This is a genomic window from Microbulbifer mixtoriginis (SeqCode) (genome assembly GCF_052467515.1).
On record NZ_CP174314.1, the window covers coordinates 1,899,729 to 2,130,414 of the forward strand.

General features: G+C 48.7%; 168 protein-coding genes and 1 pseudogene (1 of these 169 running past the window's edge). 99 read left to right on the forward strand and 70 right to left on the reverse strand.

Annotated features, from left to right (window positions below; translation table 11 throughout):
• Positions 1-199: 199 nt before the first annotated feature.
• Positions 200-382, reverse strand: coding sequence for a hypothetical protein (locus ACJJIT_RS08235; RefSeq protein ID WP_252081826.1), 183 nt, complete (start codon positions 380-382; stop codon positions 200-202).
• Here ACJJIT_RS08235 and ACJJIT_RS08240 point away from each other — a divergent pair.
• From ACJJIT_RS08240 to ACJJIT_RS08260, 5 genes are all read left to right on the forward strand, one after another.
• Positions 374-820, forward strand: a complete 447-nt coding sequence (locus ACJJIT_RS08240; protein WP_020415217.1) for a helix-turn-helix domain-containing protein — start codon at positions 374-376, stop codon at positions 818-820. The genes ACJJIT_RS08235 and ACJJIT_RS08240 overlap by 9 nt on opposite strands.
• A gap of 115 nt (positions 821-935) precedes the next feature.
• Entirely contained in the window at positions 936-1,268 is a 333-nt protein-coding gene (gene yajC / locus ACJJIT_RS08245) for a preprotein translocase subunit YajC (RefSeq protein ID WP_020415218.1), read from the forward strand.
• A 136-nt stretch (positions 1,269-1,404) separates the two neighbouring features.
• Entirely contained in the window at positions 1,405-1,995 is a 591-nt protein-coding gene (locus ACJJIT_RS08250; RefSeq protein WP_444900613.1) for an OsmC-related (seleno)protein, read from the forward strand.
• A gap of 51 nt (positions 1,996-2,046) precedes the next feature.
• Positions 2,047-3,072: a D-cysteine desulfhydrase family protein gene (locus ACJJIT_RS08255; RefSeq protein WP_444900614.1), complete on the forward strand. Its 1,026-nt coding sequence runs from the start codon at positions 2,047-2,049 to the stop codon at positions 3,070-3,072.
• A gap of 108 nt (positions 3,073-3,180) precedes the next feature.
• Positions 3,181-4,839 carry an alanine/glycine:cation symporter family protein gene (locus ACJJIT_RS08260; RefSeq protein ID WP_252081822.1) on the forward strand — a complete coding sequence of 553 codons (1,659 nt, stop codon included), beginning with the start codon at positions 3,181-3,183 and terminating at the stop codon, positions 4,837-4,839.
• 111 nt (positions 4,840-4,950) lie between these two features.
• Here the strand turns inward: ACJJIT_RS08260 and ACJJIT_RS08265 are convergent, their stop codons facing one another.
• Both ACJJIT_RS08265 and ACJJIT_RS08270 read right to left on the reverse strand, forming a co-directional pair.
• The gene (locus tag ACJJIT_RS08265; protein ID WP_444900615.1) at positions 4,951-7,074 is read right to left on the reverse strand and encodes a M4 family metallopeptidase; all 2,124 of its coding nucleotides are present in this window, start codon (positions 7,072-7,074) and stop codon (positions 4,951-4,953) included.
• 434 nt (positions 7,075-7,508) lie between these two features.
• The gene (locus ACJJIT_RS08270; protein ID WP_444886354.1) at positions 7,509-8,843 is read right to left on the reverse strand and encodes a glutamine synthetase family protein; all 1,335 of its coding nucleotides are present in this window, start codon (positions 8,841-8,843) and stop codon (positions 7,509-7,511) included.
• Between the two features lie 229 nt (positions 8,844-9,072).
• Here ACJJIT_RS08270 and ACJJIT_RS08275 point away from each other — a divergent pair, with 229 nt between their 5' ends.
• The 4 genes from ACJJIT_RS08275 (at position 9,073) to cysB (ending at position 13,221) form a co-directional block, all read left to right on the forward strand.
• Positions 9,073-10,362: an NAD(P)/FAD-dependent oxidoreductase gene (locus ACJJIT_RS08275; RefSeq protein ID WP_444900616.1), complete on the forward strand. Its 1,290-nt coding sequence runs from the start codon at positions 9,073-9,075 to the stop codon at positions 10,360-10,362.
• Positions 10,363-10,449: 87 nt separating this feature from the next.
• A complete protein-coding gene (locus ACJJIT_RS08280) occupies positions 10,450-11,130 on the forward strand; it encodes a TetR/AcrR family transcriptional regulator (RefSeq protein ID WP_444900617.1) in 681 nt (226 codons plus the stop codon).
• On the forward strand, positions 11,130-12,041 hold the full coding sequence (locus tag ACJJIT_RS08285; RefSeq protein WP_444886351.1) for a 5'-nucleotidase: 912 nt from the start codon (positions 11,130-11,132) through the stop codon (positions 12,039-12,041). Before ACJJIT_RS08280 ends, ACJJIT_RS08285 begins: the two co-directional genes overlap by 1 nt.
• Before the next feature lie 208 nt (positions 12,042-12,249).
• Positions 12,250-13,221 (forward strand): HTH-type transcriptional regulator CysB, encoded by a 972-nt coding sequence (gene cysB, locus ACJJIT_RS08290; RefSeq protein WP_252081816.1) that lies wholly within the window; start codon positions 12,250-12,252, stop codon positions 13,219-13,221.
• A 27-nt stretch (positions 13,222-13,248) separates the two neighbouring features.
• Here cysB and ACJJIT_RS08295 read toward each other — a convergent pair whose 3' ends face one another.
• From ACJJIT_RS08295 to ppsR, 3 genes are all read right to left on the reverse strand, one after another.
• A complete protein-coding gene (locus ACJJIT_RS08295; protein WP_444890165.1) occupies positions 13,249-13,545 on the reverse strand; it encodes a hypothetical protein in 297 nt (98 codons plus the stop codon).
• A 168-nt stretch (positions 13,546-13,713) separates the two neighbouring features.
• Positions 13,714-15,045, reverse strand: a complete 1,332-nt coding sequence (pabB, locus tag ACJJIT_RS08300) for an aminodeoxychorismate synthase component I (RefSeq protein WP_444900618.1) — start codon at positions 15,043-15,045, stop codon at positions 13,714-13,716.
• 84 nt (positions 15,046-15,129) lie between these two features.
• Complete coding sequence (gene ppsR, locus ACJJIT_RS08305; RefSeq protein ID WP_252081813.1) at positions 15,130-15,957, reverse strand: posphoenolpyruvate synthetase regulatory kinase/phosphorylase PpsR; 828 nt, start codon at positions 15,955-15,957, stop codon at positions 15,130-15,132.
• A gap of 196 nt (positions 15,958-16,153) precedes the next feature.
• On the opposite strand from ppsR, the gene ppsA reads away from it, so the two are divergent.
• The 3 genes from ppsA to rraA all read left to right on the forward strand — a co-directional run bounded on the left by ppsA (position 16,154) and on the right by rraA (position 20,137).
• Positions 16,154-18,517 carry a phosphoenolpyruvate synthase gene (gene ppsA / locus ACJJIT_RS08310; RefSeq protein ID WP_252081812.1) on the forward strand — a complete coding sequence of 788 codons (2,364 nt, stop codon included), beginning with the start codon at positions 16,154-16,156 and terminating at the stop codon, positions 18,515-18,517.
• A 429-nt stretch (positions 18,518-18,946) separates the two neighbouring features.
• Positions 18,947-19,516, forward strand: coding sequence for a L,D-transpeptidase (locus ACJJIT_RS08315; protein WP_252081811.1), 570 nt, complete (start codon positions 18,947-18,949; stop codon positions 19,514-19,516).
• Positions 19,517-19,657: 141 nt separating this feature from the next.
• The gene (rraA, locus tag ACJJIT_RS08320) at positions 19,658-20,137 is read left to right on the forward strand and encodes a ribonuclease E activity regulator RraA (protein ID WP_444900619.1); all 480 of its coding nucleotides are present in this window, start codon (positions 19,658-19,660) and stop codon (positions 20,135-20,137) included.
• A 96-nt stretch (positions 20,138-20,233) separates the two neighbouring features.
• Here rraA and ACJJIT_RS08325 read toward each other — a convergent pair whose 3' ends face one another.
• The gene (locus tag ACJJIT_RS08325; protein ID WP_444900620.1) at positions 20,234-21,670 is read right to left on the reverse strand and encodes a di-heme oxidoredictase family protein; all 1,437 of its coding nucleotides are present in this window, start codon (positions 21,668-21,670) and stop codon (positions 20,234-20,236) included.
• Positions 21,671-22,030: 360 nt separating this feature from the next.
• On the opposite strand from ACJJIT_RS08325, the gene ACJJIT_RS08330 reads away from it, so the two are divergent.
• Positions 22,031-24,265: an acyl-CoA dehydrogenase gene (locus ACJJIT_RS08330; protein WP_444900621.1), complete on the forward strand. Its 2,235-nt coding sequence runs from the start codon at positions 22,031-22,033 to the stop codon at positions 24,263-24,265.
• Positions 24,266-24,289: 24 nt separating this feature from the next.
• A complete protein-coding gene (locus tag ACJJIT_RS08335) occupies positions 24,290-26,494 on the forward strand; it encodes an acetyl-CoA hydrolase/transferase C-terminal domain-containing protein (protein WP_444900622.1) in 2,205 nt (734 codons plus the stop codon).
• A 7-nt stretch (positions 26,495-26,501) separates the two neighbouring features.
• On the opposite strand, the gene pta is transcribed toward ACJJIT_RS08335, so the two are convergent.
• The 3 genes from pta to ACJJIT_RS08350 all read right to left on the reverse strand — a co-directional run bounded on the left by pta (position 26,502) and on the right by ACJJIT_RS08350 (position 31,736).
• On the reverse strand, positions 26,502-28,667 hold the full coding sequence (gene pta, locus ACJJIT_RS08340; RefSeq protein WP_444900623.1) for a phosphate acetyltransferase: 2,166 nt from the start codon (positions 28,665-28,667) through the stop codon (positions 26,502-26,504).
• Between the two features lie 2 nt (positions 28,668-28,669).
• The gene (locus tag ACJJIT_RS08345; protein WP_444900624.1) at positions 28,670-29,878 is read right to left on the reverse strand and encodes an acetate kinase; all 1,209 of its coding nucleotides are present in this window, start codon (positions 29,876-29,878) and stop codon (positions 28,670-28,672) included.
• Between the two features lie 259 nt (positions 29,879-30,137).
• Positions 30,138-31,736: an isocitrate lyase gene (locus ACJJIT_RS08350; RefSeq protein WP_444900625.1), complete on the reverse strand. Its 1,599-nt coding sequence runs from the start codon at positions 31,734-31,736 to the stop codon at positions 30,138-30,140.
• Between the two features lie 114 nt (positions 31,737-31,850).
• On the opposite strand from ACJJIT_RS08350, the gene ACJJIT_RS08355 reads away from it, so the two are divergent.
• From ACJJIT_RS08355 to ACJJIT_RS08390, 8 genes are all read left to right on the forward strand, one after another.
• On the forward strand, positions 31,851-32,786 hold the full coding sequence (locus ACJJIT_RS08355; protein ID WP_252081803.1) for a LysR family transcriptional regulator: 936 nt from the start codon (positions 31,851-31,853) through the stop codon (positions 32,784-32,786).
• Positions 32,787-32,975: 189 nt separating this feature from the next.
• Entirely contained in the window at positions 32,976-35,150 is a 2,175-nt protein-coding gene (locus tag ACJJIT_RS08360; RefSeq protein WP_444900626.1) for a malate synthase G, read from the forward strand.
• A gap of 901 nt (positions 35,151-36,051) precedes the next feature.
• Complete coding sequence (locus ACJJIT_RS08365; RefSeq protein ID WP_444900627.1) at positions 36,052-38,235, forward strand: FUSC family protein; 2,184 nt, start codon at positions 36,052-36,054, stop codon at positions 38,233-38,235.
• Positions 38,236-38,252: 17 nt separating this feature from the next.
• A complete protein-coding gene (locus ACJJIT_RS08370) occupies positions 38,253-38,465 on the forward strand; it encodes a DUF1656 domain-containing protein (protein ID WP_353505426.1) in 213 nt (70 codons plus the stop codon).
• Positions 38,466-38,467: 2 nt separating this feature from the next.
• Entirely contained in the window at positions 38,468-39,589 is a 1,122-nt protein-coding gene (locus ACJJIT_RS08375; protein WP_444886338.1) for an HlyD family secretion protein, read from the forward strand.
• Positions 39,567-41,093: an efflux transporter outer membrane subunit gene (locus ACJJIT_RS08380; RefSeq protein WP_444900628.1), complete on the forward strand. Its 1,527-nt coding sequence runs from the start codon at positions 39,567-39,569 to the stop codon at positions 41,091-41,093. Before ACJJIT_RS08375 ends, ACJJIT_RS08380 begins: the two co-directional genes overlap by 23 nt.
• Positions 41,094-41,284: 191 nt before the next feature.
• Positions 41,285-42,169: an arylamine N-acetyltransferase family protein gene (locus ACJJIT_RS08385; protein ID WP_444890174.1), complete on the forward strand. Its 885-nt coding sequence runs from the start codon at positions 41,285-41,287 to the stop codon at positions 42,167-42,169.
• The gene (locus ACJJIT_RS08390; RefSeq protein ID WP_444900629.1) at positions 42,166-42,744 is read left to right on the forward strand and encodes a flavodoxin family protein; all 579 of its coding nucleotides are present in this window, start codon (positions 42,166-42,168) and stop codon (positions 42,742-42,744) included. The genes ACJJIT_RS08385 and ACJJIT_RS08390 overlap by 4 nt, the downstream gene beginning before the upstream one ends.
• A gap of 901 nt (positions 42,745-43,645) precedes the next feature.
• On the opposite strand, the gene ACJJIT_RS08395 is transcribed toward ACJJIT_RS08390, so the two are convergent.
• From ACJJIT_RS08395 to ACJJIT_RS08425, 7 genes are all read right to left on the reverse strand, one after another.
• Positions 43,646-45,067, reverse strand: a complete 1,422-nt coding sequence (locus tag ACJJIT_RS08395) for an 8-oxoguanine deaminase (RefSeq protein WP_444900630.1) — start codon at positions 45,065-45,067, stop codon at positions 43,646-43,648.
• Positions 45,068-45,415: 348 nt separating this feature from the next.
• On the reverse strand, positions 45,416-45,838 hold the full coding sequence (locus tag ACJJIT_RS08400) for a GNAT family N-acetyltransferase (RefSeq protein WP_444900631.1): 423 nt from the start codon (positions 45,836-45,838) through the stop codon (positions 45,416-45,418).
• 1 nt (position 45,839) lies between these two features.
• On the reverse strand, positions 45,840-46,994 hold the full coding sequence (locus ACJJIT_RS08405) for a JmjC domain-containing protein (RefSeq protein WP_444900632.1): 1,155 nt from the start codon (positions 46,992-46,994) through the stop codon (positions 45,840-45,842).
• A 156-nt stretch (positions 46,995-47,150) separates the two neighbouring features.
• The gene (gene purB, locus ACJJIT_RS08410; protein WP_444900633.1) at positions 47,151-48,524 is read right to left on the reverse strand and encodes an adenylosuccinate lyase; all 1,374 of its coding nucleotides are present in this window, start codon (positions 48,522-48,524) and stop codon (positions 47,151-47,153) included.
• 15 nt (positions 48,525-48,539) lie between these two features.
• A complete protein-coding gene (gene hflD / locus ACJJIT_RS08415) occupies positions 48,540-49,175 on the reverse strand; it encodes a high frequency lysogenization protein HflD (RefSeq protein ID WP_152453442.1) in 636 nt (211 codons plus the stop codon).
• 9 nt (positions 49,176-49,184) lie between these two features.
• Positions 49,185-50,330 carry a tRNA 2-thiouridine(34) synthase MnmA gene (gene mnmA, locus ACJJIT_RS08420; protein WP_444900634.1) on the reverse strand — a complete coding sequence of 382 codons (1,146 nt, stop codon included), beginning with the start codon at positions 50,328-50,330 and terminating at the stop codon, positions 49,185-49,187.
• Positions 50,331-50,427: 97 nt separating this feature from the next.
• On the reverse strand, positions 50,428-51,042 hold the full coding sequence (locus ACJJIT_RS08425; protein WP_444900635.1) for a pseudouridine synthase: 615 nt from the start codon (positions 51,040-51,042) through the stop codon (positions 50,428-50,430).
• A gap of 149 nt (positions 51,043-51,191) precedes the next feature.
• Here ACJJIT_RS08425 and icd point away from each other — a divergent pair, with 149 nt between their 5' ends.
• The gene (gene icd, locus ACJJIT_RS08430) at positions 51,192-52,442 is read left to right on the forward strand and encodes an NADP-dependent isocitrate dehydrogenase (RefSeq protein ID WP_252081790.1); all 1,251 of its coding nucleotides are present in this window, start codon (positions 51,192-51,194) and stop codon (positions 52,440-52,442) included.
• A gap of 116 nt (positions 52,443-52,558) precedes the next feature.
• Here the strand turns inward: icd and cspD are convergent, their stop codons facing one another.
• Positions 52,559-52,867: a cold shock domain-containing protein CspD gene (gene cspD, locus ACJJIT_RS08435; protein WP_286036961.1), complete on the reverse strand. Its 309-nt coding sequence runs from the start codon at positions 52,865-52,867 to the stop codon at positions 52,559-52,561.
• A 280-nt stretch (positions 52,868-53,147) separates the two neighbouring features.
• On the opposite strand from cspD, the gene clpS reads away from it, so the two are divergent.
• Together clpS and clpA are read left to right on the forward strand one after the other, a co-directional pair.
• Positions 53,148-53,528: an ATP-dependent Clp protease adapter ClpS gene (gene clpS, locus ACJJIT_RS08440; protein ID WP_252081789.1), complete on the forward strand. Its 381-nt coding sequence runs from the start codon at positions 53,148-53,150 to the stop codon at positions 53,526-53,528.
• A gap of 134 nt (positions 53,529-53,662) precedes the next feature.
• Positions 53,663-55,948, forward strand: coding sequence for an ATP-dependent Clp protease ATP-binding subunit ClpA (clpA, locus tag ACJJIT_RS08445; RefSeq protein ID WP_444886328.1), 2,286 nt, complete (start codon positions 53,663-53,665; stop codon positions 55,946-55,948).
• A gap of 91 nt (positions 55,949-56,039) precedes the next feature.
• Here clpA and infA read toward each other — a convergent pair whose 3' ends face one another.
• The 4 genes from infA to trxB form a co-directional block, all read right to left on the reverse strand.
• Positions 56,040-56,258 carry a translation initiation factor IF-1 gene (gene infA, locus ACJJIT_RS08450; RefSeq protein ID WP_010130378.1) on the reverse strand — a complete coding sequence of 73 codons (219 nt, stop codon included), beginning with the start codon at positions 56,256-56,258 and terminating at the stop codon, positions 56,040-56,042.
• A gap of 126 nt (positions 56,259-56,384) precedes the next feature.
• Entirely contained in the window at positions 56,385-57,104 is a 720-nt protein-coding gene (locus tag ACJJIT_RS08455; protein ID WP_252081787.1) for an arginyltransferase, read from the reverse strand.
• Positions 57,097-57,816 (reverse strand): leucyl/phenylalanyl-tRNA--protein transferase, encoded by a 720-nt coding sequence (gene aat, locus ACJJIT_RS08460; RefSeq protein WP_444900636.1) that lies wholly within the window; start codon positions 57,814-57,816, stop codon positions 57,097-57,099. Before aat ends, ACJJIT_RS08455 begins: the two co-directional genes overlap by 8 nt.
• Before the next feature lie 71 nt (positions 57,817-57,887).
• Positions 57,888-58,829: a thioredoxin-disulfide reductase gene (gene trxB, locus ACJJIT_RS08465; RefSeq protein WP_252081785.1), complete on the reverse strand. Its 942-nt coding sequence runs from the start codon at positions 58,827-58,829 to the stop codon at positions 57,888-57,890.
• A 401-nt stretch (positions 58,830-59,230) separates the two neighbouring features.
• Between trxB and ACJJIT_RS08470 the strand changes: the two genes are divergently transcribed.
• From ACJJIT_RS08470 to cysG, 7 genes are all read left to right on the forward strand, one after another.
• Positions 59,231-60,268 carry a class I SAM-dependent methyltransferase gene (locus ACJJIT_RS08470; RefSeq protein ID WP_444884724.1) on the forward strand — a complete coding sequence of 346 codons (1,038 nt, stop codon included), beginning with the start codon at positions 59,231-59,233 and terminating at the stop codon, positions 60,266-60,268.
• A gap of 98 nt (positions 60,269-60,366) precedes the next feature.
• A complete protein-coding gene (locus ACJJIT_RS08475) occupies positions 60,367-62,709 on the forward strand; it encodes a DNA translocase FtsK (RefSeq protein ID WP_435583613.1) in 2,343 nt (780 codons plus the stop codon).
• An 88-nt stretch (positions 62,710-62,797) separates the two neighbouring features.
• Entirely contained in the window at positions 62,798-63,409 is a 612-nt protein-coding gene (lolA, locus tag ACJJIT_RS08480; RefSeq protein ID WP_444900637.1) for an outer membrane lipoprotein chaperone LolA, read from the forward strand.
• Positions 63,402-64,745: a replication-associated recombination protein A gene (locus ACJJIT_RS08485; RefSeq protein WP_444900638.1), complete on the forward strand. Its 1,344-nt coding sequence runs from the start codon at positions 63,402-63,404 to the stop codon at positions 64,743-64,745. The genes lolA and ACJJIT_RS08485 overlap by 8 nt, the downstream gene beginning before the upstream one ends.
• A gap of 19 nt (positions 64,746-64,764) precedes the next feature.
• Positions 64,765-65,139 carry a fluoride efflux transporter CrcB gene (gene crcB / locus ACJJIT_RS08490; RefSeq protein WP_444900639.1) on the forward strand — a complete coding sequence of 125 codons (375 nt, stop codon included), beginning with the start codon at positions 64,765-64,767 and terminating at the stop codon, positions 65,137-65,139.
• 55 nt (positions 65,140-65,194) lie between these two features.
• Positions 65,195-66,478 carry a serine--tRNA ligase gene (gene serS / locus ACJJIT_RS08495; RefSeq protein ID WP_444900640.1) on the forward strand — a complete coding sequence of 428 codons (1,284 nt, stop codon included), beginning with the start codon at positions 65,195-65,197 and terminating at the stop codon, positions 66,476-66,478.
• A 90-nt stretch (positions 66,479-66,568) separates the two neighbouring features.
• The gene (gene cysG, locus ACJJIT_RS08500) at positions 66,569-67,960 is read left to right on the forward strand and encodes a siroheme synthase CysG (RefSeq protein WP_444900641.1); all 1,392 of its coding nucleotides are present in this window, start codon (positions 66,569-66,571) and stop codon (positions 67,958-67,960) included.
• Positions 67,961-68,448: 488 nt separating this feature from the next.
• Here the strand turns inward: cysG and ACJJIT_RS08505 are convergent, their stop codons facing one another.
• Positions 68,449-70,806: a penicillin acylase family protein gene (locus ACJJIT_RS08505; RefSeq protein ID WP_444900642.1), complete on the reverse strand. Its 2,358-nt coding sequence runs from the start codon at positions 70,804-70,806 to the stop codon at positions 68,449-68,451.
• A gap of 294 nt (positions 70,807-71,100) precedes the next feature.
• Here ACJJIT_RS08505 and ACJJIT_RS08510 point away from each other — a divergent pair, with 294 nt between their 5' ends.
• The 4 genes from ACJJIT_RS08510 to ACJJIT_RS08525 all read left to right on the forward strand — a co-directional run bounded on the left by ACJJIT_RS08510 (position 71,101) and on the right by ACJJIT_RS08525 (position 76,582).
• Entirely contained in the window at positions 71,101-73,647 is a 2,547-nt protein-coding gene (locus ACJJIT_RS08510) for a TonB-dependent receptor (RefSeq protein WP_444900643.1), read from the forward strand.
• Between the two features lie 188 nt (positions 73,648-73,835).
• Positions 73,836-75,119, forward strand: a complete 1,284-nt coding sequence (gene egtB / locus ACJJIT_RS08515) for an ergothioneine biosynthesis protein EgtB (RefSeq protein ID WP_444900644.1) — start codon at positions 73,836-73,838, stop codon at positions 75,117-75,119.
• Between the two features lies 1 nt (position 75,120).
• Positions 75,121-76,089, forward strand: a complete 969-nt coding sequence (gene egtD, locus ACJJIT_RS08520) for an L-histidine N(alpha)-methyltransferase (RefSeq protein WP_444900645.1) — start codon at positions 75,121-75,123, stop codon at positions 76,087-76,089.
• A 22-nt stretch (positions 76,090-76,111) separates the two neighbouring features.
• Positions 76,112-76,582: a DUF411 domain-containing protein gene (locus tag ACJJIT_RS08525; protein ID WP_444900646.1), complete on the forward strand. Its 471-nt coding sequence runs from the start codon at positions 76,112-76,114 to the stop codon at positions 76,580-76,582.
• Positions 76,583-76,633: 51 nt separating this feature from the next.
• Here the strand turns inward: ACJJIT_RS08525 and ACJJIT_RS08530 are convergent, their stop codons facing one another.
• Positions 76,634-77,881 carry an SLC13 family permease gene (locus ACJJIT_RS08530; protein WP_444900647.1) on the reverse strand — a complete coding sequence of 416 codons (1,248 nt, stop codon included), beginning with the start codon at positions 77,879-77,881 and terminating at the stop codon, positions 76,634-76,636.
• A 117-nt stretch (positions 77,882-77,998) separates the two neighbouring features.
• On the opposite strand from ACJJIT_RS08530, the gene ACJJIT_RS08535 reads away from it, so the two are divergent.
• Together ACJJIT_RS08535 and ACJJIT_RS08540 are read left to right on the forward strand one after the other, a co-directional pair.
• Positions 77,999-79,213, forward strand: coding sequence for an MFS transporter (locus tag ACJJIT_RS08535; protein ID WP_444900648.1), 1,215 nt, complete (start codon positions 77,999-78,001; stop codon positions 79,211-79,213).
• 189 nt (positions 79,214-79,402) lie between these two features.
• Positions 79,403-80,389 carry a hydrolase gene (locus ACJJIT_RS08540; protein ID WP_444886315.1) on the forward strand — a complete coding sequence of 329 codons (987 nt, stop codon included), beginning with the start codon at positions 79,403-79,405 and terminating at the stop codon, positions 80,387-80,389.
• 44 nt (positions 80,390-80,433) lie between these two features.
• Here the strand turns inward: ACJJIT_RS08540 and ACJJIT_RS08545 are convergent, their stop codons facing one another.
• A complete protein-coding gene (locus ACJJIT_RS08545) occupies positions 80,434-81,492 on the reverse strand; it encodes a methyltransferase domain-containing protein (RefSeq protein WP_444900649.1) in 1,059 nt (352 codons plus the stop codon).
• A gap of 248 nt (positions 81,493-81,740) precedes the next feature.
• On the opposite strand from ACJJIT_RS08545, the gene ACJJIT_RS08550 reads away from it, so the two are divergent.
• Complete coding sequence (locus ACJJIT_RS08550; RefSeq protein WP_252081768.1) at positions 81,741-82,361, forward strand: RNA polymerase factor sigma-70; 621 nt, start codon at positions 81,741-81,743, stop codon at positions 82,359-82,361.
• 4 nt (positions 82,362-82,365) lie between these two features.
• Complete coding sequence (locus ACJJIT_RS08555; protein WP_444886313.1) at positions 82,366-82,560, forward strand: zf-HC2 domain-containing protein; 195 nt, start codon at positions 82,366-82,368, stop codon at positions 82,558-82,560.
• 70 nt (positions 82,561-82,630) lie between these two features.
• Here the strand turns inward: ACJJIT_RS08555 and ACJJIT_RS08560 are convergent, their stop codons facing one another.
• Both ACJJIT_RS08560 and ACJJIT_RS08565 read right to left on the reverse strand, forming a co-directional pair.
• Positions 82,631-83,146, reverse strand: coding sequence for a hypothetical protein (locus tag ACJJIT_RS08560; RefSeq protein ID WP_252081766.1), 516 nt, complete (start codon positions 83,144-83,146; stop codon positions 82,631-82,633).
• Positions 83,143-84,096, reverse strand: a complete 954-nt coding sequence (locus tag ACJJIT_RS08565; protein ID WP_444900650.1) for a DUF2092 domain-containing protein — start codon at positions 84,094-84,096, stop codon at positions 83,143-83,145. The genes ACJJIT_RS08560 and ACJJIT_RS08565 overlap by 4 nt, the downstream gene beginning before the upstream one ends.
• Before the next feature lie 268 nt (positions 84,097-84,364).
• On the opposite strand from ACJJIT_RS08565, the gene ACJJIT_RS08570 reads away from it, so the two are divergent.
• The 6 genes from ACJJIT_RS08570 to ACJJIT_RS08595 all read left to right on the forward strand — a co-directional run bounded on the left by ACJJIT_RS08570 (position 84,365) and on the right by ACJJIT_RS08595 (position 92,974).
• A complete protein-coding gene (locus ACJJIT_RS08570) occupies positions 84,365-84,760 on the forward strand; it encodes a hypothetical protein (protein WP_444900651.1) in 396 nt (131 codons plus the stop codon).
• A gap of 76 nt (positions 84,761-84,836) precedes the next feature.
• The gene (locus tag ACJJIT_RS08575; protein WP_444900652.1) at positions 84,837-86,168 is read left to right on the forward strand and encodes a TolC family protein; all 1,332 of its coding nucleotides are present in this window, start codon (positions 84,837-84,839) and stop codon (positions 86,166-86,168) included.
• Between the two features lie 14 nt (positions 86,169-86,182).
• Positions 86,183-87,436: an efflux RND transporter periplasmic adaptor subunit gene (locus tag ACJJIT_RS08580; protein WP_444900653.1), complete on the forward strand. Its 1,254-nt coding sequence runs from the start codon at positions 86,183-86,185 to the stop codon at positions 87,434-87,436.
• A 13-nt stretch (positions 87,437-87,449) separates the two neighbouring features.
• A complete protein-coding gene (locus tag ACJJIT_RS08585) occupies positions 87,450-90,596 on the forward strand; it encodes an efflux RND transporter permease subunit (protein WP_444884744.1) in 3,147 nt (1,048 codons plus the stop codon).
• A 227-nt stretch (positions 90,597-90,823) separates the two neighbouring features.
• A complete protein-coding gene (locus ACJJIT_RS08590; RefSeq protein WP_444900654.1) occupies positions 90,824-91,264 on the forward strand; it encodes a hypothetical protein in 441 nt (146 codons plus the stop codon).
• Positions 91,265-92,167: 903 nt separating this feature from the next.
• Positions 92,168-92,974 carry a matrix metalloproteinase-11 gene (locus ACJJIT_RS08595; RefSeq protein ID WP_444900655.1) on the forward strand — a complete coding sequence of 269 codons (807 nt, stop codon included), beginning with the start codon at positions 92,168-92,170 and terminating at the stop codon, positions 92,972-92,974.
• 760 nt (positions 92,975-93,734) lie between these two features.
• Here ACJJIT_RS08595 and ACJJIT_RS08600 read toward each other — a convergent pair.
• A complete protein-coding gene (locus tag ACJJIT_RS08600; protein WP_444900656.1) occupies positions 93,735-94,286 on the reverse strand; it encodes a hypothetical protein in 552 nt (183 codons plus the stop codon).
• 13 nt (positions 94,287-94,299) lie between these two features.
• Positions 94,300-96,990, reverse strand: coding sequence for a S8 family serine peptidase (locus ACJJIT_RS08605; protein ID WP_444900657.1), 2,691 nt, complete (start codon positions 96,988-96,990; stop codon positions 94,300-94,302).
• Between the two features lie 1,307 nt (positions 96,991-98,297).
• Between ACJJIT_RS08605 and ACJJIT_RS08610 the strand changes: the two genes are divergently transcribed.
• Entirely contained in the window at positions 98,298-99,608 is a 1,311-nt protein-coding gene (locus ACJJIT_RS08610; RefSeq protein WP_444900658.1) for a hypothetical protein, read from the forward strand.
• 155 nt (positions 99,609-99,763) lie between these two features.
• On the forward strand, positions 99,764-100,537 hold the full coding sequence (locus tag ACJJIT_RS08615) for a penicillin-binding transpeptidase domain-containing protein (protein WP_444900659.1): 774 nt from the start codon (positions 99,764-99,766) through the stop codon (positions 100,535-100,537).
• A gap of 83 nt (positions 100,538-100,620) precedes the next feature.
• Here ACJJIT_RS08615 and ACJJIT_RS08620 read toward each other — a convergent pair whose 3' ends face one another.
• A complete protein-coding gene (locus ACJJIT_RS08620; protein ID WP_444900660.1) occupies positions 100,621-102,510 on the reverse strand; it encodes a potassium transporter Kup in 1,890 nt (629 codons plus the stop codon).
• A gap of 445 nt (positions 102,511-102,955) precedes the next feature.
• On the opposite strand from ACJJIT_RS08620, the gene ACJJIT_RS08625 reads away from it, so the two are divergent.
• Positions 102,956-104,596 carry an acetolactate synthase large subunit gene (locus tag ACJJIT_RS08625; protein ID WP_252081750.1) on the forward strand — a complete coding sequence of 547 codons (1,641 nt, stop codon included), beginning with the start codon at positions 102,956-102,958 and terminating at the stop codon, positions 104,594-104,596.
• A gap of 89 nt (positions 104,597-104,685) precedes the next feature.
• Here ACJJIT_RS08625 and ACJJIT_RS08630 read toward each other — a convergent pair whose 3' ends face one another.
• The gene (locus ACJJIT_RS08630) at positions 104,686-105,930 is read right to left on the reverse strand and encodes an MFS transporter (RefSeq protein ID WP_444900661.1); all 1,245 of its coding nucleotides are present in this window, start codon (positions 105,928-105,930) and stop codon (positions 104,686-104,688) included.
• Positions 105,931-106,100: 170 nt separating this feature from the next.
• Positions 106,101-106,352: a hypothetical protein gene (locus tag ACJJIT_RS08635; protein WP_444900662.1), complete on the reverse strand. Its 252-nt coding sequence runs from the start codon at positions 106,350-106,352 to the stop codon at positions 106,101-106,103.
• A 161-nt stretch (positions 106,353-106,513) separates the two neighbouring features.
• Between ACJJIT_RS08635 and norR the strand changes: the two genes are divergently transcribed.
• Positions 106,514-108,100: a nitric oxide reductase transcriptional regulator NorR gene (gene norR / locus ACJJIT_RS08640; RefSeq protein WP_444900663.1), complete on the forward strand. Its 1,587-nt coding sequence runs from the start codon at positions 106,514-106,516 to the stop codon at positions 108,098-108,100.
• Between the two features lie 196 nt (positions 108,101-108,296).
• On the opposite strand, the gene ACJJIT_RS08645 is transcribed toward norR, so the two are convergent.
• The 3 genes from ACJJIT_RS08645 to ACJJIT_RS08655 form a co-directional block, all read right to left on the reverse strand.
• Positions 108,297-111,398 (reverse strand): efflux RND transporter permease subunit, encoded by a 3,102-nt coding sequence (locus ACJJIT_RS08645; RefSeq protein ID WP_444900664.1) that lies wholly within the window; start codon positions 111,396-111,398, stop codon positions 108,297-108,299.
• The gene (locus ACJJIT_RS08650; protein ID WP_444900665.1) at positions 111,395-112,474 is read right to left on the reverse strand and encodes an efflux RND transporter periplasmic adaptor subunit; all 1,080 of its coding nucleotides are present in this window, start codon (positions 112,472-112,474) and stop codon (positions 111,395-111,397) included. The genes ACJJIT_RS08645 and ACJJIT_RS08650 overlap by 4 nt, the downstream gene beginning before the upstream one ends.
• Positions 112,475-113,017: 543 nt before the next feature.
• Positions 113,018-115,195: a heavy metal translocating P-type ATPase gene (locus tag ACJJIT_RS08655; protein WP_444900666.1), complete on the reverse strand. Its 2,178-nt coding sequence runs from the start codon at positions 115,193-115,195 to the stop codon at positions 113,018-113,020.
• 78 nt (positions 115,196-115,273) lie between these two features.
• Between ACJJIT_RS08655 and cadR the strand changes: the two genes are divergently transcribed.
• The 3 genes from cadR to ACJJIT_RS08670 all read left to right on the forward strand — a co-directional run bounded on the left by cadR (position 115,274) and on the right by ACJJIT_RS08670 (position 117,144).
• Positions 115,274-115,699 (forward strand): Cd(II)/Pb(II)-responsive transcriptional regulator, encoded by a 426-nt coding sequence (cadR, locus tag ACJJIT_RS08660; protein WP_444886291.1) that lies wholly within the window; start codon positions 115,274-115,276, stop codon positions 115,697-115,699.
• Between the two features lie 64 nt (positions 115,700-115,763).
• Positions 115,764-116,618, forward strand: a complete 855-nt coding sequence (locus ACJJIT_RS08665; RefSeq protein ID WP_444900667.1) for a metallophosphoesterase — start codon at positions 115,764-115,766, stop codon at positions 116,616-116,618.
• 100 nt (positions 116,619-116,718) lie between these two features.
• A complete protein-coding gene (locus ACJJIT_RS08670) occupies positions 116,719-117,144 on the forward strand; it encodes an acyl-CoA thioesterase (protein ID WP_444900668.1) in 426 nt (141 codons plus the stop codon).
• Here ACJJIT_RS08670 and ACJJIT_RS08675 read toward each other — a convergent pair.
• The 5 genes from ACJJIT_RS08675 to ACJJIT_RS08695 all read right to left on the reverse strand — a co-directional run bounded on the left by ACJJIT_RS08675 (position 117,134) and on the right by ACJJIT_RS08695 (position 123,789).
• Positions 117,134-118,159, reverse strand: a complete 1,026-nt coding sequence (locus ACJJIT_RS08675) for an HlyD family secretion protein (protein WP_444900669.1) — start codon at positions 118,157-118,159, stop codon at positions 117,134-117,136. The two genes, ACJJIT_RS08670 and ACJJIT_RS08675, sit on opposite strands and share 11 nt — an antisense overlap.
• 5 nt (positions 118,160-118,164) lie before the next feature.
• Positions 118,165-119,430, reverse strand: a complete 1,266-nt coding sequence (locus tag ACJJIT_RS08680) for a glycosyltransferase family 2 protein (protein ID WP_444886287.1) — start codon at positions 119,428-119,430, stop codon at positions 118,165-118,167.
• Complete coding sequence (locus ACJJIT_RS08685) at positions 119,430-120,908, reverse strand: TackOD1 domain-containing metal-binding protein (RefSeq protein ID WP_444900670.1); 1,479 nt, start codon at positions 120,906-120,908, stop codon at positions 119,430-119,432. Before ACJJIT_RS08685 ends, ACJJIT_RS08680 begins: the two co-directional genes overlap by 1 nt.
• A 53-nt stretch (positions 120,909-120,961) precedes the next feature.
• On the reverse strand, positions 120,962-122,227 hold the full coding sequence (locus ACJJIT_RS08690) for a glycosyltransferase family 2 protein (RefSeq protein ID WP_444890219.1): 1,266 nt from the start codon (positions 122,225-122,227) through the stop codon (positions 120,962-120,964).
• 386 nt (positions 122,228-122,613) lie between these two features.
• Positions 122,614-123,789, reverse strand: a complete 1,176-nt coding sequence (locus ACJJIT_RS08695; RefSeq protein WP_444900671.1) for a thiolase family protein — start codon at positions 123,787-123,789, stop codon at positions 122,614-122,616.
• 311 nt (positions 123,790-124,100) lie between these two features.
• Between ACJJIT_RS08695 and ACJJIT_RS08700 the strand changes: the two genes are divergently transcribed.
• The 8 genes and pseudogenes from ACJJIT_RS08700 (at position 124,101) to ACJJIT_RS08735 (ending at position 133,467) form a co-directional block, all read left to right on the forward strand.
• Positions 124,101-125,810 (forward strand): alkaline phosphatase D family protein, encoded by a 1,710-nt coding sequence (locus ACJJIT_RS08700; RefSeq protein WP_444900672.1) that lies wholly within the window; start codon positions 124,101-124,103, stop codon positions 125,808-125,810.
• Positions 125,811-125,989: 179 nt separating this feature from the next.
• A complete protein-coding gene (locus ACJJIT_RS08705; RefSeq protein WP_444900673.1) occupies positions 125,990-127,483 on the forward strand; it encodes an aldehyde dehydrogenase family protein in 1,494 nt (497 codons plus the stop codon).
• Positions 127,484-127,860: 377 nt separating this feature from the next.
• Positions 127,861-129,135 (forward strand): serine hydrolase domain-containing protein, encoded by a 1,275-nt coding sequence (locus ACJJIT_RS08710; RefSeq protein ID WP_444900674.1) that lies wholly within the window; start codon positions 127,861-127,863, stop codon positions 129,133-129,135.
• A 472-nt stretch (positions 129,136-129,607) separates the two neighbouring features.
• Positions 129,608-129,961: pseudogene (locus ACJJIT_RS08715) on the forward strand (aldehyde dehydrogenase family protein); the annotation flags it as partial.
• 14 nt (positions 129,962-129,975) lie between these two features.
• Complete coding sequence (locus ACJJIT_RS08720) at positions 129,976-130,299, forward strand: aldehyde dehydrogenase family protein (RefSeq protein WP_444900675.1); 324 nt, start codon at positions 129,976-129,978, stop codon at positions 130,297-130,299.
• Between the two features lie 137 nt (positions 130,300-130,436).
• A complete protein-coding gene (locus ACJJIT_RS08725; RefSeq protein WP_444900676.1) occupies positions 130,437-130,760 on the forward strand; it encodes an ArsR/SmtB family transcription factor in 324 nt (107 codons plus the stop codon).
• Positions 130,761-131,053: 293 nt separating this feature from the next.
• Positions 131,054-132,148, forward strand: coding sequence for a permease (locus tag ACJJIT_RS08730; RefSeq protein ID WP_444900677.1), 1,095 nt, complete (start codon positions 131,054-131,056; stop codon positions 132,146-132,148).
• A 38-nt stretch (positions 132,149-132,186) separates the two neighbouring features.
• The gene (locus ACJJIT_RS08735; protein ID WP_444900678.1) at positions 132,187-133,467 is read left to right on the forward strand and encodes an NAD(P)-binding domain-containing protein; all 1,281 of its coding nucleotides are present in this window, start codon (positions 132,187-132,189) and stop codon (positions 133,465-133,467) included.
• Positions 133,468-133,859: 392 nt separating this feature from the next.
• On the opposite strand, the gene ACJJIT_RS08740 is transcribed toward ACJJIT_RS08735, so the two are convergent.
• Positions 133,860-134,873 (reverse strand): aldo/keto reductase, encoded by a 1,014-nt coding sequence (locus ACJJIT_RS08740; RefSeq protein ID WP_444900679.1) that lies wholly within the window; start codon positions 134,871-134,873, stop codon positions 133,860-133,862.
• A 249-nt stretch (positions 134,874-135,122) separates the two neighbouring features.
• On the opposite strand from ACJJIT_RS08740, the gene ACJJIT_RS08745 reads away from it, so the two are divergent.
• Entirely contained in the window at positions 135,123-136,028 is a 906-nt protein-coding gene (locus ACJJIT_RS08745; RefSeq protein ID WP_444900680.1) for a LysR substrate-binding domain-containing protein, read from the forward strand.
• A gap of 84 nt (positions 136,029-136,112) precedes the next feature.
• Here ACJJIT_RS08745 and ACJJIT_RS08750 read toward each other — a convergent pair whose 3' ends face one another.
• Entirely contained in the window at positions 136,113-136,415 is a 303-nt protein-coding gene (locus ACJJIT_RS08750; RefSeq protein ID WP_252081726.1) for a hypothetical protein, read from the reverse strand.
• 106 nt (positions 136,416-136,521) lie between these two features.
• Here ACJJIT_RS08750 and ACJJIT_RS08755 point away from each other — a divergent pair, with 106 nt between their 5' ends.
• Entirely contained in the window at positions 136,522-137,445 is a 924-nt protein-coding gene (locus ACJJIT_RS08755) for a LysR family transcriptional regulator (protein ID WP_444884774.1), read from the forward strand.
• Positions 137,446-137,496: 51 nt separating this feature from the next.
• On the opposite strand, the gene ACJJIT_RS08760 is transcribed toward ACJJIT_RS08755, so the two are convergent.
• The 6 genes from ACJJIT_RS08760 to ACJJIT_RS08785 form a co-directional block, all read right to left on the reverse strand.
• A complete protein-coding gene (locus ACJJIT_RS08760) occupies positions 137,497-138,066 on the reverse strand; it encodes a DJ-1 family glyoxalase III (RefSeq protein WP_252081724.1) in 570 nt (189 codons plus the stop codon).
• Positions 138,067-138,192: 126 nt separating this feature from the next.
• Entirely contained in the window at positions 138,193-139,581 is a 1,389-nt protein-coding gene (gene dbpA / locus ACJJIT_RS08765; RefSeq protein WP_444900681.1) for an ATP-dependent RNA helicase DbpA, read from the reverse strand.
• A 275-nt stretch (positions 139,582-139,856) separates the two neighbouring features.
• Positions 139,857-142,994: an efflux RND transporter permease subunit gene (locus tag ACJJIT_RS08770; protein WP_444900682.1), complete on the reverse strand. Its 3,138-nt coding sequence runs from the start codon at positions 142,992-142,994 to the stop codon at positions 139,857-139,859.
• The gene (locus tag ACJJIT_RS08775; protein ID WP_444900683.1) at positions 142,988-144,526 is read right to left on the reverse strand and encodes an efflux RND transporter periplasmic adaptor subunit; all 1,539 of its coding nucleotides are present in this window, start codon (positions 144,524-144,526) and stop codon (positions 142,988-142,990) included. Before ACJJIT_RS08775 ends, ACJJIT_RS08770 begins: the two co-directional genes overlap by 7 nt.
• On the reverse strand, positions 144,523-144,660 hold the full coding sequence (locus ACJJIT_RS08780) for a hypothetical protein (protein ID WP_444900684.1): 138 nt from the start codon (positions 144,658-144,660) through the stop codon (positions 144,523-144,525). The genes ACJJIT_RS08775 and ACJJIT_RS08780 overlap by 4 nt, the downstream gene beginning before the upstream one ends.
• Positions 144,661-144,767: 107 nt before the next feature.
• Positions 144,768-145,172 (reverse strand): hypothetical protein, encoded by a 405-nt coding sequence (locus tag ACJJIT_RS08785; RefSeq protein ID WP_444886268.1) that lies wholly within the window; start codon positions 145,170-145,172, stop codon positions 144,768-144,770.
• Positions 145,173-145,425: 253 nt separating this feature from the next.
• On the opposite strand from ACJJIT_RS08785, the gene ACJJIT_RS08790 reads away from it, so the two are divergent.
• From ACJJIT_RS08790 to ACJJIT_RS08800, 3 genes are all read left to right on the forward strand, one after another.
• Positions 145,426-146,334 carry a hypothetical protein gene (locus ACJJIT_RS08790; protein WP_444900685.1) on the forward strand — a complete coding sequence of 303 codons (909 nt, stop codon included), beginning with the start codon at positions 145,426-145,428 and terminating at the stop codon, positions 146,332-146,334.
• 72 nt (positions 146,335-146,406) lie between these two features.
• Positions 146,407-146,964 (forward strand): hypothetical protein, encoded by a 558-nt coding sequence (locus ACJJIT_RS08795; RefSeq protein WP_444900686.1) that lies wholly within the window; start codon positions 146,407-146,409, stop codon positions 146,962-146,964.
• Between the two features lie 328 nt (positions 146,965-147,292).
• Positions 147,293-148,540 (forward strand): DUF418 domain-containing protein, encoded by a 1,248-nt coding sequence (locus ACJJIT_RS08800; protein ID WP_444900687.1) that lies wholly within the window; start codon positions 147,293-147,295, stop codon positions 148,538-148,540.
• A gap of 235 nt (positions 148,541-148,775) precedes the next feature.
• Here the strand turns inward: ACJJIT_RS08800 and ACJJIT_RS08805 are convergent, their stop codons facing one another.
• Positions 148,776-148,931 (reverse strand): hypothetical protein, encoded by a 156-nt coding sequence (locus tag ACJJIT_RS08805; protein ID WP_444900688.1) that lies wholly within the window; start codon positions 148,929-148,931, stop codon positions 148,776-148,778.
• Positions 148,932-149,016: 85 nt separating this feature from the next.
• On the opposite strand from ACJJIT_RS08805, the gene ACJJIT_RS08810 reads away from it, so the two are divergent.
• Entirely contained in the window at positions 149,017-150,342 is a 1,326-nt protein-coding gene (locus ACJJIT_RS08810) for a cytosine deaminase (RefSeq protein WP_444900689.1), read from the forward strand.
• A complete protein-coding gene (locus ACJJIT_RS08815; RefSeq protein WP_444900690.1) occupies positions 150,339-151,745 on the forward strand; it encodes an FAD-binding oxidoreductase in 1,407 nt (468 codons plus the stop codon). The genes ACJJIT_RS08810 and ACJJIT_RS08815 overlap by 4 nt, the downstream gene beginning before the upstream one ends.
• 205 nt (positions 151,746-151,950) lie before the next feature.
• Here the strand turns inward: ACJJIT_RS08815 and ACJJIT_RS08820 are convergent, their stop codons facing one another.
• The 3 genes from ACJJIT_RS08820 to ACJJIT_RS08830 form a co-directional block, all read right to left on the reverse strand.
• A complete protein-coding gene (locus ACJJIT_RS08820) occupies positions 151,951-152,940 on the reverse strand; it encodes an alpha/beta hydrolase (RefSeq protein WP_444900691.1) in 990 nt (329 codons plus the stop codon).
• Between the two features lie 42 nt (positions 152,941-152,982).
• The gene (locus ACJJIT_RS08825) at positions 152,983-154,149 is read right to left on the reverse strand and encodes an AMP-binding protein (protein WP_444900692.1); all 1,167 of its coding nucleotides are present in this window, start codon (positions 154,147-154,149) and stop codon (positions 152,983-152,985) included.
• A gap of 68 nt (positions 154,150-154,217) precedes the next feature.
• Entirely contained in the window at positions 154,218-155,240 is a 1,023-nt protein-coding gene (locus ACJJIT_RS08830; RefSeq protein WP_444900693.1) for a methyltransferase, read from the reverse strand.
• Between the two features lie 258 nt (positions 155,241-155,498).
• Between ACJJIT_RS08830 and ACJJIT_RS08835 the strand changes: the two genes are divergently transcribed.
• Positions 155,499-157,079, forward strand: a complete 1,581-nt coding sequence (locus ACJJIT_RS08835) for an FAD-binding oxidoreductase (RefSeq protein WP_444900694.1) — start codon at positions 155,499-155,501, stop codon at positions 157,077-157,079.
• 115 nt (positions 157,080-157,194) lie between these two features.
• On the forward strand, positions 157,195-157,620 hold the full coding sequence (locus tag ACJJIT_RS08840) for a hypothetical protein (protein ID WP_444900695.1): 426 nt from the start codon (positions 157,195-157,197) through the stop codon (positions 157,618-157,620).
• Positions 157,621-157,720: 100 nt separating this feature from the next.
• Here ACJJIT_RS08840 and ACJJIT_RS08845 read toward each other — a convergent pair whose 3' ends face one another.
• From ACJJIT_RS08845 to ACJJIT_RS08860, 4 genes are all read right to left on the reverse strand, one after another.
• Complete coding sequence (locus ACJJIT_RS08845; RefSeq protein ID WP_444900696.1) at positions 157,721-158,710, reverse strand: zinc-dependent alcohol dehydrogenase family protein; 990 nt, start codon at positions 158,708-158,710, stop codon at positions 157,721-157,723.
• A 138-nt stretch (positions 158,711-158,848) separates the two neighbouring features.
• Positions 158,849-159,694: an enoyl-CoA hydratase/isomerase family protein gene (locus ACJJIT_RS08850; RefSeq protein WP_444900697.1), complete on the reverse strand. Its 846-nt coding sequence runs from the start codon at positions 159,692-159,694 to the stop codon at positions 158,849-158,851.
• A gap of 55 nt (positions 159,695-159,749) precedes the next feature.
• Complete coding sequence (locus tag ACJJIT_RS08855) at positions 159,750-160,568, reverse strand: SDR family NAD(P)-dependent oxidoreductase (RefSeq protein ID WP_444900698.1); 819 nt, start codon at positions 160,566-160,568, stop codon at positions 159,750-159,752.
• A gap of 9 nt (positions 160,569-160,577) precedes the next feature.
• Positions 160,578-161,552 (reverse strand): LLM class oxidoreductase, encoded by a 975-nt coding sequence (locus ACJJIT_RS08860; RefSeq protein ID WP_444900699.1) that lies wholly within the window; start codon positions 161,550-161,552, stop codon positions 160,578-160,580.
• Positions 161,553-161,832: 280 nt separating this feature from the next.
• On the opposite strand from ACJJIT_RS08860, the gene ACJJIT_RS08865 reads away from it, so the two are divergent.
• Positions 161,833-162,753, forward strand: a complete 921-nt coding sequence (locus ACJJIT_RS08865) for a LysR family transcriptional regulator (RefSeq protein ID WP_444900700.1) — start codon at positions 161,833-161,835, stop codon at positions 162,751-162,753.
• 201 nt (positions 162,754-162,954) lie between these two features.
• Here the strand turns inward: ACJJIT_RS08865 and ACJJIT_RS08870 are convergent, their stop codons facing one another.
• The 3 genes from ACJJIT_RS08870 to ACJJIT_RS08880 form a co-directional block, all read right to left on the reverse strand.
• Positions 162,955-163,494, reverse strand: coding sequence for a Dps family protein (locus ACJJIT_RS08870; protein WP_444900701.1), 540 nt, complete (start codon positions 163,492-163,494; stop codon positions 162,955-162,957).
• Positions 163,495-163,597: 103 nt separating this feature from the next.
• Positions 163,598-164,209 carry a hypothetical protein gene (locus ACJJIT_RS08875; protein ID WP_444900702.1) on the reverse strand — a complete coding sequence of 204 codons (612 nt, stop codon included), beginning with the start codon at positions 164,207-164,209 and terminating at the stop codon, positions 163,598-163,600.
• 305 nt (positions 164,210-164,514) lie between these two features.
• Positions 164,515-165,498: an alpha/beta hydrolase gene (locus tag ACJJIT_RS08880; RefSeq protein WP_444900703.1), complete on the reverse strand. Its 984-nt coding sequence runs from the start codon at positions 165,496-165,498 to the stop codon at positions 164,515-164,517.
• A 919-nt stretch (positions 165,499-166,417) separates the two neighbouring features.
• Between ACJJIT_RS08880 and ACJJIT_RS08885 the strand changes: the two genes are divergently transcribed.
• The 3 genes from ACJJIT_RS08885 to ACJJIT_RS08895 all read left to right on the forward strand — a co-directional run bounded on the left by ACJJIT_RS08885 (position 166,418) and on the right by ACJJIT_RS08895 (position 170,096).
• Complete coding sequence (locus ACJJIT_RS08885) at positions 166,418-168,196, forward strand: hypothetical protein (RefSeq protein ID WP_444900704.1); 1,779 nt, start codon at positions 166,418-166,420, stop codon at positions 168,194-168,196.
• Positions 168,197-168,482: 286 nt separating this feature from the next.
• Positions 168,483-169,151: a pyroglutamyl-peptidase I gene (gene pcp, locus ACJJIT_RS08890; RefSeq protein WP_444900705.1), complete on the forward strand. Its 669-nt coding sequence runs from the start codon at positions 168,483-168,485 to the stop codon at positions 169,149-169,151.
• 33 nt (positions 169,152-169,184) lie between these two features.
• Positions 169,185-170,096 carry an SMP-30/gluconolactonase/LRE family protein gene (locus ACJJIT_RS08895; protein ID WP_444900706.1) on the forward strand — a complete coding sequence of 304 codons (912 nt, stop codon included), beginning with the start codon at positions 169,185-169,187 and terminating at the stop codon, positions 170,094-170,096.
• Between the two features lie 136 nt (positions 170,097-170,232).
• Here the strand turns inward: ACJJIT_RS08895 and ACJJIT_RS08900 are convergent, their stop codons facing one another.
• The 3 genes from ACJJIT_RS08900 to ACJJIT_RS08910 all read right to left on the reverse strand — a co-directional run bounded on the left by ACJJIT_RS08900 (position 170,233) and on the right by ACJJIT_RS08910 (position 177,346).
• Entirely contained in the window at positions 170,233-173,718 is a 3,486-nt protein-coding gene (locus tag ACJJIT_RS08900; RefSeq protein WP_444900707.1) for a fascin domain-containing protein, read from the reverse strand.
• Between the two features lie 1,047 nt (positions 173,719-174,765).
• On the reverse strand, positions 174,766-175,779 hold the full coding sequence (locus ACJJIT_RS08905; protein WP_444900708.1) for a cytochrome-c peroxidase: 1,014 nt from the start codon (positions 175,777-175,779) through the stop codon (positions 174,766-174,768).
• A gap of 604 nt (positions 175,780-176,383) precedes the next feature.
• Positions 176,384-177,346, reverse strand: a complete 963-nt coding sequence (locus ACJJIT_RS08910; RefSeq protein WP_444900709.1) for a GlxA family transcriptional regulator — start codon at positions 177,344-177,346, stop codon at positions 176,384-176,386.
• Between the two features lie 114 nt (positions 177,347-177,460).
• Between ACJJIT_RS08910 and ACJJIT_RS08915 the strand changes: the two genes are divergently transcribed.
• The 6 genes from ACJJIT_RS08915 to ACJJIT_RS08940 all read left to right on the forward strand — a co-directional run bounded on the left by ACJJIT_RS08915 (position 177,461) and on the right by ACJJIT_RS08940 (position 181,789).
• Positions 177,461-178,009, forward strand: coding sequence for a cysteine hydrolase family protein (locus ACJJIT_RS08915; protein WP_444900710.1), 549 nt, complete (start codon positions 177,461-177,463; stop codon positions 178,007-178,009).
• Between the two features lie 455 nt (positions 178,010-178,464).
• Positions 178,465-178,827: a MerC domain-containing protein gene (locus tag ACJJIT_RS08920; RefSeq protein ID WP_444884807.1), complete on the forward strand. Its 363-nt coding sequence runs from the start codon at positions 178,465-178,467 to the stop codon at positions 178,825-178,827.
• 9 nt (positions 178,828-178,836) lie between these two features.
• Positions 178,837-179,031, forward strand: coding sequence for a ZrgA family zinc uptake protein (locus ACJJIT_RS08925; RefSeq protein ID WP_444900711.1), 195 nt, complete (start codon positions 178,837-178,839; stop codon positions 179,029-179,031).
• A gap of 246 nt (positions 179,032-179,277) precedes the next feature.
• On the forward strand, positions 179,278-179,745 hold the full coding sequence (locus ACJJIT_RS08930; protein ID WP_444884810.1) for a Fur family transcriptional regulator: 468 nt from the start codon (positions 179,278-179,280) through the stop codon (positions 179,743-179,745).
• Complete coding sequence (locus tag ACJJIT_RS08935) at positions 179,745-180,764, forward strand: CobW family GTP-binding protein (protein ID WP_444900712.1); 1,020 nt, start codon at positions 179,745-179,747, stop codon at positions 180,762-180,764. Before ACJJIT_RS08930 ends, ACJJIT_RS08935 begins: the two co-directional genes overlap by 1 nt.
• 83 nt (positions 180,765-180,847) lie before the next feature.
• Positions 180,848-181,789, forward strand: coding sequence for an IS1595 family transposase (locus ACJJIT_RS08940; protein WP_444900226.1), 942 nt, complete (start codon positions 180,848-180,850; stop codon positions 181,787-181,789).
• Between the two features lie 228 nt (positions 181,790-182,017).
• Here ACJJIT_RS08940 and ACJJIT_RS08945 read toward each other — a convergent pair whose 3' ends face one another.
• Both ACJJIT_RS08945 and ACJJIT_RS08950 read right to left on the reverse strand, forming a co-directional pair.
• Positions 182,018-182,209, reverse strand: a complete 192-nt coding sequence (locus ACJJIT_RS08945; protein WP_444900713.1) for a transposase — start codon at positions 182,207-182,209, stop codon at positions 182,018-182,020.
• 459 nt (positions 182,210-182,668) lie between these two features.
• Positions 182,669-183,391 (reverse strand): DUF1826 domain-containing protein, encoded by a 723-nt coding sequence (locus ACJJIT_RS08950; protein ID WP_444900714.1) that lies wholly within the window; start codon positions 183,389-183,391, stop codon positions 182,669-182,671.
• Positions 183,392-184,022: 631 nt separating this feature from the next.
• Between ACJJIT_RS08950 and ACJJIT_RS08955 the strand changes: the two genes are divergently transcribed.
• Entirely contained in the window at positions 184,023-186,248 is a 2,226-nt protein-coding gene (locus tag ACJJIT_RS08955; protein WP_444900715.1) for a S46 family peptidase, read from the forward strand.
• Between the two features lie 24 nt (positions 186,249-186,272).
• On the opposite strand, the gene ACJJIT_RS08960 is transcribed toward ACJJIT_RS08955, so the two are convergent.
• Together ACJJIT_RS08960 and ACJJIT_RS08965 are read right to left on the reverse strand one after the other, a co-directional pair.
• On the reverse strand, positions 186,273-186,710 hold the full coding sequence (locus ACJJIT_RS08960) for a DUF3299 domain-containing protein (RefSeq protein WP_444900909.1): 438 nt from the start codon (positions 186,708-186,710) through the stop codon (positions 186,273-186,275).
• Between the two features lie 271 nt (positions 186,711-186,981).
• Positions 186,982-188,589, reverse strand: coding sequence for a (2,3-dihydroxybenzoyl)adenylate synthase (locus tag ACJJIT_RS08965; RefSeq protein WP_444900716.1), 1,608 nt, complete (start codon positions 188,587-188,589; stop codon positions 186,982-186,984).
• 121 nt (positions 188,590-188,710) lie between these two features.
• Between ACJJIT_RS08965 and ACJJIT_RS08970 the strand changes: the two genes are divergently transcribed.
• The 14 genes from ACJJIT_RS08970 to ACJJIT_RS09035 all read left to right on the forward strand — a co-directional run bounded on the left by ACJJIT_RS08970 (position 188,711) and on the right by ACJJIT_RS09035 (position 219,466).
• Positions 188,711-189,448, forward strand: a complete 738-nt coding sequence (locus tag ACJJIT_RS08970; RefSeq protein ID WP_444900717.1) for a thioesterase II family protein — start codon at positions 188,711-188,713, stop codon at positions 189,446-189,448.
• Positions 189,449-189,765: 317 nt separating this feature from the next.
• Positions 189,766-190,095 (forward strand): isochorismate lyase, encoded by a 330-nt coding sequence (locus tag ACJJIT_RS08975; protein ID WP_444900718.1) that lies wholly within the window; start codon positions 189,766-189,768, stop codon positions 190,093-190,095.
• Positions 190,092-191,507, forward strand: coding sequence for an isochorismate synthase (locus tag ACJJIT_RS08980; RefSeq protein ID WP_444900719.1), 1,416 nt, complete (start codon positions 190,092-190,094; stop codon positions 191,505-191,507). Before ACJJIT_RS08975 ends, ACJJIT_RS08980 begins: the two co-directional genes overlap by 4 nt.
• Positions 191,485-198,111: an amino acid adenylation domain-containing protein gene (locus tag ACJJIT_RS08985; RefSeq protein WP_444900720.1), complete on the forward strand. Its 6,627-nt coding sequence runs from the start codon at positions 191,485-191,487 to the stop codon at positions 198,109-198,111. Before ACJJIT_RS08980 ends, ACJJIT_RS08985 begins: the two co-directional genes overlap by 23 nt.
• 48 nt (positions 198,112-198,159) lie before the next feature.
• Complete coding sequence (locus ACJJIT_RS08990; protein WP_444900721.1) at positions 198,160-203,745, forward strand: amino acid adenylation domain-containing protein; 5,586 nt, start codon at positions 198,160-198,162, stop codon at positions 203,743-203,745.
• Complete coding sequence (locus ACJJIT_RS08995) at positions 203,746-205,539, forward strand: ABC transporter ATP-binding protein (protein ID WP_444900722.1); 1,794 nt, start codon at positions 203,746-203,748, stop codon at positions 205,537-205,539. It abuts the gene before it with no gap.
• Entirely contained in the window at positions 205,536-207,290 is a 1,755-nt protein-coding gene (locus tag ACJJIT_RS09000) for an ABC transporter ATP-binding protein (protein WP_444900723.1), read from the forward strand. Before ACJJIT_RS08995 ends, ACJJIT_RS09000 begins: the two co-directional genes overlap by 4 nt.
• Complete coding sequence (locus ACJJIT_RS09005) at positions 207,287-208,387, forward strand: saccharopine dehydrogenase NADP-binding domain-containing protein (protein ID WP_444900724.1); 1,101 nt, start codon at positions 207,287-207,289, stop codon at positions 208,385-208,387. The genes ACJJIT_RS09000 and ACJJIT_RS09005 overlap by 4 nt, the downstream gene beginning before the upstream one ends.
• Entirely contained in the window at positions 208,384-209,535 is a 1,152-nt protein-coding gene (locus tag ACJJIT_RS09010) for a class I SAM-dependent methyltransferase (RefSeq protein WP_444900725.1), read from the forward strand. Before ACJJIT_RS09005 ends, ACJJIT_RS09010 begins: the two co-directional genes overlap by 4 nt.
• A 9-nt stretch (positions 209,536-209,544) precedes the next feature.
• Positions 209,545-211,839: a class I SAM-dependent methyltransferase gene (locus ACJJIT_RS09015; protein ID WP_444900726.1), complete on the forward strand. Its 2,295-nt coding sequence runs from the start codon at positions 209,545-209,547 to the stop codon at positions 211,837-211,839.
• Positions 211,829-212,935 (forward strand): Gfo/Idh/MocA family oxidoreductase, encoded by a 1,107-nt coding sequence (locus tag ACJJIT_RS09020; protein WP_444900727.1) that lies wholly within the window; start codon positions 211,829-211,831, stop codon positions 212,933-212,935. The genes ACJJIT_RS09015 and ACJJIT_RS09020 overlap by 11 nt, the downstream gene beginning before the upstream one ends.
• 66 nt (positions 212,936-213,001) lie before the next feature.
• Positions 213,002-213,889, forward strand: a complete 888-nt coding sequence (locus ACJJIT_RS09025) for an ABC transporter ATP-binding protein (RefSeq protein ID WP_353375394.1) — start codon at positions 213,002-213,004, stop codon at positions 213,887-213,889.
• Complete coding sequence (locus ACJJIT_RS09030; protein WP_444900728.1) at positions 213,886-217,296, forward strand: ABC transporter permease; 3,411 nt, start codon at positions 213,886-213,888, stop codon at positions 217,294-217,296. The genes ACJJIT_RS09025 and ACJJIT_RS09030 overlap by 4 nt, the downstream gene beginning before the upstream one ends.
• Positions 217,297-217,321: 25 nt before the next feature.
• Positions 217,322-219,466 (forward strand): TonB-dependent receptor, encoded by a 2,145-nt coding sequence (locus ACJJIT_RS09035; protein WP_444900729.1) that lies wholly within the window; start codon positions 217,322-217,324, stop codon positions 219,464-219,466.
• 89 nt (positions 219,467-219,555) lie between these two features.
• Here the strand turns inward: ACJJIT_RS09035 and ACJJIT_RS09040 are convergent, their stop codons facing one another.
• Positions 219,556-220,239, reverse strand: a complete 684-nt coding sequence (locus tag ACJJIT_RS09040) for a VOC family protein (RefSeq protein WP_444900730.1) — start codon at positions 220,237-220,239, stop codon at positions 219,556-219,558.
• A 153-nt stretch (positions 220,240-220,392) separates the two neighbouring features.
• Complete coding sequence (locus tag ACJJIT_RS09045) at positions 220,393-220,803, reverse strand: Rrf2 family transcriptional regulator (RefSeq protein ID WP_444886216.1); 411 nt, start codon at positions 220,801-220,803, stop codon at positions 220,393-220,395.
• 110 nt (positions 220,804-220,913) lie between these two features.
• Between ACJJIT_RS09045 and ACJJIT_RS09050 the strand changes: the two genes are divergently transcribed.
• The 3 genes from ACJJIT_RS09050 to ACJJIT_RS09060 all read left to right on the forward strand — a co-directional run bounded on the left by ACJJIT_RS09050 (position 220,914) and on the right by ACJJIT_RS09060 (position 227,326).
• Positions 220,914-221,813 (forward strand): NAD(P)/FAD-dependent oxidoreductase, encoded by a 900-nt coding sequence (locus ACJJIT_RS09050; protein WP_444900731.1) that lies wholly within the window; start codon positions 220,914-220,916, stop codon positions 221,811-221,813.
• A 1,604-nt stretch (positions 221,814-223,417) separates the two neighbouring features.
• Positions 223,418-225,352, forward strand: a complete 1,935-nt coding sequence (locus tag ACJJIT_RS09055) for a S8 family peptidase (RefSeq protein ID WP_444900732.1) — start codon at positions 223,418-223,420, stop codon at positions 225,350-225,352.
• Between the two features lie 747 nt (positions 225,353-226,099).
• On the forward strand, positions 226,100-227,326 hold the full coding sequence (locus tag ACJJIT_RS09060) for a S8 family peptidase (protein WP_444900733.1): 1,227 nt from the start codon (positions 226,100-226,102) through the stop codon (positions 227,324-227,326).
• Between the two features lie 100 nt (positions 227,327-227,426).
• On the opposite strand, the gene zigA is transcribed toward ACJJIT_RS09060, so the two are convergent.
• Both zigA and ACJJIT_RS09070 read right to left on the reverse strand, forming a co-directional pair.
• Positions 227,427-228,632, reverse strand: a complete 1,206-nt coding sequence (gene zigA / locus ACJJIT_RS09065) for a zinc metallochaperone GTPase ZigA (protein ID WP_444886213.1) — start codon at positions 228,630-228,632, stop codon at positions 227,427-227,429.
• A 121-nt stretch (positions 228,633-228,753) separates the two neighbouring features.
• Positions 228,754-230,007, reverse strand: coding sequence for a tyrosine-type recombinase/integrase (locus tag ACJJIT_RS09070; RefSeq protein WP_444900734.1), 1,254 nt, complete (start codon positions 230,005-230,007; stop codon positions 228,754-228,756).
• A 269-nt stretch (positions 230,008-230,276) separates the two neighbouring features.
• On the opposite strand from ACJJIT_RS09070, the gene ACJJIT_RS09075 reads away from it, so the two are divergent.
• On the forward strand, positions 230,277-230,686 hold the beginning of the coding sequence (locus tag ACJJIT_RS09075; RefSeq protein ID WP_444900735.1) for an enoyl-CoA hydratase-related protein. 484 nt of this gene lie beyond the right edge of the window; only the first 410 of its 894 coding nucleotides appear in the window; it begins with the start codon at positions 230,277-230,279; its stop codon lies beyond the right edge, outside the window.

Genomic DNA, 230,686 nt, shown 5'->3' on the forward strand with positions numbered 1-230,686 from the left:
CTCTGGCCCCCGAATTTCCTTGAGTTTTCATTGAAATTGCGTACCGGGACCATTCAATTTTGTCTTCTGCGGCACAATAAGATGAAAAAAACCACTGTCGTCCCTTGCATTCTCAATTCTTGGTCTATACTGGCAGATGTAAAGGAAAGGTGCGCCGGCGAGAGAGTGTTTCTCTTTGGGTATTGCCGGAGCGGTTAGTTTAAAAATTGTACATCTCTGTGAAGGATTCGATGTCTGTTTTTGGTGCATCCCGCATCGAGTAGTAGTCCGCCGAAGTTGTAGGTGTGTTGGTGTGGGCAGGGGCAACCGGGATTCGCTGGATGCGGACATAGAAAAATAACTGCGGCTCACGGAACTCAAAAGGAGCAGCTCGATGAACCATACTCAGCCCGACCAGACTTCGCTCTCTGAAGATAAATCCCTGCAGCAGGCCAGAATATCCGGCGACCCGAATATTCTCGACCAGCTGCTGGCCCCACCGGAAGCTACCAGCTTTGGCATTGCTGCCAGAGTCATCGATGTGCTCGAACAGCGCATTGGTAAGGCTTCTCTCGCTATTCGCCCCGTTGCTTCCGACTTAAGCATGTCCACCCGGACTTTGCAGCGTCGTTTGCAGGAGCATAACTTGAGCTTTGCCTCACTGCGTGACCACGTGCGCTTCCGCCACGCGGTGCACTTCCTCAAAGATACCGCCCTGAGTGTTGACGGAATTTCAAGGATTTTAGATTTTTCTGATCGGACCAGCTTTACCAGTGCCTTCAAGCGCTGGACCGGTATGTCGCCAACTGGTTATCGCCGTCAGGTGCGTCAACGCTTTTAAGTGAGTGCGAATTGGTTAGGCCGGTCTCTTGTTGATCGGCCCAATCCGTTGCCTCAACAGGGGAAACCCGTTAGAGTTGGCGGCAATTTTATAGGCTGACTCTTTGAGGTTTTGCATGAGCTTTTTTATCCCCTCCGCCATGGCACAGCAAGCGGCACCGGCGCCACAGGGTAACCCCATGATCACCCTGTTGATGTTTGCGGGCCTGTTCGCTTTCATGTGGTTTTTTATCATCCGTCCTCAGCGCAAGCGCCAGAAGGAGCATCAAGAGTTGGTTGGTGCACTGAAAAAGGGTGACGAAGTCGTGATGAGCAGCGGTATGCTGGGTCGTGTAGACAAGGTGGACGAAGATTACATCGTGCTGGAAGTTGCAGACAATATGTCTTTGAAGTTCCAGAAAGTAGCAGTTCATGCTGTTTTGCCCAAGGGCACGATAAAGAAGATCTGATAGCTTTTTACTAGATTTTTTAGTGATTCAGATTGGAAAGCCCGGCATATGCCGGGCTTTCTCGTTTTTCGGCAAGTGAGATTTTCTCGGGCGATACTTCTGGTTAATCGATTTAGAAATTTTCAGGAAGCCCCATATGCAAAGCGATAGCCAAAATGCTTTGAAAGCAGCCATTGTTAGAAAAGTTACGGCACTTCCTAAGTTATCCAAAATTCAAGTGGATCCACCAGTTAAAGTGCGGGGAAGTTTTCACTTTCAAGTTAACCTATCGGCTAAAGCAGCTTTGGAAGAGGGATACCTGAAGACTGCCACTGTACAAGCGAACGTACCGGGATGTAGTGCTTTTGAATTACTCTGCGATGAAGGCACCATTATTGGAGGTACGGATAGCGCACCGGCACCACTTGATTACCTATCAGCAGGTATTGCTTTTTGTTTTCTCAGTCATATCAGCATCTACATTAATCAGAACAAACTGAATATTGAAAGTGTCAAGATTGAGCAACAGATGCGTTTTAAGGCTGAGGTGTACAAAATGCAGGAATGTACTGATATTCCACCTAAGGGGGTTTGTGAAGGAGTAGAAACCGTTGTTTTTGTTAAATCTGCAGAGTCGAGGGAAGCGATTGAGAGAATGGTGGGAGTTTGCCGAGCTGCCTGTATGGGATTACAGACTGTAGTAAATGCTGTTCCTGCCAGGATTACATTGGTTTTTAACGAGCCCTAGAGTTGATGCCTTTACCGATAAGCCTTTTTGGTATTTGCAATGGAGCTTGCTATGCCTGGCAGTTTGCCGATTTCTTTACCTAGGCGGATACGTTTAGCCCATCTTCCCACGCCAATACAGCCGCTGGATAGGATTAGTAAACAATATTCCTTTCCTTTTGGCGGCCCTAGAATTTGGATAAAAAGGGATGACCTGACTGAATCTGGAATGTCAGGTAATAAATTGCGAAAACTTGAATTTGTTGTTGCTGAGGCCATAAAGCAGGGCAGCGATACCTTGATCACCGCCGGGGGTATTCAGTCCAATCATTGCCGCACCACTGCGCTTGTCGGTGCTCGCTTAGGACTCAAAGTGCACCTGTTATTGCGTGGTGAGCCCATAGCCCAAGCAGATGGAAACCTACTGCTGGATCAGTTGGCGGGGGCAGAAGTGAGCATCCATTCGCCTGAAGAGTTTGCCAAAGATCTCAAGAGGCTGTTCAATTTTTGGTCTGATCAATATTCGAAGCGCGGGCACATTCCCTTCCGTATCCCTATTGGTGCCAGCGATGGACTGGGCTTGTGGGGATACCTCTCGGCTTCGCAAGAACTTATTACAGATTGTCGAATGAGAGGATTCCGGCCGGATCATATTGTGTGTGCCACTGGTAGCGGAGGTACCCAGGCGGGTTTAACGATGGGGTGCTATCTGCTGGGGCTTGGTGTTCAGGTCACAGGTTATGCTGTCTGCGATAATGCCACTTATTTTCAAACCAAAGTGAGAGAGGATATCCGCCATTGGAGCAGGCTATCGGGAAACCCTGTGGATCTGCAATCTCTGCAAGTGCATGTGAATGCCGACTATATTGGGCCGGGGTATGCCAAGGCTGAACCTCCAATCTACGAAATGATTGAAGAGATTGCTGCTCTAGAGGGAATCTTGTTGGACCCTATATATACCGGTAAAGCTTTTTATGGGCTGATGCAAGAATTGAGAAAAGGCCATTATAAAGGATCTAGTAACTTGGTATTTCTACATTCGGGGGGGCAGTTTGCCTTGTTCCCCTATCGTCATAACTTCTCTTTTAATAGGGTTTAGGCCCCTTTACTGTTCTAGTGCTTCGGAAGCTGCTAACCTGCGCAACAAATTACAGCTGTGGCTGTATATAAAACAATCAGAATTGGTTCAGAGAAGTGGGGGGTTAGTTTGGATTCCTTTAATCAGCTGCTACTGTCGTTGGACGGTATGCTCGGATCGGCACCTTGGTTCCCGTGGGTGCTGCTCGGGGTAGGTTTCTTTTTTACTATCTATCTTGGGTTTCCGCAATTTCGTTACTTTGGACATGCGATTAAGATTGTCCAGGGGAAATATGATAAACCCGGTGACCCAGGAGATACCTCTCACTTCCAAGCACTGGCTACCGCTCTTTCAGGAACTGTAGGTACTGGTAATATCGGTGGTGTTGGCCTCGCTATTTTCCTGGGCGGCCCGGCCGCTTTGTTTTGGATGTGGATGACCGCCTTCCTGGGGATGACAACCAAGTTTGTCGAAGTAACACTGTCACATAAATATCGTATTAAAGCGGCAGATGGCTACTACGCAGGTGGTCCTATGTTCTATATGGAGCGCCGTCTCAATATGAAGTGGCTGGCAGTGTTATTTGCCATCGCCACAGTAATTTGTTCCTTCGGTACCGGAAGCTTGCCCCAGGTGAATAATATTGCCCAGGCGATGCACGATTCTTTCGGTATTGAGAAAGCGCTCACTGGTGGTGTGCTTGCCATCCTGCTGGGGATGGTGATCATCGGTGGCATTACCCGAATTGCCAAGGTTACCTCCACTATCGTTCCGGCAATGGCACTGATCTATGTAATTGGTGCGTTGGGTGTGATTTTCTACAATATAGAAAATATCGTCCCTTCATTTGTAGCCGTTTTCCGTGATGCCTTCACTGGAAGTGCTGCTGTAGGTGGTTTCCTCGGAGCCAGTTTTGCCTATGCCTTTAACCGTGGTGTGAATCGTGGCCTCTTCTCCAACGAGGCGGGGCAGGGCTCTGCACCGATTGCTCACGCCGCCGCACGTGCCGATGAGCCTGTTTCCGAAGGCATGGTTTCACTACTGGAACCGTTTATCGACACCATCATTATCTGTACTCTGACTGGCTTGGTAATCTTATCTTCCGGTGTATGGACTGAAAAACACGAAAACCTGTTTGAGGGGGCTGACACATATGTTGTCGAAGGTCGCTACGAAGAGAGTGACCCCAAGCAGGTTAAACAGCTGTTTAATTACTTAAGTGGTCAACCCAGTGATGTGAAGCCCTATAACGGATCAGTGGTTGTCACTGATGGGCAGCCTCTAAACCTGCAGGATTTCACCCTGATTCATGCACGCTCAATTGCAGAAGATCTGGATTTCCGTGTTGGTGAAGATCAGTTTAGCGGTGTGCTTAATGTTGTTGATGGTAAGTTTGCTAATGAGGATGTGGATATTTGGGGTAAATCCCTGGTTCATTCCGTTGCATTGACCAGTAAAGCTTTCCAGCGCGGTTTCTTCGGAGAATACGGTGGCTTGATTGTAACTCTGGGTATTCTCATGTTTGCTTTCTCGACCGCTATCGCTTGGTCCTACTATGGTGATCGCTCTATGATCTACCTGTTTGGTCCGAAGGCGGTAATGCCTTACCGAATTGTGTATGTGATAGCTTTCTTCTGGGCGGCGATTGAGGACACCACCGTTATTTGGAACCTGTCTGCGGTAGCTATCGTCATTATGACCTTACCGAACCTGTTTGGTATTACGATATTGGCGAAGGAGATGAAGTCAACGGTGAAGGATTATTGGAAGGACCCCAGCCATAAGTAACTTGGCTTGCAAGGGTTACTCCTAGAATAAAAAAGGCAGCCTAGTGGCTGCCTTTTTTATTGTCTGGCCCTGTTGGTATGGCAACGGGGCCAGATTGTTCAGCAGATAAGCTTATTCTGCTTGGGCGCTGAGTGCTACACCGGAGTATGTCTGGTAACCGCGAATACTAATGTACCAGGTACCTGCTTGTGGGTTGCTGATGTTGCAGTTTTCATCATTACCCCACTTATATGGACGACAATCCCAGGTGTTTCGAGTTGGTGCTGAGCCAAAGCGAACATAGAGGTCACCGTCCCCACTGCCACCAGACATCACCGCTTTCAGGGATGACATACCGCTGTCCACATCCAGGGTAAAGTGCTGCCAGGCATTAGCGGAGCCAGACAGATTGGTTTTTTCCCAGCCGCCGGGGTTGCCACCGCCACCGTCGGTGAAGCTACCTACCAGACTGACACCGGAGAAAGAACTATAACCACGCACCATCACATAGTAGGTGCCTGCTTGTATGTTGGAGATCTCACAGGTTTCATTGTTGCCGGTAGTGTAGGGACGGCAGTCGTATGTGCTGGTGGTTGGTGCTGAGCCAAAGCGTACATAGAGGTCCGCATCACCGGTGCCACCAGACATATTAAAGCTTAGGCCGGTAGCGCCAGCAGGAACATCTAATGTGTAATGGAGTTCATCGCCAGAGCCGCCACCAAGATTGTCAACGGAAACTCCATTTTCAAGCTCTCCAGGAGGAGGTGGTGGAGTGTTATCACAGGTAACTCCTACGGTACTGAAGGCAGTTGTAACATCCGCTTTACTGTACCCTAGGTCTACAGCAGCTTGCTCAACACCGCAGGCAGCCTCATCGTAGTCAGAGTTTGAGCCCCAGTACATCTGGTTAGCGAGGACAAAAATATCAAATGCCTTGCGAGTATCCCAGCCGTTGGTATTGGCGATCAGATAGAAAGCTCGATTGTAGACACCGGAGCTATAGTGTACGTCCATACCGCTGTAATAATCGTCGGCATGGCCAATGGAGCGTCCATCCTGTGTCGGGTCTTCAAAATAACGCAAGGCGCCATTGGCTTTGAAAATCTGGGCTCCAACCAGCCAGTCGTTACTGCCAGTCATAAAGTATTCAGCGGCTTCACCAGAGATATCGGAGAAGGCTTCATTAATTCCCCCTGGTTGTTGACTGTAAACTAGGCCAGAGTTCTGCTCGGTAAAGCCGTGGCTGACTTCATGAGCCGTAACATCCAGGCTGACTAGGGGGTGGAAGGTGTTTTGCCCATCGCCAAAGGTCATCTGGCTGCCATCCCAGAAAGCATTTTCGTAGTTATTACCGTAATGCACGCGAAGGCGCAGCTTTTGAGTCAGCGGTGAAGTGTTGTACCAGTCACTGAACATTGCGAAGACCACGCCACCAAAATAGTGCGCGTCATTTAGCGGTGAATAAGCACCATTGATTTCTTTGTGATCATTGTAGGGGCAGTTGAATTGATGGACGCTACCGCCACTGGTTCCATGATTCAGGTTCACAGTTTCAACGTTGGTAGTATCCATACGGCAGTTGGCATCAACCTGCATGGAGGGGAAATCGGTACCATATTCATAGCGGCCCGTTTTTACATTGCCGCCAGGACCTTGTGCATCTTGGAAGGTGAGGCCATCCCAATGCTTAATCACTTCACCGGTCATGGCATCAATAAAGTAGAAGGGGCGCTTGGGGTCGTTTCCATACTCGACCCAGTTCACCAGGTAGGCCAGGCGAGCCTCATCTTGTTCATTGATGTAAACATAGAGTTCTTTTTTCTGGTTTTTGGCCTCCAGTTTAAGCACTGGCAGTGATAAAGCACCCGACATCACTCCCTGTTGTGCGCGTAGTGAAACCTGATGATTCATGGCGCGATCAAGGGCATTGCCCGCGTCAATTGCCGCACGCACGGTGGGTACTTCAAGTTCGAGTCCGGTAAGGATATTACCGTGCATCTCGGTAATGAGTCCCTGTCCAGAACTGGTTACGGTCTGTCCCCACACGGGTATGCCTTTGTGGGTTTGTTGGTAGCGGGCGACGGTTTTGCCATTTCCCAGAGTACGCTCACGAATTTTTACCAATGCCATGTCAGATCCGGCAACGGTATTTAATGTCTGTGGCGAGAGCATATCCGGAGTGGCTGGAACACGGTCGGCAGCCTGCGCACTAATAGCCATAGCTAAAGTGCAGGTAAGTCCTATCAAATGCTTCATTGCTAGCTTTCCCTTATTTAACTTTTTTATTAGCGACCGAGCATCAGCAGCTGGAAAACAATCCAGTAAGGAATTACTGATTGCTTCAGCAACTTGATGCAAACGGTCTTTATGGTTGGTAAGACAGCAGAAGAAGGCCGGGCATCTGGGGTGGGGCCAAAAATTGGCAATGACGTCCGCTTTCTCAAACCGGTTGCCCAAATATTCCGGGCAACCTGAGATTACCTTGCATGTGCTTAGTGGCAACAAAAAGGTGATGACAAACTCATATATTTGAATTGTTTTCGATATTTTTGCTTATTTAGTCACAAATCAGCAAATAATATCCTGCCGAGGAATCCAAATTGATGCGCCTAAATAAACCCGATAAAAGGGTGGTGCGCCAGCCGAGAATAAAATTTCAGAAAAGTCTCAAAAATATTTTTTGGGATTATCTATACGTTGAGAAGTAGATATTCCCGCTCCCAAGAACTGATAACTCGGTTAAATTCCTCGTATTCATCGCGCTTTATTGCGCTCCATGCTTTCACGAATTTTTTGCCAAACATTTCAGCAGCGGCTTCGCATTCCGTTAAAAGATTGAGGGCGTGCTCTTGAGTACGGGGTAAGGTAATGGTCTCTTTGGAGCAGTCGCCCTGATACGGTGCGCTAGGTGCTACCTTATTGATCATACCGAGATAACCGCAAGCGAGAGAAGCAGCAATGGCGAGATAAGGGTTGCAGTCGGCACCAGGAAAACGATTTTCCAATCTTTTTCCTTGAGGTGAACTGTCGGGAACTCTAAGGCCGGTAGTGCGATTGTCATAGCCCCAATGCAGGCTTGTCGGGGCGGCCATTTCGGGAGTGAAGCGTCGATAAGAATTGACATTTGGGGCTAGAAAACTAATGAATCCTGGAGTGTACTCCTGCATACCGCCAATAAAATACATGAAGCTATCGTTTTCATTTCCATGGTCGTCTACAAATATGTTCTTCTCTGTTTTTAAGTCGACAACACTTTGGTGAAGATGTAATGCACTGCCGGGTTCGTCCTCCATGGGTTTGGCCATAAAGGTGGCATAAATTCCGTGGCGCAGAGCAGTTTCTCTGACGGTGCGTTTAAAGGTGAAAACTTGGTCGGCGAGTTGAAGTGGGTCTCCATGAAGGAAATTGATTTCCATTTGCGCGGTTCCTGATTCGTGAATCAAGGTATCTACATCGAGCCCCTGCGCCTCACAGAAATTATACATATCCTCAATAATGGGTTCGTATTCGTTGGCAGCGTCGATGCTATAAGACTGTCTGGTTTTTTCCGTGCGGCCAGATCTGCCAACGGGTGCTGAGAGTTTTTCATCTGGATCAAGATTGCGCTTTATGAGGTAAAACTCTACCTCCGGAGCAACGATTGGTTTCCAGCCTTTCTCTTTATATTTTTCCAAAACGAATTTGAGGATGTTCCGCGTACTAATCGGATGTGGTTGACCATCCCGGGTATAACAATCGTGAATAATTTGAGCAGTGGGATCATTGGCCCAGGGGTTAAGTCGAACGGAATCGGGATCTGGCACCAGCAACATATCCGTATCTGCTGGGTCCACGAGTTCATTGTGCTCATCGACATAGTCGCCGGTAACGGTTTGCACAAGGATACTTTCTGGAAGTCGGCTGTCCTGGGTAAGGAATTTATCTGTAGGCGTAAATTTGCCTCTGGCATTACCCGACATATCCGGCACCAGGCACTCCACCTCGGCAATATCGTGTTCGGCGAGCCAGCTTGTAATCTTGTCCATTTGTTAGAGTTACCCAGTGTGTTTCCATCTACATGTCGTACCAGTATATGCCTGACCCTCACATTGGCGGTAGCCACCAGTGCAGGCAAAAATAATGACTTGCCGGATATGTTTTGAGATTTATGGGAAGCCTGGCACGGCAGGTAAAAGGGAATTACCATTTTGCTATTCTCGGGGCCGAACTATTTCAGAGCTTCCCGCATACTCAACGCCTTGAAGGGCTGCATTGATGAAAACCACCTCTGGTTATACAGATTCTTACTACTCAGCAAGTGCCAATCCGCTTACCTCTTATCCCCAGCTGGATGGTGTCCGGGAGGTGGATGTTTGTGTGATTGGGGCCGGCTATACCGGGCTCTCCACAGCGTTGCATTTAGCGGAACGGGGCTACAAAGTGTCTGTCTTGGAAGCGCAGCGTGTGGCATGGGGCGCATCTGGTCGCAATGGTGGACATGTGGGGGTTGGGCAACGGCGCTGCCAAAGTGACTTGGAAGAAATGTTCGGTGTGGAGATTGCCAAGCGGTTTTGGCAATTTAGCCTTGAGGCGGTGCGGCTGGTAGAGCAGTTGATTGATAAGCATCAAATTAATTGCGACCTGAAGCGAGGGATAATGCATCTCGCAGCTAAACCCAGCCATGACAACTACCTGCGCAAGGAAGCCGAGCTTCTTCAGGAGCGTTATGGTTACTCGGGTGTGCGCTATGCCGATGAGCAGGAGGTGGGTGGCCTTGTGGGAACAAGGCGTTATTTAGGCGCACAAATTGACAGTGGCTCCATGCACCTTCACCCATTGAACTATGGGCTTGGGTTAGCGGCGGCTTGTGTCAGAGCTGGGGTCGAGCTCTATGAGCACAGCAGAGTGACTAGCTACCGGGGAGGGAATTCCTGTACCGTCGAAACAGCCAAGGGGCAGGTAAAGGCGGCTAAGGTTATATTGGCCTGCAATGGCTATCTCGGAAACTTGGAGCCGCGGCTGGCTGGCAAAATTATGCCAATCAATAATTTTGTTCTGGCCACTGAACCTCTGTCTGAGCCTGCTGCTCAAAAATTGATCGCCAATGATTATGCAGTGCAGGACACACTGTTTGTTATCAACTACTGGAAGTTATCGGGAGATAACCGCCTGATTTTTGGTGGTGGTGAGAATTATTCGGCCAGCTTTCCTGCAGATATACGCAAGTTTGTACGGAAAAAAATGCTGCAGGTGTATCCGCAGCTAAAGCAGACCCGAATTGATTATGGCTGGGGCGGCACTCTGGCGATCACTATGAATCGCATGCCGCATATGGGGCGCCTGGAGCCCAATATCTATTACAGTCAAGGTTACTCGGGCCACGGGGTGCCTACTGCAACCTTTGCGGGTAAACTCCTCGCTGAAGCAATTGTTGGCACTGAGGAGCGCTTTGACATCATGACGAAGATCCCAACAGAGACTTTTCCTGGTGGAACCCTTTTGCGTTGGCCGGGCCTGGTGTTGGGAATGCTTTACCACAGTTTGCTTGATAGGTTTGGGCATTGAAAGAGGTGAGGTGGCTGGACTGTTGCTGGTGAAATTGTCGACTCCTTTGGTGTTAAGATGCTGTGAGTTGCCGTTAGGAAACCGATCTTGTCCAGTACCGAACAGCATAAGCGCAAAAGCCAATTAACCCCTCGCCGCGAGCCGGTCCAAGCCCGTGCACGGGCTCGAGCCCGGCAGATACTCGATGTCACCGGGAGGCTCCTGGAAGAGGTCGGGCTCGATGATCTCACTACTATCTTAATTGCGCGGAAGCTCGATATTTCAGTGGGCTCCCTCTACCATTATTTCCCCAATAAACATGCGATTCTCTATGCTATGGGCGAGCAGTGGCTCGCTAGTATCAGTGAGGCCATGGCTGAGCTGGCAGAGCTCGATCTCGAGCATATGACACTTGGGAGTTTTATTGATGAGTTTGTTGGGCGCCTTCTAGCTGTGTACCGTGAGCAGCGAGGGCTGCTGCCATTGGCCCAAGCTATGTGGGGAATTCCCGAGTTGCACGAGCTGGATAAGAGCCATGACGAGCTGGTGATCGGGCACCTGGTGGATATGTTCCATCGCTTGGGCTTTACCTGCCCGCCCAATGAAATGAATCGCTTGGGTCGGCTCACACTGGAAAGCTGCCATGCGCTATTGCTGGTGATGGTTAACCAAGCAGAGGTGCGTGCTTACCGTACCTGTGAAGATTTACAGCAAATGCTTTTCACTCTGTTGAACCTCAGAGGAAGCGATAATAGTCCCGAGGGGCTCAGTGATGTGGAGGCGCCCTGATGGCCATGCGTCCGGACAAACTGGTAATCGCGATTTCTTCTCGGGCACTGTTCGACTTGAATGATAGCCATAAGGTTTTCGAGGAGTTGGGCCTGCAAGCTTTCTCGCGCTATCAAGTAGAGCGGGAGAACGATGTTTTGCAGAAAGGAGATGCCTTCCACCTGGTAGAGAAATTTCTAAAAATCAACGAGCAGCTTGAGGGGGAGCCCAGGGTCGAGGTTATCCTGCTTTCCCGTAACAGTGCTGATACAGGACTTCGGGTGTTTAACTCAATTGAGCACTATGGTCTGGATATTACCCGGGCTGCCTTTTGCAATGGTGAAAGCCCCTATCGCTATATCGGTCCATTTGGCTGTAATTTGTTTCTCTCGACTGATGGCTTGGATGTTCGTCGCGCCTTGGATCAGGGGGTTGCTGCGGCAACTCTGGTGGCTGGGGGTAACCGCGAGCAGCGCGACGATGTTTTGCGCTTTGCCTTTGATGGTGATGCGGTAATCTTTTCTGACGAGGCTGAGCAGATTTTCAAGCGGGATGGGCTGGATGCCTTTACCCGTGCAGAGCGTGCCTCTGCACAGATGCCGCTGGGTGGAGGGCCTTTCAAGGGATTTCTTGAGGCTCTGCAAACATTACAAGCGGAATTTGGTTTAGAGAGTTGTCCAATACGCACCGCCCTGGTGACGGCAAGGTCTGCGCCAGCCCATGAGCGGGTAATCCGTACGTTGCGTGCCTGGGATATCCGTGTAGATGAATCGGTATTTTTGGGGGGGCTTCCAAAGGGGGAGTTTCTGCGGGCATTCGGTGCTGATGTGTTCTTTGATGACCAGCCGGCGCACTGTGCCTCCGCAGCCGAGCATGTGGCTACAGGTCATGTGCCGCACGGTATTGCCAATATCGCAAATAGTGATGCCTGAGTATTTGAGCTCTTTCGGGCCTGTAAATGCTGGAAAGTCGATTGACACCCGCCGCTCTTCACCGGATATTCATCTGTCCGTTGGCCCCGGCTTCGATTGGCTGCTATTCTTTTCTCGCATAACTCAAGATGTTTTTTATAACTAACAATTTATATGTCAGAGTTGCACTCGTCCTGGGGCGGGGTGATTGATATTAAAGGGAGGACTTATGAAGCTGCAGCAGTTGCGATATATCTGGGAAGTGGCGCATCACGATCTCAACGTTTCTGCTACTGCGCAGAGCCTCTATACCTCCCAGCCGGGCATCAGCAAGCAGATTCGCCTACTGGAAGATGAGCTGGGGGTGGAAATCTTTGCCCGTAGCGGCAAGCACCTCACCAGGGTGACGCCAGCGGGGGAGGCGATCCTCAAGACCGCTGGCGAAATTATGCGCAAAGTGGAAAATATCAAGCAGGTTGCCCAGGAGTTCAGCAATGACAAGAAGGGCAGCTTGGCGGTTGCTACTACCCATACCCAGGCGCGGTATGCGCTGCCCCCGGTTATCAAGCTGTTTATTTCCCGTTACCCTGATGTATCGCTGCATATGCACCAGGGAACCCCCATGCAAATCTCGGAAATGGCAGCCGATGGTACTGCGGATTTCGCCATTGCTACCGAGGCACTAGAGCTTTTCAGTGATTTGGTGATGATGCCGGTTTATCGCTGGAATCGTTGTATTTTGGTGCCTAAAGATCATCCTCTCTGCCATGTCAGCAAGCTGAATCTTGAAGAGGTTGCAAAGTATCCGATCGTCACTTACGTGTTTGGCTTTACCGGCCGCTCAAAATTGGATGAGGCATTCCTGGAGAAAGGGCTTTCGCCTAAGGTCGTGTTTACCGCTGCGGATGCGGATGTTATTAAAACCTATGTGCGCCTGGGTCTCGGTATTGGCATAGTGGCGGATATGGCGGTGGATGGTGAGGATGAAGATTTAGTTGCCCTGGATGCCAGTGATTTGTTCGAGTCCAGTATTACCAAGATCGGCTTTCGCAAGGGAATATTCCTGCGAGGCTTTATGTATGATTTCATCCAACAGTTTGCTCCGCATCTCACCCGGGAATTGGTGGATCAAGCTGCGCATGCTACTTCCAGAGCTGAGGTAGATGCACTATTTGCCGATACAGAGCTGCCGGTTTATTAGTATTGCGGTGTAGCTGGCTGGCAGAGGCTAAGAGGCCTCTGCCTGTTGGATCAGGGGTTGTAAAACTTCCTTGGCAAATTTGAAGTAGACGGTATAGATCTCTGCTTCTTGCCCTTCACGCTCGACCACAAAGAATGGCGCTCGATCCACATTAAATTGCTGTGCAATTTGCATCCCGGCACTTTGCGGGTCGCGCACGTCAGCTATCAAAGTTTGATCGATAAATTTGAGTTGTTCGTTCACTTCCAGTTTTTCCTGCACATCCCGGCATTTGGCGCAGGGTGAGCCATCGGCGAGTACTTTTTTGACTAGTGTGATCTTCACAATAAATTCCTTGATCCAGTTAAGCGCTGAAATTGGCACTACTGGCATTGAATCTATCAGATGGCCTAATAACTTTGAAATATCAATCCTAGATAGTTCTATAACCAAAATGCTGTAGTAAGACTACAGAAAAGCCCGGCAGGCAGTGATTTTTGACGGGCTGGGTGATCAATTCAGGAATTGCTCTGCGGTTTCAAGAAGTAAGCGCACTTTGGCCAGGCACTCCTTGTACTCTGCTGTCGGATCAGAGTCGGCGACTATGCCTCCACCGGCAGCACAGGTAATGCGCCCATTACTGGCGCTAAAGGTACGAATGGCGATGTTGGTATCGGCGCGGCCGCAGCTACTGATATAGCCGATGCTGCCACAATAGATACCCCTGGGGCTGCCTTCCAGCTCGCGAATGACCTCCATAGAGCGGCGTTTGGGCGCACCGGTGATGGAGCCTCCGGGAAAACAGGCCGCTAACAGGTCGCTGTAAGCTGAGTCCTCATGCATCTCTCCTGTCACTACGCTGACCAAGTGGTGAACATTGGCAAAGCTAGCCAGCTGGAATAGCTCCGGCACCCTCACGCTGCCACTGCGGCACAACTTGCTGAAATCGTTGCGCAGCAAATCCACGATCATCAGGTTTTCTGCGCGATCTTTAGGGCTTCTCTGCAGGGTAAATGCCGCACGCTGGTCCTCTACCGGATCAGCTACTCTGGCGGCGGTGCCCTTGATGGGCTCGGTGCGCAAGCTACTGCCATCGGCACGAATAAAGCGCTCTGGCGATAGGCTCAGCAAGCTGCCCTGGGGCATTTCCATAAATGCTGAAAATGGCCCTGCCACGCGTCGACGCAATGCCAGGTAGGCAGCAAAGGGATCGCCCTCGTAGGGGGCGCTGAAGCGTTGGGTAAAGTTTGCCTGGTAGACATCTCCCGCTGCGATATATTCGAGGATTCGCGCAATGCGCTCCTCATAGTCAGCAACACTGAGTTCGTGGGCAAATGGTGCTAAAAGGCGAAACCCCTCGGGATCCTGCTCTCGCTCCCAGTGCACCGATTTAAAACGATTGATTAGCTCTTGTACCTGCCTGGCTGGGCAGGCAGGATGAAAAACCAGATGGCTGGAGCCCAGCTGGTGATCTGCAATAAAAGCCCAGCTATAGAGCCCAAAAAAGCCTGCCGGTAGGTCCGTAGGTCGGGTATCCGCAGGCAAAAAGTTACCGCCGGTGCCCAGTTCATAACCGGCAAAACCGATGATTCCACCGCAAAAAGGCAGTTGTGAGTCCCGCTCCTGTGGGCACAGCTCACGACTTAGGTCATCTACCCGAGTGAAAGGCTCACTGCTATCTGCTGCCAGTTCCAGCGCGTTAAGAGGGTCGGCACTGATAATATCGTAGCGACCTCCGCTGCTGAGAGGTCGGCCGCTATCGAGCCATACCGGCACAGGTAGATCCGCAATTGCCTGGAAGGCTGCTGCAGAATTGAGTGAATAGGGCAGGGAGACTATTTGCATATCAAAACACGGCAGTCTGGAAGACGGCGCACACTACACACTTTGTCGCGGCGTGAAAAGGGCGCCTGGCTTTTTGGTCATCCCTTAGTCAATTCTTCGCTCGATGCCGGCCTGGGACATCAGGCGCGTAGCGAGCTCCTCCACGGATAGCTGGGTGGCATTGAGGAAGGGCACTTGCGCCCGCCTTAGCATCTGTTCGACTTGGCGCACCTCAAATTCGCACTGTCCTATAGAAGCGTAGCGGCTATTGGCGCGCCTTTCCTGTCGAATCTGCATCAAGCGTTTGGGATCTATGGTGAGGCCGAAGAGTTTGCGCTGGAAGGGGCGCAGAATCTTGGGCAGGGTGGTGGAGTCCATATCCTCTTCGGTGATGGGGTAGTTGGCCGCGCGCAGTCCAAATTGCAAGGCCAAATATAGGCAAGTGGGGGTTTTGCCGGAGCGGGAGACGCCGAGCAATATGACATCCGCTTGCTCAAATTCACTGATGCGGCGCCCGTCGTCGTTATCGATAGCAAAATGCACCGCATCAATGCGTTCGCTATAGCGGCGATTATCGGCAATGCCGTGGGAGACATTAACGGTCTGTGCAGGATCGCGCCCAAATAAATTGGCCAGAGGTGTCAGGTAATTCTCGAAGATATCCAGCATTAAAGCGGGGCTTTGGTGCAATTGATCGCGAATCTGGTCAGAAACGATGCTGGTAATAATGATGGGCTGCAGACCGGATTCCTGGGCAGCGCTCTCTATACGCTGGAGAGCCTGCTGGACCTTTTCGGTAGAGTCAATATAAGGCAGAGTCACCTGCTCGACATGCTGGTCCTGAAACTGTGCCAATAGGCTGTGGCCAATGCCCTCTACAGTGAGGCCGGTTCCATCGGAAATAAAAAAAGCGGTGCGTTTGTCTTTTGCCATGCTGCGTCTCTGTCTGTTGGCGGGACTTTTTAGTGGCCGCTAGTATAGGGGTGGTGGGCTTAAAGGTCTTATTTTCTGAGAGCTAAGCAAGCTTGTAGAAAATTTACAACATATTGACCGTTTTTCCTGGGCTATTTTTTACAAGACTCATCCTTATAATCAGCGCCCAACAAACCTGATTTCAGAGGGCCTTCACTTGACGAATTTCACCATCGACTTTGCAAAACTGGGAATGGATGATGTCGACAAAGTCGGCGGTAAAAACGCATCGCTCGGCGAGATGATTTCATCTCTGGCCGGCGCTGGTGTGAGTGTACCGGGCGGCTTTGCGACCACAGCGGAGGCTTTTCGGGCTTTCCTAGCCCATGAGCAGTTAGAGCAGCGTATCGCCGAGCGGCTGAAAGGACTCGATGTCGGTGATGTTACTGAGTTAGCCAAAGCCGGCGATGAAATTCGCAATTGGATCATACAGACCCCATTTCCTGCACAGCTGGAAAAAGAGATCCGCGATGGTTATGAAGCTTTGGGTGGTGGTGAAACAGCTGTTGCTGTGCGTTCCTCCGCGACTGCTGAAGATTTACCGGATGCTTCTTTCGCAGGCCAGCAGGAGACCTTCCTGAATATCCGTGGTATAGATGCGGTTCTGATTGCGGTTAAAGAAGTATTTGCCTCTCTCTATAACGACCGTGCCATCGCCTACCGTGTACATACAGGCTACGCGGATGTAGGTGTAGCTCTGTCGGCTGGTATTCAGCACATGGTGCGCAGTGAGACTGGCGCGGCCGGTGTAATGTTTACCTTGGATACTGAGAGTGGATTCCGTGATGTGATCTTTATCACTGCGGCCTTCGGTCTGGGTGAGACTGTTGTACAGGGTGCTGTGAATCCTGACGAGTTCTATCTCTACAAGCCGGCTTTGGATGCCGGGCGCCCAGCTATCCTACGTCGCAATCGCGGTAGTAAAGCCATCAAAATGGTTTACGACGAAAGCGGCGATTGCGGGCGCTCAGTAAAAACCGTTGAGGTTGCAGAAGAAGATCGCCAGCGTTTTGCTCTCAATGATGAAGAGCTGACCAGCCTGGCAATTCAGGCCCGTAAAATCGAAGAGCACTACGGTCGTCCGATGGATATCGAGTGGGCCAAAGACGGTGATACCGGTAAGCTATTTATCGTACAAGCGCGCCCGGAGACCGTACGCTCCCGCGATCAGGGTACCAGCATTGAGCGTTACAGCCTGCAGGAACGCGGTGAAGTACTGTGTGAGGGGCGCGCGATTGGTCAGCGTATCGGTGCAGGCCGCGTTCGCAAGCTGAAGTCCGTCCAAGATATGGCAGCTATGCAGGACGGTGAGGTCCTGGTGACCGATATGACCGACCCGGATTGGGAACCGGTGTTGAAAAAGGCGAGCGCAATTGTTACCAACCGCGGCGGCCGTACTTGTCACGCGGCGATTATTGCCCGTGAATTGGGGATTCCCGCAGTGGTTGGCTGTGGAAACGCCACCGAGTTATTGGAAGACGGTACTCCCGTCACCGTCTCTTGTGCCGAAGGCGATACCGGCTTCGTAATGTCCGGCGAGTTGGACTTCCAGCGTGAAGAAACTGAAGTTTCCGAAATGCCGGATCTGCCTTTCAAAATCATGCTCAATGTGGGCAATCCAGATCGCGCTTTTGCCTTTAGCCACTTGCCCAACCAGGGGGTTGGCCTGGCGCGCTTGGAATTTATCCTGAATCGCATGATTGGGATTCACCCGAAAGCCCTGCTTGAGCTGGATAGCCTCCCGGATGACTTGCAACAGAATATCCGCGAGCGCATAGGCGGTTACGCCTCCCCGGAAGACTTTATTGTTGAGAAACTGGTAGAAGGTATCGCTACCCTGGCCGCGGCCTTTGCACCTAATCGTGTAATCGTGCGTCTATCAGACTTTAAGTCCAACGAATACGCACACCTGGTTGGTGGCCAACTATACGAACCCAGCGAAGAGAACCCGATGCTCGGCTTCCGTGGTGCGGCTCGCTACCGCTCTGAAGATTTCCGCCAGTGTTTCGCCCTGGAATGTCGTGCACTGAAGAAAGTACGTGACGAGATGGGGCTGACCAATGTGGAGATCATGGTACCCTTCGTGCGAACTCCGGAAGAGGCAGAAGAGGTTGTCGGTCTGCTCGCCGAGAACGGTCTGCGCCGCGGCGAGGCTGGTCTCAAGGTCATTATGATGTGCGAACTGCCATCCAATGCCCTGCTGGCAGAAGAGTTCCTGCAGCATTTTGATGGCTTCTCAATCGGTTCTAATGACTTGACCCAGCTTACCCTGGGTCTTGATCGGGATTCCGGTCTGGTGGCCGACCTGTTCGACGAGCGTAACCCGGCAGTGAAGGCTCTGCTGTCCCGCGCCATCCAGGCCTGCAAAAAAGCTGGTAAATATGTAGGCATCTGCGGTCAGGGACCTTCTGACCACAAAGACTTCGCCCGCTGGTTGATGGATGAGGGAATCGACAGTGTTTCCCTGAACCCGGATACCGCTGTAGATACCTGGCTATTCCTAGCTAACGAAGAAGCCTAATTTCCTTTCTAAGCGGCCCTTTTGGGCCGCTTTTCCTATCTAAGCGCCCCTCCAGCGACTGTGGTTTTTTTTTCCTAATTCATTGCGTGTTTGCCCAAAAATTAGACTTCTGTTGCCGCTTCTCTCGATAACTTCGGAATTTATCCTGCTATTTCTGTGTGAGATTTACGGATCACACGCTACCGAAAAAATTCAAAACTCTATGGCTTGCCTTCAGAGATAAGAATTCATTCTAAGGCTTACCACCAGCCTCAATAAAATCGGAAGAGTCCTGAGGCAGCGCGTAGATGGAAAACAGAGCGCAATTTGCTTTGGTGCTGATTCACCTGCAGGGGTAAATCCTCCGGTGTAGAAGTTTGAGTGGTATCGGTTGGGCTGTTTTCCTTTCCGCCCACTTTGGCAGAGCAGAGAAAGTTGTTGAGGTGAGCTATGCATACGAGCAGACAGTTACAGATCCCAATATTACATATTTTTCTGATGTTGTGTCTCTTGGCACTAATCGCCGTTCCCCCTGCAATGGCAAAGCCCCGCGGTGGTAACTGGTTTGATGATCGCGCTGCGGCTAGGGGAGGAGGCGCCTCAATCAGGATTGACTTGAGTGAACAGCGCGCTTACCTCTACAAAGGCGGTAAGTTGGTTGGGGTATCCAGAATTTCCTCCGGTAAGCGGGGTTATAGTACGCGGCCAGGACACTTCCGTGTATTGTCCAAGCACCCGCATCATCGCTCTTCGATCTACGGTAGTTATGTAGATAGGCGCACAGGACGGGTGGTGAGGTCCAATGTAAATACTCGTAAACATCGTCGCCCCGCCGGTACTGTGTATCGTGGTGCAAAAATGAATAACTATATTCGCTTCAACGGCGGGATCGGTCTGCATGCTTCTGGCCATGTGCCCAGACACCCTGCCTCGCATGGTTGTGTGCGTATGCCTCCGCACATGGCTAGAAAGTTTTATCGCCATGTACGTGTAGGTACTCCGGTGCGTGTTACGCACTAAAACCTGAAAACGATTTTGTAGCAGCGAAGCCTTGGCCGGGTATTATCTATAGGGATGATACCCGGTATTTATTTGTCAGCCTGCCACCAAAGTGACACTATCGCTATCATCATTTTTTACGGAATGATTGCGAGAGGACTTATGCCAATTTCTACCCCCGATTTGTGTGATGACCACGGTGATGCAGTGCAAGTGGTTGAGCCGATGTTTGTTAATTACGGAGGCCGTGAGAACTTTGGCGGTCAAATCGTAACTATTAAGTGTTTTGAGGATAACTCGCTGGTGCGGGAGTTAGTGGCGGAACCGGGACAAGGAAAAGTTCTGGTAGTCGATGCGGGTGGTTCAATGCGTCGCGCTTGTCTTGGCGATATGCTCGCCGATAAAGCGGTAGCCAATGGCTGGGAAGGCATAGTGATGTATGGCTGCATCCGCGATGTTGACCAGATTGGGGCGCTAGATTTAGGCGTTCAGGCCCTGGGTACACACCCAATGAAAACGGAGAAAAAAGGTATTGGTGAGCGGGATCTGGCAGTGACTTTTGGAGGGGTGACTTTTCGACCTGGAGAATATCTGTATGGGGATAACAACGGAATCATTGTTGCGCAAGAAGCACTAGTGTGAACCCCACTTTTCAATTACACAGCTTTCACAAAAGCTTGCAGATAAAAATGCCCGCTGGCAACTTTGTTGCCGCGGGCATCGTTCATAAAGAGCTGCCTATCGATTGTGTAAATCTGAAACTGGATCCTTGGGCATGCGCAGAGACATCAGAAAATAAAGGATCTTGTTCTTGTCTTCGTCACTCAGATTTTGGAAGTTTTCTGCGGCGTAGCCGGCATCACTTCCAGGATTATCGTGTAACAAGATGGCTTCTACCAAGGTGAGTGCGCGCCCATCGTGCATATAGGGCGCTGTGTCAGCAACTCCCCAAAGACGTGCGGTGATAAATTCCCTGTTTTGCACCTCATCCTGGAAAAAGGCGGTTTCAGCTAAGGCTATGCCCATGTCATAGCGCTTGAGATCAGAGAACATTTCGACCTCAATTCCCGCTCCAAAAATGGATTTAAAAACTGTGGGGGGCTTGCTTAGATCCACGTGATAGAAAGTATCTTCAAATGGTGCCTCCGGGGAGCCCGTTAGCTTAAAGGGCAAGGTCCTCCGCTCAGTGGTCATTACGGGACGATGGCAGTCGGCACAGCCAACCTCGTGGAACAATTTGCGACCCCGGTTATTTTTGCCGGATTCTATTTGGAAGGGGCGGTCCAGGGTGGCAATGAAAATACTGATCGCGGATAGATCACCGACAGAAATTTCGTTGGTCACGCCGTCATTGTCTTCGTCGGCTTCTGCCCCGCCAAACTTTTCTGTTGCCTGCATCCCCATGTGGAAAGAAAGGGCGTTCAAGGAGAATTCGCGGGCTGAGGCATTATCGCCTTTCCTGCCAAACGGGCGTACCACAAGGTCTGCATCGACGCCTTCCACATTGCTGGTGTCCAGGTTGCCATCCTCATCGACAAAAATACTGCCAAAATTAACGGATTTAGTCTCCAGACTGACAACAGTTCCAGGGTTGTCTAAGGCGTATTGTTTGAGGCGCTGAAGGTCAGCGGTCATTTCTCTGGCGACTAGTTCAATCCCTCCAGAGCCAAATAAGAATAGGGGGTTGATTAGGCGGCCATCGTATTCCGCAGTCCCATCGAAGCTTTCGTCAATGACATCGATATTGACCGGACGCAGCATTGCGCTGGTGCTAAAACCGCCACCGCCACCAATACCCATGGTGGCCGGCACAGTTCTATTGCTGACGATACTGTGACATTCCAGGCAGTTCTGGGAGTCGAGTCCATTGACTCGCAGGAAGGTACCATTGCCTTGTAATGTCGGCCGGTTACCGCCATCTGCGGAGTGGTTATCAGGCTGGGATTCATCGTGTGCACCATCCCCGTAGCCATCGTAGCGATTAAAGGGGGTGCTGAAAATGAGCATCCCGGCCTGGCGAATTTCATCCAGGCTCAGTTCACCTTCAACAATTTGTCCCTGGGTAATTCTGTCTTCCGGGGCCAGCCGGGGGCCTTCTCCCACCAGATTGGCGAAGAGCAGGCTGGGGGTTAAAAGTCCGACACCGGCAAGCGAGTTCACAAGAGTCTGCTTCATACGAGCATCCTAATTCAATGCTTTCTATCAACTGATCCAGAGCTTCATTTGCGGCGTCCATTCCATCTCTCTAAATATAGGTAGTATTTCCCAGGGATATCGCGACAACTGGCGCTTCATACATCTTATTGATGTATAAATTTCAGGTTCTCTTGGGCGTCTAGTTACCAGGGGACTCTCCCCGCACAAAATGTTGTGTCTGGAGTACTGAGTGACTGCTTGTGAGTTTTCAATTTGGGAAGGGATCTTACTGAAACTCTTCAACCGCATTCGTTGCCTATCATTATTTTTTGAAATAGCACCATGGCTAGTGGTAATTGGCGGGGTAGTGCACCGCTAGGGATACTGCGGAAGGTAAAAATGAGCGAGTTGCGCAAGAAATTCTTTACCAAACCCCTATTGAATATCATAAAGAGGATTTTACCGCCAATATCTCAAACGGAACGGGAGGCAATGGAGGCCGGAGAAGTTTGGTGGGATGCTCAGCTACTCTCCGGTAAACCGGACTGGAAGCAACTACTCGATATGGGACCGCCAGAGCTGAATGAGGAGGAACAGGCTTTTCTCGATGGGCCTGCCGAAGAGCTCTGTAAAATGATCAATGATTGGCAGATCAGTTTTGTCGATCACGATATCCCAGAGCATGTTTGGGAGTTTCTGCGTAAAAATCGTTTCTTCGGCATCATCATTCCCAAAAAATATGGTGGTCTCGGCTTTTCCCCTACTGCGCATGCAGAAATAGTCACCAAAATTTCTACGCGGAGTAACACCGTCGGCGTCACTGTGATGGTGCCCAATTCCCTCGGGCCGGGAGAATTGCTGCTCGCTCATGGCACCCAGGAGCAAAAAGATTATTACTTGCCCCGGCTTGCCGATGGCACGGATATTCCCTGTTTCGGCCTCACCAGCCCCCAGGCGGGCTCCGATGCGGCATCCATGATTGACCGCGGAGAGGTCTGTTACGGTGATCATCAGGGGGAAAAGGTCTTGGGGATGCGTGTCAACTGGCACAAGCGGTATATCACCCTGGGGCCTATTGCCACGGTCTTGGGGCTCGCCTTTAAGTTGTACGACCCGGAGCATATTCTCGGCGATAAAGAGGAGCTGGGAATTACCGTGGCACTGGTTCCTACTGATACAGAAGGCGTGACTATTGGTCAACGCCATCTCCCGGCGATGCAGGCCTTCCAAAATGGTCCCAACTGGGGAAAAGATGTCTTTATCCCTATGGATTGGATTATTGGAGGTCAGGAGAATGTCGGCAAAGGCTGGGAAATGTTGATGAGCGCCTTGGCTGCCGGGCGTGGCATCTCGCTTCCCTCGCTCTCTACGGGCGGTGCCAAGATGGCGGCGAGGACCACTGGTGCCTATGCGCGTATCCGCGAGCAATTCAATATTCCTGTAGGGCGTTTTGAAGGGGTGCAAAGTCGGCTGGCGGAGATCGCCGCTATCGCTTTCGTGCTAGATAGCGCCCATAAGACAACCACCAGGGCATTGGATGATGGACTTAAGCCGGCGGTAATCACCGCAATTATGAAAGCCAATGCAACAGGGGGGCTGCGCCAGGCTATTGATGACGCCATGGATATTCATGCCGGTAAAGCCATCATGGATGGCCCACTAAATTACCTGGGTAATGCCTATCGTGCGGTACCCGTGGCGATAACGGTAGAAGGGGCCAATTTATTGACCCGCAGCTTAATGATCTTTGGTCAGGGTGCTATTCGCTGCCACCCTTACATACTTGATGAAATGCTCGCTGCTGAAAATCCCGATGAAGAGGAGGGGCTGGAGCAACTGGATCATTTACTCCCCAAGCATATGTGGTTCCAATTCAAGACACTATTGCGAGGAGTATTTCATGGTTGGACCGTGGGGCTCTTTGCCAGCAGCCCTCGTAATGTTGGAGGCGCGGCCAAGTATTTTCGTCAGATCAATCGCTACTCAGCTGTGCTGACACTGGTGACAGAGGTCTCGCTGATCACCTTGGGCGGTGAGTTAAAAAGAAAAGAGCTGATATCCTCCCGGCTCGGCGATGTGCTCAGCCAGCTTTATCTGTTGAGCTGTACTCTCAAGCGTTTCTATGATGATGGCAACCCCAAAGATGATTTACCGCTGCTGGAATTCGCCATGCGTGATGGTTTGCATAAAATCGAAGTTCAGTTGCTGGAAGTTTTTCAGAATTTCCCGCGCCCATTTTTTGGACAGTTGATGCATTTTCTGACTATGCCCTGGGGGCATAGTATCCATACTGCTTCAGATCGACAGGCGCGAGCATGTGCCGAGTTGCTGTTGAGTCCCTCCAAAACCCGAGACCGTTTGACCCGTGGTGTTTTCCTTGGCAATCCTGGCGATGGAGTTGAAATTGTCGAGCAAGCCTTCAACAAGGTATGTGCCTCTGAGCGTGCACGAGAGAAGTTAAAAAAGGGGGGGATTCGCACCCTAAGTCGCGAGTCGGTGGAAGAGGGGTTGCAACGTAATCTCATTAGTGATGAAGAAGCGGATGCTCTTCGTGACGCAGCTGATGCAGTGGATAAGGCTATCCAGGTCGACCACTTTGATCATTTGGCCAGGGTGGTGGGAAAAATCCAATAGCCTTGTGAGAAAAGCCTGATTTCCATGGAAGTTTCTCCTGATAAGGTTCCCCAACGGTTTACCGGCGCCGAGGAGTGTATCGATGCTCTGTTACGCAGGGTCGGTAAAAAGATTGTGCTGGGGTTGCCCCTTGGATTGGGAAAAGCTAATCACTTTGCCAATGCCCTTTACGCGCGTGCCGCTGCAGACCCTTCTATTTCTCTGACCATTTATACCGCCCTGACCCTTGAGCGACCCAGGGGGGACAGTGATATCACGCGCCGTTTTGTACAGCCTTTACTGGATCGCCTTTATAGTCACTATCAGGATCTTGGTTATGTGACGGCGAGGAGACAAGGGCAGCTTCCCAATAATATTGAGGTGATAGAGTTTTTTATGGAGCCCGGTGCTTTGCTGGGTAATCGCTATGCTCAGCAACATTATGTCAGCACTAATTATACCGAGGTGCCCGAAGATCTCTTGCGTAATGGGATCAATGTGATCGCGCAAATGGTGTCCCCCTCACCGGCGGGTGGCAAATACAGTTTGAGCTGTAATCCGGATCTGACCCTGCCACTTTTAAAGCTGGCCTCCGATCGCAAAGGGCAATCGCTTTTTTTACTGGGAGAGGTAAATCATCAATTACCTTATATGCCGGGTAGTAGTGAGCTTGCGGAAGGCGCTTTCGATTTTTTGTTAGAAGGTAACCAGTTCAATACTCCATTGTTTGCCGCTCCTGCAATGCCGGTGAGTTTTACCGAATACGCTATCGGTTTTCATATTGCCAGCCTGATCGCTGATGGTGGTACTTTACAAGTGGGTATCGGGGCGCTCGGCGATGCGGTGTGTCATGCCTTGCGTTTGCGTCACAAAGAGAATCCACTCTTCACTCGCCTGCTGGATGAGTTAGCCGATTCAGAGTCATCCGCATACCGAAAAAACCTCCCCCTACAAAAGGCGCCCTTTCAACAGGGACTATATGGTGCCAGTGAAATGGTTCCCCATGGCTTTTTACATCTGCGTAAGGCGGGGGTTTTAATCCGTGAAGTGTTTGCTGATGAGGCACTGCAGGAGTTGCTGGATTCGGATGCGATCACCCATACAGTGAACGAAGAGACTCTGCTCGCTCTGAAAAAGAGAGGGCGTATCCACTGTCCGTTAACCCCTGATGACACCGTGTTTTTGCAGCGTTTTGGTATTGTGGATCCAAGTTACAGTTGGCGCGGCCACAAGTTGTTAACACCCGATGGCGAAGAGGAGGAGTGTGACCTACACAGTGAGCACGGCCGTCGACGATTGATAGGCAGTTGTTTGAACAACAAACTTAAAGGCGGTATCTGGTTGCACGGTGGTTTTTACCTTGGCCCTGAGGTGATGTATCGAGAGTTACGGGATCTAGCCCCCATTGAGCGGGCCGGTATCGATATGACTTCTATCGATTTCACCAACGATCTGCGCGGCCAACAAATACTGAAGCAAGTCCAGCGCAAACACGCACGTTTTGTAAACTCAGCCATGATGGTGACATTGGGCGGGGCCGTTATTTCCGATGCTTTAATGGATAATCAGGTGGTTAGTGGTGTTGGAGGGCAATACAATTTTGTTGCCCAGGCGTTTGCACTGCCTGGGGCCCGCTCCATTATTGCCCTGCCGAGCACACGCGTTCGCGACGGAATATGTGAAAGTAATATTGTCTGGGAATACCCCCACACCACTATACCTCGGCACTTGCGGGATATTGTGGTAACTGAATACGGCGCGGTGGACCTGCGGGGTAAAACAGACCGGGACGTGATGGTTTCCATGCTCAGTATTTGCGATACACGATTTCAGGCAGTGTTGCTGGAACAGGCCAAATATGCAGGCAAAATTGAAAAGGACTTCACTATTCCGGCAGAGTTTAATCGAAATACCCCGGAGCATATTGCCGAGGTCTTTTCCGATGAAAAGTCCCTCGCCATGTTGCCTTACTATCCGCTGGGTACGGACTTTACCGATGAAGAGGGATGGCTGGCTGTCGCACTTCAGCAGTTGAGAGCGGCTGACCGCAGCTGGTGGCGAATGCTGATAACGGTGATCAAGGGGCGTAGAGTGTGGCGGGACAATTCTGATCAGTTTGCGTTTATCCATCGCTGTCTGGAGCGGATGGGTTGTGACCATTCGGATACCTATGAGCACCGCCTGGAGGCCTATGTTATTGCCGCCGCGCTGCATGAATATATTGACCTTCGCCGTCCCCTCTGTGGATAGAGGTCAGTTATTTTTTAGTTATATGTGGTTGATGTTGTTGGGCCTGAATAGCGGTAAGTGCAATGGTGTAGACAATATCGTCCACCAGGGCACCGCGGGAAAGATCATTCACCGGTTTGCGCAGCCCCTGTAACATAGGCCCAATACTGACTAAGTCCGCACTGCGTTGTACTGCTTTATATGTGGTGTTGCCGGTGTTTAAATCAGGGAAAATAAATACGGTGGCGCGGCCCGCGACTGGGCTCTGTGGCGCTTTCTGCTCAGCCACATTTTTTATCAGCGCCGCATCGTATTGCAGTGGTCCATCAATAATCAGCTTGGGCCTTCTCTGCTTGGCGATTTGTGTGGCTTCACGCACTTTATCTACGTCTAAGCCGGTTCCTGAGGTGCCGGTGGAGTAACTGATCATTGCTACTCGGGGTTCTATCCCAAAAGCTGCTGCGGAGTCTGCCGACTGGATGGCGATCGCAGCCAATTGGTTGGCGTTGGGATCCGGATTGATGGCGCAGTCTCCGTATACCAGTACCTGCTCGGGTAGAAGCATAAAGAAAATTGAGGAGACAAGCTCTTCACCTGGAGCGCTCTTGATCAATTGCAGGGCGGGGCGGATGGTATTGGCGGTAGTGTGAATAGCGCCTGAAACCAGGCCGTCCACTTGGTCTAGGGCCAGCATCATAGTGCCCAAAACGACATTGTCTTGCAGCTGTTCTTTCGCGACCACCTGAGTGAGGCCTTTATTTTTACGAAGAGCTACCATGGGCTCTACATACTCTTCCCTGACATCTTCGGGCTTGATGATTTCTACTTTTTTACTGAGCCTGAGGCCCTGTTGCTCGGCGATTCGCTGGATAGATCCCGGTCTCCCCAGCAGTATCGGTTGTGCAATTCCCCGTTCTGCACAGGCCAGAGCTGCGCGTATAGTGCGGGGTTCTTCTCCCTCTGGAAGCACAATGCGTTTTAGTACCCGGCGGGCCATTTCTGTTAGGTGGTAGCGAAATGCTGGGGGTGACATCCGCCGCGGCCGTTGGGAAACCTGACTTAAGGATTGCACCCAGTTTTTATCCAAGTGGCTGGCAAAAAAATCCTGTACCCGGTTTACTCGCTCACGGTCATCAGCGGGGGTGCGCAGGTTAAAGGTTTGTAATTCCATCACGGTATGCCAGGTGTTGGAGCTGACTAACATTACCGGCAGTCCAGTCTCCATGGCCGGTGTGCAAAGTTTGTGTACCCCACGATCCAGTCGGTAGCCCCCGGTCAGCAGCAAGCAGCCAATTTTTACACCGTTCATTGCTGCCAGGCTGGCTCCTACCATAACATCGGGCCTGTCAGCCGAAGTGACCAGTAGGGCACCTGGATTAAAGCGATGCAGCATATTGGCTAGGGATCGCGAGCAGAAGGTTACGCTGCGCAAACGGCGGCTCTCTAGTTCTCCGCGATTGATCAGTTGTGCATTGAAATGCCGGGCCAGATCCAGCGCCCGGGGGGCCAGCAGCTGCGCATTCCAGGGGATGGCGCCAACGATGCGTAGAGGAATTTTACGATACAGATCCTTTCGGTTGACAGCTTTGGTGCAGGGCTCCTGTTGAGCGCCCACCGAGATAAAGTGGCCGCCAGGTGGGTCGGTTATGCGGGGAGGGGCATCCAGCTTATTGATAATGCAGCCTACCACCGGGTTGGATGGGCCCTCACCAAACGGTTGCATCGCATACTGCAGACGCTCTGTAAGCTGACGAATATCACCTGTGTGCAGGCTGGCAACCAACACCACTTCCGCATCCAGGGTTTTTGCCATCTGGCAGTTCAATTGGTCAGAAAATTGATTTTGCCTTCCGGGTAAAAGTCCCTCTACGACTATTACATCCGCAGTTTGAACGCTGCTGCGGTAGCGGGCCAAAATTTTCTCCAGTAGCTCCGTGGTACCACCTGCGGAGATCATAGTTTCAGCTTCTTGTGCGCTGATTGAACGGGGAATGTCCAGCTTGGTAGTCTGCCGCAATATCTCTGTGGTTCTCTCGATGGCGCCGTCGCGGGAAGGTGCTTCGCTGACAGGTTTGAAAAACTGGGTTTCTACACGGTTGCGTTCAAGTGCCCGTATTAAGCCCAGGCTTACCGACGTAATACCCACACCCAGATCCAGTGGAATCAGCATTAGGGCGCGCGCGTTGTGGGGCATGTTTATAGCGCCCTGTTCGCTAAGCGGATGGTATCTCGAGCAATAACCCAATCTTCACGGGTGGGTATCACAAGGATATCCAGTGTTCCGTCTTTCGATATCTGCCCTTCAGAACCGAAGCGAACGTCTTCATTGCGCTTATTGTCCAGCTGGTAGCCGAGCTGGCTGAGCCAACCTATCGTTTCTCGCCGCACCCAAGATGAGTTTTCGCCAATACCCCCGGTGAATACCAGCGAATCAACGCGCTTTAGTGGCACTGTGTAGGCTGCGATATATTTGGCCAGCCGATAACAAAATAGCTTCAATGCCAAGCTAGCACCGGCATGGCCTTTGCCCATAGCTTCTTCCAGTTCACGACAGTCATTGCTTAGCTCGGATATCCCCAGCAGGCCGCTGTTGCAATTCAGTAACTGTTCGAGTTCCGCTAGGGAATAGTCCAGTGCCTCTCCCAAATGAAGTAATAAACCAGGGTCTAGGTCCCCGCAGCGACTGCCCATTACCAGCCCTTCAAGAGGAGTCAGACCCATACTGGTATCCACGCTCTTTCCGTTTTTAATGGCGCACAGGGAAGCGCCATTGCCGAGGTGAGCGGAGATCACATTGATTTTGTCTGTGGGTGTTTTCAATATTTCGGCGCTGCGCTCACCGATATAGCGATGACTGCTGCCATGCATACCGTAGCGGCGCAGTTGGTGATCCCGATACAAGCTGTAGGGCAGTGCATAGAGGTAGGCGTAATCCGGCAAACTCTGGTGAAAGGCGGTATCGAAGACCGCCACCTGCGGCAACTCTGGGAAGGCGAGCAGTGAGGCCTGTATACCTTGTAGGGCGGCAGGGTTGTGTAGTGGCGCCAGTTCACAGCAGGCTCTGATGGCTGATACCACACTGTCATTAATCAGCGCGGAATCTGCGAACTGTTCTCCACCATGGACCACCCGATGCCCGACAGCCCGAAGCTGCTCGCGCAACGCTGACCAGGGGCCGTCGAATCGCTTTACTATTGCTCCGATAATACCTTCGTAGTCATCCCCAGGGGAGAGCTTCTGTGTTCCCTCTTTTTCATCGTGCTGCCAAGAGAGCGCTGCTGAGGATGATCCCAGGGCATCGGCTTGGCCTTTTAAGCGTTCCTCACCAGTTTCGGGGTTAATGATGGAGAACTTTAAAGAAGAGCTGCCGCAGTTGATGGTCAGTACAAGGCTTGGGCCAGACATAGGCGGTGCGCACCTTAGCGTGTATACCCTAAGGCTAGCTAATATGGCGCAAAAGTCTTTGAGAAAAGGCAATAAGATTGGGAGCAAAAAAAGGGCCGCGATTGCGGCCCAAGTCCAAAATGCAGAGATAAAAGCGCAGTTTGCATAACTGTTCTTCTTCGGCGGAATCATTGTCCTGATCAATTTGAACAGGAGAGAATCCCTGAAGAAAAAGGCGGCTTGCGCCGCCTTGAATCTACCTGAAAGGTATAAGAGCGTCTTAGCTGAACTGGTTCATGGTGTTGTCTTTACCAGAAGCTTTCAGTGCCGCTTCACCAGCAAAATACTCTTTGTGGTCGTCACCGATGTCGGAACCGGCCATATTCTGGTGCTTAACGCAGGCGATACCCTGACGGATTTCTTTACGCTGAACGCCTTTTACGTAGCCCAGCATGCCTTGCTCACCGAAGTACTCTTTGGCCAGGTTGTCGGTAGACAGGGCCGCAGTGTGGTAAGTCGGCAGGGTGATCAGGTGGTGGAAGATACCGGCTTCACGGGCAGCGTCGGCCTGGAAGGTACGGATCTTCTCATCTGCAGCTGCAGAAAGCTCGGAGTCGTCATACTCGGCGCTCATCAGGTTGGCGCGGTCGTAAGCGGATACGTCTTTGCCTTCTTCAGACCATGCATCGAATACCTGCTGGCGGAAGTTCAGGGTCCAGTTGAAGGATGGGCTGTTGTTATAAACCAGCTTCGCATCGGGAACAACTTTGCGGATTTCGTCCATCATGCCGCCGATCTGGCGAACGTGGGGCTTCTCGGTTTCGATCCAAATCAGATCGGCGCCGTTCTGCAGAGAGGTGATGCTGTCCAGGATGCAGCGAGCTTCGCCGGTACCTTTACGGAACTGGAACAGGTTGGAAGCCAAGCGCTTAGGACGCAGCAGCTTGCCTTCGCGGTTGATTACAACGTCACCGTTGGCCAGATCAGAAGCTGCGATTTCTTCACAGTCCAGGAAAGCGTTGTACTGGTCGCCCAGGTCACCCGGCTCTTTAGTCACGGCGATCTGCTTGGTCAGGCCGGCACCCAGGGAGTCGGTACGGGCAACGATAACACCGTTGTCTACGCCCAGCTCCAGGAATGCGTAGCGAACTGCGCGGATCTTGGCCAGGAAGTCTTCGTGAGGAACGGTGACTTTACCGTCCTGGTGACCACACTGCTTCTCGTCGGAAACCTGGTTCTCGATCTGGATACAGCAAGCACCCGCCTCGATCATCTGCTTGGCCATCAGGTAAGTGGCTTCTGCGTTACCAAAACCGGCATCGATGTCGGCAATGATCGGCACAACGTGAGTTTTGTGGTTGTCGATCTTGTCTTGTACTGCTTTCTCGGCTTCTTTATTGCCGGCTTCGCGGGAGGCATCCAGCTCGCGGAACAGGTCGTTCAGCTCGCGGGCATCGGCCTGACGCAGGAAGGTGTACAGTTCGTTGATCAGGTGCGCAACAGAGGTTTTCTCGTGCATAGACTGGTCGGGCAGAGGACCGAATTCACTGCGCAGAGCGGCGACCATCCAGCCGGACAGGTACAGGTAGCGACGGTCAGTATTGCCTTCGAAGTGCTTCTTAATAGAAATCATCTTCTGTTGGCCGATAAAACCGTGCCAGCAGCCCAGGGATTGGGTGTACTTGGAGCTGTCTTTGTCGTAGTTCTCCATGTCAGCGCGCATGATATTGGCGGTGTATTTGGCAATATCCAGGCCGTTATTGAACTTGTTCTGGGCGCGCATACGGGCAACAGATTCGGGATTGATAGCATCCCAAGTGCCGCTTTTGCTGTCACGGAGCTTAGCTACCGCGTCGATGTCTTGAGTGTAAGTGGACATGACAGTGTTTCCTTAAAACGGTGACTGCGATTAGGTGTTGAGTATCTTAGGAGGAGTGGCATAATTTGCCTAATTTATTGATTTTATTTTCACTATCGATCTGGCAAATGTTGTATGCAACTGGAAAGAGCTGACCTGAACCTGCTGGTATACCTGGATGTGCTGCTGCGCGAGCGCAATGTGACACGAGCGGCCAACTACTTAGGGCTGTCCCAACCCGCAATGAGCAATGGCCTGAAACGCCTGCGCGAACTCTTTGACGACCCTCTGCTAGTACGCACCCGAGAGGGCATGATGCCCACGGAGCGTGCCCTTGAACTTCAGCCGATGGTTCGTGAGGCGCTATCCAGCATTGACCGTGTGATTCAGCCCAATAGGGATTTTGATCCCGCCAACACCCGGCGTACCTTTCGCATTATGGCCAGTGACTATGCTGAATCCACGTTGATACCGCCCCTGCTTAAGCAGCTGAGGGATGGTGCTCCAGGAATCAGCCTGGATATCATGACGCCCAGCGATGTGAGCTTTGTCGATGTGGAGCAGGGTAAGGTGGATATGGTAATTAACCGTTTCGATAGCATGCCCCAGAGCTTCCACCAAGCCACCGTATGGCGCGACAGTTTCTCTTGCATGATGCGAGCGGATAACCCAATTCTCGAAGACTACAATCTGCAGAGTTACTTAAAGGCTCAGCATATATGGGTGAGCAAGACCGGCATGGGTGTGGGGGTAGGAGTAAACCCAGAGGATGTGCAACGCTTGGGCTGGGTAGATGAGGCTATTGGTAAATTGGGGGAAAAGCGGGATATCTCGGTCTTCACACGCCACTACCAAGTGGCTATGCTGTTGGCCGAGCAGAGTGACCTGATTGTCACTGTGCCCACCCGTCTGGCACAGCTTGCCAGCGACAATCCCAGAGTCGTGCGCAGGGATCCGCCGCTGGATATCCCTCCTCTTGAGCTAAAAATGGCTTGGAGCCCACTTTTACAGCAGAGCGCACCGCACCGCTGGTTACGGCGCCTGATCCTGGATATTGGTCGAGCTCTATGAGTGACCCCTTAGTAAGGAATCATGCGCCCTGCGGGTGAATATACAGTTCTCTTGGCAGTGAATCATGCGTCATCCATTTTCATAAAAATTTGATCTATGAATAGTGGAAATTGTGTCTATAAATTAGCGGTATGCTGAAATGGCTGTTTAGAATGCCGTAATTCCAACAATCAGTGAGAGGCCCAGGGTATGACGGAACGAGTCCAAATCGGTGATCTACAAATCGCACCAGAGCTTTACCACCTGGTTTGCGAGGAGGTGATTCCAGGAACCGGGGTCGATGCCGATAAGTTCTGGGCTGGACTCGATGCGATTGTCCGCGACCTGGCGCCAGTCAATCGCTCCCTGCTGGAAAAACGCGACGAATTACAGGAAACCCTGGATCGCTGGTACACCGAAAATCCGCAGGGCTTCCTCGATCTGGAAGGCTACCAGACCTTTCTGAAAGAAATTGGCTACTTGGTGGATGAGCCCGCTGAGTTCAGTGCTTCCACTGAGAATGTGGATGAGGAGATTGCCATTCTCGCCGGTCCTCAGCTAGTGGTCCCAGTGATGAATGCCCGCTATGCACTGAATGCCGCAAATGCCCGCTGGGGCAGCCTTTACGATGCCCTCTACGGCACTGATGTGATCAGCGAAGAAGGTGGAGCGGAAAAGGGCAGTGAGTACAATCCGGTGCGCGGAGCCAAAGTGATTGAATATGCGCGCAGCTTCCTAGATCAGTCTGCTCCATTAACCTGCGGCAGTCATAAAGAAGCCGTGCAATATCGTATTAACGGCTCTCTGCTGGAAGTTGTCCAAGCCAATGGCGATATTGCCACCTTGAAAGACGGCACTCAGTTTGCCGGTTACCGCGGTGACAGCGAAGAACCCTCGAGTATTTTGCTCAAGCAGCACGGCCTGCACTTTGAAATTCAGGTGGATCGTGAAAGCCCTATCGGTAAAACCGATGACGCGGGTATTAAAGACGTCCTTATGGAATCTGCATTGACCACCATTATGGACTGTGAGGACTCCGTAGCGGCAGTCGATGCGGAAGACAAGGTTGTGGTTTACCGCAACTGGCTCGGCCTGATGAGAGGTGACCTCAAGGAAACCATCAATAAAGGCGGCAAGACTTTTGAGCGCAAATTAAATGTCGACCGTGAATATATTACACCGAATGGTAATCAGCTAACCCTGCCGGGTCGCAGTTTGATGTTTGTGCGCAATGTTGGCCACCTGATGACCAACGATGCTGTTTTATATGGTGACGGCCAGGAAATTCCGGAAGGTATTCTCGACGGAATGATTACCAGCCTGATCGCTCTACACGATCTACGCGGCAATAACGAGATCAAGAACTCTCGTGAAGGAAGCATCTACATCGTAAAGCCGAAGATGCATGGCCCGGAAGAGGTGGCTTTTGCCAACACGTTGTTTAATCGTATTGAGGATGCCCTCGGCCTACCGCGTCACACGGTGAAAATGGGTATTATGGATGAGGAGCGGCGTACCACGGTAAACCTCAAAGCCTGCATCGCCGAAGCCAAAGAGCGCGTGGTCTTTATCAACACCGGCTTCCTGGATCGCACAGGAGATGAAATTCATACCTCTATGCTTGCCGGCCCCATGATTCGCAAGGGAGATATGAAGCAGTCCACTTGGATCAACGCCTACGAAGAGTGGAATGTGGATGTGGGTCTCAATAGCGGTCTCAAGGGTAGGGCGCAGATTGGTAAAGGTATGTGGCCGATTCCAGATCAGATGTCAGCGATGATGCACGCCAAGCTCGCACATCCAATGGCTGGTGCGAATACTGCTTGGGTACCATCGCCCACGGCGGCAACTTTACATGCACTGCATTACCACAAGGTCGATGTGAACCGTCGACAGGAAGAGATTCAGCACCGCCATCACGCCAAGCTGGAAGATATTCTCACCGTACCGGTGGCCAAAGACACTAATTGGAGTACTAAAGAGATTCAATTGGAGTTGGATAACAATGCTCAGGGCATTCTTGGCTATGTGGTGCGCTGGGTTGAGCAGGGGGTAGGTTGCTCCAAGGTGCCGGATATTAATGATGTCGGTCTGATGGAAGATCGCGCCACCTTGCGAATTTCTTCACAGCATATTGCCAACTGGCTCAAGCATGACATTGTCAGCGAGAAGCAAGTGCGCGAAACTATGGAGCGTATGGCTGCAGTTGTGGACCGCCAAAATGCCGGTGATGCCAATTACAACAATATGGCTCCAGATTTCGATAGAAGTGTTGCCTTCCAGGCCGCTTGTGAGCTCGTATTTGAAGGTTGTGTACAACCAAACGGCTACACTGAGCCGGTTCTGCATCGTCGCAGGCGTGAGTTTAAGGCTTTGAATGGTTGATTTCTGGGCTGGATTGTTTCTAAAGGCCCCTCAAGGGGCCTTTTTTATTGGGGGTGTGGAGTATCATTTAGCATGCCTTACAGTGGATAGGAATTAATATTCCGATAGAGGTCCGTACCTGAAGGTGATAAGTGATATGGCTTTGCTGTTAACCAGTAAGGCATGGAGAGTGTTGTCATAGTGCCCTCCTCCTATTTAGTCACTCTGGCTGTGCAAAGTGCCGCCCTACTAGCCGCCGCAACTACTCGAATTGATAGGTTGTTGGCGCCACTGGGTCAGTCGTCCTAGCTGTATGTATCATTTAATTTCGGCCGCTTACAGAGGGAGTAAAGTATGGCCCATTTCCCTCATTCTTTGACTTAGCAGGTATTCAATTTTCAAAGTGTATGGTTATGACACGATGGCGCGTAATCAAGTGAAGTAAATGTTAAGTAGGCAAATGATGGGCTGATTGCTTTAGGGTGCTTTTCTAACCGATCCTGATTTTATTAAGCGCTTAAAGAAAGGTATACCGCTCAATAAATTTGATAATACAATTTTCCTTAGGGGATAAAAAGCCTATACAAGTTATCTCTTTGCCTATGCCAAAACTACAGGCTATAAAAAGAGACTGACGGAGAGCCTTAGACTGTGAGATGAGTTTTCAAATGCTAATTTCATTTTTTCGTTTATAACTTATGTCGTATATTGAGATATAAGTTTTCAGTGATCTTCGCTGACACTCATACTTTATTGGCACTTTAAAATACGCTTTGTGCGTGCTGTATCTATAAGTGTATCCCTGATTTAGTTGCTTTCTTATATGCCATACTTCCTCCTGCCAACCTAAAAATCACATGAATTGTAATCATTAGGGTGTCAAAAGATTGTCGCTTTATCGTGAAAATACTCGGAGATAACATTGTACCTGTCTCGCAATGCGAAAGAGTCAATAAAAATTGCGCTGGCTTTGGTAATTGTTTATGCCATTGCAATGGGTATCAATTGGGAAAAACCTTTTTGGGGTGCATTTGCCGTTATTGTGTGTAGTCAGGCAAACTTGGGGCAGTCGTTAAATCGTGCCATTTTGTGGATGCTGGGCACTCTGTTTGCACTTCTAGGCGGCTGGATAATCGTCGCATCATTCCCTCAAGATCGATGGCTTTTTATGATTGCGCTATCGGTATGGGTTGCGGGCTGCGTTTATATCCTGCAAAGGTCAAAGCGTCAGTATTTTTGGATGACCTGTGGCTACGTTATTTTGATGTTATGGGATGCGACCGGTGGTGATTTATCCCTTTCTTATGAGGAAGGGATATTCCGTATTCAAGAATCTTTACTGGGTATTATTGTATATGGGCTTGTAGCTGTTTTGATCTGGCCAAATTGTAGCCGCGAAGAACTGCATGAAGCAGCGGTTTCCCTGCTAGATATGCATCGTGCTTTTGCAAATAGATGTTTTTTAAGAATTCAAGATCGAAAGAAAGTTAAAGTCCTTAGAGATAAGCGAGTTGAACTGTTAAGGGCAGATACACGCTTGCGTACAGCTATTAATGATGCCAGTTCTGATAGTTATGAAATCTGGGAGTGCCGTAGGCAGTGGAAGGCATTTGGTCATCGTACAACAGCGGTAACACAGTCATTACTTAAATTAGAAGAGAGTTTGGCCCTATCCAGTGATTTGGGAATTATGAAGTTTCTTTTGAATATGAATGACTATTTGGAAGTTATGAGAGGGCGATTTAAGAGAGTTAGATTTGCCATTGCTGAAGATGAGGTGGCTGGAGATGCTCGGGAGAGGGTGGTTAGGGGGGACGTTGAAAAAGTAAAAAAGGAGCTGTCAACTCCAGAGACTGCCGCAATAGCTGTAACCAGGCGATCTTTGAATGATTTGGAGGTGGAAACCCGGGCACTAATTAATGCTGTAAATGATCTAAAAAGCCTGGAATTTTCCAGTTCGAGTACTTCAAGTGAACGTGAAGAATACTGGTTTGGATTGTTAATGCCTGATCCTGATAGGCTGGCTAATGTGGTTCGCGTACTAGTGGGGATCTGGATATCTTATTTAGCTTATTTATTTGTTCCAGATATGATAGGCGGGCTGCTTGTTGTACTTTTAATTACAATTATAGCAATCATAGCATCTGTAAGTCCACAAATTAACTTGTTTAAATCTTGCATATATACAATTCTCGTATGCTTGATGTCCGCACCTCTTTACTTTTTAGTTATGCCAAAATTGCAAGGCTTTTATTCGTTGGGTTTAATGGTGTTTTTCTGGACTTTTACTATTTCCTACTTTGCGAATCGAATGTTTGGTGCGCAGTCAATGATAAGAACCTTAGCTCTCCTCTTTCCGCAAATTATTTTTAATTTCAATAATTATCAGACTTATAGTTTTGTCGTTTATACAAATTATATATTTGTGTTGGCTATTATTTTTTGCATACTGGCGGTGTCTAGAAATATCCCGATTTCTTCTCATCCTGAAAGAAATTTTAAAAAAAATGTGAATCGACTACTTGATAGTGCTGCGCGTTTGGTGGTTGAAGGCGATTTGCCGGCCTTAACAAGACGCTCAATATTTCATCGCCTTTATGTTTTATATCATTTAAATATCGTTGTGATTTCGCATGAGAAGATCCTTTACTGGAAAGAAGGTATTGATGTCAATAATGTTAAAGGTATGTCGGGGGATCAAATGCGAAGGGTAATTGATTTACTAATGCTGATTGCTAATCAGGTTAAGATTTTGTATGGAATTGATCACTCAAAAATGAAACTTGTTGCAACCAAAAGTATGCTGCGCGAGGTGTTTATCTGGAGATCTCTCGCAGGAAAAATATTGTTTTACTTATCAGGGGAACAGCGAAATATAAACATCAAGTCTTTACGAAGAGGTTATAGACGTATATTTGATAGAGTAAATGTGGATGTTGGAGGGCTGATGGAGCTCTGGGAAAATGATGAGGAGACTGCAAAGGGGGTTTCCAACTTTTTGTACTTTTTGGGTGTTACCCACTGTATTAGCAATTACCTCGATGAGTTTTATAAATTATCAGAGTCCGTAGATTGGAAATATTTTTGTGAAGAAAGATGTTTATGATTCAAATGGGTTAATGTATGGAAAAGATACCTCATGATGTGTCAGTAGGAGGTTTTTTTATTTCTCCAGTTCTAGTTGCGGGGGTACTTGGGGTGCTCGCGGCATTACTTACCGCAAGACTCCTGGATCGTTACCGCCTTTCTAGATACTTTGCAAACCCGCCAGTAGTAATTATATCGTTGAGCATTATCTACTCAGTCTTTATTGGGTCAGTATTTGTGGGTATTTAAGAGTGGAGAAGTTTAGAAAGTACATACTTACGGCGAGTATGGTATTCCTGGCAATGTTTGCATTGGTTCTTCAGTTTTGGAAGTATCTCAACAACCCCTGGACTAGAGATGGGAAAGTGCAGGCGGATATTATCCAGGTTACTCCTAGAGTTTCAGGTCAGGTGGTTTCGCTGCCTATTAGAGATAACCAATTTGTCAATGCGGGTGAACTTCTATTTCAAATAGATCCAAGAACCTATGAAGCCGCTTTGGCGGAAGCCAAGGCTCAATACGAGGAGGCAGTCGATATTTATAATGCTCAGAGGGAGAATATTCTGGCTTATGAAGCTAGGATAAGGGAGTCCTCCGCGGCTATAGATTTAGCGCAAAGCAACATCAATGCACTAGATGCAGAGATCACCAAGGCCAGAGCGGAGTATAGGCGTCAGCAAGAACTACTTCCTCAGCGCGCCACTTCAGTGAGATCTCTTCAGGCCGCACAAGCTGAGTTTGAGTCGTCAGTGGAGTATCGGGCTGGTGCAGAGGCAACACTCGTTAAATCCTTAGCTGCTTTAGAGCAATCTCAGGCTGAATTAGCACAGGTCCGTGCGCAACTCGGTGCACTTGGGGCAGATAATCCTGGTGTGCGCGCAGCTCTGGCTTTAGTACGTCAGGCTGAACTTAATCTGGAATATACAACAGTGACGGCGCCTGTATCCGGATATGTTACAAATCTGGATTTTCGCTTCGGTGATCAAGCTGTAGCAAACCAGCCCGCACTATCAATAGTGGATATTAGTACTTATCGAGTAGAAGGTTATTTTCGTGAAACCTTTATACGCAGAATTGCTCCAGGGGATAAGGCAATAGTGACATTAATGGCATACCCACATAGGCCACTCAAAGGGTATGTTGAAAGCATTGGCTGGGGTATTGCACAAACTGATGGAACTGCGGGTAACGACCTTTTACCACGAGTTGATCCAACTTTTGAGTGGATTCGTCTCGCTCAGAGAATTCCGGTGAGAGTTCATTTGACAGAAAGGCCTGAGTCTGTCGAGCTTCGTGTTGGTTTTACCAGTTCAGTGCTCATATTGAGCAATACTGCGAGCGCCGACCAAGATGATACGGCGCAAAATCCTTAGCCTATTTAGGTTTGAATATCTACGCAAGTCCTTAGCTCTTGGTGCTTTTTCTGTATTTGTTGGTAATGGTTGCATGCTGGGCCCAGATTATGTACCGCCCCCTGTTATAGTTGAAGACACCTGGATTTATCAAAACAGTAAACGGGTAGATATCCTTGAAACAGTGAATCCTTACTGGTGGCAGTCTGCCTTCGCCGATCCTGTTCTGGATGATTTGGTAGAGCAGGCAATAGAAAATAACCTGGAATTGCGATCAGCCGCATTAAGAGCACTGCAAGCGCAGCAGCTCCTCGCTATTGCAATAGGGAATCAATATCCACAGATACAGCAAATTGAGGGGCTCGTAGATCGCTCCAAATATGTTCGCTCCGGTATAACCGGAAACTATCAGAGTGAGTACTACCTTAATTTCAATTTAACCTGGGAGTTGGATATGTGGGGGCAGTTGAGGCGATTGGTTAATTCCGCCGCAGCTGACTTTGAGGCCAGTATGGCTGAATATGATGGGCTGCTTGTCTCAATCATTGCACAGGTAGCGCAAACATATATCAATATTCGCACTGTAAAACGCCGTATTCAGGTGGCACAGGAAAATATTCGTATTCAGACTGAAGGGCTAAGAATCGCTGAAGTAAAATTTCATGCAGGAGAGGTCAGTGCGTTGGATGCCGAACAGGCCCAAACCTTATTAAGTAACACTCAGGCTGCTGTTCCTGCGCTGGAAGCTACGCTTCAGCAGTTCAAAAATACCCTTTCAATACTACTGGGTATGCCCCCTCATAGCCTTAATGACCTCCTTTCTGTACCTCCAACGGTGCCCCATGTGCCCTCAATTATAACGATAGGCATGCCGCAGGATCTTTTGCGTCAGCGTCCTGATATTCGCCAGGCTGAGCGGCTTCTCGCAGCACAGGGGGAGCTGATTGGTGTTGCTCGAGCGGAGCTATACCCAAACTTTTCAATAGGTGGGCTAATAGGAGCAATTGATATCAGGGGGGGACAGTTAAATGGCAGAAGTGATGCTTGGGATTTATTCGTTGAGTTTGATTGGAATGTGTTTAACTATGGCCGGTTGCGCAACAATGTGCGCTTGCAGGATGCGACCTTCCAGCAGCTGGTATCAGACTACCAGCAAGTGGTCTTACAGGCGCAGGTTGATGTTGAGAATGCCATAGTTGCATATCTCAAATCCCAGGAACAACAGTACTTTTATAATATCGCAGCTATGGCTTCTGAAGAGGCCGTCAATCTCTCCATGACGCAATATGTCGACGGAGCGATACAGTTCAACACTGTTATCACCACGATGGTTTCAAATTTTACCCAGCAGGATCTCTTGGTGATTGCCCAAGGTGCAGTAGCAGCGAATCTAGTTCAGGTTTATCTTTCTCTTGGGGGCGGCTGGCAGATTCAAGATGGGCTGACACCATTGGAGTTATTACCCGAAGAGACAATAGAGGATATGCTTCGCAGGACTCACTATTGGGATAAGATCTTGGAATAAGGTCTCTTTGCACTTGTCTGGCCCGCACCAATCCATTAATCCGTATCTTCAGGATGATCAGCATACCATCAGCCGTTTAGAGACATTTGGCGCAAAAAGAGTAAAGAGAATTAGCAATCGATATTGACCTAAACTAAGGTTCAGGTATTAGACTGCTGCTATTGTTGATTGGCCATGAGGATTGAAGTCAAATGACACCAAGCACCCATAACATCAATTTATCAAAATACTTAGCACGTATTGGTTACCGCAATAAGCCAGCCCTGGATTTGAAAACCTTAAGGGATATTCTTACACAACATATTCGTACTCTGCCATTTGAGAATGTAACGTCCTTTCTTGGGAGTCCCGTGAATATTGAAATGGCCGCTATTGAGCAAAAGCTTGTGAACCAAAAGCGTGGTGGTTATTGCTTTGAGCAAAATGCTTTATTACGGGCTGGGTTACAGCAGATAGGCTTTGCTGTTACAGGGCTTGCCGCTCGGGTTCTTTGGCAGACTCCACCGGGCCACCAGCCAGCTCAGTCTCATATGATCTTACTTGTAAAAGTAGGGCAGGTACCGTATTTGGTGGATGCGGGCTTTGGCAGCAATACACTGACTGCACCTCTGCGCTTAGATGTTTCAGGTCCTCAGAGTACGCCCCACGGTACTTATCGCCTAACTCAATCGGGAGAGGACTATCTATTAGAAGTGAAGGTCCATGATGCCTGGCATTCAATGTACAGCTTTGATTTACGGCCACGTACAGCGGGCGACTATAAAATCGCCAATTGGTTTTGTAGTACTCACCCTGAGTCCCGTTTTGTAGAGCACTTGATTGCTACTCGTGCTTTCCCCGAAGGGCGTCATGCTTTACTGGATCGCCAATTGAGTTATCAGCCGATAACTGGAGCAAAGACAGTCATCATGCTGGCGAATGTTGAAGAGTTACGCAAAACGCTATTAAGCATTTTTGGGATCGAGGTGCCCGAGGATATATCTTCCTTTGAGAGGTTAGCTGGCCTCTTTGAGAATGGCTCATCTCAAAAGGTTGCAGAGCATGCTGCTGTGAACACTGATCGGGTCGCATCATGATTAAAGCAGGAGTTGTTTATCACTCCGTTTGCGGCAGTACAAAGACATTGGCAGAAGCCACTGCGGATGGAATTAATAGTATCCCTGGATGTGAAGGAGTTACATTTGCTGTTGAGGCCAAGCATATTCAGCACGGGCGCTATGAGAATCCTGACTTGATGCATCGTCTGGATCAGTGTGATGGAATTGTGCTGGGCTCGCCAACTTTTATGGGGTCGGTTTCAGCCCAGTTTAAGGCTTTTATGGATGCGGCCAGTGAACGTTATAGTAGTCGCGGCTGGGTTGATAAGCTATCTGCAGGTTTTACTATCGGCAGTAATTTCAGTGGGGATCAGCTTAATACTCTAACGACTTTGCAGATATTTGCCGCGCAGATGGGGATGTTGTGGGTGCCTAATGACATTTTACCAAATCTGGACGTACAGGGGCGAAATAGAAGTGGTTGTCAGTCCGGTCTTGTGGCCGTTGTTAATAGTGAAGGGGCTGTGCATGAGCTTGATCGACTTACGGCTTTATATTTGGGGGAGCGAATAGGGCGTCTATTAAAGCGCTTTAGTCCTTGCGGCAGTATCTAATATCCAACAAATAAATTTTGATACAACTTTAGGGAAAGTGGCGTAGCCCCAGAGGAATAGCCTCAATGTTCTTTAATTGAAAGGACTGAGGCTATTTTGCGTTATCTTTAAAAGAAAAATCTGCTAATGAGGCCGAGACAGATAACTAGATCTATCAACTGGAAGGCTGATTGGTAACTTAGGAATTTTCACTGCTCGTGGGCAAGGGATTAAGATATTTGGTTTTTATTTCTGTTAAATCAAATTGTTGAAGGGATTCTAGCTTAGGCCCAGGGACTATTTACAAAATACGACCTAATATAAGCCCTGAAGTAAGCACCACTTCTATGGCTAACTTGTACGCTGATTTTTATACATGGACTTGAATGATTGAAAGAGCCAGAACGGATTCGCTGAGTCCAACTCCTCAGTGATTAAGCTATAAGTCCTTGTTGGTAGGATCTAGGTATGGCTAAAGTGGTCGCAAAGACCAATAATGAGACGTCCAGTGATTATTCAGAACAAGATCATTGTATTGTTGATAGCCCCTACCCATAAATTTTCACCAAAAAATCAACTTGAATTTGTATATTCCAAAAATCGAAGTGTGTAAGAATGCAGTCTTAGATATAAATGTAAAAAATCAGAGCCGCCAAATACTGTAAATAATTAATGCAAATCCTAGATTTGCTTGTAAGTGGTAACAGTTACTCCTTTGATTTATCTGAAACTTTTGGCTTGCTGTCGGTATGGAGTCCTATTTCGGTATTGGGCTAGAGAAGGGTAAACAAAACTGAGAGTGCAGCGCTGGTTGAAAAAAACCGTACAGCAACGCCCTAGGTAGATACCTTTTCTTTCCTTCCACACTTACTACTATTCTGTGCCCATTAGCCATTAGCCATTAGCCATTAGCCATTAGCCATTAGCCATTAGCCAATAACCTCTGGCTCCATTGATTGTGATCTCGAATAACGGGTTCCATATTTATTGAAGTAATCTCTCCATTGCTCACAACTTGTCGACCGTGAATTACTACAGTTTTTGCTGATTGGGGGGCACAGAAGACTATCGCGGCAACTGGATCTGAAAGAGCCCCGGCATATTGAATAGTGTTGAGTTCTAGAGAAAAGAAATCAGCACAACGCCCAACTTCCAATGCTCCGATATCAGTACGATTAAGAACGCTGGCACCACCGATAGTGGCAAGCTCTAAAGCTTCCCTGGCTGTCATCCATTCCGGCGAGCGTAGAGGGTGGGACTGAGGGAGTTGGGCGTAGCGATGTGGCCCCTCCGGTGGGCGAAGGCCCATGCGCAACCTTGAGAGCAACATTGCCTGGCGGGTTTCCAAGAGCATATTGGAGGCGTCATTGCTGGCTGACCCATCCACACCAAGTCCCACTTTAATTCCAGCTGCAATATAGTCTTTAACGGGGGCTATCCCTGATGCAAGGCGCATATTAGAGCTTGGACAGTGAGCGATGCCACACCCGGTACGAGCAAAAGTATTTATTTCTTGTGTATCGATGTGTATTGCGTGAGCAAACCAAACATCGGGCCCCAACCACTCGCTTTCTCCCATCCACTCCAGAGGGCGCTTGCCAAATCGTTCTAAAGTGTGGCGCTCTTCATCAAATGTTTCGCAAATATGCGTGTGTAGCATAACGCCTTTATCACGGGCCAGCAGGGCAGTTTCTTTGAGCAGATTTTCTGAAACAGTAAATGGAGAGCAGGGGGCCAGAACAATTCGAGTCAGGGCTCCATAGCTTGCATCGTGATAGCGATCAATGACCCGGATACTGTCTTGGAGAATAAAATTTTCATCTTCGACACTTTCATCTGGGGGTAAGCCCCCTTGTGATCTGCCCAAAGACATGGAACCGCGGCTTGCATGGAACCTCACCCCTAAGTCCTTTGCTGCTTCAATATGAAAGTCCACTTTGTTGCCACTTTTAAATAAATAAGAATGGTCAAAAACCGTGGTGCAACCAGAGAGAATAAGCTCAGCCAAACCAATCAAAGCACTTGTGCGGGAGGCTTCTGGATTTATCCGGCTCCAGATAGGGTAGTGAAGCTGAAGCCAGGCGAATAAATTTTTATTCTGGGTCGCTGGCAGGTTGCGGGTGAGAGTCTGGTTTAAATGGTGATGAGTGTTCACCAGTCCTGGTAGGACTATCTGCCCGCTAGCGTCAATAATGGTGTTAGCGCTCATGGGTAGTTTATCTGTGGGGCCTACAGCCGTGATAATGCCTTCTTCGGCAAAAATACCGCCATTGGGAATCTCACGTCTTTCTGAGTCCATGGTTACCAGTACTTCAGCGTTCTTAAGCAGCAGTGTCTTGGGCATATGATCTGAGCACTCACTTATATAGGGTTTCCTGGCATTCTGATATTAGCCTGGGCAGTCTTTCGCAGGGCGAGAGTTTTGACCCGAGTAATAAGTAGCCGGTACTCCTGCGGTTACTTCAAGTTGCGATACGGAATCCAGTTCAGAGCACTAAAAGAATACACTTACAAAGCCGTTATCATTTGTTTTTATTTTATCGCTAGCTACATCGACGAATATGTTAGTCAGAAAGAGGAGGGGGAGTTGTCTAGCGAGACCAGAAAATTAGTGGCGGACATTTCATTTTTAACGGGCAGACGGAAATGAAGGCGTCGGTATGCGTAAACATACCAGCGCCTTCATTACGGCCTAGTGCAACTGACGAATCATTTTAATATGAGGGATATTAGCCTCGTAAAAGGTTTCTCCCTCTGGGATAAAGCCACTCCGAATGTAGAAGCCTTCAGCATGCTGTTGTGCATGTAGATATACACTGCGAAAGCCCTGTAGTTTGGCAAAGTCACAAATCGCCTTGAGTAACTGGGCCCCCAGACCTTTGCCTCGGGCGGATGGCATGATCGCCATCCGCCCAACTTTACCACTTTTGCTGAGCCGCCCGGTTCCAACGGCAACATCACCATTAAAAACTAGGAAGTGTTGTGAAGATTCTTCCTGGTTATCCCACTCCAAGTCGGCAGGAACTTTCTGTTCCTGGACGAACACAGCTTCGCGGATAGTGCGAATGCTTTCTTGTTCTTTTTGCCAGTCAGCGAGGCGCACCAGTGCGGCCATATCAGAAATCCTCAGGGGGATAAATTAGTGTGCCTTGGGCTACCAATTGGTCAATTAAACCATCAGGGTTGGCAATTTCTGGAAAGGTTTCAATGTCGCTCCAGGAAATTTCGTGGGACTCGGCAAATTGTTGAGCAAAGGTGAGTGGTGCGGTCAGGGCTTCACCGTCGACAAATAACGTGGCCGGCGCCCTGGAAAAGGCGACTCGAGATGCGGGGTTTAGCACCAATGGCATCCCCTTTGGCATTTGCTCACGCCAGTCAGCGGCCTCATCCGCGTCTAGTGCGACGGTATCAGGGTATTTTGCTTCAGTCATCACTGCGCCAAACCACTGAGTGACCTTCTCTGGTTGCCTAAGCCACTCGGCCAGTTGTTGTTGTAAGCGAGCTACGGACTCGGGATCAACTTCCGCTGGGGATTTTGTCGGTTCCATGCCGGCATCGGTATAACGCAGGCTATCCTTCAGTCCCATTGCCACTTCGGCAGCGAGATCTTCCAATATGGCTGAGGCAGAAGGTGCTCGGAAGCCAATGGAGATCGTGGTGCAGCCGCCCTCGGCGATACCCCAGTGACTGTATTGTGGCGGGAGGTAAAGCATGTCGCCAGGCTCCAGTACCCAGCTGTTCTCAGCATTAAATTCTTTCAGGATATTGAGGGGCGTGCCTTCCAGGCGGGGATTGGTCTCATCCACTTTCGCTCCCTGCTGCCACAGGCGTTTGCCCTCGGCCTGGAGCAGAAAGACATCGTAGTGGTCATAGTGTGGTCCGACACTCCCCTGATCCGCCGCGTAACTAATCATCACATCATCCAGGCGCCAGTCTGGGATAAAGCGAAAATACTCTTTTAATTCAGCCACTTCGGAAAGCCATTGATCTACGGCTTGTACAAGCAGGGTCCAGTGCGTGCGGGGTAGGGATAGAAAGTCTTCCTCAGTGAAAGGGCCGTTGCGTAGCTCCCAGGGACCGCTCTCGCCATTTTCAAGCACCAGGCGAGATTCAATCGTCTCCTCCAGAGCCATTCCGGCAAGCTCTTCTCCTGATATGGGCGATTCGAAGTTGGGGAAAGCATTGCGGATTAGCAAGGGTTTTTGCTGCCAATAATCGCGCATAAAAACTTCAATTGGCATATCGCCGAGATGGGTAAGGGGGCTTGCCACGGTAACTCTCACTGTTTGTTGGGCTGGGGAAATGTTCTCTAGTCTGCCACTAATAGGTGTAACTCACCTAAGGTTAAAGCTCTGCAGAGTAGAGCGGCAGTAATGAGGTTTGAATAAATTTCCGGCCACTGCGGTGTGGCCGGAAGCGGTGCTCACTTAGATTTTGCGAGCTTGCTCGACGGCGTTACCGATGTAGGATGCAGGAGTCATTTCCAGCAGTGCGCTTTTGGCCTCCGCAGGAATTTCCAGATTCTCGATAAACACTTTCAAGGTTTCGCGGGTGATGCCCTGGCCGCGGGTAAGGGCCTTCAGTTTCTCGTAAGGCTCTTCGATGTTGTAGCGGCGCATCACAGTCTGGATCGGCTCTGCCAGAACTTCCCAGGAGCTGTCCAGGTCTTCTGCCAGGCGTTCACGATTGATTTCCAGCTTGCCCAGCCCCTTCATGGTGGCGGCATAAGCGATGGCAGAGTAACCGGCACCCACACCCATGTTGCGCAGTACGGTGGAATCGGTCAGATCGCGCTGCCAGCGGGAGACTGGTAACTTCGCGGCCAGGTGCTGGAATACAGCGTTGGCCAGGCCCAGGTTTCCTTCGGAGTTTTCGAAATCGATAGGATTGACCTTGTGCGGCATAGTGGAGGAGCCCACTTCTCCGGCAACGACTTTTTGTTTGAAGTAACCGAGGGAAATATAGCCCCAGATGTCGCGGTCAAAGTCGATCAGGATGGTGTTAAAGCGCGCAATAGCATCGAACAGTTCGGCAATATAGTCGTGTGGTTCGATCTGGGTGGTGTAGGGGTTCCAGGTCAGGCCGAGCGAGGAAATAAATTCTTCCGCATTCTTTTCCCAGTCGATATTTGGGTAGGCGGACAGATGGGCATTGTAGTTGCCTACAGCACCGTTGATTTTACCCAGCAAGGGGACGGCCCCTACCTGGGCTACCTGGCGGCGCAGGCGCGCAACCACGTTGGCGAGTTCCTTGCCCACGGTCGTAGGGCTGGCGGTTTGGCCGTGGGTGCGAGACAGCATGGGCACGTCGGCGAAATCCTGGGCGAGCTGGGCGATCTTTTCTACCAGGCTATTCATTGCGGGCAACATAACGTTGTCGCGACCAGCGCGTAGCATTAGAGCGTGGGACAGGTTGTTGATGTCTTCAGAAGTGCAAGCGAAGTGCACAAACTCGCTTACTTTTTCCAGCTGGGCATTGCCGCTGATTTTTTCTTTGAGGAAGTATTCAACCGCTTTCACGTCGTGGTTGGTGGTGCGCTCAATTTCTTTGATACGCTCAGCATCTTCCAGGGAAAAGTTGGCCACAATGCTATCGAGTAGCTGGTTAGCAGCTTCATCGAACTGCTCTACCTCAGTGATTTCTGAGTGCGCGGAGAGTTTCTGAAGCCAGCGCACTTCCACTTCAACACGGGCGCGAATCAGGCCGTATTCACTAAAAATTTCGCGTAGGGGGGCAGTCTTGCTCTCGTAGCGACCATCAATAGGGGATACCGCTGTGAGTGCGGAAAGCTCAACTGTCATAGTAAATCTCCGGGATTAGTTTTTTATAGATTCGATCTGTGCGATTAGCTCGTCGGTCGCACGCAATAGTTTTTTCCGTTGAAATAGCAGGTGCAGACGCCTTCCGCCCAATTGTCGCCACAGCGTGGCTGAACGGATACCGGCAAACAGCATTGAGCGGATTTGGTTGGCGACGCGCTGTTGCTGCAGGAAATTAAAATCTCCCAGCACCTGGATACGAAAGCGGAAAGTGCCGAGGGTATCGCTATAAATACTGGCGAGATTGGAAAATACATTCTCGTGGGTGGGGGCGAAGTGTTCCGCCTGAGTCTTGGCTTTTTCGAGGCGGCTGCCAATGATGGAGAGCAACTCTCCTTTCTTACTCAATTGCCTCTGCAGATAAAGCACAGACAGTGCATAGCGCAGGCAGTCTGTGTATTCAGGGTGTTGCCGCGATTGCAGTAACTGCCGTGAGACCTGCAAGCCGGGCAGCAGCTTCTCTGCGCCGGCGAACACATCTTCGGTGCGATCTGGGTTGAGCTGGAAAAGGCTGTATACCCCGGTTTCCAGCTGGGCCTGGGGAGCGGTGCCTGTTTTGGCCAAGCGCTCCACTAAAGTTGCGGATTGAAATATTCCGGCCAATGCCAGAGCCTGATCCCGCCAGTTATTCAAGGTTACTCCTTAGTGTTTCTTGTATTTTTCCGGTACGGCAGTGCCGATACCTGTAGCCTGTTCGATAACTGCGCCGCCGAGGCATATTTCGCCATCGTACAGGACCAGGGATTGTCCTGGGGTAATTGCCCGCTGTGGCTCGTCAAATTCCACAGTCAGGTTACCACCCTTTTGCACCCGTATTGTGCAGTCCTGGTCTGGCTGTCGATAGCGGGTCTTCGCTTGACAGCGGAAAGACTCACCCGGTGCGGCGCCATTGATCCAATGTGTTTGGGTTGCCACCAGACCCGTGGCGTAAAGCAGGGGGTGATGTGCCCCTTGGGCAGCAATCAATACGTTGCGCTCTAGGTTCTTACCGACTACGTACCAGGGTTCTTCGCCCGCGCCTTTTACCCCTCCGATACCAAGACCCTGCCTCTGTCCTATGGTGTGGTACATCAGGCCGGCGTGGCGCCCCATAATTTCACCATCTGGGGTTTCCATGTCGCCCGGCTGGGCGGGCAGATACTGCTCCAGAAAGTCCTTGAAGCGGCGTTCGCCAATAAAGCAGATCCCCGTACTGTCTTTTTTATTGTGGGTGATAAAGCCGTTTTCCTCAGCGATACGCCGTACTTCAGGTTTTTCCAGCTCGCCCAGTGGAAATAGAGAGCGAGCGAACTCACCCTCGCCGACAGCGTGGAGGAAGTAGCTTTGATCCTTGTTGCCATCCAAGCCCTTGAGCAAATAGGTGCGACCTTCTATATCGCGTCGGCGGGTGTAATGTCCGGTGGCAATGGCATCAGCTCCCAGAACTTCGGCATATTCCAGGAAAACTTTAAACTTGATCTCCCGATTGCACAGAATGTCTGGGTTAGGCGTGCGTCCGGCCTTGTATTCTGCCAGGAAGTATTCGAAGACATGGTCCCAATACTCGGCAGCAAAATTGGCGGTATGCAGCTTGATGCCCAGTTTTTCACATACCGCCTGGGCATCGGCCAAGTCTGCTTTCGCGGTGCAGTACTCAGTGCCGTCATCTTCGTCCCAATTCTTCATAAACAAGCCCTCCACCTGGTAGCCCTGCTGCATGAGCAGAAGTGCGGCTACAGAGGAATCCACACCGCCGGACATACCGACGATGACGCGTTTGGGCTGTTTGTTGTGCGTGGAATCAGGCATAAGAAGGACAGTCACTACTTCACTGGGATGGAAAGGGGGCGAATTTTACCTGTGAATCGGGCTTCTGACCAAGGCCGCTTTCATCTTGGGTTATTGCTTATTGTCTCCGGCGAGGGCGATTGCGCTTCTGAGGTGGCTTCGACTTGCCTTTGGGCCTTGGCTTAGGCGCAGAGAAAACCTCCTCCGAGCGGTGCTGCCCCGGCTGCAGAGTGCCGAGATTCCAATTGCCGATAGCCATTCGAACCAAGCGCAGGGTGGGGAAGCCAACCGCTGCGGTCATACGTCGCACCTGACGGTTTCTACCCTCGTAAATGATAAGTTCTACCCAGCTGGTGGGAATGGACTTGCGCTCTCGGATTGGGGGGTTGCGCGGCCACAGGTCGACTTCGGAGAGTCTGCGGGCCTTAGCGGGCGCTGTGCGTCCATCCTTCAAATCTACGCCTTTGCGCAGAAACATCAGGGCGTCATCTGAAATGTCCCCCTCTACCTGAGCCCAGTAAGTCTTCGCCATCTTTCTCTTCGGGTGGCTGATTTGATGTTGTAGCGCTCCATCATCTGTGAGTAGTAGAAGTCCCTCTGAGTCATAGTCGAGCCGACCCGCGGCATAGAAGCCCTTGTGCAGGATATAGTCTGCCAGCGTGGCGCGACCCTGGGGGTCCGTGAATTGGCTTAACACGCCAAAAGGTTTGTTTAGGAGAATAATCTTGGGCATAAGAAAAATTGAGTATTGTAATCCAACTACAAAAATTAGCCGATGCTGCTATAATCCCGCCGATTTTTATCCCCGCCCAATGGTCCCGGGGGAGCGGTGCAAGCAACGCTGGACCTAAAAAGTCATAGAATTTTGGGAGTTTACGCAATATGGGTCACATCCAAGTGCCGGCAGACGGCGAAAAAGTTACAGTCAATTCCGACGGTTCGCTGAATGTTCCGAATCGCCCGGTAATTCCGTTCATCGAGGGTGACGGCATCGGTGTGGACATCACTCCGGTAATGCGCAAAGTAATCGACGCTGCGGTAGAGAAAGCTTTCAGCGGCGACAAGAAAATCGAGTGGATGGAAATCTACTGTGGTGAGAAAGCCGCAGAGACTTACGCTGGCGACTGGTTCCCAGCTGAAACTCTGGAAGCGATCAAAGATTACGTTGTCAGCATCAAAGGCCCTCTGACCACACCAGTGGGCGGCGGTTTCCGTTCTCTGAACGTTGCCCTGCGTCAGGAGCTGGACCTGTATGTATGTCAGCGTCCAGTTCGCTGGTTTAGCGGTGTACCTTCTCCGGTTAAAGAGCCGAACAAGGTAGACATGGTTATCTTCCGTGAAAACTCTGAAGATATCTACGCTGGTATCGAGTGGAAAGCTGATACCGACGAAGCCAAGAAAGTTATCAAGTTCCTGCAGGACGAGATGGGTGTTAAGAAAATCCGTTTCCCTGAGAACTGTGGTATCGGTGTTAAGCCGGTTTCTGCAGAGGGTACCAAGCGTCTCGTGCGCAAGGCTATTCAGTACGCTGTGGACCAGGATCGCGATTCCGTAACCCTGGTACACAAAGGCAACATCATGAAGTTCACCGAAGGTGCCTTCGCCGATTGGGGTTACGAGCTGGCTCGCGACGAGTTTGGCGCTCAGCCGCTGGACGGTGGCCCCTGGCACAGCTTCAAGAACCCGAAGACTGGCAAGGAAATCGTTGTTAAGGACGTAATTGCTGACGCTATGCTGCAGCAGATCCTGCTGCGTCCGGCTGAGTACGACGTAATTGCTACCCTGAACCTAAACGGTGACTACCTGTCTGACGCACTGGCTGCACAGGTTGGTGGTATCGGTATCGCTCCGGGCGCAAACCTGTCCGACGACGTTGCCCTGTTCGAAGCAACCCACGGTACTGCACCTAAGTACGCTGGCCAGGACAAGGTTAACCCGGGCTCTCTGATTCTTTCCGCTGAGATGATGCTGCGTCACCTGGGCTGGAACGAAGCTGCTGACCTGGTAATCAAGGGTATGGAAGGTGCTATCGAAGCCAAAACCGTAACCTACGATTTCGAGCGTCTGATGGACGGTGCTGAGCTGAAGTCCTGTTCTGCGTTTGGTGACGAAGTGATCAAGCACATGGCCTAATTGGCTGATTTGGGGCTAGGTTTTTTTAATCAACCTGGCCCTAGCTAGAAAAAGCCCTTTGCTTTGCAGCAAGGGGCTTTTTTGTTGGTGGGGGCTGCTTGTGCGGGCTTGCAGGGTTAGTCGAGCATCTCTGCCTCTTTTTCCCGCTCTGTTTCAGAGTGGTTGGGATCTGCAATAGCGGCCACTTTGGGGCTTTGGGGGCTAGGTGCGGTCTCTGCCGCCACTGCGGTGGAAATATTGGCGGCGTGATAGCCTTTGTCGCCTCTGACGATATCAAAGGTGACCTGTTGGCCGGCCTTTAGGGTTCGGTAGCCTTCCATCTGAATAGCGGAATAGTGCGCAAACAGATCCTCCCCTCCTTCATCTGCAAGAATAAACCCATATCCCTTAGCGTTGTTGAACCACTTCACGGTACCAGTAGGCATATCGAACTCCCTCTAATTGCCTGAGTGGCCAGTCGGCCACCTTACAGAGTTTTTATATTTATTTGACCTGCGGATTAATCGGCTGCGATCCTATCTGCGACTAACGGCTGTGAATGAGCAGGCACTACCTCTTGTAGTCAACTGCTATAGGAATGTCAAGAAACCGCGCTTGAGGCTGTGATCTCCCTGTGTCGTTGGTCAAATAAGGTTACAATGGCAGGTCATTGATGGTTGAGCATGCTGCACTATCAAAGCTCGATAAAACACATTGATAATTGTTATGAGTATTTTGCAGGTCATTAAACTAGGCTCCAGTGATTCTGGAGAAGACTATTTCGACGGTGAGGGTTCCGAGGGTGGGCTCGCATTGGAGGAGGCGCCGCCACGGCTCAAGCGCCCGCCTATGTACAAGGTCATCATGTTGAACGATGACTACACCCCCATGGACTTTGTCGTAGAGACTCTGGAGTTGTTTTTTGGGGTTAACCGTGAGCGCGCCACACAGTTGATGTTGCAAGTACACACGCGGGGAAAAGCAGTGTGCGGTGTCTATACTCGGGATATAGCGGAGACAAAGGCCGCTCAGGTTAATCAGTTCGCCCAGGAGAATGAGCATCCACTATTGTGTGAGATTGAGGCGGACGAGAGTAAAGACGATTGATTGAAATTACAGCTGCTTTAGCACAAGGGTCCCGTCACCTGAAGGGAATCAGCCAGGAGTTAGACGCCGGCAAAGGGTGCACGCCTACCAGCGGAGTCGGCGGGGAACATTGGCGATTAGGGTTTGAGGTTTAAATGCTCAGCAAGGACTTAGAGGTAACGCTCAATCTGGCGTTCAAGGGTGCACGAGCGAAGCGGCACGAATTCATGACTGTGGAGCACCTGTTACTGGCGCTTCTGGATAATGAGTCGGCTGCTGACGTGTTGCATGCCTGCGGGGCCGACCTGAGCGCACTGCGCCGCGAACTACTGGAGTTTGTGGACTCTACCACGCCGTTAATCCCAGAGGCGGACACCGATCGCGAAACTCAGCCCACATTGGGTTTCCAGAGGGTGTTGCAGAGGGCTGTTTTCCATGTTCAGTCATCGGGAAAAAAAGAGGTTACCGGTGCTAATGTACTCGTTGCTATTTTCTGTGAGCAGGAAAGCCAAGCCGTTTATTATCTGAAGCAGCAGAGTGTTGCGCGTATCGATGTCGTCAATTACATCACCCACGGAATTTCCAGGGTCGGTTCCAGCGGCAACAATCACAATCACCACCACGGTTCAGATACCACCCAAGAGCAGGTGGAAGAGGAGATCAGTACAGGCTCTGAGCCTGGAGGTTCTGACCCCCTGGAGAGTTACGCGACCAACCTGAACCAGGAAGCTATCCTGGGTCGAATTGATCCCTTGGTAGGGCGAGGCCCCGAAGTAGAGAGAGTCACCCAGGTTCTTGCGCGGCGTCGCAAAAACAACCCCTTGTTGGTTGGAGAATCCGGAGTCGGTAAAACCGCAATCGCGGAGGGGTTGGCCCGACGAATAGTGGATGAGGATATCCCTGAGCCACTAAAAGAGAGCACTATTTACTCCCTCGACCTCGGTTCTCTGCTCGCTGGTACCAAGTACCGTGGGGATTTTGAGAAACGTTTTAAAGCGCTGCTGGCAGAGCTGAAGAAGCGCGAGCATGCAGTCCTGTTTATTGATGAAATTCACACCATTATTGGAGCCGGCGCAGCATCCGGCGGCGTTATGGACGCCTCCAACCTGTTGAAACCGCTGCTGTCCAGCGGTCAGCTCCGCTGCATTGGCTCCACCACCTTTACTGAATATCGCGGCATTTTTGAGAAAGATCGTGCGCTTTCCCGTCGTTTTCAAAAGATCGATGTCAGTGAGCCATCGGTAGAGGAGACCGTGCAAATATTACAGGGGCTTCGGAGTTGTTTCGAAGACCATCATAAAGTTCGTTTCACTGACGCCGCCCTCGATGCCGCGGCTCAACTTTCCAGTCGCCATATCACCGAGCGCTTCCTGCCTGACAAGGCGATAGATGTAATTGATGAGGCCGGAGCTTTCCAATCGCTGTTGCCGGTTGAAGAGCGCACTGAGGTGATTGGTATCAGTGAAATCGAGTCGGTAATTGCCAAGATGGCCCGTATCCCGGCCAAGAGTGTCTCTGCTTCTGATAAAGAGCAGTTGTCCAAGCTTGATGACAACCTCAAGATGGTGGTATTTGGCCAGGATCGTGCAATTGAAGCGCTCAGTACGGCGATCAAGCTCAGCCGTGCTGGGTTGGGTGCTGAGGAGAAGCCCATAGGATCCTTCCTGTTCTCTGGCCCCACAGGCGTTGGTAAAACTGAGCTCTGTCGTCAGCTGGCCAAGGTGATGGGGATTGAGCTAATCCGCTTCGATATGTCTGAGTATATGGAGCGACATACGGTTTCCCGTTTGATCGGTGCGCCACCGGGATATGTGGGTTTTGATCAGGGCGGCTTGCTGACTGATTCTGTGACTAAGCATCCACATAGTGTGGTACTGCTCGATGAGATTGAGAAAGCTCACCCAGAAGTCTTCAACCTGCTTCTCCAGGTGATGGATCACGGAACTCTGACAGACAATAACGGCCGCAAAGCGGACTTCCGCAATGTCATATTAATTATGACCACTAATGCGGGCGCTGAGCTGATGAGTCGTCGGTCTATCGGCTTCTCCAGCCAGGATCACTCCTCCGATGGTATGGAGGAAATCAAAAAGATGTTTACCCCAGAGTTCCGCAACCGCCTCGATAGTATTATCCAGTTTGGCTCTCTGCCACTGGATGTGGTTAAAACAGTAGTGGATAAGTTTATTGTCGAGTTGCAAGCGCAGCTGGATGACTCCCGTGTGACTCTGATCGTAGATGATGAGGCTCGCGAGTGGCTGGCTATTCGCGGTTACGATGAAAAAATGGGGGCTCGCCCGATGTCGCGTTTGATAAGAGACAAGCTGCGTAAGCCATTGGCTGAGTCAGTCTTGTTTGGTGAGTTGGCAGAGGAGGGGGGCCGCGTGGTGGTCGTCATAGAGAATGATGAACTCTCCATAAAAACGGCGGTTCCTGCCTAGCTCTACAAAAAAATACATCAAAAAAGCCACCGCAAGGTGGCTTTTTTGTGTCCAGGACAAATCACCTTAAGCTCTTTGCCTGGCGAGCGAATTAGCGGGCGCGGTAGGTGATGCGACCTTTGCTCAGGTCGTAGGGGGTGAGTTCCACTTTGACCTTATCGCCGGTGAGGATGCGAATGTAGTTTTTACGCATCTTTCCAGAGATGTGCGCAATGACCACGTGTCCGTTTTCCAGCTTTACGCGGAAAGTGGTATTTGGCAGGGTGTCGATCACCTCGCCTTCCATTTCAATATAATCGTCTTTTGCCATGCGGCAGCAACCTTCAAATAACTTGATCAGACCTTTACCCCGGAGGCAATCTTGCCTAGCCGCGGCTTGACGGGCGAGCATTTTGCACGAAAAGGCAGAATAGAGCAAAGGGCGCGTGCGTAGGAATTATAGAGATTTCAGGCTCCAGCGGTTCTCTGTGAGCATTTCAATGGGTTGGAACTGGCTTTTGTAGGCCATCTTATGGCATTTCTCTATCCAATAGCCCAAATACAGATTGGGAAGCCCTAATCTTCTGGCCCATTCAATTTGGTAGAGAATGCAGTAACTGCCCAGACTGCGCTTGTCCTCATCCGGGTCGAAGAAAGTATAGATGGCCGACAGGCCTGCAGTAAGCAGGTCGGTGACCGCCACTGCGACTAGGCGCCCACGTGCACGCAGCTCAATATAGCGAGTAGCTCCCCAGGCCGGGCTTAGGAAGCTGCGATACTGCTCGCGGCTCGGTGGGTACATTTCCCCATCGGCATGACGTTGCTCAATGTAGCGTGCATACAGCTCGTAATGCTCATCGGTGTCGATGGATTCGATATGAAAGATATCCAGGTCCTTATTGCGTTTCCAGCAGCGGCGCTGGTTGCGATCCGGTACAAAAAGGCCCACTGGTACACGGGCGGGCACACAGGCCCTGCATGTTGCGCATTGAGGTCGGTAGAGATAGGCCCCGCTGCGACGAAAGCCCAGCTCTGAGAGGCGGTTGTAAAGGCGCTGGTCTACCTCTGTCTGCGGGTCCACAAATACCGTTGTAGCCTCCCTATCTGGCAGATAGCCACATGGGTGGGGCAGGGTTGCCAAAAGCCGGACCGAGTCGAGCTGAGAATATTTACCCATAAGTCCACGAAAGTTTCCAAGGCTGCGGAAAGGCGGGTTGTATAAGGCCGTCCTCCAGCAGGTGTTCGAAGTCCCTACGACACATTTCAACGGCCCCAAGACTACTCAGGTGGGGGTTGCTTACCTGGCAGTCGATCAGTGGGCAGCCCCACAATTCTAATTGGCGAACGAGGTGGACAAAAGCGACTTTGGAAGCATCTGTCTCCCTGTGAAACATGGATTCCCCAAAAAAAATACGGCCGATTGAAAGACCGTAAAGTCCACCGACCAGCCGACCCTCACGCCATACCTCAACGGAGTGGGCATGGCCCAGATGGTGCATGTCGATATAGGCCTCGGTCATCTCATCGGTAATCCAGGTGCCATCTTCAGAACTCCTGGGGAGGCGGCAACCCTCGATTACTTGTTCGAAGGCTTGGTCAAATGTGACTGAGAATATACCTCTGCGCAGGGTTTTACGCAGACTGCGGCCAATATGGAAGTTGCTGGGTATTACTACACAGCGCGGTGAGGGGCTCCACCAGAGGATAGGCTGGTCTTCGGAAAACCAGGGAAAGATACCTCGGCGATAGGCGGCCAACAACCATTCCGGGGAGAGATCTCCACCAGCTGCGAGGAGTCCATTGGGATCGTCTAGAGCAGTCTGGGTAGAAGGGAAGTCTATATGATTGTGGTCGAGCCACATCAGGCGGCTTTGGGTATTCCTTGCCACAAACTGTTTCCTGTCCTGGGGCTGAGGAGGCCCGGGTAGCCTTGAGACTACCCGGGTGAGAAGCAGTTTTGTTAGGCGTCGAGGAAACGCTCGGCGTCCAGGGCTGCCATACAGCCGGTTCCAGCGGAGGTGACCGCCTGACGGTAGATGTGATCAGACACATCGCCAGCTGCAAACACGCCGGGCACAGATGTCTGAGTGGCGTTACCCTCCAGGCCACTTTGCACGATGATATAGCCGTTATTCATTTCAAGCTGATCTTTAAAGATGTCGGTATTGGGCTTGTGGCCAATCGCGATAAATACACCGGCGGCCTCCAATTCTTTGGTGGAGTCGTCCTGGGTGCTGCGAACGCGCAGGCCGGTTACTCCGTTGTCATCACCAAGAACCTCGTCAAGGGTGTGGTGAAAGCAAAGTTTGATATTGCCGTTTTCCACCTTCTCCATCAGGCGATCCTGAAGGATTTTCTCGGCGCGAAGCTCGTCACGGCGGTGGATCAGGGTAACTTCACTGGCGATATTGGACAGGTATAGGGCCTCTTCTACTGCGGTATTACCACCGCCCACAACGGCTACTTTCTGATCGCGATAGAAGAAACCGTCACAGGTTGCACAGGCACTGACACCACGACCCTGGAAGGCTTCTTCAGACGGCAGACCCAGGTATTGAGCTGAGGCACCAGTGGCGATGACTAGGGCGTCGCAGGTATAGGTTTCATTGCCCTTTAAAGTGAATGGGCGATTGTTCAGATCTACAGACTCGATGTGATCAAAAATAATCTGGGTGTCGAAGCGCTCGGCGTGTTGTTGCATTTGCACCATCAGGTCGGGGCCCTGCAGCTCGGGGATGCCGCCGGGCCAGTTTTCAACTTCTGTAGTGGTGGTCAACTGCCCACCCTGTTGCATACCGGTAATAACAACGGGATTCAAGTTTGCGCGGGCTGCGTAGATGGCTGCTGTGTAGCCTGCAGGGCCAGAACCGAGAATAATCAGTCGATGATGGTTGTTGCTCATGAAACTCTCTTTAAACCTGTCTGTGTGCAAAGTTTACCCAGAGAACTGGGAGTCCACCTAGCCGGCCATATTTTGATCAGCCAAAGCTATTAGATTGGCCGATATAATAGGCGAAAGTGACAATTCGGCGAAATAGTTTGCCTCAATTTATGCCATTGGAAAGTGCTATTTAGATCGCTGCAGCGAGTCGACCCCGCTCTCACTATCCAGAAACGACATCAATAATTGAGAATAATTCATTGTTTTTATTGAATAAATCGCGATTTATTTGATGTGAAGTCCGCTCGGTACGACTTATAAAGTATTTGTATTTGGTCACAAGAGGGCTCGGAGGAGGTGTTTTCATCCTTTTGGTAGTTAGCCAAATTTGGGATGCATAACAACGGCCAAAGGGCGAAGCCATGAGGCAGGGCAGAAAAATAGTACCGTTGAATCTGGGCAGCAATTTGATTGGCCACCCCACATTTACCTTCAGTCTCAGTAATGAAGCACAGGTATTTGTGTCGGAAATCCTGGATGACACTTTCTCCTTGAGGCTTTCTGTCGATTTAGGGCCTGATGGTAGCCATATTGCCAGTTTGCATGGCCCTCCAGATTTAGTGGAGTTGTTCGCATCCCTGAAGCTGCAGGTCAGATGCGATATTGTGGCGGATGGGTACAATGTCCTTTCCCATGATGCTTTAGATGCCTTCGTGGCTTCACCCGAGTCGAAAGCAAAGCTACTCGAAGCGCTGGATCTCAGAGAGGGAAATAAAGTACTGGATTTAATGAGCGGCAGTGGCGCGGTCAGCCAGTTGCTGTTGGAGTATGGTGATAAAAAGTCAATGGGGCTCGCCCTCAGTATGTGCGATACCCACCACTCCCAGCTCAAGCGTATCAACTCAAAAGTGCGTGAAAGGGTTGTCGATGTTACTGTGGGTGATGCCAGGGCATTGCCCTATGAAAAGGAATCTTTTGATGCGGTGGTACTCAAAATGGGGTTGCACGAAGTGCCCCAGTTGGACCAACCGTTGGTAATGAGGAATGTCTTTCGGGTCCTGAAGCGAGGGGGGCGTTTTATTATTTGGCAATTGCTGCCGGCCTCCGGTGTGATACAGGATGTGTTTACAGATATCGTACGAAAAACCAGCATGTTGGCTGGTTGCGAATCTCAAGCATTCAACCGCTACTTCCCCAGGCAGGACCAGATATCCTGGCTGTTTAAAAGTGCTGGGTTCAGAGGGTGTGAGGAAATATTTCAGGCTGAATTCACTTACAGCACCCGAGCAAGCTTGGGTGCCGAGCTGGGTGGAGACTCCAGCAAACTAGAAATACTGAACAACTTTGCCCGCGACAGAGTGCCCCAAGAGATAAGAGATTCACTGTGTTGGCGGGATACTGGAGAGGATATCTCCCTTAAGATCCCGGCTTGTATATATCGCACATACAAACCAGCATAAATCAAAGATAATTAGGCCATCGAGGAAATCGCTCAATTAGCGATTTCCGTTTGTTACAAGTACCAGAAAGCAACAACAAAGAATATTGAGGTAAGCCATTGAAGGCCGAAAGCGCAACCGGAGAAAATTCTGAAAAGAGCGGTGCATTGCCGGATTCACTCGTCGCCCGTTTGGTCCGTGAGGGAGCATTAATCTGCCTGCTGGCAGGGGCACTATTAATGGCTATCAGCCTGCTCAGTTACGATTCCCAAGATCCAGGTTGGTCCCATACCGGGCAGGTAGGAAAAATTCACAATGCCATTGGTCCTGCAGGCGCCTGGCTCGCCGATGTCTGCCTTTCTCTATTGGGTTGGATGGCCTATCTGTTTCCCCTGTTGATTGGCTTGCGTGCTTATAAAATCTTACGCGACCGCAATGCACGTTTCCATGCTCCCCTGTTTGCGCTGAGAGTCTTTGGTCTGTTCCTTCTGTTAATTAGTGGTGCCGCTTTGGCGACACTATGTTTTTCTCCCGCTGACGATCCTCTGCCTTTCACCAACGGCGGAATCATTGGAGACGCGCTATCTAGTTCTCTTCAGGGAAGTCTTGGTTATGTTGGTGGGACTATTTTATTGTTGGCGATTTTTGCCATTGGTGTGACGGTATTCACTGGCCTTTCCTGGCTCAAGTTGGCTGAGTCCATTGGTCGTAATGTGTTAGGGCTTATCGCCTGGTTGAGCAGTTATTACAAGCAATGGCGCCTGAAGCGCACAGAACAGCGCGTGGCGCGGGAAGCCATAGTCGTGCGCAAAGCCGCAGTGGAAGAAGAAAAGCAGCGCACCGCCAAGCGAATTCCCCCCAAGATTGAAGCGGCTCCAGTAAAGCCCAAGCAGAGCCCCCGTGCGGCTAAAGAAAAGCAAGGCGAATTATTCAAGGGCGGGCCTGTTACAGGAACATTGCCACCTTTAGGCTTGCTTGATCCTTCCGATCAAAATAAGAAACCGGGCTTTTCCCGGGAATCCCTCGAAGCCCTGTCGCGCTTATTGGAGCTGAAGCTTAAAGATTTTGGTGTGGTAGCCGAAGTTGTATCGGTATTGCCCGGCCCTGTGGTAACCCGTTTTGAGATCCAACCGGCGCCGGGTGTAAAGGTGAGTAAGATTTCAAACTTGGCCAAAGATTTGGCCCGATCTTTGGCGGTAATCAGTGTCCGCGTAGTGGAGGTGATCCCGGGGAAATCGGTGGTGGGTATTGAAATTCCCAATGAAAATCGACAAATGGTACGTCTTAGTGAAGTGCTGTCCGCCGATGTCTATGAGAATGCCAAATCACCCCTGACATTGGCACTTGGGCACGATATTTCCGGCCAACCGGTAGTGGCCGATCTCGCCAAGATGCCCCACCTCCTGGTTGCCGGTACCACTGGATCTGGTAAGTCTGTGGGCATCAATGTGATGTTGCTCAGCCTTTTGTACAAGTCTACTCCGGATGAGGTTCGCCTGATCTTGGTGGATCCGAAGATGTTGGAGCTATCGGTGTACGAGGGTATTCCCCACTTGCTCACTCCGGTGATCACCGATATGAACGATGCGGCCAACGGCTTGCGTTGGTGTGTGGGCGAGATGGAGCGTCGTTATAAATTGATGGCGGCGATGGGAGTGCGCAATCTAGCGGGCTTTAATCGCAAGATAAAAGAGGCAGAGGAAGCTGGTGAGCCGATTTTAGATCCACTGTGGGAACCGGATCCTGCTTCCAGCGTACCGGCTGAAGAGCAAACCGCTCCTGCACTTAAGGCACTGCCCGCAATCGTGGTTGTTATTGATGAGTTTGCCGACATGATGATGATCGTTGGCAAGAAGGTGGAGCAGCTGATTGCCCGTATCGCACAGAAAGCCCGTGCTGCGGGGATTCATTTGCTGTTAGCTACTCAACGACCCTCAGTGGATGTGATTACCGGATTGATCAAGGCCAATGTGCCTACCCGTATCGGTTTCCAGGTTTCTTCCAAGGTGGATTCCCGCACAATCCTAGACCAGGGCGGTGCCGAACAGCTGCTCGGTCACGGCGATATGCTCTACCTCCCTCCGGGCAGTGGGGTGCCAGTGCGGGTTCATGGCGCTTTTGTTGACGATCATGAGGTACATAAAGTCGTTGCGGACTGGACGCGGCGCGGAGAGCCCGAATATATCGACGGCATTGTTGATGACAGCAACAACAGTATTCCAGTGCCTGGCCTGCAGTCCGAGGGCGGTGATGAAGATGACCCTGAGGCTGATGCTCTTTACGATGAAGCGGTTGCCTTTGTCACCAAATCGCGAAAAGCGTCCATCTCTTCAGTACAGCGCCAGCTTCGCATCGGCTACAATCGCGCCGCGCGAATTATCGATGCCATGGAGGCTGCCGGAGTTGTTTCACCGGCGGGGCATAATGGCAACCGTGAGGTACTGGCTCCGCCACCAGCCTAAAAGGGAGGGGTGGCGCCATCCAAAGTTAAGCTGCGGTTCACTTCCCGCTGACTAACCTTTAGGGAAATCAACATACTGGAAATCAATGATGAAGAATATTCTGCGCAACTTCCTGCTGGTATTGACCGTTGCGAGCAGTGCAGTCTGGGCCGATGCTACAGAAGAACTCGGCAAACTCCTGCAACCGTTGTCTTCCCTTTCAGGAAACTTTAAGCAAACGCTGATTGATGAGCGCGGTAAGGTATCGCAAAAAAGCAATGGTAGTTTTTCAGTACAGCGGCCAGGCAAGTTGCGCTGGAAAACCGGCGAGCCATACGCCCAGTTATTGGTAACGAATAATAAAACCCTTTGGCTCTATGATCCGGATCTTGAGCAAGTCACTATACGCCCGGTGGATGAGCGTATGAAAGAGACCCCTGCTTTACTACTCGGCGGTAAGGTTGAGGATATTCGCAAATCATTCGATGTGGCTATGAAAGATGGTATTTATCAGCTGACGCCAAAAAATCCAAAGGCGCCATTCAAGTCTATGGAAATCCGCTTTGCTAAAAATGGTCTGCCGTCTGCTATGAAAGTGCGCGATAGCATGGGGCAGACAACGGAGATTGTTTTCAACAATATGAAAGCAAACCCGAAACTTTCCGAGTCCATCTTTAATTTCAAGCCGCCCGCTGGTACAGACATAATCAAAGATGAGTGACCTGTTTCAAACCCCGCAACGGCATCAGCCGCTGGCCGCAAGAATGCGGCCTAATTCTCTGGCCCACTATGTGGGCCAATCGCATTTATTGGGAAAGGGAAAGCCGTTGCGGGAAGCGGTTGAGCGCGGCCAGCTGCACTCAATGATCCTGTGGGGACCACCAGGAGTCGGCAAAACCACATTTGCCCGGCTGTTAGCTGAGGAGTGTGATGCGCGCTTTGCTACCCTTTCAGCGGTGTTGGCGGGGGTGAAGGATATTCGGCTGGCAGTGGCAGAGGCCGAGCAACAGCGCATGCAGTCAGGCCGCAATACCATTCTTTTTGTCGACGAAGTACATCGTTTTAATAAGGCGCAGCAGGATGCCTTCTTACCCTATGTAGAAGAGGGCACGGTGACTTTTGTTGGTGCTACAACCGAAAACCCGGCTTTTGAGCTGAACAACGCCCTCCTATCCCGCTGCCGTGTGTATCTACTGCGCAGTATTCCCGAAGAAGATCTAATCGGGCTGCTTGGGTATGCTCAGCAAACGGATGATCAATTGCGCGAGCGCAATGTTTATATCCCAAAAGAAGTTTTGGCTAAAATTGCCCGCGCGGCCGATGGGGATGCACGCAGCGCCTTGAACTTGCTCGAAGTCGCCTGCGACCTGGCCAGGGAAGAGGGTGGTAGGCTTGTGGTCGATGAAGACGTGCTCAGCGAAGTACTCAGCGCCGATGTGCGCCGATTCGACAAGGGCGGTGATTATTTTTACGACCAGATTTCTGCCATGCATAAATCTGTGCGGGGCTCAGATCCCGATGCTGCACTCTACTGGTTTGTGCGCATGCTTGATGGCGGATGCGATCCTTTGTATGTCGCCCGCCGGGTAGTGCGTATGGCCAGTGAAGACATTGGTAATGCCGATCCACGTGCGTTGCAGTTGGCTCTGGATGCCTGGGATGTCCAGGAGCGTCTTGGTAGCCCGGAGGGAGAGCTGGCTATTGCGCAGGCAATTACTTATCTTGCAGTCGCAGCGAAAAGTAACGCGGTTTACAGTGCTTATAAACGCGCAGTGGCCGATGTGCGCCGTGATCCCAGCTACGAGGTGCCGGTGCATTTGCGCAATGCCCCCACGAAGTTGGCGAAAAGTTTGTCGCATGGGGCCGAGTACCGCTATGCCCACGACGAGCCAGATGCTTTCGCAGCCGGGGAAAACTACTTCCCTGAAGAAATTGCGGACAGAGAGTATTACCAGCCGGTTCCCCGTGGGCTGGAGTTAAAAATTTCTGAAAAGTTGCAAGTGTTGCGCCGGCTTAACAGCGAGAGTGACCAGCAACGCTATAAGAAGAAACCGTAAGGATTTAAGGTAAAAGACCATGCAGTGGCTGGCCATCGCCATAGGTGGTGCCTTGGGGGCAATACTTCGTCACCAGATAAGCGTCTGGAGCTATCCGGTATTCAGTGGGAAGTTCCCGCTGGGTACATTGATCGTGAATGTGCTTGGATCATTTTTGATTGGCATCGCCTACATTTTGATCACTCATAGAGCAATGCTCGGAGAGGAGTGGCGCCTGCTAATCATGACAGGAATGTTCGGTGCACTGACCACCTTTTCCACTTTCTCCCTAGAGAGCTTGATACTGTGGCACAATGGCCAACCTTTGATGGCCCTTGGCTATATTGTCAGCAGTCTCATTTGCTGTCTGGCGGCCACGGGAGCCGCAGTCGCCTTAGCGACGCGTTATTTTTAACCAATATTTATTTTAATTCTGTTGTAGGAGCCTGATTACAGGCGAACTGGAAACGATGCTCGATCCCAAACTGATTCGCACGGATATGGACCAAGTGGCCGCGGCCCTGAAAAAACGCGGTGTGGAACTGGATACTGCCAAACTGGAAGCCCTCGAGGAGCGCCGTAAAGAGCTGCAGGTGCGCACCGAGAGTTTGCAAAACGAGCGCAATAGCAAGTCGAAAAATATCGGGCGAGCTAAGGCCTCCGGAGAAGATATTGCTCCGCTGCTCAAAGAAGTCGAGTCCCTCGGGGGCGAGTTACAAAATGCCAAGCAGGCGCTGTCTGAGTTGCAGGAAGAGTTGGATGCGATTCTGTCCGCAATTCCCAACCTGCCGGATGCTTCGGTGCCCGAAGGCGAGAGCGAAGATGACAATGTGGAAGTGCGTCGCTGGGGTCAGCCCCGTAGCTTCGATTTTGAGATCAAAGACCATGTAGATCTCGGCTCCCAGCTCGGCGGTCTCGATTTTGAGATGGCGGTAAAACTTACTGGATCGCGCTTTGCTGTGATGTCCGGTGAAGTAGCGCGTTTACACCGTGCTCTCGCCCAATTCATGCTCGATACGCACATTGAGGAGCATGGTTATAAAGAAACTAACGTACCGGTGATCGTCAATGGTGACTCTCTGTATGGAACCTCGCAGCTGCCAAAGTTCGAGGAGGATCTGTTTAAGCTGACCGATGAGCGTGGCTTCTATCTGATTCCGACAGCAGAAGTGCCTCTTACTAATATGTATCGCGATCATATTGTCGAGGACAGTAATTCTTTGCCGCACAAGCTGGTCGCGCATACAACCTGCTTCCGTTCTGAGGCCGGTTCACACGGCCGCGACACTCGCGGCATGATTCGCCAGCACCAGTTTGAAAAAGTGGAATTGGTGTGGGCGGCGCGCCCGGACCAGTCCGAGGAAGCGCTGGAGACCCTTACCAAAAATGCTGAGGCGATCCTGCAAAAGCTGAACCTACCTTACCGCACTGTAGTGTTGTGTGGTGGTGATATTGGTTTCGCTGCGCGTAAGACTTACGATATCGAAGTCTGGATTCCCTCTCAGGACAAGTACCGCGAAATCTCTTCCTGCTCCCTGGTGGGTGACTTCCAGGCTCGCCGTATGAAGGCGCGTTGGCGCAACCCGGAAACCGGCAAACCGGAATTGTTACACACACTGAATGGCTCCGGCTTGGCAGTAGGGCGGACCTTGATTGCAGTGTTGGAAAACTACCAACGCGAGGATGGCAGTATCGAGGTCCCTGAAGCGCTGCGCCCCTATATGCGTGGTCAGGAAGTAATCTCCGCTGCCTGAGCGCAGTGACTTAAAAGGGCGAACGTTATGTTCGCCTTTTTTCTTTTCTGGGTAAAATACTACCCGACTGCTTGTTTGATGGATTAATCAGTGCGTTATCTCCCTCTTGCATTCGATGTAAAAAATCGCCCCAGCTTAATCGTTGGCGGAGGCTCCATTGCTACACGAAAGGCCCGCTTGCTGCAAAAGGCGGGGGCTCGGATTCTGGTGGTATCCCCGGATATCACGGAAGAATTACACCGGATTGTGGTTGACTCTGATGGAGAGTGGCATCGGGTAACATATTCTGTTGAGCATTTGGATCTGGCCGATTTGGTGATTGCGGCAACGAGCAGTTCTGAGGTCAATGGCTGTGTATCCAGGGATGCGCAGAGGCGCCGCTTGCCGGTAAATGTAGTGGATGCCCCGGAATTGTGCACTTTTACTTTCCCTGCAATTGTCGAACGTGGCGATCTATCCATCGGGATCAGTAGTGGTGGTGTGGCCCCAGTTCTCGCCCGCCGCATTCGCGCCCAGCTTGAGGCATTGCTTTCCCCTGGGCTCGCATCACTGGTTGATTTCGCTTCGCGTATGCGCTCACAGGTGAAGCAGGCATTGCCGGAGGCGCGGCGTAAGAATTTTTGGGAATGGGTCTTTGCTGGGACTGTTGCCCGTCGGGTGGAAGCGGGTCAGCTGGCGGATGCAGAGAGGGAATTCTTGGGCGCATTGCAAGACTGGCAGGGGAGTCCCAACCCACTTGGAGAAGTTTATTTGGTTGGGGGTGGCCCCGGGGATCCAGATTTATTAACTTTCCGCGCGTTGCGACTAATGCAGCAAGCGGATGTGGTGCTGTACGACCGCCTGGTTTCTCCAGAAGTTATGGATTTGGTCCGAAGAGATGCCGAGCGTATTTATGTCGGTAAAAAAAAGGCATTTCATGCCGTACCCCAGGATGATATCAACCAGTTACTGGTTGATCTGGCCAGGCAGGGAAAGAAAGTTCTGCGCCTGAAAGGTGGTGATCCCTTTATTTTTGGGCGTGGTGGAGAAGAGATCGACAAACTGGCCGACGCCTCAATTCCTTTTCAGGTGGTACCGGGAATAACCGCTGCAGCGGGATGTGCCAGCTATGCGGGGATTCCGCTGACTCATCGAGATCATGCGCAGTCGGTACGTTTTATTACGGGCCATCTAAAAGAAGGTAGTCTCGACCTGCCGTGGAAAGAGCTGGCTTCCGGTAGCCAAACCCTGGTTTTTTATATGGGATTAACGGGCCTGGAAACAATATGTACAGAGCTGGTTCAGCATGGCCTACCGATAGCCACGCCGGCGGCGCTGATTGAAAAAGGCACTACAAAGGCACAAAGGGTGATCATCGGTGATCTCAATACGCTTCCCGCTCTTGCCCAAGAAAAGGCTGTACGAGCGCCTACGCTCACCATTATTGGTGGTGTGGTGGGGTTGCATAAAAAACTCAGCTGGTACCAATCCAGCGAGCGCTAAATGGGCTTTGGCTGGCTAATTACTATTGTGCAGGCCTGAAACTACCTAGGTAAGACCTATACTGAGAAGGTCTTTCCGTCAGGTATTTGTGTCATGCTGCTGACGATAATTTGCTTTTATTGCACTAATTTTGTGCGATTCTTTCTTCCGCAACAGCCCGAGTTTCCACAAATTGGCCTATTAAGTCACGACTCCCGCCGCTATAGGTACCAATATCGCCAAAAGAAGGCGTTGGTACGCTGGCTATGGATAGGGGTTTCTCTGATTATGCTGTGCTTTCCACTTTTACCTTTAGTGGTTGGCCTAGCTTTTTTTACCACCTTCCTGTCATTCGCTATTCTGGATGAGACTGCCTGATATCTGTTTCCAATGGTTAATCTAAAAATCCTGTCATGAGCATCAGCGGCACAGGCTTGTGCCGCAGCGAGTGTGGGTGGGGATAGGCCTGAATAACTTTTTTATCAGTATTTTCAGTAAAGTTACGGCAGTTATTGCAGCCTGAGCTGATAGCGGCTCTCCCCCTCAATAAAAGGGGAGGGGTTTCCCTCGACCCAATCTTCATGGCCTTTGTCAAAAAACGGGGATAACGGGTGACTGCTTTGCCCTGTAGCCATATGAAAAATACCCTGCTCTTCGCGCCCAGGTGAAATAACCATTCGCTCGGAGGCACCATGGGTTGGTGATTGGAAGCGGGGCATGTGGGTGTCTCCTGACAATTGGTCCTTGGGCATGGCGGTAAACCAATCTATGGCCGAGACTGCTCTTGCCAATGGGTGTCGAATGGAAGCCGTGTTTTGTTCACCCCAGGTTTGCTCTAATAGCGGGAGCCCGCCCGTCGACATCTTATCCAGTACTTGGTTAAGTGCAGATAGCTTCAGGGCTGTCCAGGATTCAAAGTCGGGGTTAAGTAAATGTTGAGGTTCTTCTTGAGCAAGAGTCCAGATCGGATACTCAAATTGGCGTTTTAATTGACCGAAGGAAAAGTTCGGTTGGGTTTTTCGCATAAATGTAAGAATAGGGGCGGTACTAAGCTCCATAAACTTTAAGCGATAGTTGCGCACAATTCGGTATCCAGCCGAGTCAGCGCTGGCGCGTCCGCCCCAATCTCGAACGAGTTTGTAGGCTTCGTCATAGCCTTCCCGGTCATGTAGAAGTTCTGAGAGGTGTTGCTGCCATCGCTGAAGAAAAATAGCGCGATCATCCAGCTGTATATCTAATAGTGCTTGCTCATCAAATTGTTGGCGGGCAAGTAGGTTGTCACGAATCTGCTGCTGGCGGGCACCGAGAGCATAGCCATGGTCGCCCATGATCTTAAGCCAGTCACCGCTCAGGGTACGGGCATTAGCACTCCAAAGGCGGTGGTTGTCAGGGTTGTAAATTCGCGGCTGTTCCTCCTTAGTAAGATATCCGTCCCAGTAAATAGTCCCACCGGCCCAACTTACTGAACGGCTGCCATCAAAGCCAATACGCTTGGGAATGGGTCCAGCGATTGTCCAGCCAATATCGCCTTCTTTATCGCCTACAACAAAATTCTGGTGAGGAATACCGATGTCTGGGCCCAGGTCTAATGCCTCGCTGGCGGAGGTAATAGATTCCATCTGCAGCAAGTTCATATTGCCACCGGAAATATCGTGGGCAACCCAGCGGTAGGCGAGGGGGGTTCCCCGATGGTCTTTACCGATAACAGGTCCCCAGACGGTTTTTTCTACTGCTATGGTTTCATCTTTGGCACCTTTTACTTTTATGGTTTCCTGTTCGATAACGAGATCTCGCCAGCCGTCTGGAGTCAGATACTGGGTGGCATCAGAGTTTAATTCCAAAGGAATAAGATCACCCCAATCGGCTCCGGTATTGGTAAAGCCCCAGGCAACGGTACCGTTGCTGCCTGCCACCACAATTGGGCCTCCAGGCAGGGTCACACCGCGGATACTTCTTTCAGTTCCAGGAATATTCCAGCCGGCGCGAAACCAGATATTGGGTACGGCCAGCCCCAGGTGCATGTCATTTGCGAGTATGGCACTACCATGTTCTGTTAAAGCTCCCCCAACAACCCAATTGTTACTGCCGTAAACTTTGTCATCACTCTGCATGGCTTGATAGGCAATGGGATCGTTTTTATCCAGTAATGAGGAAATAGGCGTTTCTGGAATACTATCGAGAGATTCCGCTTCGCCAATTAGAGGGGCATCCCAAATGCCCCCGGCGGGAAAGAAGAAAGCATAGAGATCTTGGGGTAACAGATCCGCTAAGGCGGTATCGCGCCGCTCAAACTTGCCCTCTTCACTTTGCAATGTTAAGTACATGCTAAAGGTTGCCAGCAGGCTGTCTGCTGCGTTCCATGGCCTGGGCTCTTGCCCCAGAAGCAAATACTCCCAGGGTTTAGCGTTCAGATACTGCAGGCCAAAATTTACCCCTTGAACATAGTGGTTGAGAAGTTGGCGCTGGTCTTCAGGCATTGCCGCAATATTCCTCTCTGCCCGCTTGCGAAACTGGTGTCTACGGACCTTTTTATCTTTTTTTAGTGCGGCAGGTCCTACCAATTCAGACAGCTCACCGGCGGAGCTTCGGCGCAACAGGTCCATCTGGAAAAAGCGCTCCTGGGCATGTAAAAAGCCCAGGGCAAAAGCGCTGCTATTGCGGTCATCGGATTGAATGATTACTACACCCTGCTTATCCCGGTGAATTAATGCGGGTTCTAGTAGTTGCCCTGTGACAATACTTCCTTCGAGTGATGGCAGGCTTTGTCGCCACCAACCCCAGACTGCGAGAAGAGCAATTGCGATGAGTGCCGAAATTACAACGAGTAAGGGCAATACACGACTTTTTAAATAAGACGAACGCACCATAGTTTTTCCCGTATAGCGGTTAATGAAATGGACGTTGGTAAAATCGGACCTTATAGAATCCGTAAATATATAAGTTACTAGAGAACACACCTTAGTAACTTTTCGTGACGATAATAGATAGCTATTTTCGCCGATTAACCTGTCTTTTCGCGCAATCCTTCACAAAACTGACCAGTCATAAGAAAAAGGTCATGTCGGGGTTTTAAATCCAAAAAGGCGACCGTAAGATGGCGTGGAATAACAAAAATAAAAAACCAATACATCACGCTGTATAACAATAAATGCGAGGACGCGATGATGCACGATGTTGGTAGCACCGTAAAAAACCGTCAATTTAACCTCTCTATCCTCTCCGGCGCTATTGCCTTCTTTACAGCTGTGAGCGCTAATGTTCAAGCTGCAGAAATTGAAGAAGTTGTAGTTACGGCACAAAAGCGCGCGGAAAACCTGCAGGAAGTGCCGATCGCGATTTCCGCATTTACCGGGGAAAATATAAAAGAGTCGGGTGTCAAAAATCTCACGGATCTGGGCCGGTATACGCCTGGTGTCGAGATGCACAATGATACCGCTTTGCAGCCAACATACAGTATCCGCGGTATTCAAACCAACGATTGGACCGTGGGGTCCGATCCGGCCGTTGCTGTTTATGTGGACGGTGTCTACACCGGTCGCGGTGCGGGCGCTGAAATTCCCCTGACGGATATAGAAAGAGTGGAGGTTCTGAAAGGCCCACAAGGTACGCTTTTTGGGCGTAATGCTACGGGTGGGGCCATTCATATTATTACCACCAAGCCCCAGGCAGATAATACCGTCGAGCTAAATCTCACCGCTGGTAATTATGGCCGCCAGTCCTCCGATCTGCTTCTCAATCGCCAGCTAACCGATACGCTTTCCACTCGTTTCTCCGCATCCACTAACCGCCGAGACACCTTTGCGGATAATTTGGCGGGTGGTTTTTCAGTAGGTGATCAGGATACCCAGACCTACCGGGCATCTGTTTTGTGGGAGCCTGCGGAAGATATTGAGGTGCTGTGGCGGGCAGACTATGGCGTAATGGATCAGGGTAGTGCGTTGCGCACAACTATTGTGCCCAGCCTAAAAGAGGGAACCGATGTATTCGGGGACTACGCTCTGGATACACCAACCATTGAAGATCGAGATTCTTTCGGCACTTCCCTGACCGTTAGCAAAGAGTTCGATAACTTTACCCTTACCTCGATCACGGCTTATCGAAAGTTTGATGCGCACCTGCAGCAGGACGAGGATGGCACAGCCAATCCTGACCATATGTTTGGGTCTGCGAATACAGATGACCAAAGCCAGTTCTCGCAGGAATTCCGCCTCAACGGTGCTACCGACTCGATTAAATGGACTCTGGGAGCCTCATACTCCCAAGAGGAGCTGGACCACACAACTTACGCTTATTTCACTACCGGTTCTGTTGAATCTTTTGCCGTTTACGAAGGTATCAAAGAGAGTTTTCCAGAATTGACCCAAACAGAGCAGGAAGACCTGGCGGTTATGAATCGGCAGTTATTGCAGTCGATGGGGCTGGAAGGCGTTGCCAGTGCGACTTTTGTCTATGACTTGATGTTGCAAAGTGGCCAGGTGGATGCGTTACTTCATGCGCTAGGAGCGCCGGTAAGTGGCAGTATGCTCAGGGCGGATCAGGTTGTAGAGCAGATGATGGCAGGCTTCCAGCCCTGGATAGCTTCTGATGCCCCTTGGAATGAGAGTGTGCGCAATACTGGTGATTACCGCTCTACAGCGCTCTATGGTGATATGACCTGGAGTATCACCGACAAAATGGATCTGACGGTCGGTGCCCGCTACACCTATGATAAGAAAGATTTCACTATCCAAACCGCCTATGGCAACAGTATCCCGCTGTCATTGTCTGGCGGAGACGTGGATCTCCTAGATGAAAATGGCAATAAAGTCGGCAGCATTACACTACCAACAGTTGATCTGGGCTCACAGCTTTTTGGCATCGCCTTTTATAACAATGGTCAAACAGAGTTAAATTCCAAGCTGAGTGATAGCTGGAGTGATATTTCCGGCCGCATCGTGCTCGACTATCGCTGGACTGATGAGATGATGACCTTTATCTCCTTGGCGGATGGTTTTAAGGCCGGCGGATTTAACAGCCTTAACTTTGGTCCAGGTGTGGAATCCTCATTTGATCAGGAAGATGTCGTCAATTTGGAAGTGGGGCTTAAGAGTAGCCTGTTTGATAACCGCGTGCGTCTAAATGCGTCTGTATACACCTATGAGTATAAAAACCTTCAGGAATTGGATCTGGTCGGTTACCCAATCCCCAGCTACAACCTGAGAAATGCCGACGCTGAGGGGACCGGTGCCGAGATAGAAGTGCAGTGGGCCGCTACCGATAGTCTGTTCATTGCCGGTAATTATTCATACTTGGACACTGAATTCACAGACTACCAAATTATTACGGCTATTGGTGAAACAGAGGAAGACTCCAAGGTTGGTCAGGCCAGGGTTTCCACTCCCGAAAGTAAGCTCAACCTGATGGCGGAGTACACAGTGGATTTAGCTTCAGGTGGAGAGTTTGTATTCCGTGGAGATTATAACTGGACGGATGAGCGCATCGGCTCCATCACCGATAGAACCCGCATCGTGGATGATTATCAGTTATTTAATCTACGTGCTGCTTGGAATAGCGCATCGGATAACTATTCAGTAGCCCTTTGGGTGCAGAACTTAACCGATGAGGAAATCGCTGGGGGTTATGGTGGCACTGGTGCTGCGATCGGGGCGAGCCCGGCATGGCGTTTTATGCCGAGAATGTATGGCGCAGATTTTACTGCACGATTTTAATTCATTATTCATGTCAGCATGATGAGAGTGTGGGCCGGTTATCCGGCCCTTTTTTTTGCATGAGTTTTTCTTAATTGAATAAAGTGGCGTGGATTAGGTCGTGTAGTTCTGCAAGCTCTTAGGAATACGCCTAAAACTGCGTATGATGATTTCAATAGAACTGAATTCTATCGTAGTTGATAATTGATATGACAATATTTGCAGGTGAAGTATCTCTGGAAGAGTTACAGCAGCGGGTTCTTTTAGCTTATCAAAAGGTGCGGGGGGAGACAGAGTGTCTTGCTGCACCTTTATCTGTCGAGGATATGCAGCTACAGTCGATGCCGGATGCGAGCCCAACCAAGTGGCACCTGGCGCACACCAGCTGGTTTTTTGAAACATTCTTACTCGCTCCTTACCTCCCCAATTACCAGCTCTTTGACCCGCATTTTCACCATCTTTTTAATTCCTACTACAACAGTTTGGGTACCCCATACTCCAGACCGCAAAGGGGGGTAATCTCCAGGCCTGGAATTGAGCGCATCTACGCTTATCGCCAGTTTGTAGATACGGCAATAGAACAGCTGTTAGATATAGCCCCCATTACTTCAACCATTAGTGCTTTGCTGGATCTTGGCCTCAATCATGAGCAGCAACACCAGGAATTACTGCTGACTGATATCAAGCATGCTCTATCGATGAACCCAATGGCACCTGCTTATTGTGATAATACTCAAGAAGAAGAAGCTGAGAGTGTTGCTGCACTTTGCTGGCTGGAAATACCCGGCGGATTCTATGGTATCGGTAGTGATGGGGAGGATTTCTTTTTTGATAATGAAGGGCCTGTACACCAACAGTTTCTGCCCGACTTTTCAATTGCTTCACGTTTAGTCAGTAACGCTGAATATCTGGAGTTTATTGAGGATGGAGGCTATCAACAGCATCGCCTGTGGTTGTCGGATGGTTGGTCACTGGTGCAAAAGAACGATCAGAAACATCCTTTGTATTGGCGTGAAACGAAAGACGGTTGGCAGCAATATACGTTACATGGGTTACAACCGCTGAATGGTTTTGAACCTGTGCATCACCTTTCGTTTTATGAGGCGGATGCCTTTGCCACCTGGGCCGGCAAAAGACTGCCAACAGAATTTGAGTGGGAGGCAGCGGCTTGTCACTTGCGACAAGTAAATCAGCTTGCCAGTGCCAACTTGTTGGAAAAACGTTATCTGAAGCCCTTGGCGGCTCAAAATGGCCATACCCAGTTCTTGGGGGATTTGTGGGAATGGACTTCTAGTGCTTATTTGCCATACCACGGTTTCAAGGCCCACAAGGATGCAGTTGGCGAGTACAACGGCAAATTCATGTGTAACCAGAAGGTCTTGCGCGGAGGATCCTTCGCAACCCCGTCTGATCATATCAGAATCAGTTACAGGAATTTCTTTTATCCACATCAAGCGTGGCAATTTACCGGTGTCCGATTGGCAGGAGACTAAAGTGAAAGCAGCCGTATCGTCAGTTATTGAGAATCAACTCCAGAATAATGAATTCCTGGAGGATGTTTTGGAAGGGTTAGGGAGAAAAAGAAAGACATTGCCCTGCAAATACTTATACGATGAAGTTGGTTCACGCCTGTTTGAGGAAATCTGCGATTCTCAAGATTACTACCTGACCCGAAATGAGGCGGATATATTTACAACCTATCGGGATGAAATTGCTCAAAAATTTGGACCTGAAACACTGCTGATAGAACCAGGTGCAGGGAATTGTGAGAAGGTAGAAGAGCTTCTTGATGCTATGGATTCCCCCGGGGGCTACTGCCCAATAGATATTTCTCCCGAGATTTTACTGGAGGCAGAAAAACGGATCAAAAAGAGTTTACCGGGAGTCCAGGTGTGGAGTGAGGTGGGTGATTTTTCCCAGTCTGAGGTATGGAATAAGCTTATTCATGTTTCCTCAAGAAAAAAAGTTATCTTTTTTCCAGGGTCCACAATAGGAAATTTTGAGCCATTGGAGGCGGAGCGCCTCTTGAAGTTGTTTGCCTCGAACCTTAGTGCTGGTGATGGCTTATTGATTGGTACAGACCTAGTCAAGGATTCTGTGATTTTAGAGCGAGCCTATAACGATAGTGATCACGTTACTGAGCGGTTTAATCTGAACCTTCTGCAAAGGATCAATGTTGAGCTAGGAGCAAACTTTGATCTTTCTCTATTCGCGCATCGAGCATTTTACCACCCGTTGCGTCAGCGAGTGGAAATGCACTTGGTTTGTCTTAAAAACCACAGTATTTCTATAGCGGATACATGTATAGACTTTATTGAAGGGGAAACAATCCATACTGAAAATAGTCACAAGTATTCAATTGCTGGATTCAAGAGTTTACTGGCCCGCAGTGGATTTGAGTCCGTTTGCTTTTGGCAGGATTCTGCTAAGACTTATGTGATTCATTACGCTCAGGCTATTTAAAATTTGAATAAAGAGGTGGCAGTTGAAAAGGATTTTTTTATTGCTTCTATTTGCTATCGCACTAGTTGGTGGTGCTATCGCAGAAAGCGGTGATGACGCTGCGGAACTTATTGTTTATAAGCATCCTTTATGTTTTTGCTGTAAAAAATGGATGGCGCACCTAAAGGAAAAGGACTTCACGGCCACCTCTGTTTTTAAAGTGAATATGCAGGAGGTTAAACGGAAATGGGGTATTCCTAGAGGAATGGAAGGCTGCCACACAGCGGTATGGCGCGATCAGTATGTTTTTGAGGGGCATGTTCCGGCTATTTATATCCAGAATTTTCTGGCCTCACCTCCAGAGGGTAGTGTGGGGCTAATAGTTTCAGGGATGCCGGTTGGGAGCCCTGGAATGGAAGATGGTGAAAAATTCGAACCTTATAATATCTATTTGTTGCTCCAAAATGGCGATTACCGTTTATACGCGCGTATAGAGAAACCTAAAAAAGCTTAAGTATATCTAAATGGCTTCTTTTTGACTCACTACTGTAGGTTTTGTTGCTGTTTACTGCCAGGATGCATACCAGAGAATCCAGATATAACTTATCAGTACGCTTATAAAACTGACTGGCAGCATCAGGTAAAAGAATTGCCAGAAATTAAAAGGCTTTACCCCGAATTTCTCTGCCTGCTGTAGCACGATAACATTACTGGCCGCGCTAATAATAAACAGGTTGCCGGCAACTGTAGATATTGCGGAAAGCATCATTAAGGTTTGGGGGTCACGTTGATGCAAAAGGTTAAGGTAGATCTCTACTACAGGTACATTGGAGAATAGCTGGCTTGCAAAGAAGCTGACAAAAGCTACGGTCTCTGGTTCTGCTAAATCAATATTGCCCATTTTCAGGAAGTGCTGGAGAGAGCCAGATTGTAGCAGTGATCCGGTTACAACAAACATAGAAACAAAGAAAAAAAGAGTAGGCCAGTCTACCTCTCTTAATATCCGTCTGCGTTCATGGCTGGCCAAATATATCGGCAAGCAAGCGGCTAGCCCGATTTGCCCAATACTTGGGTGATATATGCCATCCACGTTGTGTAGGATGCTGGCAAGGACAATAAAGATTAATAATAGGGCTGCAGATAAAAGTGCCGGCCACTTTTGCGTAACCTTTTCCGTCTCCCTGTACTCTTTACTAGCTTCGTAATTGATTATATCGCTGGTTTTGAAAAAACGTTTCAGCCATAGCATGGACAGAAACATAGTGACGATAGCGGGTACAAGAGTCCACTGGGCAAAAACGACAAACATATTGTCGAAGCTCCCTGCGTTGGCAATCAGTATGTTTTGAGGATTGCCTACGGGGGATACCATGCTGCCAATTGTGACTGTTGCACAGAGTGTAATCAGGAGTGGAATCAGTCCCCATTTCATATTCCGTGCAAGTACAATTGCAATGGGTACACCGATTACAGCAGCGGCATCATTGGTAAGAAGGGCTGCACAAATTGCCATTACGAGGATATAACTTGTTAATACAAGACTTGGATGCTTGATTGAAAGAATCCGATGACTGATTTGTGCGGATATCCCTGTATCGTACAGGGCTGAGGCAATAGAGAAGACCGAGAATAAATATAATATCAGATCCCAATCTATGGCCCAGAAAGCCTCTCTAAAGGTAATTTGACGCATGAGCAGCAAAGCGATCGCACCAAGGGTCATAATATGCCAGATGCGAATCGTGGAGGGGAGCCACTGCCGGGCAGCAATCATTAAGAAGATGATCGTCGATACTATCAGGCTAAGGGACATTGGCGCAGCCTCGGATGTCGTCTCTGCTTACTGCTACTCTAAAAATCATTCTCCGCTTCTTTTACTTGGTGTCAGGGCATCCACCTGGGCTGATAAATCCCACAATAAGACTTATCTATGAGTTTAAACAAGCCTCTTCTTTTTACGAACTTCTTCGCGGGAGATGTGGTTGCAGGTTTAGGTCCTTATTTGGCGATATACCTGTTGTCAGCTATGCACTGGAAGCCAGGGGATATTGGCATTGTTTTAGCTATTGGTGGCATCACCACGGTTTTATTACAAACACCCGCAGGGGCTTTTATCGATAGCACCCGCTTTAAGCGTATGCTAATAGCAACTTGCGGAATCATTATTGCGATTGTCTCTATCGCTATTGTTGCACTGGCCAATCACAAACCTGTCATTTATGGCTCCCAGTTGTTAATGGGGGCGGCTATTGCTTTCGTGGCTCCCTCTATTGCAGCCATTACTCTGGGAGTTTGTAGTGATAAGACTTTTACATTACAGACAAGTGCTAACCAGGCGGCCAATCATGCGGGCAATGTATTTGCTGCGGCGATTGCTGGAATTGTAGCGCTAACGATCGCTGCGGAAGGGGTTTTCTGGTTGATGGCCGTTATGGGCGTATTAATGGCTATCTCAGTTGGATTTATTCCTGCTCATTCAATTGATCATATTCGAGCACGGGGAGGTGAACGGCGCGATGTTTCGGGAAAAAGGGAGCCTGCCGGTTTTTCTGTATTGCTTACCGATAAACGCCTGATCGCTTTGGCTGTGAGTGTTTTTCTATTCCATTTTGGCAATGCGGCTATGTTGCCTCTGGTCAGCCAGAAGCTGTCACTCAATTCGAATGTTAACCAGGCCATTGCTTTTACCTCTGCCTGCATAATTGCTGCGCAATTTTGGATGATGTTGATGTCGCTAATGTGTGCAGCCAAAGCCGATGCCTGGGGACGTAAAGTTATCTTTATGATCGGTTTTTGTATTAACCCAATTCGTGCGCTCTTGTTTATGTCTACAGATAACCCTTTCTTTTTAGTGGCTATACAGTCGTTAGACGGTGTGGCCAACGGCATCTTTGGGGTGATCATCATTCTGATGTGCGCCGATCTTACTAAGGGTACAGGACGCTTCAACATTACTCAGGGCGCCATGGCTGCTTTAGTCGGAATTGGTTCTGCCTGCAGTAATTTCTCGGCAGAATATGTTGTTCAGTACTTCGGGTATAACGCCGCGTTCTTATCGCTGGCGGGGATTGCAACTATTGCCGCAACCTTCTTTCTGATCTTCGTGCCTGAAACCATGTCCAAAACTAAGGTTCAGCTGCAGTAATAACACACGATACCCGTCGCCTATCCCAACATATGTCCTCGCAGGCTATATACTGATGATATTCGCGCAATACTTTCGAGGGATAGCTACCCCTCATGCTTCGCGAAGCCAGCTCTGCTTGGTCTCTATATAGAAGTGCCTAAATTGAGCAGAGTAGGGCAGGTAAATAGCAATAGCGGAATCCGGTATATGACTGATCAGTTTATCCCCGCCACAGGCCTTGGAAACTGTCATATTCAAACCGTCTTTGGCCGTGTGCATCGCCCAGCTCCATGGATAGAAACCCAGTGCCGTTGGTATGAAACACCGGACGGGGATTGTCTCGCACTACTCACTCCTCGCCCTTTGGTTGATGACCCTGAACTCCCATTAGTCTTGATTCTCCATGGTCTGGGTGGCTCGGTGGCTTCTCCCTATGTCCAGGGCATGATGGAATCCTTACTCGCACGCCGCTACCAGGTTGCTGTCATGCACTTCCGCGGTTGTGGGGGTGTGCCAAACAGGTTGCCCCGGGCATACCACAGTGGAGATAGTGAGGATCCACGTTGGTTGGTAGAACAGCTGAGGGGGGAGTTACCCCTGACCCCAATTACGGTGGTGGGTTACTCGTTGGGTGGCAATGTACTGCTTAAGATGTTGGGGGAGGATGGAACCTGCAGCCCGGTGGCTGCGGCGGTGGCGATATCTTCTCCAATGGATCTCCATGCGTGTAGTCGCAAGATTAATACTGGCCTTTCCAGACTTTACCAGCGCCATCTTTTGAGTTGCCTGCGCCTCACTCTCAAACAAAAGGCGCAAGACCCTTGTATGGCGGCAGCTCTGCCAAATGTGGATGATGCTACGGTCTTTGCCAACTTCCGGCGCTTTGACAACACTTTTACCGCGCCCTTGCATGGGTTCCGGGATGTTGATGACTATTACACCAAGGCATCTAGCAAGCATCTTTTAAGGGAAATTGGGGTGCCAACGATGATCGTAAATTCTGTGGATGACCCCTTCGTTTGTCCATCGGCTATTCCCGAGAAGAGAGAAGTGAGCTCCATGGTGCAGTTAGAAGTCACTTTACAGGGGGGGCATGTGGGATTTGTTGGGGGGTCTGTGTGGCGGCCGAATTATTGGCTCGAACATAGAGTCCCTAAATTTCTCGACTTTGTCATTCGGCGGAATAGAGCTTGAATACTCGGCGTCGCTGTTACGACGCCGAGTATTTGGGTCAACGGTTAGCAGCACTGACTACCAGTGTCGCTACTGCTTATTGAAGGGTTAGTAGCCCCCTCAGAGAAAGGCATCTCTCGACCGCAACCGGGAAATAAACCGAAGTGCTGGGAGAAGTCACCGATAAAGTCAAAGTGGGGAGCTAAGCGCGTCTCTGCCAGCATTTTCCAAGTATTACCGCAGACAGAAAACACACGTCCCTTCTCAATCCGGTGGTGTCCATCCAATACAAATTCAGTCGGTTGTTCTGGAATGCTCCCCTTATAAACTACAGCCTGGCCATAGTCTTCACAGTCCTTTTCCAAGCCTGTCAGTTTGAAAAGACGGTAGCTGGCGGAGTAAAAGCGAACACTGCCACAGCGGGCAAGCAAAAGCGCATTGGTCACTTCCAGTGGGCGACTTTCCACCAGGCGGCTGTCGCGGAAGCCGCTGGCCTGGGCCAGTTCGAGGAAATCGTTCCAGTAGAGAGCGCCACCCAGGCACTCGCCGATGAGTTCCGGATCTGTGCGCAGGGTGTCAGGGACGCGCCTATCGGCATACACATCGGAAAAGTAAAACTCCCCACCTTCCTTTAATAATTGATATAGGCCTCGTAACACGGCCCCTTTGTCGGTAGAGAGGTTCACGACACAATTGGAGACAATAACATCGAAACTACCCGGTTCCAGGCCGAGTTCATCCAGTTTTTCGATATAACCATGCAGAAAGGTGATGTTGTCATAACCAAACTTTTCCGCATGATAACCCTGGTGCTGGCGGGCAACTTGTAGTTGTTCATCGGTCATGTCAATACCGACCACTTCACCGCTTGCTCCCACGAGTTGGGAGAGGAGGTAGACATCGCGACCTGAACCACAGCCAAGATCGAGAACCCTGCAGCCTTCTAAAAGCGGGGGGCACACGAGCCCGCAACCGTAATAGCGGGATAGGACTTCTGGATGTATATTGGCTAGTAGCGGCTTCAGCCAACTTGGCACCGCACTGGCATCGCAGCAGGCATCAGTTTTGAGATCTGATGTGCTTTTAAGCTGGCGTCCGTAGTAGTCCTGAACAATATCATGCATGGAGCATACCTTTCGCAGAGTGATTTTCCTTTCGGGCGCTGGGCGCCATTCGAGGGTTATTTTTTACCTGTCCTTTCTTTTTGTAACAAGTCCCGCTGCTTCACGACTAATAACTTTGTGATTGTGTTGTTAGTACCGGCAGAGGGAATTAAGTTGCCTTTTGGTGTCAGGGTGAGCTGGCTGTTAGATAATTCTCGCTTTTTAGTTAATATCGCCGGTCTCCGCTTCGATTTTATGAGGGAACGTAGTTGAGCGATTACCTTGCCCCTGATGCTTCGCCTGAACCAAGAGTTGAGGAATCCTTGCAGAACCCCCAGTTTCTGGTGGATCTGCGCCAGCAGATGCTTCGTTTTGCCAGCTTGCAGTTGCAGGATGCCCAATTGGCTGAAGATGCTGTGCAAGAGGCCCTTATGGGAGCCCTGAAAAACTCCCGCAGCTTTACCGGGCGATCGGCCTTGAAAACCTGGGTGTTTGCCATCTTGAAGAATAAGATTGCCGACATTTTGCGACAACGGCAGCGCTTTGTTGATGCAGACCAGCTGGTGCGTGGGGATCGCGAGGAGCACGATCACGACGAGTTATTTGATCAAACCGGCCACTGGAGAAAGGATGAGCGACCAAAGAAATGGGCAGACCCCGAGTCGGCTATTCACGACAAGCATTTTTGGCGAATCTTCGATGCATGCCTCAATCATCTGCCTTCCCGCCAGGCGCAAATTTTTATGATGCGAGAGTTCATTGAGCTGGAGAGCCACGAGATCTGTGCCGCAGCAGAGATTTCGGTGAGCAACTTAAATGTGACACTGCACCGGGCGCGCCTGCGATTACGTGAATGCCTGGAAGATAACTGGTTTGGCGTGGAGGGCTGAGTCAATGAAATCGTGCCGGGAAGCTACGCGGTTGATGTCGGAGTCCCAGGAGCGCAGGCTGCACTTGCGAGAGCAGGCCAGCCTTAAGCTGCATTTGGCAATGTGCGCCCCATGTAGGAACTTTGGCAAACAGCTCAGCATCCTCCGTGGTATCAGTAAATCCTATGCCGAGGGTGGGCCGGAAAGAACAGAGGACTAACTTTCCTATAAGTCTCCCAGCGCCATAAACCCAACAGGGAGTTTCAGTTAGGCGCTGGAAGAATTTCAAGCTATCGCCGCGGCCGCCGTGGTGCTCCTACATGCCGATAGGCGATATGCCCTGCCACGAAATGGGGTTGATACCAATAAGACCCACATCGCTCATAGGTCACATTACCGACCGTCACACTGACACAGCTGGGAGGTAGTGTGTAGAGCCAGCCACCAACACCCACAGCAGTAACCCCCCAATATCTAGGGCCGGGATAGGGCCAGTGTCGAGGGCGCCAGGGTGGAGGGTAAGGAGGGTGACGGTGGTGCCCCGGGCGAATGGGGTGGAATGGTGGATGGTTTGGAAACCTGCGCTCAAAGTCCCCCCGTGCAAATTCGCCGTGGAAGCCTCCTCCGGGTCCTGGGCGAACCGCATTGAAGTGTCCACCCACATTAAAATGCGCGCCGCGTCCACCAAAATGCTCGCGCGCCTCCACCTGAGAGCTGAACACTGCGGCGAGCAGAGTTCCGGAGAGTAATAGTGGTGCCGCCCATAGTGACAAGGCTCGCGACTTACGATGCTTAGCATGGATCATTGTGGCGCCTCCTGCTTGTTTGGCTCAGCCTTTTTAAACGGGATTTGTTTGTGCTTCCCGGTAGCTGGAGTGAACTCTTTTGCCGCTTCTGGTTTGGCCTTCATCCATTTAAGTGTCGCGATAAAGCGCGGCTTGGCTGGATCGCGGGTATTAACGGTGGATATCCGAAGTGGTAGGGGCATATCGCCAACCTGGATCCAGATCTCCCAGTCCAGGTTTTCCGAACGGAAAGCCCAGTGCTTGGTACGTTGCCCGTTAACTTTGGGAGAGTTAACCAGAAAGCCCTCCTTGATCCCTGCCCAGGCGTCCGGTTTGCGCCCCCATTCCAGAAGGTCTGCAAAAGGTACTTCAATGCCGTATTCCTTTGCTGCCTTGGAGAGTACTTGGGAGGTGGGTTGAGAGGCCTCCATTTCGGCAAAATAACCATTGCGCGGGGCAATCATGGTGAACTTGCCACCATTGTGAATAAAGTTCCGAGTAATTGAATCAGTAGTCATATCCACGCGCAGTTTATCTGGTGGCATTGCCATGTATCTGACTTTGCCCCCGATCAATAACTTTTGCTCATTCTCAAGTACTACATCGGCAAAAATTCTGGCTTTGAACATCAGCATCTTCATGCTCGCCAGGTATTTTCCCATTGCCTTCAGTGCCTCCATGGCTTTGGGATCAATAGCTTCACCATTTTGGTCAACTCCCGCCAGGGACTGAGCGCTTTGCCCTTGTCCAGATGAGGTATCTGGTGGTGAAGAGGGTTGACCTTGACCGGTTGTGTCTCCCGGTGGCGCAGGGGGTTGGCCCTGACCGTTAGTATTGTCACTAGGAGCCGGGGGCTGGCCCTGCGGTGGATTGTTTGAGCCCCCCTGCTGGTCCTGGGTTGGCGGACTACCTGGCTGAGGCGGTGGGGGAGTGGGCTGTGCAACTACGGCCGGAATTAAGGCTATTGACACAGCAAGAAGCATTGCTCTGGTGTGGCAGCCAAGTGGATGAGGGGCAAGCATATACAGATACCTCCCGGTACAAACTCAAGTTAATGGCATCAAAATCAGTGTAGAGGAGTTGAGGGTGACCAAATGGACAGGGGGCTCACTTTGCTGACTAGGGCTTCTATTTCTCAAAGCCGTTGGCGGTGCGCAAATTCTGAGAGGGTTTTCTGTTTGAGCTATCCTGACATGTTTGCTAGAGTCCAGAATAAGATTTTGTGGTCCCCTTGTTCATATGAACCTAGTTAGGCTGTCTTTTTTATTGATCGCACTGCTGGTCTTCCAGACCGCAGGGGCTTTCTATGACAGTCATGAAGAACTGCAGGATGTAACCGAGCATCTACTTCCCCACCATCTGGACCAATCTGATCTCAATAGTGAATTCACTTCGCCGGAACTTGGCGAGGTGGTTCAAGTTTCGCTCCCTGTCGATGAGCCCGCGCAACAGTCACCACTTCTCGACTTTTGTAATCACTGTTGCCACTGCCATGGCAGTACCGTTGCCGGACTGCTCGGACAGTCATTCCAACCCTTTCTCTGGGGTACCATTTCTTATCGTGAAGTGATTAATGTCGCGGTACCCAGCGGTTACTTCTCTCCCTTACTGCGCCCACCTATAACCCAAGTCTGATCGATCTATTACTGCGTGAGTTAAGAGAGTCGCAAGACCCAACTCACGTATATGGGATGTGATTTGGGAGATATCCATGGATTTGTTTCACACGCTCATTGCGAGTGTGATTCGTCGCCTTGCCGCCTGGCTATTGGTGATGGCGATATTGTGTTTGCCTGTGCAACCTGTATTTGCACAGGAGGGGGACTTGCTAACACTACCGGATGCGATAGGGCTTACGCTTGCGCAGAATCCGGAGCTTGCAGTTTTTCCATTGCAGAAAAGGGGTTTGGATGGTGCCGGGCAGACTGCGGCACTAAAGCCGGAGATGGAGCTGGGTGTTGAGGCCGAGTACAAGCACTTCAATGAAGGTGACTCGGACAATACTCCAGATCCAGAGGATGATGCCGACAATGAGTTTGAGCTGACGGTAACTCTTTCTTCAGTCGTGGAGCTGGGCAATAAACGCCAGGCTCGTATAGATGTTGTCAATGCGCAGCGCGACCTGCTAATCGCCGATGAGCAGGCTAAGGCTTTGGATCTGTTGGCGGAAGTGATCCGCCGCTATACCCAGGTCTTGGCCGCCCAAGAGCTGGTGGTTTTGGCGGAAGAGAAAGTCGCGCTGGCACGTGAGGCTTTGAGCGCTGTAAGCGCGCGGGTCAGTGCTGCGGCCAGCCCCGTCTCAGAGCGTATGCGTGCGGAGTCTTCTCTGGCAAAAGCGGTCCTCGCACAACAGATGGATCAGAGCATGCTGGTGTACTACAAGCATGCGCTCTCGGCACTCTGGGGGCAGCCAGCCCAAAGTTATCGCGTGGACACCGCTGAGCTTTATCGCTTTGATCCGGGTGCAAGTTTTGAGGCGCTTTATGAAAGAGCCCAGGCAAACCCTGCGATAGCACGGTTTGCTTCTGAAGAGCGTTTGCAAGCCTCCCGGCTACGCCTGACCCAGGCGAATTCCAGACCGGATGTTGGATGGTATGCAGGTCTTCGTGTGAATCCGGCAGTTAATGAAACTGCAGTCCAAGCGGGTTTCAGCGTCCCCCTATTTACCGCCAAACGTAATCGCGGTGCTGAGCTAACGGCAATGACAGAGCTGGATGAGGTCATGCTGCGTCGTGAGGCAGCACTTTTGCAGCTCTACCCACAGCTTTTTCTCGCAGTGACCAGCCGTGAACAGGCTCTGGGCACTGTCTCCACCTTGCAAGACTCTGTAATCCCCAAGCTGCGCCAGGCTTTAACTGAAGTGGATCGCGCTTACCGCCGGGGTAGGGATTCCTATGTAGACCTGATTTCTGCCCGGGATGAATTGTTGAGTGCCGAGCGAGCCCGCATTGAAGCGGCGCGATCCGTACTTCTTTTCGGCGCAGAAATTGAACAGCTGACCGCCGGGCCCTTAGGGCCCATGAGCGTCGATAGCAGTAAATAATTTTGGATTGAAATATGAGTGAGTCAACTAAAGCGAATCAGCTGGCGATACTGTTCCTTTCCCTGTTTCTCTTGGGGAATTGGTTGGTGCCCCAAAGCTATGCAAGTGGTGATCATAGTGATAGCCATGATGAGCACGGCGAGCATGAGGTAGAGAAAGGCCCAAATGGAGGCCGTTTATTGGAAAAGGGTGATCTGTCAGTTGAACTGCTTATTTATGAGCGAGGCATTCAGCCGGAATTTCGCGCTTGGATTTCTCGGGGAGATAAGCCTCAGGAAAATGCTCGCCTTGCCGTAGAGTTAAAGAGACTCGGTGGGAAAGTGGATCGTATCTCATTTACCTGGGAGCAACGCAACGGGTATTACCGCGGAGAAGGTGCTGTAGGGGAGCCGCATTCTTTCGATGTTGCTGTTTCTGTTCTTCATAACGGGGAGCGAGCAGAATGGAGTTACGAATCCCATGAAGGCCGTGTACAAATCTCTGAGGAAATGGCAATAAAAGCCGGCATTGAAACTACTGTTGCTGGCTCCGGCACAATAAAAGAGAGTGTCACTCTATACGGTAAAACAGCCGTTGATCACCGCAGCCTTAGCCATGTGCGCGCACGCTACCCGGGAACTCTGGTCACTATCGAAAAAGCACTGGGTGATTTGGTAGAAAAAGGGGAAAAACTCGCTACGATTGAATCCAATGACAGCCTGCAAACTTACCCGCTGGTTGCGCCTATTAGCGGCCAGATAATCGATAAACAAGCCAGCCGTGGTGAGTTTAGTGGTGAGCGAGTCCTGTTTACTATCGCCAATTACAATCAATTGTGGGCTGAACTACAGGTATTCCCCACTCGCCGTGGCCAGATCAGTCGCGGCCAAAAAGTATCCATTAAAGCTGGAGAGAGAACTTTCGATTCAACCATTGCTAGCCTCGCTCCCGGCGGTAATGGCCAGCCCTTCGCGATTGCAAGAGCGGTAATTGAGAATCCTAACGATCTTTGGACAACCGATTTAATGGTTCAGGGCCAAGTGGTAACCAGTGAAAGCCCTGTACCTCTCGTGGTGGAAAATCGGGCTCTGCAGCCATTTCGCAATTGGACAGTGGTATTTGTCAAGGTGGGCGAAGCCTACGAAATTCGCCCGCTCAAGCTTGGGCGTACCGATGGCAAAGTAACGGAAGTGCTGAGTGGTCTCAAAGCGGGGGATCGCTATGTCACTGAGAACAGCTATCTGATCAAAGCGGATATCGAAAAATCCGGCGCTGCACATAACCACTAATTGAGGCCAGAAGATGATTGAAGGCATCCTGCGCTTCTCAATTGAGCGGCGTTTTTTCGTGCTGTCCCTGATCTTTGTATTGGTGGGGCTGGGGATTTGGAGTTACCAGAAACTACCGATTGATGCGGTCCCCGATATTACCAATGTCCAGGTACAGATTAATACTGAGGCCCCCGGATACTCGCCATTAGAAGCTGAGCAACGGATTACCTACCCGGTGGAGGCAGCTCTTGCCGGTCTCCCCAACTTGGAATACACCCGTTCGATTTCCCGCTATGGGCTATCTCAGGTCACTGTGGTTTTTAAGGAGGGGACTGATCTCTATTTTGCCCGTAATTTAATTAACAGTCGCCTCGGTGCCATAAAGAGCAATTTACCCCCGGAGCTGGAGCCCGAGATGGGGCCTATTGCCACCGGTCTTGGTGAGATCTTTATGTACACAGTGGAGGCAAACCCCGGCGCTACCCAGCCGAACGGGCAGCCCTACGATGCCACGGCACTGCGGGAAATTCAGGATTGGATTATCAAGCCGCAATTGTCTTTGGTGCCCGGTGTTACAGAAGTGAATACCATTGGTGGCTACAACAAACAGTATCACGTTACTCCCAATCCTCGGCAGATGCTCAACTTTGGTCTTTCCATGGAAGATATCGCCGAAGCCCTGCGTCGGAATAACGAGAGTCGAGGTGCCGGCTACCTGGAGAATAATGGTCGTCAATTATTAGTGCGCTCACCAGGCCAGTTACAAGGTATCGCCGAAATTGAAGATGTAGTGATTACCAGTCGCAGTGGGGCGCCGGTTAAAGTTTCGGACGTGGCGGAAGTGGCTATCGGAAAGGAACTGCGTACCGGCGCTGCCACGCGTGATGGTGTAGAAACGGTACTGGGTACCGCCATGATGCTGGTGGGGGAGAACTCCCGAGAGGTAGCCCGCAATGTTGCGGTTGCCTTGGAGGGAGTAAAGTCTACCGTGCCGGAGGGTATTAAGGTAGAAGCGGTTTACGACCGCACCACTCTGGTAGATAAAGCCATTGCTACGGTACAGAAAAACCTTATCGAGGGGGCGTTACTGGTTGTTGTAGTGTTGTTCCTGCTACTGGGGAATATTCGAGCAGCTTTTATCACCGCAGCAGTAATTCCGCTTTCTATGCTCGCCACAATTTTCGGCATGGTGCAAACCGGTGTTTCCGCAAACTTGATGAGTCTTGGTGCTCTAGACTTCGGATTGATTGTCGATGGGGCGGTGATTATTGTCGAGAATGCCATTCGCAGACTTGCCGAAGCCCAGGGCCGTAAAGGCGGCAAGTTGCCCTTGCAAGAGCGACTGGAACTGGTTTTTCAAGCCACTAACGAAGTTATTCGCCCAAGCTTGTTTGGTGTGTTGATTATCACGGTGGTGTATATACCATTGTTCACCTTAACCGGTGTGGAAGGCAAGATGTTCCACCCCATGGCTGCTACTGTAGTAATGGCTTTGCTGGCTGCGCTGGTACTTTCACTGACAGTTGTACCGGCAGCGGTTGCTGTTTTCCTCACAGGCAAAATCAGTGAGAAAGAAAACAAGCTGATCGTTGCTACCAAATCTCTTTATAAGCCACTGCTAATCGCTGCGATGAAAGTGCGCTGGCTGGTACTTTCCGGGGCTCTTGCACTGGTACTTTTTTGTAGCTGGCTTGCAACCACCCTGGGCTCGGAATTTATTCCTCAATTGAATGAGGGAGATATCGCACTACACGCCTTGCGGATTCCCGGCACCGGTTTGGAGCAATCGGTCGAGATGCAGCGCTTGTTGGAACAGCGAATTAAAGAATTTCCTCAGGTAGACAAAGTATTCGCAAAGATAGGCACACCAGAAGTGGCCACAGACCCAATGCCCCCCAATGTGGCCGATAATTTTGTGATCCTAAAACCCCGGAGCCAGTGGCCTAATCCGAAACTACCTCAAGAGCAACTGGTAGCAGAGCTTGAAGAAGCTGTGCGTCAGTTGCCAGGTAACAACTACGAATTTACTCAGCCAATTCAGATGCGCTTTAACGAACTGATTTCCGGGGTGCGTGCAGATCTGGGCATCAAAGTATTCGGCGATGATCTGGATCAGCTGGTGGCCTCCGCTAATGAAATCCTCGGTGTGCTCAATGGTATTGAAGGGGTTGCCGATGCGAGGGTAGAGCAGGTAGAGGGACTGCCGGTTCTCTCTGTTGTGCCCAAGCGAATCGCACTTGCCCGTTACGGTATTGATCTGAAAACACTGCAGGATTTAGTATCCACCGCGATTGGTGGGGAGGAGGCCGGATTGATTTACGAAGGAGACCGTCGTTTCCAATTGGTAGTCCGCCTGCCGGAGGAACTACGTCGTGATTACGAAAGTCTCGGTGATTTACCTGTGCCGTTACCCGCCGGTAGTCCACTGGGTAGCTATGTGCCATTGTCTGAAGTTGCCAGTTTGGAGATGACGCCAGCTCCAAATCAAATAAGCCGTGAAAATGGTAAGCGACGTGTGGTGGTAACAGCCAACGTGCGCGACCGTGATCTGGGTTCTTTTGTGGAAGAGGCGAGGGCGAGTATCAAGCAGCAGGTATCCCTGCCAGCAGGATATTGGCTTGCCTATGGGGGTACCTTCGAACAGCTGGAATCCGCAAGTACCCGCTTGTCAATCGTAGTGCCGTTAACGTTGCTTATCATTCTCGGCTTACTGGTAATGGCTTTTGGATCGTTTAAGGATGCCCTGATTATCTTTACCGGAGTCCCCTTGGCGTTGACTGGGGGTGTCCTGGCTCTATGGATGCGTGGTATGCCACTGTCGATCTCTGCAGGAGTTGGCTTCATCGCCCTATCAGGTGTGGCAGTCTTAAATGGCCTGGTAATGCTCTCTTTTATCCGTCAATTACGCCAGCAAGGAGGTGGGCTTTTCACTTCAATTATCGATGGCGCCATGACCCGTCTGCGTCCGGTGTTGATGACTGCATTGGTGGCCAGCCTCGGCTTTGTGCCTATGGCTTTGAATGTAGGTACAGGAGCTGAAGTGCAAAGACCCCTAGCAACGGTAGTGATTGGGGGAATTATTTCTTCGACATTGTTGACGTTATTTGTATTGCCACTGCTTTATCGGATTGTACATGGAAGAGAGGAGGCTAATAGGGACACAAGGATAGCCGAATAAACTGATCAGCTTACTCATACTACCTCAGGGAGTTAGAGTTAGTATGAGTAGGGCTCCTATTGCAAACCATACGATAGCTGACAAATATGCCATTATTCTGTCTGGCTTAAATATACTGGGGCTACGACTCTTTGAATCGTAAGTGATTTTTTAGTAGTCATAGTTTTCAACGTAATTTACTTTGTATCTGAAATTTTGAGTGTCCAAACAAAGTTGGGGAATTCAAAATGACTGAAAGTTACTGGAAATTTAAACCGTTTGTAGGGGTGTTTTTGGGCGCTGCTTGGTTCACATCCCTGGTCCTTGGTCTTAAATTTTGGGAGATGACACACACAGCAACATTATTTCCAAGCTTACCTAGAGCAATGCAATTTGCTCTAGTCTTGTCTTTAACTGGAGTAATAATATTTGTATTAGCAGAGCTCATCGTTTTAAGGTTTCAAATTAATCAGAATAAATGTTTTCAGCACCTCGAAAGGTGCTGGACTCTATACTTGCTCGCTATATTAATTTTTACTTACTTTGTGGCTCATTTGCCGAATTCTAATGAGCATGTAGAGGCTCCTCTAATAGCATTAGCTGCCGCACTCATGTTGTTATTCTTGGGTATTTGTATTGATATAGTGATGTTCAATCTATATAGGTGGGTGGCACTAATTAAGAATTAAAAAAATAAAGCGTCGCTAGCCATCAAGTCATTTATTTGGCGATACTCTCATGATGCCACTTGTTCCCATTATATCAATTTATCAAACGATGGCTTTGCCAAGGGGGGATCAAAAGCAAAGAGTAGGTAAAGAAGTGAGATAAAATTGAACGAGTGATTCAGGTTCAAGCTACTGGAGCGCCTTTGCTGGTTTGTTGGGTTTCTTCTACTACGTTGTGCTTTCTTATAGAAATCTACTTTATCCGTGAATCTAGAATGATATTTTTGGGAAGTTAACGAAATACCTGAACAGATTTTTGGAGGTTTCACTTTCTGGTCCACTGTGCTGGGCTTAGTTCTCTTGTTGGTGAAGGTCATTATGATTGTTGAGCCCAGGCAGTATCACTTTGCACTGTTTTTAGGTGGTCACTAGAAAACTGCTATGTCCAGTTTTAACTTGAGTATTTCTTACCTTTCATGGATGGATAAAACTCCTGTTGAGCTCAGTCTTAAGATCACATAACCATGTGATCTTCTGTCCGATCCTTAAAGTGCAGCATCAGGTGTCGTCGGACGTATACCTTGCCTACCAGGCGCAGCTGAAGTCTATTGATACGGTCGGGGGCTATCATTTTTGCCAATTAGATTAAACTTGAAGGCGTCTACAACAATAAGAAGCAGACTACCGACAAAGCTAAAGAAAGTCTTCGCCACTTAATCCATGTCTTTGGAGTAGAGACTGTTGATGCCTACTCGGATGGGACTTGGTTAAGCAATGAGAATAGTGCTATGGCATAGATTATGAGGTTCTAATATAGTTTCAAAAGGATTCTGCTGCGAGAAACCACCTATATCCCCGCGTTTTACTAAACATGTATTATCGTTTTAGTTATGTTTCTTTAATATTTTATATTGGTGGATTACAGTGTCATCAGACAATAGCAGCTATTCAAATGAAACACTCCATCTGGAACTTAAGTCAAAAAAAGAATGTGATTCTTGCGTCGAGCCTATGGTTCATAAGTATGGTGAGAATAAGATTTGTGTCACTGATAAAGTGGGATATCCTGCCTTAAAAAATAGATCCCCGCTGGATTTAGTGTTGCACAGTGGAGAGGGGTACATCCCCCTATGGGGTAAAGATGTAACGCTCAGGTGGAAATTTGATGAAGAGTCTTTGCGGTATTTTAAAAACCCAGACGAAGTAAAAAGCTATATTCGGGCTCTACTTGGGGAGGCCTTGTTAAAGTGGGGGGATGCTTCTCCGGTCAAATTTAATGAGAACCCAAATGTTTGGGACTTTAAAATTAGAGTAGAGCCTGTAGAAAGTTGTAGTGTGGTAGGTTGTACTTTAGCGCGTGCCTTTTTTCCTAATTCGGGGCGTAATGAACTGGTGCTCTTTCCCACAATGTTTGAGCAAAGTCGGAAAGAGCAGGTTGATACCATGATTCACGAGCTGGGCCATATATTTGGGTTGAGGCATTTCTTTGCTGACTTGAAAGAGAAAGCTTGGCCCAGCGTGATCTATGGTGTGCATAAGCCATTTTCCATTATGAATTATGGCGAAAAAAGTGAGCTCACTGAAGCTGATAAGAATGATTTGAAAACTCTTTATGATTTAGCTTGGTCTAAACAGTTGACCGAAATTGATGGGGCGAAAATTAGATTTGTTAAACCATATCATGAGACTATTGAACAGGCACCTGTTTTCGTTGAGGTTTCAATTGTGTAAACTCTAAAGTGCTCTAGAATTGGTGGGCTAGTGAAGTGTAGTGATCAACTGTAGTAGTTCAGACTTGATTTGATAGTTACCGGTTTTTTCAAAAGGTGCTCTGTCAGGTTAAATTCAGTTTACGAATTCTTCCTTCCAGGTCTTTTATTTAGGTCAATATGATCATTATCGTAATATACGAGTCCATAGAACTTTCGACGCAATGAGGGCTGCTGAAGCCCCTGCAAATGGTTTTATGGGAGCGTTTATAGATAGTGTTCGTTTGTGGGTGCTTGACTTTTGGCTTGGTAAGCTCTATCTCGTTTATGCTCAAGTTCAACTGATAATCATGCTGCTTCAACTTGCCACAATATTCAGTTCCGCAGTAAGGGTACACAGTACCGGTAGGTTATGCGTGGCATAAAATAGTAATACATGTCTTTCAGAAAGTCTACCGCGGTCATTGGTGTTTGGTGCTATACGGCTCGCAGTGGGTTACCCTTGCAAAGGTATCGACGGTTGGGCGATAGAGAGTGCTGGAAAAGCTCTGGCGCTTCACATATGGGGCAGTATGATACTAGTGTTAATATTTTTTGGTTTTACAATCCAGGCTTGAGTATCCACTTTCGGCAAGCTGGAAAAGCTAGCGGCCAGAATTCATAGTCCAAATCTTGTTGATTAAATCCGGGCGTTGTTCGCCATCTGCAATTGAAAAGGCATCACTTATTAGCGATGCCTTTTGCTTTTATAAGATAAAACTCACTTCTATAGGTTGTTTTATCTATTGTGCTTTATGCATAGTTTCAGTGACTTCGACTCGACTTTCAATTGTCAGGCCAGACTGTTTTATTGCATTGAAAGCTTCTAACAAATCATTGCCTTCTTTAATTTTCAAGATGGCAATATCAGTACCAGGAAATACCGACAATACTTTCATGCCGGTAGCTTCAGCTACTTCAGATGCAGTAACATTTTTACTTAATAAAATTGTTACGTTTCCAGTTAGAGTTGTTAATTCTTTCGTTATTGTGTTTCGTACTATTGTACCTTTACCGACAATATCTTTTACAGAATCGTCACCAATATTCACTATAGCTACTTCACCTTTTCTTGCAACAATATGTTCAGGTGCAGCAATCGATGATGGGACACTTTTCAGTGATCGCTCAACTTTAAAGATGCCAAGCTCAGCAGAGTCTGTTGTTGCTGCAGCTAAAGTTTTTAGCGGTTTGGTTCCGGCATTTTTTTTGTCCATGCTATCAATGGAGCTAGCTTGCGCCATGCCTGATACACATAATGCGGCAGTTAAGATCAGTAATTTATTTAACTTCATTGTATTATCCTTCTTATTGAGCAGCACGACCGAATGTTCTTAATGATACCCCCTCTAGAACACTTTCTACGGGATTGTTTATCATGCCTGTCGGCTTCTCTTCGGTCTCTTCATTTACAAGAATAACGAGATCTTCTGTGTCACTAAATTCAAAGTTGGTGTCACCGGTATCTAGTGCCTTGATAGTCCAAGTTCCCCTAGCATTTTCGCCATAAAACGCATTAGATAGGAATACGGCACCATCCAAGATATAACCTTCGCTATACCCATTTGCAGAGCTCCAAGAAGCCTCCAGTAATGCCTGCTTAGAGGAGAGCAAAACGCTTCTAGTACCTGAAGGAGAGACTACTTCAAGCGCCAGGTCGTTACCTGCAGAGGATAGTAGATTATCATTTACAAAAGACCCCATATCATCATTGCGGATATCAAACTCGAATTGCATAGCTTCAATAATGATATCTTCTGTTACTTCGATTTGCCGAGTTACACCAATTGCACTGTTGTCTGGAATAGTTGCCTGCAAGGCTTCCTCTCCAGCAGTTGAGCCTAGACCTTTCCATTCGGTGATAATTTGCTCGCCAAGATTTTCTGAGTAGTCTAAAGCCTTAGCAACAGCTGCGCCGGCATCAACACGGCCAAAGCCATAGAGGTTATTAAAATGATAGCCCGCGGCATTTTCAATCCAGCCGTCATGAGCAATAAAAGAACCTTCCCCAATTGTCAGCTCAACTTTTTCGTTTTCGGCGTCAATCAAAGTACTTGTTGAAGCCAGAATGTGTCGAACATCACGCCAAGTCAGTTCTGGGTTTGCGGATAAGATTAGAGACACAACACCTGATGCATTCGGTGCAGCGGAAGATGTCCCATTGAAAGTTGAAGTATAGTTGCAGCTTGCATTTTCTGGGTGACCAGGGTAGTTGAACGGGAACTGGCTAGCTGCAAAGTCTTCGCCATAGGCGCCGCCCCAAGCGCTGATTGTTCTACCATTGAAGCCGGAATAACCATTAATACAGGTCATTTGGTCTGTTGTTACCATCGCTGGCGCCCAGCGACCATACTCACCCGCAGGAGCTGATATCATTGTGCTTGCGCCGGCTGTTGAGTAACTGGTATGTTTGCCGTTGGCGTTCACTGCAGCAACACTCAAGTAGTATGGGTGGGCCTGACTGGGTTCGAACGCTGCGCTATAACATGTTAAACCTAATTCATTAGCGCCATTGTCTTTACAGAAAGCCCCTTCGCGGCCGCCATCTATAAAAGAATTACCATTAGACTTAATGTTCAAAGCGCCTTTGCCGCTTCGAAGCATAAGATTAGGGTAAGATTCAATAGCTTCATCTAAAGCAGAGTAAGCAATAAAAGCTGGCCAAGTGATACCGTAGCTGCGATTAAATGCTGAGATTTCCTCGCTTGTAGAAATACCACTTCCAGGAAACCCATGAATTAACAGTTCGGTTTGCTCTATTGTATCACCGCCCAAATAATTCATGCCGATTAACCCAGTATCTGGGGATGTGCCACGGCTACCTATATTGTTCCAGCCTTTAGCAGCAATTAAGCCCGCGACACTAGTACCATGATCGCCGCTATTGGAGAGACTGGTCGGGTCTGTTCTGTCGTTTGCCGATACAGCTAAATTGAGAGAGCGATTAACTAGCACATTATCTATTAAGTCTTCATGACGAATCTCTAGACCAGAGTCTACGACAACCGCTGTTACACCTGCACCAGTTACACCCTGAGCATAAGCAGCTGCAACATTCATATCTTCGCCGGCAACAAGCTCCTCGGCTTCACCTTCTGCAAGTGCTTCGGCAGCTTCTACGGGTGTGTAAAATCCTGCATCTACCAAACCTTGAGCCATCTGCTCACTTAATGCATACGATTTTTGCCCTGTATTGCGAAGGTGCCACTGCTGATAAGCTAGTGGGTCATTTGCAACATTCAAGAAGTCAATTGTTGCAGATGTTGAGATATCATTTGCTGTTACGGTATAAGTAATTGTGGCATCTTGTCCAGAGATTGATCTATATTCAAATTGACCGTCTTCTTCTGTAAGCTCCCCATGGCTAAAAGTATAAATGCCATCTACTTCATTAACAGCCACACCATTCTCAGAAAAACTATAGACTAACTCATCACCATCTTCATCGTTGCCCAGCAGCTCGATAGATATCGGTATCCACTGCTTTGCACCATCTATAGTAACAGTGTTCGCTGTTGGAGGAATATCAGCAATAATTTCGATTCTTGCAGAAGCCGAAGCACCGTTTGCGGTTACAGTATAGGTGATAGTGGCGTCTTGGCCTGTGATTGAAGTGTATTCAAAGCCATCATTGTTTAATGATAATTCGCCGTGACTAAATTTATAAACGTCATCAACGGGGGTAATTGCTTTATCTTTTTCTGAAAAACTATAAGTTAAGGCATCACCATCAGGGTCGCTGCCCAATAGTTTTCCAGATACCGGAATTCCTTGCTTAACACCGCTGATAGTTACATCGCTAGCTGTTGGCGGTTTATCGGCGGGAGTAGGTGTAGGAGTAGGAGTAGGAGTAGGAGTAGGAGTAGGTGTAGGTGTAGGAGTAGCTGCAGCAGGAGTGACTGCAGGATCAGAAGATGAGCTACTATTACTATCACAACCTGTTAATGTTAATAGAACAGCTGCTGAAATTACAGAAAGTCGAAACATCTTTTTATTCATTAAAATTCCCCATTGTCCCTATTTTAAGTAGTTATCGGGTTCTGGCATTATAAACCACCTAGTAGATATTTAGCCAACTAGATTAGGTTAACTTTATTCTGTATAAAACCTGACAAAAAGTATTATTGTGACATTCTATTACCTTTAGGTTATTTAGTGTGCAGTTAACATAGGCAGGAGATAAACGACTTAAGCTAATCCAGTACTCATTGAGTTACTCAGGCTACTGGGTACATTTTATGTGTGAAGCGATTGGGGGGGAGCAAAATAAATTGGTTGGTGAATTTGAAGGTTACACCAGTAGCTACAGCGAAAGGGATATGCTTTCATGAGCTAGTATGATGTTTAAGGTGCGCTGAAAGATTAAAAGCCCCTTTAAATATTACTTTACATGACCAACTTTCAAATAGGTTCAAAAGTAATTCAAGGTTTGAAGTTGACATTTCAAATTATATTATCAAGCAATTTTGAGAGGCTTTTAATCTTAATATGGCAGCAATTAAGGCTAGGAAATGAGCAAAATAAAAAGCTTTTATCGGTAGTTTTAAGGGCTTGGAAAAATAACATATAAAAATAATAATTTTTTTGAGGCGAAGCCAGTCTTAGCTAATTTACCTTGGGGTGGGTTTTTATCTAAATATTGTATAGCGTGAAAGGCAAGTGTTTTTGGGAGAAAACTTGATAGTTGATTTTCAATGCAAATTGAGTGACATTGTCGTTTCATGGTCTCTAAAGGAAGAAGTTTATAAACATTAATTAAATGAAGGAGTTTTCGACTGTTATATTTTGGCTGATTTGAAGTGCGTTCTATATGGATATTTCTTTCTCGTGCCTTTCTTATTCTGTTTTATACATAAAGCCTTGCTAATAAAGTTGCGGTGTTGACTTAAGTTTTGCTGGCTTCTCGACTTTGCGCCAATGTGAGGGATTTGGAATGCAGTGCTATGGGAGGTTTCTAGAATGGCTGCGCTAAGGATTTCACATGGTTGGGAGGGGGCTTATTTTAATGGCTACTTTGCTCAAGTGAAAACCATGTGCACAAGTAGTAAAGTGTGACGTCTATTTCTAGTGCATCAAACAATATAAAATACTTAATTTCCGAGTTGCAGATGCCCTGTAAAACAGCCTTTTTATAGGAGTGCTTGCTGTGGGATGGAGATAGCCTAATAGGTTGCCTTTTTATCAGGGCCATGGTTCTATTAATTTGAGTTAGAGAAGTTGTGACTGTTAAATAAAAAACTCATGTGAGGTCTCTGGCATATTTTTGCTGCCATTCCAGAATAAAATCAAATAAAAAGGAAGTAGTTTTGAATAAGATAGTACTTGTGGTGTTGCTGATTGTATTGAGTGTAAAGGTCTTTGCATCAGATCCCAACGTAGATCAAGCCAGGGCCTCTTTACAGGTTGTCAAAGAGCTAACACCCTGGCCTTGGGAGGAGCCTGTTACTCCAATACTCGATGATTATTTGGCCGCTGAGTTTGACCAGTATCAGGGGTGGTCTAAATCACTTTATATGGTTGATGAATTGAAAATGCACAAGTGGGGTCAGTCTATCACTGAGTTTACCGTGCTAGCCGAACTTTTATATACCTTTCAGCCGGAAGATTACCAAGAAGAGAACAGGTTAACTTTTGAAGCCGCTATTGCAGATTTAGATATGTTCCGGATGGAGCTTAATGAATTCCTGTATCCCTATGTGCCTAGCTATAACCTCAAGCATCAGAATTTGGTACGGCATTTTGACGGTGAGGGCATTGTCATTGGGGTGTTTGATTTGTTTGATCCTGTTCGTTTACAGGAACAGCGCGAGCGGCACCCTAATATCGAAGCCGAAGTTCAATTTGGTGATCCCATTACCTTCCTGCATGGCAATACCGTTATTGATATTATCCTCGATATTGCGCCCAAGGCTACTATTGTACCCATAAGTACTGAAAGCAAAACGTACAATGAAGCCATGGCTTACATGCGTAACCGAGATGATATTGATGTAATTAATATGAGTCGGGCTTTTCATATCACCAATGATCAGCTGGATCCGGAGTTCTCGGAGCATCTATCGCATATTTTGCAATCCAAAATATTTACCAAGTCAATTGGGAATACAGGTACTGACTTGGAAGGTGAGAATACGGATGTTCGCAAGCGTCTAGGCCTTCCTCCGTTGGGAAGCTTCTTTACCTATGACCTGGATCTGATCAAGGCTTTTTTACAGCAAAATCAAGGTGCTCCAGGCAGTCAAAACTTGATGTTTGCGATCAATTTGCAGCCATTCTCCAACGAAGTCTCTTTAACTGCCACGGTTCCTGGTTATAACCCCTTGGCGATCAAGCGGAGCTTTGCTATTTCGGGAGATGCAGTTTACTCAGTTTCAAGCCATAACTTTGAATCCGGTAGCTCTTTTGCCGCACCACAGTTGGCGGCTATCAGCGCGTTGCTATTGGATGCAGCGGATCATTATGGGTACTCCAGCGGTGAGGCTGTGCCATTGGTAGCGCAGTCGCTTCAGGGTACGGCAAGGCGATCCCACTTAGGTGCCAATAATACCGGATTGGGCCTTGTTGATGCCCACAAGGCATTAGCAAAGCTAATTCAGTCGAGTCGAAGGGTAGATTAGCTCTTTGCGCAGTTTTCGATGCCGGTAACAGCTACCTGTGCAATCTTCGTGTCGGAGTACTCTTTAAATGAAGGCAGGTGAGAATGCGGCAGGATCGTTTATGATTGCTACCCTGATCAGATATTTTATTAACCAGTACCTCTGGGAAGTTTAAATTGAAAGCAATCGTATTATTATTTCTGCTCTTTAGTAGTCTCGCCTGGTCTTCCGAAGATATCGAATGTGGCAAATCATGCACATTTGTACTGAAAAATCACAAAGAGGCCACTTACTCAATCATCAATGAAAAGAGAGCCGATGTAAGGCTCACTCCATTCTCAACCTTTAAGGTGCCTAACACTCTGATTGCATTAGATGCTGGTTTGGTCCGCAGCCTTGTACAGGAATTAACCTATGACCACTTGAAGTATCCGGCTCAGCGGTGGTGGCCCAGTATTTGGTATGACAAGCCGCTACCCATCCGGGCGGCTTTTCAAAATTCCGCAGTGCCTATTTATCGGCAATTAGCCTCTCAAATAGGCAGGAAGAGAATGAACCAATATTTGATTCAGTTCGACTATGGTAACAGGGATATCTCCTCTGGTTTGGATAAATTTTGGCTAAATGGGAGCCTGAAGATATCGGCCAAGGAGCAGGTGAATTTCTTACAAAAGCTATTTTCTGGAGCCCTGCCTATTTCTGATGACTCTCTTGCTTTATTCAAAGAAGTTATGTTTGTAGAGGAGACAGACTCGTACAAGCTCTATGCAAAAACGGGAGGCGGGCAGATTAATGATGAATTTGCTTTGGGTTGGTATGTTGGCGTAGTGGAAACTGGCAACAATATGTATTTTTTTGCAGTCAATATAGATGGTAAGAGTTTTGCCGAAGTACAGCAGAGAAGGATTCAGTTTGCCCGACAACACTTGTCACGGCTCGGAGTGATTTAGATTTCCGCTTTATAAATAAGTTAATGATTTCCCATTACTGGCAAGCAGTGGTGCCACTTGGTACAACTGCTTTATCGTTTAAGCTAAATTCGGATTTTTTCGCCCATTACTATCACGCGGCTCATAGGAATACGGTAATACTCAACAGCGCTACTCACATTGCGGAACATAACCGCAAACAACCGCTCTCGCCATAAGAACATACGGCTATCCTCCTGCTTGGTTGGGGTGATGGTTTGTCTTGTTAAAAAATATGAAGCTTTATTGGGGTCGATATCCAGCTCTTTCTTAAGGCGTAGCCGCTTTAAAACCTTCCAAATATCCGGCTGCTCTATGTAGCCATAGCGTAAAAGTAAGTAGTGGCAGTTTTCACGGATTTCGCTGAGGATATACCGGTTGCCAGGCATTACCCGTGGAGCATTCACAAATGATACAGTAATGAACAGTAAGTTTTCGTGTAATACTTTATTGTGCTTCAGGTTATAGATCAGTGCGTGGGGAGTGGATAGCTGTCTCGAGGTAAGGAATACTGCAGTTCCAGGCACTCTTATAGGGTTTTTCTTCAGCAGGGCGGTTAGATAAGGCTCCAGTTTAAATTCTTGCCGCTGAAGTTGTAGCGCTAAGGCTTCCCTGCCATCTCTCCAGGTGAACATTGAGATACAGGCTATGGCACCTAAACCGAGAGGAAACCAGCCACCATGACTAATTTTTAGCAAGCTGGAGGAGAAAAAGGCGAGATCTATGAAGATAAAGAAGGCCGCCACTGATAGACAAAGTAGTAAGTGACATTTTAATTGAATGCGGTACACAACCGCGGCCAGGCAAGTACTTATCAACATGGCGCCGCTTACGGATACACCGTAGGCAGCGGCTAAATTGGTGGATGAACCGAAACCCACTACCGCTCCTATCACTAAAAACATAAGCAGCCTGTTAACACCAGGCATAAATATCTGCCCCTCAAGATGAGCTGAGGTATGACGAAGGGTAAGGCGGGGTAAAAGCCCTAGCTGCATTGCTTGTTTGGCCAAGGAGAAGCTGCCGGTAATACAGGCTTGAGAGGCAATAACTGTGGCGGCGGTGGCAAGTATGATTACCGGATAAAGCCCCCAACTGGGAAACATGCGGTAGAAGGGGTTATCGACTGCATGGGGATGGCTCATCAACAGTGCACCTTGTCCCATGTAGTTCAGAAAAAGAGCGGGAAAAACCAATCCCAACCATGCCATTCTGATTGGGCTGCGGCCGAAGTGGCCCATATCGGTGTAAAGTGCCTCAGCCCCGGTAAAAACCAAAAGAACAGCGCCTAATACCAAGAATGAGCTAAAACCATGACTGGTGAGGAATCTCAGGGCATGTTCAGGGTTGATCGCATGGAGAATCTGAGGGTTGTTGATGATGCTGGATACTCCAGCCACCAAAAGTGTGAGAAACCAGAGAGCAGTGATGGGTCCAAATAGTGTTCCCACGGTAGAGGTACCGTAGCGCTGAACTGAGAATAGGCAAATTAAGACTCCAATGGAGATAGGTACGACTAAAGATTGGTGTGTCTGATTTCCAACCTCAAGCCCCTCTATAGCCGAGAGTACAGAGATCGCTGGGGTAATAATGGCATCCCCAAAGAAAAGTGCGGCGCCAAGTATACCGGCGGTAACTACAAACCATTGGAGGTTTTTTCGTCCTTCTGTGGCATCCATTGCCAGCGTCATCAGTGCCATGATGCCGCCTTCCCCACGATTATCCAGCCGCATTATCAATGTCACATATTTGATTGTCACGATCAGTATCAGGGCCCAGAAGATCGTTGAAACGCCACCGAGTATATTGGCCTCAGTTAAAGGAATATTGAGCCTCGAGTGGAAGATCAATTTAACCGCGTACAGGGGGCTGGTGCCTATGTCTCCGAAAACCACGCCGAGCGCCGCCAGCGATAGAAACCATTTTCCCTTGCGAGTCTTCTCTTTGCTTTTCATAAGGGGCTGCTATCAAAAGGCGGCCGAGCTTTCTCGATCTGCTGGCATTAGAGTAGATTGTGGGGCTGTTGTGGCTGGCTGATTCGGGATTGGCAATATCAATTTATTGCTTTCACTCTTGTGGTCCATGGGGTCCGCCTATCCAGATCCAGTTCTCCGTTGAAAGATATTAGCAAGCCGCTGGCATGGGCAAATTTGCCTTGCAAAGTAGTCTTCCAAACTGGACTAATAGGAAAAGTGGAGTTTGCGGCCTCCGAGGGAGTCATCCTGTGCTAAAACTCAGAGGGGTTTTGCATCCGTACGTGCAAAATATTGACTCTGCCCAATGGGTGTGGGGAATGCTGGATCAGGTTTTAGGCTAGCAAGTAAAAAAGCAAAGAAAGAAGCGTCGAATACCCCATTTCCGGCCAAATCATGAGTGATTACAACGACGAGAGACGCCCCTATGAAAGCATCCGATCTATTTGTGCGCGCCCTGGAAGCCGAGGGGGTTGAGTATGTTTTTGGTATTCCCGGCGAGGAAAACCTGGATATGCTGGAGTCTTTGCGGGGCTCCAAAATACAGTTAATCCTTACTCGTCACGAGCAGGCCGCTGGTTTTATGGCGGCCACTTATGGCCGCCTTACCGGTAAATCTGGTGTGTGTTTGGCAACCCTGGGGCCAGGTGCCACTAATCTGGTTACCGCGGCTGCTTATGCTCAGCTGGGAGGGATGCCTATGGTGATGATTACTGGGCAGAAACCTATTAAGAGTTCCAAGCAGGGACAATTTCAAATTATTAATATCGTCGACATGATGCGGCCCCTTACCAAGTACACAAAAACGATTGTGGGAGGGGATTATGTGCCGGCGTATGTGCGCGAAGCCTTTCGTCTCTCAGAGGAAGAGCGGCCAGGGGCCACGCACTTGGAGTTTCCTGAGGATATCGCCCGGGAGCATTCCGCCATGCCGGTGCTCGACATCAGCTATCAGCGCCGTCCCATTGCTGAAGAAAAAGCCATTCGTAAGGCGGCTGAGGCTATCGCCAGCTCTCGCAAGCCTCTACTGCTGATCGGCGCCGGCGCGAACAGAAAGCTAACGTCGAAGATGTTGAGAAAATTTGTGGAAAAGCTGGGAATCCCCGCAATTACCACGCAGATGGGTAAGGGAGTGATCGATGAATCGGGGCCGCACTTTATTGGCAATACGGCCTTATCCGATGGTGACTTTATTCATCGCACTATTGAGCAGGCAGATCTGATCATTAACGTAGGTCACGATGTTGTAGAGAAGCCCCCGTTCTTTATGCGCCCTGGTGGGCCAGAAGTGGTACATATTAACTTCAATGCGGCCCAGGTAGACCCGGTGTATTTCCCGCAGATAGAAGTGATCGGTGATATCGCCAACAGTCTGTGGCAGCTGCAGGAACACCTAGAGCCACAAGAGCACTGGAGTTTTAGCGATGCTCACCGCATCCGTGCTGCCTTGCAGAAGCATATTGAGGAGGGTTCGAGTGCAGATACTTTCCCCATCAGACCCCAGCGACTAGTAAGAGATGTGCGTGAGGTGATGCCAGAGAAGGGCGTGATTGCCCTTGATAATGGCATGTTCAAGATCTGGTTTGCCCGCAATTATCCCGCTTACTTTCCGAATACCGTACTTTTGGATAATGCGCTGGCCACTATGGGAGCTGGTTTGCCATCGGCCATGGCGGCCAAGCTGGTTTGTCCCGATCGCCGGGTGGTGGCTATCTGTGGGGACGGGGGTTTTATGATGAACTCCCAAGAAATAGAAACCGCTGTTCGCCTGAAGCTGGACTTAATTGTGTTGATTTTGCGCGATGATGCCTATGGCATGATCAAATGGAAGCAGTCCATGATGGGGCTTAAGAATTTTGGTCTCGATTTTACCAATCCTGATTTTGTGGCTTATGCGAAATCTTATGGTGCCGAAGGGCATCGTATACAGGCAACAGATGAATTGAAACCGATGATTGAGAAGTGCTGTCGGGAGGGTGGGGTACATTTGATAGAGGTTCCCATGGACTACAGCCATAACGATCGAATACTGAATCACGAAATTAAGGACTTGGCGAGCAAGCTATAGCTTGAGGTAGCAACGCGAGTTCACGGTATTTCTGCGGCCTCATTTCAAGCTCTGGGCCGCAGTGATGCCGTGATAGTATTCAGGAGGCTTCATCGATCAACAATTTTTTTCATTGCACTGCTACGCCAACTGAACCAGCTCAGTATCAAAACGAAAACGGCCGCAATGGCAGTGATAAAAAATGGTAGTCGGATATTAATTTCCATAGCGCCGCCACCCAATAGTGAGATAAGGGTGGCCACAATGGTGAAGCCCGCTGTAGCGATACCCATTACCCATCCCTGTTCGCTCTCATCCACACTATTGGCAAACAAGTTCAGTAGTGCCGGATAGGCTAGTCCAAAGCACAAGTAGGCGAGAAACACACTCAAGTAACAAAGCCAAACCTGGTTACTGAAAGCAAAAACCAGCGCACAGGCCCCCATAGTCAATGCCGATACCTTGATAACCAGTGGCTTACCCCATTTAGACAGCACGGGTTTAACCAAAAAGATACTGGAAGTACCCACGGCGATTCCCATGAATAGCATGGCCATACTGGTTCCCAGTAAGCCGAGGCCAAAGCGGCTGCTGAGATAGTTGGTGATAAAGATATAAAAACTGAGGTGAACCAGCATAAAACTTAGGTAAGCTGGGCAAAGCCTGATAACTAAGGGCCTCTCTTTGAGGTGTGCAAATTGCCTGAATAAGTCAGATAAGCGCAGTTGAATAGGAGAAGTCGGGGGGCGGCTATCGTGATAAAAGAGCAGAATTAGGCCGAGAGTGATAGTAACCAAAAGTAGCGCAAAATAAAAAGGCAGTTGAATACTCGCAATATTACCGAGCAGGGCTTTGTCGGCTAAGACTCCAGCGATTATTGGTCCCGCAACTGCTCCCGCGCTCATTCCCGCCACCAGTAACCCCAAGTTTTTTGAAGCATCCAGTTCATCGCGGCTTGCATCAATCATTGCCGCTTGGGCAATGGGCTGGTTGCCGGCAGTAAATCCACTGACCACGCGCCCAAGAATCAGCAACCACAGGCTGCTGGCAAATAAGGCTGCGAGTGTAATTGCATAGCCTGCCAGGGCGCCAACCAAGCAAAGTACCATCGCGTTTTTTCGGCCGATACTGTCAGACAGCTTAGCGATATACACAGCCCCAACAAACCAAGCTAAAAAAAAGCTACTGATAACAATGCCATAGTAGAGGTGGCGGGTGGATTGTGCGGTGTCTGTAGGCAGGAATTGAAACTTGGTGGACATGACTAGTTCATTAATGATGGGGAATAGCAGTCCTTGACCCATCAAGTCAATAAATACCACAGCCAGCAGGGCCAGACGGCTCATTGCAGACATCGAGTTTCCTTATGGGGTTTGTATTGACGCTATGTAGGGTTGGCGGCCCTGAAGAGAAGATAGCACTGGGGTAGTTGTTAGAGGGGTCACTGAGGCACTGGTGTGGGAAGTTTGAAAGCTATAAGGGTCGCCCCCAAAGGGGATGGAGGCGAGAAGCTCGGCGTGATCAGTTAGCGCACTTCCTGGCATAGGTTATATTGCGCAACGCAGCGGCTGACATAGCCAATCTTGATAAACGTTGCGCTGATAATCATACAAATATGGCCCGCCACTTGGGCTGGGATAGAAAAATAATGGGAGAGCGGGTAGCAGATGACAACGGTGAGTAATAGCAGGGGGGTAGAGAGCAACAGGGTGAGATTTCCGGCCTTGAGCAAGAGTTCAAAACGCCTGCGAATTTTTAAAGTGTATGTGTCCAGCATTGTCTTCGCCTCTATTACTAAATAACCTCAATGGTTATTAGGCAAATGTTATGCCAGCTTAATAATTCTTTATAAATCAACAGGTTAAATGAATTATGATATTTGTTTGTGTCAATTTGACCTATATGGCGACCATGTCATAATGACACAAAAGAAGCTTATTGACTTGGTTGGATATGGTGGATATCAATTCTACTCTACTGCTTGAAGTTGCTCTGGATCTCGCAAATAGCCTGAATAATAGTGACCGATTTGAACGACTGCTCTCTACCATCCGCAAGGCAATTAAGTGTGATGCGGTGGCCTTGCTGGGGCTGAATGGAGAGGTGCTTACCCCCCTGGCTGTGCAGGGCTTGGCCAGGCGTACTATGGGGCGGCGTTTCCTAATTAACGAGCATCCCCGCCTAGCGCAAATCTGCAGTTCTGATGCTCCCGTTCGCTTCCCCTCTGATTGCAATCTGCCGGACCCTTTTGATGGCTTACTACTGGATAGGGAAGGGGACCTACCGGTGCACTCCTGTCTCGGTTTGCCGCTCTATTCTGACAATCATCTAGTGGGGCTGCTTACTTTGGATAGTATGACCTCAGACGCCTATAGCCTGATTAGCGATCGAACGCTTGAGTTAATCGCCGCACTCTCAGCCGCTACTCTCAAAACGGCTTTGGAGCTAAAAGCGCTGTCCCTTTCTGCTGAACATGCCGAACAACTGGTGAAAGAGTTGACCCAGGAAGCCTTTCTACGCGATGGCGGAGAGTTAATTGGCGAAAGCCAAGTGATGAGGGCTTTGCGAAGTGATATTGAATTAGTTGCGGGGTCTGACTACAGCGTGCTTATTCTAGGGGAAACTGGAGTGGGTAAGGAGCTGGTTGCCCGCACGGTACATCGGCTGTCATCTCGCCGGGAAAAACCCCTTGTCTATCTCAACTGCGCCTCCTTAACAGAAACACTGGCAGAAGCGGAGTTATTCGGGCATGCGAAGGGGGCTTTTACTGGCGCTGATCGGGATCGCCCGGGAAAGTTTCTATTGGCAAACGGCGGGACACTTTTTCTGGATGAAGTGGGTGAACTGCCTTTATCTGTTCAGGGCAAACTGCTGCGGGTACTGCAAAGTGGTGAAATCCAACCTGTTGGTAAGGATGCGGTACAGCATGTAGATGTACGTATAGTGGCCGCTACCAATCGGGATTTGCTCAAAGAAATCGACTCAGGTGGTTTTAGGGCCGATTTGTATCACCGTCTCTCTGTTTATCCTTTGGAAGTACCCGCACTATCACAGAGAGAAAATGATGTTCTCCTGCTGGCAGATTATTTTCTGGAGCGCTCCACGAGGAAGCTTGGCTTCCGTCAGCTGCGGCTATCAGCAGATGCTTCCAGTAAATTAAAGCGTTATAGCTGGCCTGGAAATGTGAGAGAGCTGGAGCATATCATCAGCCGCGCAGCGCTCAAGGCAAGAAAAAACGCATCACTCTCTGAAATAGTATCACTGACAGCGGCACATATAGAGATTCCGGATGACATAGCAGCGCAACCAGAGTTTGAGAGACCCGTTCAGCCTCCGCTTGGGGCAATAAATCTTAGGGTAGCCACTGAAGAATATCAGCGGGATCTTATAAAGCATATATTGACTCAAAGCGATGGGAATTGGAGTCGGGCAGCGAAATCGCTCTCAATGGATAGGGGTAACTTGGTCCGCCTTGCAAAACGTCTGGGTATCTATATAAAAAAAGAGGTTGTGGGCGGAAATTGATGGCGCTTTGTGCAATATAGGTTGCTAGGTGATATGGATGAATAGGGATATTTGTGGTTGGGTTTGGAGTAGTTACTTTCACTAAGGATAATAAACAAATCTCTATAGCAGATTAGAAACAGGCGAGATATAACTGTGCTGACAGTTTGGTTGTTATTGTCAGCACAGGTTAGATTAATTGATAGTCATCCTTATATTACACACGAGCAGGTTCGGGCACTTCCAAGTCGGCCTTTTGAGTAAAACTCTGTAGCTCAGAGCGGAACAGCTTTTGTGAGAGTAGTGCAGACATAAAGGCTAAAACAAACAGAGCGCTAAATATCATCCCGCCAGTAATCACCGTCGCCAGGCCTCGATAAATTGCAGCGCTGCTCCCTGGGTTTAACACCAAAGGCAGGTTGCCAAAGATACAGGTGATTGTTGTTAGCATAATGGGACGCGCGCGCAAGCTGGCTGCTGCATAAATAGCTTCTAGCTGACTGGCCCCGGCCTGTAATGACTTTTGAAATTGATTCACTAATAGTATTGCATTGTTGACTACAAGCCCCATCAGAATTACGAATCCAATCATTGTAATTACATCAAGGCTTTGGGGGGTGAAAAGGTTTAATAGCTGTAAACTTAGCATTCCGCCGGCAAATGAGAGGGGTATAGCGCAAAGCACGGCCGCGGCCAGCTTTGCAGATCTTAGGGCAAAATACATCAACAGGGCGAGTACTGCGAGAGCAGCCAAGAATATTTTAAGAAATTCAACTAGAAACAGGTTTAGTTCGTTTGCGCTGCCCCTGAACTGAGTGTGCAAATCGCTATAGGAGCTTTCAGCTAAAAAGGACTGTACCGATTGGTCTACATTTTCAACAAATGACTTCATTGCTACCCCTTCTGGCGGGGTTAGGTTTAACGATGCGCTGACTTCTTGCCCAACTCGTAAAATACTGGCAGGGGCTTGGGTTATTTTCGCGCTTGCTAATTCACGGACAGGAATCAGGCCGTGCCCATCAATCCATATTTCAGTGTTTAGAAGAGCTTCCAGGTTCTGAGGGTCTTTTGCTTTGAAGTAGAATGGTAGCGTGTTAGTGCCAGTATAAAAATGGCCTATGTATATCCCATCGGTCAAAGCCATAAGTTGGCGGTTTAGCTCTGAAACTGTAATACCTAAATAAGTTAATTGATCCAGGCGAGGTTGGAACTCTATGCGTACAGCCCGGTTTTGCAGTGCGCTCCCCTCCTGGATTTGTGCATTTGGAAATTCTGCGCGCAGATGGTTCATTAACTCAGTGCCAGCCGTTTGTAGCCTGGAAAGTTCAGCCCCTTTAATATCCAGTTGGCTTATTCGATTGTTTGGCATTGCAAATCGTAAAAGACCCCCATGCCTGAAATGGATACGGGTGCCTACAAGTCCATAGAGTACTTTTTCATTCATCCATTCCCGTAGTGATTCAAAATCCCAATCGCCTTGGGTATACATATAGAGGTTGCAATTGCTTGGGTTGCAGATAATGCCGTAAGTGGAAACATGACCTTCTATTTCTTTAAAGTTGTTGGTGATTCGATTCACCACGCGTTCCCCGTAATCCGTTCTAATAGCATCTGTGGCTAGTGCGCTCTCAAAGTTGATGAAAACAGAAACCATATTCTGTTTTGGGTCTGGCAATACATCTATGGATGGTGTGGAAACATAGGTAGCTATGAGTGCGATGGGTAGCCCAAGAATAATGGCTGTAATAGACCGTCTGGGGGTAGCTGTAGCTTTGATGGAAAGGGCAACCCATCTTTTTAGGGCTAATAGAATTCTTGTGTTTGAAGATTCTTTCTTTATTTTTTTTGAATGGCCTAATATGTACCTTGCGAATGAAGGTAGTATTAATAAGGCAAAGAGCAATGAGGCGAGTAAAGCGCTTGAGATTGTAAAAGCGAGATCTCTAAATAACTGGCCTGTTGCAGATTGCATGGCAATAATAGGCAAGAATACAATGACGCTTGATATCGTTGATGATGCCAATGAACCTGTAACTTCTCGTGTTCCCTGTACAATGCTTGCCTGGGTGCTAATGCCTTGCTGGCGAAGTCTTTGAATATTTTCCACCACAATAATTGCCGCATCTACCATCAATCCGATAGAAAGAGCAATGCCTGCCAATGAAATAACATTCATGCTTCTACCCCCAATGTACATACCCACAACGACGAGGGAGATGCATACGGGAATGCTGAGGAATATTAACGTTAAAGTTCTCAGGTTACGCAGAAACCAGTACAAAACCAAGCAGGCTAGCAGTGATCCAAGAAGGAGGCTCCCGTACACCAGATTCAGGGAGTCTCGGATTCCTTTGGAGTCATCACGGCTTATGGCCAATTCCATGTCTAACCGAGCTAACTCTCCACTATTCAGCTCCGCCATGGTTGACTTCAGCTGTGCAATAGTGTCAAGAGCATTGACGTTTTCGGTGGGGAGCAAGTAGAAATAAAAGGATCGATTACCCTCAAGGGCAAAATATGCCCAGTCAGATGCAGGCCGTGCGTTTACAGAGGCAATGTCAGAGAGCCGTATAATCTGGTTCCCACGTGTGGCGATAGGTAATTGTGAGAGCTCATCTAGGGGGATCTGGCCCTTAAAGTGTAGTGCATAGTCTTTAGAGCCAATTTTCAGGTTGCCGCCCGATCGGTCCACCAGATCATTAAGATGTGCAGTTACCCCAGCAATACTTAAGGAATTTTGAGTCATCTTCTCTGGATCGAACTCAATATCGACACGCTGTGCGATAGGCGTAGCGGCAACTTCTATAGAGGATACTCCCGGGATTTTACTGATTGCTGGCTTTACGTGGTTTAAAAATGCATCAATTAATTCCAGCTCACTGGCTGACTTCTTCGAATAGAGGAAGAAGGTTGCCAGCGTAGCCCCCGCACCGTTGGCAAAATTGAAAACTTGGGGTGTGCGGACTTGTGTGGGCCAGTTGGGTACCTGATTAATTCTGGAGAGTACCTCAATATACATTTGCTCCATATCTGCTTCAGAGTGAAAGTCAATCGTGACCCAGGCAAAGCCACTGTTGATATTTGTCTGCACCTCTTTCAGGTAGCTTAGGCTCGATAGCTCCTGCTCAAGTGGTGCAACTAATATCTGTTCTATCTCTTCCGCTGTCTTTCCCGGCCAAGGAATAGCCAGTGCAATTTGTGGGCGATTGATAGTGGGGAGTAGTGCATTAGGCAAGTTTAGGCCCGCAATAATACCGGCAACAATTAAGGCAAAAGTGCAACTTATAATAAATGAACTGTATTTCTCCAGGGATTTCATGTGTTTTCCCTCTTTGTCGGAGAGACAGTCTCATTGGGTTGTAGGCCTTCATAACCCAGAACGACTACAAGATCTCCAGGTTTAATGGTTGAACGTACAACAAAGTGCCCCTTCAAGGTATCTATTATTTGAACCTCGGTACTAACCGCCCTTTGATCACTGTCTAGAGTCCAGACTTTATATTGGTCGCCCTCTAGTATTACGGCATCACTGGGTACTTTTGTTACCCTCTCCCGCGTGTTTTTAGTTGAGAGGGGTGTTTGCATCGTTATTTCGAATCTCTGTCCTACTAATAGAGACGGGAATTGCTCTGATTCTGTTTCAAAATAGAGATTGAGATTTTGCGTTTCCGGATTGACCGTATGACTAATATTTCTTAAGGGGATATTTTGGTCCCTAAAAGTAAAGGAGCTGCTATTAAGTAAATTCTCATTGTTTAATTTTTCTTCGGGAAGGCTGCACTCAATTTGATTTTCTTTTAGAGGCAGTAACTGCATAATTCTTTGCCCCGAATTTAGTCTCTCGCCGGGGTTGGCTTCTATACTTACAACCTGACTATCAGTTCTTGCATAGTGTTGCAGTCGTTCTAAACGGTATTCGGCTGTTGTTAGCTGATGCTCGAGTCTTTGCTTTGTGAGCCGGTAGGTATCAGCATTGAGCTTAAGACTGTTTAAGTGGGACGGAGACACCATATCTGCTGAGCGAAGCTTCTCCAGTCTGCTCAGCTCTTCTTCCGCATAAATCAGCTGGCTTTGTGTAATTGCAATATCTGTGCGAATAATCTCAATCTCCTGAGAGAGATAAAATCCATCCTGTGCGGCTACTAACTCGCCAGCTTTAATAATTGATCCTACGGGCTTTACTTGGGTGAGCTCGGCTTCAGTGTGGCTGGAGACTTGGTGTAGGGGAGGAGATAACACCGAACAAAATAAACTGGTATTAATGGCCTGTTGCCACGGGTGTGCAGCCTCAACGAGTACTGCACGACTATCATCAGCAAAAATACTAGAGCTAGAAAATAGAGTGGTAGAAATGATGCTGCTGGCAAGAAATGCTCTAAATTGACTGTTTCGCATTCGGAGGCTCTAGTCGATTTTATTCTTAAATTAATGTTTGTGATGAGACTATCTGGCGCTAAAGAGACTTAATGTCTTTAGTGTTGTAGTTGACAAAAGGGTATGGGGATGCTGATTTTCCTGCAATTGGCCTACGGCAAGGTGAGGCCTAAAGGGGATAAGTGGTGTTTTGAACTTGTTTCTATTTGGTCGGTTTTTTGAGAGGGCTTTTTGTTAGCATAATTCTTTGCTTAGACACTTCCTAAGTGCCATTGGACATGTCTTGCTAAAGCGGAATCGAAATATTTTATTGTAGGCCTGCAGCGTGTTATCGGTGTTACTGAGTTCTGCTTTCTTTATGTTTATAGTTTTTTGTCATGCCAATTTTGCACTATTCAAAGAAACTTTCGAAGGTGCCTGCTTTTGCTGGTTGATAAGGCAATCAACAATTACGTATCCAAGCACCTGTTTAACGAGAGCTTCTGCGGGATAGATTGGTTGCGTATTAAATAATTGGTACTGTCTTTTCTATTTTCTAGACTTTTCTACCGTCTTGTTTTGTGGTCACTTCCGCATCAGTCTTAACCCATTGAAAACCACCAGCAGGCTGGTTCCCATATCGGCGAATACTGCCATCCACATAGTGGCTTCACCGGCAAAGGCGAGTGCCAGAAAGACCGCTTTGATACCCAGGGCAAGGATAATGTTTTGCCAAAGAATATGAGCTGTCGTACGGGAGAGGCGGATAAAGCTGGCGATTTTACCCAGGTTGTCATCCATCAGGGCAACGTCTGCCGTTTCTATGGCGGTATCGGTGCCGGTTGCGCCCATGGCGAAGCCGATATCGGCTCGCGCCAGGGCTGGTGCATCATTGATTCCGTCGCCCACCATGCCGACCCGGCCGTGGCCGGCAAGGGAATCCACTTCACGGAGTTTATCCTCTGGCAGCAGGTTGCCCATGGCCCGATCGATGCCCACCTCCTTGGCAATGGCATCGGCGGTGTGCTGATTGTCACCGGTCAGCATCAGGGTTTTCACCCCCAATTGGTGGAGCTCATCAATGGCTTTGCGGCTGGATTCTTTTACCGTATCGGCTACGGCAAACAGAGCCAAAACACGGTTTGCATCCACCAACATAACGACTGTTTTCCCCTGATACTCCAGTTTTGAGAGGCGATCCTCTAGCTCCTCACTGCAAACGCGCAATTCTTCCACTAGGCGGTGATTGCCCAGGTAATAGCCTGTGCCTTCAATCTCTCCTCGAATCCCGCGCCCGGCCAGGGCTTCAAAGGCTTCTACTTCTAGTAAGGGTGCTCCACTGGCGTTGAGAAATTCTGCCACTGCCTTCGAAACCGGGTGATCGGAGCGGTGGGCGAGGCTGGCGGCGAGGCGCTTTACCCGCGCCTCATCCTTGCCCATTATCAGGGCAAAATCTGTTACCTGTGGTGCACCATGGGTGATGGTGCCGGTTTTATCCAGGGCCAGCCAGCGCAGCCGGCGCCCCTCTTCGAGGTATGCCCCCCCTTTAATCAGTGTGCCGTGTCTTGTTGCTGCTGCGAGGCCACTGACGATGGTGACCGGGGTGGCAATGACCAGGGCGCAGGGGCAGGCGATAACCAGTAGTACCAGGGCGCGGTAGATCCACTCCATCCAGGCACCGGAGAAAAACAGCGGAGGAATTAACGCTGTGGCTAGGGCAACCGCAAATACCAAGGGGGTATACCAGCGCGCGAACTGATCGACGAACCGTTGGGTGGGCGCGCGGCTGCCTTGCGCCTCTTCAACCGCGTGGATGATTCGGGCAAGTACGGCATCACTGGCTACGGCAGTCACCCTATATTCCAGGGCGCCGGACTCATTGATGCTACCGGCAAAGAGGCTGTCTCCAGCTTCTTTATCTACCGGAAGGCTCTCCCCGGTGATTGGGGCTTGGTTCACCGCAGAGTTGCCTTTTATTACTTCGCCATCCAGGGCGATGCGCTCACCGGGCCTCACCCTGACCTTGGCGCCGAGGGAAACAGTTTTTGCATTCACCTCGCGCCACTGGCCATCACCCTGAAGTACTGTGGCGGTTTCCGGGGCCAGGTCCATCAACTCGCGAATAGCGTTTCTGGCCCGGTCCAGAGACTTGGCCTCAATCAGTTCGGCGAGGGTGAACAGCACCATCACCATGGCGGCCTCGGGCCAGTGCCCAATCAAAAGTGCGCCCGTGACCGCGATGGACATCAGCGCATTCATATTCAGGTTGCGGTTCTTTAGGGCGATCCAACCTTTTTTGTAAGTAGAGAGCCCCCCGCCGGCAATGGCGGCTAATGCCAGCAACATGACCAGCCAACTGTTTCCCCCCTGTAACCAGAACACCACCTCAGAAGCGAGTGCCGCCAAGCCGGCTGCTCCCAGCAGCCACCAATTGGCCTTGGTTGCGGGTGGTGCATTTTCTGTATCCGATGGGGAGGCGACCCTGGCATCCAGATCCAGAGGAGTGAGTATGTCCAGGATCTGTTGCTGCATACCCGGAGCGTGTCCAACCCGCAAAATGCGTTGCACCAGGTTAAAGTCCAGGCTGTAAATACCTTCGAGTGGGGTGAGCTTGGCGCGGATCAAACCTTCTTCGGTGGGGCAATCCATTTTGGTGATTGAGAAGAGGGAGCTTTCGCTATCCTTTCCGGCGCCACTATCGAGCGGTTGTTGTAAAGGTTCAGTGCTACTGCCACAACCGCAAGTGGAATCCTGTTTTCCCATGGTTAACTCTCGAATAGCTCAATGAGTGAGCCAGCATTACAATCCCTCTAGTAACTATAGAGTCAAGGGGACACCGGCATGCGTTACCGAATAGGGGAGGCGGCCAAGCAGGCAGGCTGCAAGGTGGAAACGGTGCGTTACTACGAACAGGTGGGCTTGCTGCCACAACCATTGAGGTCCGAAGGCAATTATCGCCTGTATTCAGAAGCGCACTTGGCGCAATTGCGTTTTATACGGCACTGTCGCTCCCTCGATATGCCCATTGAGGATATACGCAAACTGTTAACCTTGCGGGAGCAACCGAGAGAGCACTGTGCTGAAATCAATGCGTTGGTAGATGAGCATATTGATAGGGTGGACAGCCAAATGGCATTACTCGAGCAATTGCGGAAGAGTTTGCTGGCATTGCGCAGCCAGTGTGGCGGCCCCGGTTCTACTGATTCCTGTGAGATTGTACGAGAACTCTCCAGTTGTGACTGCCACCCGGCGCAAAGCACCGTATAAAAGTTATCTGTAAGTTGAGAGTGCCTTATTGAAAAAATTGTTGAGTAAGTTATCGGGAGAATTATTGAGCTGGCCACGGGGAAAGTACCGGGTTGTCTTTCTAGTGGCTCTGGTTGTTGCTCTTACCCTTGCCGTTTGGGCTTTTTTCGCTGAGCCAAGAAGCTTCAGGATCAATGAGCAAGCGCTCAGCCTGGAATCTTGGCCAGCTTCCTGTAGCGGTTTAAGCGTGGCGGTATTGGCGGATTTACATGTGGGTTCCCCCTATAAGGGTATTGAAAGCCTGCGCTCATTGGTTAACCAAGTAAATGCCAGCAGTCCTGACTTAGTGCTACTCCCCGGTGACTTTGTTATTCAGGGGGTCGTCGGTGGTTCTTTTGTGACACCGGAGAGCGCCGCTGAAGTGCTTGCCGGCCTCAGGGCACCCTTGGGCGTTTTTGCCGTAATGGGCAATCATGACTGGTGGCTGGACCCAAAAAGAGTAGAGCGGGCTTTTACTGAGAAAGGCATCCCGCTGCTGGAAGATGCATCCACCAAGATCAGTAGCGGCCACTGTGCCTTTCAGTTGGTTGGCATCAGTGATTTCTGGGAGGGACCACACAATATAGATCGGGCAATGTCTGCCATTGAAGAGTCGGAGACAGTCTTAGCCTTCACTCACAACCCAGATATATTTCCCCAAATTCCACAACGGATTGCCTTGACGATTGCCGGCCACACCCATGGCGGCCAGGTATTTTTCCCCTTGATTGGCCGTCCGATTGTGCCCTCCCGCTACGGGGAGCGCTATGCCATTGGGCATATCGAAGAGGAGGGCAAACACCTGTTTGTGAGCCCAGGGGTAGGCACCAGTATCCTGCCGGTAAGATTTCTGGTGCCGCCAGAAGTCACTTTGCTGAGGCTTTTTAGCCGTGGTGAATAAATAAGCAGTTTATGGTTGGTTGGATTGGTTATCTGCTTTGGCAGGATGTAAATAGAGCGCTGGATTAGAATGGTTGCCTGGCTTAATGGGAGAACCTCTTATGATAACTATCAAGCGCAAGGTCTTGTTTGGGGACTGTGATCCCGAGGGTATTGTTTATACCCCGAGGTTTTCCAATTTTGCCCTGGAGGCCACCCATGAAGCCATGTCTATTTTATTTGATGGGCCGGCTATAGCCACTATGAAGAAGCGGGGGTTCCTGACACCGGTGCGGGCTTTTAATCTGGAATTCTTAAGCCCGGTTACTTGGGACCAGGAGTTACAACTTAAAGTCAGTGTACACAAGGTTGGCAATCAGTCGTTTACCTTTCTTGTGCAGGCTTATCTTAATCCAGACCTATTGGCTTTTACGGCAACAATTACCTATGTCACCCTTTCGGTTGAAACCAAACAGAAGATCACCTTGCCGGAATGGTTGAGGGCGGCACTGACAGAATTTAATGCCCGGCAAACCTCTAATCCATAAAGTTCTCTACAAAGAGATCTTTCCAGTTTATTTCCAGAGTAACTTGTACCTTTTCAGATAAGGGAAATTGCTCTGGATCAGAGAGTACAATTTTTGCGAGCTGATTGCGCTCCTGGGGTTTAAACGTATTCTGGAATTCTTCCGGTAGTTGATCGGAAATAGGCAGTAACTCAGAGATCACGCCTTTATCTTTGTAGCGGCCACTCTTGACCGTGACAACCATGCCCGGCCGAAGAGCAAGAATATATCGGCGCGGCATATAGGCGAGTACATAGGGTTCCCCCCAATAGACTTGCATTAGGGGTTCCCCCTCACGGTAGACATCGCCTACAGAGGGTATAGTAGCGCCAACCAAGCCATTTACCGGGCTGCGGACTTGGCCATCATCGTAGTGGTCTTTCAGCCTCTGGTAGGCCGTTCCGGCTACCTTGATTGCTGCATCGACAGCTTTTCTTTTCTTGTCTAGCGTGGTGCTTTCTACCTGAATCTTGACCAGTTCCTGGCCCGCATTAAAGTTATCCCTGAGTACTTCCTGATAGGTGATCTTGCTAACAAAACCCTTATCGGCCAGCTTATTGATTCGCGCCAGAATCTCTTCTATCTCTTGCTTGCGGTGTTCTGCAGGAACCAGCAGTTGTTTGGCCGTCTCGGAAAGCAGGGTAAACTCGGCGGAAATTTGAATCAGGTTGGCCTGGCGGCTGGAGAGATCTGCCAAGCGCTCCAGTAGTTCCATGGATTCTATTTTGAGGAGTAGCTGCCCCTCCTTAACAGATTCCCCCTCATCAACCTCTACCGCGGTCACTCTGGTGATATAACCCATCTCGACTGCGGCGTAATCCCTAAGGACCAGCCCGTCTCCTTTGAGGATAAACAAATCCCCAAATAGATAGCGCAGAATAGCCAGGGCAAATAATATCAATACCCCGATATAGATGCGCCGCCCAATGGCACTATGATGGGGGCGGACTTCACTGGCCATGGTGTCTGGGCGGATATGTTTTCGTATAGTTCTCATTGAACTTACTCCCTAACACGATGCACTTTGGAGGGTGCGTAAGTGTCGGAATAGGAGGTTTTAAATACCCACTCCTGAATATAAGAGTAGAGCCGAACGATACGCATCAGATTGACATACAAAATACTGTATCCCAGCAGGTAGGGCCAAATTGGAGTGGCTCTAAATTTATTTGTGGCAAGTGCGCTGAGGGTGAAGGTAATAATGTCCATTATGATCAGGACAATCTGAGCCGCTATCAGAATAAACCAGCCATTAACGCCGTAATGGTAAAATAGCCAGACTAAGTAAACTGGCAGAATTAAGATGGCAATTACATTAAAGAGCAGGAATTCGAATTGATGAAAAAATTCCCTAAATTTAAGGCGACGTTCAAGCGGATTAATGAAGTGGCGATACTTTCTGAAGCGTAGGCGAACGGCATCTCTTTCCCAGCGAAACCTTTGCCGGATCAACGTTGCTAGGTTGGTGGGGACATCGGTATAGCAGATGGAGTCAGCAGCGTAGCCAATTTTCCAACCATAGTGGCGTAAGCGCAATGTGACATCCAGGTCTTCACCGCCGCCGGAGTCAAAACCGCCTACCTGTATTAAAGCCGTTCTACGAAAAGCACTAAAAGCTCCAGAAGCACAGGACATTTGTCCTAGCATGAAAAGCGCGTGCTTACCTAGAGAAATGCTAATGATATATTCAATTGCCTGAAAAACTGTAAGTAAATTCACATCCCAGTTGCGCACTAAAATATTGTTTGATGCCCCCCCGACCTCGGGATCATCGAACTGACGTAAGATATTCTTTATGGCGTGATAGTCGAAGGAGCAGTCGCAGTCAACGTTTAGGATAATTTTCCCTGTCGTATAGCGAATGGCTAGGTTTGCTGCAGCAGATTTCCCTCCGCGCAATTCTGTCGAATGTGCACCATGAATCAGGCCTATTTTTAAGAGTTGACGGATTTTATCTCTAGTCCCATCTGTGGAACCATCGCTTACTACAATAATCTCATCGGGAGGGCGGCTTTGCTCCCATAAGCTGAGTACACATTTCTCTATAGCGTCCTCTTCGTTGTGACCGGCAATAATCACAGAAACTTTCCCCAGACTTTTAAAGTCTGCTTCAAATTCTGGTTTCGAACTAAAAAAAACCAGCGCAGTAAAGAACGAAAATAAGTAGCGGGGGATCTCGAAGATCACCACCACCCAGAGCATCAAAAAAAGCGTTGTATAGCTTTGAGAGATAAGGTAATAGTAGCCGTCCTGAATTTCTTCCCACATTAGCTCAGGTCCTCGGGGCCATAGACCTGGAGGATGGGTTCCACATCCAGTCGCAGAGAGCTCGCGGCTCTTTGCCCGGCTTCTTCACTAAATTTGTACAGATCTTTCTGACTGATATGGCTTACCAGAATAAAATCTTCCATCCTGCCTTTGGCCGCGGTAACCGGGTATTCCCCTTTCATCACCTTTTTTAGCGAGTGGCTTAAACTCTGGAAAAACTGATTGCGGCTATGAAAAAATTGGCGGTTACCGTGTTCTTGCTCGATCAAATATTCATTTTCATATTTGATGCAGAGCAGGGCAAATTCGCTCTCATTGTTTTTCCAATCTTTCAGCTCTTTGTTTAAAACCACGATAAGTTCGAATGGAAGCCCGGCAAAGATAGGGCTTTGCTGGGTGAGTTCCAGGAATGCATGGCCGGCATGCAGGTAATGAACGGCTTTTTCGGTGAGGCTATATTTAAAAATATCCCCGGTTTTTACCGAATCGCCATCTATATGGGTATCGCAATTAAGGCATAAAAAGCCAACTTCTGTTTCTGAACTGGATTTGCCGCAGGAGTTGCATATCAAAATGGTGCCCGGTTTGTCGTAATCACTGCCGAAATGGCTCATTTCCATTCGGCACTTGGGGCAGATCAAGTATTCGCCCTGGCGAAAGTCGTCTTCAGGACCCAGGTAGGCGCACTTAAAGTGGTGCAGATAGAAGGATTCTCTCAAGTTGGGGGATCGACATTCCGGGCACTCTTCGCGCACATTAAATTGAGAGGCGCTGCAACCGTTACAAATATGCCGGCGGTCAAAAAAGCTGCCGGCCAGTAATTCGGCCGTCATCATTTTTTCGCATTCGTGCAATACCGTTTCTGAATCTAACAGGGTGTTAAAGCATACGGTGGTGCGCGAATCTGGCTGGTAGCTAGGGGTTAGGCTTATCCCGGAGACAAAGATGCGGGCCAGGATTTTGTCGTCATCGTTCTGGGGGTTGTAGAAATCCGGGTGCAACTGAGAGCGGCGAAAGTTAAAGGAATCGATCAACTTGCCGTACTCTGTAGGGTCAGCCTTGAGCGTGTTAGAGGCATCCAGGTCTGCCCTGACTCCCAGTGTGCCGGTTAGGTCAATCACCGGTAGCAGGTGCAAGCCTATCTGGCTGTTCCAGAGTTTTTCAATGCACTTAGGAGTCATGGGCTCCTCAACCACCAGGGCATCACACTTCTCAATGCCTGGATGCACCGTATTAAAATCACTGGGCCAGCGATAATAGTTGTATGCATCAGTGAGAAAGGAGATGGCAAACCCTCCTACAGAAGGGGCAAACTGACGCCGGTTGTACTTGGTTGATACGGTTGGCGGGTAAAATTCCGCCTTAAGTAAAACGATAGACCACGAGGGCTGAAGCGCCAGCCCGCAGGAAATAAGGAGATAAGGCTGGGTCTTATGAGCTGGGTATCGCGATTGACTATAAAGTCGAGTTTCAGTCAAAAAAGTGGGGTCGCCAAGGAATAACTATCGGCTTCTGGGGTATTCCCAGCAATTTACTCCCTTACCTTATGTACTTTTGAAGGGGCGAAGGAATCCGCATAGGAGGTTCTAAAGATCCACTCCTGTACGTAGGCATAAAGCCGTACTACACGCATCAAGTTGACATAGAGGATGCTGTAGCCAATAAGAAAGGGCCAGAGTGGAAAAGTACTGAATTTGTAGGTGGCATAGGAGGCGAGCGCAAAGGTGAGGCAATCCAGCATTATCAACACTATTTGTGCACCGATTAAAATAAACCAGGCATTACTGCCATAACTCGCAAACAGCCAGACCAAGTAGATGGGCAAAGCGATAGCAGCGATCACATTAAAGATCAAGAACTCAAATTGATGAAAGAACTCTTCGAATTTGATGCGGCGCTTAAAAGGATTGATAAAGTGGGCGTACTTGCGGTAACGCAAACGCACAGCATCCCGCTCCCAACGCAAGCGCTGGCGAATTAGAGTCAGGATATTCGTGGGTACATCCGTATAGCAGATCGCCTCTGGGGCGAAGGCGATATCCCAGCCGTAGTTGCGCAGGCGAAAAGTAATATCCAGATCTTCCCCCCCACCGGAATCAAAGCCACCAATCTGGTCAATAGCGGTTTTTCGGAACCCGCTGTAGGCGCCAGATGCACAGCACATTTGCCTGATCATGGCCAATGCATGCCTGCCGAGGGAGATACTGACAATGTATTCGATGGTTTGAAATGCGGTGAGTAGGTTATCGTGAGGGTTGCGCACAAAAACATTACCGGAAACCACCCCCACTTTGGGGTCTTCAAAGGGGAGTAACACTTCCTTCATGGTGTGGTGCTCAAAGGAGCAATCACAGTCTACGGTGATAACGATATCGCCAGTGCAAAAGCGTATTCCCAGATTTAGTGCGGAGGCCTTACCGCCTCTAAGTTCTGTCGCATGGGCTCCCTGAATGAGTCCTCGGGTCAGTAAGCTGGACATCACTTTTCTGGTTCCATCGGTGGAGCCATCGCTCACCACGATGATCTCATAGGGCTTAACACTTTGCGCCCAAAGACTGTGCACACACTTTTCGATCGACTCCTCCTCGTTATGGCCGGCAATAATCACCGAAATTTTGCCGATTTTCTCCAGATCTACTTCTTTCTCGATCCTTGAGCTAAAAAAGAAAACCGCGGTGAAGAAAGAGAAGATATAGCGAGGGAGTTCCAGAAAAATCACGATCCAGAACATGATAAACAGAGCGCCCCGGCTCTGTGCAGAGAGAAAAATAAAGCCGTCATGGATTGTCTCCATCATCAGTGCAATACACCTTTGATGGAGGCTTTAAGCTGCTTGTTCGGTGAGCAGCTACAGAGAGCGTCTTTACAGAGAGTGTCTTGGCTGTGGCTCTCTTTGAGCCGGGACATGGCTATTCCTCCAGTTGCGAGGCAAACCTGGTGGCAATTGCAGGCTTCTTTCCGGGCACTTTGAAGCCATAGATACGATATATTGAGAGGATCGAGACGCCAAATTGTCCAGCAGACCAGGCGCTCAGGCGCTATAGGTGGCCTCAACAGAAGGGATCAATTTCTAGGTAGCGATGGTTGAACCAGCTTGTGTGTTCCAGTTCGCTTGTTTTTACTTGTTACAAGTACAAAGTGGCCAGGGGTAGGGCGGCCAGAGGGGAAGACTTTGTAACTGGCTTAGCGCTCAAGGAATACTGCTGTGGCCATCCCGCCAGCAGTACAGACCCCGATAACCGCCTTGTGCGCATCTCTGCGCTTGAGCTCCATCAGTGAAGAACCCAGGTAACGAATGCCGGACATCCCATAGGGGTGCCCAAGGGCAATGGCGCCACCATTAACATTAGTAATATCCCAAGGGGTGTCCAGTTCCGCTTGGTTATAGAGGGTGGTAACGGCAAAGGCTTCGTGTAACTCCCAAAGGTCTATCTCTCCCATAGAAAGCCCCTGATGCTTCATTAAGCGCTTGATGGCTGGCGCCACGGCGATACTCATTTCATCGGGGGCCACCGCTGCAAGCTGCATACCACGAAATAGCCCCAGAATGGGCAGATTTCTTTTGGCGGCCAGCTCGGCATCCATCATGACGACGGCCGCAGCGCCATCAGAGAGCTGCGAAGCGTTGCCCGCGGTTACCGTGCCGCCATCATTCACTGGCTCTAAAGCCGATAACCCTTCCAGGGTGGTACCAGGGCGTGGGCCTTCATCTTCTTTCAGCAACACTGTCTTTTCTGAGATCTGCCCAGTCTCTTTATCTTTTATCGACATGACTGTCTCAAAAGGAACGATTTCTTCGGCAAATTTGCCTGCTCTGTGCGCTTCCGCCACGCGTTTTTGTGACTCCACCACATAGGCATCCTGTGCCTGCCGGCTGATAGAAAAGGTGTCAGCGACGAAATCCGCTGTTTGGATCATGGTCCACCAAACCGCGGGGATTTGTTGTTGCAGGGGCTCATAGACAAAGTGATTCAGGTTCAGGCTAAACTGCACGAGACTAATACTTTCTACGCCACCGGCAACGCCGACCTGCATTTCCCCGCTGGCGATCCGATTCGCTACGATCGATGCGGCATTGAGACCCGAGCCGCAGTAGCGGTTAATCGTCATACCGGGCACTTTGACGCCACAACCTGCAAATAGGGCGGCGTTGCGAGCGATATTGTGGCCGGTTGCCCCCTCAGGTAATCCACAGCCCAGTACAACGTCTTCTACTTCCTCGGGATCCAAAGTAGCTCTGTGCAGCGCTTCCTTGATGACATGCGCGGCCATGGGGATACCGTGGGTTTGGTTTAAGGCACCGCGCCTTGCTTTGGCGATTGCGGTTCTACAGTAGGCAACAACGGCAACGTCTCGCATGGGGTATGCCCTGAGTTTTGAGGCTTTTGTAAACAGTAGAACAGCTGATATTACTTTGTACTGGAAGCATTATCTGGAGGGTTAGGGGGGTTAAAGATAGTTTATTGACCTGCCACTTCCCTGGTATCTACTATCCTGCCAAGCTGTCAGGTGTGACTAATGTAGCGTATATCGACTTTTTTCGGTTAAACCTTCATCAAAATTTAATACTTCGTAGAATAAACCGACTTCTTTGTTGGTACGCATTTCTATAAAATGCGCGCCAATTCACATTATTCGAATTCTAAATAACAAACAGGAAGTTGGGGTTTATGACTGTTTCTCGCCGTACATTTGTGCAAGCCATGGGGCTTGCGCTGCTTACACCATTTACCGTTCGCTCATTAGCGGCTAGCAATAGCGAAACCTATGCGCGCTTTAATCTGAGTGGCAGCCCCTCGGGCTACGATGTCGATCAGGATGGGTTGATCTTCGATTTGTCTGTGGCCTCGGGTGATCCCAGCCAAACTGGTGTGGTGCTCTGGACCCATATCAACCCCGCTGCCTTTGTACCCGGCCAAATCCTGTATGTGGATGTGGCTTTGGACGAGTCATTTACCCAGCCGGTGTTGAGTGCTGAGATCAATGCTGAGGATATTAGTGCGGATCGTGACTACACCGTAAACATCGACCTGGAAGGCTATCTGTCTCCCAATCAGCGTTACTACTACCGCTTTAAATACGGCGCACTGTGCAGCCGCACCGGGCGCTGCCATACCCTGCCAACTGGTGGGCTGGAAAGTATCAAAATGGCGGTGGTGACCTGTCAGGATTACACCACGGGCTATTATAACGCCTACAGCCATTTGGCCGATGAAGATGTGCATTGCGTATTGCACTTGGGAGACTTCATCTATGAGTACGCGCAGTACGAAGGTTTTGAGGATGCGATTGTTCACCCAATGAGCCTGCCTTCCGGCGGTAATGTGGCTATGGATCTCGAAGACTATCGCCATATTTACCGGGAATACCGCAAGGATAAAAACCTGCAGCGGGCGATGGAAATGCATTCCTTTATTATCACCTGGGATGACCACGAAACTGCGGATAACGCCTACTGGGATTACGATCGCGATACCCTGGGTGTGCCATCCCATCCCTACCAAACTGGCGCTAACAACCCCGAGCAATTGCGCCAGCTGCGCCGCGATGCGCAACAGGCCTGGATTGAGTATGTACCGGCTCGTGTAAAAGTGGATGAAGCGGCCAGCCACGCCTTCGACTACCTGCAAATTTACCGCTCTTTCCAATTCGGCGATTTGGTCGACTTATATATGACCGATAGCCGAACCTATCGCACCAAAGAGCCCTGCAAAGACGGTAGTGCCTGGGAAAACTACTGGTGCACCGATTACGAAGAGAAATCCCAAACCATGCTGGGGAAAACCCAACGGGATTGGCTGATTAATGGCTTGGTCAATTCCAATGCCCGCTGGAAAGTTTGGGGTAACCAGACCCTGCTTGCCCAGTTAGCAGGCACCGCACTGGGGCGCCCCCTGGTATTCGCTAACTACGATGCCTGGGATGGCTATCAATGGGAGCGTGAGAAAATTCTCTCCAGTGTGAAAGACAACAGTGTCGATAATTTTGTTGTGCTGACCGGGGATCTGCACACCAGTATTGCCTCTTACCTGAAAGTGAACTTCAACAAGATCAGCAACTGGGACTATGACAACTTGGTAGGCATTGAGCTGATGACCCCTTCGATCTCGTCACCGAACCTGAATGATACGGTAGAGAGAGGGGTCGACGTGGGTAGCGTATTCACTTCATTGCTTAATGGAGGCGTGCAGGTTAACAATCCGCATATCAAGGATTTTGTCAGCAATATCTATGGTTATGCGGTGATTGAGTTCAACCACAGCGAGCTGAATTGGACTGTCTATGACATTGACAAAAAGTCAGACAACCCATCCACCAATAAAAAGACCTACAAAACGTTTAACTACGAACCCGAAGGTATGTGGCTGACGGAGAAATAGCCAAACCAATAACCATCTTTAATAGCGCCACCCAGTGACTCACCTCAGTGACTGTGGTGGCGCTTTCCCGCGCCTGTTGTATCAACGCCTACCTTTCTAGATTTGGGTCAGCCCCTCAGTCCCTAAGGCCTATAGAAGCTATCCGTGTTGCTATCTGTCTCTGGGTAACCTATACCCTCGTGACAGATCGAGCGGGTTCCGATGTCGATGCTCACCGTGAATACCACCAGGAGCCATTGATGTTACAGAAAGCGTACCCCTACTACCTGGCCAATGAAGCCATCTATGCCAATACCGAGCTGGATGTAACCGATAAGTACTCCGGCGAGGTGGCAACACAGGTTGCCATGGCAGATGCCAAGGTGATCGATAGCGCGATTGATTGGGCCTTGCTGGCAGAAAAACCCATGGCTGCGTTTCCGCCCTACAAACGCCAGCAAGTCTTGGATCACTGTGTACAGCGCTTTCAGACTCGCTTTGAAGAGTTGGCCGTGGCCCTGTGTATTGAGGCGGGTAAACCGATCCACGATACCCGTGGGGAAGTCTCCCGTTTGATTGATACCTTCCGTGTGGCCGCAGAAGAGGCGGTGCGTATTGATGGGGAGATTATCAATCTGGAAATCTCCAAGCGCAGCGCAGGCTACCGGGGATTTGTTAAACGGGTTCCAGTAGGGGCCTGCTCTTTTATTTCACCGTTTAATTTCCCATTGAATCTTGCGGCCCATAAAGTGGCTCCAGCCATTGCTGCCGGCTGCCCCTTTGTGCTCAAACCCGCGAGTAGAACCCCGATCGGTGCCCTGATTATCGCAGAGGTACTGGCGGAAACCGATCTGCCCAAGGGGGCCTTCTCGGTGCTGCCCTGTCACCGCGAAGGCGCGGACCTGTTTACTGTGGATGATCGCTTTAAGCTGCTCAGTTTTACCGGCTCTCCTGCGGTAGGCTGGGACTTGAAGGCCAGGGCAGGGCGCAAGAAGGTTATTCTGGAATTGGGTGGCAATGCCGCCTGTGTGATTGACCGGGATACCGATCTGGAAGATGCGGTAGAACGCCTGATCTTTGGAGCTTTTTATCAGTCGGGCCAGAGCTGTATCGGTGTGCAGAGGATCTATGGGCATTCCAGTCTATATGAGGACCTGAAAGCGCGTTTGCTGGAGCGCACCAAGAAGCTTAAGAAAGGTGATCCTAAAAATGAACATACGTTTATTGGTCCGATGATTTCAGAGGGGGAAGCGACAAGGTTACATAACTGGATTAAAGAAGGCGTTGAACAGGGAGGCACGCTTCTCTGCGGTGGTAACCGCGATGGCGCCATGCTCGAACCCACGTTATTAGAGAATGTCCCCAGTGATTGCAATGTAGTGCAGCAGGAAGCTTTCGGGCCTGTGGCGATACTCGAGCCTTTTGATGATTTCGATGAGGTGCTGAAAAAGGTCAATGACAGCGCATTTGGCTTGCAGGCCGGGATTTTCACCCGTGATTTGTACAGAGCCCAAAAAGCCTGGGACACCCTGGAGGTGGGTGGTGTGGTAATAGGGGATGTGCCCAGTTGGCGGGTAGACAATATGCCCTACGGTGGTGTGAAGGATTCCGGCCTGGGCCGAGAGGGGGTGCGCTGGGCGATCAAGGATATGACCGAAGAGCGGTTGATGGTGGTGCGCTCACTGCCTGCCTAGCTCGAGATTTGTAGGGGCTCAACAAACATGCCGGCTCGATCAGTGGCTCTTTAAGCGTATATGGCGGGATTGCCCCTTCCATCTAGAAGCGTACTTAATAACAGGCTGGTGAATGACTTTAGGTCAAAATACAGCCTGCGACATGCGAAGAGGGTTTCGGCAGAAGAGCTGCCGAAGTTAAGTACCGTTGAAATGATATCCATCTGTGAACGCCCTCCTGAAGCCAAGAATCGTGCAACTCCCGGTCACTTGGTTGGAGATCATGTTTAGAACATTTTTCTGTATTTAAAATTAAATAGAAATTTTCATTCTGCTGCGATTTTGGAAGATGTGTTAATTGAGGTCGTGTCAGGCTAAACAGCAACGAGTTCTTTTTTATGTCAACAGCGATAAATCCAATGAGAAATGGTGGAATATGTTTGAAGTATGGGTGTGTAGCAATGATCTTGGCGATTAGTTCTTTTCCATCTGCTCTAGCTAAAGAAAAAGTTACGCTCAATGATTTTTATCGGCCGTTTGATCTATCTGATATTAATCAAAATAATATGCAAACTTGGCCATATTACAGATATACATCCATGCACTGGGATGACTATGGCATCTTTGGCACAGTGCATATAATGGGTGCCGATAAACCATCCAATCTGGAGGTAGTTAAAGAGCCCTTTAATATAAGTCTGGAAATCCACAAGGGCTGGCCTTTCGTTGAGTCGCTAAATGCCACTCAAACAAAAGGTTTTCTGGTTATGAAAGATAATAAAATTATCGGGGAGTTTTATGATAATGGACTTGATCACAATCAAACTCAGCTTTTGCAATCCGCTTCCAAAACTTACGCAGGAGTCATTATCTCAAAGCTGATTGATAAGGGTAAGATAGATCCTAATTTGTCGATTGGAGATTATCTCTCTGATTTTGCTGGTTCAAAAATTGGAAAAGCCAAGGTGCAAGAGGTGCTTGATATGACCTCGGGCTTATTACCTGCGACAGATTATCACGTGCCAGGAGGTGAAGCCTATTTATTTGAGGTTGAGCAAGGCTTAAAGCCGGGTAAACCAACTGGACATCGCAATACCATCAAGAATGCTAAAGTCCAGAATGAATCGGGCAAAGTATATACATATAATGATAAAAACACTGATCTATTAGCCATACTTGCAGAAGAAGTTTCAGGGCACCCATTCAACAAGCTTCTTTCAGATCTCTTTAATGATTTTGGGGCAAATAGTTCTGGCTCCATTGCCTTAACCGTTGATGGTACCGCTAGCCCTTCCTATGGTATCAGTACTACCCTACGTGACTATGCACTTTTTCATCAGTGGATTGCACAAGGCAAGGCTCCAAAGAGCTTCTATGATTCAGTAAAAAATCTTGATAAGGACCTTCTTGCTAAATCTAAAAGTGGCAAGGCACTTGCCACTGCGTTGGGTACTCCTGTGGCATATGGGTCTCAAGCCTGGTACTTGCCTGAATACAACGTTATCTACACAGCTGGTTCCTATGGGCAATATGGGTTTAGTGATCTCAATAGCGGTTTGTCTGTGGTCTTTATGCAGGATTGGGAAGACAATGCTGTACCCAAGAAACTAGTTGAAACAGTAGAGCGTGCAAAATTCCTTATTAATAATCTTGGAAAACAAAAAGGATCATAGTGCAAGATCAGTGTTGTAGAAATTCTTTACATGTTAGTTGATGTTGGTCTTGGGGAGGTTGGCTGGGTTATTGTAGGTTAGGCAACCCTTCCTTAAGAATGAGAGATAATTTAAGTCAGCACTCCAAGTGGATTGGTTTAGTGCTTACTTAAATATAAATTAACAGCCACCTGCAAAGCGGGCAGTATGATGTGTAGTAGTTCAAGCTTGATCTCATAGTTACCGGCTTTCAGTTAGTGGTCAAGCCTGAATTAATCCAACTTAGGGATAGTTAGAGCCAGTCTGGCTATAAGATAAATCTTCCTTCCTACTTGGCAGTGGAGCGGAATCATCGACAAGATGTTCTTGACGCAATTCTTGCCATAGTGCATCAGGGATATTAGTTTCCAAAGCCTTAACATCTTCTTTGATTTCGCACCTGGTATCACCGCAGCAATGGCCGGATGTAGCCATTCTCTATTTCACGCTTGCCATGGCAGTCTCAGTCTTGGCTGGGTTTCTTTTGGAGAAGCTTGGCTTTGAACGGTTTGTTCGTGATGAAGCTTACCTGGAGTCCAGAGTTTGTAACTCGGGTCCTAAAAAGAGTGAGGCCCAGCCTGTGGTGGGTGGGGGTGTTTCTGAGCGAGGCACTGCCACATTGCTGGAGCGTACCAAGAAGCTTAAGAAGGGTGATCCAATAAACGAACATACGTTTATTGGCCCGATGATTTCAGAGGGGGAAGCGACAAGATTGTATAACTGGATTAAAGAAGGGGTTGAACAGGGAGGCACGCTTCTCTGCGGTGGTAATCACGATGGTGCCATGCTCGAACCCACGTTAGTAGAGAGTGCCCCCAGTGATTGCAATGTAGTGAAGCAGGAAGCTTTCGGACCTATGGCAATACTGGAGCCTTTGATGATTACGATGAAGTACTGCAAAAGGTCAATGACAGCGCATTTGGTTTGCAGGCCGGGATTTTCACCCGTGATTTGTACAGAGCCCAAAAAGCCTGGGACACCCTGGAGGTGGGCGGCGTGGTAATAGGGGATGTACCCAGCTGGCGGGTAGACAATATGCCCTACGGTGGCGTGAAGGATTCCGGCTTGGGCCGAGAGGGAGTGCGCTGGGCTATTCAGGATATGACCGAGGAGCGGTTGATGGTCGTGCGCTCATTGCCTTCCTAGCTCAAGATTCCTGGGGACTCCTACTACAAAACCTTTTGGGTAACTGCGGAGCTTTGCTAAGAGTTATCCAGTAACTTTTACTTTGCACCTTAATTGTTTATATTTCGATAAGTCTAGAAGTTAGGGTGTTACAGAAAATGGGAATTGATGAGGTAGCCAAGGCCTTAAAAGAACTGGGCCATCCAACTCGGTTATTAATCTATAAAAAGATTGTTAAAGCGGGTATGCCTGGAATTCCTGTGGGTAGCATTCAGGAACAGCTCGAAATTCCCGGCTCCACCTTGTCTCACCATATATCAAGCCTTGTTTCTGCCGGTTTGATCACTCAGCGGCGCGAGAGTCGTACTCTGTATTGTGTAGCTGAATATCAGCACTTAGTGGGTGTTCTTCATTTTTTACAAGATGAATGCTGTAATGATGACTTTGCTGGCCAGGCCGATAGCTGCAGTAAGCCGGAGTGAGAGAGGCGTATCCCTCTTGTCGAGGCTTCCTTCAGCCCCCCCCCTCAATCTTTTTACTCTCCTCCGCTAGCTAGTCACTGGCTTCCTGTTCCATTTTTATTCTTCTGAAAGCAGCCAAGTCTAGTGGCTCAAACATGTTGACCATATGGTCAACCCACGAGACTGAATAGTCCCAAACTGATGGAGTCGATTTGGCTCTAATTAATGCTTCTATATTTCTAGAAATAACTTGACTGCAATCAATATTTCGATAATTCTAGAAATATAGTTATCGTTTTGGAGGAATTTACATGATGTCTGCTGAGTTAGTCACCATGCTGGAGGAGGCACTCAATATGTTTGCCTTCCTCGCAGTTGAGCTGACGGTGTTGTTTTTAGTGATCAGCTACCTTGTGGGGGTGTTGCAGGAGTACATTTCCCCTGACAAAGTTCAAGCAACCCTGAGTTCGCGCCGAGGTAAGGGATATTTTATTGCTGCGCTCCTCGGTGCGATTACTCCATTTTGCTCCTGCTCCACCATCCCGTTCATTAAAGGGCTGTTAAGGGCTAGAGCAGGGTTTGGCCCAGTTGTTGTATTTCTACTTTCCAGTCCATTATTAAATCCAGTGGTTATTGGTCTGTTGGTTGTTACCTTCGGGCTAAATGTAGCCATTCTCTATTTCACGCTTGCGATGGCAGTCTCAGTGTTGGCTGGGTTTCTTTTGGAGAAGCTTGGCTTTGAACGGTTTGTACGTGATGAAGCTTACCTGGAGTCCAGAGGTTGTAACTCGGGTTCTAAGAAGAGTGAGGCCCAGCCTGCGGTGGGTGGGGGTGTTTCTGAGCGAGGCACTGCCACAAGTTTTGCAGCCCAGGGCGTTCCTTTACTTGCAGCAGCAACAGGGTCTGGGTTTGAAAAGGCGGCGACAGCTGGTGGTTGTTCGGCAAAGAAACCAGAGGAAAACACTTGCGCAAACAAAGCTCAGTCAGAGGCTTCGAAACCCAGCCGTTGGTTCACTATCTGGCTGTCTACCTGGAAGGACTTTAAGAAAACGCTACCTTACCTGCTGATTGGTATTACGCTCGGGTCCTTTATTTATGGGTTTGTGCCTACCGATCTGATCGTAGCCTATGCCGGTGAGAACAAATGGTATGCGATACCTATCGCGGCTGTTATTGGTATTCCTCTCTATATTCGCGCCTCGGCCGTCATTCCATTGAGTGCTGGACTGGTACAAAAGGGTATGGCACTGGGCTCAGTGATGGCGCTGATTATTGGTAGTGCCGGCGCTAGCCTGACCGAAGTGATACTGCTGAAGTCGATTTTCAAAACCCAAATGATAGCTGCTTTTTTGACTGTTGTTTTAGGTATGGCGGTAACAGCCGGCTATTTATACAGCTTCCTCTTTTAAGTAATTGTAACTAGAGATTCTTTTAGGAGTAATGACCAATGAAAAACGTCCATGATGTGATTGTTATCGGTGCCGGCCCTATCGGTATTGCCGCCGCGGCTCAACTCTTATCCCGAGGCCTACAACCACTGGTACTTGAAAAAGGTACATCTGCAGGTAGTGCTATGTTGGAGTGGGGGCATGTACGGGTATTTACCCCCTGGTCTTATATGATCGATGAAACGGTTGCTTCCATTCTTCAGAAAAACGGCTGGCACTACCCAGATAAAGAGTACCTCCCTACTGGCAGAGAAATTGTAGAGGGATATTTGCATCCAGCATCACAAACCCCAGAATTGGCTTCGGTAATTATCTACAGCGCTGAAGTGACTGCGGTTTCACGAGAAAATCACAGTAAACACACTTCGTCAGATCGTGATAGTGCGCTATACACGGTGCATTACAAAGATGGTGTAGGCAATACACATATTGAATATGCCAAGTCTATTATCGATGCCTCCGGAACTTGGTCGACACCAAACCCGATTGGTCTTGATGGGTTAGCTGTGCCAGGTGAGGTGGAAAATAGAGATCTAATTACCTACGGGATTCCCGACGTACTTGATAGTGAGAGAGATGGTTACGAAGGTAAGAAGACCCTTGTACTGGGTGCTGGCCATTCCGCGATGAATATCGTCATGGCCCTGCTGAAACTGCAGAAAGATGCACCGCAAACCCGTATAGTTTGGGGTTTGCGTAAGAGCAATATAGACAAACTTCTGGGCAATGGTATCAATGACAAGGTGCCCGCCCGAAAAGAGCTGGGTCTTGCCGCCAAACATGCGATAGACAGCAACGCATTGCAGCTGATAACACAAATCCAAATACAGCGAATTGATCGTGTCGCTGACGGTTTGCGTGTGACCCTTTTGAGTGAAGGTGAGGAAAAAGTACTTGAGGCGGACAAGATTGTTGTCACCACGGGCTTCCGGCCGGACCTGCAGATGCTGCGTGAAATAAGGTTGGATATTGATCCTATCGTTGAGGCCCCTAGTGCACTGGCGCCAATGATAGATCCTAACCTTCATTCCTGTGGTTCTGTAAAGGCCCATGGTGTAGAAGAGTTATCTCATTTCGATAAAGGATTCTATATGGTAGGCATGAAATCTTATGGTCGAGCGCCAACCTTTCTAGCGCTGACTGGCTATGAACAGGTGCGTTCGATTGCTGATGAGTTAGCCGGTAATCACGAGGCTGCTCGGCAAGTTGCTGTGCAATTTCCCAGTAGCTTGGGTAGTTCCGGTGCCACAGCAGAGAGTATTGTATCTTGCTGTAACTAAATGAAATAAAAATTCAAGATCACAAATTAAAAATATAGGTTCTGGCAAGTGCTAACAAAGAGTGCATCTTTGGCTTGCCAGAACATCCACAACGTGATTTGTATAGGGCGGTAGGTGGGTTCTCTTATGAAAGGGCTAGCGTTTATAGAAAACAAGATATAATAAAATCATTTGAAAGATCGTACTCTCCCTGTTTATATCGAGTACGATGTCTTTTTGTAATGTTTGTGTTTCTATATTAAAAAAGTGTCCAGGCCTGATTGGCTGGAGATATCATTTTGAAGTAGTTTAGACTTGATACAACAGTTGTCGGTTATCTAGACAGTGCCCTGTCAGACCAAGCCTGAACTACTACACCTAAGCTACTATTTCTTACTTTTTACAATAAACCCTTACTTTCCATTTGGCAGTGGAACGGAGTCATCGACAAGGTGTTCTTGACGCAATTCTTGCCATAGAGCATCAGGGATATTAGTTTCCATAGCCTCAACATCTTCTTTGATCCTACTAGGTTTGCTCGCACCTGGTATCACCGCAGCAATGGCTGGATTGGCCAGTACAAATTGCAAACCAATAGCCTTAGTGCTAACTCCGTACTTATCGCCAATCGCTTTGATTTTGGAAACTTTTTGCAGTATCGAGTCTGATGCTGGCGCGTACTCAAAATTTGGTCCTCCGACTAGCGCTCCGGAGCTATAGGGGCCTCCAGCTACGATACCGAGGTCGCGTTCTATTATCTGTGGTATTACTCTCTGGAGAGCTCGAGAGTGATCCAGCAAGCTGTAGCGGCCAGCGAGTAAAAAGCCATCGGGGCGGGGTTCTTCAAGATCAAGAAGTATTTCAATCGGCTCCACTCTGTTTACCCCCAGGCCCCAAGCTTGAATTACGCCTTCATCGCGCAGTTTATCGAGAGCCCTGAAAGCACCTTTCCGCGCGCTTTCAAAAATGCCAAGCCATTCGTCACCATAGAAATCCTGGGCAACATCGTGAACCCATGCAATTTCAATACGATCGGTCTTTAACCGCTTGAGGCTGCCTTCTATCGAGCGCATTGTTGCATCGTATGAGTAGTCATTAACAACCTTATTGGGGCGACCATACTTGAAAATCTCACGCTTATCTTGAATATCTCGGTTCGCTACATCTTCAACTTCATCCAAAATTAAGCGGCCAACTTTGGTGCTGATAACATAGTCTTCGCGTGGGAAGCTAGATAACGCCTCACCCATACGAATTTCTGCAAGACCGGCTCCATAGAATGGCGCATTGTCAAAATACCTGATACCGCTATTCCAGGCCGCCTGTACCGTTGCCAAGGCTTCAGCATCCGGAATCTCGCGGAACATATTGCCAAGAGGTGCTGTGCCAAATCCGAGCTTGCTGGGCAATAGATTTTTCAGCTTCACTTGCTTCTCCCATCAATGAAATTCTTAACTTAAGAGTTTTTGACTATTTGGTCAGGTGGTTAAAAATGCCTGACTAGCCAGTTACGTCCCGTTACCAATGTACTTAGCATAAAAACTGCAGCTGATTACTATGGCGATATGGCCTGTTTGTAGTAGCCGACGGTAGTGGGTCGATGGAGTCAGTGTGGGGTAATAGCTTTTGATGAAAAAGCCGTATATAGGCAATATACTATTGATTTAAGGTCAACAATGCAGGTTACCCTCCAAGAGCTCCAGGTATTTATCACTGTGGTAGATACTGCTTCGATCACTTCGGCTGCCGAACGGTTAGAGCAGACTGTCTCCGGGGTTAGCCGTGCATTAGCCCGTTTGGAGAATAAACTTCAAACTACATTGCTACAGCGCACTACCAGGCGTCTGGAATTAACAGAGGAGGGGCAAGCTTTCCTCAAATATGCACGGGATATTCTCATCTCAGTGGAAGAGGCCGAGGAGCAGATGGCGGCCCGCAAAAAGCACCCCTCTGGTCTTCTGCGTATAGACGCCGCCACACCATTTATGCTGCATGTAATAGCACCTATGGTAAATAGCTTCCGAACTAAATACCCTCAGATAGAGCTTGAGCTAAACAGTAATGAGGGGATAACCGATTTGATAGAGAAGCGCACTGATGTGGCTATTCGTATCGGTAAGCTCCAAAACTCAACCTTATATGCCCGGCCAATAGGTTCTAGCAGAGTTCGAATTCTAGCCAGTCCTGGCTACTTGCAACAGCATGATACCCCGGAGGATGTGGAGCAACTCGCCCAACACACCTTGCTTGGCTTTACAAAGCCCGAATCACTCAACAAATGGCCGCTGTATGAGCAGAGTGGGGACATGCTGCACATTAAGCCAACGATTACTTCATCTAGTGGCGAGACTTTACGGCAACTAGCACTATCAGACGCAGGAATCGTATGTTTATCAGACTTTATGACCAAGAGAGATCGCCAAGCTGGGCGATTGGTGCAGCTATTCTCTAGTGAAACCTTAGACATGAAACAATCTATTAATGCGGTTTACTACCGTAACACGGCACTTTCATCACGTATTACTAGCTTTATCAATCACATTCTTGAGGAGCTGGGAGATCAACCATTCGATGAGGTTTAACCACATGCACACTTTTATGCAACAGCGAATCTTAGAGAGTGACGGACTAAGTTAATTTTCTGACTGAAGGATTGACAAGGCTAATTAAAAGCCAAAGCTCAGAATTCCACTATAGTCGGCTTGATAATTTTGCTGGCTATGTATTACGAGATGGGTTTGTCCACGGCGATCTGTTTGATATATACCCGCACCACACCGACTACAAAATCCATATTCTTTTACTGGTCCAGATTTAAAAGAATAGGTATTAAGCTGTTTTGAGGCATCTTCAATGAGAGCTGGATTGGAAGTCTCAACAAAACTTATTGCCCCAGCTACCTTAGGGGAAACTGAGCTGTTGAAAAGTTTGTAATGAATAGCCCCACAGTGACAAGTTAAGTGATTCATGGGTTAATTTCCAGAGTGGATTAGTATGGGTTTAAAGTTTACTATTTGGCCGATCTTAATAAAGATCATCAGCGGAAAGTCATAATTAGCTTTAAGGAAATAGTCGGTGCGGCGGGAATATGATAAGTACCACTTGATCAGTGTCTTTTGTGCGGTAGTGGATCATGGCTCTCTAAGCAAAGCCGGTAGCCATTTGGGCTTGTCAGCGCCAACTGTGAGCAAGACACTGGCTCAATTGGAGCAGGTGCTGGGCCAGGTACTATTGATCCGAACAACCAGATCGGTCTCGGTAACCGATGCAGGCAGGCTTGTTTACCAGCAAGGGCAGCAGATAATCAATGCCTTTACTGACCTGGAAGATCGGGTTGCTGAAATTGGGGCCTTGGACCGGGGCAAATTGCGCTTAACCTTCCCTGAAACATTGGGTGAAAATGTCTTTAGCCAAATATGTATTGACTTTCAAGAAGCCTTTCCAGACTTTAATCTCGAGCTGATCTTTACGCCACACCATTTGGATATGGTTGAGGATGATATTGATATTGCCATCCGTGTTTGGTCGGCAATACCAGATAGCCAGTTTTATGCGTTGCCACTTTTTCATATTCATCCCATTTTTGTGGCATCTCCTGAATATTTAAAAAAGAAAGGGCATCCAGACTCAATCGAAGAACTCGGAAAACATAATATTTTGTTGGCCAGGCTTAATGGTTTGAAAGATGGGTGGCTATTCAATGGCAAGTTCTATCAGTTTAAGGGTAATCTTGTTTCTAACAAGACCACTCATATCCGTGCTGCGGCAATAAATGGCAATGGTATTGCTATATTGCCTTCTTATTTCTGTCAGCCAGCCATTAAATGCGGTCAACTAATAGAGATATTTCCTAATTTAAAGCAAGAGGTTCAAGTAGTTGGCGCTCTGTATAAAGTTAGGCGTAATAGCTCAAAAAAAATAGATTTGTTTTTGAGTTTTCTAGAAAGGCGTTTACGAAAGTCAGATTTTGATTTGTTAGTTTCAGCGGAGTCCGAGTAGCTCGGCAGCGTGGAATTCTATTGAAAAACTGAATGTCAGGATAATGTTAGATTACTTACCTGGTAATAACACATTCATAGTGTGAGCAATTGAGTGTGTTCGTTCTTCCCCAAACAAGCAGGTTACGAGTGCAAGTGCGAACTCTATCGCGGTTCCGGGTGATTGGCTGGTCACTAAGTTCCGGTCAACAACCACTCGCTGATCGCTGACTTCCTTTACATATTGACTAAGCTCACTACGAAAAGCTTTGTAGCAAGTTGCTTTAAAATTGGTAATTAACTGATGTCGGCCAAGTACGATTACTGGGGCGGTACAAATTGCCCCTAACCAACGGCTGGATTCGATTTGTGCGCGGATAAGCTCCATTAGAGGTTCCGAGTTATGCATACACTCGGCACCTTCCTTACCTCCTGGCAGAGCTATTAAATTCCAAGTGGTATTTAAACACTCCTCTATACGATAAGGCGCTTCGATAACAAGATTTCGTAGAGTAGTGATGCGATTACTCGGCATAATAGAAGCTAGTGTTAGCTCCGCATCCGTCCGACTTAAAATGTCGTAGATAGCAATGGCCTCGATATCTTCAACGCCATCTGCAAGGGGGATCAGTATTTTGGACATGGATACAGCTCCAAAAGGCTAGGACTTAAGTATTTATAGGCTTTCTAACCTAACGCCACACCTTAAAGCTAATACCCAGCTCAGGGAGTTAGGTCCATACGGACCCAACTCATTGACCCTTAAAGCTTAGCCTCGTATACGCCGCACCCGGAATTTACGCCCTTTCAGTTTTCCATTTTCGATCTTTTTCAGTGCTTGAGATGCCACATTTCGTTTGATCGCAATATAGGCGGTTTGATCCAGTACGCTGATCTTGCCTACATCTTTACCGTTGATGGGGCGATCGCCGCCGGTTAATGCACCCAGAATATCGCCGGGGCGGACTTTTTGTTTTTTGCCGCCATCAATTTGCAAGGTGGCCATGGGTGCCTGAAATGGAGGCTCGCTTAGGATATCAGCAGGCGGTGGTGTATCGGGATCGGATAGCGGGTCTTGGGCCAGATCCATTCGCAGTAGTTTGTGGCCTTCCTTCTCCGAAAACAGGGAGTAGGCGCAACCGCGTTCACCGGCGCGGCCAGTCCGTCCGATGCGATGGGTGTGTACTTCCGGATCTTTGGCAATATGAAAGTTAATCACTGCATCCAGTTTGTCGATATCCAGGCCGCGCGCCGCTACATCGGTGGCCACTAGAATCGAGGCGCTGCCATTGGCGAAGCGAATCAGTGTTTCGTTACGTTGGCGCTGCTCCATATCGCCATGCAAGGCGAGCACATTGAACCCAGCTTGCTTCAGGTCATTGGCGACGTCATCGGTCTCGCGCTTAGTGTTACAGAAAATCAGGGTATTGACTGGCCTGTCATTGAGTAAAATGCGGCGGGTCATCTCCAGGCGATCATCGAAGCTCTCAGTTTTGTAAAAACGTTGTTCGATCACCTCCTCACTGTGCGCGGACGCAACGCGTACCATCACCGGCTTTTGCATAACTCGTGCACTGAGCCGTTCAATTTGATCCGGGTAAGTCGCGCTGAACAGTAACGACTGTCGCCGAGCTGGCACCTGCGCCAGAATGGTATCAATAACGTCCTGAAAGCCCATATCGAGCATCCGGTCGGCTTCGTCAAAGACAAGTGTGTCGACATGCTCTAAAGATAGGGTTCCCTTGCGCAGGTGTTCTTCGATGCGCCCTGGTGTACCAACAATAATGTGCGCCCCATGCGCCAGGGAGCCAATCTGTGGGCCAAACGGCATACCGCCACACAGGGTCAAAATCTTAATATTGTGTATTGCCCTGGCCATTCGGCGTAGTTCCTGCGCAACCTGGTCGGCAAGTTCCCGTGTGGGGCACAGAATCAGCGATTGAATCCGAAATCGCTCAACACTGAGCCGCTGCAGCACCCCCAAACCGAAGGCTGCCGTTTTACCGGAGCCGGTTTTTGCCTGTGCAATGACATCTTTGCCGTTGAGTATGAGAGGAAGTGTCTTGGCCTGGACCTCGGTCATTGATGTGTAGTTGAGAGACGCCAGGTTTTTCAACAGGGCTGGCTTCAAGGGGAGTTCGGAAAAAGGGGCAGTCAAGGTAAATCCTGGAGTCGTTGAATGTCAAATACACGTATTACTCAACCAGCCAGGAAAGTGATTTTCACATTCTAGCTTTTGTCATTACTGCAATGTTGCAATCTGGGCAATACAAATCTTGCCTGGCATTTTAACAGTTAACTCTGAGGAAACCTATTTGCCCGCTGCCGTTACAGCAGTGCACAGCTGACAAATAGGTAATTTACGCTGATGAAAAATGATCAGTAGAAAATCGGTGGGGCAATGGGCCAAGTTGAGCCAATGCCCCCGCTTTTCTAGCTTTCCTTATCTGTACGAGCCTTCCACTGATAAAACACTCCGGGCATAACCAACAGTACAAACAACAGTGTCGTGAGGGTGCCGCCGACCATGGGTGCAGCAATGCGTTTCATGACATCTGCGCCGGTGCCATCGGAAACCATGACTGGAATTAATGAAATCAACAAGGTGAGGCTGGTCATTAACATTGGCCGTATACGGCCCGCTGCCGCTTGTGCGACTGCAGCGGTATTGTCTTGCTGCGGCTTATTGGTTCCAGCAGCCGATAAATAGTGCAGCATCAATAGCCCCATCTCTGCGGCAAGGCCGGCCATAGCGATCATGCCCACCCATACGGCGACGCTGAGTTTGTAGTCAAGCAGATACAGCAACCAGAAGGCCCCGACCAGTGCCATCGGCATAGCGGTAAGTACAAACAGGGTGTCAGATAGCCTGCCGCGGTGCAGGTAAAGCAAGAAACAAACTGCTAGTAAGGTCAAGGGCACCAGCCATTGCAGGCGGGACTTGGCCCGCTCCAGATATTGATACTGGCCAGCCCAGGCGATGCGCTGACCGGGCACCAAATTGACTTGGTCGGCGACCACCTGTTTTGCACGGCTCACATAGTCGGCAACACCTACATCGCCTTTCAGGTCGACAAATACTAATCCCACTAACTGCCCGTCTTCATTGCGAATCATGGGCGGGCCAGTGCGGAAGTCCATATCAGCCAGTTGGTTGAGAGGCACCTGGGAACCGTCTGAAGCGGGAACCAGGATTTGCTCCAGCTGTTCCGGGGTATCCCGGTAGTCGCGGGCATAGCGCACCAGCACGTCGTAACGTTCGCGCCCCTCGACTGTCTGGGTTGCAGCCAAGCCACCAGCAGCCGCAGCAATCACATCTTCGATATCCTGCACATTTAAACCGTGGCGGGAGGCCCGTGCGCGATCGATATCAAAGTCCAAAAAGTAGCCACCGGTGAGGCGCTCGGCAAAGACACTGCGGGTTTCATCGGCGGTGCGCTGATCGCTGCGCAGGGCTTCCTCAATAGCCAATGCGGTTTGTTCGATTTCTTCCAGGTTATCGCCAAATACCTTGATACCCAGCTGGCTGCGAATACCGGTGGCGAGCATTTCGGTACGGGTTTGGATGGGCATCCACCAGATATTCGGCATACCGGGATACTGCAGTTTCTCATCCATCTCCGCTAGCAGGTCATCCCAGGTCATGCCGGGCCGCCATGCATCCTTGGGCTTCAGGGTAATCACAGTCTCTACCATGGAGAGTGGTGCAGAGTCAGTCGCACTGTTTGAGCGGCCAATTTTACCGAACACGTGCTCAACCTCGGGGAAGGTTTTTAGCTCTTCATCCATTTGCTGCAGTACTTTGCCAGCTTCGGTCACAGACATACCGGGTAGGGCAGTGGGCATATAGAGGATGCTGCCCTCATTGAGTGGCGGCATAAATTCACCACTCAACTTACTGATGGGGTAGGCCACGGAAACCAGGGCGATTACGGCGAGGGCCGCCACCATTTTGCGCTGGCGCACACAAAAGTGGATCACCGGTTGCAGTGTAAAAACCAGGGCACGGGTGACCGGGTTTTCCTTGGTGCGGATCTTGCCACGCATCAACAGTACGGCGAGTGCTGGGATCAGGGTGATCGCTAGCAGTGCGGCAAAGGCCATGCTGTAGGTTTTGGTATAGGCGAGGGGTTTGAACAAACGGCCCTCGGTGGCTTCCAGTGCAAACACCGGCAGGAAGGAAACCGTAATAATAATCAGGGAGAAGAAGATGCTCGGCCCCACTTCCTGCATTGCCCGAACAACCAACCTTCTTCGCTCAGCAGTAGACAATGCCTTATCGCCAGAGGTTGCCAGCTTTTTATGGATGTTATCCACCATCACCACGGCGGCATCCACCATGGCCCCAATGGCTACGGCAATCCCCCCCAATGACATAATATTGGCGGTCAATCCTTGTAGGGAAAGTGGAATAAAAGCCAACAACACAGCAATGGGCAGGGTGATCACCGCGACCAAAGCAGAGCGTGCGTGCAGCAGGAAAATAGCGATTACAGCGGCGACCACTAACATCTCTTCAATCAGGGTGTTTTTAAGGTTGTCGATCGCACTGTTAATCAGCTTTGAGCGATCATAAGTCACCACCAGCTCAACGCCCTCTGGCAAGCCAGCGCGAATCTGTTCGATGCGCTCTTTAACCCTTTCAATCACCTTTAGGGCGTTTTCACCGTAGCGCATTACCACAATACCGCCGACGGTTTGCCCCTCACCATCCAGCTCGGCAATGCCGCGCTGCATGGCCGGCCCCAAGGTAATATCGGCAACCTGATCAAGGGTTACGGGAATTTTTGCCGCGTTTACCCCAATGACTACCTCTTCCAGATCAGAAACACCGCGGATATAACCGCGGCCACGGACCATATGCTCGTGGCCGGCGATCTCTAATACCCGCCCGCCAGTGTCGTTGTTACTGCGGCGAATGGCTTCGACCACTTTGCCCAGTGGAACATTAAACATCTGTAATCGATGGGGGTCGATCTGGACTTGATATTCCTTCTCATAACCACCGATAGACGCGACTTCGGCCACACCCTCCACAGAAGTGAGCCAATAGCGCAATTTAAAATCCTGTAGCGCGCGTAGCTCTTGCAGATCTTGCTTGCCGCTGCGATCCACCAGCGCATACTGAAATACCCAGCCGACTCCGGTGGCGTCTGGCCCCAGAGTGGGCTGAACATCCTCGGGGAGTTGGTCTGACACCTGGTTGAGATATTCGAGCACCCGCGAACGGGCCCAATAAATATCGGTGCCGTCTTCAAAAATGGCGTAGACAAAACTGAGCCCAAAAAAGCTCTGGCCGCGGACATATTTGACTTTGGGCAACCCCAGCATAGCGGTGGAAAGCGGATAGGTGATTTGGTCTTCCACCAGGTCTGGACTGCGGCCGGGCCAGTCTGTCATGACGATCACCTGGGCATCGGAGAGGTCCGGGATAGCATCCAGGGGAACACTGATAAGGGCCCGGTATCCCGCCAGGGCGGCAATCGCCACAAGGATCAGCGTGATCCCCGGCTTGCCAGCGCAGGCCCCAATAATACGGGCGATCAGCCCTTTGGGTTCGGTATTTACCACTGCTGTACCCCCGATTTCAGGCGACTCTCTGCCGCGATCAGGAACACGCCAGAGGTGACGATTTTGTCGCCTTCCTGCAATCCTGAGCGAATAACAATGCGCTCACTATCCCCGTATCCGGTGCGTACCTGCACTGGCTCCAGGCGGCCCTGCCCCAGATCACGGAAAACGATGCGCTTCTTGCCGGAGATCAGCACAGAATCCCTGGGAACCACTAGCAGATTCCCCAGTTTGGCACTCAGCATAATGTCTGCGAACAGCCCGGGGCGAAGCTCGCCATCGGTATTGGGCAGGGTTACGCGCAGCCGCGCACTGCGGTTACTGTGATTGAGGAATGGATCGATCTGGGTGAGGGTAGCCGGAATTTCCTCGTGGTAGACGTTGGTTAACCGCACCTTGGCCGGCATACCTTTTTCCAGCAGTGGCAGCTGGTCCTCATAGGCGTGGGCTTCTATCCAGACCTGGCTCAGATCGGCAATACGCAGCAGGTTGTCTCCCTTCTGAAAGGCCGAACCCGCGACAATATTCTTCTCAATAATCACGCCACTGGCCGGAGCGAATATCGGCACATAGTCTTGCGCTTTCTGTTGCTCTACCAGCCAATCGATTTGCTCTTCTGAAAGCCCCCAAAGCAGTAAGCGCCGGCGTGCGGCTTTTTCCAGGGAGTCGCCGCGGCGGCGCGCTTTCAGGTATTCATCCTGAACGGCCAGAAGCTCCGGGCTGTACACAGAAAACAGCACTTCACCGCGTTTAACTTCCTTGCCCTCAAAGTCGGCATCCAGGTCGCCAATCCAGCCATCGAAGCGCAGGCTGATATCCCGTAGGCGGGTCTCGTCGTAAGTCACCTGACCGTGCAGGTGAATGGGTAGGGCGAATGGCTGTCTTTCAACCGTGCCGGTTTTGATACCGATAGCCTGACGGCGACCACTTTCAACCACAATACTGCCGCTTTGCAGCTCATCATGACTGACCGGCTGTAAGTCCATACCGCAGATCGGGCAGGTGCCGGGCTGTGCAGCTCGGACAGACGGGTGCATCGCACAGGTGTAGTAAGCGGTATCGGAGGCCTCAGGTGCAGATTTCAAGCGCAAACCTTTGCGGTTGGTGCTCATATCAAAGGCCAGGTCCACGTGGCGATCGTGGCCGGTAGCCACATCTACCACCATGGGCCATGAGCCCACCATCGCGAGCTCTATCTCCCCCTGAAAAATACCTGGGCTGGTCTCGTTGATATCCGCCTGAGCGCGCATAGCTGGCATAGCACCCATCGCGGGCATTTCCGCTACTGCGCGAACTTCGGCACCGCTGACTGGACGGTTTTCTTTGTCCCTAACTTCGATGCGAATCTGGTTCTTACCAGCGCGGGGCTGCAGTGGATCTACGGTTACAGCAATCTGGAAGGGGCCGGCAGGAATAAACTCAATATGGTCGGTCACCGCTAATCCAGCTGTTTTCTTCCAATAGAAGGCAGCGCCCGCCGCCGCCAGTAAAAAAACGAAAGAAACCAGGCTCAGCGTTTTTGCGCGGCTCATAGCAGACCTCCAAAGACAGAGGGGATCAGAATTTGGGTACCGAGCTCGGTGCTGTGCGGGGTGCCAAGTTGGCTATCAAAGGCACTGCCCATTTCTTTGCTGCTACGGGCAGCAACGGCTTGTAGGGAAATCAAAGGGTTCACTCCTAGAACAATCTTTCTGAAGCCCAACAGCAGCAATGACAAAAGTTGAAAGATGCATGGTGCTGCGGGAAATTTCGCAAATCAGAGAGAAGGAGTGATCAAATACGCAGGCGTAGAGTGGCCAACCAGGTTCGATTGCCGGGGAAGGTGGAGGCTAGGTGAAAGGGGGTAACCGCCTTGAGCACCGGTGGAGCTAGTATTTGCGGCCACTGGTAAGTGGGCGGTGGTGCCAGCTGAGGAAGTTCCAGGCCAAGGAAGGCAGCGGTTAAGGCGACTTCGTGATCATCCAGGGAGGTCTTGAGAGAAACCTGGGTGTCGTATTCACAGCAGTCGACCTCATCGGGCTCTGAGCTGGTAACCATGTGGTCACAACAGCACTCCGCTGCTGGCTCAGGGCTATCCATCATTTCGCAGGCAAGCACAGTTTGCACCTGGAACATCAGCAGGAGCAGGGCCGCCATAGCAATCAGTTTGGCGCGAAATGTGGAAGAGTAGTGTTTCATTACTAGTAAATCATACACCAGAGATCGGCCACCCGACAAAGATTGCCTTCACCGCGTGACTGGCTGGTGTTCTCAAGTTTCTCCAGGCAATGAAAATATTAACGAGGCTCAGCAATTTCCCATGAGCCCTATGGTGGGAATTCCGACATCCATTTTCTCTTCGAGGCAGGCTTCCAAGCGATAATTAAGCTGTGCCCCTCTTAATAATGGGCCAAGTCACATTTAGCTATCGAAAGTGACATGAGGTTCCCCAATGCCATTCCTTCCAAATGCCGCCTTATTGTTGACTTCTTTAATGAGCATCATCTTTACTACTTCGGCTGTCGCTAGCTCTACACAAGATGCCTTACAGATATTGCATGCTACGGCGAGTGATCTCAATAAGAAAATTGATAGCGACTGGATACTGAGTAGGGAACGGAATTTGACAGCATGGCTGCGAATGAAAGCAGTTCGCCAAGCGAGTTATGACGGTGAAGACTTGTCTTTCCTCCAAAAGCACGGCCTTGAAAAAAAGAGCCCGACTTGGTATGAGGTGAATTTAAAAGAACATCCTGAGTGGATGACCGCATACCGGTTGCTAATGCCGTTATCCTCTTGGCGCATGTTGGTGAAAAACCAAACAGAGCTTTACCAACTCGGTATGAGTGTGGCTGAAGTCGAAAAACTGGGCCGTTATGTTCTTGCCAATGATATTCAGGAAATAACAATCCAGGCAGCGTTGGATTTTTTACGGGAGGAGGAGTCCACTTACGTAAGTAGATTTCTTCAAGGAGGTGAAGACTTTTCCTTAATCTATTTAGAATTTGTGGATAAGTTTTACGCGCTCTCACATGCATTGGAAACCGATTGGGCGATAGGCCTATTTAACCTGTTCGATCGTGATGGTCAAGATATTTTATTGACTTACAGTTTGTCGAAAGTTAACTCCCGGATAGGTCTGGGGAAGAGTAGTTTTAGCCTGGATGAGAAGGTTGACATATTCATGGGGTATTTTCTCTCTGGAGGATTTCATGCATCAACGAAAGAGTCATTGCAGAGACACAAAGAGAGAAGGCGAGCCGATAGAACTCAAATTAATCTGGAATTTAAACCCCCGACCGATAAAGCCGTCAATGAGTGTCGTTGCGCCCCAAAACAATGTTCGTATACCAATCATTGAATATACTCATTAATAGCGATAACGCCTTGTGTCGCTTATGTGGTCAATTCTTGATTTTGAGTGGTAGTAGCAATGGCTGTAACAAGGATCTGTATTTGTCTTGTCGTACTTCTCATTTCATTGCCTCTTGCGGCAGAAGAAAACACCCCTGCCGCTGAATCCTACGGTCCCCTTACAAAAATGACCAACTTATGGCTCCGGGGTGAAATTAGTAAAAGGCAGATTCGGGAGCTGGCGTTAAGAGGGCGCTATGTGAATAGTTCTGATAAAGATAACGCCCATGTATCTTTTTTTCTGGACGAGATGCAGATAGTTGCTCGTGGATCATCAGTGTCTGGACGCTCAGCCCAAATTAATATCCAGGTCAATGAATCTAAGTTTGATCTGGATTATGACCTTGTCTCCATGCACCTCTTAATTAATGGGCATGGCAGTGGGCTATCGAATGAGCAGAAGTTTCTTCTGATTGTAATGAGCTATCGATTGGCAGCTGAGGGTTGGAGTAAATCTTTGGGAATAGACCAAATGGAGAAGAGCCTGATCTATAACACTCTAAATTACCTCTCCGAAATGCCGACAGATTATAAGATGTGGGGGATGGCTAAGGAGATTAAATATCCTTTACATTAATAATAGAAGCGGACAAATTTTAAGTCTGCGGTGATAATCTAATCGTTATATAAATTGCCATTGATGAGATTGTGTTATCCAAGGTCTTATATGGACAGCAGAAGTGGCAATTTTTGTATTATGGTGACGCGCGCTCGACAGATTTAAATATATTTTCTATCCGATCTAAAAAAACTATTGGTCCAATCGTCCCAAAAGGAGTGTTAACCGACTAATTTTTTAAGTTGGTACGTCTGGTCAATAAAAGAATAATACTTTTAAGTGGTTCAATCTTGTGTCAAACCTACACTGGCATTAATCTGCTCTATTTTTGCTTAAAAGGATTTGCATGTCAGCCCGGATTTCACAGTTAGATTTGTTGAGAGGAATTGCCATATTGGGTATTCCTTTTATGAATATGGTTAGTTTTTCCATGCCCATGGCTGCCTATTTGAACCCTAAAGCGTATCTGGCAGATGGACCACTTAATGATCTGATTTTTATTTTCTTACATATATTTGCCGATCAAAAATTTATGGGACTTTTTGCCATGCTTTTTGGAGCGGGTATTATCCTTCTTGCGGAGAAGCGATTAAACCAGCAAAAATCTGCCGCTAAGATTCATTACAGCCGCAACTTTTGGCTACTGGTTATAGGCTTGCTCCATGCGATCTATATCTGGGAGGGCGACATACTGACAGTATATGCACTTGTTGCTATGGTGCTTTATATATTCCGTGGACTGCGTGGAAGTTGGCTCATTACGCTGGGAACTTTGAGTTTAATAGGCGCTGTACTGGTTTCAAACCATACCGGTATTGTGTTATCCGGGCTCAGTGGAGAAGCTAAATATATAGTCTCAGATATCTTCGCACCTGATACAGCACAAATTCAAAGGGACGTTGCGGCCTATACAGGTGGTTTCTGGGAGTTGGTCAATCACCGATTCGCAGCTGAAGATAGCGATGCAGATATGGAGGCGAATATTGTGATGCTATTTTTCAGTTTGTCGTTTATTTTGAAAATCGCTGCGATGATACTAATAGGTATGGGGCTCTATAAAGTTGGTATCTTACGTGGTGGGGCAAGCCCTGAGACCTATAAAAAGATGGCTGTTATCGCAACACCTATTGGTTTGATCCTTACTGTATTGGGTTTAGTTTGGAACTACAGCAATGATTGGGAGATTAACCATTACTTCTTATATGGCGATGCATTTAATCTGGTAGGGGCTACCTTCACCAGTATTGGCTATGTTGGCTTGGCCTGTCTCTGGTATCAGAGTAATAAACATCTGTGGATTAAGAATAAAATACAACAGGTTGGCCGAATGGCATTTACCAATTACCTCGCTCAGTCATTGATTGGTGTGTTTATATTTTATGGCTTTGGAATGGGGCTATATGGTGCGCTGACAAGAGTAGAAGTTGTTGGTGTTTGTATTGGTCTTGTCCTATTTCAGCTCGCTTATTCTGATTTGTGGCTGAAAGTTTTCCGTATGGGGCCTTTAGAGTGGTTTTGGCGGGCACTAACCTATCTGAAGCTTCCACCGATCTTTAGGGAGAAGTCGTTCCAGACTGCCGGTAGGGGAGCTTAATTAGTCTCATTTGAATAGTGAAAGGACACGTCAGCTAGGGCAGTGACAGGTGTTAAGGCTCAGAGAAGAAAAAGCAGCTCAAACTAATCAGATATCCAAATCGCAGAAGTAGAGGGCCGGCTACAATCAAAGATGTGCAACATCACGCAAATAGCGCCGGTTTTAACTACGGGTGCAAGCTGCTGGTGAGGTAAATCGGGCGGTGACTAAGTCTGCAAGACAATCAAGCATGTTCCTACTGTATCTCCTGGGCGGATAGCAGATCGCTGGCGGCCAGTATTTGATCGATGCAGTCGTATTCATTGTGGGCATATCCTATTCCGGACTTGGCCTTGCCATATTTGTACTGGAGCAGAGTATCAGCAGAGCATTCCCTACAGGTTTGTTGCATGCATTTTGGTATCTCTGACTTTCAAACTCTTTTCTTACCAGCTATGCGCAAATGGTGTGTGAGCGCATTGGAACGGGAGGTGTAGATGCAGGCAAGTTGGGGCTCCAGCTTCAAAGGCACTGGCACCATAAGAAATGCAACGATCCCTGCCTGTGTCTTGCGTGACCCTGGCAATTCTGAGCCATCGGATCTTGTTTCCTGCGATTTGGTCTTTCGTAACGGAACGCTGATAGAGGTTGCTCCGGCGGCCAATCTGCCAGAGGCGTCAGGCGGGCTCGACCTGGATAACGGTTTGGTCCTACCGGCACTTGTCGATCTGCATACCCATCTGGACAAAGGACATATCTGGTTTCGTATCCCCAATCCGGACGGTTCACTCATGGAGGCGCTGAAAGCATCCAGCAAAGACCGGGAAAAAAATTGGTCAGCGGAAGATGTCCGAGCGCGTATGGAGTTTGGGCTGCGGTGCGCCTATGCCCATGGTACCGCCGCCATCCGTACGCATCTGGATAGTGTGCCACCGCAAGATGAGATTACCTGGCCACTCTTTTGCCAGATTCGTAACGAATGGGCGGGCCGAGTCGAACTCCAAGGTGTATGTTTGTTCGACATCCATCGCCTTGCCGCAGACGATCAGTATTTGAGGGGCATTGCAGCAAGGGTTAAGGCTGCTGGCGGCATCTTGGGAGCAGCGATCTATATGGTGCCCGATCTGGATCTGCATCTTGAAGCGATGTTCCGCGTGGCTATGGAGCATGGGTTGGACCTCGACTTTCATGTCGATGAGACGCTCGATCCATCCAGTGTATCCTTGCGCTACATCGCGGAAACAGCGTTGCGCCTCGGTTTTCAAGGGAAAATCGTGTGCGGGCATTGTTGCGCCTTGTCGGTGCAGTCTGATGACGATGTAGCCCGTACGCTGGATCTTGTGGCGAAGGCCAGGATCGCCGTCGTGGCTCTGCCGATGAGTAATCTATATCTTCAGGACCGGGTATTGGGCCGGACCCCGCGCCGCCGGGGTGTCACGCTGTTGCATGAAATGCGTTCCCGTGGAATAGATGTTGTTGTTGCTTCGGATAATACACGGGACCCTTTTTGTGCCTACGGTGACCTCGATCTGATTGAAGTCTACGCTCAGGCAACTCGCACTCTGCATCTGGACCATCCGGTTGGAGACTGGGTTCGCTCAATAACGACCACGCCGGCAGATATAATGGGGATTTCTGCCGGCTGGATTGGGGCCGGTGAGTCGGCAGATCTGATTCTCTTTCGTGCGCGCAATTGGAATGAACTCCTTTCACGCCCAAATGGTCCACGACATGTGCTGCGCGCAGGGTGCAGCATTGACAAGGACCTGCCGGATTTCCGCGAACTGGATCATCACATGCACATGGGAGCGCAACGCCCATGACTGACATCTCCGCTTTGAAAGCGAATCTCGACGGTATCAAGGTCGAGGATGATCCACGGATAGTGAGAAAAAAGAGCCGGGATTTCTTTTGGTATTCCCCGATCCTCAAGGAGCAACTTGATGGTGTGACCGGTGATCTGCTTGTCAGCCCGAAAAATGTTGACGAGGTTATTCGCGTTCTAAAAGTGTGCTACGCCGCGGACACTCCGGTGACAGCTCGGGGGGCGGGGACCGGCAATTATGGTCAGGCCATGCCACTTTCCGGTGGCGTTGTCCTGGATTTGTCGGAAATGGATGCTGTCAAGGATATTAAACCAAGCGTTGTTGTTACCGAGCCTGGAGCCGTTATGGCGGATATCGATGCGCAGACGATATCCCGGACCGGTCATGCGCTCCGCATACATCCCTCCACCTACCGTATCGCGACCATCGGAGGATTTCTTGCAGGGGGGGCTGCGGGGGTCGGCTCGGTGAATTGGGGGGGGCTCAGGGATCTGGGTAACGTCATCCGTCTGCGGATGTTAACCATGGAGGCGGAGCCGCAGGTTCTGGAGCTGACAGGAAGCGATGTACAAAAGGCTATACACGCTTACGGTACGACAGGCATCATCACTGAGATCGAAGTACCGCTGACAGAAGCTTATGACTGGATCGATGTGCTCGTCGGGTTTGATGATTTTATAAATGCGATCCGTTTTTCTGAAGAGCTTGCCAACATGGATGGTCTTCTGACAAAAAATATCGCTACGATTGAGGTCCCGTTGCCCCATGATTATTTCTTGCGACACAAGAAATTTATCCGCAAGGAACAGTCCGTTGTTGTGCTCATGGTGGCAGCGTTTGCCATGGGGGCATTGGATGGGCTCCTGAGCCGATCGCCGGGTGCTGAGATGTTGTACCGCTCCGATAGCGCAACCGCCGAAGATATCACGCATTTACCGCCGGCTTATGAACTCACCTGGAACCACACAACCTTGCGTGGCTTAAGTGTTGATCCGTCGATTACCTATCTTCAGGTCCGTTATCCTGATGTGAACCCACTTGAGACTATCGGCAAGTTGCAGAGCATATTCGCTGAAGAGCTGCCTGGCCATCTGGAGTTTATCCGCTACAACGGGGGCCTAGTTCCCATTGGTCTACCCATTGTTCGCTTCACGGATAAAACCCGGCTTGATGAAATTATCAAACGGCATGAGGCGCTCGGGTGTACGATCTTCAATCCGCACCGCTACACCCTGGAAGAAGGGGGGATGAAGCAAATTGACCCGGTGCTGCTTGCATTCAAAAGGCAGACAGACCCCAAGGGGCTACTCAATCCGGGTAAGATGATCGCCTGGGAGCATCCAGACTACAAATTCGATAGTGATCAGGGGTTTTTGTTTCCAGGCTTGCAGCGTTCATGACCTTGTATCTTTCACCAGGGCCTGAATAGGCTGAATCGCCGGCATCAGTCTATGCCTGTATTGCCATATTTATATAGCGGTATAATTTTTGAAATCTATGGTGCACTAAGAGCTAATATCGCTAAGTTCCCAGGGACGTGACTGTTTTATTGGTTGGTAAGATGATTTATTTATTCGGGTATAAATAGGATGTGTAAATTTAGTATTATTCCTTTTCATTTTTATTGAGCCATCTAATAATCGAGATATGTTCGTCATCTCCAATTGTTGTCATACTCTGATGGTTCCTATTGTGAATCTTGACTAAGTCAATATTATCTTGGGTTAAGCCTTTGTAGTCGGAGTAAGGAGCGATTCGATCTGTATCTGAGGATATTAAAAGTATTGGAATTTTAGATGATTGGATAAGGGGGATTATATTTGTATCCTCCAGGTTAATATTATTTTTTTTCAAGACTAAACTGGCGCCTTTGCGAATATCTTGTTCCGGAATGATTTTGCTAAGTATTGGATGTGTGACTTTAGAGTGATTATATAAAGCTTGATCAAATTGGGGCATGGGAGCTAATAAAATAACTCCCTTGATATCCGTTCTCAAATTTGAGACATATATGGCGGTTAAGGCTCCCATTGAGTTTCCAACAATATAAAAATCATCTGACTTGATAACTTCTGCTTCAATGAGGTTGTTGATAAAGAGGTTGATGAGTTTACTATCATGAACCCCATATTCTTTAATCCCGCTTGATTCACCATGGCCTAGGAGATCTGGAACAACAACATGATAACCTAAAAAACGAAAATATATTGCCGAGTACAATAGGAATTCTTTGGAAACCCGAAATCCGTGGAATAATATCACGGTTCCAGAATATTTCCTTCCTAAAGAATTTCTTTTTAAATTTAGGCTGGCAATGCTTTCACTGTCATCTGCTTTAAATGTAACAGAGTACTGTAAATTTTGATCTATCAAAGGAGCTCCATGGTAATAGCTTATACAAATGTCACTCTTTGCAAAACAATATTTCTCTTTCTTAAAGCTATATTTTACAATTCGTTCAATGGTTATTATGTCATCAAATGGAAAACATTTAGAGCTTTCTATAAAGTTGGCAATCATTTGTGAACATACAGCACGTACAGGGCTTAACAGTCGGGTTGAGAATAGCACTGACAAATTAGCTATGGACTTCATTTCTATGTTTCCTTTGCTGTATCTTTAGTGCTTGACTGAAATCTACAAATTGATATCGTCTGCCTGAATAATAGGCGGCACCTTGTTAGTTCTTTTGACCCTCATCAGCCTTTCAACCCGTTTTGTGCTAAAGGCACCAGGGTATTGCTTGACTACAGATGCCAAGTTATGAATCTCAGCTAGAATTCGTTTTCGAACTATGTCGGATTCTGTAATACCGGTATAAGCTAAAGTAAGTTCGCTTGCAGATTTACGTGTTTCCCCGCTTTTGGTGAGAATCAGCTGCGCCTCCTCAACACCATCCTCTTCTCTAGCGATAGCAAGTATGTTCCTAACGCTAAAAATCGCACTACAAAGACTCACATCATCGTCCGCGCGCCCCTCAATCAGCAATGCATTTGGCTGACCACATGGGCAAGTGGCTTGCCGAATCAAATCCCCTAACCGATAGCGTATAACGGGTACTGTCCAGCCATCGCCAATACGTGTGAGTAGGGCCCCGTGATCGTTGGGTTCAATCAATTGATCCGCTAAAAGGTGGTAAGTATCCCGATCACACTCGGGCCCGTTAACAGCGATGCTGTTGGTCTCCACCGAACCGTAGTCACACCAGAAGCCGGCATTTGGAAAGGCCATACGTACCGTATTAAACTTTTTCTCGGTCCAGGGTTCCGCCATCCAAATAATTGTTTTGATGTTCAGTTTGCAATTGCCATCCAGGATGCCCTGGGCGAAGTCCGCTAATCCTGTGGGAGCTCCAGCAAGGGCATTAATCTCTATCTTGCGAAATGTCTCCAGCCAAGCGCCTGTTTCAGTGGGAGTAAAGGGCCCTACAGGTGCGATGATAGCTCTGCTTTTTTCGGCGAGAGTTTGAATAAAGTAATGGGCACCCCATAGGCGGCCGGGGTTGAAAAGGTTGAGGAGTACATCGCCAGGCCCAAGTGGTTTCCACTGTTGTAGAAGTCTCTGTGTTGCCTGATGGAAGGGCGTATAGGCCAGCTTGGGGTTTCCTGTGGTACCACCGCTGGACATTAATATAGCGCCCTTTGTTCTCGCCAAGGCTTTGGAGATTTTTAAGATTTCATTCGGCCCACTGATAGGCAGGTCTTCAATCCGGTTGGCGTTTGGGGGCACACTGAGCCCCCCCTGTACAGATATTGATCTGGCATGGTGTAACAGCTGGCTCCAATCTAAGTGTCCGATGGTCATGGGGAGCTCCGTGTTTCCATTTCTTAATTGACTTGCCGGATGGATGGCCATGGTTATGAATGCATCAGTTAGGGCTTTTGCGCTGAAATGACTGAGAAATAGCCAAGTGCTTTGTGGCTTTGCGGATTTTTAAAGCCGGCTTTAGTGAGCATTTGGTATAGCTCCTTTTCGGAATATAACCGTGAACCATGATTCATAAAAAGATGGAAGCTAAATAAGCTCGGTGTAAGCTGGCTTTCATCTAGGAGCATGTCATGAATAAAGATAAAACCCTCTTTGGGCAGTAGAGAGAAGGCCTTGCTCAGTAAGGATTCACAGATAGCTTCTTGCCAGTCGTGTAGTACATTGCTAAAACAGAGGCCGTCAAAGCCCGAGGGCCACTCAGCACTGAATAGGTCCCCCTTTGCAATGGTTATTTGCCGTGTTTTGTTAAATTTTTGTACATACTCCTTGGCAGTTTCACAGACTGGGGCAAGATCAAAGAGTAAAGCACTGCGATTTGGATACGTTTCACAAAAGGCCAGGGCGATAGTCCCTGAGCCGGCACCAGCATCAAGTAAGATATCAACCTGTTTGAAAATACCGTCTGAAGCGGCTTTAACTGCCGAGGCGAAACCCTGAGAGTGCATTAGATGAGTAAAAGCGGCTGCCGATTCATTATCAATTTCATCGTTTTGCCACATATCGGTTACTGAACGCCCCTTACACTCCAATTCATATTCCCGCTTAAGGCTGGTTATAATTTTCTTGTCCAAATGATTGATATCGTAAATAGCAAAGGGGTCCAGTAGGACTTCCCCCCAATAATATAAACTGTTCTTATCTAAATAATTTTTTGCCAGCTCAGTGTTCTCATATTGGGCCAGTTCCATTTTGATATAACCCAGGTGATTAAGAGTCAAAAGATATTGCTCAACCCCCTTGCTACTAAGTTGGAGTGCCTGAGAGATCTTGTCGCTAGTGTTGTAGCCCTTGTCTATCAGACCGTAAATATCAAGTTGAGCGGCAACCTTCAGACAAGCAAAGGTGTAGTTGCCCATCAGGCGATCCCACAAGGGGGTGTCTGAGGAGGTGGGCGCCTTTATATACATACTCTATCTCACTATTGTCTTTATAAATATCTTCAACACGAAGGGTTAAAATCTAATATGTGTAGAAGTGACTTAAATATTGATTTGTCGCTTAACTTCTATTTTTGTCACCTAATTGAACTCTAAGGCTTGCTTGTCTTTTCGCTATTTAGTTTGGGGATATTTATTTGCTGTTTTGCTTTTAAAGTAATAGTAGATCTCCAGTAAAGCACTAGAATGTCGCGATTTTGTACCAGTATAGGGCTGTGTGGAATAGTTATGATTAGAGATTTTTTGCAGGAGATCAAAAAAAAATTCAGGGATGATCAAGTTGTATCTGAGCAGGATGAAATAGCAAAGCATATTGAAAATGTTACATCGTATAACGTAGATGTTCCGTTAATCTTATATCCTGAGTCTGCTGAGGAAGTTCGACAGATAGTCTTAAATGCAAATAAATTTAAAGTTTGTATACAGCCTTTTAGTACCGGAAAGTCCTGGGGTTTTGGTTCAAAATTATCAACGCAGGGTGATCTAATACTTGTTGATCTTCATCGAATGAATAAGATTATCGAAGTAAATGAAGAGTTTGGCTATGCAGTTATTGAGCCGGGAGTGACACAGTTTCAACTTTTCAATTACCTCAACGAGGCTGGCTCAAAGTATTTTTCAGACACAACAGGTTCTGCAAAGGATACAAGTATAGTAGGCAACGCTCTAGACAAAGGGGTGGGGTACAATATGGAGCGATATAAGCAACTTCTTAATCTGGAGGTTGTTCTAGGGGATGGGAGAATATTTAAGACGGGATTTGGGCATTATGCAAGCTGTAAAGCAACTAATACCTTTCCGGAAGGAATAGGGCCATCATATCTTCGGATTTTTTTGCAATCAAATTTTGGGGTTGTAACTCGTGCAACAATTGAGTTGAGGAGAAGACCTGAAAAAAAGTGCATGTTTTTGACGGTTTTAAAGGATGAAAATTACCTGGGTGATGCAATCAATGCCCTCAAAGGAATTAAACAACTTGGGTTGGTTAATTCTATTACTCATTACTATGAAAATGTCCGGGTTAAAAATGGTCTGGCTCCTGTAATGTATCAAGATCTTAAGGGGCAGGGTGTTGATATAGATCGCGAGAGTTTGATGGGATTTCTGAATCGATACTCATTTGGTGCAGGTGTAATATTTTCGAATATCAGTGGTACCAAATACCAGATAAAAGCAGCAAAAAAAGAGTTGAAGAGATTGAGTCCTTGGGGTATGACTTTTTATGTAACGGATAGGTTGATTAACTTAGGATTGTATGCTTCCAAGCTTGTCGGCTGGAAAAAAATGAACTCTTTTATTCATTGTAATGCAGGCTTTTATCGTATGGCATTGGGTGAGCCAAGTGATCGACCTATTATGAGCATTTATTGGCCGGCTCAAACGGAACTTCCTGAAGGATGGGAGAATCCGGATCACACTGACATTGGTATGCATTTCATTCTTCCAACAGTGCCCATGAATGTTGAATATGTTCAGCAGGCAAACTCAATTGTTCGCAAAGTAAATACACATTACAGTAAGGCTCAAGCAAGTTATGCATTTGGCCTTGTTGATGACAAGACAACGCATTTCAGTATATCAACGCACTTTATACGTACCGATAAAGTAGCGCGAGAGGAATCTCGATCCTTGGCAAAGGAGCTTAATGAAGAATTCATCAAGGCCGGCTTCCATCCTAACCGTCTGTTTGTTGATTTTATGGATCTTGTAGTTGATCCTGACGATATTTTTTGGCAGGTCACAAGGGATATTAAGAAGGTTTTCGATCCAAATGGCGTCATTGCACCTGGTCACTACAATTTAACTTGACACAATTTTGGTAAATGTTAGTGAAAGTTTTTTAGTTCTTATTATGGCTGTTGAAATTTTCATTTTATAAAATTTTAACTTCCCCCTTTGGTTTGAGAGTGTAAGAGTTATTTAAATGTTTACTGAGAAAAGATATCGGCAGTATATTAGTGATTTTAACTCTACTTTCACTGGAGGAGTCAGCTTGGATGATTTCTTTGGTAAGTATTACGAAAAGAGTGCAACTTTTGAGTATGTTCCTCAAGCTCGTAAAAATATTGGGCGCGACCAAATTCTGGCCTTCTGGGAGGGCGTTGCTAAAAAAATGCAGGAGGTGATTCTAAGTCATACTCATTTCTTGGCGGATGAAAAAACGGTAGCTTCTGAAGCGCCGATAGATTTCCTCTGTAAAGAGGATCTTGAGTGGAATGGCATAACTTATAATGCCGGCTCAAAATTCAGGCTTATGATGTGTGCTTTTTATGATGTAAGTCCAAGCAACAAGTTTTCGTATGTTAGAGTATATTCGATATATAATCCGGGTTATAAGCCTGATGAGTAAAATTTGTTTGCTCGCAATTGCTCAGCTAGGATCCTAGTTCGATGTTAAATGGTTTGTTTAGGCCCAACATGTGGGCCATAGCTTTTGAATTCTTCAAGAGTCAGTCAATAGTAACCACAACTTTGCCCATAGCTTTACCGCTTCTCAGCCTTGCGTGAGCTTTGCCAATCTCTTTAAAGTCAAATGATGATTCGTCGAGTACGGGTTTGACATCACCCTTTTCTACAATAGATTTAAGGGCTTTTAAAATGGTCCCATGGTCTTTGCGCCCTTGATTATGAATCATAGGGATCAACATAAAAACGACATGCAAAGAAAGGCCTTTAAGGTGGGCCGTTGTTAAGTCAAGTTCAACCATGGCGACAGTTGATATCACCTGCCCATTGAGTGTGGCTGCTTCGAATGATTTTGCCATGTTAACGCCACCCACAGAATCGAATACGATATCAAAGCCTTTGCCATCTGTATGTTCTTTGACGTATTCCTCGACCGATTCTTTTTTGTAGTTGATTGGCGTTCCACCGAGCTTTTTGATTAGAGCCATTTGAGGCTCTCCGGCGCCTGTTGAAAAGACCTCGGTGCCAAAGTGACGGGCTAATTGCAAGGCAATATGCCCAACGCCTCCCGAACCACCATGAACAAGGACTTTCTGACCCGCTTTAATACCGGCACGTTTTAGCCCTTCATACGCGGTAATACCAACCAGTGGTAAAGCAGCTGCTTCTCGCATGGTTGTATTTGTGGGCTTTAATGCGATCAGATTGGCATCCGCAATCATATATTCCGCCAGGGTGCCCGGCAAATCTGCTAAACCACCGGCACAACCATAGACTTCATCGCCAACCTTATAGTCACTGACACCTTCACCAACCTCTTCAATCGTACCAGCGAAATCCATGCCTAAGATGGCGGGAAGAGGTGGAGAGAAGGGCAGTTCCGTGCCCATTTCTCGGATCATCGTATCGACGGTGTTAACGCTGGTTGCTGCAACCTTTACCAGTACATGCCCAGCCTTAATTGTTGGCTTTGCTACATCGGCTTCTTCAAATACATCTGGACCGCCAAAGGCATTTACTATCATTGCTTTCATTTTTAATTCTCAAATATCAGGGGTAATAATGGTAGTTAATCAGGATTTTGGACTGATTATCAGGGCGAATTATTAATAGTCAGCCCTTAGAATAGAGAGACTCTATTTTTCTATTGGAAAGAGAAAACTTTCAAAGGGTTAATTGATGTTCTGTACTTGCATGACCAGTTCACTCCAATTGCGTTGATTTTCAATATCGTGCTCTAATCCCTGCTCATCAGCGATCGAAAACCGCTTTAGTGCAGGTGTTTTACTGGTCGCTTGATATAACCAGTAGGCTTCAGCCTTCAATGCTTCATCTATCGGCTTGTCGATGGACTCATATACGGCCTGCTTACAGGCATTGATAGATTCAGCAGGAAATTGAGAGATTCTCTTTGCTAGTGAATCTACATATTCACCGATTTCATCAGGGTCCAGTGCTTTGTTAATTGTGCCTAGCCTCTCCGCCTCATCCGCATCGAAGTCTTGAGCACTTAGAATGATCTCTAATGCTCTCCCTAACCCGGTCTGGCGAGCCATCCGAGATGCGCCACCACCGCAGGGCAGTATTCCCATACCAACTTCCATTTGCATAAACTTAAATTTGCCACGTGCGGCAAAGCGCATATCCATTGCCAGCGCCAACTCGTGGCCGCCGCCTCGAGCAAAGCCTTCCAGTTTGGCAATGGTTGCCTGTGGAACTTTACTAATTCGCTCACAAACCGCTTGTAAATCGAGTAACTTAACTTCATCTCGGGATATTGCCTCATCAGACATATCCTTTAAGAGCTCGGTGTCATAGTGGCAGACCCAAATTTCAGGGTTTGCCGATTGAAAAACTACCACTTTGGTATTGCGATCCCGTTCCAGGCGCATAGCTAAACTGTTAAGGTCCGCCAGCATTTCTTGCCCCTGGACATTCACTGGCCCAAAATCAAATGTGACCGTTAAAATGCCTTCCTTTTGAGCGGTTGAGAATGTAGTAAAGCCTTCATACTTCATCATTATGTCCTTTTAGAGGGGGAAGGTATTGATTGTTTAAGTTACAGGTTATGCTTTAGGGGATTTGAGCCCCTAACTCATTAGCAACGCTTTCAATTTCTAAAATAAGCAATTCATTCTTTGCCTCATCAAGAGCATCGGGGTGTGGCTGAGACCAATTGCCCAGGTCGTTATCAAAGTACTTGCCGGTAGCACTGGAGAATTCATCATTAAGAGCTGCTCGAACCAATACATCAGCACCAATACCTATATCTCTCCCAAGCGAGCCATAAGCCTCTTTCACCATTTTGCTGCCCAAGAATGATGCGGGGTTAATGGCAATGAATGCTGGGGCTTCATTGCCAAGGGATTTGGATAATTGGAATGTCCACATCGTAATAGCCAATTTACTCTGGGCATAAGCATCACTATCAGAGAGGAGTTGCTCACCTTTAAGCGCTTCCAGATTCACAGGCGCCTGGGCGGCAGAGGATAGATTGATGACACGGCCACTACTATTGAACAGAGTTAAAAGGTGCTTGGTTAATATATATGGTGCAATAGTATTTACGATAAAACGAATATCGTACCCTGAGTCTGTAACTGGATTGGGTATTTTAAGTACACCAGCATTGTTTATTAGTACGTCAATATTTGAATAGTGACTTTTAACTTTTACTGCCAGTGCCTCAACTTCAGATAGGTTAGTGAGGTCTGCCAGAAAAGTGTCTATTGTGGTTTCAGGGTAATCTTGTGAGATGCTTTTCTTTACCTGTGCCAATTTAGACTTGCTTCTGCCATGCAACAGTAAAGTATGGCCTTTTGACGCTAATAGCTTTGCCGTTTCCAGTCCAATACCATCTGTTGCGCCTGTTAGTAAAATTGTCTTCGTCATTAATTATTCCTATCCTTTCAACTCTGGAAGAATATTTGTAGCAATCTGTTGAAGTGTTTCTTGTACGTCTCGTTTATTAAAGCGTAGATTAAGCGTAATATGATTAATGCCAATTGCCGCTCTTGACTTCAAATACGCAGCTAATTGATTGATGCCGATGCGAAACCCCAAATGTATTGGTTGTGGCGGACAATCAGGGTCGTCAATAACATCAATATACAGTGGCTCCATAACTGGCTTGGCAGGGACCCCTTCTTCGCAGATGTTTTTTCTTAGTTGTTTAATAAAATGCTTCTGCTCTGTAAGGGGCCTGGGATATGTAATCCATCCGTCGCCATTGCTCGCTAGCCAATCTGGGGTCTGCTGGGAGGATCCTGTTATTAGTAACGGTAATTGTTGGCCATAAGGCTTTGGCAAAAGGTCCACTTCGCCAGATACTGCCCCAAGGCGATTCTCAAAATGAGGGTAGGGGGCTGTTATTTTTCGAATGTATTCGTAACTCTCACGAAAAATCGCCCCCCTCTCCTTATAAGGAATATTCATCGTTGGATACTCTTCAGGGCGATCGCCGCTGGCAATGCCAAGGATAAGTCGCCCTCCGGAGAGTTGATCAACCGAGGCAGCTGCTTTTGCAACGTGTGCCGGGTGACGTAATGGCAAAATTAGGCTCGCTACGCCGAGGCTAATCTTTGAAGTAGCACCTGCAAGTAACCCAAGGTAGACGAAAGGGTCAAACACTTGCCCGGCATCACCAAATGAAGGCACATTGAACGGCACGTCTCTTAGCCAAACGGCGCTAAAACCTAGCTCCTCAGCGAGTTGAACTCTCTCAATATGATCTGCCATAGTTGGCACAGAGGTTGCCGAGTAGTTTTCAATAGGGACGACTAGGCCTATAGAAAGTCGTCCAGGTTTAAATACGCTATTGAAGCCAGTATTGATTTCGGGAAACCAAGCATTTCTATCTCTTTGGCCAGAAGTCACTAAACATCCCCTTCAACATAGTTGACATAGCGGGTTATGGTTGTTGGCATTGCCATGTCCTTTGCACAATTGGGATCAGTCGGTCATATCCCATAAATGTTCTTAAGAGAAAAAAATCCATCTATTGATCTCTTCTAATCGCGAACGAACTTCCTGTTATTGCTTAGCTACAAGACCATTTGAAGGCAACTACTCAACAACTGGGTAAAGCCTAATTCATTGGTTATTCCGAATAAATGAGGTATAAATGGATTCAGAATTCTGATTTTGGATATAGTTTGTGGATACGAACGGAATAAGGCTTTTTGTGCTGGCTGCTGACCTGCTCAATATCAGTTCCGCAGGGCGTCAGCTTGGATTGGCTCCATCAGTAGCCAGTGCGCGCCTGTCAAAGCTTGAGGTTCAATTAGGGGCGGATCTATTCCATAGATCCACTCGGAAGGTCACCTTATCGACAGAAGGAGCCGAATTCCTTCCCTATGCTAGAGAGATCCTTGCCCAAGAAGATGCTGCCTTGGCAGCTTTGGGTAAAGGCAGTTCAAATGTGAGTGGAACGCTAAGATTTGCGGCTTCAAGCACATTTGTACAGCGCTTTGTAGCACCAATACTGCCTGAATTTCTTGAGCGATATCCCGGTGTGGATGTGGAGCTTAAGCTATCTGATACACAAGTTAACCTAATCGAGGGAGGCTTTGACTTAGCCCTACGCAACTATGCCGTAGAAGATAGTAGTCTTATTGGACGTAAACTTGCAGAAGACAAGAGAATCCTGTGCGCTTCCCCCAGCTACTTAAAGAAATACGGTGCTCCAAATACGCCTGAAGATCTCATTCGGCACCAGCTTTTGGTGTTTATGAATTCAAAGCCCAGAAAGCTGATATCTGAAAGTGATAAACAAGCTGGATCATTTCCTCCACCGACAGGCAAGTCTCGAGTAATTTGTGATGATGGCGCCAGCATGCGTATAGCCGCCAAAGCCGGGGTTGGGGTTTGTATGAGTTCGTTATGGAATATTTATTCTGAATTAGAAGAGGGTACACTAGTTCGGGTACTTCCGGATTACAGAATTGATGACCAGGCAGCGATTTGGCTTGTTTACCCTAAATCTAATGTACTCACTTCAAAAGTCAGGGTGTTTATTGATTTCCTTGTTGAAAAGATTGGTATTTCAGCCACCTGGGCAAACCTGAAATCCCAATAAAGTAGCCCTCACGTTATCCAGTCGTTCTGTAACTGGAGAGATAAATTGTATAGAAAATTGAGGCTGGAACTGTAAATTTCACACTGTAAATAAGTGGAAAGTTCTAGTAGAGATGTAAGAAAGGAATTGTTGTCCGCTAAAAATACAACAACTCCCTTCTTCAACTAGAGCACAAAATTATTGCGTCTTTTGGGGTGACGTTCAGTGGTGAGTTAATCCTGAACTCCGGCTAGCCTCAAATAAGAACCAAGATCGCCTTTCAGCCTGATCAATATACTCCTCCAGAATGCTCGCAGTTGCAATGTCATGATGCTCATCGCAAAGCTCATGAACTTTGCGCATATTCGCAATCATTTGCTGATTGTCTTCAGCAAGTTCCGTTAGCATATCTTGTGGGTCTACATAATCCGCATCATTATCTGAAGATCGTTGTAGTTTGGCGATCTGACCAATGGAGCGAAGTGTGGTTCCCCCCAGTTTACGCACACGCTCTGCCAAGACATCGGTCATCTCAAAAATTTGACTGGCCTGATCATCAAACAGTAGATGGTAGTCCCGGAAGTGCGGACCGCTCACATGCCAGTGAAAATTCTTCGTTTTCATGTATAAGCCGAAGGTGTCTGCCAGTAGCGTATTGACAGCAGTAGTAATGCTACTCCTAGTGTTCTCGCCCAAATCAGTTGGAGCCTTAAGTCTGGCTTGATCCTTTGCGCTTACTTGTTCACTGGTTGCTTTTCTCATAGGAAGCCTCATAAAGTTATGGCAAGGGGGAGAGCTAGAAGAGTAAATATTATCTTGGCATTAGATTAGACGCCTGTAGGGCGACTCGCCAGTCAATACCGGGTCACTCTGAGACATGCGCCTTCGTTCCCGCACAATATTTAGCAGGCGTCTGGTCTAAACCAAAAGCCTTCATCAACTGCCTGCTTGCCCCAATATAGGACCCAACTGTTGCGCCTGACCAATAGCCGGTATCACAAGTCAACGGAACGCAGTCTCCTCCAAAAGTTACAAAAGGCTGATCACGTATTATTTTGCATGTGCAAATGGCCTTGAGTGGATTCATTGGGTCGACAATACAGGGTTGATCCAGGCAATCCGTCCAAGGTTTACCTTCTGGACAGGAAAGCACTGGTTTTGTAGGTGCTTGAGCGAAAGAAAAAGTCGATAAGACTTTTTTTACACCGGTCGAGTCAGTTACAGGAATCCGGGTTTTACATGCTGACATCCCGAAGTTTAAACCCTTGTTAACATCACATTGGCAAATTGCATTTGAATCCGGATTTCTAGGGTCAGGGATACAAGGGGCGGAAGTGCATAAGACATATTCATTACTACAAATATTGCCCTCACTACTTTGAGGAGGCTTAGGCTTACCTTCTTCAGCTGCTGTGTTAAACCCTATTAAGGCAAGAGCAATCAAAATCATTATGAATAAGAATGAATGCCTCTTCATGCACATCTCCTTTATGAGTCAAGGGGCGAGTAGGATGTAAGCAGACATTTACTTAAACTCAAATAATAGCAGTCGTTGATTAATAGTTGTTCCCATTTCGCTATCGGCCAGACAGTGTATGGGAACACCCCAAAAACATGACCTTTAATTGGTCATTAAGTAGTCGTGGTTGTGGCTTATCCAGGCTTATTATGAAAAAAGCTTATAGGATCGAAAAAGATAACTGCTCTATCTCGCTCTGCCTCTGGTAGATTCACCCAACGATATTTAAATTTTGAATATATCCGAAAACTTTATTGGCAGTATTACTGATTAGTATTGAGCCATTTAACAATTGCTTTATGCTCGATATTACCAATTGTATTCATGCTTGGATGAAACCTGCCATTAATTTTGAATATTTCGATATTATCTTTCTTCAACTGCTTGTAACTTGCATATGGTGAAATCTGGTCTGAATCTGAGAGTATTAGTAGAGTCGGAGTCTGTGAGGATTTTAAGAGGGGTTTTATGTTTGTATCCTTCAAATCTATATTAGATTTTCTAAGAGCCAAAATCGCCCCGTTGCGTATGTCTCTCTCAGGGATAATCCTGCTAAGTATGGGGTGATCAATTTTTGCATAATTGTATACAGCCTCATCAAATTGCAGCATCGGAGCTAAAAGAATGATTCCACTGATATCTGATCTTAAAGTGGAAATATGTGATGCCGTTAAGGCGCCCATAGAGCTTCCTACAATATATATTTTTCCACCTTTGATGGTTCCTTTTTCAATTAGGTTGTCGATAAGAGCACTAATATATTGACTATCATCTACTCCATATTTCCTCCTGCCACCAGTATCACCGTGACCGAGAAGATCCGGAACAATAACCTGAAATCCAAGAAAGCGGAAATATAAAGCAGAGTCCAACATAAACTCTTTTGAAGTACGGAATCCATGCAATAAGACTACGGTGCCAAAGTAACTTCGATCTAAAGAATTTCTATTTAAGTTAATCTTAACGATATTTTCTCTTTCGCCACGGTTTAATGTTACAGAGTAGTTAAGGTTATTTTCGTCTAAAGGTGAGCCGTAATAATAGCTTATACATACCTTTTTCTTAGATGGGCAATATTCATTTTTCCTAAAGTCTAACTTCTTAATACGTTCGGGAGTTATTCTGTCAACAAAGGAAAAGTTTTCAGCTTTTTCTATTGAGCTAGCTATTCTTTGAGAGCAGGCTGGGATAACTATGCATATTGAGATAACAGTTAGCACTCTGGCTAAAATTGACTTGGCTTTCATATTGCTTGAGTTCAATTAGTAACTGCAGTTTGTTCATATGGCGCGTAGATAGATTTGCTGCTCCATGAATTCCTCACTTGGTGATATCCCGCGCCTGTCTATTTTTGATCTATTACATAGTTAATCTTTTAAAAATATGAATCGTAAACCCATTAGAAAATTTATCCTGACGGACTAGCTTGTTAGTGTTTAAATAATATATCTTTTAAAGTGGTATATGTAATATTGATTAAAATAAATATCTAGACGTAATCCTACTGCTGTCATTAGCGTGCCATAATCGTTTTATTTTTGAATATAGAAAGGAAATGAAGTTGTTGTTGGTATACGGTGGACAGCCAAGTAAAGTACTTAATCAGTATTCATACAAAGTCGTTATTAATCAATAACTTATCATAATTAAGGCCAACTAAAGCACTTAATTGCACAAATATTTATTATTAACAAATTGAGGCAGAAAAAACCCTGTATATGTAGGGCAGGTTCGTTCCGGAAATCGTGATGCGCCGTACCACACTTGTTGGTGGTGCATTACAGGCGGTGTGATATCAGAGAGAGCCTAAGTACACACTCTTCCATGAGAGATGCGTGTCGCTAGGCATTGTTCGACATACCGAGGTATAAGCCTGTAGATTGCGCTTTAGTTAATGGAGACTAAGTTCACGTATATCTGAAAAACGCTTCTGCTATCTTTCTACAGATCTATGGTTCAAAGATGTGACTCTTAAGACTTCATCAAGCGATTGTGATCAAACGATATTTGGCGGGTGATTCCTAGTAAAAATCATTTCCTTTATCCCGCTGCCACCTAATCTCTACATAGTCTTGGATTTTGTTAGTGCGCCAAACTAGCAATAACTAAGGACAACAATCGTTGAACCTTCCGCAGTAGCGGTCGTGCGTAGGGTAGGGGATGCTGATGAAAACCACATCATATATTGCACTTTCGTTACTTTTAACTTCCACAGTTCCAATTTTCGCCACAGCCCAATTGGCTATTCCAGAAATAGGGACTTCGGCTTATCCAGATGAAATGTGCAAACGGGTTAATCCGCATTTTGACAAGCTATTTAAAGCGCCAGTCGATGAATGCTTCAATGGCGTTGGTCAACCTTATCCAGAGTTAGTGGACGGCATCTGTTCAGCAGGAGAACCTAAACGCAACGGTACGCGGATTTGGGGAATGGCTGAATCTCCCCAATTTTTATACTGGGGAACCGGCAGTAATTTTCTCTGTACCGCACAAGCGTCACCAACCGCAGTATTGACACCGCTATTAGCCCCAACCCAGGGTTGGGTGTGCGAGTTTGCCGATGGGATACTTGCTCAGGAAAATCCAAACCTTAAGAACCTTGGGGACTGGCGGGCTCCCTCTGCCTACCGTATGGATACTTGTACACTTGAAGTCACAGAAGTTACTCCCACTTACGATCCGCTTCTACAGGACATCCTTGGATTACGCTCGGGTGGCTACGCGGACGATGTGATTTTTCTTGCCGGGCCGGGTGGTATACAGGAGGGAATTGCCGGCGTTGGCAGTGGTAACAGCATTATCATGTTGGCTTGGCAGGCAAGTACCGGACGGTATTTGGGCTCAAAGAAATTTTCTGAATATTCGAATATCCGTGAGTTTCTTAACTACGAAGGCGTTTTATATACCGGTGTGCGATTGCAAGAGGATCTTGGTGGGGCGGGCCGGGTTCTGCGTTGGATGGGCAATCTCGATGATCCATTCAATTTTGAAATCATCGGTACTATGGAAAGTACTCCGGCAGACATGACGATACACAACGGGCGTATATTTTCGTCTACCTGGCCGAATGGTGATATTGAAACAGGAGAGGTGCAAGCCTACGCCGGGATAGTGATGAGTCCCCAAATACCTTCAGGTGGCTTCATGCCTAATGATGTTGAAGAGTGGGAGGAAGTTTGGAATATTAGCGAGTACGAGCCAGACCCTGTCAGCGCTCGAGCCTATGCCGGTGGGGATATTACTTCATGGCGTGGGAATCTCTACTGGGGTACGATCAACTTTCCGTTCGGTGGATTCAGGAGCCATGTTCTCGCCTATGGTGAGACATGGGGTACTCCTATTGGAGAGCTGGACACCATTATGGCAACCCATAGAGCAACAACCGTATTCCGCGGGGACAACTTTGAAGGAGAAGGGCAGCCAAATGTTGAAGTTCTCTATGGGTATGAAACGGTTCAGGCTTGGGACCCCGATCTCAACAAGTTTGTGGAAACACAAACCTTGTCAGGGCCTCCAAAGCTAGGGGGAGCCGGACTGGGCTGGCTGTTTAATGTATACACTTGGCGCCTGGGAGTGACTGGAGACAATCTGTATCTGGCTACACTTGACGTCAGCTCACTTATACCGAGTGTAATTGATCTTGCGGGTGAGCTTCCCTCGGAATTGCTGATGCTCCTTGAGGATGCGTTATCCAGCCCATCAATCTCTGGTGCAAAACTCTATCGTTTTTTCTCTCCAGATCTACAAGCAATCCCTGCCACTATAAATGGTGTAGGTAATTCGGGTAATTTCGGTTTCCGTACGATGATTAACCACCCAACTTTTATGTGGCTGGGCACCGTAAACCCCTTCCACCTAAATCCCGAAGGGGGTTGGGAGTTGTATCGGTATGCACCGACCACACCGGTTCAGCAGAAATCCGTGGATGGGGCGAAGTCTGATTAGTTCAGTGTCTTCACTGTAGCCGAATTTGCAACCCAGCAAGGAGTTAAGAGTTTGGATTGTGTTATGACTTTGCTGGATGATGGATGAAAGCTCAGCAGGTATTGGTGAAAATTAAACACTTAACCTGGACAGTCCAACTGTGTGGACGGCCAAGTAAAGTACTTAATCAGTATTCGTATAAAACCGTTCTTTTAAGCCTGAGCCCTTAAAAGTTTCTATTCTTGATAAATAGAATCAGACAGCACATTTCTGAAGGCCAATTACAAACTACTCAAAGAGTATTGTCATGAAGAAGGTTTTAGTGACCGGCTTTGAACCATTCGGGCATACGCCAATAAATCCTGCAGAATCGGTAATGCGTGTTTTGGATGGTACCCGTATTGGGAATTCTGATGTTTTTGGAATCCTGGTTCCTAGTAACTTCTTTGAGTGTATTGACTTAGTAACTAGCGCTATAGATGAACTCCGTCCACAAATAGTGATCATGATGGGTGAATATGGTGGGCGATCGATGGTTACTATAGAGCGAATTGCTCAAAATTATAACGATTCTACTCGATACAACCTAAAGGACAATCGTGGCGTAGAGATGCAGGGCGCACCTACGGTTGCCAATGGACCGGTAGCCTATCGTAGTAATCTTCCTCTCAGAGCTATGGTTAGGGCAATGCGTGAAGCCGGAGTGCCTACAGATATTTCGGATAATGCCGCTACTTTTTGCTGTAATCACTTGATGTATGGCGTTTTGCACTTTATTGCCAGCAATCAGCTGGATATACGCGCAGGGTGGATTCACCTTCCGCAATTACCTCAAGTAGCGGCTTTGCCCGAAAACCTTGGTACACCCAGTATGTCCAGAGAGACCTCAGCACTTGGTGTCCATGCTGGAATAGAGGCCGCATTGCTACATACTGAGGATATTGATGTTCCTATTCCATCCAAGTTTCAAGTCTAAGACCTGCTGAAACTATTAAGAAGGGTTTTGACAATGGAGATTGAATGTCTTTGGGAGTGTAACGATGGACTGGGAGAAACACCCATCTGGCATGCAGAAGACACTTCTATCTACTGGGCGGATCATGTCGGCCCTTCGGTTGATTTGGCAGGGCCCCGGCGGCCATCGATTCGGCGGCTAAACATCTCTACTGGTGAAAGAAAGACCTGGGAAATGCCAGAGCAGGTAGGGTCCTTTGGTTTCCGTAAGGGGAGAGGGTTAGTTGGCGCTGCCAATTCAGGATTCTGCACCATTGACCTCGAAACAGGGGAGTTTGAGGCAGTTGTTGATCCGGAACCGAATCTACCCCAAAACCGGCTAAACGATGGAAAGATCGATCGAAGAGGGCGTTTTTGGTGCGGTAGTATGGATACGCAATTGAAAGGTAAAGTCTCTCATTTATATTGCCTTGAGCCTGATTTTAGCGTGCGCCAGGTTGCTAAAGACTTTTCCTTTGTATGTTCCAATGGGATTGCTTTCGACCCAGAGGACACTCGTATGTACTTTGGCGATACCATTGGTGGCATGGTCTATGTATTTGACTTGGATATGGATGAGGGGCGTATCAGCAACCGAAGGCCGTTCTTTTCAGTAGAAGATCGTAAGCCCGCGATTGTAGATGGCGCAACAGTCGATGCTGAAGGGTATTATTGGTTTGCTTTGAATCTTGGCGGTAAGATTTTACGGGTTGATCCTAAGGGCCGCCTTGACCGTGAGATTGACCTACCGATCCGAAGTCCCACCTGCGTTACATTCGGCGGCGACAATTATGAAACTCTCTACGTTACTTCACAGCAATCATTTGTAACTCCTGAGGAACTAGCCCGCCACCCGCAGCCAGGTAGTATTTTTGCTATTCATGGCCTTGGTGTTCGGGGGCTCCCGGAGCCAAAATTTGGAGCTTGAGAAGCCCACCGAGTCAGGATCACTGATAAATATCTGCCTAGCTTATTGACACAGGATAATTTTGCAGATGCATAACCCCCAAGATTAGAGCACCCAAACCCAGTAAGAATGGATGTGGGTGCCCGCTTGGTACTTGTTAGTTATCGTTTAGGTCGTAAACAATAAATTTCTCCCATGAACCTAATGCTTTGCGATTCGCATTAGCCTGGCCATCTGATTCTGCAACGATGTAGTTACCATGCTCTGGGTTGTATAAGGAAATTACGTCACCATTTCGTAAACAGCCCGTATTGTCTGAATGGTTGATCAACTTAAATGTTTCCCAGCTGTACCTAGCGGTTCTATCGACATCTAAAGCACCACTTTGTTGGGCACTGTAGTAATAACCACCGGTGCTTTGCAGCCACACTTCATCCCCGTCTATTAGGCAACCCTGTTGCAGGCTATTTCCTGTAAGGACAATAGTCTCATGGCTACCAATTACTGAGGCATTGGCGTTGGCAGTTTTGCCATTTCCTCCATTACCTGCTGCACCCAGATACTTCCCGTGGGCACCTTTAAGTGCCACTTTTAAGGATTTGACTGGGGGCTTTCCGACAGCCAAATAACCTACAACTGCCTTTATAGTTTCCTCATTATCACTGTTTGCCTCCTGTACCATCAGGCTCATTTCAAATGTGCCAGTTTTCTTATTTCTGACACGCGTGCTTAGGGTTTCTTCCCTGTCACTACCTTGTACTTGGCTGATCAGTAAGTAATCCTGTAAGTCGACCCCGACAGTTTCAAAGTCCGGGGAGCCACTCAAATTATCTTCCAGTGCAACGGCGCCAATATGAAGCTGCAATCCATTGGCAATTGAGTAACTACCAGCCTCCATCACTACATAATGCACCACTTCCGATGTATGGATGCCATCGTTCCAGGCAAACTCCGCAACACGCACATCGAAGCTGGTTGAAGTGATATTGCGAATCTCAGTTGTTATCGGGTCAGTGCCGGCAATACCAATTACTGAAGCAAACACCACAGGGTTTTCATAACTGAAGTCCAACTCTATAGTAGTCCATTCGTGATTTATCCCGTTAGCCTTATCAGCCTCGCCACCTACAAAGCGCCGGTTAGTAAAACGCACTACATCGACCTTTTCACCTTCATGGATCAATTCCATATCTTGTGACTGATCTTCTACGTTAATCAGATAGCATTCACCGTTATCGGCCTCTGCCATACGTAATATTGTTGGATCAAAACCGTTAAAGCTTACGTTTTGATGTAAAAACACATCGTTTGAACTCTCGCAGTTACCATGCCCCGTATTAGTTTCTGTGTCTGTTACATTATTGACCTGGAATCCACTCACTGAAGCCATTTCGATAGTAGATGCGTTATTAGCACTGGCCAATTCCCACATTTCTCTATCCGTTAAATCATCTACGTTTGCTTCCCAGCCAAAACTTAAGGTCTTTCCATCGACTTCTAAAGTTGTCTCCCATACATGGCGGGTCTCTGCCCAGCTCCAGTACCATTTACTCTTAATCTTGGCTTGTGAAACAGTAAAAATGAAATTACTAAAGCTTTCGTGAGTCTGCGTATTGCCAACAACTGTTGCCCAGACTTGTTCATCAGCACTACAGCTGTAAACTTCTACAACCTCCTCATTGCGAATAAAAGTTTTGGTATCCAGGCAGTGACGATAAACAGCCACATAACCATCACCCTCACGTGCAAATAACCAGTTCTGGAAACTGGTTGCTTCATCGAATTGCTCTGTTGGCCAATGCAAATTTACTGGTGCAGTTAGAAAGTCATCTACAGGTAAGAAGTCAGTTGCTCTGTTAACACCATCCATAAAGCGCAGCTCCATCGCAGGTTTGTACAAAACCATGGCTACATTCTCATTTTGCTTTATATAGGGTAAGTGCGTGTTCATTTGCTCCTGGCCACCAGCCTTCCAGCCACCGTATTCCGCACCTGAACGAGTATAAACCGGTATAGTACCGGTTGTTGCTATCCAGGGCAGCTGCTGCCAACCTGCATTCCCCGCATGGAAATCCTGGTATGACGATAATTGCACATTGCCATGGCGATACAGATCCATGGTTTTTTCTGAAATAATTGAGCTTGTGGTGAAAGGTGCACTGGTTTCAGTAAGAAGAACACCTGACATATCGACTACGTCATCTGCCAGGTTAGACTCCACAATCAAATCTTCCAAAAAGAAGTTCAGACCGGCAAGTGGATTCAGGTAATATTCCAGCATCTCATCAATCAGTTCTGGGTGGGCATAGGCGCCGGCAGATTGAGAGAAAATTAACTTATCTTGGAGGTCCAACCCAGCCCATACGGTATCAACTTCAGTGATAGGGTGGCCGGAAGAATAGCTTATGTTAATCTCACCATTAAGTTTTTCAAGGCGATTATAGGCAACACTGCTTACATCAAGTGTAGTCATGGCAAAAATATCCATATGGGTACTACCCGTAAAATCTTGTGGACCTTTGCCAGTAATCAACGCGGTATATCGTGCGAACTTATTATTCAAGAAGTTAAGATCTTGGTGAACACCTTCATAGGTCCTTGAATCGACAGCTATAGCAGCACCAAGGTCGTTGGTGACCATAGCGATATCATTAAGAAAAATAAGGGCAACCTGTCCAGCTAGGGTTTTAATCTCTGTATCCTGGGCATAGTCGTATAAATTTAACAATGCTGTCAGGGAAAATGGACTATAAACATTTGAAGTGGACTCATATACTCCAAACTGCTTTTTAACCTCCAGATAACGTACAAGACGCTCCCTTAGTTTTTCGGGCCCACCACCTATATCCCAACCTTCCATTTCAGATAGTAACCAGCTGGAAGATAGCCACATAAGTACGTGATTTTCAGAAGTGTAAACTCGCTTTCCTTCAGTATCTTCATCCTGCCAATAAGGTAGTTTGATAATTTCACTCAGGATAATATCATCGTACTCATCACTCTCCGCCAATAGCCTAATATATTCTATCAGGCGCATATCAGGGTTTTTGTAAGCGTGCTTTCCTGGTGTAAAAAGATCGGTCAGCCCCCGAGCCAGAGCCTCTTTATCCAGTGGTAAATCATAATATGCCCTGAGTACATAATGATCGTTATTAGGTTCGGCTTTGGATGAATCAAGAACGCGTTCGATATAAGCTACCTGCCGATCACGGAAGGCATTTAAATATGCAGGATACGAGGACGTATCATAGTCTGTAAGGCTCCACAGCCGCGCACCGTCCTCGGAATTCTGCCCCCCCGTGGTGAACCAGTCCGATATATCGAGATCCAGGCCGAAGTAATTTAATGCCGTGACTGTACCATCGGCAACGCCGTAGAAGAAATTAAGTGAACCTTCAACCACGGTCGTTAGTCCATCGTATATCCACTCACCGGTATCTACAAAGAAACCAATTGCTGACGTTACACCATCCTCTACAGTTGTAACGACATCCTCAATAATCTCTTCAACTCTCTCTTCAACAGTATCCCAAGTATCAACAACCCAGGTTGTAAATTTATCCCACAATCCTGCATGGGCATATACGGGTAAAATTAGAATAAACATAAGTGCGATACACGCACCTATTTTTTTGAGCTTCATGATCAAGTCCTATATTGTTTTTTTGACCAAATAGAAGTAACTCTTTGGAGGGGAAATATTTTTGTTAAAAATTAATCATATAATTTAGAAAGTTCCAAGAATTTCATACAATGACGCATATTAAATTATTATTGGATAAAGTAAGTGATGTATGCTGGCTGTTCGAACTTCAAAATTCGTTCAGCAATGTAAGACCTTGTTGTTGATCGGGTCAAACAGAGATGGCGTATAGTGAGAAACTGATCTCACGAAGATTTTAAAAGTTGATTCTGCAATCTCATGAAATATTGCGTTAATAATTTCGTAATACTCTTAGGCTTCTGTGTTGAGAAGGTGACTTTGGCTCGCCTTGTGCAAATGGTTTATCTAAATAAATCTAATTAGCAGAGGCATGACTGTCGCAACTAAGATGTAGAGTGCCAAGGGGGCTAATTACCTGAATTGGCCTTACCCAAGTACAGTAGATGTTCTCAGTTGTATAAGGATACGAAGTGACCACTACCCATAAGTTTTTCTCATATTCCGGTTTTGGTGCTTTAGTGAAGGGGCGAAATTTATAGTGGTCTAAAATAAAAGCTGGCAGCAGCTTGTATTAGTAGCTAATAGCTGAAAAGATGTGAATTCGATACTATCGTCTAAAGCTAAACTAATCACTACTGATTAACTTGATACCTTCCGCCGAATAAATCTGATTACTTGACCTTGAACGGACAGAACACCTTCTGATAAAGACAACTGATAACTGAATGCTCAGGCAGTGAACGGTAATTTAATGGAGCTGCCGCAAATCGATAGCTAAAACTGTTCATCTCCCTATGGATTTCACTTTTCCGACTTGGTATAGATATTGTTAGAGGGCTATACATTACCAACTGGTTAGCAATTAGGAAACTCTTTGGTCTGCTAACTTCTATCTCTGAACGTGGCTGATACACAAAGGTAAGGCAGAGTGATAATAAGTTATTAATGAGTAGTGATTTAAAATCCGCGAGCTTAGCCAAAATTAAATAGAGCGAAAGGGGCCCACCCCGAAGGGTGGGAAATACCTTAATGGGTTTGATGCTCTAAAGCATTTAGGAAAGTTGCAATATCATCTACTTGTTGTGTGCTTAATTTCTGCCCCAATTGGTACCAAGCCATATCGTAAATTGCTTGTTCAATGGTTTCTACACGCCCGTCGTGGAAGTAAGGAGCGCTTCTGCTTATATCGCGTAACATTGGAACTTTAAACATCATTTTATCTTTTTCAAGGCCTGTAACTTTATAACGACCTAAATCTTCTTGGTGTGGATATTGGTTGACTAGCCCCATCTTCTGGTACATGTTTCCACCCAAGGTTGCACCATTGTGGCATGCCGAACAACCAGTGTTGATAAAGGTTTGCAAGCCCTTTAACTCACTTTTTGTCATAGCCTGATCATCGCCGCTCATAAAATCATCAAAACGATCATTCGTAATCAGGGTGCGCTCAAATGCAGCTATGGCCTGAGCAATATTGTCGTAAGAGATAGCATTTTCTTTACCAAAGGCGTGTTTGAAACTTTCTTGATATTCGGTAATTTTTGAAATCTTTGTCTCAACAGCCTCTTCTGAAGGCATTCCCATCTCTACAGGGTTTAGAATTGGACCTTTGGCCTGTTCCTTCAGGTCCTCTGCGCGACCATCCCAAAATTGAGCCATTTGGAATCCTGAATTCCATACCGTTGGAGAGTTTCGATCGCCCTTGGTACCAGGTAAAGCTCCCGGTGATGTCGCTTCATTGTCAACGCCCGAACCGTTGTAGTTCCCTACTTGATGGCAGCTGTTACAGGATTGGCTATCATTGACTGAAAGTCGTTTGTCCATGAACAGTGTTTTTCCAAGCTCAACCATGGCTGGGGTGTCATTCTCACTGCCTGGCATAGTTTCTGAGAGAGTGCCGAACATAATTTTTGATTGTTGACGTAATTGATTTATATCAACTTCGGCTGTTGCCGTTGTTGATAGCAAACTTGCTGCCGCTATCAAGCCGCCAATGATTGGAAGCTTTAGATCTCTTTTCGAAAAAATTTTCTTAATCACTTTGGTATCTCTCCCAAATCTCAAAAAAGAATGAAAACTAACCTATTTTTAATCAAAGTTAGACGGTGCCACTATATAGGGGAGCTCGTTCAGCTGATACCATGATTTAACAAAAAATTTGTTGATTTTTGGAATATCCAGAATTGTTCACAAAATATTTTCCAAATATTATTCAGAACTTGACCTATACATTGAGTGCACTGGATTTGGCAAAATTGATGTCTTGCTATTTACCTTTGAAAATTGCAGGGCAATTTCTGAGATGGGGAGGAAGTGTAGAGTTGAGGGGATACTTATCGGCATCTCCAAAGAGAAATGATTCGTATTCCTGCTAGTCGGTTGGTGGTGTAATATTTACTCGAACGATAAATGGACCCTTAACTATTTGAATGTAGTCAACTTTTTAGTTAGAGCTTTTAGGTTTTAGGAAGCTTTTTATCTTATTGTTATATCTGTTTAACTTTTATATTGGTCTACGTACCTTAAATAGAGGCGTTCCGCTACCTATCAAGCTACCGGGCTTAACAAGAATCTCTTCGATCAATCTCTTTAGTGAAATTGGTTACTTTCCCGATTAGCACCCCTAGTTCGCCTTTCTGGGGAATTACATTTTAGAGCCACCTGAGAATCTCTGTCGATACTCCCGAGGAGAAAGACCGGTCTGTTTGTGAAACATTTTCCGGAATGCGCTGACATCCTCATATCCCACTTGCCAAGCGATCTGTTCGACTTGCAATGTGCCCGTTTCCAATAGCTCGCGAGCCTTTTGCAGACGTTGTTGTTGTAGATATTCGGCGGGTCTATAACCGGTAACCTTGTGAAACCTTCGTAGAAAAGTACGCTCGCCCAGATTGGCGAGTTGAGCCATCTCTGCAACAGAGATTGGTTGTTGATAATCCCGGTGAATTTGCTGCTGAACTTTTAAAATTGCTTTATCACCATGATCTACAGGAGGTAGAAAACTGCGGTAATAACTTTGGTAACGAGTTCCTGTATCCACCAATAGGAAACGTCCCAACTCCATAACTATATGGGGAGGCATGTATCGTCCGACCAGATGTAACCCAAGGTCGATCCAAGACATTACACCTCCTGCGGTGACAACATCCGGGTCTGCAATCAGGATGGAATCGATATTCAGCTCTATATCCGGGAACTTCTGCTTAAAGTCATCGACCAGTCGCCAGTGAGTGGTCGCCTGGCGTCCATCTAATAGTCCTGCGTCGGCCAACATAAAAGCCCCAGCACAAGCGGAACAGGTTACGGCCCCCTCTTTGTGTCGCTTTAACAACCAGGTACTGACATCTGTCGGTGGCTCCATGTACTCCTGACCTTCAAGTACCGGCGGTACAATAACGATATTTGGGCCTTTAGAAGCCCCTTTTTTCTTGGGTATGACTTTTCCGTCATTAATTAGCCAGCGTGATACCTCAAATAGCGCCTTGGGTTCTGGAATTGACTCCTGACAGATGTGGTTTGCGGTTTGGAACAGATCGATTAGGCCATAAGTCGCCGACCGAGCCGCTCCGGGGATCATCAGTATTGCAATGTGGATTGTTTGGGTCACTAGCCCCCCTGTCAGTTCTTGCCTGTTTTATGTCGGTCTTGCCACGCCTGTATCTTAGCCCACCGCCCTAACATGCGCTTGTACATTTCAAAGACACAACCAAAGGACAACCTTATGAGCAAAACAGCGCTAATCGTCGTCGATATGCAAAACGACTACTTTGAAGGAGGAAAGTGGACTCTTGAAGGCATTGGCCAAGCGTCAAACCAAGCCGCAAAAGTGCTGACTGAGTTTCGCAAAAAGCAGTGGCCAGTTATTCATGTTCGCCATGAATTTCTCAGTGAGGATGCTCCATTCTTTATTGCCGGTAGTGAGGGTGCGAAAATCCACAAAAGCCTTCTGCCTGTTGAAGGTGAGCCGGTAGTACTCAAGAATGAAGTTAACAGCTTTAAAGGTACGGATCTTAAAAAGCACTTGAATGGGCTAGGTGTTAATAAATTGGTCATTGTCGGTGCGATGAGCCATATGTGTATCGATGCCATCACCCGAGTGGCAAGTGACTTTGGGTATGAAAATACCGTTATTCATGATGCCTGTGCCAGTCGGGACATGTACTTCAATGGTGTAGATGTTCCCGCTGCACATATACATGCAGCTTATATGGCTGCACTGCAATTTGCTTATGCAGAGGTGATCAGTGCTGAGGAATATTTAACGCAGTAATTAATTCACCTGCACCTTAGAGTTAAGCAACACGCGATACTCTACCGATACTCTACACCTTTAGCGATCAGGACTTTAGGCTTTAAAAGCCTAAAGTCCTTCTCTGAGCTGCATGTACAGCTCGACTTCTTGATAAATTTCTTTATACCTAAAGATTGTCGACTTGAATTTGACTGTTTAGTCAAAATTATTAGTCTGATCAGGTTTTGGATCTGAAATGAGCACTTATCCCAACTTGCTATGCCCTCTTGAAATTCAGCAGGTGCTATCGAAGGAAGAATAGTTGCTTTTTTTAGAGTCGGAGGTGGGCATCCTATCAATGCCCCCTTATTAATCAGTGGCGTTTTATGAACCCCAATTTATATTGTCTAGCCCATATGAATGATATAATGTATCATTTCTATGGTTGATGCGTATTGATCTGTGTTCGGACTAAATAGATTAGAAGGATTATTGTGAGAGATACTCTAGGAATTTTCGCATCCGGTATTTGTCTGCTTCACTGTTTTTTGCCACCTTTATTACCCGCTTTGGGAGGTTTAGGGGTATTAGGTGTTTTACAGGGCGACCAGTTTGTCCATTTACTTCTGTTGGTTCCGGTCTTATTTTTGGCTTTTGGCAGCTTCCCGGCCTCCTGCCGACGCCATCAGCGTTACACGGTAATGGTTGTGGGGTTCTCGGGGACGCTGCTATTGGTTGGTGCGCTTTACCTTGAAGGGCCTTGGGAGCTGGTTGCCAGTGTTGTTGGTGCTGGCCTATTGATCATTGCCCACTGGGTGAACCAGCGCTTAGTGTATCGGATCGCTTTGGTTGATTAGGTGAGGATGATGAAGTCTGCTGGAGTTCTGCTGATCGCTTTGTCCCTGGCTGGCCCAGTTGTGGGAGGTATGGGAAGTCATGTCCATGGTAAGGCCATGATGTATCTAGTGGCCGAGACAGATAGAATCCGTATCGAACTAGCGTCACCTTCATCTAATTTAGTGGGATTTGAGCATGCGCCTTGTAACGATGCCCCAAAATAGCTGTTAGAGTAGGTTACTCTCGAACTATCCAAGCCTGATCATTTTTGGAGTTTGGCAGTGCTCAGTGCCAGCCCTTAAGTGTGGAAGTTGGGGCGCCATCATATAGTGCAGAAGTTAGCAGTGACAGCTCAGCGCATTGTGGTTTCCATGCTAGTTATGAATTCAAGTGTGATAATCTCGCACTCCGGTCGTCAGGGAGCTGAACTGCTCACTGGTAAAGACAACAAATTGCTAATGAAATAGGCTATGAAAGCATCCCAAATCAAACAGACCCTTAGTGTGGCGGAGCAAACCTGTCGCAGTTCGGGTGCCCGCTTGACTGAAAAGCGCAAGAACGTTCTTACTGTTTTGCTGCGGTCAAAAACTCCGCTTTCTGCCTATGAGATAGCGGAGCATTACAACGGTGACTTTCGCGACTCAATTCCCGCCATGTCAGTCTACCGAATGTTGGATTTTCTGGCCGCAGAGAACCTGGTTCACAAGCTCAATTCAGAAAACAAATACCTGGCCTGTGCTCATATTGCCTGTGACCACAGCCACCAGACTCCACAGTTTTTAATCTGCAATCGTTGCCGCAAGGTGCGGGAAATTGGTATTAGGCCTGAAGTCATTGATGCACTGCGCGATACGGTTGAAAGTGCCGGATATCATCTCGAGACTTCCCAGTTGGAGCTGGACTGTGTTTGTGATGAGTGCAGTCGGGATGCAGCTTAGTGGCAGCTGGTCAGTTAATACGTGGGGTGCCTGCCAACGTTATCACTGGTTTTCTGGGTGTTGGCAAGACGACCGCAATCCGCCACCTTCTGGAAAGTAAGCCCGATGATGAGCGCTGGGCTGTTCTGGTCAATGAGTTCGGAGAGGTGGGTGTTGACGGCGCACTTTTTGAACCGGACCAGGAAAAAAGTATTTATATCCGAGAGGTACCCGGAGGCTGCATGTGCTGTGCTGCCGGTTTGCCGATGCAGGTTGCTTTAAACCAGTTACTGGCCAAAGCCAAGCCCCATCGTTTATTGATCGAGCCCACGGGTCTGGGGCATCCGCGAGAGGTGCTCGAAACGCTGTCCGACGCTGTACGCTGCGGTGTTTTGAACCTTCGTGGTACGCTTACTTTAGTGGATGCCCGCTGTATAGAGGACAATCGCTATTTGCGTAGTGAGACTTTTCGGCAGCAATTAGAAGTTGCTGACTTGGTGGTGGCTAATAAGTCTGACCTATATGGCCCTGAGGACTTGCAAAATCTACAGCGTTTTCTGTCATTTCTAGGTGAAGGGACGGAAAAACCTCTACAGGTAGTAGAGCAGGGGCGTATCGAACTAGAGTGGCTCCAGCTGCCCTGCAGTTTTCAGGTCTCGCCAGGGAGTGATCACCATCATCCAGTAATCCAGGTGGCGGATGAGGTTGAGTTATTGCCGGAGTGTGGTTATCTCCGCTCAGAAAATAGTGGAGAGGGGTTTTACAGTTGTGGTTGGCGTTTTAGCCCTGAATTTATATTTGATTATGATGCGCTCTTTTCTCTATTCAGTGGCACTGACGCTGAGAGAATCAAGGGGGTATTTATTACCGAGCAAGGTGTATTTGGATTTAATAAGGCTGACATAGTGCTTACAGTATTGGAGCTGGATGACACATTGGAAAGCCGGGTGGAGGTGATTAACCAAGCGCGTTTGGATTGGGGCGCGATGGAGAGCTGCTGGATTGCTGCCCTGGCGGATAATCAGGGTACCCAAACATAAGTGTTCCTAATTACCACTCTTGCTAAGTCAAGTTTAGCTGTATATAAATACAGCTATCTCGTTGATCTGCAAGGGGATGCACCATGGCTCGCAACAAGGTACAGTTTCAGAAGGGGATTAGTTTGATCCAATTCCTCAAAATGTACGGCAGCGAGGAACAGTGCTTCGATGCGCTGTCGCGATGGCGTTGGCCCAATGGCTTTAGTTGTCCTCACTGCGGACATGACAAGCATTGCGACCTCGCTTATCGCAAGCTTAAGCAATGTAACCGGTGTCGACGTCAGACATCGATTACCTCCCGTACGATTTTTGACTCTACGAAGCTCCCCCTCACCACCTGGTTTCTCGGTATCTTCCTGATTACTCAGGATAAGAAGGGTATTTCCTGTATGGAGCTATCTCGACATCTGGGCATCTCTTACAACGCAGCATGGCGTATGAAGCAGAAACTCATGCAAGTGATGATGGAGCGAGACCAGCGATACAAACTGTCCGGTTTTATTGAACTAGATGATGCCTATCTTGGTGGTGAGCGTACTGGATGCAAGCCGGGGCGCGGAGCCAAGGGTAAAACTCCCTTTGTAGCTGCCGTTGAAACAACCAAGGAGGGATGCCCAACCCGTATTAAGCTCTCAATTATCAAGGGCTTCAAAAGCAGTGAAATTTCAACCTGGAGTAAAAAGTCCCTTTGTAGTGGCAGCACAGTCATCTCAGATGGCCTTCCATGCTTCAATGCCATTAAGGAGGCCGGTTGTGTGCATGACAAAATTGTTTGTGGTGGTGGCCGAGCTTCTGTTGAAGAGCCTGAGTTCTATTGGGTAAATACGGTACTTGGTAATTTAAAGAGTGCGCTGCGTAGTACTTACCATTCTATTAGGCCGAAATATGCACAGCGCTATTTGGCAGAATTTCAATATCGCTTTAATCGGAGGTTTGATTTATCGGCACTCATTCCAAGACTGGTTTACGTCTCTCTTCGGACGCCGCCGATGCCGGAAAGGTTGCTAAAAATTGGCTTAGCATAAGTGGTAATTAGGTAAGTGTTTTACAAATCCAAATAGCTACTCGACTAGAAGCTATTTCATAACTTCTTTAACGTAATTAACATGCATACAGTATAGAAAAAACACGATAAGAGGAAAAATATCGCTCCCATCTAACAACCAAGCGGCGGTAATTTAAAAGTCCGCTCAACTTTCCATCGGCGAGCATACCTTCTGAGCTTTCTACCATCCTGCCTTGGGGCTTTATTCCTATTTCTCCTGTGTAGACAGATAAGGAAGATCTTTCCATCGCGCTCCAGAAAGCAAAACCCACAGGATGTCCTCAAAACAAGCTTGATTATCAATAGGTTTTGGGCCTCCCTTTCCTCGTTTTAACTCAGGAGGACAAAATTCGATCAATTCCCATTGTTCATCGGTTAACTTTGACTTGAATCGGTTCATTATTGCAGTACCTTATTCAAAGTGATTGCACGAAAATAGTTCATTTCAAGTTATGAAAAAGCCTATATGGTTAATATTTCCAGTAAAAAAATGAGTGTTAAGAAATCAATGCTGATGGGGATAGAGCAGGAGCAAGTGAACACTTTGGATGTCAACAATGGCAGGGAAACTCAAAGCTATACATTAAAGCCAGGTGAGAGTAGGGTAGCTCAATAGGCTATACACCACTTTTGCGAAAAGTTAAATAAATTAGCCTTTTACCGGCATATATATCCAGATTGAATGGGAATTGCCGTTATGATTTCTCTCTTTACCAAAAAATGAGCCATATATAGTGGCTCCCAACTGGCTGTATTTCCATCAGTTAATTATTGCCTTCTCCATGACCATGAGAAGAAGGTTCGCGGTAAATTTCATGGGTTATTCCTAAGAAGAGTTTTACGTCCCAGTAAGCGCTCGTCACTCGTCGGCGGATCCGAAATCGAAAGTGAGTAGCAGTCGCAGTTGGCCGGGCTCGATACTTGGTGAGCGGTGGATTAGACCGGCCCCTTCATTGCCCTCCCAGAGTTCGCCCTTGAGAAGGGCAACCGAGCCGCATGCCAGGTGATTGATGGAAGTTGGAGGGAATTCCTGGTTAGCCTTTAAGTCGAGTGTATTTGGGGTAATAGAATCTGGTGTCAGCCACTCTGTACCCGTACCTAAATAAGTCGTAATCAATCGACAGGGCACCCGGTCTACATGAAACTTTGGGCACATTGCACCGTTCAGGGTTGTTAAACGAATACCGACTCCACTTAGCTCAAATAGATAACTGAACATATCTGCCAATAACTGGATATCAGCACACAAGTGCGGGTAGGGACCAAGCTCTGGTAATGCTTCACCGAGACGCTCGATCTTGGCGGTGGGTAATAGAATCCTACGGTTGGGGTGTATACCACTATTTAAGAGGGAGCGGCAATCACTGGCTATGCTACTGGGCAGTTCCCGTTGCCAGATGGCCATATTAATATCAGCTTGGAAAATATCTGCTAAAACTTCTCCATTATCTGCAGATACGGCCCGACGGGTATTTGGCAGGTCTGCCACTGACAGTCCTTCCTCTTTCGGAGCCAGTTCAGTATTTGGAGTTTGTGTAATAATTGTCTCATGGCTTCTTTCTGTAAAGTCGGTCAGGCTCAAGCTAATCTCCAATTAAGTAACTTCGGCTAATAAAAACTATTTTCAGAGGCTTTAATTGCTTTGATCTCTGCTATGGCGGGCGGTGCAATACCTAAATACCTCACTCGCGCACTACCCGCCCCTTAATGCAGGCTATGATATAACATAACATATTGAGAGTGGTCGGCCTAGGCAACCTCCAACATTGGGGTGAATCAAGCTTGAAGACCGAATTTATCGGGAGTTCTGATAGCTGGAGGGAGCCTTGGTGAGGCGTATTGACCAATGCCTGGCGCAAGTAGATTATTCGGCCATGTTCTTTTTAGCAGCAAAACTGTTTATCTCAGATTTCTTTCTTGCCGTCGTCGTAATTCACATTTTGTTCAGATTTAACTGAGTTAAAATGATACAATGTATCAATTGTGTATTTATGGTTTATCCCATTTGAGTGGAAGAGCCAGGGAAATAATGGCAATGATTGGCAGGATTTAGCTAGAGGTGCAGCTTCGTGCCGGCCTACAGCCGGGGAGGGTGTGTTACTCTGTCAGCCTGCTGTGTTTATAAGTGAATTTTCGGTGTACCGGAAAATACATGGTTAGCGTTGGGAAGTACCCAAAATTAACCTGTTTTTTTTAAATATTGCTGAGTAAATATGAAAATAAATAATTCTATTGTTTACGGGGTTGCAACTGCTGCATTATTTGCTGGAGCGAGTTGCGCCAGCCTCGCCGCAGAGAAAGAGAGTGTTTCGACTGAAGGCATGTGGCAACCTCACCAGTTGCCTGAGCTGTCCAAAGAGCTTCGCACTCATGGCCTGGAGCTAGACCCAGCCAGCATGACCAAGCTTACCGAATTTCCAATGAACGCGGTGATCAGCCTGGGGGGATGTTCCGCTTCCTTTGTCTCTCCCAAGGGATTGGTGATTACCAACCACCACTGTGCCTACGGTTCAATTTCATACAATTCAACCGAATCCAAGGATTTACTCGCTGAAGGTTTCCTGGCCGGAGATTTGTCTGAAGAGCTGCCTGCTGCACCGGGCTCCCGAGTTTACGTCACCGTTGCAATGAACGAAGTAACGGATAAGGTCAACGAACGCCTGACTGATGAGATGGATGGCGCTGCACGTTTTGTCGCAATCGAAGAAGCGGAGAAGGCGCTGGTTTCTGAGTGTGAAAAAGATCAGGGCCATCGCTGTGAGGTCTACAGCTACTACGGCGGTTTGAATTACTACCTGGTTAAGCAGTTGGAAATCCGCGATGTGCGTTTGGTGCATGCACCCGCAGTTTCAATCGGCAAATTTGGTGGCGATATCGATAACTGGATGTGGCCTCGCCATACCGGTGATTACGCTTTTTACCGCGCCTATGTTGGTAAAGATGGTAAACCGGCTGATTATTCCAAAGATAATGTCCCTTACGAGCCTAAGCACTATTTGCCTGTAGCGGCAAAAGGGCCTAAAGAAGGTGATTTCGTGATGGTTGCCGGTTATCCGGGGCGTACCAACCGTTATCGCACTGCCCAAGAAGTAGAAAGCAACTTCAACTGGTATTACCCAAACATGCAGCGGGTGCTGGGTGAATGGTCGGAAACGATTGGTGGGGCAACTGCCGACAATAAAGATGCAGAGTTAAAGTATGCAAGCCTCGTGGCAGGTTTGAATAATTACTCTAAAAACTATACCGGCATGATGGAGGGTTACCAGCGCAGCGATCTATTGCAGCGTAAAGAAAAGCTGGAAAAAGCTTTGCAAGCTTGGGTGGATTCAGACAAGGCCCGCGAGACAAAATACCAGTCGACGATCGATGATATCGAGGCGCTGGTTGTAGAAAAAGAATCAACCCGTGAACAGGACCTGGCCATCGATTATATGGATCGTTCAGCCATGCTGGGTGCCGCAAGCAAACTGTATCGATTGGCTAAAGAGAACGAAAAACCCGATGCTGATCGCAAGCCGGGCTATCAGGTACGGGATCTAACCCGATTCAAAGAGGGCATGCGTCGTATAGAGCGCAGCTATCATCCATCAGTCGACAAACAGATCTGGCTCTACTTCCTAGACCGCTATCAGGCGCTCCCGAAGGAGCAGCGTATAGCCAGCTTTGATCGTTACTTGAATATCGGAAAAGGCAATACTGACCTAGAGGCAACTCTCGACAAAATGTATAAGGAAACAGAGCTTTCCGATATTGAGGTACGTGAAGCGTGGATTGGTAAAAAGCCTGAAGACTTCAAAGAGAGCAAGGATCCGTTTATCCAGCTGGCAGTGGCCATGTACGATGATATGCTTGCCCGTGAAGAGTATGAGGAGTCCATTAAAGGGCGCTTCGCCCAATTGCGCCCACAATATATGGAGATGCTGATAGATTATTACCACTCCCTAGGTAAGCCGGTCTACCCGGATGCAAATAGCTCTCTTCGCGTGACCTATGGCCTGGTTAATGGCTATGAGCCACCAGCTGGAACAATTAAAGAGGCAGCAGATGGTAATGACGGTAAACAAGGCTTTGTACCTTTTACTACATTGCGTGGTATTAAGGCAAAGTATACCGGCGAGGACCCCTTTGATGCTCCCAAGGCTCTGATGGAAGCGATCGATAAGCAGAGCTATGGCCGTTACTATGAAAAGCAGCTGGATTCAGTGCCGGTTAATTTCCTAAGTACCGTAGATATTACGGGCGGTAACTCAGGATCTCCGACAATGAATGGTCGCGGTGAGTTGGTGGGAGTCGTATTCGATGGAACCTACGATAGTATCAATGCTGATTGGGACTTCACCGATAGTACCCGAGCGATTCATGTCGATATCGCTTATATTCTCTGGGTAATGGAGAATATTGACGGAGCCGGATACTTGGTTCGGGAGATGGGCCAGTAGCCGACCATAGTTGAACTAACGTCCTCAAGTGAGCAATGCTCCCTGAGGACGTTTTTCTTTGTAGGGTTGAATACTATCCACCGCCATATTGTAAGCCGCAGTACCGAACTCGCTCTCTTTTTTTAGTGTTCTTAGTTTCCCTTCTATAGAGAAAGGCGCGTACAGAGCGTCGACTGGAACTCCCTTAGGAAGTGCTGTGGATAACCTAATTCGGAGATGGGGGGGGAAGTGGATACAGGCTCCAAAGTAGGGCACAAAAAGGAAGCTGGAAATTGTTAGTTCATCATTAAATTCAATCGGGACGATAAATCCAGCAATGGGTATCTGTTGATTGTCGAGCTCTGGTTTTATTCTAGTGGAAGTCAAAGCGGCCTGGGAACGGCTTTCATTTTCACTCGTGGTGATAAAAGCCGATGTGTTAGGTATTGAGTCGGCAGCGGAGCCTTCAAAAATATCATCTATGTATTCTGATGGGCTGAGTTACTGCCCTCAGATTAGTGCGGGGTTTATCTGGATGGAGTTGTCATGGGCGAACATACAATCATACTTTTACGTTCAGTATTTGCCGGAACTTTAATTGCAGCTGTAATTCCTGGATGGTTGAGTAGATAATAGAGCATAGTTTAGAGTATTTGTTCCCCCGATTGTTGAGAGAGGTTGTGTTCTATCGGCCAGTAGCATCACTAAGCTAATCGCTAATTATTTAGTGATGCATTGAGGCTAATCTATCCCCTTACTGGTTTTCATATTCCAAAAGCTTTTTCTTATCAATTTTACCTACGGCAGTAACCGGAAGGCGAGATAACACACTAAGTTGCTCTGGTAGCTTAAAGGCAGCCAGTCCTCTTTTTGTCAAGAAATCGCGTAACATGTGTAAAGAAGGTGCTTTATCTGCACATACGATAGCCGCTCCAACTTGTTCCCCGAGTTCTTTATCCGGTAAGGGAATGATAGCTGCTTGCTGAATATGGGGATGGGCGAGCAGGTGCTCTTCAATTTCGTCGCATGCAAATGTTTCCCCGCCCCGATTCACAACATCTTTGAGTCGCCCGGTAACTACAATATTGCCGTTGTCCAGAATGCGTACACGATCTCCACTGCGATAGAAACCATCGGGGGTAAAAGCACGGCGATTATGCTCTTCGGCTCGGTAATAGCCTCTCAATGTGTAGGGTCCACGAGTGAGTAATTCTCCTTCTTCACCGGCTTTCACTTCCTGTCCGTACTCATCAACCACTTTTAGAGTATCGAGGGAACTCATAGGTCTGCCCTGAGTACTGGTGATGGTTTCATCGTTATCTTCGTGATGGGTGTAACAAATCAACCCTTCGGCCATTCCGAATACCTGCTGTAGTGCACCGGGAAAAGCAACTATCGCAGCATTGGCGTCAGTTGGACTCAGCTTTGAGCCACCGACTTGCAGTAAGCGGAGAGAGCTTAAATCAGCATCTTCCCATTCTGTCGCTGCAGTCCAGACTTGAGCCAGTGCTGGGACCAGGGCTGTGGCGGTTACGCCGTAACGCTCTATCAGCTCGAAGCAGTAGTCCGGGCTTGCATCTTTGGTGAATATTACCTGCCCACCCATGGATAGCGTACCCAGAATGCCGGGGCAACCCAGTGGAAAATTATGGGCGGCGGGGAGTACTGCCAGATAGATTTCATCTTTTCCTAAATTACAAGCAGCCGTAGCGCAAGTAATGTTGTAGCGATAGTCATTGTGGGTGCGTGGAATAAGTTTCGGAAGTCCTGTAGTGCCACCGGAAACGAGGAATAGAGCTGGGGCGTTAGGGTCTACGGGAACAGGGGTGAAGCCTTGGCATTCTCTTCTGGGCAGGGAGGGGAATGTGTCATTTTCATCAGAGCTATATATGCCTCGCAAAGTCGGAGATTGCGAAGCAATTTGTTCCATCATGCTGTGACGGCTTCCATCACTTTCCGCTCCTGAAGTGATATAGATACTGGCACCCGAGACCTGTGCAAAATGGCATATTTCATTTTGGCGATGTGCAGGCAAAGCTAAAACAGGAACTATTCCCGCTCGAAATAAACCGAGTAGGGCTGTAATAAAACTGACTTGATTGCTCCACTGGAGTATTGCCCGCTCCCCAGCTTTGTAGCCTTGTTCCACCAGGCCTGCGGCAATGCTATCGGCCTCATTAACCAATTCGGCATAAGTTAATTGATCCGATAGGTCCCGAACTGCACATTGATTGGGAAGGTTTTTCGCATTACGTATGATCAGCTCCCAAATAGGTTGGTTATCCCAAATTCCTTGTTGCTGATAGAAATCCTCTAGTTCCTTTGGGTGAGGCGTGTAACCATTAAGTAAATTATTTTCCATGCTGGTCTCCTGAAATGTTTGGGTGGAGCAGGCGAGTGTTTTTTTGAATCTTCTTCAGATTTCTAAATTAAGAATTAACAGTTAGTATTCACGGCTTCAAATTTCTTATTGAGATAAATCTATGCCCGGCGCTTGGCTACAAATCCCTCGCCCTCAACCTAAAGCGGCTATCCGACTTTTGTGTTTGCCTCATGCTGGTGGTACAGCATCACTTTATCGACCCTGGGTGAAATTATTGCCAGATTCCATAGAATTGGTTCTCGTATGTTTACCGGGTAGGGAGCAACGCTGTAATGAAGCTATGCCCGCAGATATGCAAACTTTAATTGCTTTGTTAAGTAGGGCTATCAAACCTGTCATCGATAAACCCTGGGCAGTATTTGGGCACAGTATGGGAGCTACAGTTGCTCATGAATTGGCTCTCTCCTTGTATCGCGAAAAATTGTGCGGTCCTGAACACATATTTGTCTCTGCGCGCGAAGCTCCACAATTTCAAAAGAGTGGAAACGTACATCAGTTGAGTGATGAATCTCTCTGCCAACAACTCATTGAGCTTGGCGGCACCTCTCCTGAATTATTGGAAATTCCTGAGTTAAGGGCTCTACTACTTCCTGCTATACGCCAGGATTATCGATTGATCGAAACCAGCAAGATATCCTCGGACCAACTTCTAGATTGCCCCATCACCGCGATGCTAGGACGGGATGATCCTGAGTTGAGTACCGTTGAAGCTCGGGGTTGGCAGCAGTGGACCAATGGTGAGTTCCAATTGAAAGAATACGCAGGTAACCATTTTTATCTGTCAGATTGTCCCGATCTGGTGGTTGGCCATATTGTTCAGAAGCTCCGCTTGGCCTAACTGCATGTAAAGTTAAGTTGGCCGTATAAAATCTTTCTGTTTCTTGTAACGCTATCGAAATTAATTGTCGGGAGAATAGGGCTGTTGAGCGGCCCTATATTCTCCATCGTTCAATAGATAGCGGATCTCTGCCTCGATTAATCCGGGATCATTATTTTTGATGATGTTCGAATTATTTCTCTTTAGTAACAAGTAGCACACACTCTCTCCACCCTGACGCCCAAATCCAAAACAAACATCCCGTTGATTTCGCAAATGATATGTTATAACGTTTCATTGTTGATGGGAAGATGAACAGCTTAGGTGATGGAGTTTCTATGCAAGCAACGAAGCTACCAATGGAGTGTGAAAATCTGAATGAGATCCGCCAAGGTATCGATTCCATTGATCGCGAGATCATCAGGCTGTTGCAGCGGCGTATGGGGTATGTTTTGTCAGCAGCCCAGTTCAAGCCGGATGAAACGAGTATTCCTGCTCCAGACCGGGTTGCGGAGATGTTGATTGACCGCCGTCGTTGGGCTGAGAAAGAACAACTTTCCGCAGATTATATAGAGCAGCTTTTTACCGGGATTATTCACTGGTTTATCACTCAGCAAAAGCTGCATTGGCGCGCTGAGCGCGGCTTGCCAGTTGAGGAAGGTGTATGAAGGGCCGCTCTAAATATGCTGGCCTGGAAGCCTGTTTGCAGGAAGCGAAGTCCAGGGTAAGCCGGGGACAGCCAGAGGTTCTGGCATCGTTTTCATCTCCATGTCATAGACGCAACCCAATAGGGTTGTTTGCCTCCGGCTATCAGCATGAAAGGTTCGCGTCTCTGTGGGGTGTGCCCTCTAGAGATGAATATGCTGTGACCTTTGGCTCTGCCTGTGAATTTAGTTGTGCCCCAGGGGAATCTTGGTCTGAAATCCAAGCCAATTGGCAAAAATTACTGTCCTCCGCTGTGGTAAGCGGGGGGCATCGGCCGGTTTTGTGTGGTGGGTTTGCTTTTGATAGCCAAAAAGATTCCTCATCCTTGTGGCAAGACTTTCCCGCAGGGGCGCTTACGTTGCCCGAGTTGGCCCTTTACTGTGAAGGGGATCGCAGTTATCTGGTAATGAATTTTATCGTTACCGATCAAACAGAATGTAATCAGACTGCGGAGCGGCTGAAGGCGCGGTGGCAGCATATTTTGTCTCGTAGCTCTGACCTTTCTGCGAATGACAATTTGTTTTCGGTGGAGTCTGATTTTAGCCCAAATTATGCAGGCCAAATGGCTTGGCAGCAGCGTGTAGTAGGCGTGGTCGAATCAATCAAGCGCAACGAATTTCAAAAAGTAGTTCTCGCTCGTTCTGAATCACTGAGCGCGGATTGCTGCCCGGGAAGTATTCTCGGATATTTACAAGAATCTTACCCCGATGCCTATTTATTTGCATTTTCCCGCGGAAAAAGTTGCTTTCTTGGGGCTTCCCCCGAGCGTTTAGCCGCTGGTAAAGAGGGTCGCATCAGTACAGTTGCTCTGGCCGGTAGCGCACCCCGGGGAAAAGATCCTGCAACTGATTACAAATTGGGATTATCTCTGCTCGATAGTGATAAAGACCGCTTCGAACATGACCTGGTTGTCCAACATCTCCTTTCTATTTTGCGCAAATACTGCCACAGCGTAGCGGAACCAGAACCGCCCCAACTCTGTAAATTAAAGCAAATTCAGCATTTGCTGACGCCTCTAGAGGGATTGGTGAAAGATGGCGTAAATCTGTTGGATATCTTATCGGATTTACACCCAAGTGCTGCGGTGGGAGGCCTGCCGAGGAAAAAAGCACTGAAGTATATCCGTGAAAATGAAGACCTGGATCGCGGTTGGTATGCCGGACCTGTTGGTTGGCTCAATGCCGGGGGGGAAGGGGAGTTTGCTGTTGCGCTGCGTTCTGCACTTATTACTCCGGGCAAGGTAACACTATTTGCCGGTTGTGGCCTGGTTGAGGCTTCCCTTCCTACCCACGAGTATCGTGAAAGTTGTATCAAAATGCGTGTTATCCGAGACGCAATAAGGAGCGTATCTCTTGTCGCCGAAGCCGCAGAATAAATCAGAGCCAACCAGTCCGGCCAGTTTGTTAAAGGATTTAGTTTGTCAGGCTATTGATGCCGATATTAATGGCATTAATCCGCAGGATGACTTAATTGCACTGGGGCTCAACTCAGTACAAATCATGAAGATAGCTGGTAAATTAAGGCAGAAAAAGATCAAAGTAAAATTTGCTGATCTTATTGCAGTGCCTCAATTGGAAGCCTGGCTTTCTCTACCTCAGTTGGCTACTGGAACTGAAGAAAGTACCAGTGAACATTTATCTGTGCCGGGCGCTTTTGATGAAGGTGCTCCCTTTGATTTGGCACCGATGCAACATGCCTATTGGATTGGGCGAGACCCGAATCAATATTTAGGAGGTGTTGCCGCACACTTTTATCATGAGTTTGATGGCCTGGATGTAGTACCTGATCGATTGGAACAGGCTGTGCGCTCCCTATTCGAGCGGCATGGGATGCTGCGTGTTCAAATCCTCGATGATGGTCGACAGCAGATTCCCGTAGAAGTGAGCTGGCCCGGTTTAAAGGTTCATGATTTCAGGCATCAGGCTGCCGCAGAAGCGGAGCAGAGTCTTATCGCTGTTAGGGAGCAACTCTCCCATCGGCAGCTGGATATATCGCAGGGCGAGGTTTTTGATGTACAGCTCTCATTGTTACCTGCGGAATTAAAAGCTGGCGGCACACGCCTGCATATTAATCTGGATATGGTAGCTGCAGATGCCTTTAGTCTGCGCGTGTTACTGAATGACTTGGCCAAGCTCTACCTGGAACCAGAGCAGTCTCTGGTTCCGCTTAATTACAGTTATCCGCGCTACCAGGCTGACCGCAGCGCTCTTCACTCAAAGGAAGAGCGCCGAGCTGAGAAGCAGCAGGCCAAAGAACACTGGCAGGATCGCCTGGCAGATTTGCCCGGCGCCCCTCAGTTGCCAACCGCGATAGGTACTGAGTCTAAAGACACTCGTCGAGTTGTTCGGCGTCACTATAGCTTGTCTGCTGACCAGAAAAACCAGCTGGCGGAACTTGCGAGCCGTCACGGAATTACTTTGTCCATGACCCTGGCAGCGGCGCTTGCCGAAGTGCTTACGGTCTATAGCGAAGAGTCAGACTTCCTGCTGAATCTCCCCCTGTTCGACCGGGAATCCCTGCACCGGGATGTCAACTCCCTGGTAGGAGACTTTACTTCTTCGATCTTGCTTGCCTGGCAGGGCAGCCAGAGTGGGACCTTCGTTGAGCGTGCACAGCGTTTACAACATAACTTCCGTCAGGATGTAGTTCACGGGAGTTATTCCGGCGTAGAGGTGCTGCGTGACCTTAGCAGACAACAGGGGCAAACGGTGTTTGCGCCGGTTGTCTTTACCAGTGCGCTTGGGCTGGGTGAATTATTTGGCGAGTCAGTTCGCAGTGCCTTTGGAGATGTCAATTGGATTATCTCCCAAGGGCCACAAGTGTGGCTGGACGTACAGGTTATGGAGCTCAAAGGCGGCCTGTCTGTAAACTGGGATGCGCGGGAAGCTGCTTTTGCTCCCGGCGTTCTGGATGGCATGTTTGCGGCCTTTACGCAGTTACTGGAATGCCTGATCGGTAGCCCGGAATTCTGGGCCCAGCCGATACCATCGCTGCTGCCAGCGGAGCAAAAGCACCAACGTCAGCAGGTAAATTCCACAGCCAAGCCATACCAGCCTCACCAATTACACGAACATTTTTTTAGCAATGCTAAAAACTGCCCTGAAGCAGTGGCTCTCTATTGGAACGATGAACAAATTCGTTACGGGGAGTTGGCCCACAGTGCTTTGGCGATGGCCGCGTATTTACAGCTTCAAGGTGTTGAGCCCGGTGATTTGGTTGGTATTTTATTACCCAAGGGGCCGGAGCAGATTATTGCAGCCTTGGGCGTATTAGCGGCAGGATCGGCTTATCTGCCGCTGGGTATAGACCAGCCACCGCTGCGAAGAGAGCGCGTACTCAAGCTTGCTGGAGCCAAGCTGGTTATAGATAACTTGTCAGTGCTCTCTGGTGTCGCGCCTTTATCCCGGCCTGTCGTGGGAGAGGCCAAAGATCTTGCCTATACCATTTTCACCTCTGGCTCTACCGGTGAACCCAAGGGCGTAGAAATTAGTCACGGGAGTGCCTGGAACACAATAGCGGACATTAACGCGCGCTTTTCGGTTAATGAAAATGATCGAGTGCTCGCCGTATCAGCATTGGATTTCGACCTTTCCGTTTACGATATTTTTGGGCTCTTGTCCGCCGGCGGAGCATTGGTATTGGTTGAAGAGGAGTCCCGGCGGGATGCTGAGCGCTGGCATCAGCTGGTGTGTCAGCATGGCGTTACTGTTTGGAATACGGTGCCGGCGCTATTGGATATGCTGCTCACCACGGGTGGTGATACTCCAGCTGGCGAGCTGCGCTTGGTATTAAATTCTGGCGACTGGATCAGCCTCGACCTGCCGGAACGGTTAAAACGAGTTAACCCGGAGTGCCGCTTTATCGCTTTGGGCGGCGCCACCGAAGCTTCTATTTGGTCGAACAATTTTGAAGTCAAAGAAGTTGATTCCTCTTGGCGATCTATTCCCTATGGTTACCCTTTGGCCAACCAGCAATTCAGAGTGGTGGATGCCCAGGGGCGTGATTGCCCCAACTGGGTGACAGGGGAGTTGTGGATCGGTGGTGCTGGCGTTGCTTTGGGGTATCGCGGTGCTCCCGGTATCACCGCAGCCCGTTTTGTGACAGACGAAGGCGAGCGCTGGTACCGCACCGGAGACTTGGGCCGCTATTGGCCGAACGGGTGCCTGGAGTTTTTGGGCCGCGTCGATAATCAGGTCAAGGTGCGTGGACACCGCATTGAACTCGGCGAGATTGAAGCGGCACTGACCGCGCACAAAGGGATTGCGCAAGCGGTCGCACTGCTGACTCAGCGAGGTGTGGTTGCGGTTGTCGTTCTGGAATCCAAATTATCACAAGGGAATATCAATCCAGAAAAGTGCTTTGTTGATTTGCAGCAGTTGCAGGAACCCTTGAACGACCTGCGGGAGTTCCTGACCCAACAATTGACCAGCGCCATGCTGCCCAGTGAGCTTTGCTGTCTCGCTGAAATACCGCTTACCGCCAATGGCAAAATCGATCGCGGCGATTTACAGCAGTTTGCCGATGAATCCATAGCGCAACACCAGGCAAAGCAGAACCCACCGCAAGGTAAATTGGAACAGCAGGTGGCTGCCGCCTGGTGCAAATTTCTCGATGTTACCGATATAGCGCGGGACGATAACTTCTTCGCACTTGGGGGTGACTCCCTGTTAGCAACCCGTGTTGTGCGAGACCTGCGCGAGTCTGGCTTTGAAGGTGTCACAATGTCGGAATTATTTAGCCAGCCCAGCTTGGCCGACTTTGCTGCGACATTAGTTCAAGATCCAACTGAGAACCCACAGCGAAATAAAGGCACTACCGAAATTACTGTTACACCCTGGCAATCGGATAAGGCCAATCGGTACGCCGCTTTTGAACCTACTGATGTTCAGCGGGCCTATTGGCTGGGAAGGGACCCAGAATTTGTTTTGGGTGGTATCGGTTGTCACTTTTATCGCGAATATGACGTTGTTGATCTCGATCTGGAGCGCTTGGAATCTGCGCTAAACGCTATGATTGCCCGCCATGAAATGCTGCGGGCTGTATTCGACAGCGAGGGCCGACAGCGCGTCCTTGCCGGTGTGCCGAGATTTTCCATTGATGTTACAGAGGTAGAGAGCGATCCAACTTCTGCTTTTGCGCAACTACGACAGGAATGCGCGGAGCAGGTGTTTGAGCCAAGCCGGTGGCCACTGTTTGATGTCCGTGCGGTGCGCTGTGCCCGTAATACCCGATTGGCTATCGGTTTGGATAATTTGATTCTCGATGCTTTCAGTATACTGCTGTTTTACCGTGAGTTAAATATTCTTTATCAGAGCCCTGAAACTCATCTACCTTCTATCGAACTCTCTTTCCGCGACTATGTGCGCAATGTATTGCCGCAAACTACCGCAGTATTTGATAGTGATCTTCCCGAAGGTCCCCTGGCTGCCGCAAAAACTTTTTGGCAGTACAAATTATCGGAGCTGCCTCCCGCGCCTCAGCTACCCATTGTGCGGGAGCCGGCATCCATTGAGCGCCCGCACTTTGTGCGTCATCAACAGCATATTGATAAAGGGACCTGGCAAAACCTGGTTGCGCGCGCGGCTGAGCAGGGAATCACGCCTTCGAGCCTCCTTTTAACGGCTTTTGCCGAAGTGCTTAGTCGTTGGAGCAGTCGCCCTGACCTGAGCTTGAACCTTACTTTGTTTGATCGCCGTGAAGTTCACCCGGATATCTATCGACTGATGGGGGATTTTACCTCCCTGACCCTGGTGGGTTACCGGCCAGAGGCCGGTGACAGCTGGTTGGTGCGAGCGAAAAAAATACAAGGGGAAGTTGGCGCGGCCCTGGAACATCGCGATATTTCCAGTGTTAGCCTGATGCGGGAATTAGCCCGCCGGCAGAGCGACGCGGAAGCCACAATGCCCGTGGTCTTCACCAGTGCACTGGGTATTCCCGGTGGTACAGCGGCACCGGAAAATGGACCTCTGCGGGAACCCGTCTGGGCCCTGACACAAACGCCACAAGTCTGGTTGGATCACCAGGTGGTCGAAGTCGAGGGTGGCGTTTTTTTAAATTGGGATGTGGTCGAAGCGCTTTTCCCAGAGGGGATGTGTGCGGAAATGTTCCAGGCCTATATCGGCTTGCTCCAATGGGCGGGTGACGCTGAATGGGATTCCACACCGCCTGATTTATTACCCAAGTCTCAACGGGAATTGAGAACCCAGCTTGAAAAGCGTACCGCGATTGATCCAACGGATAACTTGTCGCAGCGATTTTTCCAGCAGGCTAAAGCGAATCCCGACAATATCGCCTTATATTGGGGGGACGAAAATTCCCTGAGTTATGGCGTCCTGGCAGAGCGTGCTTTGCGCATTGCTGCCTGGTTATTGGAAAGCCAGGTTTCATCTGCTGAAGTAGTGGCCGTTAACCTGCCCAAAGGGCCCGACCAGATTGCCGCTGTTTTGGGGGTACTCGCAGCGGGAGCTGCTTATTTACCTGTCGGTATCGATCAACCGCAGGCCAGGCGCGAGTCAATGTTGCGCCGTGCCGAGGTAAAAGTGGTACTCGACAAAAGCGCAATTCAACAGGCCGAACAGTTCGCTTCTATTGGTGAACCGATTGCAACAGAAGCTGAGCAACTGGCTTATATCATTTTCACTTCCGGCTCCACAGGTGAACCCAAGGGCGTCGAAATCAGTCATGGTGCCGCCTGGAATACCATTGCGGATATCAACGAACGTTTCTCTGTTGATGAAAATGATCGTGTACTAGCTATTTCAGCCCTGGATTTTGATCTCTCTGTTTACGATATTTTTGGACTGCTATCGGTCGGTGGTGCGCTGGTATTGATTGATGAGGAGGACCGGCGGGATGCCGAGCGCTGGCATCAATGGGTATGTCACTACGGCATCACCATCTGGAATACGGTACCGGCGCTACTGGATATGTTACTCACTGTCGGTGCCGGTACACCGTCTGGCAATTTGCGTTTGGTATTAAATTCCGGCGATTGGATTGGCCTGGATTTACCCCAGCGCTTAAAACAAGTACAGCCCGATTGCCGTTTTATCGCACTGGGTGGCGCCACTGAAGCTTCTATCTGGTCTAACAGTTTTGAAGTTATAGACGTTGACCCAAGCTGGCACTCGATCCCGTACGGATACCCCCTGGCCAACCAGAAATTCAGGGTGATGGATACCCAGGGGCGCGACTGCCCTGACTGGACAACGGGAGAGCTATGGATCGGTGGTGAGGGTGTCGCCATGGGCTATCGCGGTGCACCCGAGTTGACTGAAGCGCGCTTTGTTACGATCGATGGTGAGCGTTGGTATCGCACCGGGGATCTTGGACGCTACTGGCCCAATGGATGCCTGGAATTTTTGGGGCGTGCCGATAGCCAGGTGAAGGTCCGTGGCCATCGCATAGAGCTGGGTGAAATCGAAACCGTATTTAATCGTCAGATGTTTGTGCAGCGCGCGCTGGTGCTAACCACAGAAGAACAACAGCTGGTCGCTGCCGTTGTGCTCGCACCCGAATGCCCACCAACTTTTAGTACTGATGACTTGCGCGAGTATCTTCGCTGTCACCTGCCTTCCTATATGGTCCCGGATTTCATTGTGACTTTGCCGGAAATGCCCCTGAGTGCAAACGGCAAATTGGATCGGGCTTCAGTATTAAAGCTCGTGCATGCGGTGGAAAAACCGCAACAGGAAAAAGCGGCTGAACTGGTGACGGATAACGAGCGCCTGGTAGCCCAGATTTGGCAAAAGCTTCTTAGCCTACCAGCGATAAACCGCGATCAAAATTTCTTTGAATTGGGTGGCGATAGTTTATTGGCAACCCGGTTTATCGACCGCCTAAAACAGCAACACCGCTTACTGCTTCCCCTCAGACGTTTATTTGCCTCTCCGAGACTGGCAGATGTTGCCGGTGCCCTAAGTGCAATGGAACCGCTAGTGGATGTTGATCCCGATACGGTGGAAGAGGGCGTGATATGAGCTTGTTGGCAATTTTATTTTTCAGCGATTGGACGGAGTTTTAACCCCATGACGGCTATGGAACTGATCGACGAATTACAAGGGCTTGGGGTGGAACTTTGGACCGAGTCTGAACAACTGCGCTTTCGCGCGGCCAAAGGCCTGCTGTCGGAGCAGCACAAGCAGAGGCTGCGGGAACACAAGTTACAAATTATCGAAATACTGAGCACGGCTCAAACAGCCGCTGGCAACGACCAGGACCTGGGAGTGGTGGTTGAGGCCGATAAAGATAATCAGCATGAACCTTTCCCTTTAAGCGATGTGCAGACTGCCTACCTGTTGGGTCGACAAAATGCATTTGGCTACGGTGGCGTTGCTTGTCACGGTTACCTGGAGCTGGAGTACCCGGGATTAAATCCAAAAGGTTTACAGGAAGCCTGGAACCAACTGATTGAACGTCACCCGATGTTGCGGGCGGTTATCGAGCAGGAGGGATACCAGCGGGTTCTCCCCCAAGTGCCGCATTACGAAATGAAAAGCCAGGACCTCACCGGCTTGGACAAGGAGGCCCTGGAGCTTGCCTTGGAATCGGTGAGAAATGAACTGGGCCACCGCAACTACCCCATTGGTGAGTGGCCCATGTTCGAGCTGCGCCATAGCCGCACAGATAAGGGTCATATAGTGCATTTCTCTATGGATGCACTGCTCGCGGACTGGGCCAGTGCGGGCATTTTATTTAATGAGCTCGATCTCCTGCTGTCTAACCCCGGTGCAGTCCTGCCGCCACTGGAAATTGATTTTCGTGATTATCTCCTGGCGGAACGAAGTTTATTGGATAGCCAGGGCTACCAAAATGATCGTCGCTATTGGTTGGATCGCCTGGAGCAATTGTCGCCCGCACCTGAGTTACCAGTTTTGCCGCCCGCTTTAGAAGCGGAATCTGTACGTTTTGATCGCCACCACTACCGCCTGGACACGGCGCACTGGCAGACTCTGAAGCAGCGAGCCGGTACTGCCGGCTTGACCGCGTCGGTTGCGGTGCTGGCTGCCTATGGAGCGGTATTGCAGCGATGGAGCCGCCAGCCATGCTTCAGCCTAAGTCTTACATTATTGAATCGACTGCCCTTACACCCTCAGGTTAACCAGCTGATCGGTGATTTTACTTCGGTCAGTGTGTTGGCGATTGGTGATTCCAATGGAAAAACCTTTCGCGATTGGGCGGCAGGCATTGGCGAACAGTTGTTCAGTGATATTGATCACCGCTTGTTCTCCGGTGTGGAAGTACTGCGGGAAATGTCCCGTGCGCGAGGACCCGAGGCCGCATTGATGCCGGTGGTATTTACCAGTGCTATTGGCCTGGGAGATACCGAAAAACCCGCTAGCGGTAGAAAGTCCGGCAGAGGAATTACCCAGACTCCGCAAGTCACCCTGGATTGCCAGGTGAGAGATGATGCTGAAGGTCTGGAAATTAACTGGGACGTGCGCCAGGGCGTTTTTCCATCGGGCTTGGTAGAGGATATGTTCGCGGCCTTTACCGGCTTATTGAATGAGCTTGCTGCTGGCGGCGACGGGCAATGGCTTGGCAAGTCTCCGGTTTCTTTACCCGAGTGGCAGCAACAGGAAAGGTATCAGGTTAATCAAACCGATGGACCAGTTCCTTCAGAGTTATTGCATCAGGGCGTATTTGCCCAGGCAGCGGCGACACCGGAAGCTACCGCCATTATTGATTGCAATGGCAGTGTGAGTTATGGCGACCTGGCAAAAAAAGCGGCGGGCATCGCCAAAGCCCTGGCCAAAGAAGGTTGCCAGCGGGGTAGCCGCGTTGCTATTGCAATGCCGAAAGGGCGAGAGCAAATAGCGGCGACCCTCGGTGTGCTTTTGGCCGGTGGAATCTATTTGCCACTTGACTCGGCACAACCGGAAATACGCCTCAATAAATTGTTGCTTAGTGCAGAGGCGGAACAGGTCCTGACTCTCAGTGACCTCGCCAGCCAAGTTCAGTGGCCATCAGAAGTGCAGGTGATCAGTGTCGATACCCTGGCTCCTGAAATTGAAATTCCGCTGGCCAGCAACGGTGACCCGGAGCAGCTCGCTTACGTTATCTATACGTCCGGTTCTACCGGCGATCCCAAAGGGGTGATGATTAATCATCGGGCCGCTTTGAATACGGTGCTGGATATTAATCGGCGTTTCGAGGTGGGCTCGAGCGATCGTATCTTGGGTTTGGCTCAACTCAGTTTTGATTTGTCGGTCTACGATATTTTCGGCCCCTTGGCAGTGGGTGCGACTTTGGTATTGACCGATCCGGCCCGTGGCGCAGACCCTTCGCACTGGGCGGAGGTCATGGATGAGCACCGGGTGACATTGTGGAACTCTGTTCCTGCGCAGTTGCAAATGCTGGCCACCTATCTGGATACCGAGCCTCGGCCGTTGTCCGAATGGCGACTGGCAATGCTATCGGGAGATTGGATTCCGGTTACTTTACCGGAACATATCAGGCGCCATGTGCCCGCACTCGACCTGATCGGCATGGGTGGGGCTACAGAAGCAGCAATCTGGTCCAACTACCACCGTATTGAGCGAGTCGATCCCGCCTGGAGCAGTATTCCCTATGGCGTGCCGCTGACGAACCAGGGCTTCCGGGTGCTGGATAGCCAATTGCGCGATGCCCCTGTGTGGGTGGCGGGTGAGCTGATGATTACTGGCCTGGGATTGGCTGATGGTTATCTCGGTGATGCGGCCCTCTCTGAACAGAAATTCTTCTCTCATCCGGTGGACGGCCAGCGCCTTTACCGCACTGGCGATTTGGGCTGTTACTTACCCGGTGGTGAACTCGAGTTCCTGGGCCGTGAAGACGGGCAGGTAAAAATTCGCGGACACCGTATCGAACTGGGAGAGGTGGAGTCTGCATTATTGGCCCACCCCGCAATATCAACAGCAACGGCGGTAATTGAGAAGAAAGAGGGCGGCTCGCGAGCGGATTTAAATCTGTTGGGCTTTGTGGAAAGTCGCCGCATGGATGATGCCGAGCCGGCGGTTATCGATCCCGAGCTGGTAAATTCAGTGCGTCAGTTTGCGCACTACCAGGCCGGTGAGCCGGAAGCTGTCAGTGTCGGCGACTATGTGCAGGCGCTTGAACAAGCGGCCCTGTTGTCGATGCTTCACGGCTTGATGGGCCTGGGGGCATTTACAGATTGCGAGCAGGGATACAGTGCAGAAGAAATTCTTTCACTAGCGGAAGTCCACGAAAAGCATCACTGGCTGGTGCGTCGTTGGTTGGACCTTCTCGTTAATGCGAAGCTGCTCAGCTTATCCACTATCAGCGCCGCTGCTGAGGGAAAATATACGCGTACCCAGGCAGTCGACATATCTGCTGTTGACGAAGCGTGGAAGCGCGTTGAACAGGGAATTGAAAGCGGTTTTTGTGATCGGGAATTCCTGCAATATCACCGGGATCATGTCGAGTTATTACCCCAGTTACTAGCGAATCAACAAAACCCGTTTGAATTGTTGTTCCCCCAGGGCGACCAGCAGGTGGCTTTGTCCCTCTATCGGGACGATCTTATTGCCCGCTATAACAATGCCGCCGTTGCCGCATTAATTAACCGCATTGCCGCCCAGAGCGATAGAGGGTTAACGGTTCTTGAGTTGGGTGCTGGCACAGGGGCTACCAGTGCGTCGGTTATTCCCATGTTGGATGGATATGACGTTGACTATCTATTTACCGACATGACCGCATTTTTCCTGACTGAGGCTCGCCGCCAATTTAAAGAATGGCCTTGGGTGCGCTTCGGAATAATGGATCTCAATACAGACTATCGCGCCCAGGGTTTGGCGCCCAATAGTGCAGATGTCATTTTATGTGCCGGGATGCTCAACAGTACCCGAGATCCAGAGGCGGCTATTGCCAGTGCAGTCGAATTGCTGGCGCCCGGAGGCTGGTTAATCCTGACTGAGCCAACGGTGGATCACGCCCATATCCTGCTCACCCAGGGTTTTATGATGGACCCGGCTGGTGATGATCGCGCTTGTGGGGCGACCAAGTTCCTGTCTATCGAAAAATGGCAATCACTGTTAAAAGCCCATGGTGCTGGCCAAGTGCTCTGCCTGCCGGAAGACGAACATCCTTTGTCGGCTTTTGGTATGAACTTATTGGCCGCGCAGATGAAAACTGATCGGCAATATTTGAGTGCCGGGAAATTGCGGGACTTTTTAGCGAATAGATTGCCCGCGCATATGGTGCCCGCTCATTTACAAGTTCTTGACCAGCTCCCGCTCACCGCCAATGGCAAAGTTGATCGCAAAATGCTTGCCGGTTGGCGACCTGCGACTGGCGATGCACAAGAGGCTGCGCACTCAGAACAGATGGACCCTCTGGAAACGGCTCTGTGCAAGCTCTGGGCTAACGCACTAGGCCTCGATAATGTGGGCCGACAGGACAGCTTTTTCGATCTCGGTGGTGACTCGCTGATTATGGCGCGGGTTGCAGGGCGCCTGTTGGAGGAAGTTCCCGAGGCAAAATCGTTTACTTACGACGCCTTGTTGCGCCACATGCTCAATGGACCAACGGTTGCGGCATTGGCCAGAGCACTGAGAGTTGAGCCGGGTGCCGTTGCCGACGAGCAGGCAGACACGGATAGCGACAATCTGCTGGCAACTACCCGTGAGGGCAGCAACTCCTTGATGGTGCCTTTCAGTCATAAAAGCGAGGGTAAAGGGGTATCCAAAGAAGAGGCGCCGGTGCGGATTATGTTCCATGCGGCCCTGGGTACCCTGGATTATTTCCAGCACCTGGGCAAAGCGCTTGCGGCCCAGGATTTGGGCCAGGTATTCGGGATTGCTGTCGCCGATACTGAAATGTATCTGTCCATTGATGCCAAAGAGTTAATCGAGCGCACCGCCGATGATTACGCCCAGAGAATCATCGACGAGGGCTATCGGCGTTGCCAGCTAATTGGCTACTGCCTGGGCGGTCTGCTGGCGACGGAAGTTTCGCGCAGACTGCTGGAGCGCGGTGTCGATGTGATTGACCTGAGCCTGATCGACAGTATCCCAATGTTTGTGGATACCGATGAAGAGCTGGCTTTCGAAGCGATTTTTGCCCCCAACCTGAATCTCGACCCGGTAAAAGCGGTATTTGGTGAGCATATCGAGAGCGAAGATATTTCCCGCGCAATCGAGACCTTAATGCATAAACACAACGGTCGTGTTCCCGCCGGTGCAATGGCAGAACTCGACGGTGATGCCGGGCTTAAAGCGGTAGCGGAAGCCGTGCGGCAACGCTCTCAACTCACCCAGGAGCAGCGCCTGGCCGGTTATACCGAGATGGCCTCTGCCCAGGCGGGTGTGCCGGTTGAAGCTGCGATGATACCGGGGCTTTTCCGGGTATGCCGACACAGTATGCGCGCTGCCTGTTTTGATCTGCCTCCCTATATTGGCGATATGACCTACTTGCGCTGCCAGGAAGAGCAATCCTTCGGTGTCACCGCCGGCGTAGGCCATATGGCTGCGCCTTATTGGCAGGATGTTTGTCTGGGTGACTTTGAATTAATTGATGTGCCGGGCAATCACTTCAGCGTGATGGAGCCGCCGCAGGTTGCCACTGTCGTTGAGCACTTGGCAAAACCATTACAGCGCGGTAAAGCGGGCAAATAAATGGCTGAGTACATTTCGCCAAAGTCCAACCTGCGGGAACTGATGCGTCCATTTCGTGGCCTCGTGTGGCTGGGGGTGGCGCTCGGTGCCTGTGGTGCGCTCACTTCTTTGATCCCTTTTATCGGTATCGTTGAGCTGGCTCGCCTGTTCCTGGCGCCCGATATCAGTGATATCGACGAGGCGATTATTCCCGTTGTCTTCGCGATAGTTGCCGGGCTGGCGATGGGTTGGATCTGCACCGTGATCGGTTTGTGGTTAACCCATATTGCCGACCAGCGTATGCAGGCGGAATTGCGACGGGCCCTGGTGCGAAAATTGGGACAGGTGCCCCTGGGTTGGTACAGCGAACACACCTCCGGCGCGGTGCGCAAAGCGGTGCAAGACGACCTCGATGATCTTCACCATATGGTTGCGCACCACCAGGTGGAGTTGGCTGCAGCGTTTGTACTGCCACTGGCGGGCCTGGGTTATTTAACCTGGCTCGACTGGCGCTTGGCCCTGTTGGCAGTACTTACCCTGCCAGTTTATCTGCTGTCCTACGCCTGGATGATGCGCGGTTTTGGGGAAAAAATGCAGCAGCTGGATAAGGACTTTGCTCGGGTCAGTGCTGCGATTGTCGAATTTGTTCACGGTATTGCGGTGGTCAAGGTTTTCTCACAAACCGGCCGCGCCCACAGAAATTACCAACAGGCCGTCGAGGATTTCAGTCGCCGTTACACGGGCTGGGTGACACCGCTTGTCCGTTTGGAGGCTGTGACCTCTTTGGCCTTATCTGTGCCAGTCATTATGTTGGTGAGTTTGTCTGGGGGCGCCTGGCTGGTGGTGAATACAGGCATTCAGCCGATTGATGTTCTCGCAACAACGCTGATCGCCGTGATGATTCCCCAGACCATCCTGACCTTGAGCCAGGGACTGACCGCTCAGCAAAAAGCCAAAGCGGCCGCAGGCAGGATCGATCAATTATTGGAGGTTGCGCCCCTGGCTGTTACCTCTGAACCCAAAGAGCCCAAAGATGCAGGGCTGCTCTTTAAGCAGGTCAGCTTTGCCTATACCCAGGATCGGCCGGTATTAAGCGATATTACTTTGCGCTGTCGCCCCGGTTCGATCACAGCTTTGGTTGGGAGTTCCGGTGCCGGGAAATCCACCCTGGCCAAGCTGGTGCCCCGTTTTTATGACGTGACCCAAGGTGCTGTGCTCCTGGGGGACGTCGATATCCGTGATATTGCTCCAGACAATTTATATCGACATGTGGGTTTTGTACTTCAGGAGACCCAGCTGTTGGCAGGTACCGTAGCAGATAACCTGCGTCTTGGACGACCGGATGCCAGTGACCAGGAGCTGATTGAAGCTGCGCGCAGTGCATGCATTCATGAGCGAATTTTGCAGTTCACCCAGGGATACCAGGCGGTATTTGGCAAGGATGCCTTTTTTTCTGGTGGTGAAGCTCAGCGTTTAAGTATTGCACGCACGCTTTTAGCAGATGCCCCTGTGCTGATTCTGGATGAAGCCACGGCTCATGCTGATCCCGAATCTGAAGCCCTAGTTCAGCAGGCATTATCGCGTTTGGTGAGGAATCGTACGGTACTGGTGATAGCCCATAAGCTGCACACCATCACCGGTGTCGACCAGATTGCGGTCCTGGACGGCGGCCGCTTGGTTGAATGTGGCACTCACCAACAATTGTTGGCTGAGGGCAAGCACTACGCTGAACAGTGGCGCCTGTATAACGATGCAGAAGCAAATGTAGAGGCTTTGGATAGTGATATTCAGGCAGCTAGCGGGGTGCCTTCATGATTCGCAGTTTGCTTGTCATTCTCGGACCCGCGTATCGCCGTGAAGTTTGCATTTATGCAATATGGCTTCTCGCCTATGGCGTTTTGCAGGGAATCGCGGTGACACTTCTGGTGCCTCTGCTCAGTGCACTGTTGGCCTCTGAGATGCAGGCGGTTGGCTTTTGGTTGATCGCTCTGTTCTCGGTTGTTGTGATCGCCTGCGTTGCCCGTTACCAGCAAACCATTAAAGGGGCGACACTAGCCATTCTGGTATTGAAAACCCTGCACAATCGCCTGGGTGAACACCTCTCTCAACTCCCTCTGGGTTGGTTCAATTCCGAAAAAGTGGGTCGTGTATCCCGCAGTGCAACTGGGGGCACCTTGATGGTGACCAATATCTTTGCACATCTGCTACCCCCTGTTGTCAGCGGCGTTGTCACTCCTCTGATAGTGGGGGTGGCGATGTTGTGGTTTGACTGGCGCTTGGGGCTGACCGCTTTGTTGTTTGTGCCCCTGATTTATATCGGCCATCGCTGGTCCGCCCAGTGGATAGGTGCCATGGAAACGGAAGTGGATGCTGCCGGTGCTCGCGCCAGTAGCCGAGTAGTGGAGTTTGCCCGCAATCAAGCGGTACTCAGGTCATTTGGCAAAAATGTCAGCGGTTACCCCCCACTGGAAGAGGCGATTGCCGGACAAAGCAGAGCCGCTGGGTCCATGTTACGGCAGACCTTCCCCCGTTTGTTTGCCGGGGGATTTATGGTGCAACTCGCCTTTGCCGCAGTTATTGCCGTGGGCATTTGGCTCACGCTCCATCAACAACTTCCCCCTATCGAATTGGTGGCTTTGCTAGCTTTGGCGGCCCGATTTACCGGTCCTCTGGCGGAACTCGCCGGGCGCAGTGGTCTGCTGCGCATGGCCGGTAATGATTTAAGCAGACTGGCCGCTATTCTTTTTGAGCAGCCGCTACCTCAGCCACCAATATCTCAGCCTTTTACCGCCCAGGGCGGACTGGTTGAGTTTTCACAGGTGAATTTCAGTTATGAGCCGGGACAACCGGTATTGAAGGATCTTTCCTTTAGGGTTTCTCCGGGTACCACCACAGCGATAGTCGGAGCATCAGGCTCAGGTAAAACCACCATCACCCGTTTGTTGCTGCGTTTTTTTGATACCGATCAGGGCCAGGTAAAAGTGGGTGGGGTGGATGTACGACAACTGCGTACAGAAGATCTGATGCAGCAGATTTCTATTGTTATGCAGGATGTGTATCTGTTCAGCGACACCCTGGAAGCGAATATTCGACTGAGTTGCCCTGAAGCCAATCAGAAAGAACTGGAGCGTGTGGCGAAACTGGCTGGCGTGGATGAGATTATCGCGCGCTTGCCACAGGGGTGGCAGACACAGGTAGGAGAGGGGGGGGCTGCACTTTCTGGCGGCGAACGCCAGCGGGTCTCTATCGCCCGCGCCCTATTAAAAGCTGCACCAATCGTTGTGCTGGATGAAGCGACAGCGGCGCTGGACCCACGCAATGAAAAATACCTGAACAGCTCCCTGAGGCAGTTACAACAGGGTTCCACTCTTATTGTAATCGCCCATCAATTGTCCACCGTGATGAATGCGGACCAAATCGTCGTGCTTGATGCAGGCGCTGCGGCTGAGACTGGAAATCACCGTGAACTGTTATCCCAGCAGGGCCTTTACGCACATTTTTGGCGCCAGCGCAGCCGCGCAACTGGCTGGAGACTGGTTGAGACCGATACGGAGGTGAGTCTATGACAATTGCGATTTTAGGTGGTTACGGTGATGTGGGTACAGCCGTTACCAGTTATTTACAGTCCCTTGAATTAGGGCCTTTGCGTATTGGTGGCCGCAACGCACATAAACAGCCGTTATCCAATAATTCAGTAATTTCTTTTCACACAGTGAACTACCTGGATGTCGCCTCACTGGATCAATTTGTATCCGGCTGTAAGGTTCTGATCAATTGTGCAGGACCTTCATATTTGATCGGCGACAGGGCTGCTAAGGCTGCGGCACAAGTGGGAGCTGTCTATATCGATGTTGCTGGTGATGAGGCTCTCTATGAACAACTTGATTCATCCTATTACCAGAACCGTGGATTAATCGCAGTTCTATCAGCTGGTTTACAGCCGGGGCTTAGTAGCTTGCTACCGCGCTGGCTGGCGGAGCAGGAATTTTCAGAGGTAGAGAGTCTGACCAGTTATTTCGGTTTGCGTGATCGATTTACGGATGTCGCTGCCGATGATTATTTGCATGGCGCTTACGAACAGCACAGTAAGCCATTGGCGGCCTGGCGTAATGGTCGCCGGCTAAATAGTGTTTTGAAGCGCCGCTCCGATGTGGAGCTGCCGTTTTTCCCTGACACTGCCACTTTACTCTCTTATTTAAATTGTGAAAGCGAGCGCTTGGCTCGGGACTTATCCCTCTCTGAAGGCGATTGGTATAACGCGATTACCGGTTCTTATATTTTATCGGCATTTAATAGCGCCCATGGTTTGGGTCGCGATGAAGCTCGAGCAGCATTGTGTCGGGCCAGTGCGCTGGATCTGGCGGGGCGCCATCCTTATGTGGTCATGCTTTTGCAGCTTACCGGTAATTACTACGGGCAAGAGCGCACTCGCACGGCCGCGTTGCGGGGCACCGGCAATGCAGATTTAACAGCCGCGGTGGCTGCAGTTACCACTTTGGCTGTACTTCGCAATGAAATCCCTGCGGGTTGTCATTACTGCGCCGAAGTGTTGTCCCCGGCATCAGCGATGGAGCGTATGTCGGAGATTGGTGCATTAACATTTTTAACCACCCTAGAAACGGGAATTGAAGATATGGTGTGCCTTGAGGAGGGAGCCATTTGAAAAACCTGACACTTCCACCTTCCAATACTGCCCATGAGGCTGGGCTGGCAGCTCTACCCGCTGAGATGACGGTAGACAGTGGTTTGGCGCAACTACCTGCTGCAATGCAAAGGCTGGAATTCATCAGCCTACGGGCGATTATGGAATTGCTTTCTTCCAGCGGCGCGTTGACCGCCGAAAATGTCGGGCGCAGCAGTGACGAAATTATTAATACACTGGGTGCCGCTTCCCGACACCACTGGCTGGTTCGCCGCTGGCTGGTGGCCTTGGTTGAACGGGAGTTTTTGAAGCTCAGTAATGGCTACTACTCCTGGGAGCAAATTCCCGAGAGTGCAGCGGGGGCAGATAAATTACCGGAGGCCTACGATGCGTTGGGATTTCCCCCGGAAATGGCTCAGTCCCACCAAAAGCTTTTGGAACATTTGGCTGAGCTGGTTCGTGATGAAGCCTCAATTAATCAACTGCTGTTCGAGAATGGAGAAATACTAACGGCATTGGCCGCCTACCAGAACAACTGGTTTACGACATATCTCAATTATGCAGCCGCGAACATTGTAAAACAGGCTGTTAATCCTGGCCCTATGTTAAGAGTGCTCGAATTAGGCGGCGGCGCGGGTCTAACCACTGCTGCAATTTTAGATACTCTGGCTGGCAGGCCGATTAATTATCGCTTTACGGATATATCGCCTCTATTCACCACTGCGGCCCAGAAGAAATTCCGCAATCACATCGGTTTGCGTTGCAGCCTACTCGATATCAATGCGGATTTTACCGCGCAGTCAATCCCAGCAGCCAGCACCGATATTGTTGTGGCTGGCAATGTTTTGCACAACGCCGCTCATATTGGCCAGACCTTACAGCGTATTCGTCGTGCTCTGGTCACCGGTGGTTGGTTGCTGTTTAGCGAGTCCACTCGGGAAAACCACGCCATGTTAACGGCAATGCAGTTTCTTCTTTCCCCCGCAGAATCGGTGCCCCTGCTGGGGAGCGAAGACCGGAGAGGGGGAACCGACCAGGTGTTTATCGACAGCACAGCATGGCAGGAAGAACTGGTTGTGGCCGGCTTTGAGGTTAAGTGCTTCTTACCTGCATCGACATCGCCATTATCGGTCGCGGGTCAAACTCTATTTTTTGCAAAAGCTGTTTAAGGGGCTGTGATGAAAATCGAAGTAATAACAGCGGAAATCTTATGTGGGTTAGAGCAGTTGGGAGAAGCGCCTGCACTATCCCTTGATGGCCATGAGTGGAGTGGTAACCAGGTACTGGCCTGGACAAAAGCTGTTGCAGAAAACCTGAGTGAGCAGCTGGATATTTTGCAAGGTAAAGCACTGCTGTTACCTGCCAATAGTTGCAAAGAAGAAGTTCGACTGCTTTTGCACTTGGTGGCGCTAAGGTTGGGGACCGGGTTTGAAAATGAAGCCCCGACTAATGCAGAGGGTGAGCCCCTGGCAATTAAAGTACAAACCCCAGATTTATTGAAAATTGATCTAGAAGAACTTTCCCTATTGTTAACAGACAAGGGGCTGATAGAGGCTGACACCGCTGAAGCATATTTCACACTGTATAAATCCCAACAAGAGTCGCTAAGGGTTCTTCAGGGCAGTGTAGGGGTATTTTCCCATCTCAATAAATTTTCTCGATTTGCCATTTTTGCAGCATGGAGTTGTGGGCTTGCGGTTTATTTGCAGTCGCCTGAAATCAATCCCGCAAAAGCACTGGTCGTTTTGGAGCGCTCGGGGTTTAGCGGAGTAATACTGCCGGCAACTTTATTGAAGGGATTGGTCGCACATCCCGCAATTGCCCTGACAAACCTGAAAAATCTGCAATGTCTGCTCTATGAAACCGAAGTTTTGTTGCCACAGCCCTTGTTGCAGGATGCTCGCCGCTTATTAACCAGTGATATAGCCGGTTGGATCTCTTCCAAGGTGGGTATAGAACCTGTTGCAAAGGCGGAGCAGGCGTTGACCCATAAACTTGCGGCCATCACCGAGAGTGTTGCGAAACATCCCGCTGTCGCCAACTCTGCCACTGTGCCCCTTACCGGGGGTGACCGCTGGGCTGTGTTTGCACAAGCTAAGGTACAGGAGAAGAAACAGGACAAGCCTGGCATGCCCGATATGGCTGGGTTATTTGAAGGAATTAATACCGAGCTGGATACAGAATTTGCCCATATTGACTTGGAATATGCGGTAAAGGTTACCGAACAGCTTAACGCTACCGCTTTGCTCTCCATGCTGAATGCCTTTAGTCACCTGGGACTGTTTTGTGATCAGCACTCAGCACACACTTTGGCAGAGATACTCGAAACCCCACCGGTTGCCCAACAGCACCAAGCCTTGATTAAACGTTGGATCAGGGTTTTGCAAGAGCAACAGTTACTTAGTGCTGACGGTGACAGCTGGCGTGTCGAAGTTGATCCAGATAGCTACAGTGATACCGCTCTTGCCCAGGCCTGGGGTCAATTGGAACAGGATTGGCGGGCACTCACTGGAGCTAGCAAAACGATCGATTACGCCCGTGCTAATGCGGAGCAATTACCAGATCTGATTCGAGGCAAAGTCCAGGCTGTGCACCTGTTGTTCCCCCGTGGTAGCACTGAATTGGCGAGTGCGCTCTACCGGGAGGGTATCGCTGCCAGGTACCAACAGCGTGCAGTCAGTGCTTTATTGAAGTCCATTTTAAATAACCGGGAAGGGCAGCCACAGCCCCTGAAAATTTTAGAGGTTGGTGCAGGCACCGGCGCGACAACCCAGGCTCTCTTGCCCGTGTTGGACGATGCCAGTGGCCATATTCAGTTTGATTACCAGTTCACGGATATCTCTGCGGCTTTTCTCGATAGCTTTTTCGCACAACATGGTGATCAGGAGCAACGCCCCTGGTTGCGCCGTGGTTTGTTTGATATTGATCGTTCGTTGCGCAGCCAGGGATTTTCTCCCAATAGCTTCGACGTAGTTATTGCCGGTGGTGTTTTTAATGCCGCCCATAACACAGATGCCTCACTGCGAAGAGTGGCTGAGTTATTGCGCCCGGGAGGTTGGTTCATTATGACCGAGCCAACCAGTGAGGAGTTCTGGGTGATGGCTTCACAGGCATTTATGTTGGTTGATGCCGTCGACGAGCGCACGGATTCCGGTGCAACATTTCTGTCACTTTCCCAGTGGCACAATGCCCTGGAGGCTGCCGGCTTACAGCTGGCTATGGATTTGCCAGTATCTGAACATCCCCTATCCAGACAGGGGCATCGCTTCTTTGCCTGTAGAGCCAAACAAAATCAAATGCGCCTGACGGCAGATTGTCTGGCCGAATATATCGATCATTTTGATTCAGAAATCTTTATCCAAGTTTTGGACCAGTTGCCTTTGACGCCTGAGGGGCAGGTAGACAACGCCCAGTTGCAGGAATGGGCCCAGTCCATGGGCAATCATCAGGGAGATTCGCCCTATGGGAATTGATAAGCGCAAGCGGGTTGTCGTTGCAGGGACAGGCTTTGGGCGTATTTATCTCGAAGCCCTGACTTCCTCCAGATTACCCGGTCGGGATTATTTTGAATTGGCCGGTTTACTGGCTCGGGGTAGTGACTATTCCAGAAATTGTGCTGAGCAATATGGGGTGCCGCTTTACACCGAGGCAGAGCAAATTCCCGATGACATCGACATAGTCTGTGTTGTTGTTCGCTCTGGGGCAACGGGAGGCGAGGGTTCTGAATTGGCCCAATCACTACTCAAGCGGGGTATTCATGTATTGCAGGAGCACCCGGTCCACACCAAGGAAATTACTGCAAACCTGCTGGCTGCAAAAAAGGGAAATGCAGCCTATGCCGTTAATACGCTATATCCGAATTTGCGTCCCACAAGGCAATTTTTGGCGGCGGCCGAATATTTGCGCCGGCACCAGCACCTGGAAATGATCGATGCTATCTGTAACAGCCAGATGGCCTATCCGCTGCTGGATGTAATTGGCCGCGCGGTAGGCGGCCTTCGCCCCTGGTCTTTTGGTGAACCGGAGCACGCTGAAGGGCACCCTTTCCAGAGTTTATCGGCCACTCTTGGCGGAGTGCCCTTGACGTTGCGCATACAAAATCAGGTGCACCCACAGGACCCGGACAATCATTCCCTGTTACTGCATCGACTTGCCATAGGTAGTGAGGGGGGTGTTCTAACCCTGGCTGATACCCACGGCCCCGTGCTGTGGAATCCAAGACTGCACTCACCAAGGGATCAAACAGGCAGGCTGATACTGAGCGGTGAGGGTACCGAGCGACTGGCGGTGCCCAGCATGGTAACCCTGGGTGATACAGACATGCGCAGTTACCACGATATTTTCGCCCTCACCTGGCCTGAGGCCGTTATCCAGGCTCTGCATTCCCTTTGCGCCGATATCGCGCAACCTGAAAGACGCAGGCAGAGCGGCCAGTGGGCATTGAGTGTGTCGATGGCATGGAGTGATTTAACTGCGCGTATCGGTATGCCGGCATTGATCCAGCCCGGGGAACCGAAGCCAGTATCAGTGCAGGCGCTTACCGATATTGTTCGCCAGGCTTGCGACTAAAAGAAAACGCAAATAGCACAAAAGTGATTACGGAATTTTTACTTATAAACGGGGTTAGGAGGAGAGATGCAAAAGCAATCAGGGTTGATCGTTGAAGGGCTCTTTAAGACTTATAAAAACGGGGTGAAAGCGCTAAACGGTGTTGATTTAGAAGTTGGCCCCGGAATGTATGGGTTGCTCGGGCCGAATGGCGCCGGGAAAAGTAGTTTGATGCGTACTTTGGCAACCCTGCAAACGCCAGATAGTGGCCGGATTATTCTCGATGGTGTGGATGTTCTGGCAGACCCGGATTTTATGCGCAGTAAATTGGGTTATTTGCCGCAACATATTGGCGCATACCCCGGAATTGCCGCGCGGGCATTATTGGATCGGTTTGCCTGGCTTAAAGGTTTCACCCAAACGAGTGCACGGCGTCGCGAAGTGGACAGGCTTTTGGAGCAGGTCAATTTGGCCGATGTGGCCGATCGAGCTGTATCAACTTATTCCGGCGGCATGCTGCGCCGCTTTGGTATTGCCATTGCACTTATCGGTGAGCCGCGCCTAATTATTGTCGACGAACCCACAGCAGGCCTGGACCCCGCTGAGCGCAATCGCTTTCACTGTGTTTTGGCGGATGTCGCGGCGGATGCCATTGTATTGCTGTCCACCCACATCGTTGAAGATATCGAAAACCTATGTCAGCGCCTGGCGATATTGGCCTCAGGGCGCATTGTCGTTGAGGGGACAGCCCCGGAAGTGGCTGCTCCCCATAAAGACAAGATGTGGCAAGCACTGATTCCTCGCGGCGAGCAGTTACCGGAATCCCTGCACAACATCGCTAAGCCCGATGGCACCCAGGTAATCGTACACGGTGAGAAACCCGAAGACCCTCGATTTACGGCCCATACCCCGCGCCTGGAAGATATTTATCACCTGGCGATTGAGCAGGTAAAAGACCAGCGGGAGGCGGCATGAATAAGCTGGCGCTTATTGCCCATGAGGCAAAGCTGGAAATAAGGGCCGGTTTTAGCAGCGGCATTGTGGCTTTGGCCTTTTGGGGCCTGGTGATCTACCTGCTATTGAATCTGGTGAATGCAGACTATATGCAAAAAATGGGGGCTACAGATATCCCCCGGAACTCCCCATCGCTCATTTACCTGATGGGTGCTGGGTGTATGTTCTTTCAGTTTTTTGCCTGGGCCTGGGTATTCTCACAGCCGATTCTGCGCGATCGCAAAGCCAGTTTGCACGAAGTCATTTATACAACCCCGAATTCCTTGAAGGTTATGCTTTGGGGGCGGTTTATTGGTGCAGCGGTTATAGGAGCCATATTAAGTGCATCGGCGCTGGTGGGCTTTTTATTCTCGCCGGTATTGGTCTGGATGGGCTTACTGCCTGAAGCGGCGATTGGCCCAGCCCCCTGGAAAGCCCTCGGCTTTGCATGGATCTGGCTACAGATCCCCGCCAGCGTCGGTATCGGTGCTCTGTATTTTATTATGACGCTACGCACTCGAAGCCTGGCAGGTCCTTTTGGGCTCGCTGCGGCTCTGATGATGTTGTGGATGTTTGCTGTAATCGTGCTTCAGGGTGCAAGCATTAATCCGCAGCTGGCTGCGGTAATGGACCCTTCGCTGTTTACTTTTGTTTATACGGAAGTCACCTCCTGGACACCTTTGCAAAAATCCTCTTCTTTATTACCCTTTACCTTGGGCTCGGTATTAAACCGGATTTTTTGGTGTCTTTTACCGCTGCTTGCTTTAGCTGTCTACTTGAAATACCTGCGACGGGAGGACCTGGTTCTGGAAGGGTCTGCCAAACCTTCTCGCGCTAAAGCCAGCAAAAAGACAGCTGCCAGTAAAGTAGTAAATCTCTCTCCATCGAAGCCGGATAGCGCATCACTTGGCCGCAGCCTGCGTCAATTAATGCTGGAAGCCCGTTGGAGGCTGCTCCATGTATGGGGTAGTCGGGCCTGGTGGGTTGGTGTGGCGATACTCGTCGTGATGGGGGTCGTCAGCTCTTTTACCCAAATTATCTGGCATGCCGAAGGGCCCATGGCACCGCGTTTGGAAATGCTGTTGCCACTCCTCAAGGATGTTATTTTTCTTGTGATTGCATTTGTGATCGCAGCGCTGACTGGCTTGGTATGCCGCAGGGATCAGGTGCCAGGGTTTGAGGATATGCTGGCTGCTACTCCAGCGCCGGATTATATGCGCCTGTTTGGTGTTGCCCTTACGGTATTTGCTATGACAGTGCTGTTGGCACTGCTACCGGGATTATCGGGCATCTTTGCCGTACTTCTTTCTGCACCAGCCTCTGTCGATATAGGCCGGGCATTTACCTACCAGTTGTTGATAGTGACAGCGCCGTTATTAGAGTTGTCGATGATGGTGCTCCTGGTGCATTCGCTATTCCGACATGCGGGCTTTGCCTACTCCATGTCAATGCTCGTGACTTTTATTTTGGTACTGAATCATGAGTTGGAGCTGGTGCATTACCCTCCCTATGAAGTGGGTATTACTGCACATATCCAACTGTCGGCCCTCAGTGGTTGGGAACCTTGGATCGGCTATTTGTTAGCGCTGGATGGATTCAAAGTTGCACTCGCCGTATTGATGGTCGGCCTGGCTGCGCTATGGATTCCAAGGGGATTGGATAGCCGCATGTCCCGGGGTTTTGCCCTGATACGCTCTCGCCTTATAGCTCCTCAGGGTGCCTTGGTGGCTTGTTCCGCTCTATTTCTTCTCGGTCTGGGTACTGTACTGGAAGACAAGTTGGTAGTGCAGGGAGGTTATCAATCACCGGAGCAACTGAAGCGGGAAGATGCAGCCTGGGAAGCATACTGGTTGCCGAAAGCTAGTGAGTTTGAAGTATCTGGCGGTGATCTGAAAATCAGTATCAACCCGGATAATCAGACAGTGGAAGCTGAGTGGCAATTGCTCCAAGTCCAGGTTGATGGACAGGGCCTGCATTTTGAATTGCCTCAGGGATTTGTCTTGGTGAACACTTTAGTGGATGGGCGTGAAGTAACGGCTGAACAACGCTACGACCATATGTCCCTGCCAATTTCAGGCTGCCCTGAGCCAGGTTGTAATATCAAACTATCGTGGCAACTGACTGCTCCCGGCTGGTCAGCTGAGGGGGAGCCCTCGGGGCTGACACCCAGCGGAGTCTGGTTACAAGCCAGTGATATTGTTCCGCGTCTAGGCATTGATCCCGAGCGTATTTTGCGAGTGCCAGCAGAGCGCGAAGCTCTGGGTTTAAGCCGTGAGTTCATCCTGCCAACCGCACAGCTTGCCACACCCCTTGAAGGCGCAGCCCCTTCGGGAGATTGGCGCTGGCAAGTTCATATTAAAAGCGCTGACAAGCCTGTGTTCAGCGAGCAGGGGAGTACTAATGGTCCCTTGGATTTCGCCATTCAATGGGCACCTGATAAGGAACTTGCAGTATTCGATGGTTTTGAAATTCCCCATGATTCCAACCGCTCTAATATGGTCTCCGCCATTGCAAAAGATGTGGGCCAGATGCAGGCCTGCGTTAATGAGCGGCTGGGTACGGATATCGAAATTAAGCGGATTGCCCAGTGGCCAAGAGGGCTCGGCGAGACTCGCGCCAGCGGTACCTTACTGCAATTATCCGAAGGTCCTCACTGGGATATTGCCGATGAGGGCACAGGACGTTGGCTGAGGCGTGTTGATATTGCCCGTGCCTTGGCCCGTCAGCATCTAGTTGCCAAGTCGGATTTACGACGTATTGCCGGTTCCGTATGGCTCAGCGATGGAGTTTCGGGAGCGATAGGCCTGTTGTGTGTTGCAGAAATTGACGGTATCGAAGTGCTCGATGACGTTCTGGTTCGCTATTCCGACAAAACGACTAGAGATTTGGCAGGCAGCGAAATACCTGTTGAACGTTTAAGCACAGCGCCGATTTCTGGTTGGGCTCGCTACTACGCACCGGTGGCCGCACTGGATTGGACACTTCATCAAACCCCGGAATCCCTGTCTGCATTACTTGATGATATTCAGCAGCAGAAAAATATCGAGAGTGTGTTAAACGCCTATGTGGGCGTGACACGCACACAAAATATGCTCGGGGCTCCTCTTTCGTCAGCATTGACGGTCGAATACTTGGAAACAGGCCAGATACGCCTGGATGGGCAGCGTTGGCGCTGGGAGAAAGGCGGGTGGCAGCCGGTTACCGAAACTGCCAGTTACCGTTTGTTAGCCGATATCAACGAGCTGGATGCAAAGGTCATCAATGGAAATGCACTGATCGATCGCTTGCCTTCCGAAAAAGTATTGGCGCTGGATATCTGGCCATCATATCAGCGGGACCCTGCACAGAATTTACTGGCTGAGAGTTCTGAAGTTTTGAATAACGATTAATTATAGGTAGAAAGGAAATTAATTCATGCTCAGCTTAATCCGAGATAAAAAAGAACTCAGTAAACAGATTTCATTGCTATCCGCAACTTTAATGTACGCCTCTGGAGCCTATTCTGCTGCGGAAAACGCAGATAAAGAGAGTGCTTCTGAGAACGCGATGGAAGTTGTTGAAGTCACTGCACGGCATACGAAAGAGAAAGCCAAGGATATTCCCTTCAGTTTAAGTGTTATTGGTGAAGAGGAGTTAAAAAACCGACTGCATCTCAATGTAGAGGATGCTTTGCGCAGTATACCTGGAGTGGATGTCTACTCTTCCAGTGGTGCAGTGGATGCGAATATCCGTATCCGTGGTGTTGGCTCCCTCAACCAGGTAAACAAAGATGATGGCTCTGTGGTGGTTAACCTTGACGGTGTTTCTATGCCGGCAGGGAATGTATCCCTCGGGACCCTGGATATTGAACGCCTGGAAATATTGAAAGGCCCGCAAGGGACTTTGTTTGGGCGTAACAGTGAAGCTGGAGCAATCAATATTACCACCCAGAAACCGACTGAAGAGTTTGAAGCTTATGGGCGCATTGAGCTGGGTGAAGACAACCAGAGCCTTTATGAAACGGTGATCAGCGGCCCGTTCTCTGAATCACTCCGAGGTCGCTTGGCAGTGCGTCATACCAGTGAGGATCACTGGGTTGAAAATACCACTAACGGTGAGCCCATGACCGAGCCTGAAGATCTGGCTTTCCGGGGGAGCTTACTATGGGATTTGGGTCCAGAGACCTCTGCTTTATTTATCGCAGAGAGGCAGCACCAGGAAGGCTTCCTGAACTTGCAGTTGTTGCAACCTTTTGGCGATGATCCAAGCAGTGAACATACCTTGGGGGCATTTGACGATAACGAGAAAACAGTTGAGCGTTTTTCCACAGAAATCAACCATCAACTGGTTAATAGTCAATTGACCTCAATCACCGCATTGGTTGACACAGATTTTAGTTACCTAACCGGTTACGACCCGGCGACTATGACAGCTGTCTTTGGCTTCCCGATGGAGTATCTTCGTGGCGATAGCCAGGATGAGCAAACGATCAGCCAGGATTTACGTTTGTCCTCGCTACCTGATGCATCGACTTTCTGGGTGATTGGAATCAACTTACACGATACCGAGAGAAGCTTTGACTCTGTTAATCTAGTGTCCTACGCCAACCAATACCGGGATTATGAAACTGATAGCCAGGCTATTTATGGTGAGACTACGCTTCCTATAACTGAAGCCATAAAATTAACAGCAGGATTACGTTACACCCAAGAGAGTAAGGACTACGCCGGTGAATACGCCAGCTATGGCACGAATGGGAGTTTTTATGTCTCCAAAGATCAAAGAACTTTGGATGATAACTATACAACAGGGCGATTGGCTCTCAACTACTCCCTCAGTGAATCTACCAACCTGTACACAATGGCCGCACGAGGCTATAAATCCGGTGGCTTCAATGACTTTGCTACACAATCAGCTGATAGCTTGGCATACCGCCCAGCAACAGTTGACAGCATTGAAGTAGGTATCAAGTCTGAATCAGACAGCTTGAATATCAGCGGTGCGATATTCTTTAACTCAGTGGAAGATGACCATTTGCTCGGCTTTGATTTTGTTACTGCTTCATCGGCAGCGGTGAATGCGGATACGGAGACCTTTGGTGCAGAGATTGAAGCCGATTGGTTTATTACTGAGAGGTTCAGTATTGCCGGGGGCTTGAGCTTCCTTGATACAGAAATTACCAAAGATGTGTACGGCGTTTCCGGTGGTGATGTTATGGCGGGTAATGAAGTACCCGATGTGCCTAGCTGGAGTGCAAGTCTGGCATTAAATTACTACCAGCCACTACCAGACTTTATGGGTTTAAGTGCACCAGCTCTCAATACCAATCTAACAGTTCGCCATGTGGATGAGCGCCCGGCAGATGCACAAAATCATTTTAATCTGGATGCTTATAGTAAAGTGGATCTGCGCCTAGCACTGCAAACAGATTCTATTGAACTCTACCTGTTTGCCGATAACTTGCTGGATGAGCAGTATCAACTATACGGTTACACCAATGCGATATTTGCTCCTGACGCCAGAATAGGGGCGCCGGCAAAAGGGCGTCGCGCGGGAATTGGAGCACTTTATCGTCTGTAATGAGGTTATGACAGCTTAGTTAATAGCTGTTTTGTATAGCTCGATGGTTAGTGGATCAATCTCTTTACAAGATTGATCCACTAATTTGTTTAATTTGCAGGGTTGATTTTACTTCCATGCAATAGAGTAGGGTCCAAATTTTCTTTCAGCCCGCTAACTTCTATGCCTGTAACTTTGGTTGTGGGACCGGGTTTAATATTAAATATGGAATCTTGATTGGTTAAACGTCGCACAGACTGCCAGTCCTGCTCACTGACTTCCATATGCACTTTACTCAGACCAGTAGCACCATTTTTATGATTTGTTTTTTGTGGGTATTGAGGAGGATTGTATGGGCTCACTAAAAATGGCAGTCGTTCAGAGCGGGGGTAAACAAAGCGAAAACTGGTTTTTTGTCCGTTTGGCTTGGTTCGTTGCCAAGGAATTACTCGCCCGGTTTGAACCCCCTCATGCTTCATTGCTAAAAGTTCATTATCAAAATCGTCACTGACTAAGGCAACATCACAGAAACCTTCCCCTTCTTGTGACCAACGTATCATCCTACGTCCCGCGCCTCGGCCGGCAAAGATATCAATAAGCCATTTGAAATAGTGGGCATTGGATGGAGATGTCAATAATTCAATAATAGCCCCTTCACTAAACCAAATATGGGCGTGCTGGGCGTTCTTTTCTTTTGTGGCGTAATCCACGGAAAAACCGAGCTGGCGGAAATCTCGTACGGCTTGATGAATATCCTTTACCCAGAGTAAAACGTGGCTACAGCGAGTTTTCATGATAATACCCGGAATTTTTAATTATCCAACGACTTTGTTAAAACTAAGATTTAAACGACAATACATAAATTACGCTTAGTTATCTCAGGTCAAACTTGAGCATATATGGTTTCTTAGGAATTAAAATCTATTTCTTTATGGGAGCGGAAAGGGTTAACGGTATATGTCCATAAGCGAACTAAGCGTAACTTCACCAAAACGTGCAAGTAAAATACTTTCTGCTTCATTCATCGCATCTTTTAGGGCCGTATTTACGGAATGTTCAATGATGCAGTCATCGTGCTCGTCGGTGAGGCCAATAGTAAAAACTGAGCTCTCACCCAAGGCTTTGTGAATATCAAGAAGGGTGATTTCATTTAAGGGTTTTGTGAGCGACCAGCCGCCGTTGTGCCCTTTAATGGATCGCACATAGCCCTGATCACGCAAAAGCGCCATGGTCCTGCGGGCTACAACGGGGTTGGTAAGGAGCATAGCGGCCATCTTGTCTGAAGTAACCGGCTTGTCAGCCACGCTCAGATGGATAAGGACATGAAGTGCCCGGGATAGTCTGCTGTCTTTACGCATAAGTCACCTGTGTCTCAGGTCATGTAGCTTATCACGAAACTTTTGTTGTTACATATGTCGTGTAGCCTTATACTTTTATGTAACAATTTAAGTTACATGACAGTGGAGGAATGGATGTGGACGTGTTGATCATTGGGGGCAGTTTTGCCGGCTTGTCGGCGGCAATGCAACTTTCCCGGGGACGTCGCAAGGTTGCTGTGTTGGATGCGAATAAACCCCGAAACCGCTTTGCGAAAGCGTCTCATGGTATATTTTGTCTGGACGGTAAGACTCCTGAAGAGATTCGTACAACGGCATTATCTCAGTTGAGCTCCTATTCAAACTTTCAACTTATAGAGGGCACTGCGAATAGTGTTGAGATCCTGAACAAGGGGTTTGTTGTCAAGACACAAGGAAATACCACTTTTGAGGCGAAGAGGCTGATTCTTGCAACAGGCATTTCTGACCAGTTACCGAATATTCCCGGGGTGAAAAAGCGCTGGGGAAGAAGTGTGATTCACTGCCCTTACTGCCATGGTTATGAGTTGAGTGATCGCCCATTAGGTGTACTGGCAACCAGCGAACTCTCTTTCCATCAAGCAGCGATGATCCCCGATTGGGGGGCAACTACCTTATTCACCCAGGGGAAGTTTAGCCCTGGGGGGGAGATACTCGACCATTTACTAGTCCGTGGTGTGATTGTAGAGGAAGTCCCGATTATCCGCCTAGAGGGAGAAGGGAATAGTTTGAGTGGCGTTATCTTAGCGGATAAGCGCAGATTACCACTGGAGGGGCTTTACGTGAGCCCTAAATCTGAGATGACTTTGCCTTTTATAGATAAATTGAGTTTGGAGCTGGAGGACTCGTTTACAGGACGGATTGTGAAAGTAGACGAGTTTAAGGAAACCTCCGTTAAGGGAATATTTGCCGCGGGAGATTTATCCAACCCAATGCAAAGTGGAACCTTTGCTATTGCATCAGGCACCATGGCAGGGATTGGGGCTCATCGCTCACTGATATTTAACTGTTGATCTTTCTTCTGGTTACAACTTAGGTGATAAAGTTTTTAGATGCGGGCTTAAATGTTTGGCGTACTAATGAACACGTGAATATTGACGTGGATAGAAATGCTTAGACGGAACTGTAAAGCATAAGTTATGAAAAAGGGTTAGGTGCGGTAGTCGATTTTCCTATGGCAACACTAGGTTAGTTACCTATATTGTCCCTTGCTATTCATAAAGTTTAAAAGCTAGAGATAACCGGTACGTTATATTTTAATGTAGGGCACCTCTAAAAATTGTATTTTTTCAATTTTATCGCCTTTCAATTCCTATGACTCGGCGATTACGTACACCATAAAGGTAGTTTGTAGCGGTGCTCTATCAGCGGTGCATCTCATAAATGCGTGAAAACGCGTGTAGTGATTTGAAACGAAAAAATTTGAGTCGGCATAAAGTTACCACATTAGGCAGTACAATTGCTGGAGGGGGTTCTTAGTGGTTAATTTTATCGGCAAGGAAGAATTTTTTATAATTTTGTGCGGCTTTTTGGTGGAGGGTTGTCTAAATGGAAAAGGCCTTAGTCAGCATCTTATAGCTGCTGAACTTGACAGCATTGAAAGTATACATGCTTAACTTACTTATAAATTTTCAGGTTTTATGCCTTAAATAAAGCAGTGTATTAATGTGTGGCATTTTTTTGTCCATACAGAAGCACTTACCCTTTGGTGTTATTCAAGACATCCATAAACATGTGCGAGATTTGGGTGTGTGATTATTGATGATGGGAAAAGATGGGGGAATTTTTGTTGATTATATTTAAGTCGCCAAAAGTATATTTCTGCAATTTAAATTACACCCGCACTTAAAAAATTTATTCTTTGAGGTTGAGAATTTCTCGGGCAGTAATATGACCTGCTCCCATAAAGTTTCAGCTAGGTTCGATAGGTTATTATCACTGGCGAGAGAATGCCTGTGAAGGCCAATGTGTAGCGAAAATACCATTCTGGAAGTTGGAGTTACTGCTGAATAGTTGGTGATTATTACTTATAAGCTCTGCGGTCTATTTCGTCTTTTAAAGGCTGTCCAATTTCCATTCGGTCAGTTCACTTGCCATCAAAATTCCTAGTTAAATATAATTTTTTTGATACGATATAACATTAAATTATACTTGGGCAATATAGCCGTAATTTATTTCATAAGGCATTAATTAATTGTTTTGATGGTATCTCTTGTGAAGTGATTCTCATATTTTTGCGGAAAAATATTTATTACTTTGGCATTTTATAACGATTGTAAATTTGTCATCGAATCCCACTCAGGTTTAAGGGTTATCGCTGAGGATAGTATTTCTTAAGCCGTTATACGTTGGTACCAACAAGAAGCGTTGGTACCAATTTCGTTCTAGCTGACTAAATGATCTTATATTCAGTGAATATATTTGGCCAAGGCGAAATGGCTTAGGAGTAACTAATCTCAAAATATTTTTATTTTGGAATAAATATAACTTCAGAGAAACTATAGTAATGAAATTATTATTAAATACATTTTTGCAAAAGACGGTTCTAACAAGTGCATTTTCGCTACTATGTACTGCGTCTTTCGCTACCTATGCGGAAGAGGCGGACAACGCGCTAATGACTGATCGAATAATCGTAAAGTACAAAGAAAATGCTAAGGTAGGACGAGCATCTATCATGGCTAAGGAGACGGTAGACAAAGCCTCCCGCCATGCCGGCCACAAACTACGTCACCTGCGCCGTATGGCTACTGGTGCACAGGTAATGCGTTTAGAAGGTCGAAAAAATAGAGCTGAAGTAAATGCAATTATCGATCGCCTGAGGCAAGACCCGGATGTGGAGTACGCAGAACCAGATCTGATCTTGAAAGCAGTGGCTGTACCTAATGACCCAAGTTACCTCAATCAGTGGCACTACTATGAATCTACCGGTGGCTTGAACCTTCCATCAGCCTGGGATACCACTGCGGGTAACGGGGCTGTGGTCGCAGTACTCGATACCGGTTATCGACCCCATGCAGACCTGGCAGCCAACATTTTACCGGGCTACGACATGATCGATGATACCTTCGTTTCTGTAGATGGCGATGGTCGCGATAGTGATGCCACAGATCCAGGTGATTGGTATAGCTCTGGTACTTGTGGCGATAGCTCCTCAAGCAACAGTAGCTGGCACGGTACCCATGTTGCCGGCACTATCGCTGGCATTACCAACAATAACCTTGGTATCGCTGGAGTCGCCTACGAGGCCAAGATCGTTCCTGTACGTGTGCTCGGCCGTTGCGGTGGCTATACGTCAGATATTGCTGACGGCATCATTTGGGGCGCTGGCGGTTCTGTCAGTGGCCTGCCAACCAATGCAAATCCCGCCGACGTTCTCAATCTCAGTCTCGGCGGCAGCGGAAGTTGTGGCACTACCACACAAAATGCAATCGACACTGCTCGCGGTCTCGGTGCGACGGTTGTTGTAGCCGCTGGCAATAGCAATGCTAACGCAAGCCAATTTACTCCTGCCAACTGTGATGGGGTGATCTCAGTGGCTGCGACTAATCGCAGTGGTGGTCGTGCTTACTACTCTAACTACGGTAATGTGGTGGATGTTGCCGCGCCGGGTGGAGCTCAGAGCTTCGCAAATGACTCCGATGGCGTCCTCTCCACCTATAACAATGGTGCTACTGACCCCGGCAGTGATAGTTACTATTACATCCAGGGTACTAGCATGGCTGCACCCCATGTGGCCGGTGCTGCGGCATTGCTCTACTCTGTAGACCCTACCTTGACCCCAGATGAAGTTGAGTCAATCCTCACCAGTACCGCTCGGAACTTCCCGGCTTCTTGCAGCAGCTGTGGTTCAGGTATTGTCGATGCAGCAGCGGCCGTAGCCATGGCCAATGGTGGCGGCAGTGGCGGTAACGAAGGTGGAGAGCTCGAAAATGGTGTTGCTGAGACTGGTATCGAGGGTAACAGTGGTGATGAAATTAACTTCACCCTAGAAGTGCCTAACAACGCTACAGACTTGTCTTTTGTAATGTCCGGTGGAAGCGGCGATGCTGACCTCTATGTTCGCCATGGCAGCGCTCCGACTACCAGTAATTATGACTGCCGCCCATGGACTTCGGGTAACAACGAAACCTGTGAGATCGCTGACTCTGAATTAGAGGGCGGAACCTATCACGTTATGATACATGGCTATAGCTCCTTCTCTAACGTAAGCCTCGTAGGCAGCTATACCGAGGGCGGTGACGGCGGTGGTAGTGACAGCTGGGAAGAAACAGATCTTTCCGGTTCCCCAAACAGCTGGCAGCACTTCACTGTTGAGGTTGATAGCGGAGCTTCAACGCTGAGTGCCGTAATGTCTGGTGGCAGTGGGGATGCAGACCTCTACGTCCGTTTCGGCCAAGAACCCACCCGCACAGTGTATGACTGCCGTCCTTACGAGTGGGGTAATGATGAAAGCTGCAGCATCAGTAATCCAGGCGCAGGTACCTGGTATATCAGTATTCGAGGTTACTCTGACTACTCTGGCGTTTCTCTGAGTGCTAGTACTGAGTAAATGGGCCAACTCCCACTCGACAGGTTCCTGTGGGGTGGATAGATAGCTGTTCTACTCAAATAATGCCAGTCAGTTAAGCTGACTGGCATTTTCTTTTAACACGTTGATCTCTGCAGAATCCTTTGCCAGTTATATTGCCGGCAATATCACCAATTCTGTGATGATCATTTCCACTGCTCGATTAAAGCTCGTTTTATCAGAGTGAATTAACTTCAAGCTCCAGCCTTTTCTTTAAAGTAGATAAATTTTCGAAAAGTATTTTGCAGCCTTTCTGTGCACAGTGATTGGAAAGCCCTTAGTTATCTCTATATCGGTGCAAAGACAGATAAATAAGTTTGTTTAGGTGGAGGCTGTCACAAGAATAGAAAGAGGCCGACAATCAGCCAAGAAGGATGCATCGGTTGCCACTACTATCCCTGTGGACAAAATTGAAACATTGGTACTAATTTTGTCTCGATATCCAGCCATGACTTGCTCAGGCATATATCTTGCGTAAACCCTAATGTGCCCTGTCACAACAGGGACATTGGTACTAATGGTTAGGATGTCACACCCCGTCGGCTAAATCATCATGGAGAGATAACAATAATGAAGTCACTATTGAAAAAATCCACTCTAGCAGGTGTGTTTTCACTTCTATGTACAGGCTCCTTCGCCACCCAAATGGATAACATAAGTAGTTCACCAACAACTGACCGGATCATTGTGAAATACAAGCAGGATTCCACGATCGGGCGGTCAGCGAGTATGACTCAGGAAACCGTGGATAAGGCCTCTCGCCGTGCCGGCTACAATTTGCGCCACTTGCGGCGCATGGCGACGGGTGCACAAGTCATGCACCTGGGGAGCCGAAAAAGCCAAGCCGAGATCAACCTGATAATCAACCGCCTAAAGCAAGACCCCAATATTGAGTACGCTGAGCCCGACTTGATGATGCATCCTATGGCGGTCCCAAATGACCCCAGCTATTACGACCAGTGGCACTACTTTGAAGCTGATGGCGGACTGAATTTGCCCGGAGCCTGGGATATAACTCAGGGGGAGGGCGTGGTAGTAGCAGTTATTGATACCGGTTATCTCGCTCACTCAGACCTCATGGACAACTTGCTACCTGGGTACGACATGATTTCGGATTCCGATATCGCTGTAGATGGGGATGGCCGTGATAGTGATGCCAGTGATCCCGGGGATTGGTATACCGATAGTTACTGCGGAAACCCACTGTATCCCGAGTTTGATAGCAGCTGGCATGGGACTCATGTGGCCGGCACCATTGCTGCCGTCACCAACAACAATATGGGCATCGCTGGGATAGCCCATAAAGCAAAAGTGCTCCCCGTTCGAGTACTCGGCCGCTGCGGCGGTTACACTTCTGATATTGCTGATGGCATTGTCTGGAGCGCTGGCGGCTCGGTTAGTGGTGCACCAGCCAATGAAACTCCGGCTCAAGTGTTGAACTTGAGCCTGGGGGGCTTTGGCCTCTGTGGAAGCACAACTCAAAGTGCCATTAATACGGCCCGTAGCCTGGGCGCTACCGTTGTTGTTGCGGCGGGTAACTCTGGGCGGAATGCCTTCTGGTTTTCGCCAGCTAACTGTTCAGGAGTTATTACAGTATCCGCAACCAACCGCTCCGGTGGGCTTGCTTACTACTCCAACTACGGCAATGTGGTCGATGTCGCTGCCCCCGGAGGTGAAACTAATTCGGTGGAATCCGATGGCGTTCTCTCTACATTAAACAGCGGAGTGCGAACTCCCGGTAGTGATAGCTTCGCATACTATGCCGGTACCAGCATGGCCGCTCCACATGTTGCCGGTACAGCTGCACTTATATATTCAGTCAAGCCCGATGTTACACCAGATGAGGTTGAATCCATTCTCACCAGTACAGCCCGAAGCTTTACGGGCTCTTGTCGGCGCTGTGGATCAGGCATTGTTGATGCGGCGGCAGCCGTTGAGGCCGCTATAGAGAATTGAATTGTAGAAAGGAGTTAGTTTTATAAAAGACCGGCACCTCGTCGGTCTTTTACGCTTTTCCACTAAAGGAGCTAGCCAAGTACAGCGGAGAGGTTAATATTCATCCTTGCTCCCATGCGGGAAATGGATCATTCAATGTCGCCCAGTATTCTTTGCCTCGTAGCACTTCGTCCACGCTTAGCAGGCAATCATCAAGCGCTTTTGTCATACTGGTTTGATTCAGACTCTGGCCAATAAATACTAGTTCTTGCCGCATATCACCAAAGGGTTCTACCCATTGCTTTTCAATGGAGTTGCGATAATTTTCGTCAGTGGGCCAGTTTTCCTTGGGCACAGCTTTCCAGAACATCCCAGCGAACCCATAGTGGGCAATGCCTCCCGCCTGACTCCATTCGCCCGCAAACTCAGGGCGGGACGCCAGCCAAAAATACCCTTTGGAACGAATTAACTTGCCGTGCCTCTCAGTATTGTGCAGAAATTGATGAAATTTTTCTGGATGGAAGGGGCTACGTGCTTCGTAGCTGAAACTGCTAATGCCATACTCTTCAGTTTCAGGAATATGCTCACCTCGCATCTCTTTAAGCCAACCAGGTGCTTGCTGCGCGCGCTCGAAGTCAAATAAGCCGGTACTTAAAACCTCGTCAATATTGACTTGCCCTTGAGAGATCGGAACTATTTTTGCCTGCGTGTTTAGAGTTCGCAGAATGGCCTCTAGGCGCTCAACATCAGAAGGGCCAGCTAAATCCGTTTTACTTATCAGAATGACATCTGCGAACTCGACCTGGTCGATCAGCAAATCAGTTACACTGCGTTCGTCGTCTTCGCCTAATGATTCACCAGCATCCTGTAAAAATACTGCCTCGTCATAGTCCTTTAAAAAATTGACTGCATCGACCACCGTCACCATTGTGTCCAAACTGGCAACATCAGAGAGAGAAACACCATTTTCGTCGGCAAAAGTGAAGGTTTCTGCAACGGGTAAGGGTTCAGAAATCCCCGTTGATTCAATAACGAGATAATCAAACCGTCCTTCCTGCGCAAGCTTAGTGACTTCCTCCAGAAGGTCTTCCCGCAGAGTGCAGCAAATACAGCCATTACTCATTTCAACAAGCTTCTCCTCACTACGGTTAAGAGAAACTTCGCTCTGTACTTTCGTCGAATCGATATTGATTTCACTCATATCATTGACGATTACAGCAACTTTTTTGCTTTCGCGATTGTTCAGTATGTGGCTAAGTACGGTAGTTTTACCGGCACCTAGAAAACCTGAAAGGACGGTGACTGGGAGTTTGTTTGTATGTGCCATTAGCCTCTCCGCACTCTGCGTATTCATCCATGTGTACTAGGTTAATTGGATGTTGAGCAATGATATATCGTATCTTTTTTGGGTCAAGCTATTTCATTTATATGAGGGTAGGGCGGTAGTATTACCGCTCCTCTTTTACCCGCTTACTTCGCCCACTTTCATGTCGCTCTCGCATGTCGGAATCAATATAGCGATCGGTCGTAGCCATACTTGCATGTCCCGCATCATCGCGCACATGCTCGCGGGGGCGGTACTTCACATCTTCAGAAATACCCGTATGGCGGAGCCAGTGCACAGTGGCAGCCTTAAGGTCTTCAGCATCTTCCCCTAAGCCTTCTTCAACCATCCGTTGGTGGGCAGCATCAAAGCAGTTTTGAACAATCAGGCGAACCTGTCGGGTACTGGTAACCGGTCCCTTGCCACGGGACTTGTGCACCAGAGGTGTCTGCTCATTAATGCTGGGCAGAGCAGGGAGCTGCAAATAATTTCTGTAGCGCTTCAAGGCCTTCAACATTTGGTCGCAAACAGTGATCGCCCGGCCTTTGTTACCTTTACCTGTAACGTGAAACCACCAGTTTCCGTCGCGATCTTTCTTGAAATCACCCATAACTGGTGCCGATCTTTCATCTGCAACCAATTCAGAGATTCGCAAATACATAGCGAATAGGGCGTTCATAATGAATAAAGTTCGCTCGTGATCAGTTGGTGATGTCTCGGCCATGATCTCAGCAGTCTCCAGGACATAGTCCCACTGCAAGTTGCTGATTCGGCGCACAACCTGGCTTTGTTGCTCACGTCGAACAAACTTACTTTTCTGGCGAATCAGTGCCACAGGATTGGCTGGAACCAAGCCTTCTTGATAGAGAAAATCGAAGAAGGATGATAATGCAGTGAAGATGCATTTGATCGCTGCCTGGGATGGCCGAAACTCCTTGGGGGAAGCCGTCTTGCCAGTACGAAACTCAACCTTGGACACACTGACTACGAATGGCCGCCAATCGGCATTCACAACGCGCTCGCCATTCTGTGTTTTGAATCTGGCAACATTCTTAGTTCCAATCCAGGCAATTGGCGGCTCAATGCAAAACTGTACAAACTCCTCAATATGTTCGCGCTTCAGAGTCATTATTGAAACTTCTTCAATGCGCCACGCCCATTGCAGCAAGCGCTCAAGTTCACGGCGGTAGCTGTTAAACGTTGCCTGGCTACCGTTGTAGCTGTAAAGAAACTTAAGCGTGAACTCCAGATCGGTATTAGCACCAGGAATCTGCTTGCTGAGATAACGGCTAGCTGAAAAGCTGGTGCAGCGGAATGGATTCTCAAGATTGCTCAGGTTGTCGATGATTGGTGCTGGTGGCCGGTTGGAAGCAGACATAGAAATATGGAGTTGTTGTTGGAATGCGGCAAATTATACGGAAAAACGGGCATTTATAAAATATCCGATATTCACAAATATCGGAAATAGCGGGGGTTGTAACAAGCCCTCTAGCTTAGTAACTTCCTTACATCGCCAGCTTAAATCAGCTTTCTGGGCTCTTCTCCTTCTTCATGCTAGAAATCACTAAACGAGTACCGAATTAGATTGACAGCTCAAGGCTAGATTCCAGATGTTACTTCAACGCCACATGATAAAGGTCTTATGACATGGAATATCATCATATTAAATATGAGCAAAATGGCCCTGTAACCATCGTTACTTTTAACCGTCCAGAGGTTAAGAACTGCATTGGTACCCGCGCTCACCGCGAGCTGGTGGATGCTTTCGATCGCTTTCGTACCGATGAGGGAGCTAAAGTTGCGGTAATCACCGGCGCTGGAGATTCTGCATTTTGTGCAGGGGGTGATTTGAAAAGCAATCTTACTGCAACCGAACCCACCAATCACCCAGATCCTGACGTGGCTGTTTTATGTCCAGTAGAACCCGCTGATATTGCCCGGCATAATCGAGGTGAAGCTCCAGGGATTATAGGTCCATCCCGCTGGACCGATATCTATAAGCCTATCATTGCGGCAGTTAATGGAATTGCTTATGCGGGTGGCTTTGAGTGGGCATG

Bases quoted from the DNA above. Each gene is read 5' to 3' on its own strand.
- ACJJIT_RS08600 (WP_444900656.1), bottom strand. From the start codon at position 94,286: ATGAAGTTAAATAAATTACTGATCTTAACTGCCGCATTATGTGTATCA.
- ACJJIT_RS09005 (WP_444900724.1), top strand. From the start codon at position 207,287: ATGACAATTGCGATTTTAGGTGGTTACGGTGATGTGGGTACAGCCGTT.
- ACJJIT_RS08945 (WP_444900713.1), bottom strand. From the start codon at position 182,209: ATGAACCGATTCAAGTCAAAGTTAACCGATGAACAATGGGAATTGATC.
- ACJJIT_RS08805 (WP_444900688.1), bottom strand. From the start codon at position 148,931: ATGCAACAAACCTGTAGGGAATGCTCTGCTGATACTCTGCTCCAGTAC.
- yajC (WP_020415218.1), top strand. From the start codon at position 936: ATGAGCTTTTTTATCCCCTCCGCCATGGCACAGCAAGCGGCACCGGCG.
- ACJJIT_RS08825 (WP_444900692.1), bottom strand. From the start codon at position 154,149: ATGACCATCGGACACTTAGATTGGAGCCAGCTGTTACACCATGCCAGA.
- ACJJIT_RS08815 (WP_444900690.1), top strand. From the start codon at position 150,339: ATGACTGACATCTCCGCTTTGAAAGCGAATCTCGACGGTATCAAGGTC.
- ACJJIT_RS08580 (WP_444900653.1), top strand. From the start codon at position 86,183: ATGAGTGAGTCAACTAAAGCGAATCAGCTGGCGATACTGTTCCTTTCC.
- ACJJIT_RS08335 (WP_444900622.1), top strand. From the start codon at position 24,290: ATGGAAGTTTCTCCTGATAAGGTTCCCCAACGGTTTACCGGCGCCGAG.
- ACJJIT_RS08690 (WP_444890219.1), bottom strand. From the start codon at position 122,227: ATGATGGAGACAATCCATGACGGCTTTATTTTTCTCTCTGCACAGAGC.
- ACJJIT_RS09055 (WP_444900732.1), top strand. From the start codon at position 223,418: ATGACTGATCGAATAATCGTAAAGTACAAAGAAAATGCTAAGGTAGGA.
- ACJJIT_RS08775 (WP_444900683.1), bottom strand. From the start codon at position 144,526: ATGAGCCGCGCAAAAACGCTGAGCCTGGTTTCTTTCGTTTTTTTACTG.
- ACJJIT_RS08265 (WP_444900615.1), bottom strand. From the start codon at position 7,074: ATGAAGCATTTGATAGGACTTACCTGCACTTTAGCTATGGCTATTAGT.
- cysB (WP_252081816.1), top strand. From the start codon at position 12,250: ATGAAGCTGCAGCAGTTGCGATATATCTGGGAAGTGGCGCATCACGAT.
- lolA (WP_444900637.1), top strand. From the start codon at position 62,798: ATGAAGAATATTCTGCGCAACTTCCTGCTGGTATTGACCGTTGCGAGC.
- ACJJIT_RS08390 (WP_444900629.1), top strand. From the start codon at position 42,166: ATGATTAAAGCAGGAGTTGTTTATCACTCCGTTTGCGGCAGTACAAAG.
- zigA (WP_444886213.1), bottom strand. From the start codon at position 228,632: ATGGCACATACAAACAAACTCCCAGTCACCGTCCTTTCAGGTTTTCTA.
- ACJJIT_RS08455 (WP_252081787.1), bottom strand. From the start codon at position 57,104: ATGGGTAAATATTCTCAGCTCGACTCGGTCCGGCTTTTGGCAACCCTG.
- ACJJIT_RS09000 (WP_444900723.1), top strand. From the start codon at position 205,536: ATGATTCGCAGTTTGCTTGTCATTCTCGGACCCGCGTATCGCCGTGAA.
- ACJJIT_RS09015 (WP_444900726.1), top strand. From the start codon at position 209,545: ATGAAAATCGAAGTAATAACAGCGGAAATCTTATGTGGGTTAGAGCAG.
- ACJJIT_RS08745 (WP_444900680.1), top strand. From the start codon at position 135,123: ATGCAGGTTACCCTCCAAGAGCTCCAGGTATTTATCACTGTGGTAGAT.
- ACJJIT_RS08965 (WP_444900716.1), bottom strand. From the start codon at position 188,589: ATGGAAAATAATTTACTTAATGGTTACACGCCTCACCCAAAGGAACTA.
- ACJJIT_RS08345 (WP_444900624.1), bottom strand. From the start codon at position 29,878: ATGTCTGGCCCAAGCCTTGTACTGACCATCAACTGCGGCAGCTCTTCT.
- ACJJIT_RS08530 (WP_444900647.1), bottom strand. From the start codon at position 77,881: ATGTCCCTTAGCCTGATAGTATCGACGATCATCTTCTTAATGATTGCT.
- ACJJIT_RS08385 (WP_444890174.1), top strand. From the start codon at position 41,285: ATGACACCAAGCACCCATAACATCAATTTATCAAAATACTTAGCACGT.
- ACJJIT_RS08380 (WP_444900628.1), top strand. From the start codon at position 39,567: ATGATACGGCGCAAAATCCTTAGCCTATTTAGGTTTGAATATCTACGC.
- ACJJIT_RS08470 (WP_444884724.1), top strand. From the start codon at position 59,231: ATGAGGCAGGGCAGAAAAATAGTACCGTTGAATCTGGGCAGCAATTTG.
- cspD (WP_286036961.1), bottom strand. From the start codon at position 52,867: ATGCCTACTGGTACCGTGAAGTGGTTCAACAACGCTAAGGGATATGGG.
- ACJJIT_RS08540 (WP_444886315.1), top strand. From the start codon at position 79,403: ATGACTGATCAGTTTATCCCCGCCACAGGCCTTGGAAACTGTCATATT.
- pabB (WP_444900618.1), bottom strand. From the start codon at position 15,045: ATGCAAATAGTCTCCCTGCCCTATTCACTCAATTCTGCAGCAGCCTTC.
- ACJJIT_RS08590 (WP_444900654.1), top strand. From the start codon at position 90,824: ATGACTGAAAGTTACTGGAAATTTAAACCGTTTGTAGGGGTGTTTTTG.
- purB (WP_444900633.1), bottom strand. From the start codon at position 48,524: ATGACAGTTGAGCTTTCCGCACTCACAGCGGTATCCCCTATTGATGGT.
- ACJJIT_RS09045 (WP_444886216.1), bottom strand. From the start codon at position 220,803: ATGCGTAAAGACAGCAGACTATCCCGGGCACTTCATGTCCTTATCCAT.
- ACJJIT_RS08750 (WP_252081726.1), bottom strand. From the start codon at position 136,415: ATGAATCACTTAACTTGTCACTGTGGGGCTATTCATTACAAACTTTTC.
- ACJJIT_RS08315 (WP_252081811.1), top strand. From the start codon at position 18,947: ATGCATACGAGCAGACAGTTACAGATCCCAATATTACATATTTTTCTG.
- ACJJIT_RS08650 (WP_444900665.1), bottom strand. From the start codon at position 112,474: ATGCGAAACAGTCAATTTAGAGCATTTCTTGCCAGCAGCATCATTTCT.
- ACJJIT_RS09025 (WP_353375394.1), top strand. From the start codon at position 213,002: ATGCAAAAGCAATCAGGGTTGATCGTTGAAGGGCTCTTTAAGACTTAT.
- ACJJIT_RS08870 (WP_444900701.1), bottom strand. From the start codon at position 163,494: ATGAGAAAAGCAACCAGTGAACAAGTAAGCGCAAAGGATCAAGCCAGA.
- ACJJIT_RS08785 (WP_444886268.1), bottom strand. From the start codon at position 145,172: ATGAAACACTACTCTTCCACATTTCGCGCCAAACTGATTGCTATGGCG.
- ACJJIT_RS08995 (WP_444900722.1), top strand. From the start codon at position 203,746: ATGGCTGAGTACATTTCGCCAAAGTCCAACCTGCGGGAACTGATGCGT.
- ACJJIT_RS08250 (WP_444900613.1), top strand. From the start codon at position 1,405: ATGCAAAGCGATAGCCAAAATGCTTTGAAAGCAGCCATTGTTAGAAAA.
- ACJJIT_RS08360 (WP_444900626.1), top strand. From the start codon at position 32,976: ATGACGGAACGAGTCCAAATCGGTGATCTACAAATCGCACCAGAGCTT.
- ACJJIT_RS08845 (WP_444900696.1), bottom strand. From the start codon at position 158,710: ATGAAAGCAATGATAGTAAATGCCTTTGGCGGTCCAGATGTATTTGAA.
- ACJJIT_RS08325 (WP_444900620.1), bottom strand. From the start codon at position 21,670: ATGAAGCAGACTCTTGTGAACTCGCTTGCCGGTGTCGGACTTTTAACC.
- rraA (WP_444900619.1), top strand. From the start codon at position 19,658: ATGCCAATTTCTACCCCCGATTTGTGTGATGACCACGGTGATGCAGTG.
- ACJJIT_RS08990 (WP_444900721.1), top strand. From the start codon at position 198,160: ATGACGGCTATGGAACTGATCGACGAATTACAAGGGCTTGGGGTGGAA.
- ACJJIT_RS08235 (WP_252081826.1), bottom strand. From the start codon at position 382: ATGGTTCATCGAGCTGCTCCTTTTGAGTTCCGTGAGCCGCAGTTATTT.
- ACJJIT_RS08820 (WP_444900691.1), bottom strand. From the start codon at position 152,940: ATGAAGTCCATAGCTAATTTGTCAGTGCTATTCTCAACCCGACTGTTA.
- ACJJIT_RS08630 (WP_444900661.1), bottom strand. From the start codon at position 105,930: ATGTCTGCAATGAGCCGTCTGGCCCTGCTGGCTGTGGTATTTATTGAC.
- cadR (WP_444886291.1), top strand. From the start codon at position 115,274: ATGCGTTACCGAATAGGGGAGGCGGCCAAGCAGGCAGGCTGCAAGGTG.
- ACJJIT_RS08700 (WP_444900672.1), top strand. From the start codon at position 124,101: ATGACTGTTTCTCGCCGTACATTTGTGCAAGCCATGGGGCTTGCGCTG.
- ACJJIT_RS08695 (WP_444900671.1), bottom strand. From the start codon at position 123,789: ATGCGAGACGTTGCCGTTGTTGCCTACTGTAGAACCGCAATCGCCAAA.
- mnmA (WP_444900634.1), bottom strand. From the start codon at position 50,330: ATGCCTGATTCCACGCACAACAAACAGCCCAAACGCGTCATCGTCGGT.
- ACJJIT_RS08925 (WP_444900711.1), top strand. From the start codon at position 178,837: ATGAAGTCTGCTGGAGTTCTGCTGATCGCTTTGTCCCTGGCTGGCCCA.
- ACJJIT_RS08535 (WP_444900648.1), top strand. From the start codon at position 77,999: ATGAGTTTAAACAAGCCTCTTCTTTTTACGAACTTCTTCGCGGGAGAT.
- ACJJIT_RS08735 (WP_444900678.1), top strand. From the start codon at position 132,187: ATGAAAAACGTCCATGATGTGATTGTTATCGGTGCCGGCCCTATCGGT.
- trxB (WP_252081785.1), bottom strand. From the start codon at position 58,829: ATGAGCAACAACCATCATCGACTGATTATTCTCGGTTCTGGCCCTGCA.
- pcp (WP_444900705.1), top strand. From the start codon at position 168,483: ATGAAGAAGGTTTTAGTGACCGGCTTTGAACCATTCGGGCATACGCCA.
- ACJJIT_RS08585 (WP_444884744.1), top strand. From the start codon at position 87,450: ATGATTGAAGGCATCCTGCGCTTCTCAATTGAGCGGCGTTTTTTCGTG.
- ACJJIT_RS08485 (WP_444900638.1), top strand. From the start codon at position 63,402: ATGAGTGACCTGTTTCAAACCCCGCAACGGCATCAGCCGCTGGCCGCA.
- ACJJIT_RS08275 (WP_444900616.1), top strand. From the start codon at position 9,073: ATGAAAACCACCTCTGGTTATACAGATTCTTACTACTCAGCAAGTGCC.
- ppsR (WP_252081813.1), bottom strand. From the start codon at position 15,957: ATGGCAAAAGACAAACGCACCGCTTTTTTTATTTCCGATGGAACCGGC.
- ACJJIT_RS08570 (WP_444900651.1), top strand. From the start codon at position 84,365: ATGAACCTAGTTAGGCTGTCTTTTTTATTGATCGCACTGCTGGTCTTC.
- ACJJIT_RS08980 (WP_444900719.1), top strand. From the start codon at position 190,092: ATGAAGGGCCGCTCTAAATATGCTGGCCTGGAAGCCTGTTTGCAGGAA.
- ACJJIT_RS08330 (WP_444900621.1), top strand. From the start codon at position 22,031: ATGAGCGAGTTGCGCAAGAAATTCTTTACCAAACCCCTATTGAATATC.
- ACJJIT_RS08850 (WP_444900697.1), bottom strand. From the start codon at position 159,694: ATGAAGTATGAAGGCTTTACTACATTCTCAACCGCTCAAAAGGAAGGC.
- ACJJIT_RS08680 (WP_444886287.1), bottom strand. From the start codon at position 119,430: ATGTGGGAAGAAATTCAGGACGGCTACTATTACCTTATCTCTCAAAGC.
- ACJJIT_RS08795 (WP_444900686.1), top strand. From the start codon at position 146,407: ATGGCTGTAACAAGGATCTGTATTTGTCTTGTCGTACTTCTCATTTCA.
- ACJJIT_RS08840 (WP_444900695.1), top strand. From the start codon at position 157,195: ATGTTTACTGAGAAAAGATATCGGCAGTATATTAGTGATTTTAACTCT.
- ACJJIT_RS09040 (WP_444900730.1), bottom strand. From the start codon at position 220,239: ATGAAAACTCGCTGTAGCCACGTTTTACTCTGGGTAAAGGATATTCAT.
- infA (WP_010130378.1), bottom strand. From the start codon at position 56,258: ATGGCAAAAGACGATTATATTGAAATGGAAGGCGAGGTGATCGACACC.
- ACJJIT_RS08940 (WP_444900226.1), top strand. From the start codon at position 180,848: ATGGCTCGCAACAAGGTACAGTTTCAGAAGGGGATTAGTTTGATCCAA.
- ACJJIT_RS09060 (WP_444900733.1), top strand. From the start codon at position 226,100: ATGACTCAGGAAACCGTGGATAAGGCCTCTCGCCGTGCCGGCTACAAT.
- egtB (WP_444900644.1), top strand. From the start codon at position 73,836: ATGACAATATTTGCAGGTGAAGTATCTCTGGAAGAGTTACAGCAGCGG.
- ACJJIT_RS08560 (WP_252081766.1), bottom strand. From the start codon at position 83,146: ATGATCCATGCTAAGCATCGTAAGTCGCGAGCCTTGTCACTATGGGCG.
- ACJJIT_RS09070 (WP_444900734.1), bottom strand. From the start codon at position 230,007: ATGTCTGCTTCCAACCGGCCACCAGCACCAATCATCGACAACCTGAGC.
- ACJJIT_RS09050 (WP_444900731.1), top strand. From the start codon at position 220,914: ATGGATGTGGACGTGTTGATCATTGGGGGCAGTTTTGCCGGCTTGTCG.
- ACJJIT_RS09030 (WP_444900728.1), top strand. From the start codon at position 213,886: ATGAATAAGCTGGCGCTTATTGCCCATGAGGCAAAGCTGGAAATAAGG.
- ACJJIT_RS08510 (WP_444900643.1), top strand. From the start codon at position 71,101: ATGATGCACGATGTTGGTAGCACCGTAAAAAACCGTCAATTTAACCTC.
- ACJJIT_RS08915 (WP_444900710.1), top strand. From the start codon at position 177,461: ATGAGCAAAACAGCGCTAATCGTCGTCGATATGCAAAACGACTACTTT.
- ACJJIT_RS08835 (WP_444900694.1), top strand. From the start codon at position 155,499: ATGATTAGAGATTTTTTGCAGGAGATCAAAAAAAAATTCAGGGATGAT.
- ACJJIT_RS08810 (WP_444900689.1), top strand. From the start codon at position 149,017: ATGCAGGCAAGTTGGGGCTCCAGCTTCAAAGGCACTGGCACCATAAGA.
- ACJJIT_RS09020 (WP_444900727.1), top strand. From the start codon at position 211,829: ATGGGAATTGATAAGCGCAAGCGGGTTGTCGTTGCAGGGACAGGCTTT.
- ACJJIT_RS08350 (WP_444900625.1), bottom strand. From the start codon at position 31,736: ATGTCCACTTACACTCAAGACATCGACGCGGTAGCTAAGCTCCGTGAC.
- ACJJIT_RS08370 (WP_353505426.1), top strand. From the start codon at position 38,253: ATGGAAAAGATACCTCATGATGTGTCAGTAGGAGGTTTTTTTATTTCT.
- serS (WP_444900640.1), top strand. From the start codon at position 65,195: ATGCTCGATCCCAAACTGATTCGCACGGATATGGACCAAGTGGCCGCG.
- ACJJIT_RS08880 (WP_444900703.1), bottom strand. From the start codon at position 165,498: ATGAAAGCCAAGTCAATTTTAGCCAGAGTGCTAACTGTTATCTCAATA.
- clpA (WP_444886328.1), top strand. From the start codon at position 53,663: ATGCTCAGCAAGGACTTAGAGGTAACGCTCAATCTGGCGTTCAAGGGT.
- ACJJIT_RS08355 (WP_252081803.1), top strand. From the start codon at position 31,851: ATGCAACTGGAAAGAGCTGACCTGAACCTGCTGGTATACCTGGATGTG.
- ACJJIT_RS08270 (WP_444886354.1), bottom strand. From the start codon at position 8,843: ATGGACAAGATTACAAGCTGGCTCGCCGAACACGATATTGCCGAGGTG.
- ACJJIT_RS08620 (WP_444900660.1), bottom strand. From the start codon at position 102,510: ATGAAAAGCAAAGAGAAGACTCGCAAGGGAAAATGGTTTCTATCGCTG.
- ACJJIT_RS08395 (WP_444900630.1), bottom strand. From the start codon at position 45,067: ATGCCCAAGACACTGCTGCTTAAGAACGCTGAAGTACTGGTAACCATG.
- ACJJIT_RS08975 (WP_444900718.1), top strand. From the start codon at position 189,766: ATGCAAGCAACGAAGCTACCAATGGAGTGTGAAAATCTGAATGAGATC.
- ACJJIT_RS08875 (WP_444900702.1), bottom strand. From the start codon at position 164,209: ATGAAGAGGCATTCATTCTTATTCATAATGATTTTGATTGCTCTTGCC.
- ACJJIT_RS08400 (WP_444900631.1), bottom strand. From the start codon at position 45,838: ATGGCCGCACTGGTGCGCCTCGCTGACTGGCAAAAAGAACAAGAAAGC.
- ACJJIT_RS08425 (WP_444900635.1), bottom strand. From the start codon at position 51,042: ATGCCCAAGATTATTCTCCTAAACAAACCTTTTGGCGTGTTAAGCCAA.
- ACJJIT_RS08505 (WP_444900642.1), bottom strand. From the start codon at position 70,806: ATGGTGCGTTCGTCTTATTTAAAAAGTCGTGTATTGCCCTTACTCGTT.
- ACJJIT_RS08900 (WP_444900707.1), bottom strand. From the start codon at position 173,718: ATGAAGCTCAAAAAAATAGGTGCGTGTATCGCACTTATGTTTATTCTA.
- ACJJIT_RS08955 (WP_444900715.1), top strand. From the start codon at position 184,023: ATGAAAATAAATAATTCTATTGTTTACGGGGTTGCAACTGCTGCATTA.
- ACJJIT_RS08930 (WP_444884810.1), top strand. From the start codon at position 179,278: ATGAAAGCATCCCAAATCAAACAGACCCTTAGTGTGGCGGAGCAAACC.
- crcB (WP_444900639.1), top strand. From the start codon at position 64,765: ATGCAGTGGCTGGCCATCGCCATAGGTGGTGCCTTGGGGGCAATACTT.
- clpS (WP_252081789.1), top strand. From the start codon at position 53,148: ATGAGTATTTTGCAGGTCATTAAACTAGGCTCCAGTGATTCTGGAGAA.
- ACJJIT_RS09035 (WP_444900729.1), top strand. From the start codon at position 217,322: ATGCTCAGCTTAATCCGAGATAAAAAAGAACTCAGTAAACAGATTTCA.
- ACJJIT_RS08970 (WP_444900717.1), top strand. From the start codon at position 188,711: ATGCCCGGCGCTTGGCTACAAATCCCTCGCCCTCAACCTAAAGCGGCT.
- ACJJIT_RS08285 (WP_444886351.1), top strand. From the start codon at position 11,130: ATGGCCATGCGTCCGGACAAACTGGTAATCGCGATTTCTTCTCGGGCA.
- ACJJIT_RS08670 (WP_444900668.1), top strand. From the start codon at position 116,719: ATGATAACTATCAAGCGCAAGGTCTTGTTTGGGGACTGTGATCCCGAG.
- ACJJIT_RS08675 (WP_444900669.1), bottom strand. From the start codon at position 118,159: ATGAGAACTATACGAAAACATATCCGCCCAGACACCATGGCCAGTGAA.
- ACJJIT_RS08555 (WP_444886313.1), top strand. From the start codon at position 82,366: ATGAAATCGTGCCGGGAAGCTACGCGGTTGATGTCGGAGTCCCAGGAG.
- ACJJIT_RS08255 (WP_444900614.1), top strand. From the start codon at position 2,047: ATGCCTGGCAGTTTGCCGATTTCTTTACCTAGGCGGATACGTTTAGCC.
- ACJJIT_RS08240 (WP_020415217.1), top strand. From the start codon at position 374: ATGAACCATACTCAGCCCGACCAGACTTCGCTCTCTGAAGATAAATCC.
- ACJJIT_RS08855 (WP_444900698.1), bottom strand. From the start codon at position 160,568: ATGACGAAGACAATTTTACTAACAGGCGCAACAGATGGTATTGGACTG.
- ACJJIT_RS08885 (WP_444900704.1), top strand. From the start codon at position 166,418: ATGAAAACCACATCATATATTGCACTTTCGTTACTTTTAACTTCCACA.
- ACJJIT_RS08760 (WP_252081724.1), bottom strand. From the start codon at position 138,066: ATGTCCAAAATACTGATCCCCCTTGCAGATGGCGTTGAAGATATCGAG.
- ACJJIT_RS08730 (WP_444900677.1), top strand. From the start codon at position 131,054: ATGTCTGCTGAGTTAGTCACCATGCTGGAGGAGGCACTCAATATGTTT.
- icd (WP_252081790.1), top strand. From the start codon at position 51,192: ATGGGTCACATCCAAGTGCCGGCAGACGGCGAAAAAGTTACAGTCAAT.
- ACJJIT_RS08725 (WP_444900676.1), top strand. From the start codon at position 130,437: ATGGGAATTGATGAGGTAGCCAAGGCCTTAAAAGAACTGGGCCATCCA.
- ACJJIT_RS08645 (WP_444900664.1), bottom strand. From the start codon at position 111,398: ATGAAATCCCTGGAGAAATACAGTTCATTTATTATAAGTTGCACTTTT.
- ACJJIT_RS08575 (WP_444900652.1), top strand. From the start codon at position 84,837: ATGGATTTGTTTCACACGCTCATTGCGAGTGTGATTCGTCGCCTTGCC.
- ACJJIT_RS08830 (WP_444900693.1), bottom strand. From the start codon at position 155,240: ATGTATATAAAGGCGCCCACCTCCTCAGACACCCCCTTGTGGGATCGC.
- ACJJIT_RS08710 (WP_444900674.1), top strand. From the start codon at position 127,861: ATGTCAACAGCGATAAATCCAATGAGAAATGGTGGAATATGTTTGAAG.
- ACJJIT_RS08655 (WP_444900666.1), bottom strand. From the start codon at position 115,195: ATGGGAAAACAGGATTCCACTTGCGGTTGTGGCAGTAGCACTGAACCT.
- ACJJIT_RS08625 (WP_252081750.1), top strand. From the start codon at position 102,956: ATGAAAGCATCCGATCTATTTGTGCGCGCCCTGGAAGCCGAGGGGGTT.
- ACJJIT_RS08545 (WP_444900649.1), bottom strand. From the start codon at position 81,492: ATGCATGATATTGTTCAGGACTACTACGGACGCCAGCTTAAAAGCACA.
- ACJJIT_RS08635 (WP_444900662.1), bottom strand. From the start codon at position 106,352: ATGCTGGACACATACACTTTAAAAATTCGCAGGCGTTTTGAACTCTTG.
- ACJJIT_RS08800 (WP_444900687.1), top strand. From the start codon at position 147,293: ATGTCAGCCCGGATTTCACAGTTAGATTTGTTGAGAGGAATTGCCATA.
- pta (WP_444900623.1), bottom strand. From the start codon at position 28,667: ATGCCCCACAACGCGCGCGCCCTAATGCTGATTCCACTGGATCTGGGT.
- ACJJIT_RS08605 (WP_444900657.1), bottom strand. From the start codon at position 96,990: ATGAATAAAAAGATGTTTCGACTTTCTGTAATTTCAGCAGCTGTTCTA.
- ACJJIT_RS08790 (WP_444900685.1), top strand. From the start codon at position 145,426: ATGCCATTCCTTCCAAATGCCGCCTTATTGTTGACTTCTTTAATGAGC.
- ACJJIT_RS08895 (WP_444900706.1), top strand. From the start codon at position 169,185: ATGGAGATTGAATGTCTTTGGGAGTGTAACGATGGACTGGGAGAAACA.